This is a genomic window from Pseudomonas sp. JAI120 (genome assembly GCF_014207255.1).
Classification (GTDB): domain Bacteria; phylum Pseudomonadota; class Gammaproteobacteria; order Pseudomonadales; family Pseudomonadaceae; genus Aquipseudomonas.
The window spans coordinates 1-230686 of sequence record NZ_JACHCZ010000004.1 but is presented as its reverse complement, the minus strand read 5'-3'; the positions used below and the strand labels follow the sequence as shown (position 1 = coordinate 230686).

General features: G+C 61.7%; 194 protein-coding genes, 2 tRNA genes and 1 riboswitch (1 of these 197 cut by a window edge). Of the genes, 108 read left to right on the top strand and 88 right to left on the bottom strand.

Going from position 1 to position 230686, the window contains the following annotated elements; translation table 11 throughout:
* The 3 genes from HDC32_RS22045 to aceE all read right to left on the bottom strand — a co-directional run.
* A protein-coding gene (locus HDC32_RS22045) for a bifunctional diguanylate cyclase/phosphodiesterase (RefSeq protein WP_131696824.1) crosses the window boundary here: on the bottom strand, positions 1–1345 show its 5' portion. The gene continues 1349 nt to the left of window position 1, outside the view; only the first 1345 of its 2694 coding nucleotides appear in the window; its start codon is at positions 1343–1345; its stop codon lies off the left edge, out of view.
* Positions 1346–1648: 303 nt separating this feature from the next.
* Positions 1649–3289 (bottom strand): dihydrolipoyllysine-residue acetyltransferase, encoded by a 1641-nt coding sequence (gene aceF, locus HDC32_RS22040; RefSeq protein ID WP_184745438.1) that lies wholly within the window; start codon positions 3287–3289, stop codon positions 1649–1651.
* Positions 3290–3300: 11 nt separating this feature from the next.
* Positions 3301–5946, bottom strand: coding sequence for a pyruvate dehydrogenase (acetyl-transferring), homodimeric type (gene aceE / locus HDC32_RS22035; RefSeq protein WP_131696822.1), 2646 nt, complete (start codon positions 5944–5946; stop codon positions 3301–3303).
* Positions 5947–6329: 383 nt separating this feature from the next.
* On the opposite strand from aceE, the gene glnE reads away from it, so the two are divergent.
* The 12 genes from glnE to HDC32_RS21975 all read left to right on the top strand — a co-directional run bounded on the left by glnE (position 6330) and on the right by HDC32_RS21975 (position 20875).
* Complete coding sequence (gene glnE, locus HDC32_RS22030) at positions 6330–9269, top strand: bifunctional [glutamate--ammonia ligase]-adenylyl-L-tyrosine phosphorylase/[glutamate--ammonia-ligase] adenylyltransferase (protein WP_184745436.1); 2940 nt, start codon at positions 6330–6332, stop codon at positions 9267–9269.
* A 54-nt stretch (positions 9270–9323) separates the two neighbouring features.
* Positions 9324–10358: a lipopolysaccharide heptosyltransferase II gene (waaF, locus tag HDC32_RS22025; RefSeq protein ID WP_145335961.1), complete on the top strand. Its 1035-nt coding sequence runs from the start codon at positions 9324–9326 to the stop codon at positions 10356–10358.
* A gap of 1 nt (position 10359) precedes the next feature.
* Positions 10360–11421: a lipopolysaccharide heptosyltransferase I gene (gene waaC, locus HDC32_RS22020; protein WP_131696819.1), complete on the top strand. Its 1062-nt coding sequence runs from the start codon at positions 10360–10362 to the stop codon at positions 11419–11421.
* Complete coding sequence (locus tag HDC32_RS22015; protein ID WP_184745434.1) at positions 11421–12545, top strand: glycosyltransferase family 4 protein; 1125 nt, start codon at positions 11421–11423, stop codon at positions 12543–12545. Before waaC ends, HDC32_RS22015 begins: the two co-directional genes overlap by 1 nt.
* Positions 12542–13348 carry a lipopolysaccharide core heptose(I) kinase RfaP gene (rfaP, locus tag HDC32_RS22010; RefSeq protein ID WP_184745433.1) on the top strand — a complete coding sequence of 269 codons (807 nt, stop codon included), beginning with the start codon at positions 12542–12544 and terminating at the stop codon, positions 13346–13348. The genes HDC32_RS22015 and rfaP overlap by 4 nt, the downstream gene beginning before the upstream one ends.
* Positions 13348–14082: a lipopolysaccharide kinase InaA family protein gene (locus HDC32_RS22005; protein WP_167655567.1), complete on the top strand. Its 735-nt coding sequence runs from the start codon at positions 13348–13350 to the stop codon at positions 14080–14082. The genes rfaP and HDC32_RS22005 overlap by 1 nt, the downstream gene beginning before the upstream one ends.
* Positions 14079–14831, top strand: coding sequence for a lipopolysaccharide kinase InaA family protein (locus HDC32_RS22000; RefSeq protein ID WP_131696815.1), 753 nt, complete (start codon positions 14079–14081; stop codon positions 14829–14831). The genes HDC32_RS22005 and HDC32_RS22000 overlap by 4 nt, the downstream gene beginning before the upstream one ends.
* Positions 14831–16273, top strand: coding sequence for a lipopolysaccharide kinase InaA family protein (locus tag HDC32_RS21995; protein ID WP_145335968.1), 1443 nt, complete (start codon positions 14831–14833; stop codon positions 16271–16273). The genes HDC32_RS22000 and HDC32_RS21995 overlap by 1 nt, the downstream gene beginning before the upstream one ends.
* A 190-nt stretch (positions 16274–16463) precedes the next feature.
* Complete coding sequence (locus HDC32_RS21990; RefSeq protein WP_184745431.1) at positions 16464–17450, top strand: sugar ABC transporter substrate-binding protein; 987 nt, start codon at positions 16464–16466, stop codon at positions 17448–17450.
* Positions 17450–18973: a sugar ABC transporter ATP-binding protein gene (locus HDC32_RS21985; protein ID WP_184745429.1), complete on the top strand. Its 1524-nt coding sequence runs from the start codon at positions 17450–17452 to the stop codon at positions 18971–18973. The genes HDC32_RS21990 and HDC32_RS21985 overlap by 1 nt, the downstream gene beginning before the upstream one ends.
* Positions 18966–19952: an ABC transporter permease gene (locus tag HDC32_RS21980; protein WP_184745427.1), complete on the top strand. Its 987-nt coding sequence runs from the start codon at positions 18966–18968 to the stop codon at positions 19950–19952. Before HDC32_RS21985 ends, HDC32_RS21980 begins: the two co-directional genes overlap by 8 nt.
* Positions 19949–20875: an ABC transporter permease gene (locus HDC32_RS21975; RefSeq protein ID WP_145335976.1), complete on the top strand. Its 927-nt coding sequence runs from the start codon at positions 19949–19951 to the stop codon at positions 20873–20875. Before HDC32_RS21980 ends, HDC32_RS21975 begins: the two co-directional genes overlap by 4 nt.
* Positions 20876–21064: 189 nt before the next feature.
* Here HDC32_RS21975 and HDC32_RS21970 read toward each other — a convergent pair whose 3' ends face one another.
* Positions 21065–23164 carry a TonB-dependent receptor gene (locus HDC32_RS21970; RefSeq protein ID WP_184745425.1) on the bottom strand — a complete coding sequence of 700 codons (2100 nt, stop codon included), beginning with the start codon at positions 23162–23164 and terminating at the stop codon, positions 21065–21067.
* 316 nt (positions 23165–23480) lie between these two features.
* Between HDC32_RS21970 and HDC32_RS21965 the strand changes: the two genes are divergently transcribed.
* Genes HDC32_RS21965 through HDC32_RS21935 form a run of 7 tightly spaced genes read left to right on the top strand, consistent with a single transcriptional unit; the run spans position 23481 to position 31561 of the window.
* A complete protein-coding gene (locus HDC32_RS21965) occupies positions 23481–25238 on the top strand; it encodes a carbamoyltransferase (RefSeq protein WP_131696808.1) in 1758 nt (585 codons plus the stop codon).
* Positions 25222–26352 carry a glycosyltransferase gene (locus HDC32_RS21960; RefSeq protein WP_184745423.1) on the top strand — a complete coding sequence of 377 codons (1131 nt, stop codon included), beginning with the start codon at positions 25222–25224 and terminating at the stop codon, positions 26350–26352. Before HDC32_RS21965 ends, HDC32_RS21960 begins: the two co-directional genes overlap by 17 nt.
* A complete protein-coding gene (locus tag HDC32_RS21955) occupies positions 26352–27248 on the top strand; it encodes a GNAT family N-acetyltransferase (RefSeq protein WP_184745421.1) in 897 nt (298 codons plus the stop codon). Before HDC32_RS21960 ends, HDC32_RS21955 begins: the two co-directional genes overlap by 1 nt.
* On the top strand, positions 27245–28642 hold the full coding sequence (locus HDC32_RS21950) for a PIG-L deacetylase family protein (RefSeq protein WP_131696805.1): 1398 nt from the start codon (positions 27245–27247) through the stop codon (positions 28640–28642). The genes HDC32_RS21955 and HDC32_RS21950 overlap by 4 nt, the downstream gene beginning before the upstream one ends.
* An 11-nt stretch (positions 28643–28653) precedes the next feature.
* Positions 28654–29610, top strand: coding sequence for a glycosyltransferase (locus tag HDC32_RS21945; RefSeq protein WP_184745419.1), 957 nt, complete (start codon positions 28654–28656; stop codon positions 29608–29610).
* Between the two features lie 49 nt (positions 29611–29659).
* Positions 29660–30424, top strand: a complete 765-nt coding sequence (locus HDC32_RS21940) for a glycosyltransferase family 2 protein (protein ID WP_131696803.1) — start codon at positions 29660–29662, stop codon at positions 30422–30424.
* Positions 30425–30463: 39 nt separating this feature from the next.
* Positions 30464–31561 carry a glycosyltransferase gene (locus HDC32_RS21935; protein WP_131696802.1) on the top strand — a complete coding sequence of 366 codons (1098 nt, stop codon included), beginning with the start codon at positions 30464–30466 and terminating at the stop codon, positions 31559–31561.
* On the opposite strand, the gene HDC32_RS21930 is transcribed toward HDC32_RS21935, so the two are convergent.
* On the bottom strand, positions 31550–32116 hold the full coding sequence (locus tag HDC32_RS21930; protein ID WP_178116734.1) for a toluene tolerance protein: 567 nt from the start codon (positions 32114–32116) through the stop codon (positions 31550–31552). The two genes, HDC32_RS21935 and HDC32_RS21930, sit on opposite strands and share 12 nt — an antisense overlap.
* Positions 32117–32264: 148 nt before the next feature.
* On the opposite strand from HDC32_RS21930, the gene HDC32_RS21925 reads away from it, so the two are divergent.
* The 6 genes from HDC32_RS21925 to HDC32_RS21900 all read left to right on the top strand — a co-directional run bounded on the left by HDC32_RS21925 (position 32265) and on the right by HDC32_RS21900 (position 39176).
* Positions 32265–33443, top strand: coding sequence for an O-antigen ligase (locus HDC32_RS21925; protein ID WP_131696801.1), 1179 nt, complete (start codon positions 32265–32267; stop codon positions 33441–33443).
* Between the two features lie 9 nt (positions 33444–33452).
* Positions 33453–35261, top strand: coding sequence for a lipid A export permease/ATP-binding protein MsbA (gene msbA / locus HDC32_RS21920; RefSeq protein WP_131696800.1), 1809 nt, complete (start codon positions 33453–33455; stop codon positions 35259–35261).
* Positions 35262–35414: 153 nt separating this feature from the next.
* Positions 35415–36119: a sulfotransferase family 2 domain-containing protein gene (locus HDC32_RS21915; RefSeq protein ID WP_131696799.1), complete on the top strand. Its 705-nt coding sequence runs from the start codon at positions 35415–35417 to the stop codon at positions 36117–36119.
* Positions 36112–36720, top strand: coding sequence for an adenylyl-sulfate kinase (cysC, locus tag HDC32_RS21910; protein WP_184745417.1), 609 nt, complete (start codon positions 36112–36114; stop codon positions 36718–36720). Before HDC32_RS21915 ends, cysC begins: the two co-directional genes overlap by 8 nt.
* 103 nt (positions 36721–36823) lie before the next feature.
* Positions 36824–38248 carry a bifunctional D-glycero-beta-D-manno-heptose-7-phosphate kinase/D-glycero-beta-D-manno-heptose 1-phosphate adenylyltransferase HldE gene (gene hldE / locus HDC32_RS21905; RefSeq protein WP_131696797.1) on the top strand — a complete coding sequence of 475 codons (1425 nt, stop codon included), beginning with the start codon at positions 36824–36826 and terminating at the stop codon, positions 38246–38248.
* Positions 38241–39176: an NAD-dependent epimerase/dehydratase family protein gene (locus HDC32_RS21900; protein WP_184745415.1), complete on the top strand. Its 936-nt coding sequence runs from the start codon at positions 38241–38243 to the stop codon at positions 39174–39176. The genes hldE and HDC32_RS21900 overlap by 8 nt, the downstream gene beginning before the upstream one ends.
* A gap of 24 nt (positions 39177–39200) precedes the next feature.
* On the opposite strand, the gene HDC32_RS21895 is transcribed toward HDC32_RS21900, so the two are convergent.
* From HDC32_RS21895 to HDC32_RS21880, 4 genes are all read right to left on the bottom strand, one after another.
* The gene (locus tag HDC32_RS21895; RefSeq protein WP_131696795.1) at positions 39201–40169 is read right to left on the bottom strand and encodes a metal ABC transporter ATPase; all 969 of its coding nucleotides are present in this window, start codon (positions 40167–40169) and stop codon (positions 39201–39203) included.
* A gap of 41 nt (positions 40170–40210) precedes the next feature.
* Positions 40211–41023 carry an aldo/keto reductase gene (locus HDC32_RS21890; RefSeq protein WP_184745413.1) on the bottom strand — a complete coding sequence of 271 codons (813 nt, stop codon included), beginning with the start codon at positions 41021–41023 and terminating at the stop codon, positions 40211–40213.
* Positions 41020–42195, bottom strand: a complete 1176-nt coding sequence (locus tag HDC32_RS21885) for an NAD(P)/FAD-dependent oxidoreductase (RefSeq protein WP_131696793.1) — start codon at positions 42193–42195, stop codon at positions 41020–41022. The genes HDC32_RS21890 and HDC32_RS21885 overlap by 4 nt, the downstream gene beginning before the upstream one ends.
* Before the next feature lie 120 nt (positions 42196–42315).
* Positions 42316–42651: a multidrug efflux SMR transporter gene (locus HDC32_RS21880; RefSeq protein WP_074848568.1), complete on the bottom strand. Its 336-nt coding sequence runs from the start codon at positions 42649–42651 to the stop codon at positions 42316–42318.
* Positions 42652–42753: 102 nt separating this feature from the next.
* Between HDC32_RS21880 and HDC32_RS21875 the strand changes: the two genes are divergently transcribed.
* Together HDC32_RS21875 and waaA are read left to right on the top strand one after the other, a co-directional pair.
* A complete protein-coding gene (locus HDC32_RS21875) occupies positions 42754–43644 on the top strand; it encodes a LysR family transcriptional regulator (protein ID WP_131696792.1) in 891 nt (296 codons plus the stop codon).
* Between the two features lie 23 nt (positions 43645–43667).
* Positions 43668–44945 carry a lipid IV(A) 3-deoxy-D-manno-octulosonic acid transferase gene (waaA, locus tag HDC32_RS21870; RefSeq protein WP_184745411.1) on the top strand — a complete coding sequence of 426 codons (1278 nt, stop codon included), beginning with the start codon at positions 43668–43670 and terminating at the stop codon, positions 44943–44945.
* Positions 44946–44972: 27 nt separating this feature from the next.
* Here waaA and HDC32_RS21865 read toward each other — a convergent pair whose 3' ends face one another.
* Positions 44973–46412, bottom strand: a complete 1440-nt coding sequence (locus tag HDC32_RS21865) for a TolC family outer membrane protein (RefSeq protein WP_184745409.1) — start codon at positions 46410–46412, stop codon at positions 44973–44975.
* Between the two features lie 196 nt (positions 46413–46608).
* A riboswitch (TPP riboswitch) is annotated at positions 46609–46714 on the top strand.
* Positions 46715–46862: 148 nt separating this feature from the next.
* Between HDC32_RS21865 and thiC the strand changes: the two genes are divergently transcribed.
* Positions 46863–48752 carry a phosphomethylpyrimidine synthase ThiC gene (thiC, locus tag HDC32_RS21860; protein WP_145335998.1) on the top strand — a complete coding sequence of 630 codons (1890 nt, stop codon included), beginning with the start codon at positions 46863–46865 and terminating at the stop codon, positions 48750–48752.
* 180 nt (positions 48753–48932) lie between these two features.
* The gene (cytX, locus tag HDC32_RS21855; protein ID WP_184745408.1) at positions 48933–50222 is read left to right on the top strand and encodes a putative hydroxymethylpyrimidine transporter CytX; all 1290 of its coding nucleotides are present in this window, start codon (positions 48933–48935) and stop codon (positions 50220–50222) included.
* Here the strand turns inward: cytX and HDC32_RS21850 are convergent.
* The gene (locus tag HDC32_RS21850) at positions 50191–50937 is read right to left on the bottom strand and encodes an RsiV family protein (RefSeq protein WP_167655556.1); all 747 of its coding nucleotides are present in this window, start codon (positions 50935–50937) and stop codon (positions 50191–50193) included. The genes cytX and HDC32_RS21850 overlap by 32 nt on opposite strands.
* A 194-nt stretch (positions 50938–51131) precedes the next feature.
* Between HDC32_RS21850 and HDC32_RS21845 the strand changes: the two genes are divergently transcribed.
* The 3 genes from HDC32_RS21845 to cpdA all read left to right on the top strand — a co-directional run bounded on the left by HDC32_RS21845 (position 51132) and on the right by cpdA (position 53102).
* Positions 51132–51749 carry an NUDIX domain-containing protein gene (locus tag HDC32_RS21845; protein ID WP_131696786.1) on the top strand — a complete coding sequence of 206 codons (618 nt, stop codon included), beginning with the start codon at positions 51132–51134 and terminating at the stop codon, positions 51747–51749.
* Positions 51740–52189, top strand: a complete 450-nt coding sequence (locus tag HDC32_RS21840) for a DUF1249 domain-containing protein (protein ID WP_003171323.1) — start codon at positions 51740–51742, stop codon at positions 52187–52189. The genes HDC32_RS21845 and HDC32_RS21840 overlap by 10 nt, the downstream gene beginning before the upstream one ends.
* Positions 52190–52286: 97 nt before the next feature.
* On the top strand, positions 52287–53102 hold the full coding sequence (gene cpdA / locus HDC32_RS21835) for a 3',5'-cyclic-AMP phosphodiesterase (RefSeq protein ID WP_131696785.1): 816 nt from the start codon (positions 52287–52289) through the stop codon (positions 53100–53102).
* Positions 53103–53113: 11 nt separating this feature from the next.
* Here the strand turns inward: cpdA and HDC32_RS21830 are convergent, their stop codons facing one another.
* The 3 genes from HDC32_RS21830 to HDC32_RS21820 form a co-directional block, all read right to left on the bottom strand.
* Positions 53114–54097 (bottom strand): M14 family metallopeptidase, encoded by a 984-nt coding sequence (locus HDC32_RS21830; protein ID WP_065925641.1) that lies wholly within the window; start codon positions 54095–54097, stop codon positions 53114–53116.
* A 75-nt stretch (positions 54098–54172) separates the two neighbouring features.
* Complete coding sequence (locus HDC32_RS21825; protein WP_131696784.1) at positions 54173–55489, bottom strand: MFS transporter; 1317 nt, start codon at positions 55487–55489, stop codon at positions 54173–54175.
* Positions 55490–55707: 218 nt separating this feature from the next.
* Positions 55708–56616 carry a LysR family transcriptional regulator gene (locus HDC32_RS21820; protein ID WP_131696783.1) on the bottom strand — a complete coding sequence of 303 codons (909 nt, stop codon included), beginning with the start codon at positions 56614–56616 and terminating at the stop codon, positions 55708–55710.
* 153 nt (positions 56617–56769) lie between these two features.
* On the opposite strand from HDC32_RS21820, the gene HDC32_RS21815 reads away from it, so the two are divergent.
* From HDC32_RS21815 to HDC32_RS21795, 5 genes are all read left to right on the top strand, one after another.
* Positions 56770–57378 carry a YqiA/YcfP family alpha/beta fold hydrolase gene (locus HDC32_RS21815; RefSeq protein WP_053139344.1) on the top strand — a complete coding sequence of 203 codons (609 nt, stop codon included), beginning with the start codon at positions 56770–56772 and terminating at the stop codon, positions 57376–57378.
* Positions 57379–57432: 54 nt separating this feature from the next.
* Positions 57433–59337, top strand: coding sequence for a DNA topoisomerase IV subunit B (gene parE, locus HDC32_RS21810; RefSeq protein WP_027604917.1), 1905 nt, complete (start codon positions 57433–57435; stop codon positions 59335–59337).
* Positions 59337–60332: an esterase-like activity of phytase family protein gene (locus HDC32_RS21805; RefSeq protein ID WP_131696781.1), complete on the top strand. Its 996-nt coding sequence runs from the start codon at positions 59337–59339 to the stop codon at positions 60330–60332. Before parE ends, HDC32_RS21805 begins: the two co-directional genes overlap by 1 nt.
* A gap of 73 nt (positions 60333–60405) precedes the next feature.
* Entirely contained in the window at positions 60406–62670 is a 2265-nt protein-coding gene (parC, locus tag HDC32_RS21800; RefSeq protein ID WP_131696780.1) for a DNA topoisomerase IV subunit A, read from the top strand.
* A 173-nt stretch (positions 62671–62843) separates the two neighbouring features.
* Positions 62844–63554 (top strand): membrane integrity-associated transporter subunit PqiC, encoded by a 711-nt coding sequence (locus tag HDC32_RS21795; protein ID WP_131696779.1) that lies wholly within the window; start codon positions 62844–62846, stop codon positions 63552–63554.
* A 180-nt stretch (positions 63555–63734) separates the two neighbouring features.
* Here HDC32_RS21795 and HDC32_RS21790 read toward each other — a convergent pair whose 3' ends face one another.
* Positions 63735–65267, bottom strand: coding sequence for an AhpA/YtjB family protein (locus HDC32_RS21790; protein ID WP_184745406.1), 1533 nt, complete (start codon positions 65265–65267; stop codon positions 63735–63737).
* Between the two features lie 133 nt (positions 65268–65400).
* On the opposite strand from HDC32_RS21790, the gene serB reads away from it, so the two are divergent.
* Positions 65401–66615 carry a phosphoserine phosphatase SerB gene (serB, locus tag HDC32_RS21785; protein WP_053139356.1) on the top strand — a complete coding sequence of 405 codons (1215 nt, stop codon included), beginning with the start codon at positions 65401–65403 and terminating at the stop codon, positions 66613–66615.
* A gap of 111 nt (positions 66616–66726) precedes the next feature.
* Here the strand turns inward: serB and asd are convergent, their stop codons facing one another.
* The 3 genes from asd to HDC32_RS21770 are packed head-to-tail and all read right to left on the bottom strand — an operon-like array spanning position 66727 to position 70012.
* The gene (asd, locus tag HDC32_RS21780; RefSeq protein ID WP_131696777.1) at positions 66727–67587 is read right to left on the bottom strand and encodes an archaetidylserine decarboxylase; all 861 of its coding nucleotides are present in this window, start codon (positions 67585–67587) and stop codon (positions 66727–66729) included.
* A gap of 16 nt (positions 67588–67603) precedes the next feature.
* The gene (locus HDC32_RS21775) at positions 67604–68419 is read right to left on the bottom strand and encodes a rhodanese-like domain-containing protein (protein WP_131696776.1); all 816 of its coding nucleotides are present in this window, start codon (positions 68417–68419) and stop codon (positions 67604–67606) included.
* A gap of 57 nt (positions 68420–68476) precedes the next feature.
* Positions 68477–70012, bottom strand: coding sequence for an HDOD domain-containing protein (locus tag HDC32_RS21770; protein WP_145336011.1), 1536 nt, complete (start codon positions 70010–70012; stop codon positions 68477–68479).
* Positions 70013–70179: 167 nt separating this feature from the next.
* On the opposite strand from HDC32_RS21770, the gene motA reads away from it, so the two are divergent.
* Both motA and motB read left to right on the top strand, forming a co-directional pair.
* Positions 70180–71031 (top strand): flagellar motor stator protein MotA, encoded by an 852-nt coding sequence (gene motA / locus HDC32_RS21765; RefSeq protein WP_099583685.1) that lies wholly within the window; start codon positions 70180–70182, stop codon positions 71029–71031.
* Positions 71032–71034: 3 nt separating this feature from the next.
* Positions 71035–72057 (top strand): flagellar motor protein MotB, encoded by a 1023-nt coding sequence (motB, locus tag HDC32_RS21760; RefSeq protein WP_131696774.1) that lies wholly within the window; start codon positions 71035–71037, stop codon positions 72055–72057.
* 49 nt (positions 72058–72106) lie between these two features.
* On the opposite strand, the gene rsgA is transcribed toward motB, so the two are convergent.
* Positions 72107–73138, bottom strand: coding sequence for a small ribosomal subunit biogenesis GTPase RsgA (rsgA, locus tag HDC32_RS21755; protein ID WP_053139368.1), 1032 nt, complete (start codon positions 73136–73138; stop codon positions 72107–72109).
* A 108-nt stretch (positions 73139–73246) separates the two neighbouring features.
* Here rsgA and orn point away from each other — a divergent pair, with 108 nt between their 5' ends.
* Both orn and HDC32_RS21745 read left to right on the top strand, forming a co-directional pair.
* Positions 73247–73789, top strand: a complete 543-nt coding sequence (gene orn / locus HDC32_RS21750) for an oligoribonuclease (protein WP_010213620.1) — start codon at positions 73247–73249, stop codon at positions 73787–73789.
* A 182-nt stretch (positions 73790–73971) separates the two neighbouring features.
* Entirely contained in the window at positions 73972–74589 is a 618-nt protein-coding gene (locus HDC32_RS21745; protein WP_184745712.1) for a trimeric intracellular cation channel family protein, read from the top strand.
* On the opposite strand, the gene queG is transcribed toward HDC32_RS21745, so the two are convergent.
* Positions 74586–75650 (bottom strand): tRNA epoxyqueuosine(34) reductase QueG, encoded by a 1065-nt coding sequence (queG, locus tag HDC32_RS21740; protein WP_131696773.1) that lies wholly within the window; start codon positions 75648–75650, stop codon positions 74586–74588. The genes HDC32_RS21745 and queG overlap by 4 nt on opposite strands.
* Before the next feature lie 63 nt (positions 75651–75713).
* Between queG and HDC32_RS21735 the strand changes: the two genes are divergently transcribed.
* From HDC32_RS21735 to HDC32_RS21680, 12 genes are all read left to right on the top strand, one after another.
* The gene (locus HDC32_RS21735) at positions 75714–76574 is read left to right on the top strand and encodes an NAD(P)H-hydrate dehydratase (RefSeq protein ID WP_131696772.1); all 861 of its coding nucleotides are present in this window, start codon (positions 75714–75716) and stop codon (positions 76572–76574) included.
* Positions 76562–77032 (top strand): tRNA (adenosine(37)-N6)-threonylcarbamoyltransferase complex ATPase subunit type 1 TsaE, encoded by a 471-nt coding sequence (gene tsaE / locus HDC32_RS21730; RefSeq protein ID WP_131696771.1) that lies wholly within the window; start codon positions 76562–76564, stop codon positions 77030–77032. The genes HDC32_RS21735 and tsaE overlap by 13 nt, the downstream gene beginning before the upstream one ends.
* A 15-nt stretch (positions 77033–77047) precedes the next feature.
* Positions 77048–78469, top strand: coding sequence for an N-acetylmuramoyl-L-alanine amidase (locus tag HDC32_RS21725; protein ID WP_131696770.1), 1422 nt, complete (start codon positions 77048–77050; stop codon positions 78467–78469).
* Positions 78469–80382, top strand: coding sequence for a DNA mismatch repair endonuclease MutL (gene mutL, locus HDC32_RS21720; protein ID WP_131696769.1), 1914 nt, complete (start codon positions 78469–78471; stop codon positions 80380–80382). The genes HDC32_RS21725 and mutL overlap by 1 nt, the downstream gene beginning before the upstream one ends.
* Positions 80382–81353: a tRNA (adenosine(37)-N6)-dimethylallyltransferase MiaA gene (gene miaA, locus HDC32_RS21715; protein ID WP_053139381.1), complete on the top strand. Its 972-nt coding sequence runs from the start codon at positions 80382–80384 to the stop codon at positions 81351–81353. Before mutL ends, miaA begins: the two co-directional genes overlap by 1 nt.
* 94 nt (positions 81354–81447) lie before the next feature.
* Positions 81448–81708: an RNA chaperone Hfq gene (gene hfq, locus HDC32_RS21710; RefSeq protein WP_003171355.1), complete on the top strand. Its 261-nt coding sequence runs from the start codon at positions 81448–81450 to the stop codon at positions 81706–81708.
* A 12-nt stretch (positions 81709–81720) separates the two neighbouring features.
* The gene (gene hflX / locus HDC32_RS21705) at positions 81721–83022 is read left to right on the top strand and encodes a ribosome rescue GTPase HflX (RefSeq protein WP_027604899.1); all 1302 of its coding nucleotides are present in this window, start codon (positions 81721–81723) and stop codon (positions 83020–83022) included.
* 96 nt (positions 83023–83118) lie between these two features.
* Positions 83119–84294, top strand: coding sequence for an FtsH protease activity modulator HflK (hflK, locus tag HDC32_RS21700; protein ID WP_131696767.1), 1176 nt, complete (start codon positions 83119–83121; stop codon positions 84292–84294).
* Entirely contained in the window at positions 84294–85160 is an 867-nt protein-coding gene (hflC, locus tag HDC32_RS21695) for a protease modulator HflC (RefSeq protein WP_122538372.1), read from the top strand. The genes hflK and hflC overlap by 1 nt, the downstream gene beginning before the upstream one ends.
* A 293-nt stretch (positions 85161–85453) precedes the next feature.
* Positions 85454–86641 (top strand): ATP phosphoribosyltransferase regulatory subunit, encoded by a 1188-nt coding sequence (locus tag HDC32_RS21690; protein ID WP_184745404.1) that lies wholly within the window; start codon positions 85454–85456, stop codon positions 86639–86641.
* A gap of 54 nt (positions 86642–86695) precedes the next feature.
* On the top strand, positions 86696–87985 hold the full coding sequence (locus HDC32_RS21685) for an adenylosuccinate synthase (RefSeq protein ID WP_027604896.1): 1290 nt from the start codon (positions 86696–86698) through the stop codon (positions 87983–87985).
* Positions 87986–88124: 139 nt separating this feature from the next.
* Entirely contained in the window at positions 88125–90059 is a 1935-nt protein-coding gene (locus tag HDC32_RS21680; RefSeq protein ID WP_184745402.1) for a methyl-accepting chemotaxis protein, read from the top strand.
* 93 nt (positions 90060–90152) lie between these two features.
* Here the strand turns inward: HDC32_RS21680 and HDC32_RS21675 are convergent, their stop codons facing one another.
* The 4 genes from HDC32_RS21675 to HDC32_RS21660 form a co-directional block, all read right to left on the bottom strand.
* Positions 90153–91718, bottom strand: coding sequence for an iron ABC transporter permease (locus HDC32_RS21675; protein WP_184745400.1), 1566 nt, complete (start codon positions 91716–91718; stop codon positions 90153–90155).
* The gene (locus HDC32_RS21670; protein WP_145336016.1) at positions 91718–92743 is read right to left on the bottom strand and encodes an extracellular solute-binding protein; all 1026 of its coding nucleotides are present in this window, start codon (positions 92741–92743) and stop codon (positions 91718–91720) included. The genes HDC32_RS21675 and HDC32_RS21670 overlap by 1 nt, the downstream gene beginning before the upstream one ends.
* 144 nt (positions 92744–92887) lie before the next feature.
* A tRNA-Leu gene (locus HDC32_RS21665) sits at positions 92888–92974 on the bottom strand.
* A 154-nt stretch (positions 92975–93128) separates the two neighbouring features.
* Positions 93129–93215: transfer RNA gene (locus tag HDC32_RS21660), tRNA-Leu, on the bottom strand.
* Between the two features lie 224 nt (positions 93216–93439).
* Between HDC32_RS21660 and rnr the strand changes: the two genes are divergently transcribed.
* The 13 genes from rnr to HDC32_RS21595 all read left to right on the top strand — a co-directional run bounded on the left by rnr (position 93440) and on the right by HDC32_RS21595 (position 111708).
* The gene (rnr, locus tag HDC32_RS21655) at positions 93440–96073 is read left to right on the top strand and encodes a ribonuclease R (RefSeq protein ID WP_131696762.1); all 2634 of its coding nucleotides are present in this window, start codon (positions 93440–93442) and stop codon (positions 96071–96073) included.
* Positions 96070–96825 (top strand): 23S rRNA (guanosine(2251)-2'-O)-methyltransferase RlmB, encoded by a 756-nt coding sequence (gene rlmB, locus HDC32_RS21650; protein ID WP_131696761.1) that lies wholly within the window; start codon positions 96070–96072, stop codon positions 96823–96825. Before rnr ends, rlmB begins: the two co-directional genes overlap by 4 nt.
* Before the next feature lie 311 nt (positions 96826–97136).
* Positions 97137–97559 carry a 30S ribosomal protein S6 gene (gene rpsF, locus HDC32_RS21645; protein WP_003171371.1) on the top strand — a complete coding sequence of 141 codons (423 nt, stop codon included), beginning with the start codon at positions 97137–97139 and terminating at the stop codon, positions 97557–97559.
* A 29-nt stretch (positions 97560–97588) separates the two neighbouring features.
* Positions 97589–97819, top strand: coding sequence for a 30S ribosomal protein S18 (rpsR, locus tag HDC32_RS21640; RefSeq protein ID WP_003171373.1), 231 nt, complete (start codon positions 97589–97591; stop codon positions 97817–97819).
* Positions 97820–97855: 36 nt separating this feature from the next.
* The gene (locus HDC32_RS21635; protein ID WP_131696760.1) at positions 97856–98749 is read left to right on the top strand and encodes a hypothetical protein; all 894 of its coding nucleotides are present in this window, start codon (positions 97856–97858) and stop codon (positions 98747–98749) included.
* A gap of 18 nt (positions 98750–98767) precedes the next feature.
* Positions 98768–99214, top strand: a complete 447-nt coding sequence (gene rplI / locus HDC32_RS21630) for a 50S ribosomal protein L9 (protein ID WP_003171376.1) — start codon at positions 98768–98770, stop codon at positions 99212–99214.
* A gap of 110 nt (positions 99215–99324) precedes the next feature.
* Positions 99325–100722, top strand: a complete 1398-nt coding sequence (dnaB, locus tag HDC32_RS21625; protein ID WP_017526410.1) for a replicative DNA helicase — start codon at positions 99325–99327, stop codon at positions 100720–100722.
* Between the two features lie 96 nt (positions 100723–100818).
* Positions 100819–103122, top strand: a complete 2304-nt coding sequence (locus tag HDC32_RS21620) for a YgiQ family radical SAM protein (protein ID WP_145336020.1) — start codon at positions 100819–100821, stop codon at positions 103120–103122.
* A 211-nt stretch (positions 103123–103333) separates the two neighbouring features.
* Complete coding sequence (locus HDC32_RS21615; protein ID WP_131696758.1) at positions 103334–104251, top strand: NAD synthetase; 918 nt, start codon at positions 103334–103336, stop codon at positions 104249–104251.
* On the top strand, positions 104251–104694 hold the full coding sequence (locus HDC32_RS21610; protein WP_145336021.1) for a hypothetical protein: 444 nt from the start codon (positions 104251–104253) through the stop codon (positions 104692–104694). The genes HDC32_RS21615 and HDC32_RS21610 overlap by 1 nt, the downstream gene beginning before the upstream one ends.
* Before the next feature lie 187 nt (positions 104695–104881).
* Positions 104882–108172 (top strand): DUF2126 domain-containing protein, encoded by a 3291-nt coding sequence (locus HDC32_RS21605; RefSeq protein WP_184745398.1) that lies wholly within the window; start codon positions 104882–104884, stop codon positions 108170–108172.
* A 159-nt stretch (positions 108173–108331) separates the two neighbouring features.
* Complete coding sequence (locus tag HDC32_RS21600) at positions 108332–110818, top strand: circularly permuted type 2 ATP-grasp protein (protein ID WP_131696755.1); 2487 nt, start codon at positions 108332–108334, stop codon at positions 110816–110818.
* Entirely contained in the window at positions 110818–111708 is an 891-nt protein-coding gene (locus tag HDC32_RS21595; RefSeq protein WP_131696754.1) for a transglutaminase family protein, read from the top strand. Before HDC32_RS21600 ends, HDC32_RS21595 begins: the two co-directional genes overlap by 1 nt.
* A 31-nt stretch (positions 111709–111739) precedes the next feature.
* On the opposite strand, the gene HDC32_RS21590 is transcribed toward HDC32_RS21595, so the two are convergent.
* Positions 111740–111922: a hypothetical protein gene (locus HDC32_RS21590; RefSeq protein WP_092490350.1), complete on the bottom strand. Its 183-nt coding sequence runs from the start codon at positions 111920–111922 to the stop codon at positions 111740–111742.
* 331 nt (positions 111923–112253) lie between these two features.
* On the opposite strand from HDC32_RS21590, the gene azu reads away from it, so the two are divergent.
* Entirely contained in the window at positions 112254–112700 is a 447-nt protein-coding gene (azu, locus tag HDC32_RS21585; RefSeq protein WP_090400850.1) for an azurin, read from the top strand.
* Between the two features lie 75 nt (positions 112701–112775).
* Here azu and nadE read toward each other — a convergent pair whose 3' ends face one another.
* The 3 genes from nadE to HDC32_RS21570 all read right to left on the bottom strand — a co-directional run bounded on the left by nadE (position 112776) and on the right by HDC32_RS21570 (position 115919).
* On the bottom strand, positions 112776–113603 hold the full coding sequence (gene nadE / locus HDC32_RS21580) for an ammonia-dependent NAD(+) synthetase (protein WP_131696753.1): 828 nt from the start codon (positions 113601–113603) through the stop codon (positions 112776–112778).
* Positions 113604–113606: 3 nt separating this feature from the next.
* Entirely contained in the window at positions 113607–114821 is a 1215-nt protein-coding gene (gene pncB, locus HDC32_RS21575; RefSeq protein ID WP_116627318.1) for a nicotinate phosphoribosyltransferase, read from the bottom strand.
* 207 nt (positions 114822–115028) lie between these two features.
* Positions 115029–115919: a LysR family transcriptional regulator gene (locus HDC32_RS21570; RefSeq protein ID WP_131696752.1), complete on the bottom strand. Its 891-nt coding sequence runs from the start codon at positions 115917–115919 to the stop codon at positions 115029–115031.
* Between the two features lie 153 nt (positions 115920–116072).
* On the opposite strand from HDC32_RS21570, the gene HDC32_RS21565 reads away from it, so the two are divergent.
* The 8 genes from HDC32_RS21565 (at position 116073) to HDC32_RS21530 (ending at position 125988) form a co-directional block, all read left to right on the top strand.
* The gene (locus HDC32_RS21565; protein WP_184745396.1) at positions 116073–117563 is read left to right on the top strand and encodes an aldehyde dehydrogenase family protein; all 1491 of its coding nucleotides are present in this window, start codon (positions 116073–116075) and stop codon (positions 117561–117563) included.
* Between the two features lie 177 nt (positions 117564–117740).
* Entirely contained in the window at positions 117741–119024 is a 1284-nt protein-coding gene (locus HDC32_RS21560; protein ID WP_184745394.1) for an FAD-binding oxidoreductase, read from the top strand.
* 374 nt (positions 119025–119398) lie between these two features.
* A complete protein-coding gene (locus tag HDC32_RS21555; RefSeq protein ID WP_027607701.1) occupies positions 119399–120535 on the top strand; it encodes a branched-chain amino acid ABC transporter substrate-binding protein in 1137 nt (378 codons plus the stop codon).
* Between the two features lie 182 nt (positions 120536–120717).
* Positions 120718–121632, top strand: a complete 915-nt coding sequence (locus tag HDC32_RS21550) for an ABC transporter permease subunit (protein WP_003188099.1) — start codon at positions 120718–120720, stop codon at positions 121630–121632.
* Between the two features lie 2 nt (positions 121633–121634).
* On the top strand, positions 121635–122912 hold the full coding sequence (livM, locus tag HDC32_RS21545; protein ID WP_184745392.1) for a high-affinity branched-chain amino acid ABC transporter permease LivM: 1278 nt from the start codon (positions 121635–121637) through the stop codon (positions 122910–122912).
* On the top strand, positions 122909–123784 hold the full coding sequence (locus HDC32_RS21540; protein ID WP_167655543.1) for an ABC transporter ATP-binding protein: 876 nt from the start codon (positions 122909–122911) through the stop codon (positions 123782–123784). Before livM ends, HDC32_RS21540 begins: the two co-directional genes overlap by 4 nt.
* Positions 123781–124497 carry an ABC transporter ATP-binding protein gene (locus HDC32_RS21535; RefSeq protein WP_025857339.1) on the top strand — a complete coding sequence of 239 codons (717 nt, stop codon included), beginning with the start codon at positions 123781–123783 and terminating at the stop codon, positions 124495–124497. Before HDC32_RS21540 ends, HDC32_RS21535 begins: the two co-directional genes overlap by 4 nt.
* Before the next feature lie 726 nt (positions 124498–125223).
* Positions 125224–125988 (top strand): SDR family oxidoreductase, encoded by a 765-nt coding sequence (locus HDC32_RS21530; RefSeq protein ID WP_184745390.1) that lies wholly within the window; start codon positions 125224–125226, stop codon positions 125986–125988.
* A gap of 140 nt (positions 125989–126128) precedes the next feature.
* Here HDC32_RS21530 and HDC32_RS21525 read toward each other — a convergent pair whose 3' ends face one another.
* From HDC32_RS21525 to ureE, 5 genes are all read right to left on the bottom strand, one after another.
* Positions 126129–127250 carry an AGE family epimerase/isomerase gene (locus HDC32_RS21525; protein ID WP_131696747.1) on the bottom strand — a complete coding sequence of 374 codons (1122 nt, stop codon included), beginning with the start codon at positions 127248–127250 and terminating at the stop codon, positions 126129–126131.
* Positions 127251–127375: 125 nt separating this feature from the next.
* The gene (locus HDC32_RS21520; protein WP_131696746.1) at positions 127376–127948 is read right to left on the bottom strand and encodes a HupE/UreJ family protein; all 573 of its coding nucleotides are present in this window, start codon (positions 127946–127948) and stop codon (positions 127376–127378) included.
* A gap of 22 nt (positions 127949–127970) precedes the next feature.
* Positions 127971–128585, bottom strand: a complete 615-nt coding sequence (gene ureG / locus HDC32_RS21515) for an urease accessory protein UreG (RefSeq protein ID WP_012721947.1) — start codon at positions 128583–128585, stop codon at positions 127971–127973.
* Positions 128586–128622: 37 nt separating this feature from the next.
* A complete protein-coding gene (locus tag HDC32_RS21510) occupies positions 128623–129297 on the bottom strand; it encodes an urease accessory protein UreF (RefSeq protein WP_167655540.1) in 675 nt (224 codons plus the stop codon).
* On the bottom strand, positions 129294–129794 hold the full coding sequence (gene ureE / locus HDC32_RS21505) for an urease accessory protein UreE (protein ID WP_065947138.1): 501 nt from the start codon (positions 129792–129794) through the stop codon (positions 129294–129296). Before ureE ends, HDC32_RS21510 begins: the two co-directional genes overlap by 4 nt.
* A 276-nt stretch (positions 129795–130070) precedes the next feature.
* Between ureE and HDC32_RS21500 the strand changes: the two genes are divergently transcribed.
* On the top strand, positions 130071–130568 hold the full coding sequence (locus HDC32_RS21500) for a C40 family peptidase (protein ID WP_131696744.1): 498 nt from the start codon (positions 130071–130073) through the stop codon (positions 130566–130568).
* A 4-nt stretch (positions 130569–130572) separates the two neighbouring features.
* On the opposite strand, the gene HDC32_RS21495 is transcribed toward HDC32_RS21500, so the two are convergent.
* Both HDC32_RS21495 and HDC32_RS21490 read right to left on the bottom strand, forming a co-directional pair.
* Positions 130573–131205 carry a TetR family transcriptional regulator gene (locus HDC32_RS21495; protein ID WP_065900186.1) on the bottom strand — a complete coding sequence of 211 codons (633 nt, stop codon included), beginning with the start codon at positions 131203–131205 and terminating at the stop codon, positions 130573–130575.
* Between the two features lie 162 nt (positions 131206–131367).
* Positions 131368–131739 (bottom strand): hypothetical protein, encoded by a 372-nt coding sequence (locus HDC32_RS21490; RefSeq protein WP_131696743.1) that lies wholly within the window; start codon positions 131737–131739, stop codon positions 131368–131370.
* A gap of 359 nt (positions 131740–132098) precedes the next feature.
* Here HDC32_RS21490 and HDC32_RS21485 point away from each other — a divergent pair, with 359 nt between their 5' ends.
* Positions 132099–134168 carry an AsmA family protein gene (locus tag HDC32_RS21485; protein WP_184745388.1) on the top strand — a complete coding sequence of 690 codons (2070 nt, stop codon included), beginning with the start codon at positions 132099–132101 and terminating at the stop codon, positions 134166–134168.
* Positions 134169–134297: 129 nt separating this feature from the next.
* On the opposite strand, the gene HDC32_RS21480 is transcribed toward HDC32_RS21485, so the two are convergent.
* Entirely contained in the window at positions 134298–134828 is a 531-nt protein-coding gene (locus tag HDC32_RS21480) for a bacterioferritin (protein WP_027607715.1), read from the bottom strand.
* 176 nt (positions 134829–135004) lie between these two features.
* Between HDC32_RS21480 and HDC32_RS21475 the strand changes: the two genes are divergently transcribed.
* Positions 135005–135895 (top strand): triacylglycerol lipase, encoded by an 891-nt coding sequence (locus tag HDC32_RS21475; protein WP_184745386.1) that lies wholly within the window; start codon positions 135005–135007, stop codon positions 135893–135895.
* On the opposite strand, the gene HDC32_RS21470 is transcribed toward HDC32_RS21475, so the two are convergent.
* The gene (locus tag HDC32_RS21470; RefSeq protein WP_131696740.1) at positions 135892–136770 is read right to left on the bottom strand and encodes a DMT family transporter; all 879 of its coding nucleotides are present in this window, start codon (positions 136768–136770) and stop codon (positions 135892–135894) included. The two genes, HDC32_RS21475 and HDC32_RS21470, sit on opposite strands and share 4 nt — an antisense overlap.
* A gap of 119 nt (positions 136771–136889) precedes the next feature.
* On the opposite strand from HDC32_RS21470, the gene HDC32_RS21465 reads away from it, so the two are divergent.
* On the top strand, positions 136890–137189 hold the full coding sequence (locus HDC32_RS21465; protein ID WP_131696739.1) for a PsiF family protein: 300 nt from the start codon (positions 136890–136892) through the stop codon (positions 137187–137189).
* Positions 137190–137365: 176 nt separating this feature from the next.
* A complete protein-coding gene (locus HDC32_RS21460) occupies positions 137366–138379 on the top strand; it encodes an AI-2E family transporter (RefSeq protein WP_131696738.1) in 1014 nt (337 codons plus the stop codon).
* A 141-nt stretch (positions 138380–138520) separates the two neighbouring features.
* Here the strand turns inward: HDC32_RS21460 and HDC32_RS21455 are convergent, their stop codons facing one another.
* On the bottom strand, positions 138521–139789 hold the full coding sequence (locus HDC32_RS21455) for an Hsp70 family protein (RefSeq protein ID WP_184745384.1): 1269 nt from the start codon (positions 139787–139789) through the stop codon (positions 138521–138523).
* Between the two features lie 238 nt (positions 139790–140027).
* Here HDC32_RS21455 and HDC32_RS21450 point away from each other — a divergent pair, with 238 nt between their 5' ends.
* Positions 140028–140966 carry a DnaJ C-terminal domain-containing protein gene (locus HDC32_RS21450; protein WP_131696736.1) on the top strand — a complete coding sequence of 313 codons (939 nt, stop codon included), beginning with the start codon at positions 140028–140030 and terminating at the stop codon, positions 140964–140966.
* 46 nt (positions 140967–141012) lie between these two features.
* Here HDC32_RS21450 and ureC read toward each other — a convergent pair whose 3' ends face one another.
* From ureC to urtA, 11 genes are all read right to left on the bottom strand, one after another.
* Positions 141013–142713: an urease subunit alpha gene (ureC, locus tag HDC32_RS21445; protein WP_145336041.1), complete on the bottom strand. Its 1701-nt coding sequence runs from the start codon at positions 142711–142713 to the stop codon at positions 141013–141015.
* A 135-nt stretch (positions 142714–142848) separates the two neighbouring features.
* Entirely contained in the window at positions 142849–143154 is a 306-nt protein-coding gene (locus HDC32_RS21440) for an urease subunit beta (RefSeq protein ID WP_027607724.1), read from the bottom strand.
* On the bottom strand, positions 143151–143684 hold the full coding sequence (locus tag HDC32_RS21435) for a GNAT family N-acetyltransferase (RefSeq protein WP_145336043.1): 534 nt from the start codon (positions 143682–143684) through the stop codon (positions 143151–143153). The genes HDC32_RS21440 and HDC32_RS21435 overlap by 4 nt, the downstream gene beginning before the upstream one ends.
* 5 nt (positions 143685–143689) lie before the next feature.
* Positions 143690–144202 (bottom strand): GNAT family N-acetyltransferase, encoded by a 513-nt coding sequence (locus HDC32_RS21430; protein WP_090400824.1) that lies wholly within the window; start codon positions 144200–144202, stop codon positions 143690–143692.
* A 9-nt stretch (positions 144203–144211) separates the two neighbouring features.
* A complete protein-coding gene (ureA, locus tag HDC32_RS21425) occupies positions 144212–144514 on the bottom strand; it encodes an urease subunit gamma (protein WP_003171437.1) in 303 nt (100 codons plus the stop codon).
* A gap of 145 nt (positions 144515–144659) precedes the next feature.
* The gene (locus HDC32_RS21420) at positions 144660–145499 is read right to left on the bottom strand and encodes an urease accessory protein UreD (protein ID WP_131696733.1); all 840 of its coding nucleotides are present in this window, start codon (positions 145497–145499) and stop codon (positions 144660–144662) included.
* Positions 145500–145532: 33 nt separating this feature from the next.
* Positions 145533–146231: an urea ABC transporter ATP-binding subunit UrtE gene (gene urtE, locus HDC32_RS21415; RefSeq protein ID WP_122538470.1), complete on the bottom strand. Its 699-nt coding sequence runs from the start codon at positions 146229–146231 to the stop codon at positions 145533–145535.
* Positions 146232–146243: 12 nt separating this feature from the next.
* Positions 146244–147077 carry an urea ABC transporter ATP-binding protein UrtD gene (gene urtD, locus HDC32_RS21410; RefSeq protein ID WP_178116730.1) on the bottom strand — a complete coding sequence of 278 codons (834 nt, stop codon included), beginning with the start codon at positions 147075–147077 and terminating at the stop codon, positions 146244–146246.
* Positions 147074–148141: an urea ABC transporter permease subunit UrtC gene (gene urtC / locus HDC32_RS21405; protein ID WP_184745382.1), complete on the bottom strand. Its 1068-nt coding sequence runs from the start codon at positions 148139–148141 to the stop codon at positions 147074–147076. Before urtC ends, urtD begins: the two co-directional genes overlap by 4 nt.
* Positions 148141–149643 (bottom strand): urea ABC transporter permease subunit UrtB, encoded by a 1503-nt coding sequence (urtB, locus tag HDC32_RS21400; protein WP_184745380.1) that lies wholly within the window; start codon positions 149641–149643, stop codon positions 148141–148143. Before urtB ends, urtC begins: the two co-directional genes overlap by 1 nt.
* A gap of 76 nt (positions 149644–149719) precedes the next feature.
* Entirely contained in the window at positions 149720–150985 is a 1266-nt protein-coding gene (gene urtA / locus HDC32_RS21395) for an urea ABC transporter substrate-binding protein (protein WP_131696729.1), read from the bottom strand.
* 319 nt (positions 150986–151304) lie between these two features.
* On the opposite strand from urtA, the gene HDC32_RS21390 reads away from it, so the two are divergent.
* Entirely contained in the window at positions 151305–159167 is a 7863-nt protein-coding gene (locus tag HDC32_RS21390; RefSeq protein WP_184745378.1) for a DUF4329 domain-containing protein, read from the top strand.
* Positions 159168–159264: 97 nt separating this feature from the next.
* Here HDC32_RS21390 and HDC32_RS21385 read toward each other — a convergent pair whose 3' ends face one another.
* The 6 genes from HDC32_RS21385 to HDC32_RS21360 form a co-directional block, all read right to left on the bottom strand.
* Positions 159265–160647, bottom strand: a complete 1383-nt coding sequence (locus HDC32_RS21385; RefSeq protein WP_184745376.1) for a PepSY domain-containing protein — start codon at positions 160645–160647, stop codon at positions 159265–159267.
* A gap of 117 nt (positions 160648–160764) precedes the next feature.
* A complete protein-coding gene (locus HDC32_RS21380) occupies positions 160765–162825 on the bottom strand; it encodes a TonB-dependent copper receptor (RefSeq protein ID WP_184745374.1) in 2061 nt (686 codons plus the stop codon).
* Positions 162826–162918: 93 nt separating this feature from the next.
* Positions 162919–163320 carry a DUF2946 domain-containing protein gene (locus HDC32_RS21375; RefSeq protein ID WP_167655533.1) on the bottom strand — a complete coding sequence of 134 codons (402 nt, stop codon included), beginning with the start codon at positions 163318–163320 and terminating at the stop codon, positions 162919–162921.
* 10 nt (positions 163321–163330) lie between these two features.
* On the bottom strand, positions 163331–163813 hold the full coding sequence (locus tag HDC32_RS21370) for a copper chaperone PCu(A)C (protein WP_184745372.1): 483 nt from the start codon (positions 163811–163813) through the stop codon (positions 163331–163333).
* A gap of 47 nt (positions 163814–163860) precedes the next feature.
* A complete protein-coding gene (locus HDC32_RS21365; protein ID WP_184745370.1) occupies positions 163861–164256 on the bottom strand; it encodes a DUF2946 domain-containing protein in 396 nt (131 codons plus the stop codon).
* A gap of 175 nt (positions 164257–164431) precedes the next feature.
* Positions 164432–164788: a DNA-binding protein gene (locus HDC32_RS21360; protein WP_184745368.1), complete on the bottom strand. Its 357-nt coding sequence runs from the start codon at positions 164786–164788 to the stop codon at positions 164432–164434.
* Positions 164789–165222: 434 nt separating this feature from the next.
* On the opposite strand from HDC32_RS21360, the gene HDC32_RS21355 reads away from it, so the two are divergent.
* Positions 165223–165474, top strand: coding sequence for a DUF6124 family protein (locus HDC32_RS21355; RefSeq protein WP_145336061.1), 252 nt, complete (start codon positions 165223–165225; stop codon positions 165472–165474).
* A gap of 57 nt (positions 165475–165531) precedes the next feature.
* Here the strand turns inward: HDC32_RS21355 and HDC32_RS21350 are convergent, their stop codons facing one another.
* Together HDC32_RS21350 and cbiE are read right to left on the bottom strand one after the other, a co-directional pair.
* Complete coding sequence (locus HDC32_RS21350; protein ID WP_122309259.1) at positions 165532–166251, bottom strand: cobalt-precorrin-6A reductase; 720 nt, start codon at positions 166249–166251, stop codon at positions 165532–165534.
* Positions 166248–167453, bottom strand: a complete 1206-nt coding sequence (gene cbiE / locus HDC32_RS21345) for a precorrin-6y C5,15-methyltransferase (decarboxylating) subunit CbiE (protein ID WP_184745366.1) — start codon at positions 167451–167453, stop codon at positions 166248–166250. The genes HDC32_RS21350 and cbiE overlap by 4 nt, the downstream gene beginning before the upstream one ends.
* 38 nt (positions 167454–167491) lie before the next feature.
* Between cbiE and cobG the strand changes: the two genes are divergently transcribed.
* From cobG to HDC32_RS21320, 5 genes are all read left to right on the top strand, one after another.
* Positions 167492–168838 (top strand): precorrin-3B synthase, encoded by a 1347-nt coding sequence (cobG, locus tag HDC32_RS21340; RefSeq protein WP_184745364.1) that lies wholly within the window; start codon positions 167492–167494, stop codon positions 168836–168838.
* Positions 168831–169457 carry a precorrin-8X methylmutase gene (locus HDC32_RS21335; protein ID WP_131696719.1) on the top strand — a complete coding sequence of 209 codons (627 nt, stop codon included), beginning with the start codon at positions 168831–168833 and terminating at the stop codon, positions 169455–169457. Before cobG ends, HDC32_RS21335 begins: the two co-directional genes overlap by 8 nt.
* Complete coding sequence (locus tag HDC32_RS21330) at positions 169457–170188, top strand: precorrin-2 C(20)-methyltransferase (protein WP_131696718.1); 732 nt, start codon at positions 169457–169459, stop codon at positions 170186–170188. The genes HDC32_RS21335 and HDC32_RS21330 overlap by 1 nt, the downstream gene beginning before the upstream one ends.
* Positions 170188–171825 carry a precorrin-3B C(17)-methyltransferase gene (cobJ, locus tag HDC32_RS21325; protein WP_145336069.1) on the top strand — a complete coding sequence of 546 codons (1638 nt, stop codon included), beginning with the start codon at positions 170188–170190 and terminating at the stop codon, positions 171823–171825. The genes HDC32_RS21330 and cobJ overlap by 1 nt, the downstream gene beginning before the upstream one ends.
* A 238-nt stretch (positions 171826–172063) precedes the next feature.
* Positions 172064–172843, top strand: a complete 780-nt coding sequence (locus HDC32_RS21320) for a hypothetical protein (RefSeq protein WP_131696716.1) — start codon at positions 172064–172066, stop codon at positions 172841–172843.
* Here the strand turns inward: HDC32_RS21320 and HDC32_RS21315 are convergent.
* The 13 genes from HDC32_RS21315 to HDC32_RS21255 form a co-directional block, all read right to left on the bottom strand.
* Complete coding sequence (locus HDC32_RS21315) at positions 172840–173436, bottom strand: MarC family protein (protein ID WP_003217330.1); 597 nt, start codon at positions 173434–173436, stop codon at positions 172840–172842. The two genes, HDC32_RS21320 and HDC32_RS21315, sit on opposite strands and share 4 nt — an antisense overlap.
* Positions 173437–173600: 164 nt before the next feature.
* Positions 173601–176372: a hybrid sensor histidine kinase/response regulator gene (locus HDC32_RS21310; RefSeq protein WP_131696715.1), complete on the bottom strand. Its 2772-nt coding sequence runs from the start codon at positions 176370–176372 to the stop codon at positions 173601–173603.
* Between the two features lie 102 nt (positions 176373–176474).
* A complete protein-coding gene (purD, locus tag HDC32_RS21305; RefSeq protein ID WP_053134606.1) occupies positions 176475–177767 on the bottom strand; it encodes a phosphoribosylamine--glycine ligase in 1293 nt (430 codons plus the stop codon).
* Positions 177768–177930: 163 nt separating this feature from the next.
* Positions 177931–179538, bottom strand: coding sequence for a bifunctional phosphoribosylaminoimidazolecarboxamide formyltransferase/IMP cyclohydrolase (gene purH / locus HDC32_RS21300; protein ID WP_131696714.1), 1608 nt, complete (start codon positions 179536–179538; stop codon positions 177931–177933).
* A gap of 81 nt (positions 179539–179619) precedes the next feature.
* Positions 179620–179940 carry a DNA-binding transcriptional regulator Fis gene (gene fis / locus HDC32_RS21295; RefSeq protein ID WP_002555375.1) on the bottom strand — a complete coding sequence of 107 codons (321 nt, stop codon included), beginning with the start codon at positions 179938–179940 and terminating at the stop codon, positions 179620–179622.
* Complete coding sequence (gene dusB / locus HDC32_RS21290; RefSeq protein WP_184745362.1) at positions 179937–180950, bottom strand: tRNA dihydrouridine synthase DusB; 1014 nt, start codon at positions 180948–180950, stop codon at positions 179937–179939. The genes fis and dusB overlap by 4 nt, the downstream gene beginning before the upstream one ends.
* 185 nt (positions 180951–181135) lie before the next feature.
* Entirely contained in the window at positions 181136–182383 is a 1248-nt protein-coding gene (locus HDC32_RS21285; RefSeq protein ID WP_184745360.1) for a DUF3426 domain-containing protein, read from the bottom strand.
* Positions 182384–182413: 30 nt separating this feature from the next.
* On the bottom strand, positions 182414–183292 hold the full coding sequence (gene prmA / locus HDC32_RS21280) for a 50S ribosomal protein L11 methyltransferase (RefSeq protein WP_167656900.1): 879 nt from the start codon (positions 183290–183292) through the stop codon (positions 182414–182416).
* Between the two features lie 278 nt (positions 183293–183570).
* Positions 183571–184932, bottom strand: a complete 1362-nt coding sequence (gene accC, locus HDC32_RS21275) for an acetyl-CoA carboxylase biotin carboxylase subunit (protein ID WP_131696710.1) — start codon at positions 184930–184932, stop codon at positions 183571–183573.
* A 17-nt stretch (positions 184933–184949) separates the two neighbouring features.
* On the bottom strand, positions 184950–185411 hold the full coding sequence (gene accB / locus HDC32_RS21270) for an acetyl-CoA carboxylase biotin carboxyl carrier protein (RefSeq protein ID WP_027607997.1): 462 nt from the start codon (positions 185409–185411) through the stop codon (positions 184950–184952).
* A gap of 24 nt (positions 185412–185435) precedes the next feature.
* The gene (aroQ, locus tag HDC32_RS21265) at positions 185436–185891 is read right to left on the bottom strand and encodes a type II 3-dehydroquinate dehydratase (RefSeq protein ID WP_003171482.1); all 456 of its coding nucleotides are present in this window, start codon (positions 185889–185891) and stop codon (positions 185436–185438) included.
* Between the two features lie 236 nt (positions 185892–186127).
* The gene (locus tag HDC32_RS21260; protein ID WP_184745358.1) at positions 186128–188089 is read right to left on the bottom strand and encodes a methyl-accepting chemotaxis protein; all 1962 of its coding nucleotides are present in this window, start codon (positions 188087–188089) and stop codon (positions 186128–186130) included.
* A 53-nt stretch (positions 188090–188142) separates the two neighbouring features.
* Complete coding sequence (locus tag HDC32_RS21255; protein ID WP_184745356.1) at positions 188143–189813, bottom strand: PleD family two-component system response regulator; 1671 nt, start codon at positions 189811–189813, stop codon at positions 188143–188145.
* Between the two features lie 389 nt (positions 189814–190202).
* Between HDC32_RS21255 and HDC32_RS21250 the strand changes: the two genes are divergently transcribed.
* From HDC32_RS21250 to speA, 4 genes are all read left to right on the top strand, one after another.
* The gene (locus HDC32_RS21250; RefSeq protein WP_409438492.1) at positions 190203–191180 is read left to right on the top strand and encodes a DUF2333 family protein; all 978 of its coding nucleotides are present in this window, start codon (positions 190203–190205) and stop codon (positions 191178–191180) included.
* Between the two features lie 2 nt (positions 191181–191182).
* Positions 191183–191719 (top strand): NUDIX hydrolase, encoded by a 537-nt coding sequence (locus HDC32_RS21245; protein WP_131696706.1) that lies wholly within the window; start codon positions 191183–191185, stop codon positions 191717–191719.
* Positions 191720–191900: 181 nt separating this feature from the next.
* Positions 191901–192272 carry a translation initiation factor Sui1 gene (locus HDC32_RS21240; protein ID WP_005784408.1) on the top strand — a complete coding sequence of 124 codons (372 nt, stop codon included), beginning with the start codon at positions 191901–191903 and terminating at the stop codon, positions 192270–192272.
* A gap of 143 nt (positions 192273–192415) precedes the next feature.
* On the top strand, positions 192416–194329 hold the full coding sequence (gene speA, locus HDC32_RS21235) for an arginine decarboxylase (RefSeq protein ID WP_131696705.1): 1914 nt from the start codon (positions 192416–192418) through the stop codon (positions 194327–194329).
* Positions 194330–194378: 49 nt separating this feature from the next.
* Here speA and HDC32_RS21230 read toward each other — a convergent pair whose 3' ends face one another.
* Positions 194379–195722, bottom strand: a complete 1344-nt coding sequence (locus HDC32_RS21230; protein WP_184745352.1) for an MATE family efflux transporter — start codon at positions 195720–195722, stop codon at positions 194379–194381.
* 233 nt (positions 195723–195955) lie between these two features.
* Between HDC32_RS21230 and HDC32_RS21225 the strand changes: the two genes are divergently transcribed.
* Positions 195956–200851: an alpha-2-macroglobulin gene (locus tag HDC32_RS21225; protein WP_184745350.1), complete on the top strand. Its 4896-nt coding sequence runs from the start codon at positions 195956–195958 to the stop codon at positions 200849–200851.
* Positions 200852–200989: 138 nt separating this feature from the next.
* Here HDC32_RS21225 and HDC32_RS21220 read toward each other — a convergent pair whose 3' ends face one another.
* Complete coding sequence (locus HDC32_RS21220; protein WP_027607987.1) at positions 200990–201283, bottom strand: hypothetical protein; 294 nt, start codon at positions 201281–201283, stop codon at positions 200990–200992.
* 90 nt (positions 201284–201373) lie between these two features.
* On the opposite strand from HDC32_RS21220, the gene pbpC reads away from it, so the two are divergent.
* From pbpC to HDC32_RS21195, 5 genes are all read left to right on the top strand, one after another.
* Entirely contained in the window at positions 201374–203704 is a 2331-nt protein-coding gene (gene pbpC / locus HDC32_RS21215; RefSeq protein ID WP_184745348.1) for a peptidoglycan glycosyltransferase PbpC, read from the top strand.
* A 90-nt stretch (positions 203705–203794) separates the two neighbouring features.
* Positions 203795–204103, top strand: coding sequence for a MazG-like family protein (locus HDC32_RS21210; protein ID WP_131696700.1), 309 nt, complete (start codon positions 203795–203797; stop codon positions 204101–204103).
* The gene (locus HDC32_RS21205) at positions 204096–204845 is read left to right on the top strand and encodes a methyltransferase domain-containing protein (protein ID WP_184745347.1); all 750 of its coding nucleotides are present in this window, start codon (positions 204096–204098) and stop codon (positions 204843–204845) included. The genes HDC32_RS21210 and HDC32_RS21205 overlap by 8 nt, the downstream gene beginning before the upstream one ends.
* Positions 204846–204869: 24 nt before the next feature.
* Positions 204870–205472 (top strand): DUF4136 domain-containing protein, encoded by a 603-nt coding sequence (locus HDC32_RS21200; RefSeq protein WP_184745345.1) that lies wholly within the window; start codon positions 204870–204872, stop codon positions 205470–205472.
* Positions 205473–205516: 44 nt separating this feature from the next.
* On the top strand, positions 205517–206074 hold the full coding sequence (locus tag HDC32_RS21195; RefSeq protein WP_184745343.1) for a DUF4136 domain-containing protein: 558 nt from the start codon (positions 205517–205519) through the stop codon (positions 206072–206074).
* A gap of 3 nt (positions 206075–206077) precedes the next feature.
* Here the strand turns inward: HDC32_RS21195 and HDC32_RS21190 are convergent, their stop codons facing one another.
* Both HDC32_RS21190 and HDC32_RS21185 read right to left on the bottom strand, forming a co-directional pair.
* Entirely contained in the window at positions 206078–206956 is an 879-nt protein-coding gene (locus tag HDC32_RS21190; protein WP_145336093.1) for a MaoC family dehydratase, read from the bottom strand.
* Positions 206957–206958: 2 nt separating this feature from the next.
* Positions 206959–208302, bottom strand: coding sequence for a 3-oxoacyl-ACP reductase (locus HDC32_RS21185; RefSeq protein WP_145336095.1), 1344 nt, complete (start codon positions 208300–208302; stop codon positions 206959–206961).
* Positions 208303–208405: 103 nt separating this feature from the next.
* On the opposite strand from HDC32_RS21185, the gene HDC32_RS21180 reads away from it, so the two are divergent.
* Together HDC32_RS21180 and HDC32_RS21175 are read left to right on the top strand one after the other, a co-directional pair.
* A complete protein-coding gene (locus HDC32_RS21180) occupies positions 208406–209683 on the top strand; it encodes an acetyl-CoA C-acetyltransferase (protein WP_167656892.1) in 1278 nt (425 codons plus the stop codon).
* A 133-nt stretch (positions 209684–209816) separates the two neighbouring features.
* A complete protein-coding gene (locus tag HDC32_RS21175; protein WP_131696677.1) occupies positions 209817–210716 on the top strand; it encodes a PA4780 family RIO1-like protein kinase in 900 nt (299 codons plus the stop codon).
* A 159-nt stretch (positions 210717–210875) separates the two neighbouring features.
* On the opposite strand, the gene cueR is transcribed toward HDC32_RS21175, so the two are convergent.
* From cueR to HDC32_RS21160, 3 genes are all read right to left on the bottom strand, one after another.
* Positions 210876–211277, bottom strand: coding sequence for a Cu(I)-responsive transcriptional regulator (gene cueR / locus HDC32_RS21170; RefSeq protein ID WP_131696676.1), 402 nt, complete (start codon positions 211275–211277; stop codon positions 210876–210878).
* A complete protein-coding gene (locus HDC32_RS21165; protein ID WP_184745341.1) occupies positions 211274–213490 on the bottom strand; it encodes a cation-translocating P-type ATPase in 2217 nt (738 codons plus the stop codon). Before HDC32_RS21165 ends, cueR begins: the two co-directional genes overlap by 4 nt.
* 65 nt (positions 213491–213555) lie before the next feature.
* The gene (locus HDC32_RS21160) at positions 213556–213936 is read right to left on the bottom strand and encodes a hypothetical protein (RefSeq protein ID WP_027607958.1); all 381 of its coding nucleotides are present in this window, start codon (positions 213934–213936) and stop codon (positions 213556–213558) included.
* 147 nt (positions 213937–214083) lie between these two features.
* On the opposite strand from HDC32_RS21160, the gene HDC32_RS21155 reads away from it, so the two are divergent.
* Complete coding sequence (locus HDC32_RS21155) at positions 214084–214281, top strand: heavy-metal-associated domain-containing protein (RefSeq protein ID WP_053134724.1); 198 nt, start codon at positions 214084–214086, stop codon at positions 214279–214281.
* 85 nt (positions 214282–214366) lie between these two features.
* Positions 214367–215560: a multidrug effflux MFS transporter gene (locus tag HDC32_RS21150; protein ID WP_141605441.1), complete on the top strand. Its 1194-nt coding sequence runs from the start codon at positions 214367–214369 to the stop codon at positions 215558–215560.
* An 8-nt stretch (positions 215561–215568) separates the two neighbouring features.
* On the opposite strand, the gene HDC32_RS21145 is transcribed toward HDC32_RS21150, so the two are convergent.
* The 3 genes from HDC32_RS21145 to HDC32_RS21135 all read right to left on the bottom strand — a co-directional run bounded on the left by HDC32_RS21145 (position 215569) and on the right by HDC32_RS21135 (position 217230).
* Positions 215569–215751 carry a hypothetical protein gene (locus HDC32_RS21145; protein ID WP_131696673.1) on the bottom strand — a complete coding sequence of 61 codons (183 nt, stop codon included), beginning with the start codon at positions 215749–215751 and terminating at the stop codon, positions 215569–215571.
* Between the two features lie 147 nt (positions 215752–215898).
* Complete coding sequence (locus HDC32_RS21140) at positions 215899–216912, bottom strand: zinc-binding alcohol dehydrogenase family protein (protein ID WP_131696672.1); 1014 nt, start codon at positions 216910–216912, stop codon at positions 215899–215901.
* A gap of 24 nt (positions 216913–216936) precedes the next feature.
* Positions 216937–217230, bottom strand: a complete 294-nt coding sequence (locus HDC32_RS21135) for a putative quinol monooxygenase (RefSeq protein WP_131696671.1) — start codon at positions 217228–217230, stop codon at positions 216937–216939.
* A 115-nt stretch (positions 217231–217345) separates the two neighbouring features.
* Here HDC32_RS21135 and HDC32_RS21130 point away from each other — a divergent pair, with 115 nt between their 5' ends.
* Positions 217346–218272: a LysR family transcriptional regulator gene (locus HDC32_RS21130; RefSeq protein ID WP_184745339.1), complete on the top strand. Its 927-nt coding sequence runs from the start codon at positions 217346–217348 to the stop codon at positions 218270–218272.
* A gap of 137 nt (positions 218273–218409) precedes the next feature.
* Positions 218410–219105, top strand: coding sequence for a helix-turn-helix transcriptional regulator (locus HDC32_RS21125; RefSeq protein WP_167656889.1), 696 nt, complete (start codon positions 218410–218412; stop codon positions 219103–219105).
* An 89-nt stretch (positions 219106–219194) separates the two neighbouring features.
* On the opposite strand, the gene HDC32_RS21120 is transcribed toward HDC32_RS21125, so the two are convergent.
* Complete coding sequence (locus tag HDC32_RS21120) at positions 219195–220148, bottom strand: adenosine deaminase (protein ID WP_043051475.1); 954 nt, start codon at positions 220146–220148, stop codon at positions 219195–219197.
* Between the two features lie 194 nt (positions 220149–220342).
* Between HDC32_RS21120 and HDC32_RS21115 the strand changes: the two genes are divergently transcribed.
* On the top strand, positions 220343–221434 hold the full coding sequence (locus HDC32_RS21115) for a calcium:proton antiporter (RefSeq protein ID WP_145336105.1): 1092 nt from the start codon (positions 220343–220345) through the stop codon (positions 221432–221434).
* 62 nt (positions 221435–221496) lie between these two features.
* Here the strand turns inward: HDC32_RS21115 and HDC32_RS21110 are convergent, their stop codons facing one another.
* From HDC32_RS21110 to HDC32_RS21085, 6 genes are all read right to left on the bottom strand, one after another.
* The gene (locus tag HDC32_RS21110; RefSeq protein ID WP_184745337.1) at positions 221497–222855 is read right to left on the bottom strand and encodes an 8-oxoguanine deaminase; all 1359 of its coding nucleotides are present in this window, start codon (positions 222853–222855) and stop codon (positions 221497–221499) included.
* A 146-nt stretch (positions 222856–223001) separates the two neighbouring features.
* Entirely contained in the window at positions 223002–223688 is a 687-nt protein-coding gene (locus tag HDC32_RS21105; RefSeq protein WP_131696666.1) for an SDR family oxidoreductase, read from the bottom strand.
* A gap of 56 nt (positions 223689–223744) precedes the next feature.
* Positions 223745–224326, bottom strand: a complete 582-nt coding sequence (locus tag HDC32_RS21100) for a YigZ family protein (RefSeq protein ID WP_145336109.1) — start codon at positions 224324–224326, stop codon at positions 223745–223747.
* A gap of 12 nt (positions 224327–224338) precedes the next feature.
* Complete coding sequence (locus tag HDC32_RS21095) at positions 224339–224998, bottom strand: TetR/AcrR family transcriptional regulator (RefSeq protein ID WP_027607945.1); 660 nt, start codon at positions 224996–224998, stop codon at positions 224339–224341.
* Between the two features lie 87 nt (positions 224999–225085).
* On the bottom strand, positions 225086–226480 hold the full coding sequence (locus HDC32_RS21090; RefSeq protein WP_184745335.1) for a uracil-xanthine permease family protein: 1395 nt from the start codon (positions 226478–226480) through the stop codon (positions 225086–225088).
* An 88-nt stretch (positions 226481–226568) separates the two neighbouring features.
* Positions 226569–227489 (bottom strand): LysR family transcriptional regulator, encoded by a 921-nt coding sequence (locus HDC32_RS21085; RefSeq protein WP_027607943.1) that lies wholly within the window; start codon positions 227487–227489, stop codon positions 226569–226571.
* A gap of 126 nt (positions 227490–227615) precedes the next feature.
* Here HDC32_RS21085 and HDC32_RS21080 point away from each other — a divergent pair, with 126 nt between their 5' ends.
* Positions 227616–228965, top strand: coding sequence for an aspartate aminotransferase family protein (locus tag HDC32_RS21080; protein ID WP_131696662.1), 1350 nt, complete (start codon positions 227616–227618; stop codon positions 228963–228965).
* Between the two features lie 39 nt (positions 228966–229004).
* Positions 229005–230498, top strand: a complete 1494-nt coding sequence (locus tag HDC32_RS21075) for a CoA-acylating methylmalonate-semialdehyde dehydrogenase (protein WP_131696661.1) — start codon at positions 229005–229007, stop codon at positions 230496–230498.
* Positions 230499–230501: 3 nt separating this feature from the next.
* Here the strand turns inward: HDC32_RS21075 and HDC32_RS31875 are convergent.
* The coding region (locus tag HDC32_RS31875) for a hypothetical protein (protein ID WP_221462005.1) at positions 230502–230686 on the bottom strand (185 nt) is incomplete at its 5' end.

Here is a 230686-nt window from a genome sequence, read left to right as displayed (position 1 = left end):
TGTAGTGGGTCAGTTCACGGTTATCGCCGTAGACCTTGGAGATCGACAGTTGGCCCCAGTAGGGTTCGAGGTTTTTGCGTCGGCTCTTGAACTCGCCCTGCCAGCTGTTGCTCTGGGCCAGGCTCGATGGTGCGTCGAACAGCAATTCGCTGAGGTTTTCCAGTGCCGGCAAATGTGCCAGGCGGTGGCCGTGGACTTCTTCGGCGCTGTATTGGGTGATCGCGGTAAAGCTTGGGTTGACGTACTCCACCACGCCGTCGCAGTTGACCAGCAGAAAGGCATTGGCGCTTTGCTCCACCGCGCGCTGGAACAGGTGCAGGGCGCTGGTGGCGGTACGGCGGTTGTGGTTGTTGATCACTTGCGCGAATTGGTCGGCCAGCTCGCCGGCAAAGGCAATTTCATCGGCCTGCCAGGCACGCGGGCTGCCGCCCTGTTCCAGGCACAGCACGCCGACCACCTGGCCATCGACACGGATACTCGCATCGAGCATCGCGTGGACGTCCCTGGCGCGCAGGTTTTCGACCATTTCACGGGTGCGGGGGTCGCGCATCGCGTTGGTGGCGTCGATGGCGCGGCTGGTGTGCAGGGCTTCCAGATAGTCCGGGAAGCAGCTTGCGTCGATCGGCTCAGGCAGGTGGTGCCGTTGGTCGTCGCGGTGGTAGGCCGAGATCGGCACCAGGCGCTGGCCTTCGAGGTTCCAGATGCTGGCGCAGTCGATCTGGTAGATGTCACAGGCGCTGCGGGTGATCAGCTCTGCGGCTTCCTGCAGCGAATTGTTGACGGTGTAGCGCTGGCGGGCCAGCAACAGGATCAACTCCTGCTGGGCACGCACCCGCTCCAGGTGCTGCAGCTGTTCCTGCTGGGCGCGCTGGTTGAGCTCCAGGGCGATCTGCAGGCGGCTGTTCTGGCTCTCCAGGTCCGCCGTGGGGGCGGGTGGGGGGATTTCACTGAACAGCCCGTCTACAACCATAAGGTAGCCGCGCAGCAGGTGGCGATTGTGCTGTTTGTAGGCTTCGCCCATTTCCAGCAGGCTCAGGGGGCCATCGTTGGTGTGCAGGGTATAGCGCACCAGGTAGTGAGGGCTCTCGCTCAGTTGCTGTTGGATGGTGTCGTGCAGTTGATAGCGTGCCTGAGGCTCCATCAGGCTGGCGAAGGGGGTGCCGAGCAGTGCACACAGCTCGACCGCCGACAGGCCGAATTGGCGCTCGCAGTTAGGGTCGAGGTACAGAAGGGCCCAGCTTGCCTCATTAAGCCGCTCGAAACGCAGCATACCGAGGCGCGAAGGCACCGGTAACTGCGTCACTACCTCGGCCGCCATACGGGCGACATCGGGTTGGCTTTTCATGGGGGGGGACTCACTTCAAATAACGCGTACGGCGCCGGGCTCACGCCCTCTTTACTGTTGCCTGCGGCAAGGTTGCATCATGCGGCGCGGGCTGACAAGAGAGGATGAAGGCTAAGTGCTATAAGGGGGTTATCGGCCGGGCGGGGGAATTCTTCAGTCAGGATGACAGAAGGTGTACAACCCTGTTCTGTCTGTAAAGAAAAGCAAAAAAAGCCCCGCCAAATTGACGGGGTTGAGGTACGAGCGTGGCGCTCGGAAATCGGTGCAACCAGGCCTCCCCGATGAAAGGGAGGCCGCTGTGGCTTACAGCAGGATGGTGCGGATGTCGTTCAGCAACTGGCTCAGGCGCTGGGTAAAGCGTGCAGCGGCCGCGCCGTTGATCACACGGTGATCGTAGGACAAAGACAGTGGCAGCATCAGCTTCGGCTGGAACGCTTTACCGTCCCAGACTGGCTGGATGGTGGCCTTGGACACACCCAGGATCGCCACTTCCGGCGCGTTGACGATTGGCGTGAAGCCAGTGCCGCCAATGTGACCGAGGCTGGAGATGGTGAAGCATGCGCCCTGCATGTCGTCCGGGGTGAGCTTCTTGTCGCGGGCCTTGGCAGCCAGTGCAGCGGCTTCGGCAGCGAGTTGCAGCAGGCTCTTCTGGTCAACGTTCTTGATGACCGGCACCAGCAGGCCATCCGGGGTGTCGACCGCAAAACCGATGTGCACGTACTTCTTGCGGATGATCGCCTTGCCGCTTGGTGCCAGCGAGGCGTTGAAGTCCGGCAGTTCCTTGAGCAGGTGCGCGCACGCTTTGAGCAGCAGTGGCAGCACAGTCAGTTTCACGCCGGCCTTTTCGGCCACGGCTTTCTGCGCAACGCGGAAAGCTTCCAGATCGGTGATGTCGGCCTGGTCGAACTGGGTCACGTGCGGGATGTTCAGCCAGCTCGCGTGCAGGCCGGCCGCGCCGATTTGCATCAGGCGGGTCATCGGCACTTCTTCGATTTCGCCGAAGCGGCTGAAGTCCACGGTACGGATCGGCGGAATGCCCGAACCACCGGTAGCGCCACCGGCAGCCGGCGCTTCCTTGGCTTTCTGCATCATGGTCTTGACGTAGACCTGCACGTCTTCCTTCAGCACGCGACCGTGAGGGCCAGTGGCTGACACAGCATTGAGCTCAACGCCGAACTCACGGGCCAGTTGACGCACGGCAGGGCCGGCATGAACCTTGGCACCGCTTGGCGCAGGTGCGGCAGCAGCAGGGGCCGGTGCGGCCTCGGCTTTTGCAGCGGGCGCAGGGGCAGCAGCCGGAGCCGGAGCCGCTTCAGCCTTGGCGGCCGGAGCAGCAGCCGGTGCTGGAGCAGCGGCAGGCGCAGAGCCTTGTACTTTCAGCTTGAGGATGAAGTCGCCAGTGCCGACTTCGTCTTCCAGCTTGACCGCGATGCTTTCCACAACGCCGGCAGCCGGCGAAGGGATTTCCATGGAGGCCTTGTCGGACTCCAGGGTGATCAGCGACTGGTCGGCTTCGACAGTGTCGCCGACCTTGACCAGCAGCTCGATGATCTTGGCCTTGCCCGACGAGCCGATGTCCGGAACATGAATGTCCTGGACAGTCGCTGCGGCTGGAGCAGCAGCCGGGGCTGCAGGAGCCTCGGCAGCAGCGGCAGGTTTTTCCGCGGCAGGCGCCGGTGCAGCAGCGGCAGCAGGAGCCGCATCAGCGGCACCTTCGATTTCCAGTTCCAGCAGTTCGTCGCCTTCTTTCAGGCGGTCGCCCAGCTTCACTTTCAGGCTCTTGACCACGCCAGCCTTGGGAGCAGGGATTTCCATGCTCGCCTTGTCCGATTCCAGGGTCAGAATGCTCTGGTCGGCTTCGACGGTGTCGCCGACCTTCACAAACAGCTCGATTACTTCACCTTCACCGCTGCCGATGTCAGGTACGCGAATGAGTTCGCTCACAAAAAGTCTCCTCAGCAGTCCAGTGGGTTGCGTTTTTCCGGGTTGATCCCGAACTTGACGATAGCGTCAGCTACCACCTTGGGTTCGATCTCACCACGGTCAGCCAAGGCTTCCAGGGCTGCCAACACCACGAAGTGACGGTCGACTTCGAAGAAGTGACGCAGCTTCTTGCGGCTGTCACTGCGGCCGAAACCGTCGGTGCCCAGGACTTTGAATTCCTTGGACGGGACCCACTGGCGAATTTGTTCAGCAAACAGTTTCATGTAGTCGGTAGAGGCAATGACCGGGCCTTTACGGCCGGCCAGGCACTCTTCGACATAGCTCTGCGCAGGCTTCTGACCCGGGTGCAGGCGGTTGTTGCGCTCTACGGCCAGGCCATCGCGACGCAGTTCGTTGAAGCTGGTAACGCTCCACACATCGGCGCCGACGTTGAACTCGTCACGCAGGATCTTCGCCGCTTCACGGACTTCGCGCAGGATGGTGCCGGAGCCCATCAGCTGCACGTGGTGCGCCGCTTCCTTGGTGTCTTCTTCGAGCAGGTACATGCCCTTGATGATGCCTTCCTCAACACCGGCCGGCATGGCGGGCTGCTGGTAGGACTCGTTCATCACGGTGATGTAGTAGAAAACGTCCTGCTGCTCTTCGGTCATCTTCTTCATGCCGTCCTGGATGATCACCGCCAGCTCATAGCCGTAGGTTGGATCAAAGGTGCGGCAGTTCGGGATGGTGGCAGCCAGGATGTGGCTGTGACCGTCTTCGTGTTGCAGGCCTTCGCCGTTCAGTGTGGTACGGCCGGCGGTACCGCCGATCAGGAAACCACGGGTACGGCTGTCGCCTGCTGCCCAAGCCAGGTCGCCGATACGCTGGAAACCAAACATCGAGTAGAAGATGTAGAACGGCAGCATCGGCTGGTTGTGGCTGGAGTACGAAGTACCGGCAGCGATGAAGGAGCTCATGGCGCCCGCTTCGTTGATGCCTTCTTCGAGGATCTGGCCCTTCTTGTCTTCCTTGTAGAACATCACCTGGTCTTTATCGACTGGCTCGTAGAGCTGGCCGACGGAGGAGTAGATGCCCAACTGACGGAACATGCCTTCCATACCGAAGGTACGGGCTTCGTCCGGGATGATCGGCACGATACGCGAACCGATTTCCTTGTCCTTGACCAGCTGCGCGAGGATCCGCACGAAGGCCATGGTGGTGGAGATTTCACGGTCGCCCGAGCCGTCCAGGATCGCCTTGAGGGTATCCAGCGGTGGTGTCGGGACGTTGAAGCTCTTGGCGCGGCGCTGTGGCACGAAACCGCCCAGTGCGGTACGACGTTCGCTCAGGTAGCGGGCTTCGGCGCTGTTCGGCTCCGGCTTGAAGAACGGCAGGTTCTCCAGCTCTTCGTCCTTGACCGGGATGTCGAAGCGGTCGCGGAACAGCTTCAGGCTGTCGACATCGACTTTCTTGGTGTTGTGCGCGGTGTTCTTCGCTTCGCCGGCACCGGTGCCATAACCCTTGATGGTCTTGGCCAGGATGACAGTCGGTTGTTCTTTGTGGTTGACCGCTTCGTGGTACGCCGCATAGACCTTGTACGGGTCGTGGCCGCCACGGTTGAGCTTCCAGATCTCGTCGTCGGACAGGTCGGCAACCATGGCCTTGAGTTCAGGCGTGTTGAAGAAGTGTTCACGCACGAACGCGCCGTCTTTGGCCTTGTAGTTCTGGTACTCGCCGTCGATGACTTCGTCCATGCGACGTTGCAGGATGCCGTCGACGTCCTTGGCCAGCAGTGGGTCCCAGAAACGGCCCCAGATGACCTTGGTCACGTTCCACTGGGCACCGCGGAACACGCCTTCGAGTTCCTGGATGATCTTGCCGTTGCCGCGAACCGGGCCGTCGAGGCGCTGCAGGTTGCAGTTGATGACGAAGATCAGGTTGTCCAGCTTCTCGCGGCCGGCCAGGGAGATGGCACCCAGGGATTCCGGCTCGTCGCACTCGCCGTCGCCCAGGAAGCACCAGACTTTCTGCTTGCCTTCCGGGATGAAGCCACGGGCTTCCAGGTACTTCATGAAACGTGCCTGGTAGATCGCCTGAATCGGGCCCAGGCCCATGGATACAGTCGGGAACTGCCAGAAGTCAGGCATCAGCCAAGGGTGCGGGTAGGACGACAGGCCCTGACCGTCGACTTCCTGGCGGAAGTTGTTCATTTGCTCTTCGCTGATGCGACCTTCCATGAACGCACGGGCGTAGACGCCTGGCGAGGTGTGGCCCTGGAAGTAGATCAGGTCGCCGCCGTGTTCTTCGGTCGGGGCCTGGAAGAAGTAGTTGAAGCCGATGTCATACAGGGTTGCACTGGAAGCGAAGCTGGAGATGTGACCGCCCAGGTCAGAATCTTTCAAGTTCGTGCGCATTACCATCGCCATGGCGTTCCAACGTACCAGCGAGCGAATGCGGCGTTCCATGAACAGGTCGCCAGGCATGCGTGCTTCGTGGGTAACGGGGATGGTGTTGCGGTATGGCGTGGTGATGGCGTAGGGCAGTTGCGAGCCGCTGCGGGTCGCGAGTTCGCCCATACGGGTCATCAGGTAGTGAGCACGGTCTTCGCCTTCTTTGTCGAGAACCGATTCCAGGGCGTCCAGCCATTCCTGGGTTTCGACGGGATCGAGGTCTTGCATGGCTTGCTCCAGGGCGGAAAGGCTACCAGAATCGGTTGCCTGAAGTTTGCGACTGGCCTTGTGGGCAGACGACATAAATTCTTGGATGGCCGAAGGTTGCTTCGGCGTCCTGTAGTTTTACTACAAATCGTCGGCCATTTCAGCCTTTCGAATGTATATACGAGTAGTAAAACTACACAAGACTGAGCGGATTGCTCGGTCTAGCTGGTGAGCATAATCGTTATTGTTGATCTTTTGCGAACAAGAAAAGGTAGAAGTTTAATGTTGCCTGCCAAAAATTACATATTTTCAGCTATTTATCACCTTTGTTCGACAGTCCTTCATCAAGCGCGGTGCTCGCCTTCACAGCAGCAAGCCATTTACGCGCCGACCAAGGATAGACCATGAGCCTTCCAACGCTGACCGAACTGCCGGCCATTCTGTTGCCAAAAGCCCAGCGGGCCGAGCAGTCATTTCGTGACGCCGTGGCCGCGCTGGACGCCGATCATGGCCTTTCTGCGTGGACGCCGCAACGGTGGGACGACTTCGCCCGGGTGTGCGCCGCCAGTGATTTCGTCATTGAACAGAGTGTTCGTGACCCTTTGATGTTGCTCGAGTTGGCTGCCTGGGGCGAGCTGGACCGCGGCTTTGCGCCGGGTGAGCTGTGCGGGCAGATTGCCGGGGCCGTGCAACAGGCCGAAACAGAAGATGAGCTGGGCCGCGTACTGCGTCGCCAGCGTACGCGCCAGCAAGTGCGCATCATCTGGCGCGACCTGACCCGCCAGGCCGACCTGGTGCACACCTGTCGCGACCTCTCCGACATGGCCGACGCCAGTATCGACCAGGCCTATCAATGGCTGTACCAGCGCCACTGTGTGCAGTTCGGCACACCGACCGGGCGGCGCAGCGGCGAGCCGCAGCACATGGTCATCCTCGGCATGGGCAAGCTCGGTGCGGTGGAGCTTAACCTGTCGTCGGATATCGACCTGATCTTCGCCTACCCCGAGGGCGGCGAAACAGTGGGCGTGAAGCGCTCCCTGGATAATCAGGAGTTCTTTATTCGCCTGGGTCAAAAATTGATCAAGGCCCTCGACCCGATGACCGTCGACGGCTTTGTGTTCCGTGTCGACATGCGCCTGCGCCCCTACGGTTCTGCCGGTGCCCTGGTGCTCAGCTTCAATGCGCTGGAACAGTACTACCAGGACCAGGGCCGCGACTGGGAACGCTACGCCATGATCAAGGCGCGCGTGGTCGCCGGTGACCAGGTTGCCGGTGCGCAGTTGCTCGATATGCTGCGACCGTTCGTGTACCGCCGCTACCTGGACTTTTCCGCCATCGAAGCGCTGCGCACCATGAAGCAGCTGATCCAGCAGGAAGTGCGGCGCAAAGGCATGGCCGACAATATCAAGCTGGGCTCGGGCGGCATCCGCGAAGTGGAATTTATCGCCCAGGCATTCCAGCTGATCCATGGCGGCCGCGACCTTAGCCTGCAGCAACGGCCGCTGCTCAAGGTGCTCGGCACCCTGGAAGGCCAGGGTTACCTGCCGCCGGCGGTGATCGCCGAGTTGCGCAATGGCTATGAATTCCTGCGTTACACCGAACATGCGATCCAGGCGATTGCCGACCGCCAGACCCAAATGCTGCCGGACAGCCCTGAAGACCAGGCGCGCATTGCCTTTATGCTCGGCTTTGCCGACTGGACGGCGTTCCATGAGCGCCTGATGTACTGGCGTGGCCGCGTGGACTGGCACTTCCGCCAGGTGATTGCGGATCCCGATGAGGAAGAAGGTGCGGAAAGCGAGTTGGTCGTAGGTGGGGAATGGTTGCCGCTGTGGGAAGAGTCCCAGGACGAAGAGGCCGCCTGCCGCCAATTGGCTGAAGGCGGCTTCACTGACGCCACCAAGGCCCTTAAAGCCCTGGCCAGTCTGCGCAACAGCCCGCAACTGCGCGCCATGCAACGCTTGGGGCGCGAACGCCTGGATGCGTTTATCCCACGCCTGCTGGCCCAGGCCGTCGAGCACGCCAACCCGGACCTGGTGCTGGAGCGCGTACTGCCGTTGGTGGAAGCTGTCGCCCGCCGTTCGGCCTATCTGGTGCTGCTGACGGAGAATCCCGACGCCCTGCGCCGCCTGCTGACCCTGTGCGCCGCCAGCCCGTGGATCGCCGAGCAGATCACGCGCTTCCCGCTGCTGCTGGATGAATTGCTCAACGAAGGCCGCCTGTTCAAGCCACCGCTGGCGCCGGAACTCGCCGCCGAGTTGCGCGAACGCCTCACGCGCATCCCCGAGGATGACCTGGAGCAGCAGATGGAAGCCCTGCGGCACTTCAAACTGGCCCACCGCCTGCGCGTGGCCGCTTCGGAAATCGCCGGCAGCCTGCCGTTGATGAAAGTCAGCGACTACCTGACCTGGCTCGCCGAAGCCATCCTCGAACAAGTGCTGGCCCTGGCCTGGCGCCAGACGGTCGCCCGGCACGGTTCGCCGCAGCGGTTGGACGGTACCCTGTGCGATCCTGGGTTCATCATTGTCGGTTATGGGAAAGTCGGCGGCATCGAATTGGGGCATGGTTCTGATCTGGATCTGGTGTTTATCCACGATGGCGATCCGCAGGCCGAGACCGACGGTGCCAAGCCGATCGACGGCGCGCAGTTCTTCACGCGCCTGGGCCAGCGGATCATTCACCTGCTGACCACCCAGACCAACTCCGGCCAGTTGTATGAAGTGGACATGCGCCTGCGACCTTCCGGCGCATCCGGGTTATTGGTCAGTTCCCTCGGGGCGTTTGACCGCTATCAACAAAGTGAAGCATGGACCTGGGAACATCAGGCCCTGATCCGCGCGCGGGTGCTGGTGGGCAGCCAGGATGTGGGCCACGCATTCGAGCAGGTACGGGCTAAAGTGTTGGGGCGTGAGCGCGACTTGGCGAAGTTGCGCCAGGAGGTCAGCGAGATGCGCGCCAAGATGCGTGACAACCTGGGTACCAAGGCCACGGCGGCCGGCACCGGTGCCAATGCCTTCGACGCCACGGTGCTGTTCGACCTCAAGCAGGACGCCGGAGGTATCGTCGATATTGAATTTATGGTGCAATACGCGGCTTTGGCGTGGTCTGCGCAACATCCATCGTTGCTGCGCTATACCGACAATATCCGCATTCTGGAAGGCCTGGAGCAGGTGGGTTTGATGCCCGCCGCCGATGCCCATCTGCTGCGTGAGGTGTATAAGGCCTACCGTTCCGCCGCGCATCGCCAGGCCTTGCAGAATGAGGCCGGTACGGTGCCCGGTGATCAGTTCGCTGACGAACGGCGCCAGGTGATGCGAGTCTGGCAGGCGCTGGGGTTGGGTTGAAACACTATTAGGGCGGGGAGGCATAAGCCTCCCCGCATCGTTTGTGGAAACTACATGAATATTCTGATCGTTGGGCCCAGTTGGGTCGGTGACATGGTGATGGCGCAGACACTGTTCCAGAGCCTGCGCGTGCGCAACCCAGACTGCCAGATCGACGTGCTCGCTCCTGAGTGGAGCCGACCAATCCTCGAGCGCATGCCCGAAGTGCGCAAGGCCTTGAGCTTTCCGCTCGGCCACGGTGCCCTGGAACTGGCGACCCGCCGTCGCATCGGTAAATCCCTGGCGGGCCAGTACGACCAGGCGATCCTGTTGCCCAACTCGCTGAAGTCGGCGCTGGTGCCGTATTTTGCCGGCATTCCCAAGCGCACCGGCTGGCGCGGCGAGTTTCGCTACGTCTTGCTCAACGACGTGCGCACGCTGGACAAGGCGCGCTACCCGCTGATGATCGAACGTTTCATGGCCCTGGCCTATGCGCCGGGTGCCGAGTTGCCCAAGCCATACCCGCGCCCCAGCCTGCAGATCGACCCGGTGACCCGCGATGCGGCACTCGCCAAATTCGGCCTGGCCCTTGATCGCCCGGTGTTGGCCCTGTGCCCCGGCGCCGAGTTTGGCGAGTCCAAGCGCTGGCCGTCGGAGCACTACGCCAAGGTTGCCGAGACCAAGATCCGTGAAGGCTGGCAGGTGTGGTTGTTTGGTTCGAAGAAGGATCACCCGGTAGGTGAGGACATTCGCCAGCGCCTGATCCCCGGCCTGCGCGAAGAAGCGGTGAACCTCAGTGGCGACACGTCCCTGGCCGAGGCCATCGACCTGCTGTCCTGCGCCGATTCGGTGGTGTCCAACGACTCCGGCCTGATGCACGTCGCCGCTGCGCTGAATCGCCCGTTGGTGGCGGTGTACGGTTCCACCTCGCCGGGCTTCACCCCGCCGTTGGCCGACCAGGTCGAGGTGGTGCGCCTGGGGCTGGATTGCAGCCCTTGTTTTGATCGCACCTGCCGTTTCGGCCATTACAACTGCATGCGCCAATTGCTGCCGCAGCCGGTAACCGATGCCTTGCAACGGTTGCAGGGCGACGTGGTCGAGGTTCACTGAGTTGCGGGTACTGGTAATCAAGACCTCATCCCTGGGCGACGTGATCCATGCCTTGCCGGCACTGACCGACGCGGCGCGGGCGATCCCTGGCATTCGCTTCGACTGGGTGGTGGAAGAAGGCTTCGCCGAAATCCCCACCTGGCACCCGGCCGTCGACAAGGTGATCCCGGTGGCGATCCGCCGCTGGCGCAAGAACCTCTGGCAAACCTTCAAGAGCGGCGAGTGGCGGCGCTTCAAGCAGCAAGTCCAGTCGACCAAATACGACCTGGTGATTGATGCCCAGGGCCTATTCAAAAGCGCCTGGCTGACCCGCTACGTGCGTGCTCCGGTGGCCGGATTCGACCAGCACTCGGCCCGTGAGCCGATTGCGGCGCGCTTCTATTCGCGGCGCCTGGCCGTGGCCCGTGGACAGCATGCGGTGGAGCGTTTGCGTCAACTGTTCGCCGTGGCCCTCGGCTATGACTTGCCCAAAGGCTTGGGTGACTACGGCCTCAGCACCGAAAAACTCCTCGGCCTGCCGCCGAAAAAGCCCTTCGTCCTGCTGCTGCACGGCACCACCTGGGACACCAAGCATTGGCCCGAAGCCTATTGGCGCGAGTTGGCTGAACGCATGGGCCGCCTGGGCGTGGACGTGAAGTTGCCCTGGGGCAACGCCGCCGAAAAGGCCCGGGCTGAGCGCTTGGCCCAAGGCCTGAACAACGCCGAAGTGCTGCCCAAGCTGAACCTGGCCGGTGTGGCCCGTGTATTGGCTGGCGCCCGCGCCTGTGTGGCGGTGGACACCGGATTGGGGCATCTGGCGGCGGCACTGGATGTGCCGACCATTTCCCTGTTCGGCCCCACCAACCCCGGCCTGACCGGCGCCTACGGCAAGGGCCAGATTCACCTGGCCAGCGACTTTCCGTGTGCGCCGTGCCTGCAAAAACAATGTACCTATCAACCGACAGCCGACGACCTGCGTCGGTTCGACATCAAGCGCGAGTCGCCCCTGTGTTTCACGCGCCTGAACCCTGAGCGTGTGGCAACCCGGCTGAGCACGTTGTTACTGGCTGAGGAGCTGCACTGATGCAACTGGCTTTTGTTCTGTACAAATATTTCCCCTTCGGTGGCCTGCAGCGCGACTTCATGCGCATCGCTCTGGAGTGCCAGCAGCGCGGCCATCAGATTCGTGTCTACACGCTGATCTGGGAGGGAGACATTCCGCCGGGTTTCGAAGTGCTGGTGGCGCCGGTCAAGGCGTTCTTCAACCATAAGCGCAACGAGAAGCTCAGCGCCTGGATGGCGGCCGACCTGGCCAAGCGCCCGGTGGACCGCCTGATCGGCTTCAACAAGATGCCCGGCCTCGACGTGTACTACGCCGCCGACGGCTGCTTTGAAGACAAGGCGCAAAACCTGCGCCATTCGCTGTACCGCAGTTTTGGCCGCTATCGCCATTTTGCCGAGTACGAGCGCGCGGTGTTTGCCAAGGACGCCAAGACCGAAGTCTTGATGATTTCCGAAGTGCAGCAGCCGCTGTTCATCAAGCATTACGACACGCCGCTGGAGCGCTTTCACCTGTTGCCCCCGGGCATTGCCCAGGACCGCCGCGCGCCGCCGAATGCGGCCGAGATTCGTGAAGGCTTCCGCAAGGAATTCAACCTGGGCGCTGACGACCTGCTGCTGGTGCAAATCGGTTCCGGCTTCAAGACCAAGGGCGTCGACCGTAGCCTCAAGGCCGTCGCCGCGTTGCCGGCTGAGCTGAAAAAACGCACGCGCCTGTTTGTAATCGGCCAGGACGACCCCAAAGTATTCCAACTGCAAAGCGCCACCCTTGGGCTGGGCGACAACGTGCAGTTCCTCAAGGGTCGCAGCGATATTCCGCGTTTCCTGCTGGGCGCCGACCTGTTGATCCACCCGGCGTACAACGAAAACACCGGCACCGTATTGCTCGAAGCCCTGGTGGCCGGGTTGCCGGTGCTGGTCTCGGCCGTGTGTGGTTATGCCCATTACATCGCCGAAGCCGACAGCGGCATGGTGCTGGACGAGCCGTTTGAACAGGCTCAGTTGAACCAGTACCTGGCGCAGATGTTGACCGATTCTGCACAGCGCGCGGCCTGGGGCCGCAATGGGTTGGCCTTCGCCGAGACGGCCGACCTCTACAGCATGCCGCAGCACGCTGCGGATGTGATTCTGGCGGAGCCAAAACGATGAAGTTGATTCTTGCCGAACCGTTCAAGACGCTATGGGCCGGGCGTGATGCCTTCGCCGAAGTCGAGAAACTGCAAGGCCAGGTATTCCGTGAACTGGCGGCGCGTCGCACGCTGCGCACCGAGGTGGATGGCCGCCCGTATTTCGTGAAAATCCACCGTGGCATCGGGTGGGCGGAAATCTTCAAGAACCTGATCACCGCCAAGCTGCCGGTGCTCGGCGCCGGCCTGGAATGGGATGCCATTCACCGCTTGCAGGAGATCGGCGTACCGACCATGACCGGCGTGGCCTTCGGCGAAAAAGGCAGCAACCCGGCGGACCAGCACTCGTTCATCATCACTGAAGAATTGGCGCCGACCATCAGCCTTGAAGACCTCACCGTCAACTGGGTCGCCGAACCGCCCACACCTGCACTGCGCCATGCGCTCACGGCCGAACTGGCGCGCATGGTCGGCGACATGCACCGGGGCGGCGTGAATCACCGCGATTGCTACCTGTGCCACTTCCTGCTGGACACGTCCAAGCCGATCGACGCACGCAACATCACGCTCTCGGTGATCGACCTGCACCGGGCGCAAATGCGCGCCCATCTGCCAATGCGTTGGCGCGACAAGGACCTCGCCGCGCTGTACTACTCGGCGCTGGAAATCGGCCTGACCCGGCGCGATAAACTGCGCTTCCTCAAGGGCTATTTCCGCCAACCGCTGCGTCAGATCCTGGCCGAGCAATCGGCGTCCCTGAGCCTGATGCAACGCAAGGCCGACAAGTTGTACGCCCGCAAGCAACGTTACGGGGATGCGATCTGATGGCGGGTTGGAACCTGGAACCTGCCTACGCCGCCTTGGCGGATGATTTTGGAAGTCTCGAAGCGGTGTTTGCCCTGCAAGGCGAGCGGCTGACCCGCGACCCACTGTCGGAAGTAATCCGGGTGGAGCGTGACGGGGTCAATTACTACGTCAAGCGCTACACGGGCGCCGGCAAGGGCCTGCGGCGTTACCTGGGCAAGCCGCGGGTCAAGTCCGAATGGCAGAACCTCAAGCGCTTCGCCAAGTGGGGCATTCCCACTGCCGACGTGGTCGCCTGGGGCCTGGAGCGCAGCGGCCTGGCCTATGATCGTGGCGCGATGATCACCCGCGAGTTGCCGAGGACAGAAGACCTCTCGGTCCTGGCCGAACGTAAGGATGCGCGCCTGCGCGATCCCAGGTGGGTCAGCGCGGTCAGCCGCCAGCTCGCCGAATACACGCGCACCATGCACGATCATCGCTTTACCCATAACGACTTGAAGTGGCGCAACCTGCTGATCGACGACCAGGCCACCCTGTACCTGATCGATTGCCCCAACGGCGATTTCTGGCGCGGTTTCTGGCTCAAGTACCGCATTACCAAGGACCTGGCCTGCCTGGACAAGGTGGCCAAGTATCACTTGTCGGCCACCCAGCGCCTGCGCTTCTACATGCAGTACCGTCAGTGTCGGCACCTGAGTGAGTCGGACAAACGGCGGATTCGCCACGTAGTGAAGTTTTTCGAGGGACGTGAATGAGTGATTTCCTGGCGGCTGAAGATCGCGCCCTGCTGGAGCGCCACGGCCTTGCGACCTTCGACGCCCTGTGGGCCAAGCAACTGGACGCGGTGGACGAGCCGAACACCAGCCGTGGCGGCTGGAGCAGCGTGTTTCGCCTGGAGCTCGACGGCCACGGTTATTACCTCAAGCGCCAGAGCAACTACCTCACGCGCAGCTTGCACCGGCCCTTGGGCGAGCCGAGTTTTTCCCGCGAGTTCCGCAACATCAGCCGTTACCGCAAGCTCGGGATCCCGGCGCTGCAGGCGGCGTTCTACGGCGAGCGCAAAGTCGCCGGTGAACACCGCGCGATGCTGCTGACCCGTGCCCTGGACGGCTGGAATGACCTGGATTCGTTGCTGGAACAATGGGCGCAACTGAGCGACGCCCAGCACCGCGCAATCCTTCTGGCCTGCGGCCTGTTGGCGCGCCGGTTGCACAGCGTCGGCCAGGTGCATGGCTGTTTTTACCCCAAGCATATTTTCCTGCAGGCCACTGGTGACGGCTACGCCGCGCAGTTGATCGACCTGGAGAAAACCCGCCCGCTGCTGTTCGGCTGGCGGGACCGGGTCAAGGACCTGGAACCGTTGTTGCGCCGTGCGCCGCAGTGGTCGGACGCACAGGTGCGTCAGCTGCTGGCGGCTTACCTCGATCAGCCCGAGGGCAGCGCACTCGTCACCGCCTGGCTGCAACGCCTGACGAAGCGGCGTAGCCACAAGGAGAACCGCTGATGCGTCTGTCCGAGTTGAAACACGCCGGCCGCACGCCGCGCCTGCCCCTCACTATCGACCTGGCGGATGCCGCCGGCCCTGGCCAACTGCAGCTGCTGAGCCTGTTGCGGGTGTTGCCGGGCGAGCGCTACGTGGGCGCGGCGGTATGGCGCGGGCGTCCGGTGCTGGCCAAATTATTGGTGGGCAGCAAGGCCGCGCGGCATTTCCAGCGTGAACTCAGCGGCGTTCGCCTGCTGGCCGAGCAAGGCCTGACCACCCCGCTATTGCTCGCCGATGGCTTGCAGGAAGGCGAGGGCGGCTGGCTGCTGTTCGAGTTTATCGAAGGTGCCGAGAGCCTGGCTGATGCCTGGCAGGCAGTCGAAGCGCTGCCGCCCCTGGCCGACGAGCAAACCGCCGTGCTGGCCGAGGCGCTGGGTGCGATCGGGCAGATGCATGCCAAGGGCCTGTGGCAGGAAGACCTGCACCTGGACAACCTGCTGCGTCAGGACGGCAAGCTGTACCTGATCGATGGCGCCGGTATTCGCGTCGAAGAGGCCGGCAAGTCACTGTCGCGTAACCGCGTGCTGGAAAACCTCGGGGTATTTTTCGCCCAATTGCCGAAAAACCTCGAGCCGTTTACCGAAGAATTACTGGTGTACTACCTGCTGGGCAACGGCGAGCACGCCTTGCCCCTCGAAGCCCTGGAAAAGCAGGTGCGCAAGGTCAGCGCCTGGCGCCTGAAGGACTTCTTGAACAAGGTGGGCCGCGACTGCACGCTGTTCAGCGTGGTGCGTGGCGCCTTTGCCTTGCGCGCGATTCGTCGCGAAGAAGAGTCCGCGATGCTGCCGGTGCTGGCGCAGGCGGATGCGCTGCTGGATCAGGGCCACCTGTACAAGACCGGTGGTGCGGCCAGTGTGGCCAAGGTCGAAGTGGCCGGCCGGCCGCTGGTGATCAAGCGCTATAACATCAAGGGCTTCGCCCATTGGCTCAAGCGCTTCTGGCGCCCGAGCCGCGCCTGGCATTCCTGGCGCGAAGGCAATCGCCTGGCCTTCCTCGGCATCGCCACGCCCAAGCCGCTGGCCGTACTGGAAAAGCGTTTTTTCTGGCTGCGCAGCCGCGCTTACCTGGTCACCGAATACCTGCCGGGCCCGGACATCATCGAGCGTTTCGCGCCCTATATCGAACACGGTGACGCGCCGGAAGATGAACTGCTGGCGCTGGACCATTTGTTCGCCGAGCTGATTCGCGAGCGCATCAGCCATGGCGACTTCAAGGGCCATAACCTGTTCTGGGATAAGGATCGCTGGTCGCTGATCGACCTCGACGCGATGTGCCAACACAGCTCTGCCGCCAGCTTCGCCCCGGCGTATGCCAGGGACCGTGCGCGGTTTATGCGAAATTGGCCTGAGAGTAGTGCGTTGTATCAGATGATTGATCAGCGTTTGCCGAAGCAACCGACCTGATCGTTCCCACGCAGGGTGAACGATCAAGAACTGTTGCCTGAGCAACAGTTATCGGACAGTTATTGGCCCAGAACGACAGCCCGCCTTAACCCGCAAACGTTATGCCCTTGATTTGATGCAATAAAAATCCTGGCACGGGCTCTGCAATGCCTCCTGGTGAACCCTTTCACCGGTCGCAGCGGAGCCCTGTATGCCTTCCAGCCTTTCCTCGTTTTCCCGTTTGATCTGCCTTGGCGCCGCGCTGTTGCTGGGCCATGTCGTCAGTGTCCAGGCAGCCGAGGGCGATGATGCGGTGCCGTCCCTGGCCGGCAAGCGCATTGCAGTGAGCATGACCGGCACCAGTCACTATTTCGATATCAAGGCGTTCCAGGCCCAGGTCGATGAGATCAAGCGCCTGGGCGGCACGCCGATCACCCTCGATGCCGGGCGTAACGACAAGAACCTGGTGACCCAACTGCAAACGGTGGTCACCCAGAAACCCGACGCCGTGATCCAGACCCTCGGCACCCTCAGCGTGATCGACCCCTGGCTCAAGCGCATCAGCAAGGCCGGCATCCCGTTGTTCACCATCGATGCACCGTCCCAATACAGCCTCAACAACACCACCTCCGACAACGTCGCCACCGGCAAGGCCTTGGCCGATCAATTGATCAAGGACGCTGGCGGCAAAGGCAAGATCCTGGTGTTCAACGGCTTCTACGGCGTGCCGGTGTGTGCGATCCGTTATGACCAGTTGAAGCTGGCGCTCAAGGATTACCCCCAGCTGGAAATCATCCAGCCGGAGCTTCGCGACGTGATCCCCAACACCGTGCAGGACGCCTATTCCCAAGTGTCGGCGCTGCTCAACAAATACCCGGCGGGCAGCGTCTCGGCGATCTGGTCGGCGTGGGATATTCCGCAACTGGGCGCGAGCAAGGCGCTGATCGATGCAAAGCGCACCGAGATCAAGACTTACGGCGTCGACGGTACGCCGGAAGTGCTGGCGCTGCTCGGCCAGGCGAATTCGCCGGTGGGGGCGGTGGTGGCGCAGCAACCGGCGTTGATCGGCAAGACCGCTGTGCAGAACGTGGCGCGTTACCTGGCCGGGCAACGTGACCTGCCCAAGGAAACCCATGTCGCCACGCTGCTGACCACCGCCGCCAACCTGGCGCAGGTTCAGCAACTGCGGGGTGACTGATGCCGGCATTGCACCTGCAACACCTGCATAAACGCTTTGGCGCCACCCTGGCGCTGGATGATGCGAGCCTTAAAGTCGAACGCGGCAGCATCCACGGCCTGGTCGGGGAGAACGGTGCGGGCAAGTCGACCTTGATCAAGATCCTGGCCGGCATCCACAAGGCGGACGCGGGGCAGGTGAGTATCGGTGGCCAGTCGTACGCCGCGCTTTCACCGCGTCAGGTGGATGCGCTGGGCGTGCAGTTCATCCATCAGGAGCGCCTATTGCCGGCGAGTTTTACCGTGGGCGAAGCGCTGTTTTTCGGGCATGAGTTGCGGCGCGGGCCGTTTGTGGATCGACGCCGGCAGCAGCGTGAAGCCGAGCGCTTGCTGGCGGAATATTTTGATCTGCAATTGCCCGCCGGCGCGCTGGTGAGTGAGCTGAGCAGTGCCGAGCGCCAGGTGCTGCAAATCACCCGTGCGTTGATTCGCCAGCCCAAGATTCTGGTGTTCGACGAACCCAGCGTGGCGCTGGTCAAGCGCGAAGTCGACCAGTTGCTGCGCATCGTCAAACGCCTGCGCGACCAGGGTTTATCCATCCTGTACATCTCCCATTACCTGCAGGAAATCGACAGCCTGTGCGATGAAGTCACGGTGCTGCGCAATGGTCGGGACGTGGCGGTGGTGCAGCCCCGGCATACGTCCAGCGCCGAGATTGCGCGGCTGATGGTCAATCGCGAAGTGCAGGAGATGTACCCCAAGGCCAAGGTTGCGCTGGGGGCGCCGTTGTTGCAGGTGCGCGGGTTGAGCCTGGCGCGGCGCTATCGGCAGATCGATCTGGACGTGCGGCGCGGAGAAATCGTTGGCCTGACCGGGTTGGTCGGCTCGGGAGCCAAGGAATTGTTCAAGACGCTCTTCGGTGTCGAGCGCGCCGACAGCGGCAGTGTGCATCTGGACGGGCGTCTACTGCGCCTGCGTTCGCCGGGCCAGGCGATTGCCGCGGGTATTGCGCTGGTGCCCGAAGAGCGGCGCAGCCAGGGAGTTTCGCCAGTGCTTTCGGTGCTGGAAAACCTCACGCTGGCGGGGCTCGGGCGGTTCAGCCGCTGGGGGTTGTTAAGCCGCCGCAAGGAGCAGGCGGAAAGCCTGCGGCTGATCGACGAATTGGCAATCAAGGCGCCTGGGCCCCAAGCGGCCGTCAGCCAGCTCAGTGGCGGCAACCAGCAGAAGGTCGCCCTGGGAAAATGGCTGAGCCGCCGCTCGGCGGTGTACCTGCTGGATGAACCCTGCGTGGGGGTGGATGTGGGCGCCAAGGTGGAGATCTATCGCTTGATCGGGCGCTTGGTGGAAGAGGGGGCGGCGGTGCTGGTGTTGTCTTCGGATTTGCCGGAGTTGTTGGGGATCAGTGATCGCATCCTGGTGTTGCATCGGGGGGAGATCGCCGCTGAATTCCGTGCGGGGGAAGCGGACAGCGATCAGTTGCTGGCCTGTGCGACGGGAGCCGTGGCTGCTGCGGCTTCAAACGTTCGCGAGGTGGAACATGCTTGACGCGGCGGCTCCTGGGTTATCGCAGCGGTTGTGGGTGCTGGTGCTGCGCCGTGGTTCGGTGGGCGTGTTTGTGGCGATCCTGCTAGGGTTTGCCGTGGCTGCGCCGAACTTTCTGTCGGTGGGTAATCTGGCCAATGTGTTCAGCCAGTCGGCGATCCTCGGTGTGCTGGCCTTCGGGCTCACCTGCGTGATTATCGGCGGCGGTTCTAACGTGGTGTCCGGAGGACTGGACCTGTCGCTGGCGGCCAACCTGGGGTTGTGCGCGGCGGTGTTCAGCCGCCTCAATAATGCCGGCCTAGATCTCGGGTTGACGTTGCTGCTGACCCTGGGCTGCGGCCTGGCGGTCGGCTTGCTCAATGGAATGGCCGTGGTGGTGCTGCGTTTGCCGCCGTTGCTGGCGACCCTGGCCAGCATGAATGTGTTGGCCGGGCTGGAGTTGGTGTTGACGGAGAACACGGTGGTCTCCACGGATTCGCCGTTACTGGACCTGCTCAGTGGCGGCGCCTGGTTGGGCGTACCGGCCCTGGCCTGGGTGTTGTTGCTGACAGCGGGGGCGCTGACATTGCTGATCCAGCATTCGGCCTACGGGCTGCGCCTGCATGCGGTGGGCGAATATCCTCAGGCGGCCGAAGCGGCGGGTATTGGCGTGTCCACCTACGTGCTGTCGAGCTATTTACTGTCCGGCCTGTGCGCCGCCGTGGCTGCGTTGTGTTCGGCGGCGTTTTTCAGCGGCAGCACTACCGGTTCCGGCGACATGCTGCTGTCGGTGGTGGCGATCGCCTTTCTCGGCGTGGTGTTTTCCCGGCGCCTGGTGGCGAGTATTCCGGGAACTTTGCTGGCGGCGTTGTTGATCGGTTTTCTGATCAATGGCTTTCAATTGCTTAACGTCTCCAGCTTTTGGGTCAATGGTGTGCAGGGCGTGTTGATCCTGCTGGTCGTCGCGGCGTCCAGTGCATTGAACCGAGGGGCGACGGCATGAACGCACGGGCCTTATTGCCGCTGACATTGCCACTGGTATTCACGCTGATTGTCGTGGTGTTTGCGCTGCAAGCGCCGGGCTTCCTCAGTGCAGGCAACCTGCAAAGCCTGGTGCTGAACAACTTCGTGCTGCTGGCGATTGTTGCCATCGGCATGACCTACGCGGTGGCGGCCGGTGGCATCGACCTGTCGGTGGGCACGGCGCTGGACTTTGCCAGTTTCAGTTTTGTCGTGCTGCTCAACGCCGGGCATGGCTGGGCGGTGGCCGTAACGGGCGCGCTGGCGGCGGCGCTGCTGGTGGGGCTGGTCAATGCGGGCTTGATTGCCGGGCTGCGGATCAGTCCGTTTCTGGCCACGCTTGGGACTTTGTTTATCGGCACCAGCGCCCAGCAATTGCTCTCGGACGGCGGCCAGCCGATCTATATCGTCCAAGGCTTGAAGCCTGAGCTGACGGGGCTGACACCGCTGCTGATCGTATTGGGGCTGGCGCTGTTCTATGGCCTGGCACTGGCGCGCGGACGCCTGGGTCGCGAATTGCTGGCCCAGGGCACCCAGCCGCTGCTGGCGTATTACTCGGGGTTGTCGGTGCGGCGCATCGTCACCGTCGTGGCCCTGGCTACCGCCCTGGCCTGTGGGGTGGCGGGCGTGTTGCTCGGTTCGACAGTCAGCGCCTATGTGCCGCTGTCGGGTAATGCGTTTTTGCTCAATGCGATTGGTGCGGTGTTTATCGGTACCACCTTGAGCAGACAGGGCCGGGCGAATATTCCCGGGACCCTGCTGGGCGTGTTGTTTATCAACGTGATCGCCAACGGCCTGCTGCTGATCGGCTGGAATTTCTACTGGCAGCAGGTGGCGACCGGGGTGCTGATCTTTATCGTGCTGAGCTTCAGTTTTGCCAGCCGGCGGATGCTGGAGCGCGTCTAGTGTTGCACCCCGAAAGCTGGACTCCATCCGACGCTTGGGGACATGAGCAAGCTCCCCTGATTGCACAAACAATTTCAGGCGACCGAATTCCTGTGGCAAGCCCGCTCGCCACAGGGGTTCCGGTTTGCTGCGCGACAGCGCTATGTCGAAGAGGTAGCGGGGGCCTTCCACATTTAATGTGTGGGGCGTTCAGAATTGATACTCGGCACCCGCCCCGGCATACCACGAGCGCCCGGGTGCCGCCTCGTAGTAGCGGCCGTTGCCGTCGCCGACGATCACCGAGCCGACGTACTGGCGGTCCAGCAGGTTATCCAGGCGCAGGGTCTGGTGGAAGGTCCAGTGTTCGACCTTCTGCTCGAACCGTGCGCGCCAGTTGAACACGCTGTAGCCCGGCGCGGCGTGTTGGCTGTTGGTGTCTTCGACGTAGACCTTACTGCGGTACATGCCTTCGACAGCGGTGCTGACCCAGTCCCGGGGTTTCCAGTTCAGCTCGGCGAACAGCGTGGTTTGGGGTACGCCGGGAAGGTAGTTGCCTTTGTCCACGGGAGTTGTGCCACTTGTGAAGTCGCTGTCGTAGGTAGCTTGCAGGCGGGTGTAGGCGAGGTTGGTGCTCCAGTGTTCGGCGAGTTGGCTTTCGATACCCAGTTCGAAACCCCGGCGCAGGGTGCGGCCGGCGTTTTGGTAAGTAGTGCGCCCTCCGCTGGATTGCTGCACTACCAGTTCGTCTTCAGTGGTGATCTGAAACAGGGCTGCATTCACGCGGGTGTCCTGGCCAATGCGAGCTTTCAGGCCAACTTCATACTGTTTGCTGACCGATGGCTTGAGCGCAAAGTTGAAGCCGTTCGCCGTGCTGGAGTACGCGGACTCGGCCTGGGTTGGGGTTTCGAAACCTTTGCCCGCGCTGACATAACCGTGCAAGTCAGGTGTGAAGGCGTACATGACGCTGACCGACGGAGTGTTCTTCTGGTAGGTCTTGCTGCCGCTGTCGTTGCCGTCGCTGAGGAAGTGATCGTCTACGTCCATTTCCATGGTGCTGTGGCGCAGGCCCGCTTGCAGGGTCCAGTCACCCAGCAGCCAGTTGGCTTGCACGAACGGGTCGAGGCTGGTGGCGGTATCGATTTCATCGCGGCCCAAGGCCCCTTTGACACCATGCACCCCGTTGACGGTGTTGGAATAACCTTGGCGATCATCCTGGCTGCGGTCGTAGTCGAGGCCGGTGATCAGGGTCAGCTCGCCGGGTGCGCTGGTGATGGGTTGCAGCCAATGGAGGGAGCCGCCATAAAACTTGCGGTCGAAAGCCACCACACCGCCGCGAGCGTTAGCCGGATTGGCGGCTCCACTGCCGAACTTGTCCGGGATCGACAGATACTGAATCACACTCCGGCGCCCGGTATACCCGTTCACCTGCAGCGTCGCATCACCGAAGTACCGCTCATAATTCATGCCCAATTGCTGATGATCGATACTTTTGCGCGTGTTGTACGTCAGCGCATTGGTGCTTACCGAGCGCGGGTCGGCCTTGTAGGCGTCCCAGGTCTGTCCCAATGGATCCTGGGTGCCATTCTGCTCCAGGCTGCTGTAGATCAGCGCGAGCTTGCTGTCGTCATCCGGTTGGACATTGAGCTTGGCGAAGGTCTGGTCGCGACGGGCGCTGCTGTGGTCGCGGTAGCCGTTGGTGTCCATGCGCGAGGCGTCGAGTACAAAGCCTGCGCCATTCGCCGCGCCTTCGGCGTTCAGGTGGTTTTTGTTCAGGCCGTCGCTGCCCACCAGGGTTTCGGCGCCGATGCGCGGCGGGCCTTCGCCATCGCGGGAAAACATCTGGATCACGCCGCCGGCATTGCTGCCATACAGGGTGGCGGCCGGGCCGCGTAGCACTTCGATGCGCTCGGCGGTGTCGAGGTTGAACGTGGCGGCCTGGCCCTGGCCGTCCGGGGTGCTGGCGGGAATGCCGTCGGCGATCAGCTTGATGCCGCGCACACCGAAGGCCGAACGGGCGCCGAAGCCGCGGGAGGAAATCTGCAGGTCCTGGGCATAGTTCTGGCGGTTCTGCACCACCAGGCCTGGCACGCGGGACAGGGCTTCGGAGGCGTTGATGCCCAATTGGCCGTCGCTGATCTGCTCGCGGCTGATGCCGTCCACCGAGTACGGCAGGTCGAAGGTCGGGCTGGCGCTGCGCGAGCCGGTAACGACGCTGGGGTCGAGAATCAGGGCGGTATCATCAGCCTGGACGACGCCGCACAGGGCGAGCAGGCCGGGCAGCAGCAGGTTGCAGCGGGCGAAGGGGGTCATGAGTCAGCCGGAATCCGTGGCGCTTAGGGTGTAAACGCGCAAAAGGGCGCGAGTTTAGTGGCTTGGAGGATTTTTATCATTCAGGAATCCGGCAGTGCGACCGATCAGCACGGTCGCACTGGGCGCAGGCGGGGCGCGTCAGCGTGATCGGCCCTTGCGAACGGCGATGGCGGGCGACTCTTGCCGCTCGCCGCTAACAGCTTTCCACTGCTTTTGAGCTATAATCCCGCCCTTTAGCTGTTTCCTGCCCAGGCGGGAAGCACACTTTTTTCAGGCGCAACCCGCCTGCATGCAGACTAAAAGAGGCTAGACCCCTGTGGCATTGACGATTCTTGGCCTGTCCGGCGCCCTTAGCCATGATCCTTCCGCAGCCTTGTATATCGACGGCAAGCTGATCGCGGCCGCCGAAGAAGAGCGCTTCGTACGCGACAAACATGCAAAGAACCGCATGCCCTACGAGTCGGCGAAGTTCTGCCTGGAACAGGCCGGCATCAAGCCTTCCGACGTTGATGTGGTGGCGATCCCGTTCGCCCCGATCAGCCTGTTCGGCGAGGCGCGCTGGCACTACGCCAAGCGTTACTGGTACGCCCCGGACCGCGCACTCGACGCTATCCTGATGGGCAACCGTCGCTACAAGCGCTACCGCAACAAGATCGTCTGGTGCCTGGAGCAACTGGGCTTCGATCCGAAGAAAATCAAGATTGAACCGGTTGAACACCACCTGGCCCACGCGTCCAGCGCCTACCACTGCTCCGGCTTCCAGGAGAAGACCGCGATCCTCGGGATCGACGGCAAGGGTGAGTACGCCACCACGTTCTTCGGCTACGGCGAGAACGGCAAGATCCACAAGATCAAGGAATTCTACGATCCGGACTCCCTCGGCGGCCTGTACGGCGCGATCACTGAGTTCCTCGGTTTCGAGATGCTCGACGGCGAGTTCAAGGTCATGGGTATGGCGCCTTACGGCGATGCCAGCAAATACGATTTCTCGCGTCTGGCTTCGTTTGAAAACGGTGAGTTGGTGATCAACACCGACTACGCCAACGTCATCGGCCTGCGCCGTTATAAAGAGAAGGGCAAGGGCTTCTACTTCTCGCCGAAACTCATCGAGTGGCTGGGCCCCAAGCGCGAAGGCGACATCGCCGACGAGCCGTACATCCACTACGCCGCCAGCATGCAGGCGTTGTTTGAAAAGCTGGCCTTGCAGATGATCGACCATTACCTGGGCGACATCCTCAAGGACACCGGCAAGCTGGCCTTCGCCGGCGGCTGCGCGCTGAACGTCAAGCTGAACCAGAAGATCATTGCCCGTGACGACGTGAAGGAGCTGTTCGTGCAGCCGGCGTCCGGCGATGCCGGCACCGCCGTCGGTGCCGCCGCCTACGTGTCCCACGCCCGTGGTGTACCGGTGGAGAAGATGGAACACGTCTACCTCGGCCCGTCCTACAGCAACGAAGACGTAATCGCCGCGTGCGCCAGGCACGAGAGCAAGCCGAACTGGCGCAAGATCGAGAACATGCCTGCGCGCATCGCCAAGATCATGGTCGACGGCAACCCGGTGGCCTGGTTCCAGGGGCGCATGGAGTTTGGCCCGCGCGCCCTGGGCGGTCGTTCGATCATCGGTTGCCCAAGTGCAACCGGCGTGGCAGACCGCATTAACCACCAGATCAAGTTCCGCGAGCGCTGGAGGCCTTTCTGCCCGTCGATGCTCGACACCGTGGCGCCGCAGATGATCAAGGTCGACCACCCTGCGCCGTTCATGACCTTCACCTTTGAAGTGTCGGAAGAGTGGAAGACCCGCGTGCCGGAAGTGGTCCATGAAGATGGCACCTCCCGCGCCCAGGTGCTCAAGCGCGAATACAACCCGCGCTACTACGACATGATGAAAGAGCTGGAAGTACTGACCGGCAATGGCGTGTCCCTGAACACCTCGCTCAACCGTCGTGGCGAAGCGATGATCTGCTCGCCGACCGACGCGCTGAACATGTTCTTCGGCTCCGACCTGCAATACCTGATCATGGAAGACATCCTGGTCGTCAAAGACGGCGTGGACCCTTATGACGCGCTCGGCTGAACGCCACGTCCTGCAGTTCTGCCATGGCTATGACGGGCCGTTCCTGGACTGCGCGCGGCAGTACGCCAGCTTGTTCGCAGACTCCGGCTACAAGGTGACCACGGTGTTTCTCACCGGGGTCGCCGACCCGCAAGTGGCCGCCGGTTGTGCGTCCGATGAGGTGTTGTTCATGGAATTCAGCTCCAAGGCCATTCGTGGCCTGAAGCTGGGTGCCATCCGTGAACTGCGCAAGATCGCCGCGTCGCGCAACTTCAGTTTTTGTATCGCGCACCGTTTCAAGCCGATCTACATTGCCTTGCTCGGCACGCGGCTGCCGGTGATTGGCGTACATCACGCCTTTGGTGATTACCAGCGCCGCAGCCGCAAGCTGTTTGCCGGGATTTTCCGCAAACGCTTGAGCCTGCTGGGTGTTTCCGACGCGGTGCGTGATGACATGCGCCACTGCTTGCCGACCTGGCCTGCGGCACGTATCCAGACCTTGTATAACCGCATCGACGTTGACGCTTTGCAGGCCACCCAGGTGCCTGCGCATGAGGCGCGCGATGCGCTGGGGTTGTCGCCGGACGAGTGGGTGGTCGGCAATGTCGGCCGCCTGCACCCGGACAAGGACCAGGCCACGCTGCTCAAGGGCTTTGCCCAGGCGCTGCCGCACCTGCCGGCTGAAAGCCGCCTGGCGATCCTCGGCAGCGGGCGCCTGGAGCAGGACCTCAAGGCCCTCGCACACGAGCTGGGCATTGCCGACAAGGTGTTGTTCCTCGGCCAGGTGCCGGAGGCGCGCCGGTATTTCCGTGCATTCGATGTGTTTGCCCTGAGCTCCGACCACGAACCTTTTGGCATGGTGCTGCTGGAAGCCATGGCGGCCGGCGTCCCGCTGCTGGCCACGGCCTGTGGCGGCGCGAAGGAAGTGGTCGAAGGCGTGGGTATCCTGTTTCCCTTCGGCGATGCCGAACACCTCGCCCAGGGGCTGCGGCACCTGGCAGCGATGGATCAACACCAGCAACGGCAGTGCGCCGAGATGATGCTGGAGCGCCTGCGCGAGCGTTTCTCGGACCAGGCGGTACGCGATACCTTCTGGCAATTGCCGCACGTTATTGAACTGACTGCGGGGGCTTGATGCTCAATCGATTCCAAGGCTGGCGTGAGCGTGGCTGGTCCGTCGTCGACGCGCCGGTCTACAGCGATGCCTGGCAGCGTTTTGGCGGCAGTGTCGCGACCCATCCGCAAGTGATCGAACGTTTGGCCGGGCTGGCCGACATCCCGGTGCGTTACCTGGCCTGGGAGCAGGGTGGCGAGCTTCAGGCGTGCATCGCGACCTGGGGGCGCGACCTGGCCTTGTCCAAGGATGTGCTCAAGCAGCGCGGCAAAAAAGGCTTGTTCGACCTGGGTAACGCCGAGTTGATCCTGCCGGCCGCGCCTGCAGCCCAGGCGCCCTTGCGGCACCGCGCACGCTACTTGTCGGCGCTGAACGAAGGCCGTTTCAGCGGTCTCAAGCCCCAGGCCGAACAATTGGCCATGGCCCGCACCCCGGAAGAACTGTCGAAGAAGTTTCGCTACAACCAGCGTCGCGAGCTGCGCTTGCTCGAAGAGGCCGGGGGTGTGGTGCGGCCGGTGAGCGAGTTTTCCAGTGGGGAACTGGCTGCGATCTACTGCGACCTGTTCCTGCGTCGCTGGGGCTTTGTCGCCACGGGCGCCGAACGTATGGCCGAGGTGATCGAGCTGTTGCGCGAGTGGCTGATCGGCTCGGTGATTTTCCTCAATGACGCGCCCATCGCTATCCAGTTGGTGTACCGGGTCGAGTCACCGGAGTGGATCAGCGTGGAGTACGTCAATGGCGGCGTCGACCCGCAAACCCGTGCGTTCAGTCCGGGCAGTGTCCTGAGCTTCCTCAATACCCAGAGCGCCTGGGAACAGGCGCGTGAAGTCGGCAAGCCGCTGCGTTTTTCCTTTGGGCGTGCCGACCGCGAGTACAAGGACCGTTGGTGCAACCCTGTGCCGGTGCTGACCGTATGAGCCGCAAACAGCAATTGCTCAAGCGCCATCGGCGCAATAAACGGGTCGGCTTGCTGATCGGCCTGCTGTTGCTGGTGGTGATTGGCCTCTGGGTGGCCTGGTGGCTGCCGTTGGTGCTCGGTGTACTGGCCTGGGTCGCCCACGAGGCATGGTTTGCCGACCATCTGTTTTATGCGCCCAACGAAGACTACCAATACCGGTTTTCGGCGGATGCCGAGGTGGCTGGGGTTCGCTTCGAAGGTAACCGGCTGCGGGTGGATTCGCCGCTGCAAGCCGAGGCGACGCTGGTGTTGGCTATCAAGGTCAAGGGCAGCTGGCTGGGACGTTTTCTCGACCCTGTGGTTGAAATTTCGGCGGGTGACAACACGGACCGGCAAGCTTTCGAGCGTGGGGTAAACGGTGTCCGTTATCTGAACCTCAGTGGCTGGGCACCGGCCCTGATGTCCGGTGAGCTGCGTTTACGCGGGCGCTTTTGCAGCCTGCAGGGCGCTCCTCGGCTGTGGGCCTGGGGCACGCCGGATTATTCGGCGCAACGGGTCATGGTTATCGCGCCTCACGCCGACGATGCCGAACTGGCTGCCTTTGGCCTTTACAGCCAGGCCGACAAGCCGTGGATCGTGACCCTCACCGCCGGTGAAATCGAAGCCGAGCACTATCAGCACATGGGCCTGGATCCGGTCGAGGCCGCGCGAATCAAAGGGCGCCTGCGTGCCTGGGACAGCATTGCCGTGCCGCTTTGGGCCGGGGTGCCACAGGCGCACTGCGTACAGCTGGGTTACTTCTGCCTGCAACTGCCGGCGATGCGCGCTGCGCCTGATCAGCCGATCGCTTCGCGCGAGGCCGACCTGTCGGATACCCGCCTGTTCCGCCAATTCAATCCTTTCCCGTTGCCGGCGGATGCCGATGGCCTGCCGACCTGGCAGAACCTGCTCGCTGATCTGCGTCAGTTACTGCTGACCGCACGCCCTGAAGTGATCGTCTTGCCCCATCCGATCCTGGATCCCCATCCTGATCACATCTGCGCGCAGCAAGCGGTGATCGAAGCCTTGCAGGGTTTGGAGTGGCAGCCGACCACCGTGCTCGGTTACGCCAACCACCTGCATGACAACGACCGCTGGCCCATGGGGGACGCGGGTGCCGGTATTGCCTTGCCGCCGCTGTTCGATGACGCGCAGGAACTGTGGCCGTGCAGCCTGTCGCTGTCGCCGGCACAGCAGCGCGACAAGGCCATGGCGCTGGGCATGATGCATGACCTGCAACCCGCCCCGCCGTTCAAGCGCCGTGTGCGGCGCTGGCTGCAGCGGGTCTTGGCGGGGCGGGCGCGGTCGCCTTATGGTGAGAACGAGTTTTTCCGCAAGGCCGTACGACGGCATGAGTTGTTCTGGCGTTTGTGAAAGGAAAGGTCATGAAAGTTTTGTTTCTGGTACAGAAAGAACAGCGCGCGATTCTGGATCGCCTGTACGAAGGCATCGCCGAGCACTGCGAGTGTGATACGCGTTGGCTGAGTAGCGCTGATCAGCGCAACCTGCGCGCTTACTTCAGGCGCGAAGTCGACGTGACCCGTTATGACCGCATCGTGTTTTTCCTGCGGTTCAAGCAGGAAATTCGCCAGGCCGGCTTTATCCGTACGATCCCGAACCTGGTGATCCTCGAACACGACGCCTACCAGAACTACATTCCCTGCAAGTACACGGGCAAGTTCAGTGCCCATTACCGTCGCTTGCCGTGGGCCCGGATCATCAGCTCGGGGTATATGGTGACCGAGCGCCTGCGCGCCGAGGGCTTTGATGCGGTGTTCGTGCCCAAGGGCTACGATCAGGCGCTGTTGCAGGCCCAGGGGTTGGAGCGTGACATTGAGCTGGCATTTGTCGGCAGCACCAACAGCGTGGCCTATAGCGGTCGCAAGGCGTTGCTCGATGAGTTGGCCCGCGTTGAACCTTTGGTGGTCACGCGCACCAAATCGGGTGAGGAATATTGCACGACCCTCAACCGGATTCGGTTTTTCGTCAGTGCCGACGTGGGCATGGGCGAGTATATGATCAAGAACTTCGAGGCCATGGCCTGTGGTTGTGTGCTGTTGGCGTTTGACCAGGGGGCCGGGGAAAACCAAGCCCTTGGCTTCAAGGACATGGTCAATGTGGTGTTCTACAAAGACATTCCCCAGTTGCAGGAAAAACTCGCCGCATTGCGATCAAATCCTCAACTGGCGGCCGAGATTGCGCGCAACGGGCAAGACCTCGCGGTCAGCCAGTTCAGCTTTGCGCGCATCGGCCAGCGCATTGTCGAGGCCCTGGAGCCGCCGCTGCGTCCCCGAGCACCGTTGAGTTTGCTGGAAACATTGCGCTTGAAACTAGGCGTTTGATATCTGCCAGTGGCCGCGTCTGGTGGCCTTATGATATTTCGAGGCTTGAATGCAGTTCTCCCCTCAAAGCGATATAACGCTCGTCGTGACCAGTTGTGGTCGCTTCGATTTGTTGAAGCGCACGCTCGCGAGCTTCGATCTGTTCAATACAGCGACCATCCGCGAAGTCTTCATTACCGAAGACTCTGGCGATGACGCGGTACGCCTGGCGATTCCTGAGCATTGGCTCGGCCATTGTACGTTCTTGATCAACCGTCCGAAGCTGGGGCAATTGGCATCCATCGACTTGGCCTATGGGTTGGTCAAGACCCCGTACATATTCCATTGCGAAGATGATTGGGCGTTTTATCGACCCGGTTTTGTCGAGGATTCCAAGACGGTCCTGGAGCAACGCCCCGATATTCTGCAGGTCTGGTTGCGTAATTACGTTTACGATTTACAGGTGCACAGTCCCTATATCCATCTGGGGGCGCGTGAGGTGATTGGTGGGGTGCCTTGTTATCCCTTGCTGTCCGATAAGCCTGACTGGCAGGGGTTTTCGCTGAACCCGGGCCTGCGGCGTATCAAGGAATATTGGTTATGTGCGCCCTATGCCGGTTTTGAAGGTGAGAAGGGGCTTTCCAGGCGTTACGCGCAGTTGAACCTGCCCGCGGTTACCCTGGAAGGTGATGCCGTTTTGCACACCGGTTTTGGTTTGCATGTGGCGACGGCAGCAGAGCGCTTGACCAAGGCGCGGCGCAAGCGGCGAGAGCGGATCAAGCTGGTGCTCATGCTGATCCTGGGGGTTGGTATCGGCTGGTTGATCCACCAGTAAATACGACGAGCTCTACCAACGCCGCATAAGGTTTTTTCGATGAGTATTCTCAACATCATGTGGGCTGGTGGCTCTGCATTTGCTTCGGTGCAGAAGGTTCATCAGCAAATATTGTCCCATGCCGACGGCGACGTGCCGATTCACACCTGGTTGCTTCAGGGCAGTGCGGTTGGTAGCGATGGCCTGGTCGAACAGGCCGTCGAGTGGAACCTCTCGTCTGCCAGGCTCAAAGGGCGGCACCTGTGGAAGTGGCTGATGCCCTGGATGCGCGCGCGCTTCCAGAAGGCCCTGCCTGAAGATGTGCAGGTTGTGCTGCTTGATGGCATCGGTGTCGCGCGGGTGCTTCTACCGGTGCTCAAGCACCTGCCGCAGGTGCGGGCAGTGGTGATTTTTCATGGTGTCACGCGCTTGCGCAAAGCTGATCACAAGCTCTTCGAGCAGTTCCCAGCGTCGCAACTGACGCTGGCGGCCGTGTCGCAAACCCTCGCCAGCTCCCTTGAACGTTACCTGCAACGGCCCGTGGCGGTGTTGCGCAGTGCCTTCGATCCTGCTGTGTTTCGTGCCGCAGCGCTTTCCCGTGAGCAGGCTCGCTCCTGTCTGGACTTGCCGTTGGAGAGCTCACCGGTGGTGGGTGCGGTAGGTCGGTTGGTAGACGGCAAGGGGTTTGGCTGTTTGCTGGAAGCCTTTGCCAGTGCAACGGCCGATCAGCCGGGGGCGCGCCTGGTGATCGTCGGCGAGGGGCCGGCAAGACCCAGGCTTGAGGCGCGTATCGAGGCGCTTGGCTTGCGCGACAAGGTGTCCTTGCCGGGGCATCTTCCTGAGGCGGCGACCCTTTATCGGGCGTTTGACTGGGTCGCCATTCCGTCGACGGAAGAGGGCCTGGGGTTGATCCTGCAAGAGGCGGTGATGGCTGGCGTGCCGGTACTGACCAGTGAGCTGGCGGTGTTCCGTGAACAACTGGGTGATGCCGGCTGGTACGCGCCCGTAGACAGCACCGCGTCCTGGGCTGACCTCCTGACCCGTGCGTTCGTGAGTTCCGGCGAGCAGGTAGTCGAAGCTCAGTCGCGGGCGTTGGCGCCGGAGCAGGCCTGGAATGATTTCACTGAAACCACCCGGCGGCTGTTCTCATGCTGCTAGCAGCGCTTGCTCCAGTGCTTGCATTGGAAAGCGCTCGTTCAGCTTCTCGCGCGCAATATAGCGAGCGAAGTGTTGCAGGTTGCGCCTTGCCAATTCCGGGTTCAAGGGCGCGCGCAGGAAACGCATGTCGGCCACGTCGATCAGGCCCATTTCATTGTCCGGTGTCACGACAATATTGCCCAGGTGCAACGAGCGGAAGTAGATGCCCGCGCCATGCAGACGGCGAATAAGGGCCACGAGCGGGTCGAGGTTCGTGTGCCAGTCAAAGCCTTCACGATTGGAAATCTGGCGCAGCGTTTCGCCCGGCAAAGGACGGTAGAGTACGGCGGTCATGCCGGGCCTCGTCAGTTGAAAGAACGCGAGCACGGTCATGGTCGGGATGCCGCGCTGTTGCAACTGCGCCACATTGTCGATGAAACGCTTGGAGTACGGGCGAAACAGCGCGGACGAAAGCAGGCGCTTGCGACGAAACAGTTTGAGGATATTCCCGTCGGTCAGCAGGTAGACTTTGGGGCCATAGCTGTCCTGTTCCAGGATTTTGGCACCTTCAATCATCGCGGTTAAATCGGCTTGGGAAAGCCTTGAACATTGCATCGTCGGAAAGCCTTGTGGGAGTCGCGGGCACAGTGGTCGGTAATAATGCCGAAAGTTTTGGGTTTTAACCATGCCGGGTTGGCGGGTTGAACGTATTCAGGAGCGGGTGATGCAAGCAAGTCGTTGGGCGCAGGTATGGATGATTTTCGGGTTACTTTGGTTTTTGTTGGCGATTGCTTTTGCCCCGACCAATAAGATTTATCAACAGGGTTTGACACTGTTTCTGTGGTTGCCGGCGATGGTGTTTGCCTGGTCGGCCCGTGAGCGTCTCAAGGAAGTCTGGCGCGAACAGCGCTGGCTGTGCCTGATGGTCGCCGCGCTTGCCGTCTGGGGGGCGATCAGTCTGTTGTGGACCAACGCCCAAGACCCGTCGCGCGAGGCCAAGCGTCTGCTGTACATCGGCGTGTTCCTGCTGTTCTTCCCGGTGTTTGCGTGTGGTCGAACTGAAGGCGTCATTCGTGTGATGCAGTGGGGCGGCTTCGGGCTTGCCGTGTCGTCGCTGGTGGCGATCATCAAGTTCTATGGCTTTGAGCAGAATGCCTGGAATGCCCGCCTCGAAGGTTTAGGGCAGTTGTCCCACCCGATATTGGGCGCCTACGTGATTGGCCTGGCTGCGGTTTGGCTGTTGCACTGGTTGCCCCGTGGTCGTTGGATGCAAGTGGCGTGGGTGCTGTCTATCGGTTTTCTCGGGCTTTTCGTGGTGTTGAGCCAAAGCCGTGGTGCCGCACTGGCCTTGTTGCTGACTGTGGTGGCAATGCCCGCCTGGTGCCGTGACCGCCGTAGCACGGTGATTGCCATTGGCGCGGTCATCGCGGCGCTAGCGGTGTTCTTCGCCATGCAGTCCCTGATGCTGGCCCGTGGTGTGTCTTACCGCCCGCAGATCTTCATGGCCGCCGTGCAGATGATCAGCGAGCGCCCGTGGACCGGCCTGGGGCTGGGCGGGGACTACAAGGTATTTGCCGATAACCTCTTTTTTGATCACTCCCACAACCTGTTCACTCACGTGAGCATCGAGTTGGGCCTGCCGGGCCTGCTGCTGTGGAGCTGCCTGTGGTTCGGTGTGCTGTGGCAGGCCTGGAAGGCCCGCGACACGCTCTATGGCAAGGGCGTCATCGGCATGTGGGTGTTTTCGTTCCTGGCCATGCAGTTCGATGCCGCCAGCCTGACCGGCACGCCGCGGGCCGAGTGGTTTATCTCCTGGCTGCCGATTGCCATGTCCAGTGTTTTGGTCTGGGCTCGGGCCAAACCCGACGCGTGTGATAAAGTTCGCGTCCTACCCAACCAGTGAGCTCGACACATGAGTGACGCACCGCCCAAAGCGGACCAGGAATCCAGCCTGAAAATCTATTTCCGGTTGCTGGGCTATGTGAAACCGTACCTCGGCATGTTCCTGCTGAGTATCGTGGGCTTCGTGATCTTCGCTTCGACCCAGCCAATGCTTGCCGGGATTCTCAAGTACTTCGTCGATGGCTTGAGCAACCCCGATGTGGTGTTCCTGCCCAACATCCCGTTGTTCAAGGACCTGAAGTTGCTGATGGCCGTGCCGCTGCTGATCATCCTGATCGCCGCGTGGCAGGGGCTGGGGTCTTTCCTGGGCAACTACTACCTGGCCAAGGTTTCCTTGGGGCTGGTGCATGACCTGCGGGTCCAGCTGTTCAACAAGCTGCTGGTATTGCCTAACCGCTATTTCGATACCCACAACTCCGGGCACCTGATTTCCCGTATCACCTTCAACGTGACCATGGTCACCGGTGCGGCCACCGATGCAATCAAGGTGGTGATCCGCGAAGGCCTGACGGTGGTGTTCCTGTTCGGCTACCTGCTGTGGATGAACTGGAAGCTGACCTTGGTAATGCTGGCAATCCTGCCGCTGATCGCGATCATGGTCGGCAGCACCAGCAAGAAATTCCGCAAGCAGAGCAAGAAAATCCAGGTGGCAATGGGCGACGTTACCCATGTCGCCTCCGAGACCATCCAGGGCTACCGCGTGGTACGCAGCTTCGGTGGCGAAGGCTACGAGGAGCGTCGATTTGCCGCCGCCAGCCAGGGCAATACCGACAAGCAACTGCGCATGAACAAGACCGGTGCGGTCTATACGCCGATGCTGCAACTGGTGATCTACACGGCCATGGCCGCGTTGATGTTCCTGGTGCTGCTGTTGCGCGGTGAAGCCACCGCAGGTGACCTGGTGGCCTACATTACGGCTGCGGGCCTGCTGCCCAAGCCGATTCGCCAGCTGTCGGAAGTCAGCTCGACCATCCAGAAGGGCGTGGCCGGTGCCGAGAGTATCTTCGAACAGCTGGATGAAGAGCCCGAAGTCGACAGCGGCACTGTGGAGCGCGATCGCGTCAGCGGTCGCCTGGACGTGCGCAACCTGAGCTTCACCTACCCGGGTACGGAGCGTGAGGTGCTCAAGAACATCAGTTTCAGCGCAGCCCCCGGGCAGATGATCGCCCTGGTCGGGCGTTCGGGCAGCGGCAAGTCGACCCTGGCCAGCCTGATCCCGCGTTTTTACCATCACGAAACCGGGGAAATCCTGTTGGACGAGGTCGAGATCGAAGACTACCGCCTGCGTAACCTGCGTCGTCACGTGGCCCAGGTGACCCAGCATGTGACCTTGTTCAACGACACCGTGGCCAACAACATCGCTTACGGCGACCTCGCGGATGCACCGCGTGCCGACATCGAGAAAGCCGCCGCCGACGCCTACGCCATGGACTTCATCTCCGAGCTGCCAAAAGGCCTGGACACCGAAGTCGGTGAAAACGGCGTGCTGCTTTCCGGTGGTCAACGTCAGCGCCTGGCGATCGCCCGGGCCCTGCTGAAAAATGCCCCGCTGCTGATCCTCGATGAGGCGACTTCGGCCCTGGACACCGAGTCCGAGCGGCATATCCAGGCTGCGCTGGACAAGGTCATGAAAGGTCGCACCACCCTCGTGATTGCGCACCGCTTGTCCACCATCGAGAAAGCCGACCTGATTCTGGTGATGGACCACGGTGAAATTGTCGAGCGCGGGACACATCTCGAACTGCTGGCCATGGGCGGCTACTACTCGCGCCTGCACGCCATGGGGCTGGACGAGCCGGTCACGGCGAACATCACCTGACCAGCCGGGGCGCGCAATGCGCCCCCGTGTTTGTATCAGGCCCGTTACAGGGCTTGACCAAAGCCAAATAATCCAGCGCCCATCGTTTGTTATGTTGGCCTTCTCGATTCGAATGACGAACGAGAGGGCTAACCTTCTTACGTGAGTATTGGAATGTTGCAACGTCTACTGTGGAAACTGCTTCCCAAACACCAGAGGGTGTTTCTGCTGGGGCGTTTGTCGGTGGTGGATCGCCAGGCGGTGAACAAATCCCTGTCTGGGGTGGCAACGCTTAACCCGGCTTTCGAACGACACCAGTGCGTGTTTATCCATGTGCCCAAATGCGCCGGCAGCAGCGTGTGTTCGGCACTTCTCGATGGGCGCTGGCCGGGGCATTTGCCGTATTACTGGTATGAGCAGCAATTTCCCCAGCACTGCGAGCGCAGCTTCAAATTTGCTTTCGTACGTGACCCGCTGGAGCGTGCCTACTCGGCCTATACCTATTTGCGCGGCAACGCCATGGGCCCTCGCGACCTGCAAGCCCAGGCGCTGGTTTCCAGCTACCGTGACTTCGACCATTTCGTTGCCGGCTGGCTGCACCCGGACAACCTGCGACGCCAATTGCACTTCGCTCCCCAGACGGACTTCCTGGTCGATCACATGGGCCAGATGGCCATGGAATTTCTCGGGCGCCAGGAGTCTTTGCAGCAAGACTTCCAGCACCTGTGCGAACGCCTCGGCGTGGACTCATCCCTGCCACATCTGAATGTTTCACTGGGGCGTCGCCACGAACCGGTCAGGGACTTTTGCTCCTCGCGCACGCGCCGTCTGGTCAGGCGTGCCTATCAACGTGACTACGAGGTGTTAGGTTATGAATAGCCAGTTGCTGGCTGGCGATTGCGCTGCCATCCGTCCCTTTGCCCTATCGTTGTCGGTGGCGGCGAGGGCGGCGCTCAAGTACCAGCAGCCCTGCTGCGTATGGCTGACGGGGCTGTCCGGGTCCGGCAAGTCGACCCTGGCCAATGCCCTGGAAGTGCAACTCAACGAGCAGGGGCGGCACACCTTCGTGCTTGATGGCGATAACTTGCGCGCGGGGCTGTGCAATGACCTGGGCATGAGCGATGCGGCGCGCAAGGAAAACATCCGGCGTATCGGCGAAGTGGCGCGGCTGATGGTGGACGCAGGTTTGATTGTCATTGTTTCGGCGATCTCGCCATTCAGTGTCGATCGGGCGACCGCCAGGGCTCTGTTCGGGCCGGAGCAATTCTTTGAGATTTACATCAGCACACCCTTTGACGTGTGTGCCCAGCGCGATCCCAAGGGCTTGTACCGCGCGGCACTGGACGGGCGCATCAAGGCGTTCACCGGCTTGGACAGCCCCTATGAGGCGCCGCTTGCGGCCGACTGCGAAATCAATACCGATAAGGTCGAGCTGGCCGAAGCCGTGGCGCAGATCCTGGCGGTTTTGTTTAAAAAATGATCAGTTTTTGTGCCTGATGCATCGCGGATAAAGCTCTCGAACTAGGCGGCGCTCACCCTGTGCTAATATCGCGCCCCTGTTCATTTTGTATGTGGGTTGCTCCATGAAGTTGTCCATGCCGCGATTCGATCAAGCCCCTGTCTTGGTGGTCGGCGATGTCATGCTCGACCGTTACTGGCATGGCGGTACCTCACGGATTTCCCCTGAGGCGCCGGTACCGGTAGTCAAGGTCGAGCAAATCGAAGACCGTCCAGGTGGCGCTGCCAACGTTGCCCTCAATATTGCCGCACTCGGCGCCCCGGCCTCCCTGGTCGGTGTGACCGGCGACGACGAAGCCGCCGACAGCCTGGCCAACAGCCTGCGCGGTGCCGGTGTGCGCGCGGTGTTCCAGCGCATTGCCCACCAGCCGACCATCGTCAAGCTGCGGGTCATGAGCCGTCACCAGCAATTGCTGCGTATCGATTTTGAAGAACCCTTCGCCACCGACGCCCAGGCCCTCAGCGGCCAGGTCGACGAACTGCTCGAAGGTATCAAGGTGCTGGTGTTGTCCGACTACGGCAAAGGCGCCCTGAAGAACCACCAGGAACTGATCCAGGCCGCCAAGGCGCGGAACATTCCGGTACTGGCCGATCCCAAGGGCAAGGACTTCTCGATTTATCGTGGAGCCAGCCTGATCACGCCCAATCTCAGCGAGTTCGAAGCCATCGTCGGCGGCTGCGCCGATGAGCACGAACTGGTGACCAAAGGCGCGGCGCTCATGGCCGATCTCGACCTGGGCGCCTTGCTGGTGACCCGTGGGGAGCACGGCATGACCCTGCTGCGCCCGGGCCACCCGGCGATGCACCTGCCGGCGCGTGCCCGTGAAGTGTTCGACGTCACCGGCGCCGGTGACACCGTGATTTCCACTCTGGCCGCCTCCATTGCGGCCGGCGAGGAGCTGCCCCACGCCGTGGCCCTGGCCAACCTGGCGGCGGGCATTGTGGTCGGCAAGCTGGGTACGGCCGCGATCAGCGCGCCTGAACTGCGCCGTGCCATCCAGCGCTCCGAAGGTTCGGAACGTGGTGTTCTGAGCATCGAGCAATTGCTGCTGGCGATTGACGATGCCCGTGCCCACAACGAGAGCATTGTGTTCACCAACGGCTGCTTTGACATCCTGCACGCCGGCCATGTGACCTACCTGGAACAGGCTCGCGCCCAAGGTGATCGACTGATCGTCGCGGTCAACGATGACGCGTCGGTCAGTCGCCTGAAAGGCCCTGGCCGTCCGATCAACAGCGTCGACCGACGCATGGCGGTACTGGCGGGGTTAGGTGCGGTGGACTGGGTGATCAGCTTCCCTGAAGCAACCCCGGAAAACCTGCTGGCCCAGGTCAAGCCGGACGTGCTGGTCAAGGGCGGCGACTACTCCGTCGACCAGGTGGTCGGCGCCGACATCGTCAGCGCCTACGGCGGTAAGGTCAAAGTGCTGGGCCTGGTCGAGAACAGCTCGACCACCGCCATTGTCGAGAAGATCCGAAACAATGAGTAAGGCTGATCCGTTGGTCCTGATCACCGGTGGCGCGGGCTTTATTGGCTCGCACCTGGTCGATGCGCTGCTTGCCAAGGGCTACGCGGTGCGTGTGCTGGATAACCTGTCCACAGGCAAGCGCAGCAACCTGCCGCTGGACAACCCGCGCGTCGAGCTGCTTGAGGGAGATGTCGCCGATGCCGGGCTGGTGGCGCGTGCCGCTGTCGGTGCCACAGCGGTGGTGCATCTGGCGGCGGTGGCCTCCGTGCAGGCTTCGGTAGATGATCCGGTCAGCACGCACCAGAGCAATTTCGTCGGCACCTTGAATGTCTGTGAAGCGATGCGCCAGGCGGGCGTGAAGCGTGTGGTGTTCGCTTCCAGCGCCGCGGTATATGGCAACAACGGCGAAGGCGCTTCGATTGACGAAGAGACCACCAAGGCGCCGTTGACGCCCTATGCGTCCGACAAGTTGGCCGGCGAGCATTACTTCGACTTCTACCGCCGCCAGCACGGCCTGGAACCGGTGATCTTCCGCTTCTTCAATATCTTCGGGCCACGCCAGGACCCGTCATCGCCGTATTCCGGCGTGATCAGTATCTTCTGCGAGCGTGCACAACAGGGTAGGCCGATCGCCGTATTCGGCGATGGCGAGCAGACCCGCGACTTCATGTATGTGGAAGACCTGGTGGACGTGCTGGTGCAGGCCATCGAAGCCCCGGAGACGCCTTTGGGGGCGATCAACGTCGGCTGGAACCGCACTACTACCCTCAAGCAGGTGCTGCAGGCACTGGAAGAGGCAATTGGTACGTTGCCCGCCGTGACTTACGGGCCGGCACGCTCGGGAGACATTCGGCATTCGCGGGCGAATAACCAGCGTTTGCTGGCCAGCTTCAAGTTGCCTGAGCCAACCCCGTTGGCGGTTGGCCTGGCGCGGTTGCTCAAAGGCTGACTGTTCACCTGTAGGAGCCAGCCCTTAGCGGCTGGCTTTTTTCTTCGGCACGATCTTGCGCAGCATCTGGCGCGCCTTGCCGGTCAGGCGCTTCAATTTCGAGTCTTTCTCAGGCTCCGCCAGGCCTTGCTGCCGGACCCAATCCTTCCAGCGAATGCGCTCATCGCGGACCAGCCAGCCTTCCTGCTGGGCAAAGCTTTCCGCCAGGTACAAGCCCCGTGTACTGGCCGGGTAAAGTTGGTCCTTCTTGACGGTGTACAACTCGGCGAGCGGCTGGCCATCTTTCAGCGGCATCAGGTACAGGTCCGGACGCTGGCGGTCCAGGCGTGCCACCAGTTGGTCGCCTTCCAGGCGCTCATCCACATGGAACAGGCTCAGGGATTTGGCTTCCTTCGGCACTTCCAGGCGCAAGTCATAAATCAGTTGCAGCGACGCGGTCGGCACATGCACATAGGCCCGTGGGCGCTCGATCAGTTGGGTGGTCGCGCAACGTACCGGGCGTGCGGCGCCAGACAAAGGGCTCAAGCGAAACGGCAAGGCTTCACGGTAATGCAGCGCGGCGGAGTAGGGGGCCGGCAGCCAAGTGTCGTTGAAGCGCCCGCTGAGCCAGCCTTCCGGCGTTTCCAGCAGGCATTCCTCGGCAATCTCCTGGATGGCGGTGTGCAGCGGCAGGTTCAGTTCGTGGGCGGGGACATAGCCGGAGATCAGCTTGAGCACCACATCGCCACGGTCCTGGCGACGTTGGCGCACCAGCACCCAGTAATCCTTGTTTTGCCAGTGCAGGGTCAGTCGCACCGACACTCCCAGGTTTGCCAGCTCCAGCGCGAAACGCTCGGCATCCGGCACGTCTACCGGCTTGCGCCGCTGCAGGGTCTGGGCGAAGTTGAGCGGCATGCCCACGCTCTGGTAGCTCAGGCCTTCGGGGGTGGCTTCGACGTGCAGCGGCAGTGTTTTGAAGTTGTTGGGGTTTTTTCTTATGAGCGTTCGCGGCATGTCGGCTCCTTCTTGCGACGGGGTCGGCCGCGTCGGCGGCATCAGAGTTGACGAATGACCTTGGCAGCGGTCGCCACGTTATGGGCCAGGTGCAGCGGATTAATGGTCCCGACAATAGCACTGGCGACGCCCGTTTGCGCAAACAACAGCATGAAACTGGCATGTATTGGATCCACTCCCGGCTCCAGGCACACGTGGCCGCTGGCCAGGGCCTTTTTGACCAGAATGCCCTTGCCATGGGTCGCCGCATAATCAATGACGGCTTTTTCCGCCTGTTCGTTCAGATTGTAGGTGACCATCGCGCAATCACCTTGTTCCAGAGCCTTCACGCCGCCTTCGACGGTTTTGCCGGAGAAGCCGAAACCGCGAATCTTACCCTCTTGCTTCAACTGCGCCAGGGTCTGGTAAACCTCACAGTCGTTGAGGATGTGCAGGTCGTTGCCGTCGGAGTGCACCAGCACCAGATCGATAAAATCCGTTTCAAGTCGTTTCAAGCTGCGCTCAATGGACAGGCGGGTATGGGTTGCGCTGAAATCGTGGCGTGACAGGCCCTCTTGGAACTCTTCACCGACCTTGCTGACAATCACCCAGTCCTTGCGCTGGCCGCGCAGCAGCGGCCCCAGGCGTTCTTCACTGCGGCCATAGGCCGGTGCGGTATCGATCAGGTTGATACCCAACTGGCGCGCCTGGCGCAGCAACATCCGAGCTTCGTCATCATCGGGGATGGTGAAACCGCTGGGGTATTTCACACCCTGGTCGCGGCCCAGCTTGACGGTGCCCAGGCCGAGTGGCGATACCACCAGGCCGGTGCTGCCCAGCGGGCGGTGCAGGTCGTGCAAGGTCGGCAGGCTCATGGCAACAGTTGCTCCCAGGCTGGTACGCCGATGGCGGGTTTTGGCAGGGCGGGCAAAGGCTCCATTGCGCTTGGGTGGATACCGTCGCGTTCGAGACTGTTGATCACTCGATCGGCGAAATCCGGCGCCAGCGCCAGCTTGGTCGGCCAGCCCACCAGCAGGCGGCCCTCTTCGGCGACAAAGGCATTGTCGGGACGGCTCAGGCCCGATTGCAGAGGCTCGGCACGGTCGACGCGCAGCGTAGCCCACCGGGTCTGGCTCATATCGATCCAGGGCAGCAGTTGCGCCAGCTCTTTCCGGGCGGTGGCGATCTGTTCTTCGGACGTGCGTGCCACGCCGTCCGCCTCGGCAATGTCGCCGCCCATGTACCACACCCAGTTGCCATCGGCAGCAGGGTGCGTGGTGACGGTGATGCGCGGCTTGGTACCGCCGCCCAGGCAGTGTGCGTACAGCGGCTTCAAACCCGGGCCCTTGGCGATGACCATATGCAGCGGGCGCTTTTGCATGGCGGGCTGGCTCAGGCCCAGGGCGGCGAGCAGCTCGGCGGTACCGCCGCCTGCGCTCAAGACGATGCGCTGGGCGCGGATCTCGCGGCCATCGACCTTCAAGCCCACCAGGGTGTCGCCTTCGCGCAGGGGTTCGATGCGCTGCCCGGCGAGCAAGCCGTCACCGGCCAGTTGCGCCAGGCGCTCGATCACGCTGGGTACGTCCACCACCAGTTCGGCCAGTCGATAGACCTTGCCCTTGAAGCCACGGTCTTGCAGCGCCGGGGGCAGATCGTCGCCCTTGACCTGATCGACACGGCCGCGCACGGCCTTGCTGGCAAAAAAACTGGTGAGGTTGCCGGCGATCGTGCCAGGGGACCACAGGTAATGGGCCTGCGAGAGTACACGCACGCCGGACAGGTCCAGTTCACCGTCACCGGCCAGGGCTTCACGCCAGCGGCGCGGCATATCGGCAATCGCTTCGGAGGCGCCGGTGAGGGCGCCGTGCAGGGCGTATTTGGCACCGCCGTGGATAATCCCCTGGGATTTCACGCTTTGCCCGCCACCCAGGGTGGCGCTTTCCACCACTACCGTGGAAAAGCCCTGGCGGCGCAGGCGCGCATTCAGCCAGAGGCCGGCAACCCCGGCGCCGACAATCAACACGTCGGTGGAAATAACGGATGGCATGGGCGACCTCATTTTTAAACAAGGCCGCAAGTATACATTCTCACGCCATGCACACCGTAGGCGCTGTCGAGCTTTGGCGCGACTGCGAATGTTGGGTTCACTTGAGTCTCAAGTGAACACTCAATGCCCGGCGGTTTTCGAGAACAGCTGGATGACCACCACGCCCAGCACAATCAGACCCATGCCCAGCATTGCCGGGAGGTCCAGCTTCTGCCCGTAGATGAACAGCGCGGCAATGCTCACCATCACGATGCCCATCCCCGCCCATACCGCATAGGCCACGCCGACCGGCACGGTACGCACCACCAGGGTCAGCATCCAGAACGCCACGCCATAGCCGACGATCACCAGCAACAGAGGGATAGGAGTGCTCCAGCCCTTGATGGCTTTCATGGAAACGGTGGCGATCACTTCCGAGCAGATGGCGATGGCCAGGTAGCAGTAAGCGGCGTTCATGGGTGAGTCCTCGGTGTAAAGCAATCTGATAAGGCCGGCATTCTAGAGTTTTATCAGATGGGGTAAAGTCATTACCTATCCGAAATTGAGATGGGTTGTGGGATGAGCATGCAATGGAACCTGGAGCAGATGCGTTTGTTTGTCAGCGTCGCCGAGCAGCGTTCGTTTTCAGCGGTAGCGCGCGGGCAGCGCAAGGCGCAATCGGCAGTCAGCAACGCGATTGCGATGCTGGAGACGGACCTCGGCGTGAGCCTGTTCGACCGTAGCAGCGGCCGCCAGCCCAGCCTGACCGAAGCCGGCAGCGTGTTGCTGGAGGAGGCGCGCGAAGTGCTGCGCCAGTGTGAGCGGCTCAATGGCCGGGCACTGTCACTGACCCGCGGTGAAGAAGCCTGCCTGCGCCTGGCCCAGGATGAAGCCATGCTGTTCCAGCCGGTGCTCGACAGTCTTGAGGCATTGGCGGGGCAGTACCCGCTGCTGGAAGTACAGCTGTCCAGCGCCGCCCAGGGCGATGTGGCGCGCAAGTTGGTGGAGCGCCAGGCCGACCTGGGTCTGCTGTTCTATCACGACCAGATCCCCGAGGCTCTGGAGCGGCGGGTGGTGGGCAGCGTGGAGATGGTCACCGTGTGCGGCGTGAACCACCCGTTGGCCAAGGAGAAGTACGTGACGTGCCAGCACCTGGCCCAGTTTCGCCAGTTGTTGATGTCGACCCAGACCAGTGTCTACCCCGGCAGCGAAGCGGCCAGCCCTCTGGTGTGGCGCGCCGACAGTTTCTACGTATTGGCCGAATGGCTGATGAGCGGCCTGGGCTGGGCATGGCTGCCACGGCATATCGTGCAGTACCCGACCTATCAACAACAGATGGTGGAACTGGACAGCGAATGGACGCCGCCAGCCCTGGTGGTGGAGCTGGTATGGCGTCGCGACGAGCACCTCGGCCCCGCCGCGCGCTTTCTCGCCAAACGTTTTGCCGAGTGCTTGCAGGCGATCGACTGAAAAAGCCGATAAACTCCGCCGCCATGAATAGAACTCTCTACAGCTGTCTGTTTTACCTGGCGCTGCCGTTGGTGGCCTTACGTCTATGGCTGCGCGCACGCAAGGCGCCGGCCTATGCCCGGCGCGTCGGCGAACGGTTTTCCTATGGCTTGCCGGTGATGCGACCGGGTGGGATCTGGGTGCACGCCGTATCGGTGGGCGAGAGCATTGCCGCCGCGCCGATGATTCGCGGCTTGCTGGAGCGTTATCCACAACTGCCGATCACCGTCACCTGTATGACGCCCACCGGTTCCGAGCGTATCCAGGCGTTGTTCGCCAACGAGCCGCGCATCCAGCATTGCTACCTGCCTTACGATTTGCCCTGTGCGGCCAAGCGTTTTCTGGATCGTGTACAGCCCAGGCTGGCGGTGATCATGGAGACCGAGTTGTGGCCCAACCATATTCACGCCTGCGGCCGGCGCGGCATTCCGGTGGCGTTGGCCAACGCGCGGCTGTCGGCGCGCTCGGCCAAGGGCTATGCGCGTTTCGCCAAGCTCACGGCGCCGATGCTGGCGCAAATGAGCCTGTTCGCCGTACAGACCGAGACCGAGGCCCAGCGTTTCCTGAGCCTGGGTGCGCGCCCGGAAACCGTCGAGGTTACCGGCTCGATCAAGTTCGACCTGACCATCGACCCCGAGCTGCCGGTGCGGGCCGCCGCCCTGCGCGAACAATGGGGCGCCGCTGAGCGTCCGGTGTGGATCGCTGCCAGTACCCACGAAGGCGAAGATGAAGTGGTGCTCGCGGCCCACCGCCAACTGCTCGAAAGCTACCCCAACGCGTTGCTGATCCTGGTGCCGCGTCATCAAGAGCGCTTCGGCCCGATGTTCGAGCTGTGTACGCAACAAGGGTTTACCACGGTGCGTCGCTCAAGTGGCGAGGCCGTTACCGCACAAACGTCGGTGTTGCTCGGCGATACCATGGGCGAACTGCTGTTTCTCTATGCCTTGGCCGACAGCGCCTTTGTCGGCGGCAGCCTGGTGGCGACCGGTGGGCATAACCCGTTGGAACCGGCGGCGCTGGCCAAGCCGGTAATGATGGGCCCCCACGTGTTCAACTTCCTCGACATCACCGCGATGATGCGCGAAGCGGGTGCGTTGCGAGAGGTGGAGGACGCAGAAGGGTTGGCCGAGGCGGTACGACAGCTGTTCGAGCTGCCGCAGGATGCACGCCGGATGGCGCAGGCGGGGCTCAAGGTGATGCAGGCTAATCAGGGGGCGCTTAAGCGCTTGCTGGATGGCTTGGGCCGATTGATCTCTCACTGACCCAACACCGATCCAAATGTGGTGTGTTCAATAGCCCGGGCGGGCCTTGAGTTGCTCGGCCGCCGCCTTGGCCAGGTCCGGTGGCAGGAAGTCACGATCCGGGTTGTAGTCCGCCTTGAGGTAACGCGTCAGGTCTTGCAGGTCCCCTGGGTTCAAGGTGCCCGCTGCCTGCTTCAAGCGCAGGTTATCGAGGATGTAGTCGTAGCGGCTGTTGTTGTAGTTGCGCACCGACGAGTACAGCTGGCGTTGTGAATCCAGCACATCGACGATATTGCGCGTCCCCACCTGATAACCGATTTCCGTGGCTTCTACCGCGCTCTGGTTGGAGATGATCGACTGGCGGCGCGCCTGTACCTGCTCCACATCGGTGTTCACCGCACGGTGCAGGTTTCGTGTATTTTCCACCACCTGACGGCGCAGGCCTTCGCGTTGCTGCTCGGTCTGGCCCAGGCGCGAGTACGACTCACGCACTTGCGAGCTGGTGAGGCCGCCGCTGTAGAGGGGGATGTTCAGGCGCAGGCCGATGGTGCGCTGCTCGACATCGCCACGATACGGCGTGCCAAAGGCATTCGGGTTGCTGAAGCCAAGGGCGTCGTTGTCACCTTTTTCGTACTGCGCGACGGCGTCCAGGGTCGGCGCGTGGCCGGCCTTGCGCTGCTTGAGGGTCTCTTCGGCGGCCGTGACGGCGTAGTTGCTGGCCAGCAGGTTCAGGTTCTGGCGGCCGGCCGTCTCGACCCAGGCCTTGGCGTCGTTGGGCAGCGGCGGCAACACCGGCAGCGTGTGGACAACGCCCTGGATCGAGTTGTACTGGCGGTTGGTCAGGGTAACCAGTGCTTCAAAGGCATCGTCCACCTGACGCTGGGCCAGGATCCGGTTCGCCCGTGCAGTGTCATAGCTGGCCTGGGATTGCAGCACATCGGTCTTGTCCGACAGGCCGACGTCGAAGCGCTCGTTGGATTGATCCAGCTGGCGCTTGAAGGCATTTTCCTCGGCCTTGGTGGAGGCCAGGTTGTCCTGGGCGCGCAGCACGGCAAAGTAGCTCTCGGCGCTTTGCAGGATCAGGTTCTGTTCAGTGGCCGAGAGTTGCAGCGCCGCCTGTTCATTGGTGGCCTCGGCGGCTTGCAGTTGGAACCAGCGATCGGCGCGGAACAGCGGCTGGCTCAAGGTCGCGCGCCAGGAGTGGGCGTCGCGGTTGGCCGTCGCCGCCGGTGTGTCGATCTGGGTGCGCACGTTATTGATGTCTGCACCGCCCGACAGGTTCGGCAGCAACCCCGCTCGAGCCTGGGGCACGACTTCTTTCTGCGCGCCGTATTGGGCGCGGGCGGCGGCCAGGTCGGCGTTGTTATCCACTGCTTCCTGATAGACGCTGACCAGGTCAGTTTTGGCGGACAAGGGCGCTTCAGCTGCCCAGACCATTCCGTTGGTCGCACAAGACACGGCGAGAGCCAGTGAAAGTTTGCGCAGCATGAGGCGATCCCTAGTGTGAATATTATGGTGATAATTTAGCGCTCAAGGCTACGGCTGGCCAATCCTGGCGTCAAGCAGTGAGGCGGCTCTCGAGTGTAGTGGCGAGATCCCCGGGCAACAATCCCGCAATCACGCCATTCATCACGCTGAATACACCGCTATTGGCAATTTGCCCGCGGCATGGTCTAGACTGGCCGCGTTCTTGTCGGGGTGCCTTGTTGGAAGGCTGAGATCGGTAAATACCGGATCCCGTTGAACCTGATCAGGTTAACGCCTGCGTAGGGAACAAGATTTCTCGTCACCCGGCGAGTCCTCTTGTGCTTCGTCCGGGATGTTGTTCGACCTTCGAACAACCCTCGTGCACCAAGCACAGCACTGCTTCCAGTGCGTCCATCCGTCACAGGTTCGCTCCGACAAAAATCCACCGCCTGGATAGTTGGAGAGCCCGTGATGAGTACAAAATTAAAAAACACCGTGCACTTGAGTGAATCGGCCAAGGTCGACTCCGGTTCCGTACAGCCGTTTACCCGCTCGCAAAAAATCTACGTGCAAGGCACCCGCCCGGACATTCGCGTGCCGATGCGTGAAATCAGCCTCGACGTGACCCCAACCGACTTCGGCGGTGAAATCAACGCGCCCGTGGTGGTCTACGACACCTCCGGCCCCTACACCGACCCCAACGTCATCATCGACGTACGCAAAGGTCTGGGCGATGTACGCTCGCCGTGGATCGAAGTCCGTGGCGACACCGAACGCCTGAGTGGCCTCAGCTCGCATTTCGGCCAGCAACGCCTGAGCGATGCCGAACTGACCGCGCTGCGCTTCGCCCACGTGAAAAACCCGCGCCGCGCCAAGGCCGGCGCCAATGTCACGCAGATGCACTACGCGCGCAAAGGCATCATCACCGCCGAGATGGAGTACGTCGCCATCCGCGAAAACATGAAGCTGGAAGAAGCCCGCGCCAGTGGCCTGCTCGACCAGCAACACGCCGGCCACAGCTTCGGCGCCAGCGTGCCGAAAATCATCACCCCTGAATTCGTCCGTGAAGAAATCGCCCGTGGCCGCGCGATCATCCCGGCCAACATCAACCACACCGAACTGGAACCGATGATCATCGGCCGTAACTTCCTGGTGAAGATCAACGGCAACATCGGCAACAGCGCCCTGGGTTCGTCCATCGAAGAAGAAGTGGCGAAACTCACCTGGGGCATTCGCTGGGGCTCGGACACGGTGATGGACCTGTCCACCGGCAAGCACATCCACGAAACCCGTGAGTGGATCATCCGCAACTCGCCGGTGCCGATCGGTACCGTGCCGATCTACCAGGCCCTGGAAAAAGTCGGCGGCGCGGCCGAAGACCTGACCTGGGAGCTGTTCCGCGACACCCTGATCGAACAGGCCGAGCAGGGCGTCGACTATTTCACCATCCACGCCGGTGTGCTGCTGCGCTACGTGCCGCTGACCGCCAAGCGCGTGACCGGCATCGTGTCCCGTGGCGGCTCGATCATGGCTAAGTGGTGCCTGGCGCACCACAAAGAGAACTTCACCTACACGCATTTCGACGAAATCTGCGAAATCATGAAGGCCTATGACGTCAGCTTCTCCCTCGGCGACGGCCTGCGCCCGGGCTCGATTGCCGACGCCAACGACGCCGCGCAGTTCGGCGAGCTGGAAACCCTCGGCGAACTGACCAAGACCGCCTGGAAGCACGACGTGCAAACCATGATCGAAGGCCCTGGCCACGTGCCGATGCAGTTGATCAAGGAGAACATGGACAAGCAGCTCGAATGCTGCGACGAAGCGCCGTTCTACACCCTCGGCCCATTGACCACCGACATCGCGCCGGGCTATGACCACATCACCTCCGGCATCGGTGCAGCGATGATCGGCTGGTTCGGTTGCGCCATGCTCTGCTACGTCACGCCCAAGGAGCACCTGGGCCTGCCGAACAAGGATGACGTGAAGACCGGGATCATCACCTACAAGATCGCCGCCCACGCGGCGGACTTGGCCAAGGGGCATCCGGGCGCGCAGATCCGCGATAACGCCTTGAGCAAGGCGCGCTTCGAGTTCCGTTGGGAAGACCAGTTCAACCTTGGCCTGGACCCGGACACCGCGCGTTCCTACCACGACGAAACCCTGCCGAAAGATTCGGCCAAGGTCGCGCACTTCTGCTCGATGTGCGGGCCGAAGTTCTGCTCGATGAAAATCACCCAGGAAGTGCGCGAGTACGCGGCCAACCAGCGCATTGAAGCCGTGGATGTGGATGTGGCCAAGGGCTTGGCGGAGCAGGCGGAGCGGTTCAAGCAGGAAGGCAGTCAGCTGTACAAGAAGGTCTGATCCAGAGACGGCGGTGCCTGTACCGCCGTCATCGGGGCGGTGCGACGACTCGACAAGCCCCCTCCCACATTTTGACTGAGGTATGCACAGTTTTTGTGTTCACAGCAGATCCAATGTGGGAGGGGGCTTGCCCCCGATAGCAATCTTTCAAACAAAAAATGCCCCTCAGAGATAACACCCTTGAGCATTCAACCCAGCACCTACTCCCCCGACATCGCGGTGCCTGCTGACAAGCGCGTCTTCGGCGCCCGCGACCTGTTCTCCCTGTGGTTCTCCCTCGGCATCGGCCTGATGGTCCTGCAAACCGGCGCCTTGCTCGCGCCGGGCCTGGGCTTGTCCGGTTCATTGCTGGCGATTTTCCTCGGCACCCTGGTCGGCGTGCTGTTGCTGGCTGCCGTCGGCGTGATCGGCAGCGACACCGGCCTGTCCGCCATGGCCGCCCTCAAGCTCAGCCTCGGAGCCAAGGGCGCGAGCCTGCCGGCGTTGCTGAACCTGCTGCAACTGATCGGCTGGGGCTCGTTTGAAATCATCGTGATGCGCGATGCCGCCAGCCTGTTGGGCGCGCGGGCGTTGAGCGACGGCAGCCTATTGGCCAGCCCGTTGTTGTGGACACTGTTCTTCGGTGGCCTGGCGACCTTGCTGGCGGTCAGCGGGCCATTGACGTTCGTACGGCAGATTCTGCGCAAATGGGGGATCTGGCTGCTGCTGGCGGCCTGCCTGTGGCTGACCTGGAACCTGTTCGCCAAGGCTGACCTCGGCGCACTCTGGGCTCGGGCCGGTGACGGTTCGATGCCCTTTGCAGTCGGCTTTGATATCGCCATCGCCATGCCGCTGTCGTGGCTGCCGCTGATTGCCGATTACTCCCGCTTCGGCAAGCGCGCCAAAAACGTATTCGGCGGCACCGCCCTTGGCTTCTTTATCGGTAATTTCTGGCTGATGAGCCTGGGCGTGGCCTACACCCTGGCGTTTGCGCCCAGCGGTGAAGTGAATGCGCTGCTGCTGGCACTGGCCGGGGCCGGCCTGGGGATTCCGCTGCTGCTGATCCTGTTGGACGAGTCGGAAAACGCCTTTGCCGATATTCACTCGGGGGCGGTGTCCAGCGGGATTCTATTGCGCTTGAAGGTCGAGCACCTGGCCCTGGCCATCGGTGTGATCTGCACCCTGATCGCCTGTTTTGCCCCGTTGGCGCAATACCAGAACTTCCTGCTGCTGATCGGCTCAGTGTTTGCGCCGTTGTTCGGCGTGGTGCTGGTGGATCATTTCATCCTGCGCCGTCGTGGCCAGGGTGTGATTGCCAGCCTGCGTTGGCCGGCACTGTTGGCCTGGCTGGGCGGTATCGGCACTTACCACCTGTTGGCCAACCTGTACCCGGATATCGGCGCAACCCTGCCGGCGCTGGCGCTGGCAGGGTTGTTGCAATTCATCCTGGGACGGGCCTTCAGCGGCGCGCGGGCACCAGCTCAGGCTTGAGGATGCCTTCCAGGCGCGAGTAGGGAATCTGCAACTCGACATGGCCCAGGGCGTACGGCGCGATGGTGCTGGTGGGGTACTTGAGGATCACGCCACCATAGGTCAGCGCCACATTCGGGGTTTTCTGGAACGGGTAGGTTTTCACGAACTCCGGTTCCAGGCTCAGGCGGGTGCTGATCAGCCAGCTGTTGTGCGCCACCTGGGCGGCTTTCCAGAACGCGTCTTCCTTGCCGGGCAGCAGCATGTCGCTCAGCCACAGGGCCTTTTGCTGCTGGCGCGAATAGTTGATGAACGCGCGGCCTGGCTCGCCGTGGGTGGCGCCCTGGTCCAGGTAGCTGGACAACTCGATGATTACCAAACCGTCATGCTGCTCCCGTACCTTGGCCTGCAAGTACATGCTGTTGCGTGGGGCTGCGGTGCTGAGGAATTGCTCGCGGTAAGACTCAAGGCTCGACGGCAGCGGGTCGCCCGCGTTGGTACGGGTCATTTCCAGCAGGCGTTGCTCGATCAAGGCATCCAGCTTGGGTTCCTTGGCAAAGTGCACGGTGTCGATATTCACCAGCGGGCAATCGCTGCTGGCGCAGCCTGGCTTGCTCTGCTCGGTGGCGTCGCGGGTGGCTTCCAGTGGAGTGCGATAGCTGGGTTGGAACAGGCTTTGGCAGGCGCCGAGGGTCAAGGCGATGCAGGCCACGGATGCGATTTTTAAAAGCGACATGGATGTCCTTCGTCTATCGATAAGAGCGAAATTTGTGGAGCTTCGACTACCGGCAGGGCAGTCAGTTCGCCACTAAGCTGATTGAGCGTGAGTTTGACCTCCTCCGTCTGGCCCGGCAACCGCAAAGGGGCTGCATCAATGGGCAGGAGCGCGTTAGGATGGCGCGAATTGCACCGGACATGATGAGGAAGGGTATGACGGACATTGCGAAATCGACGCCGAGTACGATCGAGATTGTTCAGCGCGACAATGCCTACAAGGGCTTCTACCAGCTCGATCGCGTGCAACTGCGTCATGAAAAGTTCGATGGCGGTATGAGCCGAGTGATCAATCGCGAAGTGTTCGTGCGCCATGACGCGGTATGCGTGTTGCCCTACGACCCGCAGCGCGATGAAGTGGTGCTGATCGAGCAGTTTCGCGTGGGCGCCATGGGTCGCAGCAATAACCCTTGGCTGGTGGAAATGGTCGCGGGGCTGATCGACAAGGACGAAGAACCGGAGGAGGTTGCACACCGCGAGGCCGAGGAGGAAGCTGGGCTGACGTTCTCCGCACTGTGGCCGATCACCAAGTATTTCCCGTCGCCCGGTGGCAGTACCGAATTTGTCCACTTGTACCTGGGCCGCTGTGACAGCACGGGGGCGGGTGGTGTCCATGGACTGGAAGAAGAAGCAGAGGACATCCGCGTTACGGTCTGGGCATTTGAAGACGCCCTGCAAGCCGTTCGCGATGGCAAAATTTCCAACGCAGCCAGCATTATCGCCCTGCAATGGCTTGCGCTTAATCGCGCGGAAGTGAGGGGGTTATGGCAGTAAAGGCACGGGAACGATATCGAGTCGACCTGATCGGGCTGCAAGCCGCCTGCGAGGCCAACTATGCGCGGCTGATGCGCCTGCTGCCCGACATGCGCCACGCCCCGGAGGCGCGGCGCATCGGCGTGACCCATGGCGACCAGATGCTGGGCGTGCTGGCCCTGGAAGTCATCGTCAATTGCCCGTACACCACCACCCTGCGCGTACGCCAGGAACACAGCCTGCCGTGGCTGCCGGTGCCGCAACTGGAAGTGCAGGTGTACCACGATGCGCGAATGGCCGAAGTGATCAGCGCCGAACATGCGCGGCGCTTTCGCAGCATCTATCCTTACCCGAATGTGTTCATGCACCAGCCCGATGAGAAAGCACAGCTCAATGTGTTCCTCGGTGAATGGTTGAGTCATTGCCTGGCCCTGGGCCATGAGTTCGAAGTCGTGCGATAGATGTGAACTGCGTCGGCTTCCTGGGTTTCCTCTTTGCGTTCTGCCCCAGCATAATCGCTCCAACTCTATATTCCTGTGATTGCCTTGGGAGAGCGCCTTGCCGAGCGTATCCACCTTGAACCCCGATGCGCCGGCGTTGCTGGTGCAGCTGTCCGACAGCCACCTGTTTGCCGAGGCCGACGGCACGCTGTTGGGTATGAACACCTGCGAGAGCCTGCAGCGGGTGATCGAATTGGTGCGCGCGCAGCAGCCTCGGATCGATTTGCTGCTGGCCACAGGAGATTTGTCCCAGGACGGCACGCTTGAGTCTTATCAACAGTTTCGCGATATGACCCGGCAAATCGATGCTCCGGCACGCTGGATTCCCGGCAACCACGACGAACCGCAGATCATGGCGCACGCTGCCGCGCACAGTGACCTGCTGGAGCCCGTAGTGGACGTCGGCAACTGGCGTATCACCCTGCTCGACTCCGCCGTGCCCGGCTCGGTGCCGGGCTACCTGCAGGATTCGCAGCTGCAATTGCTGGCTCAAGCCTTGAGCGAAGCTCCGAACCGCCATCATCTGGTGTGTTTCCACCATCACCCGGTGCCCATCGGCTGTGCGTGGATGGAACCTATCGGCTTGCGCAACCCCGATGCGTTGTTTGCCGTGCTGGACCGTTTTCCGCAGGTGAGGGCAGTGCTCTGGGGCCACGTGCACCAGGAGATCGACCGCGAGCGCAACGGCGTGCGCCTGCTGGCTTCGCCGTCCACCTGCATCCAGTTCGCGCCGGGCAGCGAGGATTTCAAGGTCAGCGAGCAAGCACCGGGCTATCGTTGGTTGCGTCTGCATGCCGACGGACGGTTGGAGACCGGGGTGGAGCGGGTCGAAGGCTTCGCCTTCCAGGTGGACTACGGCAGTGACGGCTATTGACGTCTCGGCGGCTAAATATCCAGAACCTTCGCCAGCCTCACTACCGTAACCCCTGGACCCAACTGCCGCAGCGAGGGCTGGATCAACACGCAGTCGTCATGGGGTGTGACGATCTCGCGCCGGTCGTCCCGAGCGATCACTGTTCCAGCCTGGGCTATGCGCTCAAGGCCGCGGAAGTCATCGGTAAAACGGAAGTCCATGCTGTGGGCGATCACCGGTTCAGTGACTTGCAGGCATTGCTGGGGCCCCGGCTTTTCCTGGCTCAGGAGCTTCAAGACGTCGGCCTCGGCGACTGCATCAGTCGCCATCAGGAAGCGTGCGGCAATATCGAGGGCGACGTGTTGGCTTTTTTTAGAAAAATGTTGACCGGTCTCGATCAGCAGCGCGTTTTTTTGGCTGGCGGGATCGCCAAACCCACCATAGTCACGCATGCGCCGGCCATTGGCGTGGCCGGCGTCGACCACCACGGTTGCGGGTACGCCTAACGATTTTGCGAATTTCAGGCCTTTGGCGCAGGCCCCACACATCATCAGTGGTGGGGATTCTTCGTGCATCGAATGGATATCGAGCAGCAAGTCGACACTGTCGATCAGCGGTCGCAGCTCACGTGCGCGACGCAGTTCCACGGAGTCGCGGTCGCCGTCCAGTGTTGATGGTAGCCAGACACGGTTCATGTCCTCGTCGACAAAACGGGTGGCGTCAATGTCGTGCGGGTCGAAGCGGTGATAGGCCTCGATATTGCCGAACGCCAGTGACAAACGGCCTTTGCGAGGGCGCACGCCGCTGCGCAGCAAGGCGTCTACTGCGATTGCTCCGCTGACTTCATTGCCATGGGTCAGTGCCATGACCAGCACATGTGGTCCAGGCGTGCCGCTGTCAAAACTGTGGACATAGTCGATCCCGCAGTTGCCGGCTTTCCATTGGCTGAGATCGGGGAACTCGACTTCCACAGGGTACGGTGTCAGTGATGCACGAACCTGCTCAAGGGTTTTCATGTCTGCCTCCGAGGGCTCAAGGTGGGTACCTTGTCGCGGGAGCGAGCCGCGACAAGCAGGGGGAACTCGCGGCCCTTAACTGGCGCAGGGATGGGCGCTGCGCATGCGCCGGCCCAGGCAGGCGATCGCCAGTACGCTGATCAAAATGGTTGCCATCACATAAAAGCTCGGCGCCAGTTTGCTGCCGCTTGCCTCGATCATCCAGGTCACGATCAACGGGGCGAAACCACCAAACAGGGTCACGGAAAAGTTGTAGCTCAGCGCCAGCCCAGTACCGCGAATGCTGGTTGGGAAGATGTCGGCAAGCATTGCCGGGATTGGCCCCAGGCAGGCCGCAATCAATACGCCGACAAGCGCTTGCACGACGAGCAGCGTGGAGAAACTGGGAAAGATATTGAGCAGCAGGAACATCGGATAAGACGACAGTCCGGTAATCGACAAGGCGATGGTCAACACTCGGAATCGCCCGTGGCGATCGGAAAGCCCACCGAAAATCGGGGCCATGAGCATCAACGTAACGCCGGTCATCAGGGCCCCCAGGTAGGACGACGTGGCAGTGATGCTCAGTTGTTTAAAGGCGTAGATCGGCATGTACAGTTTATGCACGTAATTGAATGCGGTCGCGCCAGCCACCACGCCGATAGCCAGCAACAGGCTGACGTGCCCTTTGATCAAGACATCCCGCAGTGGGGTCTTGACCGCTACGTTGGCTACGTTTTTCTTGAAGTCCGGCGTTTCATCGATTTGTGTGCGAATGTAAAAGCCTACCGGCCCGATCAGCAGGCCGAAGCCGAAGGCTACACGCCAGCCCCAATCGTTCAACTGCACATCCGATAGCGCATAGCTGAGGATCGCACTGACACCCGCCGCCAGCACAGTTGCCAGCCCCTGGGTAGACAATTGCCAGCTGGCAAAGAAACCCCGTCGCCCGGCGTCGGCGTGTTCGACCATGAACGCGGTCGCCGCGCCAAATTCGCCGCCCGTGGAAAACCCCTGGAGCATGCGGGCAACGATGATCAGCAGTGGCGCCGCCAGGCCGATCTGCTCGTAGGTCGGGGCGAACGTAATCATTGCGGTGCCGACCAGCATGATCATGATCGACAGCGTCAATGACGCCTTTCGTCCGGCTCTGTCGGTGTATGAACCGAGCACAATGGCGCCCAGCGGTCGCATCAGAAAGGAAATGCCGAACGAGCCTACGGCCAGCAGCAATGAGGTGGTTTCGTTATCGGACGGAAAAAACTGTTTGCCGATGACGACTGCAAAATAGCCATAGATCAGTAAGTCATAGAACTCCAGCGCGTTGCCGACGCTGGCAGCGATGATCTCTTTCCATGGGCCGCGCCGGGTGGGAGCTTGGGCCGATGATAAGGCGGATGATTGAGTTGTCATGAGTGTGCACCGGGTTTGTTTCACTGTTGGCCTACGGACTCTCCGAACCGCAGCGCGGCCTGGCGACATCGAAGGCGTTAATTGTTATGGGTGAAAGCCCGGATGAAAGTGAACCAAAGGCGGCAGAACGGCAATTGCTCTTTCGGCACAGATTTGAGCTGTTTCGGCACGACCCGGCAGGTTGTTGCCGGCAGCGGTGATAGAGCGCGTAAATCCGGCTACTGGGTGGCGGAGGGGGTCAAGGCTGTCCATATCCTCATCACCATCTCGCTCCGGTTGGCGCGCAGGCGATGCAGCGAAACGTCGAAACTGACGCAAAATTCGGCGCCACCCGCCATCAGCAGCTCGCCCGATGCCAGCGCGTCGTTGACGACCATGCGCGGCAACCACGCCAGCCCTCGGCCACGCTTGGCCATTTCCAGAATGGCGTCATAGGAGTCCGCTTGGTAAACCATTCGCAGCGGCAGGCGCTGCGGCAGTCGATCCAAATGCCGGGCCAGTACGCTGCGCAGTGTCAGAGTGGGTGAGAAGGCCAGCCAAGGAATAGGCAGGGCGTTGCTGTCGGCGAGTATCTGCAGTTGCGGCTGCCCAGGGGCGCTCGGTGCGCTGACCGGTAGCAGTTCCTCCTTGGCCAGTACTCGGGAGTCGAAATGCTCCGGGTCCAACAGCGTCTGGGTCAACGGGCTGGAAAAACTCAGCAGCAGATCAACCTCGCCGGCGGACAACCGGCTGATCGCTTCTTGCGCACCGCTAGTGAGCAATGACACCGCAAAGCTGCCCAGTTTCGGGTGCAATGACTCGTACCAATCGGGGAAAAAGTCACAGGCCAGGGTCCGGCCGGTGGCGATGCGCACCGGTTCGTCGCGGCTGAGGGTGTCATTTTTGAACTGCGCTCTAACAGTGCCCAGCAATTCCAGCGATTGAGTGGCGGCATCAAGGAACAGCAGGCCGCAGGGTGTCAGTGACAGGGGTTGCTTGCGCTCGATCAATGGCGTGCCGACCCATTCTTCCAGCGCCCGGATACGTCGACCGAACGCTGGATGCGTGACACAGCGATTTTCGGCGGCACGCGACAGGCTGCGAGTGCGCGCCAGTTCGACAAAATCCTCAAGCCATTCAAGTTGCATGGTGTTTCCCCGCTTGAATTCGGGCCACTGGCCTCCGGCCATATATCCGGGTTCCCGGGCCGCAGATAGTACCGTCAGCGGCGATCGGCTGCACCCACAAGCCCCTGTTCCCTGTAAACTGCGCCTCTTTGGCAGCCCCAGCGAGGCCCCGGCATGTCCGCTTCGATCCTGTATATCCACGGTTTCAACAGCGCGCCTGCGTCCAACAAGGCCAGCCAACTGATCACCGTGATGGATGCCCTCGGCCTGGCCGATCAATTGCGCGTGCCGGCCCTGCATCACCATCCGCGTCAGGCAATTCCTCAATTGGAGGAAGCCATTGCCCAGTTGGGACGGCCGCTGCTAGTCGGCAGCTCGCTCGGCGGCTACTATGCAACCCATCTTGCTGAGCACCATGGCCTCAAGGCGTTGCTGGTCAACCCGGCGGTCAGCCCCCATCGGATGTTCGACGGTTACCTGGGCACCCAGAAGAACCTCTACACCGATGAAACCTGGGAACTGACCCACGACCACGTCACGGCGCTGGCCGAGCTGGAAGTACCGGCTCCCCAGGACGCCGCGCGTTACCAGGTGTGGTTGCAGACGGGGGATGAAACCCTGGATTATCGCCTCGCCCAGCAGTATTACCGGGCCTGTGCCTTGCGCATCCAGGCCGGTGGCGACCATGGTTACCAGGGGTTCGCCCAGCAATTGCCGGCGTTGTTGAGTTTTGCCGGTATTGGCGCAGATCAGTATCAATCCTTCGATTTCTCGGCACTGTAATTGCCTTGGAAATCGCAGGTCACTTTTTAATCGAACGACTCACGACGAGACCCCATGGCCACTCCCAGCGCTAGCTCTTATAACGCCGACGCCATCGAAGTCCTCTCGGGCCTCGACCCGGTGCGCAAACGCCCCGGCATGTACACCGACACCAGTCGGCCGAACCACCTTGCCCAGGAAGTCATCGACAACAGCGTCGACGAAGCCTTGGCGGGGCACGCCAAGTCGGTGCACGTCATTCTTCACGCTGACCACTCCCTGGAAGTGTCCGACGATGGTCGCGGCATGCCGGTGGACATTCACCCGGAAGAGGGCGTGTCGGGCGTCGAGCTGATCCTCACCAAGCTGCACGCCGGCGGCAAGTTCTCCAACAAGAACTACCAGTTCTCCGGGGGCTTGCACGGTGTGGGTATTTCCGTGGTCAACGCCCTGTCCACGCTGGTACGGGTCAAGGTCAAGCGCGACGGCAACGAGTACGAGATGACCTTCGCCGATGGCTACAAAGCCACCGACCTGCAGGTGATCGGCACCGTTGGCAAACGCAACACCGGCACCAGCGTGTACTTCGCGCCGGACCCTAAATACTTCGACTCACCGAAATTTTCCATCAGCCGCCTCAAGCACGTGCTCAAGGCCAAGGCCGTGTTGTGCCCGGGCCTGTTGGTGACCTTTGAAGACAAAGGCACTGGCGAAAAGGTCGAGTGGCACTACGAAGACGGTCTGCGTTCCTACCTGGAAGACTCCGTCAGTGATTTCGAACGCCTGCCCAACGAGCCGTTCTGCGGCAGCCTGGCCGGCAACAAGGAAGCCGTCGACTGGGCGCTGCTGTGGTTGCCCGAAGGCGGCGACAGCGTGCAGGAAAGCTACGTCAACCTGATCCCCACCGCCCAGGGCGGTACCCACGTCAACGGTTTGCGCCAGGGATTGCTGGATGCCATGCGCGAATTCTGTGAATACCGCAGCCTGCTGCCTCGTGGCGTGAAGCTGGCGCCGGAAGACGTGTGGGAGCGCATTGCGTTCGTACTGTCGATGAAAATGCAGGAGCCGCAGTTCTCCGGCCAGACCAAGGAGCGCCTGTCGTCCCGCGAAGCGGCGGCATTTGTTTCCGGTGTGGTCAAGGATGCCTTCAGCCTGTGGCTCAACGAGCACCCGGAACTGGGCCTGGCCCTGGCGGAACTGGCAATCAACAACGCCGGCCGTCGCCTCAAGGCCAGCAAGAAAGTCGAGCGCAAGCGCATCACCCAGGGTCCGGCATTGCCCGGCAAGCTGGCCGATTGCGCCGGGCAGGACCCGATGCGCTCCGAACTGTTCCTGGTCGAAGGTGACTCCGCCGGTGGTTCCGCCAAGCAGGCGCGGGACAAGGAATTCCAGGCGATCCTGCCGTTGCGCGGCAAGATCCTCAATACCTGGGAAGTCGATGGCAGCGAAGTCCTTGCCAGTCAGGAAGTGCACAACATCGCGGTGGCCATCGGCGTCGACCCGGGCGCGGCGGACATGAGCCAGTTGCGCTACGGCAAGATCTGCATCCTCGCCGACGCCGACTCCGACGGCCTGCACATCGCGACCCTGCTGTGCGCGTTGTTCGTGCAGCACTTCCGCCCGTTGGTGGATGCCGGTCATGTCTACGTCGCCATGCCGCCGCTGTACCGTATCGACCTGGGCAAGGAGATTTTCTACGCCTTGGACGAAGCCGAACGCGATGGCATCCTCGACCGCCTGGTCGCCGAGAAGAAGCGGGGCAAGCCGCAGGTCACCCGATTCAAAGGCTTGGGTGAAATGAACCCGCCGCAACTGCGTGAAACCACCATGGACCCCAACACCCGGCGCCTGGTGCAGTTGACCCTGGAAGACTTCGCCGCTACCTCGGAAATGATGGACATGCTGCTGGCGAAGAAACGCGCACCGGACCGCAAGTCCTGGCTGGAATCCAAAGGCAACCTCGCCGAGGTTCTGGGCTGATGCGCACAGGTTTCGCCCTGGCGATCCTGATGTTGAGCGGGCTGGCAGCGACTCAGGTCGCCGCCGCGCCCGTGGCTGAGCTCAAGCTGGTGTCCGAACACCCGGTGGACGGCATGCGCGGCGGTAACCTGTCGGGCCTGGCGCAGTGTGGCAAGGAGTTGTGGACGGTTTCCGACCGCGATGACGACCAGATCTATCGTCTCGATACCCGTGCGCCGACCTGGCAAGCCGAAGCGGTAAGCATCGATGTACCGCCGGTGCCGGAATCCGGGCTGCCCTGGGGGCTGCGTTCGCGCACCAAGGCTGCGTCGTTCATTCGCGGCGGCGACCTGGATTTTGAAGGCATCACCTGCGATGCCGCGGGCAATCGCTATATTGTCAGCGAAGCCCATGCGGCGGTGCTACAAGTGCCGGTGAACGGTGCGCCTGAATGGTTGAAGATCGCCCCGGGCATGGTGCGTGAAGCACGGGCCAGTGGCATGTTGCTGCACTTCAATGCGTTGTTCGAAGGCCTGGCAATCAACCCTGGGGGTAATCAGATCTGGCTGGCTGCGGAGCGTGAGCGGCGCGGCCTCATCTCCATCAAGCGTCCGCAAAGCCTGTGGGATTGCGATGGCCCTTGCGTATTGCTGAGCGAGGCCGGCCAGGAGATGCAGCCGGCCAATTTCATCGGTGCCAAGGCGGTGTCCAAGGATTTCGCCGATCTGTCACTGTTCAACGGCAAGCTGTTTACCCTGGAACGCAATGCGTTCCAGATCTGCCGGCGCGATGCGGTCACGGCCAAGGTCGAGCTGTGCTGGTCGTTCGCTGACGAAACCCTGACGCCCGAGCGGCGTTACGCCCAGCCCTATGGCCTGGCCGAAGCCCTGGTGGTGGACGCAGACGGTGCCTGGCTGGGCATCGACAATAATTTCGGCCCCCGCGCCGATGGTGAAAAACGCCCCATGGTCTATCGTTTCGCCGCCCCCGCCGGCGGCTGGAGCGCCCAGCCATGAGCCGCTACTTTTTTGAATCGATCCGGTGCGGCGGCATTTCCGCTGCGCCTTACCAAACAATGATGAGGCCCGCATGAGTGACATCCTCGCAGACAGCTTAGATGGCGTAGAACGCCGGTCGCTGGCTGACTTCACCGAAAATGCCTACCTCAACTACTCCATGTACGTGATCATGGACCGTGCCTTGCCGCATATCGGCGACGGCCTCAAGCCCGTACAGCGGCGCATCATCTACGCCATGAGTGAGTTGGGCCTGGACGCCGACTCCAAGCACAAGAAGTCGGCGCGTACCGTCGGTGACGTGCTCGGTAAATTCCACCCCCACGGCGATTCGGCCTGCTACGAAGCCATGGTGCTGATGGCTCAGCCGTTCAGCTACCGCTACACCCTCGTCGATGGCCAGGGCAACTGGGGTGCGCCGGATGATCCCAAGTCCTTCGCGGCCATGCGTTACACCGAGGCGCGCCTGTCGCGCTATTCGGAAGTGTTGCTCAGCGAGCTGGGCCAGGGTACCGCGAACTGGGGGCCGAACTTCGACGGCACTCTCGACGAACCGCTGGTGTTGCCCGCACGTTTGCCGAATATCCTGCTCAATGGCACCACCGGTATCGCGGTCGGCATGGCCACCGACGTACCGCCGCACAACCTGCGCGAAGTCGCCACCGCCTGCGTGCGCTTGCTGGATGAGCCCAAGGCCACGGTCGAGCAGCTTTGCGAGCATATCCAGGGCCCGGATTACCCGACCGAAGCCGAAATCATCACGCCGCGCGCCGACCTGCTGAAGATGTACGAGACCGGCAAGGGCTCGGTGCGCATGCGTGCCGTGTATCACATTGAAGACGGCGACATTATCGTCACCGCGCTGCCGCACCAGGTGTCCGGTGCCAAGGTGCTGGAGCAGATTGCTGCGCTGATGCAGGCCAAGCCATCGAAATTGCCCCAGGTCGCTGACTTGCGTGACGAATCCGACCACGAAAACCCATGCCGCATCGTGATCATCCCGACCAACAGCCGGGTCGACCACGAAGTGCTGATGCAGCATCTGTTTGCCAGCACGGAGCTGGAGTCCAGCTACCGGGTCAACGTCAACATCATTGGCCTGGACGGTAAGCCGCAGCTGAAAAACCTGCGCAACCTGCTGGTCGAGTGGCTGGAGTTCCGGATACAAACCGTGCGTCGCCGCCTGCAGTTCCGCCTCGACAAGGTCGAGCGCCGCCTGCACCTGTTGGACGGCTTGCTGATTGCCTACCTCAACCTGGATGAAGTGATCCACATCATCCGTACCGCCGAGCATCCGAAAGCCGAACTGATCGCGCGCTTCGAGCTGAGCGAGATCCAGGCCGACTACATCCTCGACACCCGCTTGCGTCAGTTGGCACGCCTGGAAGAAATGAAGCTGCGCGACGAGCAAGACGCGCTGCTCAAGGAGCAAGCCAAGCTGCAGGCCCTGCTGGGCAGCGAAGCCAAGCTGAAGAAGCTGGTGCGCACCGAGTTGATCAAAGACGCCGAAACCTATGGTGACGACCGCCGTTCGCCAATCGTGCAGCGTGCCGAAGCCAAGGCGCTGACAGAGACCGAACTGCTGCCGAACGAGAAAATTACCGTCGTTCTGTCGGAAAAGGGTTGGGTTCGTTCAGCCAAAGGGCATGATATTGACGCCACTGGCCTGTCGTACAAGGCGGGGGATGGCTTCAAGACTGCCGCAGCCGGGCGTTCCAACCAGTTTGCGGTGTTTATTGACTCCACCGGGCGCAGTTATTCGGTGCCGGCCCATACCTTGCCCTCGGCGCGGGGGCAGGGCGAGCCGTTGACCGGTCGCCTGACGCCGCCACCTGGGGCGAATTTTGAATGTGTGCTGCTGCCGGATGACGATTCGCTGTATGTGATCGCTTCCGACGCGGGCTACGGGTTCGTGGTCAAGGGGGAAGACCTGCAGGCCAAGAACAAGGCGGGCAAGGCATTGTTGAGCCTGCCGAACAACGCCAAGGTTATCCTGCCGCGTCCGGTGGAAGACCGCGAAGGCAACTGGCTGGCGTCGGTGACCACCGAAGGGCGCTTGCTGGTGTTCAAGATCAGCGATCTGCCGCAGTTGGGCAAAGGCAAGGGCAACAAGATTATTGGTATTCCCGGCGAGCGGGTGGCCAGTCGCGAAGAGTACGTGACCGACATCGCAGTGATCCCGGAAGGTTCCACCCTGGTGCTCCAGGCCGGCAAGCGCACGTTGTCATTGCGCCCTGACGACCTCGAACACTACAAGGGCGAGCGTGGTCGTCGCGGTAATAAATTGCCTCGCGGCTTCCAGCGTGTGGATGCTTTGCTGGTGGAAACGCCGGTTTAAGGCGTATTAGAGCCCTCGATCTACGATTTAAAGCGTAGATCGACGCTTTGGCGCTGGAGTCATGGCGCATATTCACGGATGATATGGCCTTTCCAGCGCCGGCGTGGCCGAGCGTGTTTAGGTTATTTTTAGTATTACATTGTGGTTCGCCTTGTGGCAGCCACCTGGATGGGATGATGACTGCTCCACGCGTTCCTCTATTTTTGATGCTCGCTGGCCTTTTGGGGTTGGCGGGTTGCAGCACACACAAGCCTGTGTCGCTGTACCAGCTGGACAGCGGAAGTCCAGCTCAGCCAGCCCAAACCGCTGGCATGGCCGTTTTGCTCGGGCCGGTGGTCGTGGCCGACTACCTGCAACGCGAAACCCTGCTGCAACGTCAGAACGATGGAAGCCTGCAAGGTTCCACCGATGGTCGTTGGGCAGGCAGTTTGTCGTCTGACATCAGCCAGTTGATGTTGCGTCAGGTGGCCGGTCAGTTGGACAGCCAGCGTGTGGTCCTGGCGCCCGCGCCCACCGGCTTCAGCCCGGATGTGCAGGTCTTGCTGACCATTACCCGGCTTGATTCCGGTAAATCGCAACCGGCGATCCTCGATGCGCAATGGCGCTTGATCGACCGTCGCGGCCAGGTGCGTGATAACCGCATCGTGCACCTGCAGGAAGAGCACGCCGGCACCACCGCGTCCCAGGTTCAGGCCCAGGGCGTGCTGCTGCAGCAATTGGCGCAGCAGTTGTCGGTGGCCCTCAAGCCTTTGGCCAACCAGCCGCCGATTGCCGAGGCACCGCGAAAGCAGGCTCCGGCCCAGGCCAAGCCGGCAGAACCGCAAAAGCCGAAGATGCCGATGGCAACCCCGATCCGTACGGATATGGAAGTGTTCAGGTTCTGATCTGAAAAAGCTCCAACAAAAAAGGCCCGCTTACTCAGCGGGCCTTCTTGTGTGTGGAGATATAAGTCACGGCGCAGATCAAGTGTGGGAGGGGGCTTGCCCCCGATAACGGTGGTTCAGTCAATGATGTGCTGACTGATACTCCGCAATCGGGGGCAAGCCCCCCCTCCCACAGGTTCTTCAGGGCTTTGCGCGGGTCTCATGCATTCGCGCCAACTGCCGCTCCAGCATCGAGGGATACGGCTCCATCAGCCTTTCCACGCAGCTTGCCCCCTCAGGGCTGGCAATTGGGCGGATACGCGCGCGCTGGCGGATCAGCGTGTCTTCACTGATCTTGCGCTCCACCAGCAGCAGGTTACGGCTGTGTTGGGACAAGGCCAGTGCGTCCTGGGCGTTTTCAGTCAACAGCAGGTCGATCTGGCTCATGCCGAACAGATCATCGCCCACGGTGAGGCCCAGTTGCAGTTGCAGGGTGATGCCGCTGTCGGCGACTTCGATCTGCAATTCATGGCCCAAGGCGCGCAGCAACTCACCGCAGCAAATCGCATTGGTCAGGTAATCTTCGCCGCTGTCTTCGCTGTGGAACAGCATCAGCGTGCTGCCGTCGTTCAGGGTGTGCAGTTCGCTCTGGTACAGCGAGGCGGCCTGGTCGAGGCAGTCACGGTAGCGCTCCAGCAGTTCGGTCAGGCGTGCACGGGGCAGGCGGCGCAATTGGTCCTGGGCACCCAGTTGTACGGCGAGCACTGCGCTGTACTGCGGCTCGCTGCTGCGTACCGGCGCTGCCTTGGGGGCGATTGCGGGGCTGTCGGCTGACGTATCGCGCAGGTCGGCGAAGGGGTCTTCATCGTCCAGGTCGTCTTCTTCGGCCTTGAAGGCATGACGCGGTGCAGGCTTGAGGCCCGCCACCGGCGGACGCTCGTCGAAGCCAGGGTCACGCAGGTTGCGCACTTCGAACTCTGGCTCGTCGTCGTAATCGGTGTCGTCGTATTCAGGCTCTGGCTCGACTTCGGGCACCACCGGTTCCGGGGCGAAGCTGGCGTGCAGTTGGCGGGCAAGGTCGCCGATTTCATCCTGGCGGTCGGTAGCCGGGGTGTGTTCGTCGATGTCCCGCAGCCAGATGCGCAGTTGCATGAGCGGCGTGGAGATATGCCGGCCCAGGCGCAAGCTCAGGGCCAGGGCCAACGCCAGCAGGATGGCGCTGAGGATACCCATGCTTTGCAGGCTGATGGTCATCGGCTGCTGGAACTGCTGCATGTCGAGGCTGATACGCAGTTGGCCGGCCTTCACGTCCTGAAACGTGATATTGCTCTGGTACAGGCCTTCGGCTTCGCCCAGCAGGCCGTTTTTCGGGCGCTGCCCGGCTTCGGCCATGATGCGGTTGTCCACGCTGTAGATGGCGGCATGGGCCACGAGCGGGTTCTTGGTCAGGTTGTTGAGCAGCACGTTGAGGCTGAGGATGTCGTTGGACACCAGCAGCTCGGTCGCCGAGGTGGCGGTTTGCGTGGTCAGGCTCTCGCCCAGGGCGTCGGCTTGCTCGTGCATGGCCTGCTTGAATTGCAAACCCATCACGCAGGCGTAGATCACCAGGGCCAGGGCGACCAGGATCACGTTATGGCTGGCGATGCGTAATGCGATCGGTACACGGCGGTGGCGCAGTGCCCGGAAGATCAGCAGGAAGAAGTTGTCGGTTTTTACTGGCGTGGGCCGGTTCACTTGAGCTCGGCTCTTGGTCCGTGAAGTTGACGCGCAGTATAGCGACAGGCCCAAGACCGGCAAAGCGCTGGCTGTGCCCGATGGTCACTGAAAGTGGGTAGAATGCGGTTTTTTTCCAGCCTGGGGGTGCGCCTTGCGCGAAATTGTCCTGATTAACATCACTGGGGAAGACCGCCCGGGTCTTACCGCAGCCATTACCGGCGTTCTGGCCCAGGGTGGTGTGAACATTCTCGACATCGGCCAGGCGGTGATCCACGACACGCTGTCGTTCGGCATCCTGGTGGAAATTCCCAGCACCGAGCAGGCCTCGTCGGTGCTCAAGGACATCCTGTTTACGGCGTATAAGCTCGATCAGCAGGTGCGTTTCACCCCGGTATCCGAAGAGGATTACCAGCAGTGGGTGGCCGGCCAGGGCAAGAAGCGCCATATCGTGACGCTGCTGACCCGCAAGGTCACCGCCGAACAACTGCAGCGCGTCAGCTCCATTACCGCGCAATATGGTTTGAATATCGACCATATCGACCGTTTGTCGGGTCGCATGCCATTGGACACCCCGGCCGACAAGGGCAAGGGCTGCATCGAGTTCTCCGTGCGTGGTGAGCCGGCCGACCCGCAGGCCCTGCGCGCCGAATTCCTCAGCGTGGCCCAGGAACTGAATGTCGATATCGCCTTCCAGGAAGATTCGCTGTTCCGTCGTAACCGTCGCCTGGCGGTGTTTGACATGGACTCCACGCTGATCGAAGCCGAAGTCATCGACGAACTGGCCAAGGCGGCCGGCGTTGGCGAGCAGGTTTCCGCGATCACCGAGCGCGCCATGGCCGGGGAATTGGATTTCCGCGCCAGCTTCAAGGAACGCCTGGCCTTGCTCAAGGGCCTGGATGTGAGCGTGCTGGACTCCATCGGTGCGTCGCTGCGCCTGACCGAAGGCGCCGAAACCCTGTTCGCCGAACTCAAGCGCCTGGGCTACAAGACGGCGATCTTGTCGGGCGGCTTCACCTACTTCGCCAAGCAGTTGCAGGCCAAGCTGGGCATTGACTATGTGTTCGCCAACGAACTGGAAGTGGTCGATGGCAAGGTGACCGGCGTCGCGGTCGAGCCGATTGTCGACGCGCAGCGCAAGGCGGATCTGCTGAAGGAATTGGCCCACAAGGAAGGTTTGCGTCTGGAACAGACCATTGCGGTCGGTGACGGCGCCAACGACTTGCCGATGCTGGCAATCGCCGGTTTGGGCGTGGCGTTCCGCGCCAAGCCATTGGTCAAGCAATCGGCCAAGCAGGCGATTTCGACCTTGGGGTTGGATGGTGTGCTGTATCTGCTGGGCTTTCGCGACCGCGACGGTCAGCTGTAACTGACTAAATGTGGGAGGGGGGTTGCCCCCGATGGCAGTGGTTCAGTCACTGATGTGTTGACTGATACCCCGCTATCGGGAGCAAGCCCCCCTCCCACATTGGGTTCGGCGTCAGGCTTTAGGTAAAGCGATGCCTTGGCCCATCTGCACCGGCGAACCCGCCACCAGTTCCTCAGCCCACTTCACCTGATCCGGTCCGAACAGCACGATCGCAGTGGAGCCCAGCTTGAAGCGACCCAGCTCCGCACCCTTCTCCAGGTGAATCGGCGCGCGGGCGGCTTCGTCATAGCGGAAGGTTTTCAGCTCGCGCTTCGGCGGAGTCACCAGGCCGGCCCATACGGTTTCAATCGACGCGACAATCATCGCCCCCACCAATACCACCGCCATCGGGCCGCGTTCGGTGTCGAACAGGCAGACAACACGCTCGTTACGCGCAAACAATTCCGGCACGTTTTCGGCGGTGGTCTGGTTTACCGAGAAAATCCGCCCAGGCACGTAGACCATCTCACGCAGGGTACCGGCCAGTGGCATATGCACCCGGTGGTAGTCTTTCGGCGACAGGTAGATGGTGGCGAAATCGCCGCCCATGAACGGCGCAGCGACCGCGGCATCACCGCCCAACAGTTCCAGCACGCTGAAGCTGTGGCCTTTGGCCTGGAACACACGACCGTGCTCGATGGGGCCAAGCTGGCTGACTGCGCCATCGGCTGGGCTCAATACTGCGCCAGGGGTCTGGTCCAGTGGGCGGGCGCCGTCTTTCAGGGCGCGGGTGAAGAAGGCGTTGAAGTGCTCGTAAGCGGTCACGTCCTCCACCAGCGCCTGGGACATGTCCACTTCGTAGCGCTTGGCAAACCAGGTGGTGAAGGCATTCTTGAACCAGCGCACGCGGCACTCGGCGATGCAGCCGGCCAACCGCGACAGCAGGTGGTGCGGCAGCAGGTACTGGCTGAGGATAAACAACTGCTTTTTCATTGACTGTCCTTAAACCTTAAATCTCGACGGGGGTGTCGGGGTGGTTGCCCCATTCGCCCCAGGAACCGGCATAACCTTTGACTCGCGGATAACCGAGCGCCTTGGCCACCAGGTAGGTGAAGCCAGAGCGGTGATGAGTCTGGCAGTGGGTGATGATTTCTTTGTCTTTGGTCAGCCCGAGGCCTTCGAGAATCTGCGGCATGTCACGGCGGATGCGCAGGTTGCGCTCTTTGTCCATGCCGGCCGTCCATTCGAAGTTCACCGCGCCGGGGATATGGCCGCCTTTGGCCGCAAGCACCTTCTCGCCGGAATATTCCAGCGGGCCGCGCGCATCCCAGATCCCCAGGTCGGCAGCGCCGAGACGGCTTTGCAGGTATTCGCGGGTAGCGGTGGGGCCGTCGTGCAGCGTGAGACTGACCGGGCCGCCAGCCGGGGCGGGCACGTCGGTGGAGAGCGGGTGCTTGCCCTCCAGCCACGCCAGCAGGCCGCCGTCCAGGTAGTGGTATTTCTGGTGGCCGATCACGTCGAGCATCCAGATAAAACGCCCGGCCCAGCCACCGCCTTCGTCGTCATAGACGACGTAGGTAGCGTCGGGCGTGTGGCCCAGTTCGCCGAACAGTTTCTCAAGATCGGCCTTGCCGGGCAGCAGGCCGGGTGCCGGCGCCTGGCCCAGTTGGGTGCGCTTGGGGTCAACGAAATGCGCGCCGGGGATGTGCCCTTCGGCGTAGCGGGCGGCACTGGTGAGGTCCACCAGAATCAGGTGTTCGGCATCCAGTTGACCGAGCAGGTCACTGGATTCGATCACCAGCGGCAAGCCAGAGAAGTCAGGCATGTGAGGTCTCCTGGGCACAAATGTTGGCGATAAAGGACGGCGATTGTAGCGCAAGCATCAAGCGCTGCGGTTGGTAAAGCTGTGCAGGGCTTTCTCGATGCATTGGGCGGTTTTACCGAAGGCCTGCACGGTGGTTTCCGAGAACGGCCCGCCGCCCTGGTCGGCGACCATCACCATCACCACGCGCCCGTTGCAGCTCATGGAGCGCAACAACAGGTGCTCGCCGGTGAACAGGCGGCGCAGGATCGGCGGCAGCAGTGCCGAGAACTGGGCGTGGTTTTCCGGTGTGAGGCGCACCTGGGCGGACTTTTCCAGCAGGCGCTGCAGCAGCGTGCTGTTGACCACATCCAGGCTCAGGTTGGCGGCGTCCTTCGGCAGGCCGTCGGCCTGATGCACACGCAAGGTGCTCAGGGCACGATCGGCCATGAACAACAGGACGCGCTGCATGCCGCTGGCCACCAGGGCTTCCTTGGCGCACGTAGTCAAATGCATGGCGTTGGCAAAGCGGCTCGGCTCCACCAGCAGTTCGGTACAACGCTTGCGCCAGACGGCCAGGGCTTCGGCGGTGGGCGGTGGTGCGGGCAGCAGGCCGCGATGAATCTTGTGTACATGCCAGGGCCAGATCAGCGACAGCGCCGGGTGCCAGAGATCGGGCATCAAGGTGTCGCGGGCACTGGTGACCGCTTGCTGGTGGACCTGTTGCTGCACGTCGCTCAGGGGCTGTTGCAGGTACAGCGCGGTGAGGTATTGCCAGCGCTCGGTGTGCGGGCAGGTCCAGGATTCCTGGGCCGACATCGCCAGGCCGTTGGCCAGCAGCACCGTATTGGCCGGCTGATTCAGCCAGCGGCGCAGGTTGGGTTCGGCGTCGAGCAATTGCTGGTGGCGCAGGGGGGCGTCTTCGCGGGCGATATGCAGGGCCTTGACCAGCAAGCGCTGCTCGGTCCGCAGCAGGGTATACCCCTGGGACACCCAAATCGGCAGGTGCCAGGTCTCGGTTAGGCCGAGGCACAGGTCCAGCAGGCGCACGCCGAACAATGCCTGTTCGACCTTGCGTGCCGACTCGCCCTTGTGGATGACCCGCAGTTCCCACTCCTCCAAAAGCTTGGGGTAGGCAACGGCCATCGGCCACAGCGGTGAAAGAAACAGCAGGCTGCCCCAATGAATGTCCTGCCACAGCCGCGCCAGGCGGCTGCCGAACAATCCATTGGCTTGTTGCGAGGCGTGCTGGCTGACCAGCAACAACTGGCGCAGCGCTACGGGAATTTCATGGGCCGGCACCGACGGCAGGCGTGCCAGCAGTTCCTCGGCGCGTTTGAGGCCCAGACGGTTAAGCGCCACTTCGAGGTTTTCCGCCGGCGCTGTCAGGCTGCCATGGGTGTGGCTGTTGGCCTCGCGCATGACGCTGAGTACGAGGGCCGGGCTGTTTTGCATCAGCTCGGCAATATCTCGCAACGAACTGCGGCTATCGCGGATGGCTTTGCATACGCGGTCATGGCTGGCCTGTGGAACAGGCAGCAGCACCTCGTCCAGGCGCTTGATCCAAGCGGCTAGAGAAGTAGGTTTTGCAGTTGGGACTGTCGTTTCATTAGCCATGATTGGGGCGCGATCATCACTTGCGGTCAACACGCCCGGAGCGGGCCGAACTGGCTTTTCGCCTTAACGGGCTATAGTCTGGCGCAGTTTTGCCGATAAGAGGAACAAGAGTTTTTCAGTTCCCCCAAATATGTCCATGAACCCGACGGCGCAAGTACTCATCTCCTATGGCTAAAATTATCGGCATTATCGTCGTCTTCGCGAGCGTGCTCGGCGGCTACGTCCTGTCCCACGGTAAAATTGCGGCACTGATCCAGCCTTTCGAGGTGCTGATTATTGGTGGTGCGGCACTGGGTGCCTTTCTGCAGGCGAACCCCGGCTACATGACCATGCACGTGGTCAAGAAGTCGCTGGCAATGTTCGGTTCGCGTTTCACCCACACCTTCTACCTGGAAGTGTTGGGCCTGGTTTACGAGATCCTCAACAAGAGCCGCCGCGAAGGCATGATGGCCATCGAGGCCGATATCGAAGACGCTGCGGCCAGCCCGATTTTCGCCAAGTACCCGGCCGTGCTCAAGGATGAGCGCATGACCGCCTACATCTGCGATTACCTGCGCATCATGTCTTCCGGCAACATGGCCCCCCATGAGCTGGAAGGCCTGTTCGACATGGAATTGTTCAGCCTCAAGGAAGAGCTGGAGCATCCCTCCCATGCAGTCACCGGTATCGCCGACGGCATGCCCGGCTTCGGTATCGTCGCGGCGGTACTGGGTATCGTGGTGACCATGGCCTCCCTGGGCGAAGGTGATCAGGCGGCTATCGGCATGCACGTAGGTGCGGCGCTGGTGGGGACCTTCTTCGGTATTCTCGCGGCTTACGGCTTCTTCGGCCCGCTGGCGACCTCCCTGGCCCATGACGCCAAGGAAGAAATCAACCTGTACGAATCGATCAAGGCCAGCCTGGTGGCATCCGCTTCCGGCATGCCGCCATCGTTGGCGGTGGAGTTCGGTCGCAAGGTCCTGTACCCGAAGCATCGCCCAAGCTTCGCCGAGCTGGAACAAGCGGTTCGCGGTCGCTAAGCCATGGAAAACAACCAGCCGATAATCATCAAGCGCGTCAAGCGCTTCGCTGCGGGGCACCATGGCGGTGCCTGGAAAATCGCCTTCGCCGACTTTGCCACGGCGATGATGGCGTTCTTCCTGGTGCTGTGGCTGATGTCCACGGCCACGCCCGAACAGAAGATCGCCATCGCCGGCTACTTCAAAGACCCGATTGGCTTCTCGGAAAGCGGTACGCCGTTCGTGATCGACCTGGGCGGCTCGCCGCAACTGGCGCCTGAGCGCACCATCAACCCGGAAGTCAAAACCGAAGCGCCGCAGGAAAAAATCCCGATCGAGCGCGATACCGTCGAAGCCATGGCCGAGCAGGTCGAGCACGAACGCCTTGAACTGTTGCTGCAAGAGTTGCAGAACAAGGTCGAGGAAAACCCGCAACTGCTGAAGTTCAAGGATCAGATTTCGTTCGAGATCACTCCGGATGGCTTGCGCATCCAGATCACCGACGCCGCCAACCGGCCGATGTTCGACTCTGGCAGCGCACGCTTGAAACCGTACTTTGAGGACATCTTGTTGGCCATGGCCGACACCATCAAGGCGGTGCCGAACAAGATCAGCATCAGCGGCCACACCGATGCCAAGCCTTACTCGGGCCAGGGTGACTTTGGCAACTGGGAGCTTTCCGCCAACCGCGCCAACGCGGCGCGTCGTGCGCTGGTGGCCGGCAGCTATCCGGACCCGCAAGTGGCGCGGGTGGTGGGTTTTGCGTCCTCGCAACTGTTTGATGCGAAGGATCCGTTCAACCCGATCAACCGTCGCATCGATATCGTTGTGCTGACCAAGAAGGCTCAGCGTGCGATTGAAGGTGATCAGCCCGCGCCACCACCGGTCCCAACTCCGGGAGCGGGTGCGCCAGGTGAGGTGCCGCCCGACCCAAACGCCATTCCGCCCGGCCAGGAGCCATTGCCGGCCCATGAGCTGCGGCAGAAGCTGAACCTGTTTGATGAGGGTGGGGTGAAAGACCCTACGGTGCCTGGGACGGGTTCCTAAGTCACCTACAATAAGGCCGCGATGATCGCGGCCTTATTGTTTCGCAAGTTTAGTAACTACTTTCCGGCAAGCTCGCAATAATCGACCGATAGCTGTTCATGCGCTGCTGCTGCACGCGGCCATCTTCCAGCGCCTTGAGCAGGGCGCAGCCCGGCTCGCGATCGTGTTTGCAATCGCGGAAGCGGCAGGTGCCGATCAGGTCGTTGAATTCGATAAAGCCCGCTTCCACGTCGCTGCGGCTGACGTGGCCGAGGCCGAATTCACGGATACCCGGGGAGTCGATCAACTCACCGCCGCCCGGGAAGTGGAACAGCCGCGCCGTGGTGGTGGTGTGGGTGCCCTGGCCGGACAGCTCCGACAGCGGCCCCACGCGGGTATCGACTTCCGGCAGCAGGCTGTTGACCAGTGAGGATTTGCCTACGCCCGACTGGCCGACAAATACGCTGATACGCCCGTCCAACTGCTGTTGCAGCTGTTCCATGCCGTTGCCGTGGTGGGCCGAGACTTCCAGCACCGGGTAGCCCAGGGTGCGGTAGACCGCCAGCAGCGCGTTGAGCGCCGGGGCATTCTGCTCGTCGATCAGGTCGAATTTGTTCAGCAGCAACAGCGGGCGAATGCCGGCATGCTCGGCCGCCACCAGGTAGCGGTCGATCAGGTTGGCATGGGGCTCGGGCAGCGGTGCGAACACGATCACGATCATGTCGACGTTGGCCGCTACCGGCTTGAGCTGGCCGCGGCTGTCGGGGCGGCGCAGTTCGGTGGTGCGCGGCAGCTGGGCGACGATCACGCCGATGCCTTGGTTGCCGGCACGCCAGACCACCTTGTCGCCGGTGACCAGCGCAGGCAGGTTGGCACGCAAGTGGCAGCGGAACACCTGGCCCGCGAGTTCGCCTTCCAGCGCCTCGACTTCGACCTGTACACCAAAGTGCGCGATCACCAGGCCCGTCTGTTCGGGGCCCAGGTCGCCGCCCTCGAGCGCGTCCACGGCGGAGGATTCACGTTTGGCGGCGCGTGCAGCGCGTTCACCTTGAATCTTTTCGATGCGCCAGTTTTGGCGACGATTGAGCTGGCGTTTGGCCATTGGTGTTCCGTGTCGATAATGCAAAGGTTAGGTAAAACGGTCGCGAGTCTAGCACGGCCCCGCCTGCTAAACTGCGCAGCTACGCCAAGGTGCCAAGAGAATCAAGCCATGCAAAACCCACAGAACCTGATTTGGATCGATCTGGAAATGACCGGTCTGAACCCTGACACCGACGTCATCATCGAGATGGCGACCATTGTCACCGACAGTAATCTCAATACCTTGGCCGAAGGTCCGGTGATCGCCATCCACCACAGCGATGCCGTGCTCGCCACCATGGACGAGTGGAACACCCGCACCCACGGCAACTCCGGCCTGACCCAGCGTGTGCGTGACAGCCGCATCAGCATGGCCGAAGCCGAAGCCGAAACCATTGCCTTTCTGGAAAAGTGGGTGCCGAAGGGCAAGTCGCCGATCTGCGGCAACAGCATCTGCCAGGACCGCCGCTTCCTTTATACCCACATGAAGGCGCTGGAAAGCTACTTCCACTACCGCAACCTGGACGTGTCCACCCTCAAGGAGCTGGCCGCGCGCTGGGCGCCGGAAGTCAAAGACAGCTTCCATAAAGGCAGCACCCATCTGGCGCTGGATGATATTCGCGAGTCGATCGCCGAGCTGCAGCACTACCGCAAGCATTTCATCAAGGCTTGAAACGCAGGCTGCTGACCGGGCGCCTTCGCAGGCAAGCCAGCTCTCACACTTGAATGTATTCCCAGGTCCAAGTGTGGGAGGGGGCTTGCTCCCGATGGCAGGCAACTCGATTTATCGCCAGGCGCCCCCTTTTGGTGCCATCAGCAAATGATTAGACTGCCGGCCTCTTTGCAAGGATCGCCATCATGCTGCTGATGCTCTACCTCATCGCCATCACCGCCGAAGCCATGACCGGCGCCTTGTCCGCCGGCCGGCGCGGCATGGACTGGTTTGGTGTGGTGCTGATCGCCTGCGTGACGGCGCTGGGCGGCGGCTCGGTGCGCGATGTGCTGTTGGGGCATTACCCGTTGACGTGGGTCAAGCATCCGGAATACCTGGTGCTGACCTCCGTCGCGGCGCTGGTGACGATCTTTATCGCACCGTTGATGCGTCACCTGCGCTCGCTGTTCCTCGCGCTGGATGCCGTGGGCCTGGTCGCGTTCACGCTGATCGGCTGCATGACCGCCCTGGAAATGGGCCACGGCATGCTGGTGGCATCGGTCAGCGGGGTGATCACCGGCGTCTTCGGTGGCATTCTGCGGGATATTTTCTGCAACGACATTCCGCTGATCTTCCGCCGTGAACTGTACGCCAGCGTGTCATTCCTCGCCGCCTGGTTCTACCTGCTGTGCCTCTACCTGGAACTGCCCAGCGAGCAGGCAATTCTACTGACGCTGTTCAGCGGCTTTCTATTGCGCCTGCTGGCGATTCGATTTCACTGGGAAATGCCCAAGTTCGTCTACAGCGACGACGTGCACTAGCGCGCCGCGTGCTGGTTCAGCGCCCATTCCACATGCTCGCGCACCAGCTCCGACGGATAATCCCGACGCGCCTTCAAGGCTTCCAGTACCGGGATGCTCGACGGCGCGTTGCCCAGGCCCACCGCCAGGTTGCGCAGCCAGCGTTCATAACCGGCACGGCGCAAAGGTGAACCTTCGGTACTGCTGAGGAATTTATCCTCATCCCACAGGAACAGCTCCGCCAGTTCTGCGTTATCCAGGTTGTGCCGTGGCTTGAAATCGCTTTCGGCGGTAGGTCGCGCGAAACGATTCCACGGACAAACGATCTGACAGTCATCGCAGCCGAATACCCGGTTGCCGATCAGCGGGCGCAGGTCTTCAGGGATTGCGCTCTTGAGTTCGATGGTCAGGTAGGAAATGCAGCGCCGGGCGTCCAGCACATAGGGGCCGACAAACGCATTGGTGGGGCAGATATCCAGGCAGGCGGTGCAGCGGCCGCAGTGTTCGGTACTGTGCGGTGGATCGACCGGTAGCGGCAAATCCACAAATAGCTCGCTCAGGAAGAAATAACTGCCGGCCTTGCGATTGAGCACCAGGGTGTTTTTACCGATCCAGCCAAGACCGGCTTGTTCGGCAATGGCTTTTTCCAGCACGGGCGCGCTGTCGACAAAGGCACGAAAGCCGAAAGGCCCGATCTGCGCCTGGATACGGTCGGCCAACTGTTGCACGCGTTTGCGGATCAGCTTGTGGTAGTCGCGGCCCAGGGCGTAGCGCGAGATGTAAGCCTTTTCCGGTTTTGCCAGCAGTTGCGCCATCTGGGTATCGCCGGGCAGGTAGTCCATGCGCAGCGACACCACGCGCAGGGTGCCCGGCACCAGTTCGTCCGGGTGCGAGCGTTTGCTGCCATGGGCGCCCATGTAGTCCATCTCGCCGTGGTAGCCCGCGTCGAGCCAGCGTTGCAGATGGTGTTCATGCTCAGCCAGGTCAAGGCCGCTGATGCCGACTTGTTGAAAGCCCAGCTCGCGCCCCCAGTCTTTGATCGATTGGGCGAGGGCGGGCAGATCGGAGGTAATAGCGGGCATGAGACACGGGAAACCACAGGTTAGATGCGTATAATTCTGCCAGACATCGGAGCTTGAAGACGCATGCCGCAGACAAAACACGAAATAACCGACGTTCAGCCTTTGTTGCATGGCCATTTGCCGCAACTGGCTGCGCGTTCACCGGACGCCCATAAAGGCCAGTTCGGTCACCTGCTGATGATTGGCGGCGACCGGGGCTTTGGCGGCGCCGCGCTGCTCGGCGCCGAAAGCGCCTTGCGCAGTGGTGCGGGCATGGTGTCCCTGGCCACTCGCCTTGAGCATGTGCCGGCCGCGCTGGCCCGTTTGCCGGAAGTCATGACCGTCGGCGTGAGTTCGGCCAACCAGTTGATGGGCTTGCTGGAAAAAATCTCGGTGATCGTCATTGGCCCCGGCCTGGGCGAAGCCGCCTGGGGTAAAAGCCTGTTGTCTGTCGCAGCCAATGCACGGCAGCCGCAGGTCTGGGACGCCGATGCACTCAATCAACTGGCGACTGGCAGCGTGAGCTTGCCAGCCCATTGCGTGATCACCCCGCATCCGGGGGAGGCGGCGCGATTGCTGGGGATTTCGACAGCCGAGGTTCAGGCCGACCGTCTTAAGGTGGCGCGCGCGTTGAGCCAGAAATTCAAGGCAGTGGCCATCCTCAAGGGTGCTGGCAGTTTGATTGCCAGTCCGGACGGGCGCGTTTCGCGCTGCGATCAAGGCCATCCGGCGATGGCGACGGCGGGCCTCGGTGATGTTTTGGCCGGCCTGGTGGGTGCGCTGCTGGCCCAGGGCATGCCGGCCTATGAAGCAAGCTGCCTGGCCGTCTGGTTGCACGCCACGGCAGGGGATCGCCAGGGCAGCTTTGGTCGCGGGCTGGCCGCCAGCGACCTGATACCCGCCATTCGTCAATTGCTGGAGGAACAGTCGCCGTGTCTGAAGTAATCCTTTTCCTGGCCGATGAAGAGGCCATGGTGGCGTTAGGTCAGCGTATTGCGCAGGTCACGGCCGGGTCAGGGCTGATTTTTCTTGAAGGCGACTTGGGGGCAGGCAAGACCACACTGTCCAGGGGCATCATTCGCGGGTTGGGCCACACGGGGGCGGTAAAAAGTCCCACGTTCACTCTGGTTGAACCCTACGAGATCGGCGCAGTGCGGGCTTTCCACTTCGACCTCTATCGCCTGGTGGATCCCGAAGAACTCGAGTTCATGGGCATCCGTGATTACTTCGATGAGGACGCGCTGTGCCTGATTGAGTGGCCAGATAAAGGCACAGGCTTTTTGCCAAAGCCGGACCTGACCATTACCATTACGCCGCATGATCACGGACGTCAGCTGAAGTTGTTGCCCCAGAGTGCGCGCGGTGAGTCGTGGTGCGCTGCTCTGGCTTTGGAATTCAAATAATTGGTGGGGTTAGGTATGCGCTTTCGCGCGTTGGTTGCTGTCGTAGGGGTGTTGCTTGCGGCAATGACTGTCAATGCTCTGGCTGCTTCACAGGTGAAGAGTGTTCGCCTGTGGCGAGCGCCGGATAACACGCGACTGGTGTTCGACCTGTCTGGCCCGGTCCAGCACAGTGTCTTTACCCTAACGGCGCCTGATCGGCTGGTGATCGACATCAACGGTGCGACCCTGGCCGCGCCGTTGAACGTGTCCACCGCCAATACGCCGATTACCGCCATGCGCTCGGCGCAGCGCACGCCGACTGACCTGCGGGTAGTCATCGACCTGAAAAAGGTCGTGACCCCGAAAAGCTTCTCCCTGGCGCCAAACGCCCAATACGGCAACCGGCTGGTAGTCGATCTGTTCGACAACGCCGCCGATGCCGCGCCGCCGCCTGCGCCAACTCCAGCCGTGGCAACAGTGCCGGCAGTACCGGTCAACCCGTCCCAACCCCAGGTCAAGCTGCCACCGCCGCCGCCAGCCCCGGCCGGCAAGCGTGACATCATCGTGGTGATCGATGCCGGCCACGGCGGCGAAGACCCGGGCGCCTCTGGTTCGCGCGGCCAGCATGAGAAAGACGTGGTGCTGGCCATCGCCCGTGAACTGCAGCGCCAGGTCAACGGCATGAAAGGCTACCGCGCCGAACTGACCCGTACCGGCGACTACTTCATTCCGTTGCGCGGTCGTACCGAAATCGCCCGTAAGAAGGGCGCCGACCTGTTTGTCTCGATCCATGCCGACGCCGCACCTTCGGCCGCCGCCTTCGGTGCTTCGGTGTTTGCCCTGTCGGATCGCGGCGCCACGTCCGAGACCGCCCGCTGGCTGGCCGACAGCGAAAACCGTTCCGACTTGATCGGCGGGGCTGGCAACGTGTCCCTCGATGACAAGGACAAGATGCTCGCCGGTGTACTGCTTGATCTGTCGATGACGGCTTCGCTGACCTCCAGCTTGAACGTCGGCCAGAAGGTGTTGAGCAACATCGGCCGTGTGACCTCGTTGCACAAGCAGCGCGTGGAGCAAGCCGGGTTCATGGTGTTGAAGTCGCCGGACATCCCATCGATCCTGGTGGAAACCGGGTTTATCTCCAACGTCAACGAAGCCTCGAAGCTGGCCAGTGCCAGGCACCAGCAGGCCTTGGCGCGTTCCATCAGCGCCGGTGTCCGCCAGTTCTTCCAGCAGAACCCGCCGCCGGGCACCTACATTGCCTGGTTGCGCGACTCCGGCAAAATCGCCCAGGGCCCGCGTGATCATCGCGTGCAACCGGGCGATACGCTGGCCATGCTGGCGGTGCGGTTCCAGGTTTCGGCCGCGTCCTTGCGCAGCGCCAACAACCTGAAGACCGATGAGTTGAAGGTCGGCCAGGTGTTGACCATCCCTGGCACTGAATTGGCGGCACAGTAATGAGCGAATCAACCTTGAACAGCGGGTCGCGCATTGAATTGCTCAGCCCGCGCCTCGCCAACCAGATTGCGGCGGGCGAGGTCGTCGAGCGCCCGGCATCGGTGATCAAGGAGTTGCTGGAGAACAGCATCGACTCCGGCGCCAAGCGCATTGATGTCGACGTGGAGCAGGGCGGCGTGAAACTGTTGCGCGTGCGCGACGACGGCAGCGGGATCTCCTCCGATGACCTGCCGCTGGCCCTGGCCCGCCACGCCACCAGCAAGATTCGCGACCTGGAAGACCTTGAGCGCGTGATGAGCCTGGGCTTTCGCGGTGAAGCATTGGCCTCCATCAGCTCCGTGGCGCGCCTGACCCTGACGTCGCGCACCCGTGATGCCGAGCAGGCCTGGCAGGTGGAAACCGAAGGCCGCGACATGGCGCCTCGGGTCCAGCCGGCTGCGCACCCGGTGGGCACCTCGGTGGAAGTGCGCGACCTGTTCTTCAACACCCCGGCGCGGCGCAAATTCCTCAAGGCCGAAAAAACCGAATTCGATCACCTGCAAGAAGTCATCAAGCGTCTGGCCCTGGCGCGTTTCGATGTGGCGTTTCACCTGCGCCACAACGGCAAGACCATCCTCAGCCTGCACGAAGCCCACGACGACGCCGCGCGCGCTCGCCGGGTGTCGGCCATCTGCGGAGCGGGTTTCCTGGAGCAGGCGCTGCCGATTGAGATCGAACGCAATGGCCTGCGCCTTTGGGGTTGGGTGGGCTTGCCGACCTTCTCCCGCAGCCAGGCGGACTTGCAGTATTTCTTTGTGAATGGCCGGGCGGTACGCGACAAACTGGTGGCCCACGCAGTGCGCCAGGCTTATCGCGATGTGCTGTTCAACGGGCGGCATCCGACCTTTGTGCTGTTTTTCGAGGTCGACCCTTCGGTGGTCGACGTCAACGTGCACCCGACCAAACACGAAGTGCGCTTCCGTGACGGGCGCATGGTGCATGACTTCCTCTATGGCACCTTGCACCGTGCCCTGGGCGATGTGCGCCCGGATGACCAGTTGTCTGCGCCCATCGTGACGGCGGTGGTGCGTCCGAGCGGCCCCGAAGCGGGCGAGTTTGGCCCTCAAGGCGAAATGAGCCTGGCGGCAAACCTGCTGCAATCGCCGCAACCCCAGCCGAGCTACACAGCGCCGGGCTCTGGCTCGGGAGCGGGTTATCAGTACCAATACACACCGCGTCCGCAATCGGCTGTGCCGGTCGCCGAAGCGCAGGCTGCCTATCGTGAGTTTTTTGCGCCGTTGCCAGGGGCCGAGCCGGGCGCAGTGGCCTTGCCGGAAGGTGGCGGTGATATTCCACCGCTGGGCTACGCGTTGGCGCAGCTCAAGGGCATCTACATCCTCGCGGAAAATGCCCATGGCCTGGTGCTGGTGGACATGCACGCCGCTCACGAGCGGATCATGTACGAGCGCCTGAAGATCGCCATGGCCAGCGAAGGCCTGAGTGGCCAGCCGTTGCTGGTGCCCGAATCCCTGGCCGTCAGCCAGCGTGAGGCCGATTGCGCCGAAGAGCATCACGCTGTGTTTCAAAAACTGGGCTTCGAGTTGCAGCGCCTGGGTCCGGAAACCCTGGCCATTCGCCAGATTCCCGCACTGCTCAAGCAGGCCGAGGCCAACCGGCTGGTCGCCGATGTGTTGGCTGACCTGATGGAGTACGGCACCAGCGACCGTATCCAGGCACACATCAATGAACTGCTCGGTACCATGGCCTGCCACGGCGCCATCCGCGCCAATCGCCGCCTGGCCTTGCCGGAAATGAACGGCCTGCTGCGCGACATGGAAAACACCGAACGCAGCGGTCAGTGCAACCATGGCCGTCCGACCTGGACCCAGATGGGCCTGGACGATCTGGACAAACTTTTTTTGCGCGGCCGTTGATGAGCGCCTTGCCCCCCGCGATCTTCCTGATGGGCCCCACGGCCGCCGGCAAGACCGACCTGGCCATCGAGCTCACCAAGGTGCTGCCGTGCGAACTGATCAGTGTCGATTCTGCCCTGGTTTACCGGGACATGGACATCGGTACCGCCAAACCCTCAAAAGAGCTGCTGGCGCAGTATCCGCACCGGTTGATCGACATTATCGACCCGGCCGAGAGCTATTCCGCAGCGGATTTCCGCACTGACGCCCTGGCCGCCATGGCAGAGATCACTGCGCGGGGCAACATCCCGTTGCTGGTGGGCGGCACGATGCTCTACTACAAGGCTTTGCAGGAAGGGCTGGCCGACATGCCGCCCGCCGATGCCCAGGTGCGCGCCGAGCTTGAAGAAGAGGCCGCGCGCCTTGGCTGGCAAGCCCTGCACGACCAATTGGCAGTGGTTGACCCGGTATCTGCCGCGCGCATTCACCCCAATGATCCCCAGCGCCTCAGTCGCGCCCTGGAAGTCTGGCGGGTCAGCGGACAGACCATGACTGAACTGAGGCTGAAACAAACTGCGCAAAGTGCTGACGCAGGCGCATCTGGACAGTCACAATTGCCCTATACTGTGGCGAATCTGGCCATCGCTCCGGCAAATCGCCAGGTGCTGCATGAACGAATTGCACAAAGATTCACAATTATGTTGGAACAGGGGTTTGTGGACGAGGTCGTAGCACTGCGTTCAAGAGGTGACCTGCATCCAGGGTTACCTTCGATACGTGCTGTAGGCTACCGCCAAGTCTGGGATCATCTGGATGGCAAGCTGACGTCAGCTGAAATGCAGGAGCGCGGCATCATTGCCACGCGCCAATTGGCGAAGCGCCAGTTCACCTGGCTGCGCAGCTGGAGCGATTTGCACTGGTTGGACAGCCTGGACAGCGACAATCTGTCACGCGCCTTGAAATACTTGGGAACGGTCTCCATATTGAGCTGAGTCCTTGCAATTGCCGTCTATCCTTGGGGGTGTGGCGGCCATAAGCTATCTATTTTCCGATTTTTTATTATTGATCCTTAAAGGAGTGCGGCACATGTCAAAAGGGCATTCGCTACAAGACCCTTACTTGAATACTTTACGTAAAGAGAAAGTGGGGGTTTCCATCTACCTGGTCAACGGTATCAAGCTGCAAGGCACGATCGAGTCGTTCGACCAGTTCGTGATCCTGCTGAAAAACACCGTCAGCCAGATGGTCTACAAGCACGCTATCTCGACAGTGGTTCCAGTTCGTCCAATCCGTCTGCCGAGCGCAGCCGGTGATGATGCAGCTGACGCTGAGCCAGGTAACGCCTGATAGGAGTCTCCTTTGTTCTTTGAGCGCCACGGTGGTGGTGAGCGAGTAATCCTCGTTCACTTGGATGGACAGGACCCTGAGGCGCGCGAAGATCCGCAGGAGTTTCAGGAGTTGGCAAATTCGGCCGGCGCCGAGACCGTTGCGTTTTTTAACGTGCCGCGTCATCGGCCAACCGCCAAATTCCTGATTGGCAGTGGCAAGGTCGAGGAACTGCGCGACCTGGTCCATGCCGAAGAAGCCGATCTGGTGATCTTCAACCATACCCTCACGCCTAGTCAGGAACGTAACCTCGAACGTGTATTCGAGTGTCGCGTGATCGACCGCACCGGTCTGATTCTCGATATTTTCGCCCAACGCGCCCGTACCCATGAGGGCAAGCTCCAGGTCGAACTGGCCCAGCTTGACCACATGAGCACCCGGCTGGTTCGCGGTTGGACTCACCTTGAGCGTCAGGGTGGCGGTATTGGCATGCGGGGCCCGGGTGAAACCCAGTTGGAAACCGACCGGCGCCTGCTGCGGGTTCGCCTGCGTCAGATCAAGGGCCGGCTGGAGAAGGTGCGTAGCCAGCGCGAGCAATCGCGACGTGGCCGTTCACGTGCCGATATTCCTACCGTGTCCCTGGTGGGCTATACCAACGCCGGCAAGTCCACGCTGTTCAACAATGTGACGAAATCGGACGTGTATGCGGCTGACCAACTGTTCGCTACCCTCGACCCGACCTTGCGCCGTCTGGATATTGACGACCTGGGGCCGATTGTCCTGGCCGACACCGTGGGTTTCATTCGTCATCTGCCCCATAAGCTGGTCGAGGCGTTTCGGTCTACGCTCGAAGAGTCGAGCAACTCCGACCTGCTGTTGCACGTGATCGATGCGGCCGAACCGGATCGCATGTTGCAGATTGAACAGGTCATGGTCGTGCTGGGCGAGATTGGCGCCCAGGACTTGCCGATCCTTGAGGTCTATAACAAACTCGATTTGCTTGAAGGCGTTGAGCCACAAATCCAGCGCGACGAGAACGGCAAGCCCCAGCGGGTCTGGCTGTCGGCGCGCGATGGCAGTGGTTTGGAGCTGCTTGAACAAGCCATTGCCGAGTTGCTCGGCAGCGATTTGTTCGTCGGCACCTTGCGCTTGCCTCAGCGTTTTGCTCGACTGCGTGCACAGTTTTTCGAGCTGGGCGCGGTACAGAAAGAAGAACACGACGAAGAAGGTGTCAGCTTGCTGGCCGTTCGGTTGCCGCGCTCGGAGCTCAATCGGCTGGTCAGCCGTGAAGGCGTAGTACCGACAGAGTTCATCGAACAACACACTTTGCAATAAAAGCCTGAGAAAGCGGTTGTGCCGCAGTAGCAGGCATTCTGTAGCATTGGTCGGCGCGCCGTGGGTGCGTCTTTGCTTTATCAGATGGAGAGCGCTATGGCTTGGAATGAGCCGGGTGGCAACTCGAATAATCAGGATCCTTGGGGTGGTAAACGCCGCAATAATGGCGACCGCAAGGGGCCACCAGATCTCGACGAGGCCTTCCGAAAGCTGCAGGAAAGCCTGAATGGGTTGTTCGGTGGTGGAAAAAAACGTGGTGGTGACGAGGGCGGTCGTACGAGCAAGGGCGGCGGCTATGGCCTGCTGGGCCTGGGTCTTGTCGTGCTGGCGGCTGTATGGCTGTACAGCGCCGTATACGTCGTGGACGAGCAGGAGCAAGCCGTGGTGCTGCGCTTCGGTAAGTACTACGAGACTGTCGGTCCTGGCCTGAACATCTATTTCCCGCCGATCGACAAGAAGTACATGGAGAACGTCACGCGTGAGCGTGCCTACACCAAGCAGGGCCAGATGCTGACCGAAGACGAGAACATCGTCGAAGTGCCGCTGACCGTGCAGTACAAGATCAGCAACCTGCAGGACTTCGTGCTGAACGTAGATCAGCCGGAAATCAGCCTGCAACACGCAACCGAAAGCGCCCTGCGCCACGTGGTGGGTTCCACCGCCATGGACCAGGTGCTGACCGAAGGTCGTGAGTTGATGGCCAGCGAAATCAAGGAGCGCCTGCAACGGTTCCTCGATACCTATCGCACCGGTATCACCGTCACCCAGGTGAACGTACAGAGCGCAGCGGCACCGCGTGAAGTGCAGGAAGCCTTCGACGACGTGATCCGCGCCCGTGAAGACGAACAGCGTTCGCGCAACCAGGCTGAAACCTACGCCAACGGCGTCGTGCCGGAAGCCCGTGGCCAGGCTCAGCGTATCCTTGAGGATGCCAACGGTTACCGTGACGAAGTGGTCTCCCGTGCCAAGGGTGAAGCGGATCGCTTTACCAAGCTGGTCGCCGAGTACCGCAAGGCACCTGAAGTGACTCGTGAGCGTCTGTACCTGGACACCATGCAGGAAGTCTTCAGCAATACCAGCAAGGTCCTCGTGACCGGCAGCAAAGGTGGGCAGAACAACCTGCTGTACCTGCCGCTGGACAAGATGATCGAAGGTGGTCGTAGCAGCTCCAATGCACCGTCCACCGGCTCCAATGCCGCTGCCAACGAAGCGAGCGCCCGTGCGGCCGCTGACTTGTTGCAACAGCAAACACGTACCAGGGAGAGTCGTTGATGAGCAATAAATCGCTGACCGCCCTGATTGTGGGCGTCGTCGTGGTCATCGCTGCCTGGAACTGCTTCTACATCGTGGCTCAGACCGAGCGTGCGGTGCTGCTGCAATTCGGCCGTGTGGTCCAGGCGGACGTCCAGCCAGGCCTGCATGTGAAAGTCCCCTACGTCAACCAGGTGCGTAAGTTCGACGGCCGCCTGATGACGCTGGATGCACCGACACAGCGCTTCCTGACCCTGGAAAAGAAAGCCGTGATGGTTGACGCCTACGCCAAGTGGCGCGTCAAGGATGCCGAGCGCTTCTACACCGCCACCTCCGGCCTCAAGCAGATTGCCGACGAGCGTTTGTCGCGTCGTCTGGAGTCGGGCCTGCGTGACCAGTTTGGTAAGCGCACCCTGCACGAGGTGGTGTCTGGTGAGCGTGATGCGCTGATGGCGGATATCACGCGTTCGTTGAATACGATGGCGGAAAAAGAACTGGGCATCGAAGTTGTCGATGTTCGGGTCAAGGCCATCGATTTACCGAAGGAAGTGAACCGCAGCGTGTTCGAGCGTATGAGCACCGAGCGTGAGCGTGAGGCCCGTGAGCACCGTGCCAAGGGTAACGAGCTGGCTGAGGGTATCCGTGCGGATGCCGACCGTCAGCGCCGTGTACTGCTGGCAGAAGCCTATCGCGAGTCTGAAGAGGCCCGTGGTGATGGTGATGCTCAAGCCGCGTCGATCTACGCCAAGGCTTACGGCCAGGACCAGGAGTTCTACGCGTTCTACCGTAGCCTGCGTGCCTACCGTGAAAGTTTCGCGAATAAAACCGACGTCATGGTGCTGGACCCAAGCAGCGACTTCTTCCGCTACCTGGAAAAGTCCAAGTAACCAGCCCGTGATTTTGTAGGGCGCACTCCGTCGGGCGGCTAAAACGCCTGGCGGGGTGATCCTTTCAGAAAACGGGTGTATGATGCGGCAGCCGGGAAATTCCCGGCTTTTTTGCGTCTGCATGTTTGATTCGGCAGGCGTGACAGGTTTTTCGAGGAAAGTGCCCGACGAGGCCGTTAACAGGTCGTTCGTCACGTCGCTCTTGCGCGTGGTTTATGCAGGGGGCGGGTATTTTCTGCTTCACTCAAGGCTCGGCCGAGGGCTGGCCGCCCGGATCATAGGGGAATGGCGTAATGGCAACGGTAGACCGCTGGCTGCTGCCAGATGGCATCGAAGAAGTACTGCCACCAGAAGCTGCGCGCATTGAAGTAGCGCGTCGCCAGGTGTTGGATCTGTTCCAGAGCTGGGGTTACGAGTTTGTCGTGACCCCCCATATCGAGTACCTGGAATCCCTGCTGACCGGCGCGGGCCAGGACCTGGATCTGCGCACCTTCAAGGTCATCGACCCGCAATCGGGCCGGCAAATGGGGTTCCGTGCCGACATCACGCCGCAAGTGGCGCGCATCGATGCGCACACCTTGCGCCGCGAAGGCCCGAGCCGCCTGTGCTACGCCGGCAGCGTGCTGCACGCTCAACCGCGTGCCTTGTCGTCTTCCCGCAGCCCGATCCAATTGGGTGCGGAGTTGTACGGTGATGCCAGCCCGAGCAGCGACGTTGAAGTGATTAGCCTGATGCTGGCCATGCTGCAACTGGCTGATGTCCCAGATGTCCACATGGACCTCGGTCACGTGGGGATCTACCGTGGCCTGGCCCGTGCGGCCGGTTTGTCCGGTGAAGTCGAGCAACAGCTATTCGATGCTCTGCAGCGTAAGGCGATCGATGAAGTCATTGCCCTGACCGCTGGCGTGCCTGCGGATCTGGCCGACATGCTGCGTGCACTGGTCAAACTGTGTGGCGGCCGTGAAGTGCTGGTGGCTGCACGTGAGCGCCTGGCCAAGGCGCCGGCGCCGGTATTGGCTGCACTCGATGACGTGCTGGCGATTGCTGAGCGGTTATCGGCGCGGTTCCCGCAGTTGCCGCTCTATTTTGATCTGGGCGAGCTGCGCGGCTACCACTACCACACCGGTGTGGTGTTCGCGGTGTTTGTACCGGGTGTTGGCCAGGCCATCGCCCAAGGTGGCCGTTACGACGACATCGGCGCCGACTTCGGTCGTGCGCGTCCGGCCACCGGCTTTTCCACCGATTTGAAAACCCTGGTGACCCTGGGGCGTGCTGAGGTCGAGCTGCCGTCTGGTGGCATCTGGATGCCCGACAGTACGGACGCAGCACTCTGGCAGCAGGTTTGCCAGTTGCGCAGTGAGGGTCAGCGAGTTGTCCAGGCATTGCCCGGGCAGCCATTGGCCGCCGCCCGTGAAGCGGACTGCGACCGGCAATTGATTCTGCAGAACGGGCTTTGGCAAGTATCGCCACTGGCTTCTTGAGTTTTCCTGCCGGCCATCGCCGGCACCAAGTTTGCGCGAATGAGGACAAGTGTTATGGGTAAGAATGTCGTAGTCCTGGGCACCCAATGGGGTGATGAGGGCAAAGGCAAGATCGTTGATCTGCTGACCGAACATGCTGCCGCCGTAGTGCGCTACCAAGGCGGCCACAACGCTGGCCACACCCTGGTCATCGATGGCGAAAAAACCGTCTTGCACCTGATCCCGTCGGGCGTCCTGCGCGAAGGCGTGCAGTGCCTGATCGGCAATGGCGTCGTGGTTGCACCGGATGCCCTGCTGCGTGAGATCACCAAGCTGGAAGAGAAAGGCGTACCGGTGCGCGAGCGCCTGCGTATAAGCCCGTCCTGCCCGCTGATCCTGTCCTTCCATGTTGCGCTGGACCAGGCCCGTGAAAAGGCCCGTGGCGAGCTGAAGATCGGTACCACCGGTCGCGGCATCGGCCCGGCCTACGAAGACAAGGTCGCACGTCGCGGCCTGCGTGTGGGCGACCTGCTCAACATGCCGCGCTTTGAAGACAAGCTGCGTGAACTGGTGGATTACCACAACTTCATGCTGGTGGGTTACTACAAAGAGCCGGCCATCGAATTCGACAAGACCCTGGCTGAGTGCAAGGAATACGCTGAGCTGCTCAAGCCGCTGATGCTGGATGTGACCGCAGAGCTGCACGACCTGCGTCGCGCCGGCAAGGACATCATGTTCGAAGGCGCCCAGGGTTCGTTGCTGGACATCGACCACGGTACCTACCCGTACGTGACCAGCTCCAACACCACTGCTGGCGGCGTTGCTACCGGTTCGGGCGTTGGTCCTATGTTCCTGGACTACATCCTCGGCATCACCAAGGCCTACACCACCCGTGTAGGTTCGGGCCCGTTCCCGACTGAACTGTTCGACGAAGTCGGTGCGCACCTGGCCAAGCAAGGTCACGAGTTCGGCGCGACCACCGGCCGTGCTCGTCGTTGTGGCTGGTTCGACGCCGTTATCCTGCGTCGCGCTATCGATGTGAACAGCATCTCGGGCATCTGCTTCACCAAGCTGGATGTACTCGACGGCCTGGAAACCATCAACATCTGCGTCGGCTACAAAGATGCCGAAGGCAAGGACGTTGCCCCGGTCGACGCCGACAGCTACGTGGGCCTGCAGCCAGTGTACGAAGAAGTGCCGGGCTGGAGCGAGTCGACCGTGGGCGCCAAGACCCTGGAAGAGCTGCCAGCTAATGCCCGCGCCTACATCAAGCGTGTCGAAGAGCTGATCGGCGCGCCGATTGACATTATTTCGACGGGCCCGGACCGCAACGAAACCATCGTTCTGCGTCACCCGTTCGCTTAATAAGCTGTTGATGTAAAAAGCAAAGGGCTCCTTCGGGAGCCCTTTGTCGTTTCTACTGCCTGAGCGGCACGACCCTTGCTTCGCTTCTCTCTTTTGCGGTGCTATCAAATTAATGGCACCCGTGGTGGAGGGATTCCCGATGTCTGCCGTTCTCTCATTGTTACAAAGCCGTCTGTTGCGGCCGGTGTTCGTTACCCTAGGTATCGCTCTTTTGGTGCAAGTGCTGGTGGCGGTTGCCCTCACCCGGAGCACAGTCACGGCGCTGGAAGCCGATTTAGGCAGTCGCCTGGGCATCGACAGCCAGAAGCTGTCCGGTGAATTGGCCCAGGCCGGCAAGGAAGTCACGTCGAGCCTGGACAGCTTGTCCAACAGTACCCGTCAGCGTCTGACCGCCGGGCTTTCCGAGCGCCTGCAGGCAGAGCAGAAACAGTTGCGTGCGACCCTGGAAAAAGACCTGCAAGACTCCGCCAACGATATGGCGCAACTGCTGGCCTCCGTGGCGCCCCGCGCTATGTGGGACAGCGATGTGCCAACGCTGTCCGAGTTTGCCCGGCGCGCTCAGCGCAACCCTAACGTGCTGTTTGTGGTCTATGACGACGCGGCGGGTGAGCACCTGACTCGTTATCTGAATCGCGAAAATCCGATCAACAAGGCGTTGCTGGAAAAAGGCCAGGGCGATCGCGCCCTGGACAAAGTCCTGAACGCTGCGAAGAACGATCCTTCGGTGTTCTACGTCGAGGCTTCCATCAGCCCTAACGGCGTGGAGATTGGCAAGGTGCTCATGGGGGTGTCGACCGCGTCGGTCGAGGCCGATCTGCAAGCGCTGGACAAGCGTTTTGCCGCATTGATTGCCAGCGGCGATCAGTTGGTCGGCGACAGCCTCAAAGGTGCCGCGGCGGATAGCGCGGCGGCCATGGGCGCTCGCCTGCAGTCGGCGCAAGCCACTGCGACCCAGATGACCGTCAACACCACCGGCGCCGTGCAGGAGGCTGCCGGCACCTTGCGTTGGCGCATCGGCATGGGGCTGGCGGGGGTTGGTTTCGGCGTATTGCTGCTGATCGCCGTGGTTCTCGGCCGCCGCGTGGTCAATCGCCTGAAACTGCTTATCGCGGCCATGGATGACCTGGCAGCAGGCGAGGGTGACCTCACCAAGCGCGTTCAAATCAACAGCAAAGACGAAATCGGCGACATGGCCTCGGCGGTCAATCGCTTTGTGGATAAGTTGCAACCCATCGTGCGCGAGGCGGGCGATGTGGCGCAGCGTACCGGCGTGGAAATCGGCGCCATGACCTTGCGCAATGCCGGCGCCGATGCGGCAGCTGGCTTGCAGCGTGATGAGGTGGCGGAGAGTTTGCTCGCGCTGTCGCAAATGGCCGACGAGGCCCAGGCCGAAAGTCACGCCATGCAGGCGGCGTTGCAACAGGTGGTGGATATTCGTCAGGCGACGGACGAGAACTCGCGCACTTCGGCTGAAGTCGGCAGTTTGATCGAGGCGTTGGCGGGGCAGGTCCAGGCCGGCTCCCTGGTCATCGAGCGTCTGGCCCAGCAAAGCGAGCAGATCGAAGTGGTGCTGACGGTCATCCATGGTATCGCCGAGCAGACCAACCTGCTGGCGCTCAACGCGGCCATCGAAGCAGCGCGTGCCGGCGAAACGGGGCGTGGCTTTGCGGTGGTGGCGGACGAAGTGCGTGCGTTGGCCAGCAAGACCCAAAGTTCTACTGGCGATATCCAGGCGCATATCGTCGCGTTGCAGCAGGGCGCACGCGAAGCGGTCGAAACCATCGGCAAGGCCGGGCGTCAGGCCAATGAAGGCTTGCTGGTGCTGCGCGACAGCGTGCGCTTGCAGCAGACGGTGCAGGCCTCGGTGGAGCAGGTGCATGCGGCGATTGGCCTGGCTACCCGCGCAGCCGAGCATCAAGCCCAGGGTGCCCATGCGGTGCGAGGCCGGGTCGAGGTGATCCATGCCCAGGCCGAACGTGCGGCGCAAGCGGTGGTGGAGACTACCGCCAGTGGCAAGGTGCTGGACGGGTTGGCGGCGCAGTTGAAGGCGAGTCTGGGGCAGTTTCGGGCTTAGCGTCGTCTGTTCTGGCCTCATCGGGAACAAGCCCCCTCCCACGGGTTGAAGTGCATTCAAAATGTGGGAGGGGGCTTGTCCCCGATAGCGATCTCAGCGGCTCAAGTACATCCGGGTTGTTAACAGATAGACCGGCAGCCCCGACACCACTATCAACAACGCCGCATAAGGCGCCGCCGCCGCAAACTCCACATTCGAGGTGTGCGCCCACACGGCAGTCGCCAAGGTATTCAGTCCGGTCGGACTGAGCAGCAACGTCGCCGTCAATTCCTTCATGGCGTCCAGGAACACCAGCGCAAATGCCGCCCCCAATGCCGGAAAAATAATCGGCAGCGTCACTCGGCAAAATGCACTGAACGACGATGCCCCCAGCGTGCGTGCAGCCTCTTCCAGCTGCGGTGCGGCTTTGTTCAAGGCTGTGCGGATCGGCGCCTGGGCCAATGGAAGAAACAACAACGCATAGGCGATCAGCAACAACGCCGACGTCTGGTACAGCGCCGGCACGTAATGCAGGGCGAAATACACCAGCGTCAACGCAATCACCAGGCCGGGCAGGGCGTGCAGCAGGTACGGCAGGCGTTCGGCCCAGATCGCCAGTTGGCCTTTGTAGCGCACCACCAGCAGTCCCACCGGCACCGCCAGCACCAGACATAGTGCCGCGCCACCCAGCGACAGCGTCAGGGAGGACAGCAATGCCTCACCAATCTCGGCCACCGGAAACGCCGCCGAGGAACCTACCGCCAACCAATAGCCGAGCATGCCCAAGGGAATGCCGCTGCCAATGATCGCCAGCGTCAGGCAATACACCTGGCCCAGTGGCGCCCACTTGCCCAGTCGCACCTGCGCCGCATGTCGCGCCGCGCCCTGCCCGATGCGCACGTGCCGGCCCTTGCCGCGCACGCGCAGTTCCAGCCATAGCAGGGTCAGGCACATCACCAGCAATACCGCCGAAAGCATCGCGGCATTGGCGTTACTGAATTCCAGTTCGAATTGCTGGTAGATCGCAGTGGTAAAGGTTTGCAGGCCAATGATCGACAGCGCGCCGAACTCCACCAGCATATGCAGCGCGATCAAAAGTGCCCCGGCCAGCAGCGACGGCCACAGCAAGGGCAGGGTGATGCGAAAGAATACGCCCCAGCGATTCAGGCCCAGAGTGCGGGCCGATTCTTCAAGGGAGGGGTCCAGGTTGCGCAAGGTCGCTGCCACCGGCAAAAACACCAGCGGGTATTTGGACAGGGTCATCACCAGGATCGCTCCGCCGAGCCCTTCGAAGTTGGCGCTCAGCGATACCCAGGTGAAGCTGCTGACAAACGCCGGCACCGCGAACGGCAGGCACAGGATTACGCCCCAGATGCGGCGCCCCGGCAGATTGCTGCGTTCCAGCAGCCAGGCCAGGGATAGGCCGATTACGCCGCACGCCACCGTCACACCGATCATCAGCGCCAGGGTGTTGCGCAGCAGTCCGAATACGTAGGGTCGCCATAGCAGATGCACCGCCTCCGCCCAGCCCGCCTGCCAGGCCTTCAGCCCGACATATGCCAGCGGCAGCAGGCTCAAGCCCACCAGAAACAGCACGGGCAGCAATAGCCAGATCGACGGGCGCTTGCGTCGAGGGTTGGCCCCGCCGCGTAGGGCGGGGGTGGGTAGCGATGGGTTCATCAGTTCAAGCCAACCTCACGTTCCAGCTCCAGGGCTTCTTCCGCGTTGCCCAGGTCGGCGGGGGTGACTTTCGGCGGTTGCAGTTCGCTGAAAGGCTTGAGGCCGCGGTTGGATTCCATGCCCTTGCGCAGCGGGTACTCGGCCGAGGTGTTGGTGATCACGCGCTGGCCTTCTTCGCTGGCCATGAACGCCAGCAGTTGCTGGGCTTCTTTTGGATGCTTGCTGGATTTCAGCGCGGCCGCCGAAGACACGGTGATCAGGCCGCCGGCATCGCCGTCGGTGAAGTAGTGCAGTTGTGAGTCCAGGTTGGTTTTTTCTTTCTTCAGGGCAAACCAGTAGTAGTTGTTCACCAGTACGGTGGCGACTTCGCCATTTTCCACGGCTTTAAGGGCAACCATGTTGTTGCTGTACACCTTGCCGAAGGCGCGCAGACCGGTCAGCCATTCTTCAGCGGCTTCGCGACCGTGCAACTTGATAATTGCCACGGCCTGTTCCTGGAACGCGCCGCTGGTGGGTACGAAGCCGACCTTGCCTTGCCACTCGGGGCCGGCGAAATCCAGTACCGACTTGGGCAGGTCTTTCTCGGCAATCAATTTCGGGTTGAAGGCCACGACGCGCGTGCGTGCGGTTACGCCCATCCAGTCGCCTTTGCGGCCGACGTAATCCTTGGGGAGCACGTCGAGCGTGCCAGCGTCGATCTTGGCCAGCAGGCCTTGCTCGCCAAGTTTGTTCAGTGGCGGCGATTCTTCGGTGTAGATCACGTCGGCAGGGGAGCGGTCGCCTTCTTCCACGACCTGGCTGGCCAGTTGGTTGCTGCTGCCTTTGCGTACGTTGACGTGAATGCCTGTCTTGGCTTCGAAGGCCTTGGCGAGTTCGTCGCCGACTTCTTTGTGTTGGCCGTTGTACAGGGTCAGGGAGACCTTGTCGGCGGAATAGGCGGCGGGGGAGAGTAGGGTCAGGCCGAGCAGGGTGATGGTCAGGCCACGCAGAAGGGACGTCTTGAGATGGGTATCGCGGATCATCATCCGGGGTTTTCCTCACTTGAGTGCAACAAATCATTGCAAGGATAAACGATAAAACTTCTCAAGTGCGCCGAAGGGGGGAATTGCCGGTGGCGTTTTCAAACCCCGGAAACGAAAAAACCCGCTTTCGCGGGTTTGATCTGAATTTGGTGCCCAGGAGAAGACTCGAACTTCCACGACCTTGCGATCACCAGCACCTGAAGCTGGCGTGTCTACCAATTTCACCACCTGGGCATTATCAAACAACGTTGCCGCTGTTGATGGGGCGAACTATACGGCGGGCTTTTTAATCTGTAAACCCCTGATTCAAAAAATATAAATCGATTTTCTCGTTAAAAATCAAAAGCCTGAAACGAAAAAACCCGCTTTCGCGGGTTTGATCTGAATTTGGTGCCCAGGAGAAGACTCGAACTTCCACGACCTTGCGATCACCAGCACCTGAAGCTGGCGTGTCTACCAATTTCACCACCTGGGCAGCATCAACAACGTTGCCGTCGTCGATGGCGCGCACTATACGGAGCCGTTTTTTAGCTGTAAACCCCTGCTATGAAAAAAACCTGGAAAATTTCGCCAATGGTCGTGCAAGGTGCGCGGCGAGGGCTGTAAAAGGCTTTTAAACGCTTGTTGATGCCTGAAATTTCCCGTTTCAATACGCGTATGCCAAACTAACCCGCATATAGACAAGGTGAAAAATCTCTAATGGCCGATTGGCAGTCCCTCGATCCCGAGGCCGCTCGTGAAGCGGAAAAATATGAAAACCCTATTCCTAGCCGCGAACTGATCCTGGCGCACCTCGCCGATCGGGGTTCGCCTGCTAGCCGCGAGCAGCTGGTCGAAGAGTTCGGTCTGACCACCGAAGACCAGCTCGAAGCCCTGCGCCGCCGCCTGCGTGCCATGGAGCGCGATGCTCAACTGATCTACACCCGCCGTGGTACCTATGCACCCGTGGATAAGCTCGACCTGATACTCGGCCGCATTGCCGGCCACCGTGATGGTTTCGGCTTCCTGATCCCGGATGACGGCAGTGATGACCTGTTCATGAGCCCAGCGCAAATGCGCCTGGTGTTCGATGGCGACCGTGCCCTGGCGCGCGTTTCCGGTCTGGACCGTCGCGGTCGACGTGAAGGCGTGATCGTCGAAGTGGTGTCCCGCGCCCACGAGTCCATCGTCGGCCGTTACTTCGAAGAAGGCGGTATCGGCTTTGTTGTGCCGGATAACCCGAAGGTCCAGCAGGAAGTGCTGATTACCCCGGGCCGCAATGGCGCTGCCAAGGTCGGCCAGTTCGTCGAGGTGAAAATCACCCACTGGCCAACTGCGCGCTTCCAGCCCCAGGGCGATATTGTTGAAGTGGTCGGCAACTACATGGCGCCGGGCATGGAAATCGACGTCGCGCTGCGCACCTACGACATTCCTCACGTCTGGCCTGACGCTGTGCTCAAGGAAGCCGCCAAGCTCAAGCCGGAAGTCGAAGAGAAGGACAAAGAAAAGCGCATCGACCTGCGTCATCTGCCGTTCGTTACCATTGACGGTGAAGATGCCCGCGACTTTGACGATGCGGTCTACTGCGAAGCCAAGCCCGGCAAGCTGCGCCTGTTTTCCGGCGGCTGGAAGTTGTTCGTCGCGATTGCCGACGTCTCCAGCTATGTGAAGATCGGTTCGGCCCTGGATAACGAAGCCCAGGTACGCGGCAACTCCGTGTATTTCCCTGAGCGCGTGATCCCGATGCTGCCTGAGCAGCTGTCCAACGGCCTGTGCTCCCTGAACCCGAAAGTCGACCGTTTGGCCATGGTGTGCGAGATGACTATCTCGAAAACCGGCGAAATGACCGATTACCAGTTCTACGAAGCGGTGATCCACTCCCAGGCGCGCCTGACCTACAACAAGGTCAGTACCATCCTGGAGCAGCCGAAAACCGGCGAAGCCAAGGCGTTGCGTGGTGAGTACGGGCATGTCGTGCCGCACCTCAAGCAGCTTTACGCGTTGTACAAGGTGTTGTTGGGTGCCCGTCATGTGCGTGGCGCGATCGATTTTGAAACCCAGGAAACCCGGATTGTCTTCGGTTCCGAGCGTAAGATCGCCGCGATCACTCCGACCACCCGCAACGATGCGCACAAGCTGATCGAGGAATGCATGCTGGCGGCCAACGTGGCCACCGCTGAATTCCTGAAAAAGCACGAAATCCCTGCGCTGTACCGTGTGCACGACGGCCCGCCGCCGGAGCGCCTGGAAAAACTGCGCGCGTTCCTCGGCGAACTGGGTCTGTCCCTGCATAAAGGCAAGGACGGCCCGACGCCGAAGGACTATCAGGCACTCCTGGCCAGCATCAAGGACCGTCCGGATTACCACGTGATCCAGACCGTGATGCTGCGCTCCCTGAGCCAGGCGGTGTACAGCGCCGACAATCAGGGCCACTTCGGCCTGAATTACGAGGCGTACACCCACTTCACCTCACCGATTCGCCGTTATCCGGATTTGCTCACGCACCGCGCAATCCGCAGCGTGATCCATTCCAAGCAGAACACCCCGCACGTCAAGCGTGCCGGTGCCATGACCATTCCAAAGGCGCGGATCTATCCGTACGACGAAGCGGCCCTGGAACAGTTGGGCGAGCAGTGCTCCATGAGCGAGCGCCGCGCCGACGAAGCCACCCGCGACGTGGTGAACTGGCTCAAGTGCGAGTTTATGAAGGACCGCGTGGGCGAGTCGTTCCCGGGCGTGATCACTGCCGTGACCGGCTTTGGCCTGTTTGTCGAGCTGACCGACATCTACGTCGAAGGCCTGGTGCACGTCACTGCCTTGCCGGGCGACTACTACCACTTCGATCCTGTGCACCACCGCTTGGCGGGTGAGCGTACCGGTCGCAGCTTCCGTCTGGGCGATACCGTCGAAGTGCAGGTCATGCGCGTCGATCTCGACGAGCGCAAGATCGACTTCGGTATGCCTGACAAACCTGCCGAGCCGGCGGGCCGTAAAAAACGAGGCAGCGAACCTGCTGCGCCAGCCAGCAAAGGCAAGGGCGTTCCTGCGAAAGCTGCTGCCGCCGAGCCTGCGCCAGCCAAGGCAGGTCGTCGTTCGTCTTCCAAGGACAAGGCTCCCGAAGCCTACCGCCCAAGCGACGCGGCGGCGAAAAACGCCGAACTGCGCAAGAGCCGTGAGTTGAAGCAGCAGTTGCTCAACGAAGCCAAAAGCGGTGGTAAAGCGGCGTCTGGGGGAAAGTCCCAAGGGGCGGAAAAGCCGTCGAGCAAGCCAAGTAAACACCGTAAAGGCCCGCCAAAAGCGGGTTCGGCCCCCGCGAAAAGCGGCGGGTCGCGCAAACCTAAGGCCAAGTCATGAGTCTGGAAAAAATCTACGGCGTCCACGCCGTAGAAGCACTGCTGCGTCACCACCCTAAGCGCGTCAAGCAAGTGTGGCTGGCCGAAGGCCGCAGCGAGCCGCGCGTGCAGGCGTTGGTCGAGCTGGCCAACCAAAACAAAGTCGCCATCGGTCAGGCCGAGCGTCGTGAAATGGACGTGTGGGTCGAAGGCGTTCACCAGGGTGTGGTGGCGGACGTCAGTCCGAGCCAGGTCTGGGGCGAAGCGATGCTCGATGAGCTGCTCGACCGTACCGAAGGTGCGCCGCTATTACTGGTGCTGGACGGCGTGACCGACCCGCACAACCTCGGCGCGTGCCTGCGTTCGGCCGATGCTGCGGGGGCGCTGGCGGTGATTGTGCCTAAAGACAAGTCGGCTACCTTGACGCCGGTTGTGCGCAAGGTCGCCTGTGGCGCGGCGGAAGTGATTCCGCTGGTGGCCGTGACCAACCTGGCGCGCACCCTGGAGAAACTCCAGCAGCGCGGCCTGTGGGTCGTGGGCACGGCGGGAGAGGCTGAGGTCAGCATTTATGACCAGGACCTCACCGGCCCGACCATCCTGATCATGGGGGCCGAAGGCAAGGGCATGCGTCGCCTGACCCGTGAACATTGCGATTACCTGGTGCACCTGCCGATGGCCGGTAGTGTCAGCAGCCTGAACGTGTCGGTCGCGACCGGCGTGTGCCTGTTTGAGGCCCAGCGTCAGCGTGGGGCCAAGCCCAAGGCGAAGAAGTAGTTCTAAGCCTGGAATAGAACCAACATGTGGGAGGTGGCTTGCCCCCGATAGCGGTGTTTCAGCTACAGATGCTGTGACTGACCCACCGCTATCGGGAGCAAGCACCCTCCCACATTTGCTTTTGAGGTGTTTGGGGAGATTGTTCAAATAATCACCAATCACCTTGCGCCCGTTCTTCCCCTTCTCTACAATTGCGCCCCTTGCCTTCCTGGCAGGCACCGATGTGCCTCCCTGCGGCAAGATCCATAAGTGTCATTCACTCCTTGTCTGACCGTTTTTGAGCGGCAGGCTACAACCCGTAAGGAGCATTCATGCGTCATTACGAAATCATCTTTTTGGTCCACCCGGATCAAAGCGAGCAAGTCGGCGGCATGGTTGAGCGTTACACCAAGCTGATCGAAGAAGACGGCGGCAAAATCCACCGTCTGGAAGATTGGGGTCGTCGTCAACTGGCCTACGCAATCAACAATGTTCACAAGGCTCACTACGTGATGCTGAACGTTGAGTGCACTGGCAAGGCCCTGGCCGAGCTGGAAGACAACTTCCGCTACAACGATGCAGTGATCCGTAACCTGGTCATCCGTCGCGAAGAAGCCGTTACCGGCCAATCCGAGATGCTCAAGGCTGAAGAAAACCGCAGTGAGCGCCGTGAGCGTCGCGACCGTCCTGAGCACGAAGGCGCTGATAGCGCTGATAGTGATGACAGCGACAGCAGCGATAACGCTGACGAGTAATCCACGGACCTTATTAAGGAGCCTATCAAATGGCACGTTTCTTCCGTCGTCGTAAGTTTTGCCGCTTCACCGCTGAAGAAGTGAAGGAGATCGATTACAAAGATCTCAACACTCTGAAAGCCTACGTATCCGAGACCGGCAAAATTGTTCCAAGCCGTATCACCGGTACCAAAGCACGTTATCAGCGTCAGCTGGCCACCGCTATCAAGCGCGCCCGCTTCCTGGCCCTGCTGGCCTACACCGACAGCCACGGCCGCTGAGACCGGGCAGTCGACAAGTAGTAAGGGATTGAATGCATGCGCGCCTTAGCTGAGTTCATCATGCGCGGTCGTGTGCAGGCCACTCTGGTAGTGGCTGGATGTGCGGCATTGCCGTTGCTTTATTGGTTGGGTGCTGCCGCAGGTTGCCTTGTGCTGCTGCGGCGCGGTTTGCAGGATGCCTTTGGCATCCTGGCCCTGGGCCTGGTAGCCGCCTTGATCTGGTGGCTGCAATTGGGCGAACCCAAGGTACTTTTGGTGCTGCTGGGGTCGACGAGCCTTGCGTTGGTTTTGCGCGCAAGTGAGTCCTGGGTCCGCACGCTGCTGGTCAGCGTGGCATTGGGGTTGGTGTTTTCGGTGTTGATTGACGCGGCTTTCCGCCCGCAAATCGAGGCGCTGGCGCAGGAGATCGTCAAGATCCTGCCGCTGGCCCTCGGGGAACTCTACCAGCAGCTTTCGGTAGATGAGCGAGCGCGTCTTGCGACACTGGTTGCACCGGCCCTGATCGGCCTGATGGCGGTAATGATGCAGATCGTCAGCGTGCTGAGCCTGATGCTTGGGCGTTATTGGCAGGCGTTGTTGTACAACCCGGGTGGTTTTGGTCGCGAATTTCGCAGTATCAGAATCCCTGTGGGCCCGGCGATGTTGCTGCTGGCACTCATGGTTGTCGGACCGAACCTCGGTTCGCAGATGGCCTTGACCGTGCTGTTTTGCAGCGTACCGCTGGTGTTTGCCGGGCTGGCCCTGATTCACGGGCTGGTCGCGCAGAAGCGTCTGGCCAGGTTCTGGCTGGTGGGGTTGTACGTAACGATGTTGCTGTTCATGCAGCTGATCTATCCGTTACTCGTGGTTCTGGCCATTGTCGACGGCCTGATTGATTTTCGCGGTCGTCTGGCGCCGAAAGACGCCGATAACGCGAACGGTGAAGGTTAAAAGTTAGAGGATTTTCACATGCAACTGATCCTTCTGGAAAAAGTCGCCAACCTGGGCAACCTGGGCGACAAAGTGAACGTTAAGGCCGGCTACGGTCGTAACTACCTGCTGCCTTACGGCAAAGCCACCGCTGCAACCGCTGCCAACCTGGCTGCGTTTGAAGAGCGTCGTGCTGAGCTGGAAAAAGCAGCAGCAGACAAAAAAGCTTCGGCCGAAACTCGCGCTGCCCAACTGGCTGAGCTGGAAGTGACTATCACTGCCACCGCCGGTGACGAAGGCAAGCTGTTCGGTTCGATCGGCACCCACGACATCGCTGATGCACTGACCGCCTCCGGCGTTGAAGTGCAGAAGAGCGAAGTTCGTCTGCCGAACGGCACCATCCGCAACGTAGGCGAATTCGACGTAGCCGTGCACCTGCACGCCGAAGTTGAAGCCACCGTACGCGTTGTCGTGGTAGCAGCTTAAGCAACACCTAACTGACTGGCACCTCGCGTGTCAGGCAGTTAACATCGGGCACGATCCTGTTTACAGGTCGTGCCTTTTGTTTTTCTACAATCCCCTAATTCCAAGTGGCCATGAACGATATTTCAGCTCCTGAGCAATACGATCTGCAAACCGCTGCCCTGAAGGTGCCGCCGCATTCCATCGAGGCCGAACAGGCCGTGCTCGGTGGCCTGATGCTGGACAACAACGCCTGGGAACGCGTGCTGGATCAAGTCTCGGACGGTGATTTTTATCGTCATGACCACCGCCTGATCTTCCGTGCCATCGCCAAACTGGCCGACCAGAACTCGCCAATCGACGTGGTGACCCTGGCCGAGCAATTGGACAAGGAAGGCCAGACATCCCAGGTCGGTGGCCTGGGCTACCTTGGTGAATTGGCAAAAAACACGCCGTCCGTCGCCAACATCAAGGCCTATGCCCAGATCGTTCGCGAGCGAGCCACCCTGCGCCAACTGATCGGCATCAGCACCGAAATCGCCGACAGCGCCTTCAACCCCGAAGGCCGCACTGCCGCCGAGATCCTCGACGAAGCCGAGCGCCAGATTTTCCAGATCGCCGAGGCGCGCCCGAAAACCGGTGGCCCGGTCAGCGTCAACGACCTGCTGACCAAGGCCATCGACCGCATCGACACCTTGTTCAACACCGACAACGCCATCACCGGTATTTCCACCGGCTACACCGACCTCGACGAGAAGACCAGCGGCCTGCAGCCTTCCGACCTGATCATCGTCGCCGGCCGTCCATCCATGGGTAAGACCACCTTTGCGATGAACCTGGTGGAAAACGCCGTGTTGCGCAGCGACAAGACCGTACTGGTGTACTCCCTCGAGATGCCAGGCGAATCGCTGATCATGCGTATGCTGTCGTCTCTGGGCCGTATCGACCAGACCAAGGTCCGTGCCGGCCGCCTGGAAGACGACGACTGGCCGCGCCTCACTTCGGCGGTCAACCTGCTCAACGACCGCAAGCTGTTTATCGATGACACCGCCGGTATCAGCCCGTCCGAGATGCGCGCACGTACCCGTCGCCTGGTACGTGAGCACGGCGACATCGCCCTGATCATGATCGACTACCTGCAGTTGATGCAGATCCCAGGTTCCAGCGGCGATAACCGCACCAACGAGATTTCCGAGATATCCCGGTCCCTCAAGGCCCTGGCCAAGGAATTCAACTGCCCGGTAGTTGCCCTGTCCCAGCTCAACCGCTCCCTGGAGCAACGCCCTAACAAGCGTCCGGTGAACTCCGACTTGCGGGAATCCGGAGCGATCGAGCAGGATGCTGACGTGATCATGTTCGTGTACCGCGACGAGGTGTATCACCCCGAGACCGAACACAAAGGCATTGCTGAAATCATCATCGGCAAACAGCGTAACGGTCCGATCGGCTTTATCCGCCTGGCATTCATCGGCAAATACACGCGTTTCGAGAACCTGGCGCCGGGCAGCTACAACTTCGACGACGACGAATAACCCTTCTGTTCAATTCCGACCATTACCGTCGGAATTGGTCAAAATTTGTGCTATATTCCGCGCCCGCGATTTTTCATCTCAACACCGGTCACCGTCATGCAAACAGCCAAGCCGTTATTTGACTATCCCAAGTACTGGGCCGAATGTTTCGGTCCTGCGCCATTCCTGCCGATGAGCAGGGAGGAGATGGATCAGCTTGGCTGGGATTCCTGCGACATCATCATCGTCACCGGTGATGCCTACGTGGACCACCCATCTTTCGGCATGGCCATCATCGGCCGGCTGCTGGAGTCCCAGGGCTTCCGCGTCGGGATCATTGCGCAGCCGAACTGGCAGTCCAAAGACGACTTCATGAAGCTCGGCGAGCCGAACCTGTTCTTCGGCGTCGCGGCCGGCAACATGGACTCGATGATCAACCGCTACACCGCCGACAAGAAAATCCGTTCCGACGACGCCTACACCCCAGGCGGCATGGCCGGCAAGCGTCCGGACCGCGCCAGCCTGGTGTACAGCCAGCGTTGCAAGGAAGCCTACAAGAACGTGCCGATCGTACTCGGCGGCATCGAAGCGTCCCTGCGCCGTATCGCCCACTACGACTACTGGCAGGACCGCGTGCGCAACTCGATCCTGATCGACGCCACCGCCGATATCCTGCTGTACGGCAACGCCGAGCGGGCCATCGTTGAAGTCGCCCAGCGCCTGTCGTGGGGCCACAAGATCGAAGACATCACCGATGTGCGCGGTACCGCGTTCATTCGCCGTGACACGCCCGAAGGCTGGTACGAGGTGGACTCCACCCGTATCGACCGTCCGGGCAAGATCGACAAGATCATCAACCCGTACGTGAATACCCAGGATACCCAGGCCTGCGCCATCGAGCAGGAAAAGGGCCCGGTTGAAGACCCGGAAGAAGCCAAGGTCGTACAGATCCTGGCCAGCCCGCGCATGACCCGCGACAAGACGGTCATTCGTCTGCCGTCCGTGGAAAAAGTCCGTGGCGACTCGGTGCTGTATGCCCACGCCAACCGCGTACTCCACCTGGAAACCAACCCAGGCAACGCCCGCGCCCTGGTGCAGAAGCACGGTGACGTGGACGTGTGGTTCAACCCGCCGCCCATTCCGATGACCACTGAAGAAATGGACTACGTGTTTGGCATGCCTTACGCCCGTGTTCCGCACCCGGCGTACGGCAAGGAGAAGATCCCGGCCTACGACATGATCCGTTTCTCGGTGAACATCATGCGTGGCTGCTTCGGCGGCTGCACCTTCTGCTCGATCACCGAGCACGAAGGCCGGATCATCCAGAACCGTTCCGAAGAGTCGATCATTCGCGAAATCGAAGAGATCCGCGACAAGGTGCCTGGCTTCACCGGTGTGATCTCCGACCTCGGCGGCCCGACCGCGAACATGTACCGCATCGCCTGCAAGAGCCCGGAAATCGAATCCGCGTGCCGCAAGCCGTCGTGCGTGTTCCCCGGCATCTGCCCGAACCTGAACACCGATCACTCGTCGTTGATCCAGCTGTACCGCAGCGCCCGTGCGTTGCCGGGTGTGAAGAAGATCCTGATCGCTTCCGGCCTGCGTTACGACCTCGCGGTCGAGTCGCCGGAATACGTCAAGGAGCTGGTGACCCACCACGTCGGTGGCTACCTGAAGATCGCCCCGGAACACACCGAGGAAGGTCCGCTCAACCAGATGATGAAGCCGGGCATTGGCAGCTATGACAAGTTCAAGCGCATGTTCGAGAAGTACACCAAGGAGGCGGGCAAGGAGCAGTACCTGATCCCGTACTTCATCGCGGCCCACCCCGGCACCACCGATGAAGACATGATGAACCTGGCCCTGTGGCTCAAGGGCAACGGCTTCCGCGCCGACCAGGTGCAGGCGTTCTACCCGTCGCCAATGGCCACCGCCACCGCGATGTACCACTCGGGCAAGAACCCGCTGCGCAAGGTCACCTACAAGAGCGACGCGGTGACCATCGTCAAGAGCGAGGAGCAGCGCCGTCTGCACAAGGCGTTCCTGCGCTATCACGACCCCAAAGGCTGGCCGATGCTGCGTGAAGCGCTGACCCGCATGGGCCGCGCCGACCTGATCGGGCCGGGCAAGGATCAGTTGATTCCGCTGCATCAGCCGTCCACCGACAGCTACCAGAGCGCCCGTCGCAAGAACTCGACGCCGGCCGGCAGCCACAAGGTCGCCAAGGAAACCACCACCAGGATCCTTACCCAGCACACCGGCCTGCCGCCCCGTGGCAGCGACGGCAGCAACCCGTGGGACAAGCGCGAACAAGCCAAGGCTGCGGCGCAGGCACGTAACAAGCAGGCAGCTAAAGAACGTAGCGATGCAGCCAAGGGCAAGGGCGGCAAGCCAGCCCGCAAGCCGGTCGTGCCGCGTTGATCGCAGCGTGAATATGCAAGACGCCAGCCTCGTGCTGGCGTTTTGCTTTCTAGGCGGTGGGGAGTCTGTTTGTTAAGGTGGCGCCCATTAAATCGCTATCGGGGGCAAGCCCCCTCCCACATTTTGAATGTATTCACACATCAAGTGTGGGAGGGGGCTTGCCCCCGATAGCATCAGTCCAGTCACCACCCCTTCAAGGATGAACACCCCCATGAGCAACCCTCTGCTCAACATCGGCATGGACTCCAACCGTTCCCAGTTCATGGCCCGCCAGCGCATTGAAAGCCAGATCAACCTGCCGAGCCTGTTCGCCGCCATCGACGCCGACCCCGGCATCGTCGGCGCGGGGGTGGTGTATATCGACGCTGACTTCAATGTCATTACCCTGCGCGAATTCAAGCCGATCTGCAGCATCAAGCCCAAGCGCATCATTTTGCGTGAGGCGCAGAGGTACATTTCGCCGGCGCAGTTTGCCAATCAGGTGGCTAACAACCCGCGTGAGTCCCGGTTGGTGGGCGAAGCAGTCAATACGACCCTGTCTTGTGCGGGCGCAATCCTCGGTTGGATTGTTGTGTTCAGCGGTACAGTCGCCGTGCCTTTCACGGGTGGCGCGAGCCTGGTGGTGGCGGGCATCGGTGCAACGGCTGCAGCGGCCAGCACTGCGCAATGTGTCGTCGGGGGGGTGAGAACTATCAACGAACTCAATGACCCGGCAGCCAACGACGATATGGATAGCGAGGACTGGTATCGCTATGCAATGCCGGTATTGGACGCCGCTTCACTGCTGGGTGCCGGCGCCTCTACTCTGACCACTCTTCGGCTCCTGCAGGCTCGAAAGGTGACCACTGGCAGAAGTTGGTACGAGTTATCCAAGGGGTTGACCCGCCAGCAACGCAAGGCGCTCACCAAAGAGTTGCTGAGCCTGAAAGATCCAAGACTGAGCAATAAACTCTTGAAACTGCGCCAACGCTCCGGTGAGCTGGCCAAGCGCTATTCAGCTAGCGAGATCAATCACGCTACTGTGACGCAGATCAGAGACTCCCTCGGGGCTGCCGTTGGTCTTACCGGGAGCGCTATATCAGGCAACATTCGAACGATTGCAGTTGGCCTCTATGAGGAGGTTGAGTGATGGATCGTCCGGGTTCATTGAGAGCTTTTTTGGCGCAATATTTTCCAGCGTTTATATGCGCGTTCTTCCTTGCCTGCTTCTCTCTCTCCGCCGCTATTTCATTGGCATCAAGTACATTTTTTCGCAGTGACCCAGAGCGGGCGCGTTACTCTTTTCTGGCGGCAGTTTTATTGGGCTTGCTCTTGGCGTTCAGCCATTTCGTCATGATCAGAGGGCGAGAATGGGGGGCTTGGGCTATCGCAGCCTTCTACGTTGTATGTTTGCTGGTCGTGTTGCCAACCTATAGCTATCGGCCACATATGGCAGCGTATGTAATAGGGCTGCTGTTTCCGCTGTTGGGGTTACTGCTGCTCAATAGCAAACGCCACCGCGAAATGCGCAAAAAACTGTCCGAGATACGCCACCTGCGCCAAGCCGTAATCGCAAAGCGCAAAACCCGTTGATTGGGTAGATTCGCCACCCATCCTCACATTAACGCCACAAATATGTGCGGCGCCTGCACCACGACACCACCGTTGGCGCCGTTTTGGTGCTGTACTGCACCGGGTCTTACGATAAAGCGCAATGACCGCCGCTCTGGCATAAGTCTTGCGCGCTTTGTGTCCATGCCCTGGCTCGCAGGAGGCCGCCGTGTCGATTCATGTCGCGTTGCACCACGTTACGCATTACCGCTACGACCGCGCGGTCGAACTCGGCCCGCAGATCGTACGTCTGCGCCCGGCGGCCCACAGCCGCACGCGGATTTTGTCCTATGCACTCAAAGTGCTGCCCGAGCAGCATTTCATCAATTGGCAGCAGGACCCCCAGGGCAATTACCTGGCGCGTCTGGTGTTCCCGGAAAAGACTGACGAGTTGCGCATCGAAGTCGACCTGGTCGCCGAGATGGCGGTGTTCAACCCGTTCGACTTTTTCCTTGAGCCCTACGCCGAAAAAATCCCCTTCAGCTACGCCGCCGATGAGCAGCGCGAGCTGGCGCCGTACCTGGAAACCCTACCGCTGACGCCGAAGTTTGCCGCCTACCTGGCCGGCATCGACCGCACGCCGCTGCCGGCCGTGGATTTCCTGGTGGGCCTCAACCAGCGCCTGGCCGCCGACATCGGCTACCTGATCCGCATGGAACCGGGGGTGCAAACCCCGGAATTCACCCTGGAAAACGCGTCCGGCTCCTGCCGTGATTCGGCCTGGTTGTTGGTGCAGTTGCTGCGCAACCTCGGGTTGGCGGCGCGGTTTGTGTCCGGTTATCTGATTCAGTTGACCGCCGACGTCAAAGCCCTTGACGGCCCCTCCGGCACCGACGTCGACTTCACCGACCTGCATGCCTGGTGCGAAGTGTATTTGCCCGGCGCCGGCTGGATCGGCCTGGATGCCACTTCCGGGCTGTTCGCCGGTGAAGGGCATATCCCGTTGGCCTGTAGTCCTGATCCATCGTCTGCCGCACCGATCAGTGGGCTGGTGGAGCCGTGCGAGTGCGAATTTACTCACGAGATGTCGGTTGAGCGCATCTGGGAAGCGCCACGGGTCACCAAGCCCTACACCGAAGAGCAATGGCTGGCGATCCAGGCCCTGGGCCGGCAGATCGATGGCGACCTGCTCAAGGATGATGTGCGCCTGACCATGGGCGGCGAGCCGACCTTCGTCTCCATTGACGACCCTGACGGCGCCGAGTGGAACACCGCTGCCCTCGGCCCGGATAAACGACGCTTGTCCGCCGAACTGTTCCAGCGCATGCGCAAGCACTACGCACCCAAGGGCCTGGTGCACTTCGGCCAGGGCAAGTGGTACCCCGGCGAACAATTGCCGCGCTGGTCGCTTAACTGCTATTGGCGCCGTGACGGCGTGCCCATCTGGCACAACAGCGCGCTTATTGCCGATGAACAGCAGGACTACGGCGCCGATGGCGTAATGGCCGGGCGCTTCCTGGCCAGCGTCGCCGAGCGCCTCAAGCTGCCGGCGCGCTTTGTATTCCCGGCCTTCGAAGACAATTTCTACTACCTGTGGCGCGAAGGTGCGTTGCCACAAAACGTCACGGCCCAGGACCCGCGCTTGAGCGACGACCTGGAGCGCGAGCGCTTGCGCAAAGTGTTCAGCCAGGGCCTGGATAAAGTCATCGGCCAGGTGTTGCCGCTGGCACGCACCGCCGCCAATGATCGCTGGCAGAGTGGGCGTTGGTACCTGCGCGATAACCATTGCCGCCTGGTGCCGGGGGATTCGCCGCTGGGCTATCGCCTGCCGTTGGCCTCGCAGCCGTGGGTGACGGCGGCTGAGTATCCGTTCGTGCACCCCACCGACCCTAACCAGGATCGGCCGGAACTGCCGACCAGCACGCAACTGCAAAGCCATGGCGAACCTGCGCCGAGCGACGAGCGTGTGCCCAAGGTCGACGAGTCCGCCGACTGGCTGACCCGCACCGCCCTCTGCGCCGAAGCGCGGGAAGGGCGCCTGTACCTGTTTATGCCGCCGCTGGAGCGCGTCGAGGATTACCTGGAGCTGGTGGCCGCCATCGAAGCCACCGCCGAGGAGCTGCACTGCCCGGTGCTGCTGGAAGGCTACGAACCACCGTTCGATATGCGCCTGAGCAACTTCCGTGTTACGCCGGATCCGGGTGTGATCGAGGTCAACGTGCAGCCGTCTGCGACCTGGGACGAGTTGGTGGAGCGCACCGAGTTCCTCTACGAAGAGGCGCGGCAAACCCGGCTGACCACCGAGAAATTCATGATCGACGGCCGCCACACCGGCACCGGCGGCGGTAACCACTTTGTGCTGGGGGGCGCGACGCCCAAGGATTCGCCGTTCCTGCGCCGGCCCGACCTGCTGCGCAGCCTGATCAGCTATTGGCACAACCACCCCTCGCTGTCGTACCTGTTTTCCGGCCTGTTTATCGGCCCGACCTCCCAGGCTCCGCGGGTGGACGAAGCCCGTAACGACGCGCTGTATGAGCTGGAAATCGCCTTTGCCCAAATGCCGCAGCCGGGTGAAGAATGCCCGCCGTGGTTGGTGGATCGCCTGCTGCGCAACCTGTTGATCGACGTGACGGGCAACACCCACCGCGCCGAATTCTGTATCGACAAACTCTACTCGCCCGACGGTGCCACTGGCCGCCTGGGCTTGCTCGAGTTGCGCGCCTTCGAAATGCCGCCCCATGCGCGCATGAGCCTGACCCAGCAACTGCTGCTGCGGGCGCTGGTCGCGCGCTTCTGGCGTGAACCCTATGCACCACCGAAATTGGCGCGCTGGGGCACCGAGTTGCATGACCGCTTCCTGTTGCCGCACTTTATCGAGCAGGATTTTGCCGATGTGATCGTCGAGTTGAACGCCGCCGGTTACCCGTTGCGCGCCGAATGGTTCGCCGCGCACCTGGAGTTCCGCTTCCCCAAGGTGGGCGATTACGCCGTCAGCGGGATCGAACTGGAACTGCGCCAGGCCCTGGAGCCTTGGCATGTACTGGGCGAAGAGGGTGCGGTGGGCGGTACGGTGCGTTATGTGGATTCGTCCCTGGAGCGCTTGCAGGTGAAGTTGAGCGGGCTGCCGCCGCAACGCTACCTGTTGACCTGCAATGGCATCCCGGTGCCGCTGCAACCGACCGGGCGCATCGGTGAGTTCGTCGCCGGCGTGCGTTACCGCGCCTGGCAACCGGCCAATTGCCTGCAACCGACCATCCCGGTCCATGCGCCGCTGGTGTTCGACCTGCTGGACACCTGGATGCAGCGCTCGTTGGGCGGCTGCCAGTACCATGTTGCACATCCGGGCGGGCGTAACTACGACAGCTTGCCGGTGAACGCCAATGAGGCTGAGAGTCGGCGCATGGCACGGTTTTTCCGTCTCGGCCACACGCCTGGGAAGCTCACCGTGCCGAGTGTTGTGATCAATGACGAATTCCCGATGACCTTGGATCTACGGCGTCACCCCAATAATAATGACTAAATGCGATCCAAATGTGGGAGGGCGCTTGCTCCCGATTACGGTGAATCAGCCGATACATAGGTTGACTGACCCACCGCGATCGGGAACAAGCTCCCTCCCACGAGGATTTGCAGTGTTTGTTAGGTTAATCTGAGCCCCTTTGCCTCTGCCGAGCGTTCCATGCCCGACTTGCTCGACCAATACCCGCTGACCGCGGGTACTTATCACGAACTGCTGGACGACAGTGGCGCGGTGCGCGCCCATTGGCAGCGCTTGCTTGATCACCTGCAACGCAGCACGCCCGCGCAACTGGCCCAGCGCCAGGCGCTGCTGACCCGGCAGATCCAGGAAAACGGCGTGACCTATAACGTCTACGCCGACCCCAAGGGCGCCGATCGCCCGTGGGAACTGGACCTGCTGCCCCATGTGCTGGCGGCCGATGAATGGCAGCAGCTGTCAGCCGGTATCGCCCAGCGTGCGCGCTTGCTCAACGCCGTACTGGCGGACCTCTACGGGCCGCAACGTTTGATCAAGGAAGGCCTGCTACCGGCCGAGCTGGTGTTCGGGCATAACAATTTCCTGTGGCCGTGCCAGGGCATCCAACCGCCTGACGGTGCGTTTCTGCACCTGTATGCGGTGGACCTGGCGCGTACCCCGGATGGCCGCTGGTGGGTCACCGCCGACCGGACGCAGGCGCCTTCGGGCGCCGGTTATGCGTTGGAAAACCGTACCATCGTGTCCCGCGCTTTCCCGGACCTGTACCGTGATCTGCAGGTGCAGCACCTCACCGGTTTCTTCCGCACGCTTCAGGAAACCCTGGCCCGCCAGGCACCGAGCGATGACCAGCCACCGCTGATCGTGCTGCTCACCCCTGGGCGTTTCAACGAGAGCTATTTCGAACACCTGTACCTCGCGCGCCAGCTCGGCTACCCGTTGGTGGAAGGCGGCGACCTCACGGTACGCGACAGCACGGTGTTCCTGAAAACCCTGAGTGGCCTGCGTCGGGTGCACGCGATCATGCGTCGCCTCGATGACGACTTCTGCGACCCGCTGGAGCTGCGCACCGACTCCGCTCTCGGCGTACCCGGGCTGCTCGACGCCGCGCGCCAGGGCAATGTGCTGGTGGCCAATGCCCTGGGCAGCGGCGTGCTGGAGTCCCCCGGATTGCTCGGCTTTCTGCCCAAGATCAACCAGTTCCTGTTTGGCGAAGAGTTGATCCTGCCGTCCATCGCCACCTGGTGGTGCGGTGAGGCGCCGGTGCTCGCCGAGGCCCTGGAGAAGCTGCCCGAACTGCTGATCAAACCCGCGTTCCCGTCGCAAAGTTTCACGCCGGTATTCGGTCGCGACTTGAGCGACGAACAACGCCAGGCCCTGGCCGAACGCATGCGTGCTCGGCCGTACGCCTACGTCGCCCAGGAGCTGGCGCAACTGTCCCAGGCACCGGTGTGGCACACCGTGGATGATCACTTGCAACACCGCGCCATCGGCATGCGCGTGTATGCCGTGGCCAGCGCGGAGGGCTACCGTGTACTGCCCGGCGGCCTGACCCGCGTGGCGGCCGATGCCGATGCCGAAGTGGTGTCGATGCAACGCGGCGGCGCCAGCAAGGACACCTGGGTGCTGGGCGAACGTGCCACCGGTGGCGAGCATTGGCGCGCCCAGCGCGCGATTAGTGCGCATGACCTGGTGCGCCGCGACCCTTATCTGCCGTCCCGCGTGGTGGAAAACCTGTTCTGGTTCGGCCGTTACTGCGAACGCTGCGACAACAGCGCCCGCTGGCTGCGGATCGTGCTGGCGCGTTATGTCGACGGCGATGACCCACTGGCGTTGCAGGCGGCGGTCGAGTTGGGTGAAAACCTGCGCCTGCTGCCGGAGGAGGGCGAGTTGCCCGAGCGTTTGCAGGCGGCCTTGCTCGGTGATGATTGGCCGTCGAGCCTGCGCGCCAACCTGCAACGCTTGCAGTGGGCGGCGTCCCAGGTGCGCGGCAAGTTGTCCCGTGAGAACTGGCAGGCCCTGGTGGAGCTGCAGCGTGAAGCCCTGGAGCTGGAAAGCGAAAGCCCGGATTTTGGTGAGTTGCTGGATTTCCTCAACCGCCTGGTGATGTCCCTGGCGGCGCTGTCCGGGTTTGCCCTCGACGACATGACCCGCGACGAAGGCTGGCGTTTCCTGATGATGGGCCGGCGCATCGAGCGTCTGCAATTTCTCAGCAGCAGCCTGGCGGCATTCCTGCGCGGCGTGGCGGTGTTCGACCAGGCGGGGCTGGAGTGGTTGCTGGAGCTGGGCAACAGCAGCATCACCTACCGCTCGCGCTACCTGGCGGTGCCGCAGCTGATTCCGGTCCTGGATTTGTTGTTGCTGGATGAACAGAACCCCCACGCGGTGCTGTTCCAGCTGAAACTGGTGAGCCGTACCCTGCGCCGTCTTAACGATGATTTCGGTGTGCCACGGGAGGCCGGCTTGGCGCCGTTGGTGGAGCGCCTGGCGCGTTTCGACCTGAGTTGCCTGGAGAACCCGTTGTTTGGCGAATCCAGCGTGCATGCCGCGCTGGAAGGCCTGGCCGACCTGCTGCAAGCGGTCGCCGATGAGAGTGGGCAAGTGTCGGATCGTCTGGCCTTGCGCCACTTTGCCCATGTGGATGATGTCAGCCAGCAAACGGTGTCGGTGTGATGAGTGCGCGCTACCAGATTTTCCACGATACCCATTACCACTACGACAGCCCGGTGTCCCTGGCCCAGCAGCTGGCGCATTTATGGCCGAGGCCGTGCGCCTGGCAGCGTTGCAGCGACCAGCAACTGGATATTAGCCCGCAGCCGTCTTCACGCCGGGATGAGCTGGACGTGTTCGGCAACCCGATTACCCGCCTGGCGTTCGAACGGCCCCACGATGAATTGCTGGTCAATGCCGGTTTGACTGTGGAAGTACTGGCGCGGCCGGTGCTGGATTTCCAGCACTCGCCCGCCTGGGACCAGACCCGCGACAGCCTGACCTACAGCAGCCAGCCGCTGTCGCCCGAGTTGATTGAAGCCTGCCGTTATCGCTTCGAATCGCCCTACGTGCACCTGAAGAAAACCTTCGTCGAGTTCTCGGAAAGCTGTTTTCCCCCTGGCGCGCCCTTGTTATTGGGTGTGCAGGCCTTGATGGAAAAAATCTTCAGCGAATTCACCTTCGATGCCGAAGCCACCCAGGTTGCCACGCCACTGGTGGAAGTGCTGGAGCGCCGCCGCGGCGTGTGCCAGGACTTCGCCCACCTGATGCTCGCCTGTCTGCGCTCGCGCGGCCTGGCGGCGCGTTACATCAGCGGCTACCTGCTCACCCAGCCACCGCCCGGCCAGCCACGGCTGATCGGCGCCGACGCGTCCCACGCCTGGGTCTCGGTGTATTGCCCGGTATCGGGCTGGGTGGATTTCGATCCGACGAACAATGTGCAGCCGGCACTGGAGCACATCACCTTGGCCTGGGGCCGGGATTTCTCCGATGTGTCGCCGTTGCGTGGGGTAATTCTGGGGGGAGGGAGCCATGACCCTGAGGTACGGGTGACGGTGATGCCGCTGGTGTAGGAGCGAGCAAGCTCGCTCCTACAGTAAATAATTATTCAGCTGGATCTTTTGGTGTTTCAGTCTCGTCGCTCGTTACTTCACCATCAGCATCCGGGTTGAGTGCGCCGGCTTCTTCATCTACCGCGGCTTTCTTGCGTTGCAGCTTTTCCTCTTTCTTCTGTTCCTTGGCCAAGTCTCTCTGACGTTTGGCGAAGGAGTAATTAGGTTTGGCCATGGGCGATCCTCTAGGGTCGAAGGTGAGGGTGGCGGCGCGCAGCTGCCTTGGGACGACATGGTAGCAGCTTCAAGGGGCGCTTGGCCTTCACTTACCGCAGGCGTACGCGGCCAGAAGGCCATTGAACAGTTGGTTGAGGTGCATGGCTCGGACTCCAGTGGGTGATGGGCCGATCATAGGCAGGTGCTGCGACTTTAGCTGGTAGATTGTGTCGATAAGTCTGATAGCCTAAAGTTGTATACAATCTGTTGATTCAGATCATAAGAATTTCAGCCTGCTTGAGGCACCCTTGTCGCAATACGCGTTTTTAAACCCTGCCTTGGAGATTCACATGTTTGCCAAACTCGTTGCTGTTTCCCTGCTGACGCTGGCTAGCGGCCAGTTGCTTGCTGCAGAGTGCAAGGTCACCGTCGACTCCACCGATCAGATGTCCTTCAACACCAAGGAAATCACGATCGACAAGAGCTGCAAGACGTTCACCGTCGAGTTGACTCACTCCGGCAGCTTGCCGAAAAACGTCATGGGTCATAACTGGGTGCTGACCAGCGCCGCCAACATGCAGCCGGTTGCCACTGACGGCATGGCCGCTGGCATCGACAAGAACTACCTGAAAGAGGGTGACGACCGCATCATCGCCCACACCAAGATCATTGGCGCCGGCGAGAAGGATTCGGTGACCTTCGATGTATCGAAACTGGCCGCCGGTACGGATTACGCATTCTTCTGCTCGTTCCCGGGCCACATCTCGATGATGAAAGGCACTGTGGTCGTCAAGTAAGACCGCGTTATCGTTCATCGGGGGCTTGCCCCCCGATGACTGCCTGCCAATCAACACACCACTATCTGGCCCACCTCACGGCGCAAACGGCATCACCCGTTTGTGTTCGGTCTTGCGGTACGTCTCGCAAATAATCCGGAACGCTTCTTCACGCACCGGCTCACCGTGCAGGAATGCATCGATCTCGGCATAGGTCACGCCATGTGACGCCTCATCCGGCTTGCCCGGCGACAGGTCTTCCAAGTCGGCCGTCGGCACCTTCTCCACCAACGACTCCGGTGCTCCAAAGAACCGCGCGATGGCGCGTACCTGATTTTTCACCAGCCCGCTCAACGGTGCCAAGTCGCACGCGCCATCACCGAACTTGGTGAAAAAGCCCATCACCGCTTCCGCCGCATGGTCGGTGCCGATCACCAGGCCGCTGGCCGCGCCGGCGATGGTGTACTGCGCCACCATGCGCATGCGCGCCTTGGTGTTGCCGAGCACGAAGTCGCGGGACACCGCTGCCTTGCCTTCAAACGCCGCCACTTCATTGGCCAGGGATTTCACCGCCGGGCCGATGTTCACGGTGTGGCGCTCGTCCGGGTCGATAAAATCCACCGACGCCTGGGCATCGATTTCATCGAACTGGGTTTCGTAGGGCAGGCGTACGGCGATAAAGCGGTAGGCCTCGTCGCCGGTGCTGGCGCGCAGTTCCTGTATCGCACGTTGGGCCAGGAGGCCTGCGGTCAGGGAGTCGACGCCGCCGCTGATGCCCAGCACCAATGTCTTGAGCCCGGAATTGCGCAGGCAGTCCTGGATAAACGCCACGCGCCGGGCAACTTCGGCCTCGAGGGCGGCCTGGTCCTTGAACGGTGCTTGGACCTTGAGCTGCTGCGCAATCTCACGCTGTACGGCTTGCATGATTCACTCCTTGCTGGAAAGGGCAGGTACTTTGAAAACATGACGCAAATAGGCGACAAAATTCGGGTCGGTGCAGTGGGTCTTGCCCGCTTCATCGGAGATCTTCGCGACGGGCTGGCCATTGCAGGCGGTCATTTTAAGCACGATGCTCATCGGTTCCACCCCTGGAATATCGCAGGTCAGGTTGGTGCCGATGCCGAAGCTCACATTAATGCGACCACGCAGCGCCCGGAATATTTCCAGGGCCTTGGGCAGCGACAGGCTGTCGGAGAACACCAGGGTCTTGCTCATCGGCTCGATGCCCAACTTATGGTAGTGGGCGATGGCTTTTTCCGCCCACTGTACCGGGTCGCCGGAGTCGTGGCGCAGGCCATCGAACAGCTTGGCGAAGTACAAGTCGAAGTCGCCGAGGAAAGCGTCGGTGGTGATGCAATCGGTCAGGGCGATACCGAGCAGGCCACGGTATTCGCGGACCCAGCAGTCGAGAGCGGCGATCTGGCTGTCGATCAGGCGCGGGCCGAGTTGCTGGTGGGCCATGATCCATTCGTGGGCCATGGTGCCAAGCGGCTTCATATCGAATTCGCGGGCCAGGTGCACGTTGCTGGTGCCGACGAAGCGCCCGGGGAAGTCATGCTTGAGCACGCTGACCACTTCTTCCTGCACGCGGTACGAGAAGCGCCGGCGCGTGCCGAAGTCGGCCACTTGCAGCTCGGACAGCTCTTCGCTGCTGGCGTTGGCCGTCAGCCAGTCGAACTTGCGGTACAGCTGCTCGCGGGCCTGTTCGAGGATCACGGTCTGGTAGCGGTAGCGGTTGCGCACCTCGCTGACGATCGCGAGCATCGGCACTTCGAAGAGGATTACATGCAGCCACGGCCCGCGCAGGCGGATAAACAGCTCGCCGTTCTCGATGCCGGTCTGCACATAGCGCAGGTTGAAGCGAAACAGTCCAAGGAAGCGCAAAAAATCCGGCTTCATAAAGCTGATGCGTTCCAGGAAGCCCAGTTGGTCCGGACTCAGGCTCAACTCGGCAAGGCGCTCGATCTGGTAGCGGATCTCCGCCAGGTACGGGCGCAGGTCTTCGCTGTTACGGCAACGAAACTCCCATTCAACTTCCACATTGGGGTAGTTGTGCAGCACCGCCTGCATCATGGTCAGCTTGTAGAAGTCGGTGTCGAGCAGGTTCTGCACGATGCGATCGGCAAACACACTCTCGCTCATAACGGGAATCTCCAGACAGGTCGGCGATGGGGGCGGACCTTTACGCGCAATTAAGGAAGAGGGCTAGTGGCGCATAGACCTGTAGGGTTTTGCCAGTGATTTTTTTCGGTTAGACCACTGGCCTCATCGGGAGCAAGCCCCCTCCCACACGTGGAATGCATTTCAAATGTGGGAGGGGGCTTGCTCCCGATAGCGGTATTCCAGGCACTAAAGAACCTGCTCCATCATCCACTTCACAAACTCCCGCACCTTGGGCACTTCCGCCGAATGCTCCGGATAGGCCAGGTAATACGCGTCCTGGCTCGGCATCGCATGCTGCCAGGGGATCACCAGCTTGCCGTCGGCCAGTTCCTCTTCCACCAGGAAGCGCGGCAGCAGCGCCACGCCACAGCCCACCTGCGCCGCACGAATGCACATATAAAAGGTGTCGAAACGCGGGCCGTGGTAGCTGTGCTCGGTGTGATACCCCTGATCGGCAAACCAGTCATGCCAGCCCTGGGGCCGCGAGGCGTTTTGCAGCAGCACCAGGTCGCTCAGTTGCGTGGGGTCGGTGAACGGCTGCGCCGGCAGGCTTTCCGGGGCGCACACCGGGACCAGCTCTTCGCTGAACAGTTTCAGGCTCTCGGTGCCAGGGCGCGAGCCCTGGCCGAAGTAGAAGGCCATGTCGGCCTTGCCTTGCAGCAGTTCGTCCGGCTCCTGTTCGTTGCACAGGTCCAGGTGGATCTGCGGGTGGCGCAGGCGCCAGCCCTTGAGGCGCGGCACCAGCCAGCGCGCGCCAAAGGTGTAGGGCGTGGACACGCGCAACACTTCGGTCTCGCCGCCGTAGGAGCGCAGGTAGTGGGTCGACATCTCCACCTGCGTGAGGATCTTGCGCACTTCCACCAGGTACAGGTCGCCCGCCGGGGTCATCTGCAAGCGGCGGCGTACGCGGCGGAACAGCAGGTGCTGGAGCAGTTCTTCCAGCTGCGCGACCTGTTTGCTCACTGCGCTTTGCGTGAGGTTCAGCTCCTCGGCGGCGCGGGTGAAGCTCAAGTGGCGGGTGGCGGCCTCGAAACACTGCAGGGCGGTGATCGAGGGCAAATGTCTTCTGTTCAGCACGGCACGCCTCTTTTTATTCTTTGCATGAATAAACGGAATGATATCTCGCCTAATCGTCGTTTGTTGGCAAGTCTTGGGCCAGCTACAAATAAGGCCTGGATCGCCGTGCGTGCCGCGGTGCGATTTTTTGTTCGAAGATTAAAGGAGTGACCCATGGTTGCCGCATTGCTTGATCGTCTCGGGGTAAACCCGGCGCTGTACCAGGCGGGTAAACAACCCGTGCATTCGCCGATTGATGGCAGCCGTATCGGCAGTGTGCACTGGGAAGGTGCCGCCGAGGTGGAGCAACAGGTCAGTCGCGCCGAGCATGCATTCGAGGCCTGGCGCAACGTGCCGGCACCGCGTCGCGGCGAGTTGGTGCGCCAGTTAGGTGATGTGCTGCGCGAATACAAGGCTGATCTGGGCGAGCTGGTGTCATGGGAAGCCGGCAAGATCACCCAGGAAGGCCTGGGTGAAGTGCAGGAAATGATCGACATCTGCGATTTCGCCGTGGGTTTGTCCCGCCAGTTGTACGGCTTGACCATCGCCTCCGAGCGTCCTGGCCACCATATGCGTGAAACCTGGCACCCGCTGGGCGTGGTCGGTGTGATCAGCGCCTTCAACTTCCCGGTGGCGGTGTGGGCGTGGAACACCACGCTGGCGCTGGTGTGCGGCAACGCGGTGATCTGGAAACCGTCGGAAAAAACGCCGCTCACCGCCCTGGCCTGCCAGGCGTTGTTCGAGCGCGTGTTGAAGAACTTCAAGGACGCCCCCGAGTACTTGAGCCAGGTGATCATCGGCGGCCGCGATGCCGGTGCTGCGCTGGTGGATGACCCCCGCGTGGCGCTGATCAGCGCCACCGGCAGCACCCGCATGGGCCGCGAAGTGGCGCCGAAAGTTGCCGCGCGGTTTGCCCGCAGCATCCTCGAACTGGGCGGCAACAACGCCATGATCCTCGGCCCGAGCGCCGACCTGGACATGGCCGTACGCGCCATCCTGTTCAGCGCCGTCGGCACCGCTGGCCAGCGTTGCACCACCCTGCGTCGGCTGATCGCCCACGAGTCGGTCAAGGAAGAAATCGTCACCCGCCTCAAGGCCGCCTATTCCAAAGTGCGCATCGGCCACCCGCTGGAAGGCAACCTGATCGGCCCGCTGATCGACAAGCATGGCTTCGACAACATGCAGGACGCCCTGGAGCAGGCCTTGAGCGAAGGCGGCAAGGTGTTCGGCGGCAAGCGCCAGCTGGAAGACACGTTCCCCAACGCCTACTACGTATCGCCGGCCATCGTGGAAATGCCTGAGCAGAGCGATGTGGTGTGCACCGAAACCTTCGCACCGATTCTGTATGTCGTCGGCTACAAGGACTTCGCCGAGGCCCTGCGCCTGAACAACGCCGTGCCCCAAGGCCTGTCGTCGTGCATCTTCACCACTGACGTGCGCGAGGCCGAGCAATTCATGTCGGCAGTGGGCAGTGACTGCGGGATCGCCAACGTCAACATCGGCCCGAGCGGCGCGGAGATTGGCGGCGCGTTTGGCGGTGAGAAAGAGACCGGTGGCGGTCGTGAGTCGGGTTCGGATGCATGGCGCGGGTATATGCGCCGCCAGACCAACACCGTGAACTATTCGCTGGAGTTGCCACTGGCCCAGGGTATTACCTTCGACTAAATACCTGCCGGAACGCGGAAAAAATGTGGGAGCGGGCTTGCTCGCGAATGCGATGGATCAGCTGTATATCTGTTGACTGATCCACCGCTTTCGCGAGCAAGCCCGCTCCCACAGTTGATTGGATTACCAAGTCAAAACTGAATTTAGATGTTTGTTAGGTCTCATCGGAGTCTGGCAATGGCATTGCGCGAAACATGTTTGTGGGAACACCTCACCCCTGGCCGGCCGGATCGTGCCGCGCTGGCGGGCGAGGTCAAAGTGGATGTGTGTGTGATCGGCGCCGGCATCACCGGATTGTCGGCCGCCATTCACTTGCTGGAACAGGGTAAAAGCGTCGCCGTGCTGGAGGCTCATCGCACCGGTCACGGTGGTTCGGGGCGCAACGTCGGGTTGGTGAATGCCGGCCTGTGGATCCCCCCGGACGAGATCGAAGCCGGTTTCGGCGAAGCGGTGGGCAACCAGCTCAACCGTATGCTCGGCGCGGCACCGTCGCTGGTATTCAGCCTGATCGACAGATACAACATCGATTGCCAATTGCGCCGCGAGGGCACCTTGCACATGGCGCATAACGCCCGTGGCGAAGCGGATTTGCGCAGTCGTGAAGAACAATGGAAGCGCCGCGGAGCGCCGGTGGAGTTGCTCACCGGCCAGGCCTGCGAGCAAGCCACCGGCACAAAAAAAATCGCCGCCGCCTTGCTGGACCGGCGTGCCGGCACCTTGAACCCGATGGCCTACACCAGTGGCCTGGCGAATGCTGCCGTGGGGCTTGGCGGGCAGTTGTTCGACCATTCGCCGGTCACCCGGTTGGAGCGCCAAGGTGCGAGCTGGTCAGTTCAGACCACAAGCGGTTCGGTGCAGGCTGCACAAGTGGTCATCGCCTCCAACGCCTACACCGAAGGTGAGTGGACCGAGCTGCGACGCAATTTTTTCCCTGGCTACTATTACCAGGTCGCCTCCGCGCCGCTGACCGACGCCGCCGCCGAGCAGATTCTGCCCGGCGGCCAAGGCTCATGGGATACGCGCCAGGTATTGAGCAGCATCCGCCGCGATGCCGATGGCCGCCTGTTGCTCGGCAGCCTGGGCAACGGCAACCAGAAACCGGCGTGGTTCCTCAAGGCCTGGGCCGATCGGGTGCAACAGCATTACTTCCCGTACCTCAAATCGGTGCAATGGGAGTTCACCTGGACCGGCTGCATCGCCTTCACCCCCGATCACCTGATGCGCCTCTTCGAGCCAGCCCCCGGCCTGGTGGCAGTAACGGGCTATAACGGGCGCGGCGTGACCACCGGCAGCGTGGTCGGCAAGGCGTTTGCCGACTATTTGTGTCACCAGAATCCCCAGGCGTTGCCGATTCCGTTTGCACCCATGCAACCGCTGGCCGGGGTGGGCCTGCGCAGCTGCCTGTATGAAGCCGGATTTTCGCTGTATCACGCAGGGCAATGCCTGAGGATCGTGATCTGATCACCGAAATACCGCTCAGAAGCCTGCATTTTCTTAGCCGGCTACTAATCTGTATTGGTGCAGGTCGTAGCAATCGCGCACTGTAAATGTGCAGTTCCGTTACGCAGCCTGTTACAGCTGTAGGAACTGTCGTTTATTGCTTTGGTTGCAGGTGCGACCCGTCACGGTTGTACTTTTTCGGTCAATGGGTTGCACCTATTGATGCCAGAGGGTTGCACGTCCTGGCGAGCGGAGCCGAAAGGCCTGTAATAACAATGACACCGTGTCTTTTTGAAGAATAAAAACGTAATGGCACGAGGCTTGCTCTGGGCTTTCAGTGAAAAGTTTGAACGCAAGTTGTAGTGCCAAAAATCAAAAATATCGGAGCACCACTCATGTCCCAGACGTTTTACAAGAAAGGTTTTCTGGCCCTCGCCGTTGCAGCGGCGCTGGGTGTTTCTACGTTTGTTCAAGCTGATGTGAAGATTGGCGTTGCGGGGCCGATGACCGGCGCCAACGCGTCGTTCGGTGAGCAGTACATGAAGGGTGCCCAGGCGGCAGCCGAGGTGATCAACAAGGCCGGCGGCATCAACGGCGAGAAAGTTGTGCTGGTGGCAGGCGACGATGCCTGTGAACCGAAACAGGCCGTGGCCGTGGCCAACCGCCTGGCGGACCAGGACAAAGTGATTGGCGTGGTCGGGCACTTCTGCTCGTCGAACACCATCCCGGCCTCCGAGGTCTACGACGAAGCGGGCATCATTGCGATCACCCCAGGCTCTACCAACCCACAAGTCACCGAACGCGGCCTGGGCGCCATGTTCCGTATGTGCGGCCGTGACGACCAGCAAGGCATCGTCGCCGGCGACTACATCGTCGATGTGCTCAAGGGCAAGAAAGTCGCCGTCATCAACGACAAGGACACCTACGGCAAAGGCCTGGCCGACGCCACCGCTGCCCAGTTGACCAAGCGCGGCGTCAAGCCAGTGCTGGAAGAAGGCCTGACCCGTGGCGAGAAAGACTTCAGTGCCCTGGTCACCAAAATCCGCTCCCTGGGCGCCGACGTCGTGTACTTCGGTGGCCTGCACCCGGAAGCCGGTCCATTGGTTCGCCAGATTCGTGAAGCCGGCCTGAAAGACGTCAAGTTCATGTCCGATGACGGCGTGGTGACTGATGAACTGGTGGCCACCGCTGGCGGCGCGCAATACGTCGATGGCGTCTACATGACCTTTGGTGCCGACCCGCGCCTGCTGCCTGACAGCAAGGCCGTCGTGGAAGAGTTCCGCAAGGCTGGCTACGAGCCTGAGGGCTACACCCTGTACGCCTACGCTTCGCTGCAGGCCCTGGCCGCCGGCTTCAATGGCGCCAAGTCCAACAAGGGCGAAGACGCGGCCAAATGGCTGAAAGCGCACCCGGTCAAAACCGTGATGGGCGAGAAGACCTGGGACGCGAAGGGCGACCTGAAAGTCTCCGACTACGTGGTTTACCAGTGGGATAAAGACGGCAAATACCACCAGTTGGAAAAGCAGAAGTAATCCATGTGGGAGGGGGCTTGCTCCCGATGCGGTGGGTCAGATGGACAATTGTTGACTGACACACCGCTATCGGGGGCAAGCCCCTCCGGCATTGGGACAGTGTTGTTATTGAGATCTGTCTTTTCCTCCAGAAGCGCCGCACACCGACTGGTGTGCAGGTGCTCACCGCGTGAGATTGCGTTATGGATGGTATTTTCCTGCAGCAACTGGTCAACGGCCTGACCCTCGGGTCGGTCTATGGCCTGATCGCCATCGGCTACACAATGGTCTATGGCATCATTGGCATGATCAACTTCGCCCACGGCGAGGTTTATATGATTTCCGCTTACCTCGCGGCGATCAGTCTGGCACTGCTGGCTTACTTCGGCATCGAATCCTTCCCGCTGCTCATTCTCGGCACCCTGATCTTCACCGTAGTCGTCACCGGCGTGTACGGTTGGGTTATCGAACGGGTCGCCTACAAACCGCTGCGCAACTCCACCCGACTGGCTCCGCTGATCAGCGCCATCGGGATCTCCCTGATCCTGCAGAACTACGCGCAGATCGCCCAGGGCGCCAAGCAACAAGGTATTCCAACCCTGCTGGCCGGGGCCTGGCGTGTCGATATCGGCACAGGCTTCGTGCAGCTTACGTACACCAAAGTGTTCATCCTGGTCGCGGCATTCGCCGGCATGGCCTTGCTCACCTACATCATCAAGTACACCAAGCTCGGCCGCATGTGCCGCGCTACCCAGCAAGACCGCAAGATGGCTTCGATCCTGGGGATCAACACCGACCGCGTCATTTCCTACGTATTTGTCATCGGTGCTGCCATGGCGGCCCTGGCCGGCGTGCTGATCACCCTCAATTACGGCACGTTCGACTTCTATGCCGGCTTCATCATCGGCATCAAGGCGTTTACCGCAGCGGTACTCGGCGGCATCGGCTCCCTGCCTGGGGCGATGCTGGGCGGGATCATCCTGGGTATTTCCGAGTCGTTGTTCTCAGGGTTGATCAACTCTGACTACAAAGACGTGTTCAGTTTCTCCCTGCTGGTGGTGATTCTGATTTTCCGTCCTCAGGGCCTGCTTGGTCGCCCACTTGTGGCGAAGGTGTAAACATGTCTGCTGCCAAACCCATCGATATCAAGAAAAGTGTGGTCGATACGGTCCTCGCCGGCCTTATTTCGCTGATCGTGTTCGGTCCGATCGTCGGCGTGGTCCTCGACGGCTACAGCTTCAACCTGGAACCTGCGCGCGTGGCCACGTTGGTCGCCATCGTGATGGCCGGGCGCTTTGCCCTCAGCCTGTTCCTGCAAACCCCCAAGGGCCTGAAGGTTCTGCAAGGCTTCGAGAGCAGCGGCTCCGGCGTTCATGTACTGCCACCGGACTACAAGTCGCGGCTGCGCTGGATCATCCCGGCGCTGATCGTGATCGCCATTGTGTTCCCGATCTTCGCCAACAAGTACCTGCTGACCGTAGTGATCCTCGGGCTGATCTACGTGTTGCTGGGCCTGGGCCTGAACATCGTGGTCGGCCTGGCCGGGCTGCTCGACCTGGGTTACGTGGCGTTCTACGCCATCGGTGCCTACGGCCTGGCGCTGGGTTATCAATACCTCGGCCTGGGCTTCTGGAGCGTGTTGCCGCTGGCAGCCATCGCGGCGGCGCTGGCGGGGTGCATACTCGGCTTCCCGGTGTTGCGAATGCACGGTGACTACCTGGCCATCGTGACCCTGGGCTTCGGTGAAATCATTCGCCTGGTCCTCAACAACTGGCTGTCGTTCACCGGCGGCCCGAACGGTATGCCGGTGCCTTCGCCGACCTTTCTGGGCCTGGAGTTCGGGCGCAGGGCAAAGGAGGGCGGGATTCCGTTCCACGAGTTCTTCGGCATCGATTACAACCCCACCATCAAGTTCATGTTCATCTACATCGTGCTGTTCCTGGTGGTGCTGGCCGTGCTGTACATCAAGCACCGCCTGACCCGCATGCCGGTCGGCCGCGCCTGGGAAGCCTTGCGCGAAGATGAGATCGCCTGCCGCTCCATGGGCCTGAACCACGTACTGGTCAAGCTCTCGGCCTTCACCATTGGCGCGTCCACTGCCGGTTTGGCCGGGGTGTTCTTTGCCAGTTACCAGGGTTTCGTCAACCCGTCGTCGTTCACCTTCTTCGAATCGGCGCTGATCCTGGCCATCGTGGTGTTGGGCGGCATGGGCTCGACGGTCGGCGTGGTGATCGCGGCGTTCGTATTGACCGTCGCCCCTGAACTGCTGCGCAGCTTCAGCGAATACCGCGTGCTGCTGTTTGGCGTGTTGATGGTGGTGATGATGATCTGGCGACCGCGCGGCCTGATCCGGATCAGCCGTACCGGTGTGACCCCACGTAAAGGAGTGGCGCCATGAGTAAGGAAGTCGTCCTCTGCGTGGAACACCTGATGATGCACTTCGGTGGCATCAAGGCCTTGAGCGATGTGAGCCTCAAGGTTGAACGCAACTCGATCTTCGCCCTGATCGGCCCCAACGGCGCCGGCAAGACAACCGTGTTCAACTGCCTCACCGGCTTTTACAAAGCCAGCGGCGGCAAGATCGAACTGAACATCCGCGGCAAGCAGACCAACGTGATCCAGCTGCTCGGCGAGCGCTTCAAGGCGGTCGACTTCGTATCGCCGAAAAGCTTCTTGAGCCGGGTGTACTACAAGATGTTCGGTGGCACCCACCTGGTCAACCGCGCCGGCCTGGCGCGGACCTTCCAGAACATTCGCCTGTTCAAGGAAATGTCGGTGCTGGAAAACCTGCTGGTGGCCCAGCACATGTGGGTCAACCGCAACATGCTCGCGGGCATCCTCAACACCAAGGGCTACCGCAAGGCCGAAAGCGATGCCCTCGACCACGCGTTCTACTGGCTCGAAGTGGTGGACCTGGTGGACTGCGCCAACCGCCTGGCCGGTGAGCTTTCCTACGGCCAGCAGCGCCGCCTGGAAATCGCCCGCGCCATGTGCACCCGGCCGCAGATCATCTGCCTGGACGAGCCCGCAGCGGGCCTCAACCCTCAGGAAACCGAAGCCCTCAGCGCGATGATTCGCCTGTTGCGCGACGAACATGACCTTACGGTGGTGCTGATCGAACACGACATGGGCATGGTGATGAGTATTTCCGACCACATTGTGGTGCTGGACCACGGCAACGTAATCGCCGAAGGCGGGCCGGAAGCGATCCGCAACGACCCCAAAGTGATTGCCGCCTACCTGGGCGCAGACGAAGAGGAGCTGGTATGAGTGCACCTATCCTCGAAATGAAGGACCTGGACGTGTTCTACGGCCCGATCCAGGCCCTGAAAAAAGTCTCGCTGCACATCAACGAAGGCGAAACCGTCAGCTTGATCGGCTCCAACGGCGCGGGTAAATCCACGCTGCTGATGTCGATCTTCGGCCAGCCACGGGCCGAGTCGGGGCAGATCATCTACAACGGCGTCGACATTACCCACAAGTCGTCCCACTACATTGCCTCCAACGGCATTGCGCAGTCGCCGGAAGGACGGCGGGTGTTCCCCGACATGACCGTCGAGGAAAACCTGCTAATGGGCACCATCCCGATTGGCGATAAGTTCGCCCAGGAAGATATGCAACGCATGTTCGAGCTGTTCCCACGGCTCAAGGAACGGCGTAACCAGCGGGCCATGACCATGTCCGGCGGCGAGCAGCAAATGCTCGCTATCGCCCGCGCGCTGATGAGCCGACCCAAGCTGTTGCTGCTGGACGAACCGAGCCTGGGCCTGGCGCCGATTGTGGTGAAGCAGATCTTTTCCACCCTGCGCGAGCTGGCCTCCACCGGGATGACCATCTTCCTGGTGGAGCAGAACGCCAACCACGCGCTGCGGTTGTCGGACCGGGCGTATGTGATGGTCAACGGAGAGATTCGCCTTACCGGCACCGGCAAGGAGCTTTTAGTGAACGAGGAAGTGCGCAACGCCTACCTCGGTGGCCACTGATCTAAATAACAACGCAGTACCCCTGTGGGAGGAGGCAAGCCCCCTCCCACATTTGTTTTGTGTCGCCTGCAAGGGGCGATCCCAAATTGTGGAAAACAAATCCAGCCCCCCTCCAAAGCGCGACATATAGCCGCCGCAAATCCCTGTTTTGTCACAGTTTTGACTTGTCCCCATCCACTGTGGAACCGGCTGTGGGTAACGTGGGAGTAGCTGGCTGAACGCCTTTAAAACCGTGGCTTTCAGCTGTGTGGTTGTTTTTTGATCAGTGGCTTTTTCGCGGCCGATCGAGGGGTTTGTCAACCTGTTTAAAGACACAGGTATATGACTGAAATATGTCCCGTCAGCCTGTGGATAAGTCTGTGATTAAACTCTGGAAAGACGGCCGCAGAGGCCGGAATGACTGGCCTGGAGCCATCGTTCGTTTTCCCCCGCTGCCCATAGGCCTACATACGCCTGTGTCCAGGTCAAGCAAAAAACTTTCTAAAACTGCCTGAAAGCCTTGTACACAGCGGCCTGAAGCGTTTTGCACTTGCCCCCAAAGACTGTGGGCGCAGCTGTGGATAACCTGCGCGCATATGGCTGCAAGCCACGGTTTATAAGGCGTTGCTCGTAGTGGTTAAAAAATGACCAGGCGTGCGTGAAGTTATGCGCATAGCGGTTGCCGCAACCGCAGCGTACGGGCATTCTGCTGGCTGATTTTTTTCCGATGCCCGCAAGGAGAACACCATGTCCAACACGCTGTTTATTACTGGCGCTACTTCAGGTTTCGGCGAAGCCTGCGCCCGTCGGTTTGCCGAAGCCGGCTGGAAACTGGTGCTCACCGGTCGTCGTGCCGAGCGTTTGAATGCCCTGGTCGAAGAGCTTTCCAAGCAAACCGAAGTGCATGGCCTGGTAGTGGACGTACGGGATCGCAAAGGCATGGAAGACGCGATCGCCAACCTGCCGCCATCGTTCGCCACCTTGCGCGGGCTGATCAACAACGCCGGCCTGGCCGTGGGCACCGACCCTGCGCCCAAGTGCGACCTCGACGATTGGGAAACCATGGTCGACACCAACATCAAAGGCCTGCTGACCACCACCAGCCTGCTGCTGCCGCGCCTGATCGCTCACGGCCGTGGCGCCGGGATCATCAACCTGGGCTCCATTGCCGGCAGCTACCCGTACCCGGGCAGCCATGTGTATGGCGGTTCCAAAGCGTTCGTGAAGCAGTTCTCCCTGAACCTGCGCTGCGACCTGCAAGGCACCGGCGTACGTGTGACCAACATCGAGCCGGGCCTGTGCGAAAGCGAGTTCTCCCTGGTGCGCTTCGGCGGTGACCAGGCGCGCTACGACGCCACCTACGCCGGTGCCGAGCCGATCCAGCCGCAGGACATCGCCGACACCATCTTCTGGGTGCTGAACACCCCGGCACACGTCAACATCAACCGCCTGGAACTGATGCCGGTGAGCCAGACCTGGGCTGGGTTTGCGATTGAGCGTGGGGTCAAGTAAGGCTTTAGACCGAGTTGCTGCCATCGGGAGCAAGTCGAATCGTCGCACCGCCCCTCCCACATTGGGTCGTGTTCACACATTCAAATTTGTGAATACGGTCAAATGTGGGAGGGGGCTTGCTCCCGATGAGGCCCTGCAGGTCACCCAAGATGCTGGATCAGCCCCTGGTAGCAGGTTGCCAAATGATAGGGGGTGGTAGAAGGCATATCCCGCCGGCTCACCGCACCCTTGGCATCCAGGCATTCATGCCAGCCTTTTTCATGCAGGAAATGCTGTTGCAGCGCGAGCAATTGGCGCTGCAGCACCGCCTCACTGCCAGGCCGCAAGGTCAGTGCCCGCAGGTATTCCGCCTGGGCCCAGATACGCTGGGTGCCGTCGCGCACGCTGCCGTCGAGTGCCAACATGCCGCTGACCGCTCCGGACGCGTTATCCACACCCTTGTGCTCTGCGTAGGCAAACGCCCGCGTCAGTGACGCATGCAGCGGCGTGCCGCGCAGCACGGGCGAGGATTCGAGCAAAAAGAACCACTCGAACTGGTGCCCCGGCTCAAACCAGTTATCCACAGCGCCCAGCGGTTTTTCCATCATCACGCCGTGCTGGCGGTCGATGAAACGCTGCTGCATGGCCGTCGCCAAGGCCAGCAGGGCTGCTTGCACAGGGGCATCCTCGCGCACCGCGAGGGTAGCGAGGAACGCTTCGGCCAGGTGCATCAACGGGTTTTGCAGCGGGCCGGACTGGAGGGACGACCAGTTGCGTTCCAGCACCGCCTCGTACAGGCCATCCTCGGTGGCGAAGCGCTGGGCGACTACTTCCAGGGCGGCGTTGAGCACCGATTCCACCAGCGGCTCACGCACCTTGGCCCAGTAATGGGCGCAGGCAAAGATGATGAAGGCGTGGGTGTAGAGGTCTTTGCGCTTGTCCAGCGGCTGGCCGGCGGGGTCGATGCTGTAGAACCAGCCGCCGTGTTCCGCATCGTGGAAATGCCGTTGCAGGGAGCGGAACAGCACGGCCGCGCGCGCTTCAGCGAAGGCCGCGCCTGGCTCGCCGATCAGGCTCGCAAACAGATACAACTGCCGCGCGCAGGCCATGGCGCGGTAGCGTTGCGGGGGCAGTGGGCGGTGATCGGCGTCCAGCGCCTCATAGGGCAACGCCAATTCGGCATTCCAGCCCGGGCCCTGCCAGAGCGGCACGATCAGGGTGTGGAAGTGCGTGAGCACGGCATTCAATGAAGGCTGAGGGGCGGAGCTTGGAGCGATGGGCATCGGCTGGCGTCGTCACGGCAGGGGTGTAGGCGCGCATGGTAGCAGAGGGGCAGCGTTAAGTTGTGAGCGGCAAGCTGCAAGTAAGAGCGGTTCGGCGTTTACTTGCAGCTTGTAGCTTGCGACTGTTAGCTGGCGAGCAACCACACCCCAGTCGCCGCCGAAGCCGCTCCGGCAATCCGCACCAACGGTGCCGCCGCAGCCGGCAGCCAGCGCACCAGCGCATACCCGGCAGCGTGCAGTGCAGCGGTGGCGCCGACAAACCCTGCGGCATACGCCCAAGGGCTCGACATCTCCGGCAACTCCAAGCCATGGGCCACACCATGGAACAGCGCAAACAACGCCGTCGCACCCATGGCCATGAACAACGGCGGACGCACCGCCAGTGCCACCGCCAGGCCCAGGGCCAGCACCGAGGCGGCAATCCCGCTTTCCAGCGCGGGCAATTGCAGACCTTCAAAACCGAGGATGCCGCCGATCAGCATGGTGCCGACAAAGGTGCACGGCAGGGCCCAGCGCGCGGCACCTTTTTGCTGAGCGGCCCACAGACCCACCGCAACCATGGCCAGCAGGTGGTCGAGGCCGCCCAGCGGGTGGCTGATACCGGCCACCAGGCCGTTGTCGCCGTGGCCAGGATGAGCGAAGGCCAGGGCGGGCGTGAGCAGCAGGGCGGCGGCTGCGAGGAGTTTGTTGAGGTTCATAAACAGGTTCCTTATGGGTTGATCAGGCGGCGGTCAGCAGGCCTTGGCGTTCGATAAAGGCGACGATTTCTTCCAGGCCTACCCCGGTTTTCTGGTTGCTGAACACGAAAGGCTTGCCGTTGCGCATGCGCTGGGTGTCGCTGTTCATCAGCTCCAGCGAGGCGCCGACCAGCGGCGCCAGGTCGATCTTGTTGATCACCAGCAGGTCGGATTTGCAGATACCCGGCCCGCCTTTGCGCGGCAGCTTGTCGCCGGCGGACACATCGATCACATAGATGGTCAGGTCCGACAGCTCCGGGCTGAAGGTGGCCGACAGATTGTCGCCACCGGACTCCACCAGGATCAGGTCCAGGCCGGGAAAGCGACGGTTGAGTTGGTCCACCGCTTCCAGATTGATCGAGGCGTCCTCGCGAATCGCCGTGTGTGGGCAGCCGCCGGTTTCCACGCCGATGATGCGCTCCGGCGCCAGGGCCTGGTTGCGCACCAGGAAGTCGGCGTCTTCGCGGGTGTAGATGTCGTTGGTGACCACCGCCAGGTTGTAGCGATCGCGCAGCGCGAGGCACAGGGCCAGGGTCAGGGCGGTCTTGCCGGAGCCGACCGGGCCGCCGATACCGACGCGCAGGGGTTGTGTGTTCATCTGATTCTCCAAAATAAAAGGCCCAAAATTTAAAGCCCTAGGAACGGAACAGGCGGCTGTACTGGCGCTCGTGGGCCATGCTCGCCAGGGACAGGCCGAAGGCGGCGCTGCCGAAATGGTGGGGGTCGATGCAGGCGGCGTCCTGCTGGGCTTGTTGCAGCAGGGGCAGCAGCTCGCTGGTCAGGCGTTGCGCGGCTTGTTGGCCCAGGGGCAGGGTTTTCATCAGCACGGCCAATTGGTTTTCCAGCCAACTCCAGAGCCACGCGGCGAGGGCGTCGTCGGCGCTGATCGCCCAGGCGCGTGCGGCCAGGGCCCAGCCCAAGGCCAAGTGCGGTTCGCTGCGTTGCTCCAGGAAGCTGTGGGCGTCGCTGTCCAGTTCCGGCAGGCCATTGAGCAACTGCTGCAGGGAATAACCCATCTGCCGACTTTCCTGATACAGCTCCCGGGTTTCGCGGCTGGCTTGATGCGCTTCGCACAGCTGTGCCAACGCTGGCCAGTCCTGCTCTGCGGCGGCGCGACAGTGGGCGAGCAACAACGGGGCTTCGAAGCGCGCAAGGTTGAGCAGCAATTGGTCGCTGATCCAGCGGCGAGCGCTGGCGGCATCGTTGACGCGGCCGTTCTCCACGGCCATTTCCAAACCTTGGGAATAGCTGTAGCCGCCAATCGGCAATTGCGGACTGGCCAGACGCAACAGCGCCCAGGCTGGGTTCATAGACGCACGCCGAACTGATGCAGCTTGGGCGGGTAGTTGAAATCTTCATCGCCATGACGGGAGTGATGGTGGCCACCGCCGTAGGCGCCGTGTTCCGGTTGGAATGGCGCTTCGATGGTTTCGGTGTGGGCGCCCAGTTGCTCAAGCATGGCCTTGAGCACGTAGTCATCGAGCAGGCGCAACCAGCCATCCCCCACTTGCAAGGCCACATGGCGGTTGCCGAGGTGGTAGGCGGCGCGGGTCAGTTCAAAGGCGTTGCTGCAGGTGACGTGCAGCAGGTGTTCAGGGCGGGCGCACACGCGTACGACACGTCCGTCTTCGGCTTGTAGGAATTCGCCATCGTGCAACGGCGGCTGGCCGCGCTCCAGAAACAGGCCGACGTCTTCACCGTCGGCACTGAAACAGCGCAGGCGGCTCTTGCTGCGTGCTTCGAAATTCAGCAGCAGCTCAGCGGCCCAGAGGGCTTGGGGGGCGATTCGGCGGTGGATCACCAGCATCAGGAAGCTTCCAGCTATGAGCGATGGAAGTGCTAGAGCAAGGGGCTTGCCAACCCGGTCAAGCGTAGGAAATGCCTGTAGGCAGGCAAGACGGTGCTACTAAACGGGGCGTGGGAAGGGTTTTTGAGTGGGCCAAAATGGTGCGATTTGCTGTTGTGCGCACTGGTCTCGGGCGTTTTCGGATTTGTCCTACGCGTGATCAGGAATCGGCGTTCAAAACATTACGTGCCGTGTCTTTAGGCTATGCGCCGTGTTTAATCCACTGCGACGTTCATCATGTTCAAGTCATTTTTTTGCTTGGTTATTGTCAGCCTGTCTTTGGCCATTTCATCGGCCTCGGCCAATTTGCAGCCACGTTCAACCTTCACCGTTTCGGTTAAGGAGGCCCCTATCAATGATGTGATCGACCGTGCCCACGAACTGCTGGGCACCCCCTACAAGTGGGGTGGTTCTTCAGCAGAGCAGGGGTTCGATTGCAGCAGCTTCCTGGTTTACCTGTTCAAGACCCAAGCCAATATCCAGATACCGCGCACCACGGTGGCGATGCACCGATCAACGGCCCCGACCATCCAACGCACGGCTTTAAAGCCAGGGGATGCGGTGTTTTTCAAAGGCAATGGGCGCGGCCAGGTCAGCCATGTCGGCCTGTATATCGGCGAGGGTAAATTCATTCATTCACCGCGCACCGGCAAAAGCATCCGCATCGATTCACTGAGCAACAGCTATTGGAACAAGCACTACACCACCGCCAAGCGTTTTCACACGGCGGGTTGACGGCTTATTCGGTGCTGCCCAGGCCTTGCCAGTGCTTGAGGCCGATAAAGATAAAGCGCAGTTGCTGGGTGATTTTCGCCTGGGGCGTGAGGTGGGCAGGCAACGCCTGGGCAGGCGGGTCGATGATGTCGGGGAGGGTGGCAAACACGCTCTTGACGATCAGGTCCGCCATCACGTGCAAACCTTCGGCATCCAGGTGCTGCAGTTTGGGCATCAGCGTCAGGTCTGCCGCCAGGTCGCGGGTGATGTCTTCACGCAGGGCTCCGATGGCTTGGCGCACCGCCAGGCAACCGCCGTATTGCTCACGGGCCAGGAACAGGAATTGCGAGCGGTTGGCCGAGACCACATCGAGAAAAATCCGCACTGATGCATCGATAATGCCGCCCATCACGAATTCGTTGTGGCGCACCAGGCGAATGGTGGCGCGAAAGGTCTGGCCCACCTCACTCACCAATACAAGTCCAAGCTGGTCCATATCGGCAAAGTGGCGATAGAAACCGGTGGGGACAATGCCTGCGGTTTTGGCCACTTCACGCAGGCTCAGGCTGCCAAACCCACGACCACACTCCATCAGATGGCGGGCAGCGTCCATCAGGGCGAGGCGGGTCTGTTGCTTCTGTTCGGCGCGGGGCAGCATGGGCAGGCGGGCTTTGTCGGCGAGTACAGCGACGCACTCTAGCAAAACAGCTTCGTTGACGTCGAACTTGGCGGGGGATAGATGAGGAGGTTGCGTGACAGGCTCTACAAAAAGTCAAAAGCCCGGTCGGTAGATCGGGCTTTTTTGTGGGCCACCACGGGGTCAGCTCTGAGCTTGATGCAGTTCTTGCAGGCGATCAGCACCACCTTCGGCGACACCTTCAGTGTAGGCACGTTCGTTGGCTTGTTCCGCGCCACCTTCAACCAAACCTTTCTGTTCCAGGCGGTTACGGCCGTTTTCGGTCAGGCCTTCGGTGTAGGCGCGTTTGTTGGCTTGTTCCGAACCGTTTTCAGCAACAGCGCCTTTGGCGTAGTCACGGTTCTCGTCTTCTTGCGAACCGCTGCGGGCCAGGGTCTGGTTGAAGTGAACGGCGTCGGCTTTGACTTGTGGGGTAACCTGTTCGGCGGCAGGCAGCGCAAATGCGCTGGAAGCCAGGATGGATAACAGGACGGTAGCGAGTACTTGGCGTTTCATGATGGGTTGCTCCTTGGGAGGGCGATAAAGTGGGTACGGGGCTAATGCTACTCTCGATAAGTCGATATAAAAGTTCATAAACGCAATGGTAATAATCAACAGAATTGATTGTTCCCGGCGGAGGCTCTAGAACAAGCCTCTCAAGCACGCGGTTTTGCACCATGGTGGGTATTTTCGACACGAACCTGGGTAACAATGGTGCGTCGTTGATGGCCAGAATGTGTCTGGTTGGTCAGGTAAATGGCTTTTTGCGGTTAAATCGGTGATCGGGTTAAACCCCCGGTCGGTTTGCCAGTCGTAGTTTTATAAGCTGTCTTAATGGCTGTAACCCGGCCAGTCGTATTCAGGAGTCCTGTGCAATGACGCGCACTCGTAAAATCGTCACTTGGAGCTGCGCCAGCTTCGTTGTGTTAATCGCTGTGGTGGTGCTGGTCCTGGTGTTCTTCGACTGGAACCGCATCAAGCCCCCACTCAATGCCAAAGTCTCCGAAGAGCTGCATCGTCCGTTTGCCATTAACGGCAACCTGGCGGTGGTGTGGGCACGTGAGCCCGATGAGGGCGGCTGGCGCGCCTGGGTGCCGTGGCCCCATGTGATTGCCGAGGACCTGACCCTGGGCAACCCCGACTGGTCGAAAAAACCGCAGATGGTCACGCTGAAAAAGGTCGAGCTGCGTATTTCGCCGCTGGCGTTGCTGGTGCAGCGCGTGGTGATCCCGCGTATCGACCTCACCGAGCCCAGTGCGGAGTTGCAGCGCCTGGCCGATGGGCGCGCCAACTGGACGTTCAAGTTCGATCCCAAGGACCCCGACGCCGAACCCTCCAACTGGGTGGTGGACATCGGCGCCATTGGTTTCGACAAGGGCCACGTGACCCTCGACGACCAGACCCTCAAGACTCAGTTGGACGTGATCATCGACCCCCTGGGCAAGCCGATCCCGTTCGGCGAAATCGTCGGTGACGCCGATGCCAGGAAGGCCTTGGAAAAAGGCTCCGCGCCCCAGGACTATGCGTTCGCCCTCAAGGTCAAAGGCCAGTACCACGGGCAGAAGCTCGACGGCAGCGGCAAGATCGGTGGCCTGCTGGCCTTGCAGGACGCGGCCAAGCCGTTTCCGCTGCAAGCCCAGGTCAAGATTGCCGATACCAGCATCGCGCTGGCAGGCACCTTGACCGACCCGTTGAACCTCGGCGCCCTGGACCTGCGCCTGAAACTGTCCGGCAGCAGCCTGGGTAACCTCTACCCGCTGACCGGCGTCACCTTGCCGGATTCACCGGCCTACTCCACTGACGGCCACTTGATCGCCAAGTTGCACGAGGCCAGCGGCGCGTCATTCAGCTACGAAAACTTCAACGGCAAGATCGGCAACAGCGATATTCACGGCAACCTCGCCTATGTCGCCAGCCAGCCACGTCCCAAGCTCAGCGGTGCGTTGGTGTCCAACCAATTGCTGATGACCGACCTTGCCCCCCTGATCGGTGCCGACTCCAACGCCAAGCAAAAGGCGCGTGGCGGTGAGAGCAAACAGCCGGCGACCAAAGTGCTGCCGGTGGAGGAGTTCCGCACCGAGCGCTGGCGCGACATGGATGCCGATGTGGAATTCACCGGCAAACGCATCGTGCACAGTGCCGAATTGCCCTTCAACGACCTGTACACCCACTTGGTGCTCAACGACGGCGAACTGAGCCTGGAGCCGCTGCGATTCGGCGTCGCCGGCGGCAAGCTGGATGCGCAGATCCGCTTGAACGGCCGCACCACGCCGATGGAAGGCCGCGCCAAATTCACTGCGCGCAACTTCAAGCTCAAGCAGTTGTTCCCGACCTTCGAACCGATGAAAACCAGCTTTGGTGAACTCAACGGTGATGCCGATATTTCCGGGCGCGGTAACTCCGTCGCGGCGCTGTTGGGCACCTCCAACGGTGACCTGAAGATGCTGATCAACGACGGCGCCATCAGCCGTGGCCTGATGGAAATTGCCGGGCTCAACGTGGGCAACTATGTGGTGGGCCGCCTGTTTGGCGACAAGGAAGTGAAGATCAACTGCGCGGCGGCGGACTTCGGGATCAAGACCGGCCTGGCAACCACACGGTTGTTTGTGTTCGATACCGAGAACGCGATCATCTATATCGATGGCAACGCCAACATGGCCACCGAACAGCTCGACCTGACCGTCACCCCCGAGTCCAAGGGCTTCCGCCTGTTTTCCCTGCGTTCGCCGTTGTACGTCAACGGCCCGTTCATCAAGCCCAATGCGGGTGTAAAAGCCATCCCCCTGGCTCTGCGTGGCGCGGGTATGGTGGCTCTGGGTGTGATCGCCGGCCCGGCAGCGGGTCTGTTGGCGCTGGTGGCACCAAGCGCCGATGCGCCGAACCAGTGTGCACCGTTGTTGCAGCAGATGAAGGAGGGCAAGGCACCGAAGACGGTGAAAGGCTAGCGGACAGAACACAAACCCAAATGTGGGAGGGGGCTTGCCCCCGATGCGTCGTTTCAGCCACTGCATCCGGTGGCTGACACTCCGTCATCGGGAGCAAGCCCCCTCCTACATTTTTTTGAATTGCGCGGCTTACAGGCTTTCGAGAATATCCGCCATATCGTCCGCATGCTCTTCTTCCTGAGCCAGGATCTCTTCAAACAGACGACGCGTGGTTGGATCCTTATCACCGATGTACTGGATGATTTCACGGTAGCTGTCCACCGCGATCCGCTCGGCCACCAGGTCTTCGTAGACCATTTCCTTCAAGCTGTTACCGGCCACGTATTGGGCGTGGGAGTTTTTCGACAGCAGGTCCGGGTTGAACTCCGGCTCGCCGCCTAACTGCACGATGCGTTCGGCGAGTTTGTCGGCGTGCTCGGCTTCCTGGGTGGCGTGTTCGAGGAACTCCTGCGCGGCGACGGCAGCTTTAACGCCGCTGGCCATGAAGTAGTGGCGCTTGTAGCGCAGCACACACACCAGTTCAGTGGCCAGGGAGCCGTTGAGCAGGCGGATAATCTCTTCGCGGTCGGCGTCATAGCCCTCGGTCACGGCACCGTTTTCGACGTTTTGGCGGGCGCGGCTGCGCAGGGTCGCAACGTCAGTCAAGTTTGCTTCAGTCATCTCAATCTCCTGGGGCTAATCCGGTTTTACGCCACGCTCTGTCGGCGTGATCGCTCCCAGTTGTGAGTCACGGGCGCAGCAAAAAGTTTTATTGGATTTGCCCGGCGTGTCATCAGCGCGTCGCTGGAGTTGCGCTAGCCTGCCATCATCCTTTCTTGATCCAGGGCGTTCGCTACATGTCGCAGTTGTTAGCCACGCGTTACCCCTTGGTGCTGGTGCCTGGCATGCTGGGGTTCGTGCGCCTGGGGTTCTTCCCTTACTGGTACGGCATTGTCCCGGCACTGCGGGCGGGTGGGGCGCAGGTGTTTCCCATCCAGGTGGCGCCGCTGGACTCCAGCGAGGTGCGTGGGGAGCAGCTGCTGGCGCAGATCGAGCGGATTCGCCTTGAGACCGGCGCCGACAAGGTCAACCTGATCGGCCATAGCCAGGGCGCGCTGACCGCCCGTTATGCGGCGGCCATGCACCCGGAGTGGGTAGCATCGGTGACGTCGGTGGCCGGGCCCAATCACGGCTCGGAACTGGCGGACCATATCCACGCGCATTATCCGGCCGACAGCGTGAAGGGGCGGCTCATGAGCGCGCTGTTTCATCTGGTTGCAGCGGTGATGAGCCTGCTGGAAACCGGCTATCGCGGCCCGCGCTTCAAGGCGGACTTGCAGGCGTCCCACCACTCCCTGACCAGTGCAGGCGTGGCGCTGTTCAACCGCGAGTATCCCCAAGGGCTGCCGCACACCTGGGGCGGGCACGGGGCGGAGGTGGTCAATGGCGTGCGCTACTACTCATGGTCCGGCACCTTGCAACCGGGCAAGACCGATCGCGGGCGCAACCTGCTGGACGGGACGAATCGCAGTTGCCGAGTGTTCGCACGCAGCTTCGTGCGCGAGAAGGGCCAGTGCGACGGCATGGTCGGGCGCTGCAGCTCGCACCTGGGGCGGGTGATCGGCGATGACTACGCCCTGGACCACTTCGATATCGTCAACCAGTCCATGGGCCTGGTAGGCAAGGGCGCCGAGCCGATCCGGTTGTTCGTCGAGCATGCCCAGCGCCTGAAGGCCGCCGGGGTTTAAGCCTGGCGGCGCACCGGTGTGGTCCAGCGCTCGGACAAAATCACCCCGCCCAAGGTCAGCAAGCCCCCCACCAGGTGATACAGCGCCAACTCTTCCTTCAACACCACGGCGGCAATCAACGCGGTGATCAACGGCAGCAGGTTGAAAAACAGCGTTGTGCGGCTTGGTCCCAGGGTCTTCACCGAATGCATCCACGCCAGCGGCGCGAGCATCGAAGCCAGCAAGCACGCATAAAGCACCAGTGGAATATTCGCCCAGCCCAGGCCGGCTTTTGCCGAAAACAGAAACAGCGGAAACAGCACCACCACTGCCACCAGCACCTGTAAATACAGAAGCACCAGCGGCGGCAAGCGCAGTTGCCATTTTTTCAGCAGGGTGCTGTAGACCGCATACGCCAGGGTCGCGACCAGCATCATTGCGTCGCCCAGGTTCACGCCGTGCTGCAGCAACGCGCCGAGGCTGCCGGCCGACACCACCACCACAACCCCGGCGAACGACAGCACCGCACCCGTCAGCGCACCAAACGTCAGGCGCTGGCCCAGGCTGATGATGGCCGCCGTCAGGGCCATCAACGGCATCAACGACAGGATGATGCCCATGTTGGTGGCGCTGGTCAGCGAAGCGGCGTAGTACGCCAGGCTCTGGTACACCGCCATGCCCAGCACGCCGAGGATGCAGATCTTGCCCAGGTTCGGGCGGATCAGCGGCCAGTTGGCGATGACCGGTTTGAGCATGAACGGTGTAAACAGCAGTGCTGCCAGCAACCAGCGGTAAAAGCCGATTTCAGCGGGGAAAATCGAACCCACGGCCAGTTTGTTGACCACGGTGTTGCCGGCCCAGATAAAAATGGCCAGCAAGGGATACGCGTATTGCATGACATCGCCGTACAGAGGAATGAGCGGGGATTATCCTCTCTTCGCGGGAATGTGTAACAGGATTTGGCTACACTCTCGGAAGGCTGCGCTCCTCGGCGCGGTAACAGGGAGAAAACTTCATGAAGATGTTGCGTGTTCCGTTGATGATGTTAGGCCTGCTGCTCTGTTCCCAAGGCTTTGCCGCCACCGCGCAGCAAAACAAGATGACCACCTGCAATGCCGAAGCCACCACCAAGACGCTCAAGGGCGACGAGCGCAAGGCATTCATGAAAACCTGCCTGTCGGCCCCGGCGGCCAATGATGCGAAGACGCTCACGCCGCAGCAGCAGAAGATGAAGGATTGCAATGCGTCGGCGAAAACCAAGGCGCTGACCGGCGATGCGCGCAAGACGTTCATGAGCACCTGCCTGAAGAATTGATAGCCCCGGGCCCTAGAAGGCTGCGACACTCGCACACAGCCCACCTGTAGGAGCGAGCTTGCTCGCGAAGAACACAATTACCCCGCGTTTATTCAGAATAAACGCGTTATCGTTGGCGACCTTCGCGAGCAAGCTCGCTCCCACACATCCTTTAATGCCGTTCGTTTTGAGGCTGTATGCCAACGTTTTCTCAGCGTCATGTGTTGTTGCTGGCCAGCTACATCATCATTTTCGGCGGGTTGCTGCTGGTATTGCCGCTGAAATTGCTGCCCAGCCTGTTGGCCGGCCTGTTGGTCTATGAACTGGTCAACATGCTCACCCCCCAACTGCAACGGTTGATCGAAGGGCGCCGCGCGCGCTGGTTGGCGGTGGCCTTGCTCGGCACCCTGATCGTCAGCGTGCTGACCCTGATCTTCGCCGGAGCCATCAGCTTCCTGCTCCACGAAGCGGAAAACCCCGGGGCCTCCCTCGACAAGTTCATGGGTGTGGTCGACCGGGCACGCGGCCAGCTGCCGCCGTTCCTCGATGCCTACCTGCCCGCCAGCGCCGCCGAATTCCGCGTGGCCATCGGCGACTGGCTGAGCAAGCACCTGAGCGAACTGCAACTGGTCGGCAAAGACGCCGCCCACATGTTCGTCACCCTACTGATCGGCATGGTGCTTGGCGCGATCATCGCCCTGCAGCGCGTGCCCGACCTGACCAAGCGCAAGCCTTTGGCCGCCGCGCTGTTCGACCGCCTGCACCTGCTGGTCCAGGCGTTTCGCAACATCGTTTTTGCACAGATCAAGATCGCCGCGCTCAACACCGTCTTTACCGCCGTGTTCCTCGCCGTGGTATTGCCGTTGTGCGGCATTCACCTGCCGCTGACCAAAACCCTGATCGTGCTGACCTTCCTGCTCGGCCTGCTGCCGGTGATTGGCAACCTGATGTCCAACACCCTGATCACCATCGTCGCGCTGTCGCTGTCGATCTGGGTGGCGGTGGCGGCGCTGGGGTATTTGATCGTGATCCACAAGGTCGAGTACTTCCTCAACGCGCGCATCGTCGGCGGGCAGATCAGTGCCAAGTCGTGGGAATTGCTTCTGGCGATGCTGGTGTTTGAAGCCGCGTTTGGTTTGCCGGGGGTGGTGGCGGGGCCGATTTACTATGCGTATCTGAAGAGTGAGCTGAAGCTCGGCGGGATGGTTTAAGGCGTGTGTTGCCTGGGCGGGCCCCATCGGGGGCAAGCCCCCTCCCACATTTACTGTGTTTACATAGGTCGACTTGTGAACACTGTCAGTGTGGGAGGGGGCTTGCCCCCGATGAAGTCACCACGGTATTTCAGGTGACACTCAGCAGCCGTAGCGCTTGCTGGCTTCAATCGCCAAACCGCTGCCGATACTGCCGAAGATATTCCCTTCCACATGCCGGGCATTCGGCAGCATGGCCGAGATGCTGTGGCGCAGTGCTGGAATACCGCTTGAACCACCGGTAAAGAACACCGTGTCCACCTGGGCCACCGACACCGAGGCATTGGTGAGCAACTGCGTCACGCGGTTGCGCACGCGCTCCAGCAAGCCGTCGATGGCCGACTCGAACAGTGCGCGGCTCAGGTCCACGCTCAACCCCGGCTCAACCCGGTCCAGCAGGACGTGGCGGCTGTCGTCATGGGTGAGTTTGATCTTGGTCTCTTCCACTTCCATGGCCAGCCAGTGCCCGGCGCGCTGTTCGATCAGCTTGAACAGGCGGTCGATGCCGCCGGTGTCTTCGATGTCGTAGCGCATGCTGCCCAGGGCCAGCTGGGATTTCTGCGAGTACACCGAGTTGATGGTGTGCCAGGTCGCCAGGTTCATGTGGTGGCTGGTGGGCATGTAGGCGCCGCTTTTCATGCGGCTGCCGTAGCCGAACAGCGGCATCATGCCGGCCAGGGACAGTTGCTTGTCGAAGTCGGTCCCGCCGATGTGCACGCCGCCGGTGGCGAGGATGTCGTCCTGGCGGTTGTCGTTGTGGCGGCGGTCCGGGGACAGACGCACCAGCGAGAAGTCGGACGTACCACCGCCGATGTCGACGATCAGTACCAGCTCTTCTTTCTCGATGGTGGACTCGTAGTCGAACGCGGCGGCAATCGGTTCGTATTGGAACGAGATGTCCTTGAAACCGATCTTGCGCGCCACGTCGACCAAGGTGTTTTCGGCTTCCTGGTCGGCCATCGGGTCGTCATCGACGAAGAACACCGGGCGGCCCAGTACCACTTCTTCGAACTCGCGGCCGGCGGTGGCTTCGGCGCGGCTCTTGAGTTGGCCGATAAACAGCGCCAGCAGGTCGGTGAACGGCATCGCCGTGCCCAATACGCTGGTGTCGTGCTTGATCAACTTGGAACCCAGCAGGCTCTTGAGCGAGCGCATCAGCCGGCCTTCGTAGTTTTCCAGGTATTCGTGCAGGGCCAGGCGACCGTAGACCGGGCGGCGCTCCTCGAAGTTGAAGAACACCACCGACGGCAGGGTGATCTTGTCGTCCTCCAGCGCGATAAGCGTTTCCATGCCGGGGCGGATCCAGCCGACGGTGGAGTTGGACGTGCCGAAGTCGATACCGCAGGCACGGGCTGGGGATGGGTTTTTCATGTCTATCGGGTTCCGGTTGAAAAACGGCCGCGCAGTGTATGCCAGTCGAGGGCGGATGCGTAGGCCGACCATCCGTTAAATCGTGCTTGAAAGTTCAGCATTTGCCCCCACATCTGGTGCATACGGCAAGCGCCGATAACACTTTGACGCACCCCCAGGCCACGACACTCTACAGGTGCAAAGCAACGCACGTTGTGCCCCGGGCTGTGCGATCTCGATTAAGGATGGTGAACCGCCGATGGATTTCAAAGACTACTACAAGATTCTGGGTGTCGAGCCGACGGCCGATGACAAGGAAATCAAGGCCGCCTATCGCAAGCTCGCGCGCAAATATCACCCGGACGTGAGCAAGGAAAAAGACGCCGAAGCCAAGTTCAAGGACGCGTCTGAAGCCTATGAAGCGCTTAAAAGCGCCGATAAGCGCGCCGAATACGACGAGCTGCGCAAATACGGCCAGCATGGCCAACCGTTCCAGGGCCCGCCAGGCTGGCAGAGCCGTGGCGGTTTTGGCGGTGGCCAGGGCACCGAAGACTTCTCTGACTTCTTCAGCTCGATCTTTGGCGGTCGTGGCGATGCCTTTGGTGGCGGCCAGCGTCGTCCGACCGGGCGCAAGGGCCAGGACGTGGAGATGCAGCTGTCGGTGTTCCTCGAAGAGACGCTGTCCACCGAGTCCAAGCAGATCAGCTTCCAGGTGCCGCAATACGACGCCTCGGGCCGGCATGTCAGCAATACCACCAAGAGCCTGAACGTGAAGATCCCCGCCGGCGTGGCCGACGGTGAGCGTATCCGCCTCAAAGGGCAGGGCGCACCGGGCATTGGCGGTGGGGCCAATGGTGACCTGTACCTGATCGTCAAGTTTGCGCCGCATCCCAAGTTCGAAGTGGATGGCGAAAACCTGATCATCAACCTGCCGCTGGCGCCGTGGGAATTGGCGCTGGGCGCGGAAGTGGCCGTGCCGACCCTGACCGGCAAGATCAACCTCAAGGTGCCAGCCGGCAGCCAGAACGGCCAGCGCATGCGTGCCAAGGGCCATGGCTTGCTGAACAAGGCCGGGCAGCGTGGCTTCCTGTACGTGCAGCTCAAGGCGGTGATGCCACCGGCAGGCGATGACGACGTGAAAGCCTTGTGGCAGGAGCTGGCAAAAAAAGCCGCGTTTAATCCGCGCGAGCAGTTCTAAGGGGATTTGTGGTGAGGGCACAAGCTCCCTCACCACAGGTTCCAAGTCAGAACAGGAAATACCGCTGCGCCATCGGCAACACATCCGCCGGCTCACACCACAGCAGCACCCCGTCGGCCTTGACCTGATAGGTCTGTGGGTCCACCTCGATATCCGGCAGGTAATCGTTGTGGATCAGGTCGGTTTTCTGCACGTCGCGACACCCTTTCACCACCTCAATCTGTTTCTTCAGGCCCAGCGCTTGCGGCAAGCCTGCGTCCAGGGCTGCCTGGCTGATAAAGGTCAGGCTGGTGGCATGCAGTGAGCTGCCGAAACTGGCGAACATCGGGCGATAGTGCACCGGCTGCGGGGTGGGGATCGACGCATTGGCATCGCCCATCAGGCTGGACGCAATCGCGCCGCCCTTGAGGATCAGGGTCGGCTTGATGCCGAAGAACGCCGGGCGCCACAGCACCAGGTCAGCCCACTTGCCCACTTCGATGGACCCGACGATATGGCTGATGCCATGGGTGATCGCCGGGTTGATGGTGTACTTGGCGATGTAGCGCTTGGCGCGGAAGTTGTCGTTGCCGGGGCCGTCACCGGGCAGGGCGCCACGCTGTTTCTTCATCTTGTCGGCGGTCTGCCAGGTGCGGGTGATCACTTCACCAACGCGGCCCATGGCCTGGCTGTCGGAGCTGATCATCGAGAACGCGCCGAGGTCGTGCAGGATGTCTTCGGCGGCGATGGTCTCGCGGCGGATGCGGCTTTCGGCGAAGGCCACGTCTTCGGCAATGCTTGGGTCCAGGTGATGGCAGACCATCAACATGTCCAGGTGTTCGTCGATGGTGTTGCGCGTGAACGGCCGCGTCGGGTTGGTGGAGCTGGGCAGCACGTTGGGAAAGCCGCAGGCCTTGATGATGTCCGGCGCGTGGCCGCCACCGGCACCTTCGGTGTGGTAGGTGTGGATGGTGCGGCCCTTGAGCGCGGCGAGGGTGGTTTCGACAAAGCCGGATTCGTTGAGGGTGTCGCTGTGGATCGCCACCTGCACGTCGTACTGGTCGGCGACGCTCAGGCAGTTGTCGATGCTGGCGGGCGTGGTGCCCCAGTCTTCGTGCAGCTTCAAGCCGATTGCGCCGGCCTTGACCTGCTCGATCAACGGCTCGGGCAAGCTCGCGTTGCCTTTGCCGGTAAAGCCGATGTTCATCGGGAACGAGTCGCTGGCCTGCAGCATGCGCGCCAGGTGCCAGGGCCCGGAGGTGCAGGTGGTGGCGTTGGTGCCGGTGGCCGGCCCGGTGCCGCCGCCGATCATGGTGGTGACGCCGCTGGTCAGCGCCTCTTCGATCTGCTGCGGGCAGATGAAATGCACGTGGGAGTCGATACCGCCGGCGGTGAGAATCATGCCTTCGCCGGCGATCACTTCGGTGCTGGCGCCGATGGCCATGGTTACGCCGGGCTGGATGTCCGGGTTGCCGGCCTTGCCGATCGCATGAATGCGGCCGTTCTTCAAGCCGACGTCGGCTTTGACGATGCCCCAGTGGTCGATGATCAGCGCGTTGGTGATCAGGGTGTCGACGACTTCATGGGCGAGCAATTGGCTCTGGCCCTGGCCGTCGCGGATGACTTTGCCGCCGCCGAATTTCACTTCTTCGCCATAGACGGTGAAGTCCTGCTCGACTTCGACGAACAGCTCGGTATCGGCCAGGCGGACCTTGTCACCGACGGTGGGGCCGTACATGTCGGCGTAGGCTTGGCGGCTGATTTTCATAGGTGTGTGCCCTGAGAAGAATGTGTTGAATGTGACACCGCTATCGGGAGCAAGCCCCCTCCCACCTTTGATGTGTGAACACGGTCAAAATGTGGGAGGGGCGGTGCGACGATTCGACTTGCTCCCGATGAGGCCCTAAAGGTCGCCCATGATCCGTCCGGCAAACCCGAATACCCGCCGCCCGCCGCTCAAATCAACCAGCTCGACCTCACGGCTCTGCCCCGGCTCAAACCGCACCGCCGTGCCCGCCGGAATATTCAGGCGCATGCCGCGGCTCAATGGACGGTCAAACGTCAGCGCGTCATTGGTCTCGAAAAAATGGTAGTGCGAACCCACCTGGATCGGCCGGTCGCCGCTGTTGGCCACGCTGAGGGTGACGGTGCGCCGGCCGACGTTGAGTTCGATCTCGCCAGGCTGGATCTGATATTCGCCAGGAATCATGCAGGTTGCCCCAGGGTCTTGAAGTAGATGGCGGTCGGGCTGTAGCGCCCGTCCGGGCTTTGGCAGTAGTCGGGCAGTTCACCGAGCTTGGTGTAGCGCAGCGACTGGTAGAAGGCTTCGGCAGGCGAGCCGGCTTCGGTGTCCAGGTACAGCAGGCCGCGCTTGTGCTGGCGCGCGGCGAGTTCCAGGGTGTTCATCAATTGTTGGCCCAGGCCGTGGCGCCGCGCGCTGCTGTGCACCAGCAGCTTTTGCACTTCGGCGCGGTTCAGGCCGTTGGCTTTCTGACACAGTGCCAACTGCACGCTGGCGATCACCTGCTCATCGCGCACCACCACCCACAGCAACAGGCCGGCGTCTTCAATGCTCGCCTGCACGCTTTCCAGATAGACGCGGGCCTGGGCCTCATCGAAGTCGGCCATAAAACCAACCGACGCACCCTGCTTGACCGCATCCAGCAACAGCTCGATCAGGCCCCGGCGGTAGTGGGCAAAACTTTCAGCATTGACTCGACGCAGTTGCGCGGCATTCATCGAACTCACTCCTTGGGCGGTTGCGCGCCCGGATTCAATGTCAGTTGCATAAAGGTCAGGTCCAGCCAGCGGCCGAACTTGATGCCCACTTGGGGCATTTGCCCGGTGGTGACGAACCCCAGGCGTTCATGCAGGCGGATCGACGCCAGGTTGCCGCTTTCGATAGCCGCCACCATCACATGCTTGCCACAGGTTCTGGCGCGTTCGATCAGGGCCTGCATCAGCAGTGGGCCAAGGCCTTTGCCGCGCTGGTCGTTGCGTACATACACCGAGTGCTCGACGCTGTAGCGGTAGCCTTCGAACGCGCGCCAATCGCCAAACGAGGCATAGCCGATCACTTGCTCATTTTCGGTCGCCACCAGAATCGGATAGCCCTGGGCCTGGCGTGCACTGAGCCAGGCCTGGCGGTTGCCGAGATCCACCAGTTGTTCGTTCCAGATCGCCGTGGTGTTGAGTACCGCGTCGTTGTAGATGTCGCGGATCGCCGGCAGGTCCTGCTCGGTTGCATCACGAATCATGGCCGTGCCTCATGCGATGGGTTGGTGGACAGTCACCAGTTTGGTGCCGTCGGGGAAGGTGGCTTCCACCTGGATATCCGGGATCATTTCCGGGATGCCTTCCATCACCTGTTCACGGCTGAGCAGGGTGGTGCCGTAGTGCATCAGGTCGGCCACGGTGCGGCCATCGCGGGCGCCTTCCATCAAGGCGGCGGAGATATAGGCGATGGTTTCCGGGTAGTTGAGCTTCACACCGCGCGCCAGGCGCCGTTCGGCTACTAAACCGGCGGTGAAGATCAGCAGTTTGTCTTTTTCCCGTGGGGTCAGGTCCATGGTTCAGTCCGTCGTGAAATACATTCGTAAATACAATGGAGATTAAGTGTGGGAGGGGGCTTGCCCCCGATAGGGCAGTGTCAGGCAATACATCTTTCACTGACCCACCGCTATCGGGAGCAAGCCCGCTCCCACATGTTGATCTTCATGTGCTCCAGATTCTTGGTGAGACCGCCTCTCGCCCAAACATGGCGGGGCGTAACAATTTCCATAAATCAATCAACCATCCCCGCGCCAGCAGCGCTTCGCTGGCCAGGCAGCGGGCGACCAGCAAGCCGGGCAGTTGGGTCAGGTCGCCGCGCACGGCGTGGGGCAGGGCGCGGCAGTGTTCGAGTAATTCAGGTTCTATATCGCCGGTCACCAGCAGTGTGGCGAACACCGGTTGGCCGTCCAGGCCGATGGGCGAGTCGAGCAGACCGTCGGCGCCCACAATGCGCTGGCGCTCGTGCCAGAGCAACTGGCCGTCGCGGCGGATATCCAGGTGCGATTGAAAGTGCCCCAGGTCGAAACGCTCGCCACTGGCCGGGCGTCCCAGGGCGATCACGTCCCAGTAGAACAACCGGGCATCGCCGTGCAGGTCGATGCGGGTGCTGAGTTCGGCCTGGGCGGCGCTGAACACGATGGTTTCCTGGGGCAGCCATTCCAGGGTCGCGCCGGTTTCCACGGTCAGGTCCAACTGCTGAAACGCCGGGCCGCTGGCGCGATACCACTTGGCTGCGCCGGGGCTGGTCAACTGGGCCCAGGCGCCCTCGGCGACATGGGCGCGGATGTCCAGGCGATCACCGCCGGCAATCCCGCCAGGTGGGTGCACGATGATGTGCTGGCACACCTCGGGACCTTCGGCGTACAGGTGCTTTTGCACCCGCAGCGGGCCGAGATGGCGGCGCATCACCGGGCGCGTGGTGTCGCCGAAGCGCGCATAGCCGAGTTCCAGCTCGGCGTGCCAGCTGGGCGTGAACAGGGCAGGGGAAACGGGCAGGTTCATGGTTTCTTGTGCTTATCGTCAGGACGCTACAGGTTAGATGGTAACCAAGCCGCGCACACCCTCGCTTTCCATATTTTCACCGCGGCCCTGCTGCACGATTTCACCGCGCGACATCACCAGGTAGTGGTCGGCCAACTCGGCAGCAAAGTCGTAGAACTGCTCCACCAACAGGATCGCCATGTCGCCGCGCGCCGCGAGTTTTTTGATCACTGCGCCGATCTCCTTGATTACCGACGGCTGGATGCCTTCGGTGGGCTCATCGAGGATCAACAGGCGCGGACGGCTGGCCAGGGCGCGGCCGATGGCCAACTGTTGCTGCTGGCCGCCGGACAAATCGCCGCCGCGCCGGTGCTTCATTTGCAGCAAAACCGGGAACAGTTCATAGATAAACGCCGGCACTTCCTTGGCTTCCGAGCCGGGAAAACGCGACAGCCCCATCAGCAGGTTTTCTTCCACCGTCAGCCGCCCGAAAATCTCCCGGCCCTGGGGCACATAGGCGATCCCTGCGTGCACCCGCTGGTGTGGCTTGAAGCCGGTGATGGCCTTGCCCTCCCAATTCACCGCGCCCTCTTTGGCCGGCAGCAGGCCCATCAGGCATTTGAGCAGGGTGGTTTTGCCCACGCCGTTACGGCCGAGCAGGCAGGTGACTTCGCCGATCTTCACGTCGAAGGACAGCCCACGCAGGATGTGGCTACCGCCGTAGTACTGGTGCAGCTTGTCGACTTGCAGCATGTTCAGTTCTCCTTAGCGACCGAGGTACACCTCGATCACCCGCTCATTTTCCTGCACCTGTTCCAGCGACCCTTCGGCCAGCACGCTGCCCTGGTGCAACACGGTCACGTGGTCGGCAATCGAGCCGACAAAACCCATGTCGTGTTCCACCACCATCAACGAATGCTTGCCCGCCAGGCGCTTGAACAGTTCGGCGGTGAATTCGGTTTCGGCGTCGGTCATGCCCGCCACCGGTTCGTCCAGCAGCAACAGTTGCGGGTCTTGCATCAGCAGCATGCCGATTTCCAGGAACTGCTTTTGCCCGTGTGAGAGCAGCCCGGCGGGCCGATGCACCGAAGCGGTGAGGCGGATGGTGTCGAGCACTTCATCGATACGATCCTTTTGCTCACCGCTCAGGCGTGCACGCAGGCTGGCCCACACCGACTTGTCGGTCTTCTGCGCGAGCTCCAGGTTTTCGAACACGCTCAGGGCTTCGAACACCGTGGGTTTCTGGAACTTGCGGCCGATGCCGGCCTGGGCGATCTGCACTTCGCTCATGCTGGTCAAGTCGAGGGTTTCGCCAAACCAGGCCTTGCCGTGGCTGGGCCGGGTCTTGCCGGTGATCACGTCCATCAGCGTGGTCTTGCCCGCGCCGTTGGGGCCGATGATGCAGCGCAATTCGCCGACGCCGATGTACAGGTTCAAGTTGTTGAGCGCCTTGAAACCGTCAAAGCTGACGCTGATGTCTTCGAGGGTCAGGATGGTGCCATGGCGGGTGTTCAGGCCGGTGCCTGCGGCCTGGCCGATGCCGATCGCATCGCGGCCGCTGCCCGCATCAAAAATAGGTTCGAGCATGACGTTCCTCATTTCTTCAACAGCCCGATAACGCCCTTGGGCAGGTACAGGGTGACGATGATGAACAGCGCCCCGAGGAAGAACAGCCAGTACTCCGGAAAGGCCACGGTGAACCAGCTCTTCATACCATTGACCACGCCCGCGCCGAGCAACGGCCCGATCAGCGTGCCACGCCCGCCCAAGGCCACCCATACGGCGGCTTCGATGGAGTTGGTCGGCGACATTTCACTCGGGTTGATGATGCCCACTTGCGGCACGTACAACGCACCTGCCAAGCCGCATAACACCGCGCTCAACACCCATACGAACAGCTTGAAGCCGCGCGGGTCGTAGCCGCAGAACATCAGGCGGTTCTCGGCATCGCGCAGAGCGGTCAGCACCCGGCCGAACTTGCTCTGGGCCAGGCGCCAGCCGATGTACAGGCTCGCCACCAGCAACCCCACTGTTGCCACGAACAGCACGGCACGCGTGCCTGGTTCGGTAATGCCAAAGCCGAGGATGCTGCGGAAGTTGGTGAAGCCGTTGTTGCCACCGAACCCGGTCTCGTTGCGAAAGAACAACAGCATCCCGGCAAAGGTCAGCGCCTGGGTCATGATCGAGAAATACACGCCCTTGATCCGCGAGCGGAACGCGAAGAAGCCGAACACCAGCGCCAGCACGCCCGGCGCCAATACCACCAGGCACAGGGCCCAGAGGAAGTGCTCGGTGCCGACCCAATACCAGGGCAATTCGGTCCACGACAAAAAGGTCATGAACGCCGGCAGCTCATCGCCAGAGGCCTGGCGCATCAGGTACATGCCCATGGCATAACCGCCGAGGGCAAAGAACAGGCCGTGGCCCAGGGACAGCATCCCCGCATAACCCCACACCAGGTCCAAGGCCAGGGCGACGATGGCGTAGCAAAGGATCTTGCCCACCAGTGTCAGGGTGTAGGCCGATACATGCAGCGGGTTTTCCGGCGACAGCAGCGAACACAACGGCAGGGTCAGCAGGAGCAACAGCACCACCGCGCCGACTGCAATCGTCACCTTGGGGCCGGCCTTTTGTGCGGCCGTGAGCATCAATGGCTGGTTCATCAGTCAATCACCCGTCCTTTCAGTGCGAAGAGTCCCTGCGGGCGTTTCTGGATAAACAGAATGATCAGCGCGAGGATCAGGATCTTGCCGAGCACGGCACCGATCTGTGGTTCCAGGATCTTGTTGGCGATACCCAGGCCGAACGCTGCCATCACGCTGCCGGCCAACTGGCCGACACCGCCGAGTACCACCACCAGGAACGAGTCGATGATGTAGCTCTGGCCCAGGTCGGGGCCGACGTTACCGATCTGGCTCAGCGCCACGCCGCCCAGCCCGGCAATGCCGGAGCCCAGGCCAAACGCGAGCATGTCCACACGCCCGGTGGGCACGCCGCAGCAGGCGGCCATGTTGCGGTTCTGGGTGACGGCGCGCACGTTGAGCCCCAGGCGCGTCTTGTTCAGCAGCAGCCAGGTCAGCACCACCACAAACAGCGCGAAAGCGATGATCACGATGCGGTTGTACGGCAGCACCAGGTTGGGCAGCACTTGAATGCCGCCCGACAGCCACTGCGGGTTGGCCACCTCGACGTTCTGCGCACCAAACACCAGGCGCACCAGTTGGATCAGCATCAGGCTGATGCCCCAGGTGGCGAGCAGGGTTTCCAATGGCCGCCCGTACAGGTGACGAATCACCGTGCGCTCCAGGGCCATGCCGATTGCGGCGGTGACGAAAAACGCCACCGGCAGCGCGATCAGCGGGTAGAACTCGATGGCCGCAGGCACGTAGCGCTGCATCAGCAGTTGCACCACATAGGTGGAGTAGGCGCCGAGCATCAGCATCTCGCCGTGGGCCATGTTGATCACACCGAGCAGGCCGAAGGTGATCGCCAGGCCCAGGGCCGCCAGCAGCAGGATCGATCCCAGGGACATGCCGCTGAAGGCCTGGCCGAGGATTTCACCCATCATCAGTTTGCGTTTGACCTGGGCCAGGCTGGTCTCGGCGGCGGTGTGCACGGCGGCGTCGGTTTCCACACCGGGCGCCAGCAGCGCTTCGAGGCGGGTGCGGGCCAGCGGGTCGCCGGTACTGCCGAGCAGGCGCACCGCAGCGAGGCGCACCACCGGGTCGGTGTCGACCAGTTGCAGGTTGGCCAGGGCCAGGCTGAGGGCGGTGTGCACGTCCTCGTTGGTCTCGGCGGCGACCTGCTGGTCGAGGAATTTGAGTTGCGCAGGTTGCGCGCTTTTTTGCAGGGTTTGCGCAGCGGCCAGACGCACCTTGGGATCGGCGGCGAGCAGTTGCTGGCTGGCTTGTACGTTATTGATCAGGCCACGCAGGCGGTTGTTCAGGCGCACGGTCTTGGTTTCACCGTTGAGCGTGAGCTGGCCTTGTTGCAGGGCGTCCACCAACTCGATGCGCGCCGGGTCGGGCTGGGCGGCCCAGTCCTGGAGCAGCTTGGCTTGTTGCGTCGGGTTGGCGGCCAGGAAGTCTTCGGCGTCGCCGGCATGTACCGCCAAAGGCAGCAATAGCAGCAATGCCAGGAGATAGCGATTGAGGGCAGCGAGCATAAACAAATGTCCTAGTCATGCGCGGACAGTGTGGGAGGGGGCAAGCCCGCTCCCACAGTTGACCTGTGGTCGGGCTTTAGTTGCTCTTCACCGCATAGTCCGGTTTCTTGTCATTGCCCGGAATGTACGGGCTCCACGGCTGCGCCCGGATCGGCTCCTGGGTCTGCCACACCACCGAGAACTGCCCATCAGACTGGATCTCGCCGATCATCACCGGCTTGTGCAGGTGGTGGTTGGTCTTGTCCATGGTCAGGGTGAAGCCCGACGGCGCTGCGAAGGTCTGGCCGGCCAGTGCTTCACGCACTTTGTCGACGTCGGTGGATTTGGCTTTTTCCACTGCCTGCGCCCACATGTGGATGCCCACGTAGGTGGCTTCCATCGGGTCGTTGGTCACGGCTTTGTCCGCGCCCGGCAGGTTGTGTTTCTTGGCATAGGCTTTCCAGTCGGCGACGAACTTGGTGTTCACCGGGTTCTCCACCGACTGGAAGTAGTTCCAGGCCGCCAAGTTGCCCACCAGCGGCTTGGTGTCGATGCCGCGCAGTTCTTCTTCGCCCACGGAGAAGGCCACCACCGGTACGTCGGTGGCTTTCAGGCCCTGGTTGGCCAGCTCTTTGTAGAACGGCACGTTGGAGTCGCCGTTCACGGTGGAGATCACCGCTGTCTTGCCGCCAGCGGAGAACTTCTTGATGTTGGCAACAATGGTCTGGTAATCGGCGTGGCCGAATGGGGTGTAGACCTCTTCGATATCTTTATCCGCTACGCCTTTGGAGTGCAGGAACGAGCGCAGAATCTTGTTGGTGGTGCGCGGGTACACATAGTCGGTGCCGAGCAGGAAGAAACGCTTGGCGCTGCCGCCTTCTTCGCTCATCAGGTATTCCACCGCCGGGATCGCCTGCTGGTTCGGCGCCGCACCGGTGTAGAACACGTTCGGCGACATCTCTTCGCCTTCGTATTGCACCGGGTAGAACAGCAGGCCGTTGAGTTCTTCGAACACCGGCAATACCGATTTGCGCGACACCGAGGTCCAGCAGCCAAACACCACGGCGACCTTGTCCTGGGTCAGCAACTGCCGGCCTTTTTCCGCGAACAACGGCCAGTTCGAAGCCGGGTCCACCACGACCGGCTCAAGCATCTTGCCATTCACCCCGCCCTTGGCGTTGATCTCGTCGATGGTCATCAGCGCCATGTCTTTGAGGGACGTTTCGGAGATGGCCATGGTGCCGGACAGCGAGTGCAGGATGCCGACCTTGATGGTCTCGGCGGCCTGCACGGTCCACGTCATGCCCATGGCGACAATGGAGGCGGACAGGGTGAAAGCCTTGATCAAGCTGCGACGCTTCATGGTGCGGTCTCCGTAAACGTTTAGTTTTTTTTGATAGGCCGATGTGAACGCTGAACAGGTACTAGCAAAGGATGTGCCCGATGGCGAAATGCCCGGTTTTACTGGAGAAAAAGCCCGGCAGCGGTTGTGCGCGCACCAATAGCGGGCAGGCACGCATAGGCGGTGCAGACGGTGCGCCTAAAGAGTGCTGCGCCCCCAGAAAACTGGATAACTATGCAGTGCCCTCGCTGTGATCCAAGCGAGGACGCTGTTGGGTGGCTGGCGTTCTGCAGGCCCGGTGCGGGTGAGCACCGACAATGAGCGTGATCAAGGAAGTGTCATGGAAGAGTATTTACCCAGAGAAAAACGAGCGGCCGCCTCGGCGGTGAGAGGTATTCAGTACAAGCTCAGTCCTGCATTTATCAGTGCCGACGATGCCGCGCGTTATGTGCACGCGCGCATCGGCAACAAGCGTGACAAGGAATACGGCAGCGTCATTCTCCAGCGCTTGGCGGATAACAAGGTCTTTGCCACCGAGCCGATTCCCGGCAAGGCGGTGACCTTCGATTTTTCATTGCTGCTGGCGCGTGGGGCGCGCAACGAGTTTCTCGCCCCGACGGGTTATAAACTGGTGGGCGGGGTGCACTCCCACCCTGAGCAATTTGCCGATTTGAAGGCGAAGAACCCACGGTTCCGCGATCTTCAGGTGCGTATTTTCAACAGTTTTTTTTCTGAGCGGGACGTTGTCTTCAATCACTATGAAGGGCGCGCGTTTGGCGCTGCCTACCTGTCGGGCCCCAATGGTGTACTGCTCAAGTACCTGCCCAGCTTCTCCGAAGCCGAGCGCAGGTTTGTCGATTGGATCGATAACGTCAGCACCGCCGTGCCTGAGGATGGGCACGACGGCTCGCTGGAAGGTTTCATCAAGAAGGTGGCGTCTTTAGGGCGCCTGTCATTGTTGGTCGCCAACGCGGATTGGGGCGGCGTCAGTGGCATCATCGATCATCTCTGGCAGCCTTACCTGCCCTTGAAGGCAGGGCGTGAGACGATTGCGTGTGGCGGGCTCTACCCTGATGTGACGCGGGCACTGAATGCTGCGCAGGCCCGCATGAGGCGCACGCCCAACGTGCACCAGATGGCAATGGTGCTCAAACATGAGCTGCGTGATGAGTTCGTCGCTACCCAGGCTTTTTCCCTCGACGGCGCCGCGCAATTGCCGGCCGATAACCAGCTGCCGTTGCTCGCGGGCGGGCCGTTGTTGCCGGAGGGCTTTCACCTGCATGGGTTCTTCTATTTGTCGCGGCCGGTGCCGGCGCTGTTCCCCACGATAGAACCCTGGCTGTACCAGCAGTTCTTCAGCCCCGAGGAGCTGGCAGCCTACATCGCCACATCCCGTCGCTACCTGCATGCGTCGCCGTCTGTGCTGGGTATCTCGTTGTACCTGCGCACCCGGGACAATGCGCTGTTGCGCTACCGGTTCAGTGGCTCGCCGGCGGAAACCCGATTGCTCGGTACTGAGCAGGCAGACCTTCAGCAGGCGTTGACCCCGCGTCAGTTTGTGGCGCGGGTGGCCGAAGCCGGTGAGTTGAGCGTCGAGCAGACCAGCCCGCTGTGGGATGTGGAAGGTGTGGTCGAGAGTGGCTGGGTACCCTATGCAACCTTCCCGTTCAAAAAACCAACGCTGGGCCAATCGTTTTCGTCGGCCGACAAGGCGGCGCGGTTCGCCCATGCGCAGGTGGGCGCCCGGCGTGAGCGTGAATATGGGGCGCTGATACTCAAGCATCCCGACCAGCATTACGTGTTGACCGAACTGCTGGAAACGGGTGCCAACCCTTTTGGGTTCGAGGGTTTCTTTCCCTGGGACACCTACAGCAAACAACTGGCACTGCCCGATGGTTACCAATTGCAGGGCTGGTTCGGCTCACACAGGGCGGTGTCGTCCGCGGACCTCGATAGCGCGTTCAAGATGAGGTGGACTCAGGACGATATCAGCGTCCACGCCCAGAGTTTCTCGGATGTCGAGGCATACCGTGTTCATCAGTTGCAAGTGCCGGGCTATCTCTCGGGCGCTGTGGACAGCCTGGTCGCGCTGGAACCCCAGGCGCCGGACCAGGCCGAGTTCTCCCGTTTTTTTGCGCCGGCGACCCAAGGCAGCTTGATTTCCAGGCAGATGGCGGACGGTACCTATAAGCCCGCCGATGTCGTACGCAAGCTGGCAGAGGTCAGCCGATTGCGGGTTGTGCTGGGCAATGGGTTATGGGGGGCGGCCGGCGTTGTCGACCGACACTGGAAACCCTTTGCGGCAGTACCGCCGCCCAAATCCCGGCCGGGCGGCGTCGACAGGGTGGTGACCCTGCCGACCTTGAGTCCGGCGTTTATTTCGCCGGATGACGCGGCGCTCTGGGCCCACCGACGTATCGGGGCGCGACGCGAACGAGAGTACGGCGGGGTGATTCTGCAAAACCCTGGCGGCTATTTTTTCGCCACCGAACCGGTGCATGGCAAAGAGCTTGAGTTCGATGTGCGCGAGGTGTTGAGCACCCATGCCGATGGCAGCTTCTTGTCGATCCCTGGGTATCAGCGGGCTGCGCTCTACCATTCCCACCCGGCGGACCATGACGTGGTAGCGAGCAGCAATCCGAATTTTTCCCCTCAGCAGGTGAAAGCACACCTGAATTTTTTCTCCACGTGGGACGCCGCCGCCGACATCGTCTGGCAAAAAAACTTCGCGCTTTCGTACGTGTCCGGGCCGGATAACTCACTGATTCGCTATCGACCCAGTGGCACATTTGCGGAAAAACAGTACGCCAAGTGGCTGTTGGGAGAAATTGCCGATGGCCCTTTCGGCAGCGATGGGACGCTGGAGGGTTTCATAAAAAAAATGCAGATGCTGGGAGAACTGAGTTTTGTCACCGCCAGCGCCCTGTGGGGCGGTTCTCGAGGCGTGGTGCCGGCAAACTGGCAACCCTACCAGGCATTCGCACACACGCCGACGGGGATGCGGCCTTTGCTGTCTGCCGTATGCACCGCGCCCACCGATGCCATCCAGGCTGCCGTGGAGGGCTTGCCTGCCAGTCAGGACACCTGGCGCATCGGCCTGATCCTCAAGCGTAGTGGCCAGCCGGAATACCTGGCGACCCCAGCGCTGGGCACTCAGCAACCGCGGTTCTCCATGACGGACTTTCTGATGTGGAACCAGGACGGTCGTTATGTACTGCCTGACGGGTTTGTCATCGAAGGGTTTTACTGCGACGCGCCCCCGGCGCGATCCCGGGTACCGGAGGCACAGCCGTGGCTGTATCGCAGCTTTTTCCCGGCGTTGGGGTTGGCGACGGCGGCGCAGCAGGCGCGTCTGATCCCCAGTGAGCAAGTGGCGGAGCAGGGCGTGAGTCTTTATCTACGGGCCCCGGACGACGCGGTGCTTGCGTACCGGTTTTCCTATTCGCAGAAGGAGGCTGGCCTTTATCGCGTCCAAGGCACCACGGTGGACGATCACGGATTTGAAAGCGCGCTGTTGACGGGTGTGCTGACCCCGCAGGCTTACGTCCACAAGGTGGCAATGGCCGGGACGCTGCAGGTGCTCAGTACCAGCCGGATCTGGGACCAGGCCGGGGAGGTGGTGGATAACTGGCGGCCTTTTTCGAACATTCCCGAACCGGTGGTCGGCCCCGCCTTTGCCTTGCCCGATGACGCCGCCTACTGGGCTCACACCAGTATTGGCGAGCGGCGGGACAAGGAGTACGGCGGCGCGATCCTCAAGCGCGATAACCACTATTTCGCCACGGTGCCGGTTGCGGGTGACGAGGTGCGGTTCGACTTCCAGCGTATCCTGGCCACCGATGATCAGGGGCACTTCATCGCCCCGGCTTCTTATGAGTGCCAGGGTCTCTATCATTCCCACCCCGCCGACACCGGCGAGGTGAAGCAGCACAATCCCAGCTTCAACCTGGACCAGGTGGCGCTGTTCACCAGCTTCTTCTCGAATGCCGATCAGGTGTTTGCCCTGACCCACCGTGATTTCACTCCGGTGCATTATCTGTCCGGGCCTGATGGCTCGTTGCTCAAGTACACCTGCAGTGGTTCGAACGAAGAGCAAGTGTTATTGCGACAGATGACCGGGGCCGAGCCAGTGGTGCCGTTCACGGCGTTTGAAGGTGCCGTGTGGAACCTGGCGCAAGCCGGAGACTTGCGGGTGGTGGTCGCCAACAAAGTGTGGGGAGGGATTCGTGGTCGCGTGGTAAAGGGCTGGACGCTGGGCAGCCCGGTCAGCCGTGAGGCCACGGTGCAGGACCAGCCGTTTTTTAGCCCTCAGACCAGCATGGGGCACACCGCTGTGTTGGTCGCCCTGAACAGTCGCGATCTATCGGGGCGTGCCGCCGTGGGGTTTGTACTCAAGCACCGAACGGCCCCGAGTTATATCGCCACGTTGCCGGCGGCTCCGGGCACCACCTTGGGCAGCTTGTTTCCTGTGCGTGAAAACGGCCAGCCGAAGCTGGTATCGAACTACCGCCTGGTGGGGCTCTATTACGCGAACTCGGCCCAGGCACCGCAGAAACTGCCGCCCGAGGACGCGTGGCTGTATAAGCGCTTTGCGTCGCCAGCGCTGCTGGTGGATGTGATGACGCAGTCGCTGGCCACCACAGGTATCCAGATCGCCTCCCTCGGGCTCAAGCTCTACCTGCGAACCGCTGACAATGCCTTGCTGCACTGGCAGGTCCCGAGTGCCGAGTCCGCCCACGAGCTGTTTACCCTCGACGGCCAAACCGTCACCGACAAAGGCAATGAAGCGGCGTTGCTCGACGGCTCGCTGTCACCCCGGGATTTTGTTCGCCGGGTGGCCCGTGCCGGCGACCTGGTGGTGGTTCAGCGAGGCGGGCTCTGGAGCACGCTGGGGCCGGTGCATGACAGCGAGGCATTACCACTGGGCTCGACTGCAGTGTCACTGAGTGCCGCGTTCCTCACCGCCGATGATGCCGCACGCCATGCCCACGAGAAGATCGGCTTTCGCCGGGGAACCGCCTATGGCGGTTATATCCTCAAGGGCACAACGGGGCGATTTGTGTTCACCGAGCCCATGATCATTCACGGCGATGGATTCGCCACCGACCTGCTGACACCCATCGTGGGCAATGGGGCACTGGTGCCCCCCGCAGGCTACCGGATTCATGCGCGCTATGCCTCCCACGCGGCGTTGTCTGCGGGTGATCGGGAACGCCAGCAGCGATTGAAATGGACGCTGACCGACCTGGAGGTCAACACCACGTTGTTCTCGGATGTGGAGATCCGCTCGGTGATTCAGTCGCGGTTGCCGGCCTATTTGAGCGGTTCGCCCAATAACCTGATCAGCTACACCCCCAGTGGCTCGGACAGGGAGTTGCTGGTACAGAGCAATACCACCCGCGAGCCGGGCAAAAATGGCTATTTCGAGCGGCTGGAGTCGGGCGCGCTAAAACCCGTGGACATCGTTACCCGGCTGGCCGATGCGGGCAGTCTGCAGGTGCTTGTGCAGAGCCCCCTGTGGGGCCCGCGCGGCAGGGTCTACAACGACTGGACGCCGAACTTCGAGTACGCCGCCGCTGCGCTGCAAACCCCGGCGTTGGGTGCGGTCTTCAGCAGTCAGGACGCGGCCGCGATCAATGCCCATGTTCGCGGGTACGGCAGGAACCTGGATGCTCAAGGGTGTACCGCGTACATCCTCAAGCACCCGCAGGCGGATGAGTACGTGGTCAGCGAACTCTTACCCATGAGTACCAACGGGCGTTGGTTGAGCGACGCTTCCAGGGGGAGTGGCTACCTGGGGGGTGGAAGTTTTGTGCAAAATTTCGTGCTGGTGGGGCTGCTCTATTCACAGCAATGGCAACCCTCGGGATTACCGACCCTGGAGGCCTGGCTGACGCAGTTTTTTGTCACGCCCGAGGTGCTGTTGCGTGCCGAAGAAGATGCCCGGTACCTGCCTCGCGCGTCCACCAACGGTGCGCTGCCGGTCTACCTGTCGACCTTGGATGGCGCCCTGTTGCGTTACCAGCCCCAAGCTTCCACCCTGCTCAAGGCGCCAAGCGCTGACGAGGGCGTGACGATTGAAGGCATGAGCCTGCGCAATGGCGCGTTCGATACGCGCCGGTATATTTCACTGGTCGCCCGCGCCGGTGACCTGCGGGTGCTGTACAGCAGCCAGTGCTGGGACCGACGAGGCGCGGTGAGCCCCGGCACCGAACAATGGCGACCGTATGCCAATTTCATCCGCCGTCGTCTGGGCCCGGCGTTCCACGATCAGGACGATGCGGCACGCCATGCACGCTCGCTGCTCCAGAGTAACGGGTTGATGGGCGGCTTGATTCTCAAGCGTCCGGATGGTTTGTTCGTGACCACCGAACCCCTGAAAGTGCCTCGGGAAGACTTTGACCCCAAGTGGATTTTCCCTGACGAAGTGGTCAGTACCGGCGGCTTCCCGGGGGGCCATACCATTGTCGCGCGCTACCGCTCAAGCTCGCCTCGCGACCTGCCGTTTGCGCTGGAAGCCCGGCAGGAGAGCCTCTACCGCAACATGCTGTCCACCCGGGTGATTTCTGCGGCTCTCTCGGGCCAGGATGCCAGCCTGGTCCGCGAGTACCTGTTGGGCTCCGATGGTTGTGTACTGAGCTACACCCGCAGCCATACCACCCTGGAAGAACAACTGAAAAAGGACCTGGTGCCGCTGAACCGGGTCCGCGGGGACCGCTTGGAAAACCGCATCGAACGTCAGATTCGCACAGGCGAATTGACCCCCGCCGAGTTCGTCACCCGCCTGGGCAATGCCGGTGTATTGCGCGTGGTGGAGGGCAGCCAGGCCTGGGGGATCCCACGCAGGATAACCGGGGCGTTCGTTGCGGTTCAGGTCGAGCCGTTGATGATCAGAAACGCGCTGGCAGACCCGGCGTTCAGTCCGATCTTCACCCAGCAGAAGGATGCGGTGCGTTATGCCCATGAGCACCGCAGGCATGGCGAACACCTGCAATTCGGCTACATCTTCAAGTCGAAGAAAAACGGGCGCTACATGGCCAGCCTGCCCTTGGTACGCCAGAGCTATCGTGACTTTGGGCAAGTCTTTCCCCATGGCCTGCTCCCCCAGGACTATGGATTGGAGGGTTTCTATCTGTGTGCCAGCAACGAAACCCTGGCCCCCGTCGGTGATCCGCTGCGCCAGGCGTTCTTTTCTCCTACGGATATCGACACCGGCATCCGCTTCGCCTTGCAGGGGGTGAAGGACAAGCAACTGGCGTTTTACCTGTCGTGCCAGGACGGAGCCTTGCTTCAGTATCAGTACCAGGGCACCGATGCTCAACTGGACAGTTGGGGGCGACTGGTCGAGCTTCGGCAGCAGTTGCGCGATGGCGTGAGGACGGTGCTCAGTTACGTGCATGACCTTATCGCAATCGGCCAGTTGGACACCCTTGTGCCGGGGCGAATCTGGACCACGCGCAATCGTATCGATCAGTTCTGGCAGCCTGGCGTAGCCGAGATCTTTGTCCCACCGTGGGCGGCGGCCTGTGGGCCGGTGTTTTCCCACGGCGATGACGCCGTGCGCGACCTCAAGCGCCGACTGTCGCCCTATCAGAGTCAGCAGTACCTCTCTGCGGTGCTTGCCAATGGCGGGGGGGCTTCGTTCCTGGCCACGTTGCCGGTCGCCGCAGGGCTTGCCGAGTCGCTGATTCTGCGCTTGTTCTACAGCGGGCCCCAGGGTGCGGTCCAACCGGCGGTGCCACCTGCACCCATGCCGGACTTCCCGTCAGGCTACGCTGTTGCAGGCGTTCACCTGTTGTTCAGCAGCATGCCGGCCACGGACAGCCGTGAAGCCAGGGACCAAGCCCTGATCCGCAACTTTGTGGCACCGTCCTCCGTGAGCTATTTCATTCGCGTATTACGGGGCGGCACTCGTCAGCCCGCGGCGCTGTACCTGTCGTGTCTGGGCGGTGGGTTATTGAAGTATCTGCCGAGCTTTTCGCCTCAGGAAAGCCAGGTGCTGGTGGCGGGTCCGAACGTGTATCCCAGCGTTTTTCTGAAGGGATTGGTCAAGGTCGGGAAGCTGTTTGTCCTGGATAAGGATGATTTCTGGATGAACGAAGGGCAGTTGTCTGAACAACAACTGGAGCGTTCCAATGGCCCGGAAATCGAGGGCCCGGAAGAGGATGAACCGCTGAGCATTCGTGACCGCGATGAGCTGTAAGCGTTAGCGCGTCAGGCCGATAAAGCACAGACCACGGGGCGACAGCGAGAGGGTGCTGTCGCCCCGTGGTGTTCAGTGCGAGGGCATCTCACCTGGTTCATGTCGAACCTGTGGTGGGTTGACGTTGCGTAAACAGCCGCGACAACACCAGGCGATCCAGCGCCCAGACCACGATCAACGAGGCGCCCACCAGCGGGAAAATGATCGCCAGCCCGAGCATGATCACCATCGCGGTTTTCCACTTCGGCAGGTCGTGACGCAACGGCGGAACACCCAGGCCGCCCTGGGGACGGCGCTTCCACCAGATCACCACACCGCTTACGGCGCTGAGCAGGATCATCAGGCAGATCAGCAGCACGATCAGTTGGTTCACCCAGCCGAACATCTTGCCCTCGTGCAGCATTACGCCGGTCTCGGTGGCCCGCGCCACGGTGTTGTAGTGCGCCCAGCGCACATCGGCGAGGACTTTGCCGGTGTATTGGTCCACGTGCAGCGTGGCGTCGTTGCGCGGGTCGTCGGCGAACACGGCGATAGTGAACACGCCCTCGGCGGTGGTGGGGACGGTGATGCTGTAGCCGGGCTCGACCTTGCGTGCGGTGGCCAGGTCGACCACGTGTTGCAGGCTGACGGTGGGGGCTGCGGGAGCGGCGTGCATGGCGCCGTGCTTCATGTGTTCGGCATGATCGCCGGACATCGGCATCGGCGTATTTTCCATGGCCCAGGGCACGGTCTGTTGCGTCGCGGTATTGAGCACGCGCGCCTGTTGGTCGGACTGCGGCACGTTGTTCCACATCGCCGCCGGGAAGGTGTTCCACAGGTCGGCGTATTGCTTGCCCCAGAAGCCGGTCCAGGTCATGCCGCTGAGCAGCATCACCAGCAAAAACGCCGCGCCCCAGAAACCTGCGACGGCATGCAGATCACGCCAGAACACGCGGCCACGGGTATTGAAACGTGGCCACAGCACGCCGGCCGACGTTTTTCCGCGCGGCCACCACAGGTACAGGCCGGACACCACCAGCATCACACCCCAACCGGCAGCGAGTTCCACCAGGCGATCGCCGACGGTGCCGATCATCAACTCGCCGTGCAGGGCGCGGGCAATGGCTTGCAGGTTTTTTTTCGCATCCTGCTCACCGAGTACGGTGCCGCGATAGGGGTCGACGAACACCGTCACTTCGCGACCACCGTCGTGCATCACGAACTGCGCGCTGCTGGTGGCGTCGACGGGTGGCAGGTACTTGCTGATCTTGCCCTGGGGAAAGGCCGCCTGGGCACGTTGCAACTGTTCGTCGGCACTCAGTGCGTGCTCGGCGCTTTGCACCTTGAGCAGGTCGCCGTACATCAGCGGGTCGAGTTGGGGCTTGAACAGGTAAATGATGCCGGTCAGGGCCAGCAGTACCATGAAAGGGGCGACGAAGAGGCCGGCGTAGAAGTGCCAGCGCCAGGCCAGGTTGTAGAAGGAAACTTTTTGAGTGGTCATCAGGAATGCTCCGCAAAGCTTAATTTTTTGTCGTTGGTCAGGCCGCCATCGGAGGCAAGCCCCCTCCCACATGTGGAATGCATTCCAACTGTGGGAGGGGGCTTGCCCCCGATGCTTTTAGAAGCTCATGTCCACCTTGGTCCACAGAGTGCGACCTGGCTCCTTGATGGCCTGCGGGTCGTTGGCCGGGTAGCCGAACCCGGCGTTGCCGGCCAGGTTCAAGTGCTCGGCGTAGGCTTTGCCGAACAGGTTGTCGACGCCGGTGCTGACCTTGAAGTTTTTGTTGATGCGATACGCGCCATTCAGCGAGAACACGCCAAAGCCGCCACTCTTGTCGTAGTCCTTGCCGACCACGTTGCCCTTGTTCTGGTCGATGCGGTTTTGCGCTGCCACCACCCGCCACAGGGCGCCGACGCTCCAGTCGTCCTCGCTGTAGGTCAGGCCGAAACGTGCATCCAGCGGCGGCATTTGCGGCAGGGCCTTGCCGTCGCTGCTGTTCTTGCCCCAGGCGTAGGCGAGGGTGGCGTCGGCCTTCCAGTGTTGCGTCAGCGTGTAGGCCGCGCCCAGTTCGCCGCCCATGATGCGCGCGTCTACATTGCGCGCCTGGGAGGTGGTGCCCATCATCCCCGGCCGGTAGTCGAACAGGATGAAGTCACGCACCTGGCCGACGTAGCCCGAGGCCCAGGCTTCGAGGTTGTCGGCTTTGTACTGCGCACCGAAGTCGAGCTGGGTGGTTTTCTCCGGCTTCACGCCGTCGAAGGCGTTGACTGCACCGGTGTTGGGCGAGAACAGCTCCCAGTAATCCGGAAAGCGTTCCGAGTGGCCCAGGCCGGCATAGAGCGTGGTCGGGCTGTCGGCCAGGTCGTGCTCGTAGCGCATAAAGCCCGAGGGCAGGGTATCGGCGCGGGTGTCGTCGGCGGTCGGGTTGGCGCGTGCGCTCATGCCGGAACCGGTGGTCTGGCGGAAGTCCTTGGCCGAGGCGCGGTCCAGGCGCGCGCCGGTGATCAGGCGGTCACGGTCGGCGGCGTACCAGGTGAGTTCGCCGAACACGCCGTAGTTGTGGAAGTTGGCGTCCTTGACCTTGGGCAAATCCTTGTAGGTGTCGATGCCCATGCTGCTGCGTTGGCGATGCTCGTTGGTCTGTGCATCCAGGCCGCTGATCAGTTGCACGTCGGCCCAACGCCAGGTGGCCTTGATGCGCGCGCCGAGGGTGCGGCGGTCGACGTTGGAGGCCATGGGCCCGGCCATCATCCCGGTGCCCGAGGGCGTGCGCAGGCTGTAGTTGTCCATCACGTGGTCGGCGTAGTTGTAGTAGACCTGGGCTTCGACCTTATCCAGCACTTCGCCGATATACGATTTCTCGAAGCGCAGGCCCAGGCTTTCGCGCAGGAACTGCGAGCCGTCCATGCCGCGCCCGGCGTAACGCGCTTCGCCGTCGCCACGGCCGGCGGTGAGCTCCAGCAGGGTGTCGGCATCCGGGGTGAAGCCGACGGCAACGTCGCCATTCCACTTGTCGTAACGCGAGGCGACGGTGTCGTTGTTGCCGTCCTTGTAGTCATCGGCATGGGCCTGGTTGCCGATTACCCGCACATAGCCCAGCGGCCCGCCAGCCGCGGCATCGATGGCCTTGTCGAAGCGCCCGTTGGAACCGGCCAATACACTGGCATTGAGCCGCGTGCCGAGTTCACCGAAGTGCTCCGGTTCGCGCTCGAACAGGACGGTGCCGGCCGACGCGCCCGGGCCCCAGAGTACGGTCTGCGGGCCTTTGATCACGGTGAGCTTGTCGTAGGTTTCCGGCGAAATGTACGAGGTCGGTGCATCCATCCTGCCGGGGCAGGCGCCGAGCATCATGCTGCCGTTGGTGAGGATGTTCAGGCGTGAGCCGAACATGCCGCGCAGCACCGGGTCGCCATTGGTGCCGCCGTTGCGTACCAGGGCGAAGCCGGGGATGGTCTTGAGGTAGTCGCCGCCATCGCTGGCGGGCACCGGTTGGCGCGGGTCTTTGGGGTTGGTAATCACGGTCAGCGGCGAGCTGGGCGCGATCGCGGTGATCACCGTGGGCGTCAGCTCATGTTCGGCGTGCTCATCGGCCTGAGCGTGGGGGGCGAGCAGGGCGCCGCATAGGGCAGCGAGCACAGAAGTACTTCCCAAACGGGAGTCAGCAGTAAACCTGGACATGACAAATTCCATCAATCAATCGTAAACAACACGGCCAGCAGCCTGCGGCTGTCTGTCTAAAGTCGGCCGGGGTGAAGTAACGGTGTCAGGTGCTTACGAGGCGATGGGCGGGGCGCGGCTGCGCGCGCCGGGGAAAATGCTCTGCCGGGCATGGCCCAGGCGCGGGTTGGGGGTGAGGGCATTGGCCGGCGGCGGGGTACCGATGGCCACGAATGACACGCTGCCAGGCAGGGCCGGGCAACTGTACAGCAGGTCGCAATAACCGCACTTGGACCAGAGCGCGTGATGTTCGTCGGGGGCTTTAGGGTGGTGGCCTTCGCCATGCTCGCCGGGCATGTCCATGGACATGTTCATCGACATACCGGCGTGATGATCCATCGGCATCGCTTGGGAAATCAGCGGACCGATAAAAATCATCAGCATGGCGAACAGGCTGATCCAACTGCCGCGCATCACGCGGCGGTGTGGAGATAACCTGGCGCGAGGGGCGCCCATCGAGGTTGGCTTACTGAGCGTGCATATGCTCGTGACCGGCCATCGGCGGCGCTTTCTGCACCGACACTTCCACTTCGACCTTGCCGGCTTTTTTGAAGGTCAGGGTCAGTGGGAATTGCTTGCCATCGGCCAGCAAGCTGCGGTCCTTGAGGCCCAGCAACATCACGTGATACGCCATGGGCGCGAAGGTCAGGTCACCCTTGGCCGGTACGGCAACGCTGGGGACTTGCTGCATCTTCATCAAGTCGCCCTGCATCACATGCTCATGCAGCTCGGCCTTGTCCGCCACCGGCGTGTCGGCACTGAGCAGGCGATCCGGGGTCGCGCCGGTGTTATGAATCACGAAATACGCGGCGACGGTCGGCGCATTCGGCGGCAACTCCTGGGACCAGGGATCGCTGACCAGCAGGTCGCCGGCCTTGTAGTCTTCGGCATTGGCAGCACTGAACACCGGCAGCAGCAACGCAGCCAGAAGCAGGGAAGATTTAAGCATGGCAGTTCTCCAGAACGGTTCTAAACGCAGTTCACTTGCGAAGACGATCAAACCGTTGGAGAGGCGCGGGGGTTAAGGCTCGGCCATTGCTGGCGCGGGGTGGGGGTTTGCAATGGGGGGTGTGGTTGACGCTGTACCGTCTCAAATCGCGTGAGATACAACTGCGGCACATGCCCCGGCAACGCCACCAACGGCGCCGAGCCGGAGCAACACCAGCAATGCTGCATGGTGGAATGATCGTCCTGCTGCGGCGCCGGGATTTCCAGCTTGCCCAGGGCAATGGTCTTCAGGCTGGCGCCATTGGACGAACAGAAACTGCCCCACAGCAATTGCTGCACGGGGTCCTTGGATTGTTGCATCGCACTGGCCATCGGCATGGCAAAGGCATTGAACAGCACTGCAAGGCAGGCGATCCAGGCAATTGCAAAGCGTTGACGGGCCATGGCGGACAATCCGTAGGGTTAAACGATCAGGCGGGTATTTAGCCTGATCGGGGGGGATAAGTAAAAAGTAGTGGTGTGGTTTGGTGTCGCAGTGCTGGGTTTGAGGATAGACGGGGAATCGAGGGGATGCCGATCTTCAAGTCAGAGCCCCTCCCACATTTTGGATTGTGTTTGGCTATTGCTTGGCGTTGAGCCTGCGAGTCGCGCGGGCAATGTCGGCTCGCGCCACTTTGATCAATGAGCCATCGCCTGGGTCTTCTTCAATACAGGCTTCAAGGAAAGCATCCATATCTTCTTGTGTGTGGAGATGGTCAGCAGCGTCGAAAACTGTGAACGTTGTCTTTCTGTCAGATAGGTATTGGGCTTTTTCCAGCCATTGGTTTAATCGAGCTGCGACTTCGGGTTCATCCAATTTTAGTTCGTCGGCCTCAAGGCTTAGCGCGTGCGCGAACTCTGGGTTCGCGATTATGTGCTCGATAATTGTGCTTTCAGCAGGTCGAGTCAGGTGCTGCGTACGGGGTTTGTTAGTCATGTGAACCTCATGTTTACGCCGTAGGACAAAGCGTCGAGGATCATCGCCAAGGGTATGCGGTTCTAGGTAGTCAGCGGGTTCCGTTACGCATGTAGGTAAATTCTCCTCGATCCGCCGCGCAGCCCGAATATGAATTCGTTCCACAGAAACTTCCGACAACTCTTTGAGGTTGCCGGTAGGAAACTCAATCTCTAGTCTCCGGACACCGCTGAAAACTCAGCGGACGGGCGTCGCGGCCCGGATTGATTAAGCATTGCCTCCTTTCAGTTGACGCTTTTTTATCGTCTACTGTGTGGCGCTATGGTGGCTGTGCGCGGGATACCTTCGGGTATGCCGGCTTCCTTAATCTCCGGTCCGCGAACCTGCGCACAGCTGCCACCCCCATCGCATCGCGGCGATCAGTGGCAGCTCCACTTAGATTAAGGAGCTTCACAATGATCAAACCCACCCCAAATCCCCCCGTCCGGCTGTTCACCGTGACAGATGGCATCAGCACCGAAGACCTACTGGTCAACCTCAGCGAAACACTCGCCTCGGCCAATGCGCTGAGCTGCGATCTGGCGTTTGACCTGGAAGGTTCGAAACGCGAGGAGTTGCTTGGCGTTGCGCAGTTGATCGAACTGGCGCAGTTGTTGGCTGATCGGGTACACCGCGGCGTTGGGCAGGTGTCCGCCGCGAGCAGCTAACAACGCAGTTCAAATGTGGGAGGGGGCTTGCCCCCTCCCACATTTGAACTGTGTTGTTCAGGGAGATTGGATGGCCTGTAAGACCGCCGCCACTGTGGCGAACTCCCGATCCACCACAGCCAATACCGGCCGCTTCAACACCAACACCGGCACCCCTCGTTCCCGCGCCACTTCCAGCTTCGGCTCGGTGGCGGTACTGCCACTGTTCTTGCTGATCAGCACATCAATCCCACGCCGTTCAAACAACGCGCGTTCATCTTCAAGCAGAAACGGCCCGCGCGCGCCAATCACTTCACACCGCTCATTCCCCGGATACACATCCAGCGCGCGCAGCGTCCAGAACTGCTCGGGCGGGATTTCATCAAGGTGCTGCAACGGCTCGCGGCCCAAGGTGAACAATGGACGCTTGAAGGGTTTCAAGGCCTCGATCAATTCAGCCCAGTCACTGACCTCTCGCCAGTCATCGCCGGCCTGCGGTTGCCACGCGGGGCGACGCAATGCCCAACACGGCACACCGCTCAACCGTGCAGCCTCGGCGGCATTGCGGCTGATCTGCGCCGCATACGGATGGGTCGCGTCGAGGATCAGGCTGACCTGTTCGTCGCGAACAAACTGCGCCAACCCTTCGGCACCACCATAACCGCCGACACGCACCTGGCAGGTGAGATCGGTCGGCACACGCCCCACACCCGCCAGGCTGTAGATATGCGCCGGCCCCAAGGTGCGCGCGATAGCCAGTGCTTCGGTCACACCGCCCAGCAGCAGGATGCGTTTCATCGCGACTTGACCACTTCCAGCAATGTGATCGGCAGCGCCTGGCGCCATGTATCGAACTCCCCCAACGGCTGCGCCTGGGCCACATGGATGCGCGTCAGTTCGCCGCCGTGTTCCGCGCGCCAGTTCATCAAGGTCATTTCACTTTGCAGGGTGACGGCATTGGCCACCAATCGACCGCCGGGGCGCAGGTGTTGCCAGCAGGTGTCGAGTACGCCGTCGCGGGTGACGCCGCCGCCGATGAAGATGGCGTCGGGTGCTGTAAGGCCGTGCAACGCGTCCGGGGCCTTGCCGCGAATCAGTTGCAAACCGGGCACGCCGAGGGCGTCGCGGTTGTGTTCAATAAGGCCCTGGCGGCCTTCGTCTGCTTCAATCGCCAATGCGCGGCAGCTCGGATGGGCGCGCATCCATTCGATACCGATGGAGCCACTGCCCGCGCCCACGTCCCACAGCAGTTCGCCGGGCATCGGGGCGAGGCGGGCTAGGGTCATGGCGCGGACGTCGCGCTTGGTCAATTGGCCGTCGTGCTGGAAGGCGGAATCGGGCAAGCCAGCGAGGCGCGACAGACGTGGTGTGTCGTTGGAAGCCAGGCAGTCGATGGCGACCAGGTTCAAATCGGCGACCGAGGCGTGTTGCCAATCCTCAGCCAAACCGTCGATGCGCCGCTCATCCGCGCCGCCCAGGTGTTCAAACACGGTCAATCGGCTGGGCCCAAACCCGGATTCAGCCAACAACGAAGCAATCAACGCGGGACTGCCGCCGTCATTACTCAGTACCAATAAACGCACACCTGTGGCCAGATGCGCATTGATCGCCGCCGCCGGCCGGGCCACTACGGACAGCGTCACCACCTCCTGCAACGGCCAGCCCAACCGCGCCGCCGCCAATGACACCGACGACGGCGCCGGCAAAATCAGCAGTTCTTCAGCCGCCACCTGCCGCGCCAGGCTGGCGCCCACGCCATAGAACATCGGATCGCCACTGGCCAGTACACACACAGGTTCGCCAAGTCGCGCCAGTACCGGCTCCAGGGAGAACGGGCTCGGCCACACCTGGCGCTCACCGCGAATACACACCGGCAACAGGTCCAACTGGCGCTGGCCACCTATAATCCGCGAAGCGCGCAACAGGGCATGCCGGGCATTCCTGCCCAGCCCCTTGAAGCCGTCTTCACCGATGCCTACAACCGTCAGCCAGGGCGACATATCAATTCCTTGAGCGACATCCGACGGGCAGGCTTTTCATGCCGCCGGACAAAGCAGGCATAATACCGCGCCTTTACCCGTCAACCGGTAGCCCCGTGAACCCAACGCCCGCTGTGAATACCTTGCGCCCCTCGGCTTGTCCGGGGTTGCTGCGTATCGTCCAGGCGTTGGATGGCGGCATTTGCCGGATCAAATTGGCCGGTGGCTCGATCAGCGCCGCCCAGGCCCATGCCGTGGCGGATGCGGCCCAGGCCTACGCGGGCGGGGTGATCGAGGCGACCAACCGCGCCAACCTGCAAATACGTGGGATCGGTGCCGAGCAAGACGCCTTGATTGCCATGCTGCTGGCCGCCGACCTGGGCCCGAGTAACGCTGCTGGCGACGACGTACGCAACCTGATGCTCAGCCCCAGCGCCGGTATCGATCCGCAGATGCTGTTCGACACCCGGCCGCTGGCCGAGCAGATCCTCGCCACCTTGCAAAATCATCCGCGTTTCCATGAGCTGTCGGCCAAGTTCGCCGTGCAACTGGATGGCGGCGAAGCCCTGGCGATGCTCGAACATCATCATGATCTGTGGCTGTCGGCGTTCGTACGCAATGGCGAGACGCTCCTCGCGTTCGGCCTGGCAGGGTGTCCAGGGCTGGATGCGCCGTTGGCCGCCGTGCCGCTGGAGCAGGGTCATGGGTTGGTGGTGGCGGTGCTGGAGGCGTTTCTTGACCTCGCCACCCCAGAGCAAACCCGCATGCGCCATCTGGCTGTGGATAAGTTGCTGAGCCGCCTCAGTCTCTCGCTGCTGCCGGTCGACGGCTTCAAACGCCCGCCCTGCGGCGCTTTGATGCACCTCGGGAGTTATCCACAGGCTCAGAAAAATCAATTCTACGTCGCTGCCATCGCACCCTTGGGGCGCCTGGATTCGACGATGCTCAAGGGCGTCGCGCAACTCGCCAACGAACATGGCGACGGCACATTGCGCTTCACCCCTTGGCAAGGTGTACTACTGCCCAACGTCGAAAAACCTCACGCCGTGACCCAACGCCTGAGGCAATTGGGCTTTCTCTGCTCAGTCGACCAACCCCTGGCGCAGATGATCGCCTGCACCGGCTCCAGCGGTTGCGCCAAGGCCCTCGCCGACACCAAGGCCGACGCCGTGCAACTGGCCGCGTTGCATCCCGGCCATGACGTGCACCTGTCCGGCTGCTCGCGCTCCTGCGCCGCCGCGCACGTTGCGCCGGTCACCTTGCTGGCGGTGAGCCCTGGCCACTACGACCTCTATTTTCGCGAGGCAGCCCACCCCGGTTTCGGCCGGCTGCACGCGCGCACTCTTTCCATTGAAGCGGCGGGCGCCTTGCTGCGCGCTCACCCACGGAGCAACACCGATGATTGATTACATCCGCGACGGTCAGGAGATCTATCGCAACTCCTTCGCCATTATTCGCGCTGAAGCCAACTTGGAGCGTATCCCGGCTGATTTGGAGAAACTCGCGGTGCGGGTGATTCATGCGTGCGGCATGGTCGAGGCCATCGACGGCCTGCAGTTCTCCGAAGGTGCGGGTAAGGCCGGGCGCGATGCGCTGGCCGCTGGCGCGCCGATTCTGTGTGATGCGCGGATGGTCTCCGAAGGCGTGACCCGTGCGCGCCTGCCCGCCAATAACCCAGTGATCTGCACCCTGCGCGACGACAGCGTGCCGGAGTTGGCGCGGGAGCTGGGCAACACCCGTTCCGCTGCCGCCCTGGAGTTGTGGCGTCCGCACCTGGCAGGCAGCGTGGTAGTGATCGGCAACGCGCCGACGGCGTTGTTCTACCTGCTCGAGATGCTGGATGCCGGTGCGCCGAAACCGGCGTTGATCCTCGGCTTCCCGGTCGGCTTTGTCGGCGCGGCCGAATCCAAGGCCATGCTGGCGGCGGACAGCCGTGGCGTACCGTTCGTGATCATGCAGGGCCGCCTGGGCGGCAGTGCCATGGCCGCCGCTGCGGTGAATGCGCTCGCCACGGAGGTCGAATAATGCCGGCACGCGGACGTTTGATCGGCCTGGGCGTCGGCCCTGGAGACCCGGAACTGATTACGGTCAAGGCCCTGCGCCTGCTGCGCGAATCACCGGTGGTGGCGTATTTCGTGGCCAAGGGCAAGAAGGGCAACGCCTTCGGCATCATCGAAGACCACCTGGTACCACAGCAAACCCTGATGCCGCTGGTGTACCCGGTGACCACCGAAGCGCTGCCGGCGCCGTTGTCCTATGAGCAAGTGATCAGCGACTTCTACGACACCGCCAGTGTCGATGTGGCTGTGCACCTGGACGCCGGTCGCGACGTGGCGGTGATCTGTGAGGGCGACCCGTTCTTCTACGGCTCCTATATGTATTTGCATGACCGTTTGGCCGAGCGCTACGAAGCCCAGGTCATCCCAGGCGTGTGCTCGATGCTCGGCGGTGCCTCCGTACTCGGCGCGCCGTTGGTGTATCGCAACCAGAGTCTCTCGGTGCTCTCGGGCGTGTTGCCTCACGAAGACCTCAAGCGCCGCCTGGCAGATGCCGACGCTGCGGTGATCATGAAGCTGGGGCGCAATTTCCCCAAGGTGCGCCAGGTACTCGAAGAGCTCGGCCTGGCCGAGCGCGCGCTGTATGTAGAACGCGCGACCATGGCCAACCAGAAAATCGTGCCGCTGGACCAGGTGCAGCCGATGTCTTCGCCGTACTTCTCGCTGATCATCGTGCCGGGTGAAAGGTGGCAAGGTTGATGAACCCGGCGATTGTCATTCTGGGCCAGGGCAGCCTGGCCACCGCGCGCAGGATTCAGCAGGCTTACCCTGGCGCACTGATCCACGGCCTGGCGGGTCGAGTTGAGGGTGCAGACCAGTCTTACAGCGAATTTGGCGCGACCCTGCGTCAGCTGTACCAGCAAGGCACGCCGCTGATTGCCCTGTGTGCGGCCGGCATCGTGATCCGCACACTGGCGCCGCTGCTGCTGGAGAAAGGCGAAGAACCCGCCGTGCTGGCCGTGGCGGAAGACGGCAGCGCCGTGGTGCCGTTGCTCGGTGGCCTGGGTGGTGTGAACGTCATGGCGCGGGACATCGCAGCGGTACTGGGCGTTGCTGCGGCGATCACCACCAGTGGCGAGCTGCGTTTCGGTACCTGCCTGCTCAACCCGCCGGCGGGTTATGAGCTGGCGGACCTGGAGCTGGGCAAGCGCTTCGTGTCCGACCTGCTGGCCGGCGAAAGCGTGCGTATCGAAGGTGCGGCGCCGTGGTTGGATCAGGCGAATTTGCCCCAGGACCAGCAGGCGCATTTAGCCATTCACGTGGGCAGTGCCGAGCGTGTGCCTGCCGCCAACGAGTTGCTGATCTATCCGAAGACTGTGTGCGTGACCTGCAGGCCGGGTGCGCAGTTGGCGGAGCGTGTCCGCACGGCGTTGCACGAGGCGGGCATCGCCGTGCAATCCCTGGCGTGCCTGTTGGCCAGCGATAGGCAGATGGCCGAAGCGTCGCTGCATGAAGCGGCGTTGCAGTTGGGGGTGCCGCTGCGGTTTGCCGACGTGGCGCCAAGTGCAGACATCGTCATCAGTGTTGCCGAGCAGCCTTTGGACCTGGCCCAGGTCGGTCGCCGCCGTGGTCGCCTTGCCGTGATCGGCCTGGGCCCTGGCGCCGCCGAGTTGATGGTGCCGGCGGTAAAGGCCGAACTCGCGCGCTGCACCGATGTGCTGGGCTACGAAACGTATGTGCGCATGGCCGGGCCGTTCCGTAACGACCAGGTGCAGCACTGCACCGATAACCGCGAAGAGATGCAACGCGCCCGCCATGCGTTTGAGCTGGCCGCCCAGGGCCGTTCGGTGGTGGTAGTGTCGTCCGGCGACCCCGGCGTCTTCGCCATGGCGGCGGCGGTGATCGAGGCGTTGCACGAGTCTGGCGATCCGGCGTGGCATCAGGTCGAGCTGGAAATCCTGCCGGGCGTCTCGGCCTCCCTGGCCACCGCCGCCCAGGCCGGTGCGCCGCTGGGCCATGACTTCTGCGTGATGTCGCTGTCGGACAACCTCAAACCCTGGTCGATTATCGAAAAGCGCCTGGACCTCGCGTCCCAGGCCGACCTGGCGCTGGCGTTCTACAACCCGATCTCGCGTTCGCGGCCTTGGCAGCTGGGGCGCGCCCTGGAAATCGTCGCGCAACACCGCACGCCTGAAACCCCGGTGGTGCTGGGCCGCGATATCGGTCGCCCCGGCCAGACCCTGCGCGTCACCACCCTGGGGCACCTCACGCCAGACCAGGTGGACATGCGCACCATGGTGCTGATCGGCTCATCCACCACCTGCACATTCCCTCGCGCCGGTGGCGGTGAATGGGTGTACACCCCGCGCTGGTACGGTGCCAAACCCGCCTCCTGAAAACGCCTGGGCGGCTGCACGAAAGCTCCGAATGACAATGGGTGGTTGCCTATTGTCGCTCGGGGCTTTTTCTTTTTTTGGCCACGAAAACCGGAGGGGTTCGAGGAGCGCCCCGTCATTGCTGGGCAGGGGTTTTTGCCGTGTGCCGGCAAGCGATGTTTGTGGCATGGAAGAGCCGCCGGTGGCTGGACTAGTGTGGACACAAGCCCCGAGTCGGGGTGTTTGTGGAGAACTGAAAATGGAGCGACATCACAGAAGGATCAACAACACAAAACGGCGCAAGTTGATTGCGGCCTACACATTACCGAGGGCGTCAGGTGCGCAGCCCTCATTGCCCCTCGACACGGAGGACGACTGCAACGCGGCGGTGGTCAACAACGGTGTGATTTCGTTTGCCGAGGGGCTGTCCGGGCTGAACATGGAGTACATCCGTAAAAGCTATCTGCTGGCCAGCAGCTATGTCAGCGATGTATTGAAAATCCACCGAGGTACCGAGGCCTGGTACGACGAATTCATCAAGGTGATGATCGGTTTGGGTTGGCTGCCGGTGCGCAGTCGTTTCGAGCGGGTTTCAAGCTCCGGCAAGGGCCTGACGGTGCAACTTGCGGCGCTGAACATCATCGCCAGCCTGTTGGCGTCGACGTCACTGACCGGGCCGTTGCTCACTGCACTGCCCAAACTGGCCGCTGATGCGCTGGAGGCCCTGAAGCAGCAGCCGGCATCCTTCGAGCTGTTCAAGCGCAATAGCAGCGTGCATGAGGGCGGTGATTTTGGCCTGGCGTCATGCGCCGAAACGGACGGCGAATTGACGATGGTGCTGGTGACTTACAGCACCCATGGCGTGAGCAAGCAGGTTGGGCTGCCTTTTCTGGAATGGGACAGTACCCAGTTCGAGGCCTTCAGCGGGCAGACCTGCCTGGTGCTGAATACCTCGGTGGTCAACGAAAAAACCATCCGACTGATGCGTGAGAGTGCTGGCGACAAGGTGCAGTCGGCGATTGCCAAATACCGCATCTAAGGCACCAGGTAGCCGCGCACCCCAGTAAAGATGATCTGCGCGGCGAGGGCACACACGAACAATCCCATCAAACGACTGACAATCTGCAAGCCCTGGTCACCGAGAATCCGTTCGATACGGTTGGACAGGTACAGCACCACGCCGACCGTGAGGCTGGCCAGGGCGATGCTGAGAATGGCGGTGATCTTGTCATCCCAGTGCGGCTGGCTGACGCCCATGACCAGCAGTGCACCGATGGTGCCGGGGCCGACGGTGAGAGGGATGGTCAGCGGTACGATGGTCACGTCCTGCTGCACGTTGTCGGTCTGCACCGCCGATTTGCCTTGGGCCATGCCCAGGGCGGAGATAAACAGCACACTGCCGGCGCCGATGCGGAAGGCGTCGACGGTGATGCCGAACACGCTGAAGATCACCCGGCCGAACAGGTAGAGCAACACGCTCGACACCAGGGTTGCCAGCGCCACTTTCCAGGCCAGGCGTCGCCGCTCTTTGCTCGAATAACCACGTGTCAGGCTGATAAAGCAGGACAGCACGAAGAACGGGCTGTAGAGCACCAGCATCTTCAGGTAAACGCTGAATAACACGTGGAGCATGGGAGTGGCTCGCGGGCGGGGAAAGTGTGGAGAGTCTATCAGGCGCCAGAGATCAAATGTGGGAGGGGGCTTGCTCCCGATTGCGGTGTAACAGTCAGATTATCTGTAGCCGAACCACCGTCATCGGGGGCAAGCCCCCTCCCACATGGGGACAGCATTTCAAGTCAGGACGGGGCGTGCTCAGGCCGCTGTTGACGCTGCGCCACCCAGAACTCCACCAGCTCACGCAACTGCGACAACTCCACCGGCTTGGCCATATGTCCGTCCATGCCGGCCTGGCGTGCGCGCTCTTTGTGCTCCGAGAGAATATGCGCCGTGAGCGCTACCACGGGTGTGCGAATGCGCTGGTGGCTGACTTCCCACGCCCGCAGTTGCTGGGTGGCCGAGAAACCATCGAGAACCGGCATCTCACAGTCCATCAACACCAGGTCATAACGCTGGGCCTTCATCGCCTCCAGCGCTTCTTCACCATTGCTGGCCGTGTCCGGGTTGAGGTTGAGCTTGCCGAGCATGCCGCGAATCACTTTGGTGGAGATGCTGTTGTCTTCGGCCACCAGGATCCTGAAATCGCTGGGCACGGTCACCGCCGCCGGAACACTGAGGGGCGGACGGGGCTGCGCGCCACCTTTGCTGCGCTGGGTCAACTCGTCGGCCAGGGTGGTCTTGAGGGTGTAACCGGCAACCGGCTTGGCGAGGATGCGTTTGATCCCGCAGTTCCGCGCGATGATCTTGCTCGGCGCATTGCTGATGCCGGTGAGCATGATCAGCAGGATGTCGTGGTTCAGGCTCGGGTCTTCCTTGATCTTCGCCGCCAGTTGCATGCCGGTCATGCCGGGCATGTTCTGGTCCAGCAGCACCACATCGAAGTAATCGCGCAGGTGCGCCTTGGTGCGCAGCAAGGCCAAGGCCTCTTTACCCGACGGTACGGCGCTGACATTCAGGCCCCAGGCCGAGCACTGCTGCACCAGCACTTTGCGGCACGTATCGTTGTCGTCCACGACCAGCACGCGCGCGCCTTTGAGCGGGCCGTCAAGGTCCGAGGTAGGGCGCTCCAGACGTTCCGGGTCCAGCGGCAGGGTCAGCCATAACGTGCTGCCCTGATGGCTGCCGCTCTTGATGCCGAACTCGCCGTTCATCAACAGGATCAGCTGGCGCGCGATCACCAGGCCCAGGTGGCCGCTCAAACGGGTGGCCGAGAGGAAGTTCTTGCTGTGCAGTTCGCTGTGCAGCAGTGCCTCGCGTTCGGTGGCTTCCATTGGCAGGCCGCTGTCCTGCACGGCTATGCGCAGGCGTGGATTGGTGGTGCGGTCGTCCAGGGCGACGACGATCAGCACTTCGCCTTCGTCGGTTTTGTGCAGGGCGTTTTCCAGCAGGCTCAGCAGCGCCTGGCGCAGGCGTGTCGGGTCGCCGCTGATGACGCGGGGTACCTGGGGCTGGATGAAGCTGATCAACTCGACGTTCTGCTGCTCGGCCTTGGCGCGGAAGATGCTCAGGCAATCCTCGATGAGTGCATTGAGGTCGAATTGCACGTCATCCAATTCGATCTGCCCGGATTCGAGCTTGGAGATGTCGAGGATCTCGTTGATCAATGTCAGCAGTTCGTTCCCGGCGCTGTGGATGGTTTGTACGTAGTCGCGCTGCTTCACCGACAGCGGCGTACCCAGCAGCAGTTCGGTCATGCCCAGCACGCCGTTCATGGGGGTGCGGATTTCATGGCTGATCTTGGCCAGGAATTCGGCCTTGGCAGCGATCTCGGCATTGCTGGCGGCCAGGTCGCGGCTGAGGCTGAAGCGGGCCTCGACAATCGCGCGCTGGCGCTCGCCCAGGGCCAGGCTCATCAACAGGCCGCTCAGACAGATAAAGGCCAGCAATGTGACGATCAAATCTTGGGGCGACACCATCGTCAGCCCCAGCAAGGCCGGGAGAATGATCAGCGTGCCGATGTTGAACACCACCATGCCCGCCACGAACAAGCGCGCCGGGCGGTAGCCTTTCTGCCAGTGATACGCCGAGACAAACAGCATGCTCAGGCCCGCCAAGGCCACCAGCGCGTAGGTGATGATGTTCAGCGGCAGGGTACTGACGAACAACAACAGCAGGCCGCACAGCACGATAAACAGGATGTCGGCCATCAACAGTTTGTTCAACGGGTGCGGACCCAGGGGCATGAAGAAGCGATAGGCAAACATCAGCCCGCACGGGGCGGTCAGCAGCAGGGCCAGGTAGGCGCCTGGGGTCTGGACCGCGTGCCAGTTCGGCAGCCATGGGCCTACCAGGTTGAGCAGCAGCGCCAGGCTGAGCATCAGCAGCAGTTCGCAGGCCGCCAGCCACAGGCTGCTGCGCGAGCGGTGGTAAGCGAAGCGCGTGAGGTTGTGCAGGATCAGCATCAGCAGGCAGCCGAACAGCAGGCCGTAGATCAACGTCTGGGTCTGATCTGCGGCGGCCAGCACGGCCGATTCCAAGGTGATATAGGGGCGTAGTTCGTGTTCCGAAACCAGGCGCAGGTAGACGTCGAGGGTCTTTTGGCTCTGGGGCATCGGCAGCATGAAGTCGTTGCTGGGCAGCGGGCGTTCCGCCTGGGGCTGGCGGGTGCCGCTGCTTTGTTGTTCGACCAGGGTGTCGCCGTCCAGCACATAGAGGCTCAGGTGCGCCAGGTCCGGTGCGAATACCCGCAGCACTTGCTCGTGCTTGCCGGGTTGCAGCTTGAAACGTACCCACAACGCGCCGTCCGGCTCCGCGGCGGTAATGCGGTCCAGTTCGATGGGGCTGAATTGATTGGTGTAGCGTGAGGAGCGGATGTCGCTCAGCTGCAGGTCGGCCTGTTCATCAAGCAATACTGCCCAGCCACTGCCTTGCGCGGCGGCCTGGGCCGGGAACAGGCAGAGCAGCGTCAGCAGACTGACAGTGAAACCTATGGCGATCCTGAGCCAGCGCACGGCGAAATCCCTTCGTAGGTTGATGCACGGTTAACTATGCGCGGGGAGGCCTGTATACGGCAAGGGCCAGAAGCCCTTGCCTAACCGAACGGATAGCTAGCGTTACTGGCTTTCGCCACGTTCACGGGCAATGGCGCGGTAGCCGATGTCCGTGCGGTAGAAGCAGCCTTTCCAGTCGATTTTCGCGGCCAGCTTGTACGCCTGTTGCTGTGCAGCGTCGACGCTGGCACCCATTGCGGTGGCGCACAGCACACGGCCGCCGGCGGTCACGACCTTGCCGTCCTTGAGCGCGGTGCCCGCATGGAACACCTTGCCTTCCAGGGTGGCCGCCGCGTCCAGGCCTTCAATCACATCGCCCTTGGCGTAGTCGGCAGGGTAACCGCCGGCTGCCAGCACGATGCCAACGCTCGGACGTGGATCCCACTGCGCTTCAACCTTGTCCAGGGCCTGGGCGAGGGCGGCTTCCACCAGCAGCACCAGGCTCGATTGCAGGCGCAGCATCACCGGTTGGGTTTCCGGGTCGCCGAAGCGGCAGTTGAACTCGATGACTTTCGGGTTGCCGGCTTTGTCGATCATCAGGCCGGCGTACAGGAAGCCGGTGTACACATTGCCTTCGTCGGCCATGCCGCGCACGGTCGGCCAGATCACCAGGTCCATCACGCGCTGATGCACGTCGGCAGTGACCACCGGGGCCGGGGAGTAGGCACCCATGCCGCCCGTGTTCGGGCCGCTGTCGCCGTCGCCGACGCGTTTGTGGTCCTGGCTGGTGGCCATCGGCAGGACGTTCTTGCCGTCGACCATCACGATAAAGCTGGCTTCCTCGCCGTCGAGGAATTCTTCGATGACCACACGCGACCCGGCGTCACCAAAGGCATTGCCGGCGAGCATGTCACGCACGGCGTCTTCGGCTTCCTGCAAGGTCATGGCGACAATCACGCCTTTACCGGCGGCCAGGCCATCGGCCTTGATCACGATCGGCGCACCTTTTTCACGCAGGTAGGCCAGGGCCGGCTCGATCTCGGTGAAGTTCTGGTAGTCGGCCGTCGGGATCTTGTGGCGCGCCAGGAAATCCTTGGTGAAGGCTTTCGAGCCTTCCAGCTGGGCAGCGCCGGCGGTAGGGCCGAAGCAATCCAGGCCGCGGCTGCGGAACAGGTCCACAACACCCGCCACCAATGGCACTTCCGGACCGACGATGGTCAGGGAGACGTTTTTCTCGGCGAAGTCGGCCAGTTGCTCAAGGGCCAGTACGTCGATGGCGACGTTTTCGCACTTGGCTTCGATGGCGGTACCGGCGTTGCCGGGGGCTACGAAGACTTTCTGGACCCGTGGGTCCTGGGCAACTTTCCAGGCCAGGGCGTGTTCACGGCCACCGCTGCCAATGATCAAAACATTCATTTCAAAAACCTCTGTGAAACGCTGTGCTTTCTGTAGGAGCGAGGGGGACGCCTAGTTCTTGCTCGCGAAGATCGTCAACGATAACGGGGGGTATCTGACTCCCCGTGGCGTTTTCGGGCTTTTCGCGAGCAAGCTCGCTCCTACAGTAGGAAAGCAGGGGTGTTTAGTGACGGAAGTGGCGCATACCGGTGAAGACCATGGCGATGCCGGCTTCATCAGCAGCGGCAATCACCTCGGCATCACGCATCGAGCCGCCCGGTTGGATCACGGCAGTCACGCCCGCTTTGGCGGCGTTGTCCAGGCCATCACGGAACGGGAAGAATGCATCGGACGCCATCACCGAACCGGCCACCTGCAAACCGGCGTGCTCAGCCTTGATCGCGGCGATACGCGCCGAGTTCACGCGGCTCATCTGGCCAGCGCCGACACCGATGGTCTGGCGGTTCTTGGCGTAGACGATGGCGTTGGATTTAACGTACTTGGCCACTTTCCAGGCGAAGATCAGGTCGTTGATCTCTTGCTCGGTCGGGGCGCGCTTGGTCACGACTTTCAGGTCTGCGCTGCCGATCATGCCGATGTCGCGGCTCTGTACCAGCAAGCCGCCATTGACGCGCTTGTAGTCCCAGGCAGCGGCACGTTCAGCCGACCACTCGCCGCAGGCCAACAGGCGCACGTTGGCTTTGGCCGCCACGATGGCGCGGGCTTCTTCGCTCACGGAAGGGGCGATGATCACTTCGACGAACTGACGCTCGACGATGGCCTTGGCGGTTTCGGCGTCCAGCTCACGGTTGAACGCGATGATGCCGCCGAATGCCGATTCGGTGTCGGTCGCGTAGGCCAGTTCGTACGCCTGGCGGATGCCGCCTTCAGCGTCCGGGCTCACGGCCACGCCGCACGGGTTGGCGTGCTTGACGATCACGCAGGCCGGCTTGACGAAGCTCTTCACGCATTCCAGCGCGGCGTCGGTGTCGGCCACGTTGTTGTAGGACAGCTCTTTGCCTTGCAGTTGGGTCGCGGTGGCGATGCCCACTTCGGCAGGCTTGGCTTCCACGTAGAACGCCGCGCTCTGGTGCGGGTTCTCGCCATAACGCATTTCCTGGGCCTTGATGAACTGGCTGTTGAAGGTGCGCGGGAACTGGCTGCGCCCTTCAGTGCTCAGGGTTTCGGCGGCCTGGTTCACGGTGCCCATGTAGTTGGCGATCATGCCGTCGTAGGCGGCAGTGTGTTCGAACGCTTTGAGCATCAGGTCGAAACGCTGGGCGTAGGTCAGGCCGCCGGCTTTCAGGCTTTCCAGCACTTGGGCGTAGTCGCCGGCGTTGACCACGATGGCCACGTCTTTGTGGTTCTTGGCCGCCGAGCGAACCATGGTCGGGCCGCCGATATCGATGTTTTCGATGGCGGTCGGCAGGTCGCAGCCTGGCTTGTTGATGGTGGCTTCGAACGGGTAGAGGTTAACGGCCACCAGATCGATCGGCTTGATGCCGTGCTCGGTCATGATGGCGTCGTCGATGCCGCGACGACCGAGGATGCCGCCGTGGATTTTCGGGTGCAGGGTCTTGACGCGACCGTCCATCATTTCTGCGAAGCCGGTGTAGTCCGCCACTTCCACTGCGGCCACGCCGTTGTCCTGCAGCAGTTTGAAGGTCCCGCCCGTGGAGAGGATTTCCACACCCAGGGCTTCCAGCTCCCGGGCAAATTCGAGGATCCCGGTCTTGTCGGAGACACTGATCAAGGCGCGGCGGATCGGCAGGCGGGTAGTCTGGTCGGTCATTTCAATTTCCATCAAAAGCAAAGGAGTCAGCAAAAAAGGCGACCGGTTTTACGCGGGCGCCTTTCTGGTTTGATTGAATGCTTACAGCAAATCGTATTGCTTGAGCTTTTTGCGCAAGGTGCCACGGTTGAGGCCCAGCAGCTCACTGGCTTTGGTCTGGTTGCCCTTGACGTAGTTCATCACGCTTTCGAGCAGGGGCGCCTCGACTTCGGAGAGCACCAGGTTGTACACGTCCGTGACGGAAGCGCCCTCAAGGTGGGCGAAATAATTATGCAGCGCCTTCTCGACACTCCCGCGAAGGGTCTGGCCTTCTTCGCTCGGCGTGTTGAGGTGCTGTTTTAAATTGACGTTGTCGCTCACGGGTGTTGTTCCACTCACTAAAGTCTCGGTCATCATCGTCATGCGGCCACCCATTCTCCGTCCCCTGCTCTCAGGCTCTTGTCTCGTTCGGCAAAAAACTCACGAACGGCGGTGACCTGTGCTTGCGTTTCATCCAAACGATTGAAGCCGGCGCGAAACTCCCTGGCGCCCGGCAGGGTTGCGAGATACCAACCCACATGCTTGCGAGCAATACGCACGCCCATCACCTCTCCATAGAAGGTGTGAAGTGCAGCCAGATGCTCTAGCAGAATACGTTCCACCTCGACCAGTTCCGGCGCCGGCATGACTTCACCCGTACGCAGAAAATGCTCGATCTCACGAAAAATCCACGGTCGCCCCTGTGCGGCCCGGCCAATCAACACACCATCGGCACCGGTGGCTTGCAGCACGCGCCGGGCTTTTTCGGCTGAGTCGATGTCGCCATTGGCAAATACCGGCATCGACACCGCCTGCTTGATCGCGGCGATGGTGTCGTACTCGGCTTCACCGGTGTAAAGGTCGGCGCGGGTGCGGCCATGCACTGCCAGCGCTGTAATGCCTGCCTGTTCGGCGATCTTCGCCACCGTCAGGCCGTTCTTGTTGTCCCGGTCCCAGCCGGTACGAATCTTCAGGGTCACCGGCACATCCACTGCGGCAACAACGGCCTGCAGGATCTCGGCAACCAACTGCTCATCCTTCAACAGCGCGGAACCGGCGGCCTTGTTGCAGACCTTCTTGGCCGGGCAGCCCATGTTGATATCGATGATCTGTGCGCCCAACTCCACGTTGGCTCGGGCCGCATCCGCCAGCATTTGCGCATCACCGCCGGCGATCTGTACCGAGCGGGGCTCGGGATCACCTTCGTGGATCATGCGCATCCGCGATTTGCGGGTGTTCCACAAGCTCATGTCGCTGGTGACCATTTCCGAGACTACTAGACCCGCGCCCAAACGCTTGCACAGCTGACGAAAGGGCTGGTCGGTGACGCCCGCCATCGGGGCGAGAATCAAGCCATTCTGCAATGTATATGGGCCGATGCGTACCGCCGACATAGGACTTCCCTGTTGTGGGGCCGGATCATTAGAGTTCGAAAAAGGGTTGGCATGATACCCGCTCTCGATGACTGGATAAAGGCTGAATTGGATAAAATCTGAACAGTTATTTCTTTATCGCCGCCGGTTTGGATGGGCGGCGCCCAGTCAATAATCCACCGTCAAGCTTCGGTGCGTGAGCCGATTCACTCGGGCGAGTGGAAGCTCAAGCTGTAATTCACGGCTTTATTGCCCGGATCGAGGATGTCCAGGGAGATATGGATCGGGGTCTGTGATGGCATTTCGCTCACCCCAGCCAACTCGCCACTCAGGTATTCGGCGGGCTTGAAGCGACGACTGGCAATCAGGTTGCCGTTGATGTCGGCGAAACGCAGCTCCAGCAGCGGAAAGGGCTGGGAGAACGTCGCGCGGTTATAGATGATCGCATCCACCACCAGCGCCCCGGCGAACTCGGGGTGGCTGCGTACCACCAGGTTGCTGCTCTTGATATGGGCGATATCGACCCGCGACGGCACCGTGCAGCCCAGTGTGGGGCACAGTTGCTGGAACCACGGGCGGTAAGCGTCCTGGCGGGCCAGATCGTCGAATTGATAGGCAATGTACTGCGCGGCCAGGCCGGCGGCGGCGATGAGTACCAGCAGCATCCAGATCAGGCGGCGTCCCAGGCCCTGCGGGCGTTTTTGCGCGTACAAGTGCAGAGGGTCGTCTTCTAGGTCTTGGAGCAGGTCGTCATGGACGCCGGCCTCGGGGCGTGGGCGCTTGCGACGGGATTGCGCGCGCTCTTCGGGCTGCGCTTCATCCGCTGCTGCTGTCAGGGGCGTGAACGGCGGGTCGGGGTGTTCATCGTCCGGGGTTGAGCGCAGCGCTGGCTCATCGTCGCTGTCGTCGATGTGCAACGACACGGATGGCTCGGTGCGTTGCCTGGTCGCAGGGGCTTTGCTCGGTTCAGGTTCTTCTTCGGAAGCGTTGGCGCGTTCTTCAGCCGGCTCGCTGAACAGGCTGGCGGCCCATTTTTCTTCTTCGGCCTTGACGGTTTCGCGGCTGGCGCTGAGGGCGTCTTCTTTCTGCCGACGGTCGGCGCCGGGCTGGCGGCGTTCCGCGCCTACGGGCTGGGTATGCTGAATCTCGCGGCGTTCCAGCTTGGCCAGTTCCTTGTCCAGGTCCAGGTTGTCCAGGTCCAGCTCTTCGGCGCTCCACTGCTTCTGGCTGATTGCCCGCTGTGGCTCAGGCGCTGCTTCGCGCGCGGGCTCGATCGCGGCCGGTTGCTCCGGCGCAGGCGCCTGGGCGCGCTGCTCCAGCAACTGGCGGGCAGCGTTGAAGACTTGCAGGCACGAGCCGCAGCGAACCACGCCGCGAGCCACGCTCAATTGGGCGTGATTGACGCGAAAGCGGGTTTGGCAATGCGGGCACTGGGTGACGAAACTGTCGGTCATGCGGCCATCCGATTCAGGCAAGCGCTCATTCTAGCGCCGACGTCCGCTGATGCGTACCCAGCCATCACGGTTAGCGATCGGATCCAGCTCGAAATCCTTGGCGTAGGCGGCGGCGACGTCTTCGCCTTGCTCGGCGAGGATGCCCGACAGCGCCAGGCGCCCACCCGGCTTGACCAGGCTCGACAGTTGCGGCGCCAGGGAAACCAGCGGGCCGGCGAGGATATTGGCGACCAGCACGTCGGCCTGCACCTGGGGCAAATCCTGCGGCAGGTAGAGCGGGAATTTACCTTCAGGAATGTTGTTGCGCCCGGCGTTATCGCGGGAGGCTTCCAGGGCCTGCACGTCGATGTCGGTGCCCACGGCTTCCTTGGCGCCCAGCAGCAGGGCGGCAATCGCCAGGATCCCCGAGCCGCAGCCGAAGTCCAGCACGTGGCTGTCAGTCAGGTTCTGGCCGTCCAGCCACTCCAGGCACAGCGCGGTGGTGGGGTGGGTACCGGTGCCGAATGCCAGGCCCGGATCCAGCAGCAGGTTGACCGCGTCCGGCTCCGGGGCGGCATGCCAGCTCGGCACGATCCACAGGCGCTGGCCGAAGCGCATCGGCTGGAAGTTGTCCATCCAGCTGCGTTCCCAGTCCTGGTCTTCGATGATTTCGCTGTGATGCTCAGGCAATGGGCTGCCGGTGAGCAACTCCATATGGGCCAGCACGGCGGCGGCATCGGCGCCGTCTTCGAACAGGGCCAGCAGGTGAGTGTGGGACCACAGCGGGGTGGTGTTCAGCTCGGGTTCGAAGATCGGCTGGTCTTCGGCGTCCATGAAGGTGACCGAGACGGCGCCCACTTCGAGGAAAGCGTCTTCGTAGGTTTCGGCTTGTTCTGGGCTGATGGCGAGACGGACTTGCAGCCAAGGCATGGCGGGCACCTTTGAAAAAATGAGTGTGCAGCCGGGTAGGCTGCGAAAGCGCGCAAGTTTACGCGAGCGGCGGGCAGAAGACGACACTACTGACTGCACGCCGGTCAAATGTGGGAGGGGGCTTGCCCCCGATTGCAGTGTGTCAGTCTCGGTATCTGTAACTGATCCACCGCTATCGGGGGGCAAGCCCCCTCCCACATTTGGACTGTGTACATCTTCAAAATAGAGGGCCCACAAACAACAAAGCCGCCCGAAGGCGGCTTTGTTGGGTGGAGCACTTACTGGTTGGCCAGCTTGTGTTCCAGGTAGTGAATGTTCACACCACCTTCGCAGAAGCCTTCATCACGAACCAGGTCCCGGTGCAGCGGGATGTTGGTCTTGATGCCGTCGACCACGATTTCGTCCAGGGCATTGCGCATACGGGCCATGGCCTCGTCGCGGGTGGCGCCCCAGGTGATCAGCTTGCCGATCAGCGAGTCGTAGTTGGACGGAACCTTGTAGCCGCTGTACAGGTGCGAATCGACGCGAACGCCGTTGCCGCCCGGAGCATGGAAGTGCTTGACCAGGCCTGGACTTGGGATAAAGGTCTTCGGGTCTTCGGCGTTGATCCGGCACTCCAGGGAGTGGCCATGGATCTTCACGTCGTCCTGGGTGAAGGACAGCACGTTGCCGGCGGCGATGCTGAGCATCTCCTTGACGATGTCGATACCGGTGACCATCTCCGACACCGGGTGCTCTACCTGCACACGAGTGTTCATCTCGATGAAGTAGAAGCGGCCGTTCTCGTAGAGGAACTCGAAGGTGCCGGCGCCGCGGTAGTTGATGTCGATGCACGCCTTGACGCAGCGAGCCAGGACTTCCTGGCGAGCGGTTTCGTCCAGGCCCGGTGCCGGTGCTTCTTCCAGCACCTTCTGGTGACGGCGTTGCAGCGAGCAATCGCGGTCGCCCAGGTGGATGGCGTGACCCTGGCCGTCGGACAGTACCTGCACTTCCACGTGACGTGGGTTGGTCAGGTACTTCTCGAGGTAGACCATCGGGTTGCCGAACCAGGCAGCCGCTTCGGAGCGAGTCTGCTTGGCCGCTTCGATCAGCTCTTCCTCCTTGTGCACCACGCGCATGCCGCGACCACCACCGCCACCGGCGGCCTTGATGATCACTGGGTAACCGACTTCGCGACCAATGCGCAGTGCGGTTTCCTCGTCTTCAGGCAGTGGGCCGTCGGAGCCCGGAACGGTTGGCACGCCGGCGGCGATCATGGCGTCCTTGGCCGATACCTTGTCGCCCATCAGGCGAATGGTTTCGGCTTTCGGGCCGATGAAGGCAAACCCGGATTTTTCCACCTGTTCGGCGAAATCGGCGTTTTCCGCGAGGAAGCCGTAGCCCGGGTGGATGCCATCAGCGCCGGTCACTTCTGCGGCCGCGATGATGTTCGAGACTTTCAGGTACGAGTTCGTGGCCAGTGGCGGGCCAATGCAGATGCTTTCGTCCGCCAGTTTCACGTGCATCAATTCGGTATCGGCCGTCGAGTAAACAGCGACGGTCTTGATGCCCTCTTCCTTACAGGCGCGCAGGATACGCAGCGCGATCTCGCCGCGGTTGGCGATCAGGACTTTTTGCAGTTTCTTCGCAGGTTTCAACATCGAAGGCGCTCCGCGGTTCAAACGATGGTGAACAGCGGCTGGTCGTACTCAACCGGCTGACCGTTTTCTACCAGGATGGATTCGATGACGCCGGCTTTTTCGGCCGTGATGTGGTTCATCATCTTCATCGCTTCAACGATGCAGATGGTGTCGCCCACTTTCACGGTCTTGCCCACTTCAACGAAGGCTGGCGAGGTCGGTGCCGGGGTGCGGTAGAACGTACCGACCATTGGCGACTTGACCACGAAACCGTTCAGCGCAGGGGCTGCCGGTGCGGCAGGTGCAGCGGCAGCAGCAGGCGCGGCGGCCGGAGCAGCAGCTGGTGCCGGTGCCTGCATCTGTGGCGCGTAGAACTGTTGGGCCGGGGTCTTGCTGTGGCGGCTGATCCGTACGGACTCTTCGCCTTCCTTGATTTCCAGCTCGTCGATACCGGATTCTTCCAGCAGTTCGATCAGTTTCTTAACTTTACGGATATCCATGAATCATCAACTCCCAAGGGTCGGTCAGGGGCGCTTGGCCTGTTCTTCAAGCTGTTCCAGGGCGGCCTCCAGGGCCAGTCGGTAACCGCTGGCGCCAAGGCCGCAGATCACTCCTACCGCAACGTCGGAGAAGTAGGAGTGATGGCGGAAAGGTTCGCGTTTGTGCACGTTCGATAAATGCACTTCGATGAATGGGATGCTCACCGCCAGCAGCGCGTCACGTAATGCAACACTTGTGTGCGTAAAAGCGGCGGGATTGATCAGGATAAAGTCCACGCCTTCGCCACGCGCGGCATGGATGCGATCAATCAATTCATACTCGGCATTGCTTTGCAGGTAGAGCAGATGGTGGCCGGCTTCACGTGCCCGTCGTTCCAGGTCAAGGTTGATCTGATCGAGGGTTACTGCCCCGTAGACGCCCGGTTCACGGGTGCCGAGCAGGTTCAGGTTGGGTCCGTGAAGAACCAGTAAGGTCGCCATCGGCTGTTCCTTGTTATTGATGTGGGCAAGGCAGAACCCGGCGACTATGCCGCAAAGCCTTTGTGACTGTCCAGTTCTATGCAGTAGGCGGCACGATTAGCGAGGATTGCGCAAAATTTGTGACTGGGGGTCGGGATCCGGTCATTGGTAATACGCCCTTGAATCCCGTGGAGATCAAATGTGGGAGGGAGCAAGCCCCTCCCACATTATTTGATTTTGGATCTTCAGGGGGCAGGTCAGACACGGAACGCCTGCACAGCCGTATTAAGCTGCCCACCCAGCACCAGCAAATGCTCACCCTGGCTGCGGCCCTGGCCGATGCGCAGCAGGTTGTCCTCACCCAGCTGATGAATCCGTTCGCTGTTATCGCGAATCTCACTCACGGCGCCACTTTGCTGCGCCGTTACATCGGCAATGCGCACGGCGGTGGCGGAAATGGTCTGGATCGCGCCGACGATTTCATCCAGTGCGCCATCTGCCGCCTGGGCTTGCTGGGCGGTGGCCTCGGCGTGTTCGACCTGGGCGCGCATGCCCTGCACCGATTGGTGTGCAGCGGTTTGCAGGCCGGTGATCAAGCCCTGGATCTCGGCGGTGGCGCCAGCGGTGCGTTGGGCCAGGGTGCGCACTTCGTCGGCGACTACGGCAAAACCGCGCCCGGCCTCACCGGCGCGGGCGGCCTCGATAGCGGCGTTGAGCGCCAGCAGGTTGGTCTGGTCGGCAATCGAGCGAATCACGGTCAATACGCCGCCAATGGTGGCGGACTCTTCGGCGAGTTTCTCGATCATCTGCGCATTTTGCTGCACTTCACCCACCAGCGCGTGCAGGCCGGTCAGGCTCAGACCGATCACTCGCTGGCCTTGCTCGACCGCCTGGCCTGCGCTGCGGCTGGCACCGGCGGCCTGGCTGGCATCGCCGGCGACTTGCTGGATGGTGGCTTCCAGTTCGCCCAGGGAATCACGAATCTGCGCGGTATCCCCGGCCTGGCGTTCGGCTCCGTCGTGCAGGCCACTGCTCAGTTCGGCCAAGGCGCGGCTGCTGCCGGCCACTTCTTCGGCATTGCCACGGATGGTACCCACCAGGTCCACAAGGTAGGCGCGTAAACGGTTGAGGGACGCTTCGATGTCGCGCAGTTCGCGGTTGGTCTTGCCCAGGGCAATTGGTTGACTGAAGTCGCCTTCGGCCCAGATCGACAAGGCCGGTGCCAGGTTGGTCAGCACCCGCGCCAAGCGCCGTTGCAGGGTGTCGATCAGCAGGGCGATCAGCAGGATCAGGCCGATCATCACGCCTTGTATCAGGCGCACTTCGCCCTGGATCTTGCCGTGTTGCGCGCGCACCACCGGCTCCAGGCCGGCGATCGCCTGTTGAACGGCAGCGATTTTCAAATGGGTGGCAGCGGCCAGGTCGGCGCGTTGCTGGATCTGCGTGCGGGTGCGCTGGAGTTCGGCGGGGTAGCGGGCCAGCAGGCCGTTGAGTTCGCGCTTGAGGTCGACGCCGGTGTCCTGGGCTTCGGCTTTTTGCGTATTTTCCAGGCCCATCAAGGCCGAAAAATCATCGGTGTTGGATTCTGCGCTGGCTTTTACCCCGAGCAGTGGCAGTTGTTCGAGCAGATCTGCCTGGCTGCGCATATTGCCGACTTCACGCTCTACATCGTCCGCCAGTTCCGCGCGACCGCTGCTCACCAGTTTGCCGCGGGCCAGGGACAGCTTGCCCAGGTGTTGCGAGGCGGCCAGCAGCGGTGGCAGGTAGCGCGCGGCTTCGGGGGTGTTGACGCCCATTGCGTACTGGCTCAGTTGCTCCAGATTGGCGCCCAGCTCCCGCTCGGCTTGCAGCAACAAGGCTTGCGGGTCGCCCGCCAACTTACCGGCCGCCAGCAGGTCGGTCTTGCTGAAGGTATCCAGGTCCGCGAGGCTGGGGCGCAGGTTTTGCGCGAGGTCGGCTGGCAGTTCATCCAGGTGCTGCAACAGGCTTTCCAGGCTCTGGCTGGCGCTGCTCAAGCGCAATGCATCACCGCTGGCCAGGTAGTCGTCGATATTGCGCGCGGCCTGGTTCTGAAAGGTCTGTGACAGACCGAGGTAGCGTTCCATCAGCAAATAAGGGCGTTCCAGCGCCCGTTGCGACCACCACAGCGTCGCTCCAAGCGCCAGGCAAACGGCCACCAGCAGGAGGGTATTGAGATTGGTCAGCAGCTTCAGGCGCATGCGGGATATCAACCGACGGCAAAAGGTAAGTGCCTGAAGTTATTGCGTTTTCATTACAGGGTTATGACGGAATCACTGGATTCTGGTGAAAAGATGGCACTTTGCCTTGGCGTGCGCGCCGCTTGCACGCGGTTACGCCCGGCATGCTTAGCGCGGTACAGCGCCTCGTCGGCCTGGGCGGCCATCATCAGGCTGTCGGAGTCGTCGCACAGCTCCACCACCCCGGCGCTGAAGGTGCACCACAAGTCCTGGGGCTGGGCCGGGTAGTGAATTTCGGCAAAGCGCCCACGAATTTCATCCAGCACCTTGCAGGCCGATTCCAGGTCGGTGTCGGGCATCACGATGGCGAACTCTTCACCGCCATAGCGGCCGATGTAATCGGTCTTGCGCAGGCGTTGCTTGAGAAACAGCGCCAGGCTCTTGATCACGCGGTCACCCATGGGGTGGCCGTGGCTGTCATTGACCCGCTTGAAGTGGTCGATGTCGAGCATGGCAAAGCTCAACGGCTTGTTCTCGCGGCGCGCGCGGAAGCTGCAGTCTTCGAGCAATTGCAGGATATGGGTGTGGTTGTACAGCCCGGTCAGGCTGTCGCGCACCATCCGCGCCTTGAGGTTACGCGCACGGGCGGCGCGGTTGCGCACCGTGGTGATCAGGTGGCGCGGCTTGATCGGTTTGGTGAGAAAGTCGTCGCCGCCTTCGCTCATGGCGTCCAGCTGCTTGTCCAGGTCGTCTTCGGCCGACAGGTAGATGATCGGCACACTGACGTAACGGTCATTGTGGCGAATGACCTTGGCCAGTTCGGTGCCGGTACAGGCCGGCATGTACATGTCGAGGATAATCAGGTCGGGCTGGAAGTCCGCCAGCTCGGCCATGGCCTGGATCGGCTCGATCAAGGTACGGGTGACGATGCCGGCACTGTTGAGCAACCGCTCAGTGTGCAGCGCCTGGGCCCGCGAGTCATCGATGATCAGCACTTTGTATGGTTCGTACTGGGCGACGCAGGTCAGCACTTCGATCTTTTCCAGCAGGCTGGAGGCTTCCAGCGTGCCGGTGAGGAATTCCTGGCCGCCGGCGCGCACGGCGGCGAGGCGAGTGGGGGTGTCGGTTTCATGCAGGCTGAAAAACAACAGCGGCAGCTTATGCTCCAGGCCTTCCTGGGCCTCGGCCGCGAGCCTGAGGCCCAGACCGGCGCCACAGAAATCCACGTCCATGACAATGACTGAGGGCAGGCGTTCGCTCATCGAGGTGCGAAACGCCGCCACGCTGTCCAGGGAGTGGGCGCTCATGCCAAAGAATTCCAGCTGCTTGGCCAGGCGCTCGGCGCGGTCGTGATCGGCCAGCATCACGTAGATCGGCTTGCGCATCGGCGGCAGGAAGGTTTGTTCCAACTGGTCGCCCTGGCGCAGGCCGGTGCGGGACAAGCGCTGCATCAAGCGGTTGAGTTCGGTGATCAAGTGGCTACTCAAGCGTCCGCGGTTTTCGTCCACCGCCTTGAGTGAGTCACCGATGTGCCGCGCCAACTGGCCGTGCTCGGGTTGTTCGAAGCGCTCGGCAAAGCGCAGCAGGCGCAGGTTGGCTTCGCTGAGTTCGGAGAGGTCGGCGCTTGACCATTCGCTGCGTTGCAGGCGCTGCCAGATCTCAAGAATTTGACGTGCCTGATGAATTACCCGCTGGGCAAAATGCTGCTTGAGACGCTCACGGCTGGGGTCTTCTGGCTCGGTCATATCCTGACTACTAGTTAGGGTGCATGCTGAGGTCGAACTGATGGCTCTATGCTAGCACCTCTTTTCAATGGGATGAGTGTCATATGTCAATTAACTGCGTGTCCCTGATATTCAGTGGGTGACCTGATGGTCGCGCAGCTTAAAAGGCGTGCATCCTTTATAGTCGAATGCTTCCCGTCTGCACGTTTGGTGAAAAGCCCCGCATGGGCGGGCACGATGGGGTAGGGTTGTGGTCGGAGTGTTTGAACGCACGCCCTCAATTCAAGTGCATGAACTCAAGTGATTGAAAGGATATCGCCATGCTGGACTGGAAAAACCGTGCGGGCAGTGCCAAAGGCCCTGCCCCTGAGCCCAAGTCGGCCAACCGCAGCTATTTTCGTACTTTGCTGATGAGCCGAGCCATGCTCAGCGTGCTCGGCCTGTATCTGTTGGTCACCGGCGCCCTGGGCTGGTACTGGAGCGAAGAGCCGGCGCTGTTCCCGGTCCAGCAGAATGCGCAGCTTGCCGCCGAGAAGGAAGGCAAGCAGATGGTGTTGGGCTATACCACCGTCGAAACCCTCAAGACCGTGGTCGGCACGTTGCTGAACAAGCCCGGTGGCTATATTTCCAACGACCGTTTCCCGCCGGGCCTGTGGATGGACAACATGCCGAGCTGGGAGTACGGCGTGCTGGTGCAGGTGCGCGATCTGACCCGCGCCCTGCGTAAAGACTTCGCCCGCTCCCAGTCGCAGTCGGCCGAAGACGCCGATCTGGCCAAGGCCGAGCCGCGTTTCAACTTCGACAACAAGAGCTGGGTGCTGCCCTCCAGTGAGTCGGAGTACCAGGAAGGCATCAACTCCCTGAACCGCTATGAAGCGCGCCTGTCCGATCCGAATCAGCGTGGCGCCTTGTTCTATGCCCGCGCCGACAACCTGAACAACTGGCTGGGCGATGTGGCCACCCGCCTGGGTTCGCTGTCGCAACGCCTGTCGGCCAGCGTGGGCCGGGTCAAATTGAACACCGCACTGAAAACCGAAACCCTGGCGCCGGGTGAAGTGCCGCAGGTCGACGAAGAAGTGGTGGAAACCCCATGGATGCAGATCGATAACGTGTTCTACGAAGCCCGTGGTCAGGCCTGGGCGCTGTCCCACCTGTTGCGTGCCATCGAAGTCGACTTTGCCGACGTGCTGGCCAAGAAAAACGCCACCGTCAGCGTGCGCCAGATCATTCGTGAGCTGGAGGCTTCGCAAGAGCCGGTATGGAGTCCGATGATCCTCAACGGCAGCGGCTTCGGCGTGTTGGCTAACCATTCGCTGGTCATGGCCAACTACATTTCCCGGGCCAACGCGGCGGTGATCGATTTGCGTCAACTGCTCAACCAGGGTTAATGATGGACGCGACTCAAAAGGAGGCTGCGCACCGCGTAGCCTCCGATGCCGAACTGATCTGCTGGGTTGACGAGCAGGACAACCTGCTCGGCCACCTCGTCAGGTCAGACCTGCGCCAGCGCGGCCTGATCGGCCGCTGCACCTTTATCTTCCTGTTCAATTCCAAGGGTGAGCTGTGTGTGCATCGGCGCACCCTGAGCAAGGCCCTGTACCCGGGTTTCTGGGATACGGCGGCGGGCGGGATGGTCGCGGCGGGCGAATCCTACGCGTTGTCGGCTGCCCGCGAGCTCGAAGAAGAACTGGGTGTCGGCGGGGTGGAATTGATCGAACATGACCATTTCTATTTCGAAGATGGCGACAGCCGACTCTGGTGCAAATCCTATTCCGCGACCTGGGACGGGCCTCTGCGCCTGCAGCCTGAAGAAGTCATGGAAGCGCGCTTTTTGCCCGTTGAAACGGTCCTGCAGGAAGCGCAGCAAAAGCCTTACTGCCCGGACGCCCAAGAGGGGCTGCGGCGCTATCTGGCCTCACGTCGCTAAAGCTGCATAAATTGGCGCCATTTGGCTCTTAGCAAGTCGGCTTTTTGCCGTTACACTGCGCGACTTTTCACCCGAACCGCCTTGGCGGCTCGGTAGCGCTGCCCCTGCCTGAGTGGGGCTTCGCGGTCGGTCGTCCCTTAGCGGAGGCCGATCAGTCTTTGTCCTCCCGAGAGGATTGCCGGTGGCCAAAAAAGCCGCATCCTTCGCCGCCCTCGGCGGCCTGGTATTTTCCACCGACGCAGGTCGACACTGCCCGGACTGTCGTCAGCCCGTGGATTCGTGTACCTGCAAACAGACCCTGATCCCCGAAGGCGACGGTATTGCCCGCGTGCGCCGCGAAAGCAAAGGCCGTGGCGGCAAGACGGTGACCACTATCACCGGCGTGCCCCTGGCTGAAGACGCGCTCAAGGAATTGGCCACCACGCTGAAAAAGCGCTGTGGCACCGGTGGCGCGTTGAAAGACGGGGTTATCGAGATCCAGGGCGATCACGTCGAACTGCTGTTGGCCGAGCTGATCAAGCTCGGTTACAAGGCCAAGAAGTCCGGCGGCTGAAAGCCTCTTCCCAACCTGTGTCTAAACTCTGTCCTGCGAGTGGGGTCTACCTTGCTTACAGGCAAATCGTCATTTTCATTCTTTAGACTGCGCCAGCCTCGAACGCGAGGCGGCGCCTTCGCCTTCATTTATAGGGGACTTCGATGTCCGTACGACGCACACGCAAAGACGATGGCAGCCAATGGACAGTTGCGGACAGCCGCAGTGTTTACGGGATTCGCCATTGGGGGGCCGGGTATTTCGCGATCAATGATGCCGGTCGCGTTGAAGTCCGTCCGAACGGCCCGAACAGCACGCCTGTCGACCTGTACGAACAAGTCGACCAGTTGCGCAAGAGCGGCCTGTCGTTGCCATTGCTGGTGCGCTTCCCCGATATCCTGCAAGACCGTGTCCGCCAGTTGACCGGTGCCTTTGACGCCAACATCGAGCGCCTGGAATACCAGAGCAAGTACACCGCGCTGTACCCGATCAAAGTGAACCAGCAGGAAGCGGTGATCGAAAACATCATCGCCACCCAGAACGTGTCTATCGGTCTGGAAGCCGGTTCCAAGCCTGAGCTGCTGGCCGTACTGGCCCTGGCGCCGAAGGGCGGCACCATCGTCTGCAACGGTTATAAAGACCGCGAGTTCATCCGCCTGGCGCTGATGGGCCAAAAGCTCGGCCACAACGTATTTATCGTGATCGAGAAAGAATCAGAAGTTGAACTGGTGATCGAAGAAGCCGCCAGCCTCAAGGTCAAGCCACAGGTGGGCCTGCGTGTGCGGCTGTCGTCCCTGGCGTCGAGCAAGTGGGCGGACACCGGTGGCGAGAAGTCCAAGTTCGGGTTGTCGGCGGCGCAACTGCTGTCGGTGGTCGAGCGCTTCCGCGCGGCGGGCCTGGACCAGGGCATCCGCCTGCTGCACTTCCACATGGGTTCGCAGATCGCCAACCTGGCCGACTACCAGCACGGCTTCAAGGAGGCCATTCGTTACTACGGCGAACTGCGCAACCTCGGCCTGCCGGTGGACCACATCGACGTGGGCGGCGGCCTGGGCGTGGATTACGACGGTACTCACTCGCGTAACGCCAGCTCGATCAACTACGACATGGACGACTACGCCGGTGTGGTCGTGGGCATGCTCAAGGAATTCTGCGACGCGCAGAGCCTGCCGCACCCGAATATCTTCTCCGAAAGCGGCCGCTCCCTGACCGCCCACCACGCCATGCTGGTGGTGCAGGTGACCGACGTCGAGAAACACAACGACGAAATCCCGGTCATCGAAAACAAGGAAAGCCTGCCTGAAACCGTGCAATGGCTGGTAGACCTGCTCGGCCCGACCGACATCGAAATGGTCACCGAAACCTACTGGCGCGCCACTCACTACATGAGCGACGTGGCCACCCAGTATGCCGACGGCAAACTGACCCTGGCCGAGAAAGCCCTGGCCGAACAGTGCTACTTCGCCGTGTGCCGTCGCCTGCATAACTCGCTCAAAGCCCGCCAGCGCTCGCACCGCCAGGTGCTGGACGAACTCAACGACAAGCTGGCCGACAAGTACATCTGCAACTTCTCCGTGTTCCAGAGCCTGCCGGACACCTGGGCCATCGGCCAGGTCCTGCCGATTTTGCCGCTGCACCGCCTCGACGAAGAGCCGCTGCGCCGCGCGGTGCTGCAAGACCTGACCTGCGACTCCGACGGCAAGATCAAGCAATACGTCGACGAGCAGAGCATCGAGACCAGCCTGCCGGTCCACGCCTTGAACGACGGTGAAGACTACCTGCTGGGTATCTTCCTGGTTGGCGCCTATCAGGAAATCCTTGGCGACATGCACAACCTGTTCGGCGACACCGACTCGGTGAACATCTATCAGCGCGAAGACGGCTCGGTGTACAGCGCCGGCATCGAGACCCACGACACCATCGAAGACATGCTGCGCTATGTGCACTTGTCGCCGGAGGAGTTGATGACTCACTACCGTGACAAGTGCGCCAGCGCGAAGATCAGTGCCAGTGAGCGTACGCAGTTCCTCGACGCGTTGCGTCTTGGCTTGACTCGTTCTTCCTACTTGTCCTCGTAAAAAATGTGGAAGGGGGCTTGCCCCCCTTCCTCATTAGGATTGCATTTCTTCAGTTAACTCCCAGCCACAGCCCCTGCCGATTCAGACGCCAGGCTATCGCCCACAGCGTCAGGCTGCGCACTGCCATGAACAGCAGGAAGGTTATCCACAGCCCGTGGTTACCCAACCCCTGTAATGCCCAAGCGATTGGCAGCGTCAGCAATACCGTCAGCAACATTCCATCGCGCATCTCTCGTGCCCGAGTAGCGCCGATAAACAACCCATCCAACAGATAACTCCACACCGCAATCAACGGCAGTACCGCCAGGTATGGCAGGTAGATATCGGCGGTTTCGCGCACGCTGGGGATATCGGTCTGCATGGCGATAAACAGGTGGCCGGCGACAGTGAAGAGCAGGGCGAAGCCGACGCTGGCGATCAATGACCAGCCGCCGGCAACCACCAGGGAGCGGCGTAAGGATTGGCGATCATGGGCGCCGATGGCATGGCCGCATAGGGCCTCGACCGCATGGGCCAGACCGTCCAACGCATGAGCGGTCAGTAACAAGCCATTGAGCAATAGAGCATTGGCCGCCACGGTGGCATCGCCCAGGCGTGCGCCTTGCACCGTGATCATGAAAAACACCGACTGCAACGCCAGGCTGCGGATAAAAATGTCGCGGTTCACCGCGAGCAACGGGCGCCAGCTTTCCCAAAGCTTCAACGCGGCCCAGGCGATATGCCCGGGGTAGGCGCGCAGGGCTTTTCGCGTGAGGGCCAGACCGAGCAAGGCGCCGGTCCATTCGGCGATCACCGACGCGCGGGCGGAGCCGACCACACCCCAGTCCAGCCCGAGGACGAACCACAGGTTGAGGGCAATATTCACCAGGTTGGTGGTCAATAGAATCGCCAGCGGCGCGCGGGCGTTTTGCGTGCCCAGGAACCAGCCCACCAGCGCATAACTGGCCAGCGCGGCAGGCAGGCCGAACAGGCGGGTGTGGAAGAACTCGCGGGTCAGTTGGTTGAGTTCGGGGGAGGGCTGCATCCACTCCAGGGCTAGATGGCTCAGTGGAATGCCGACGGTGCCGAGCAGCATCGCCAACCCCAGCGCCAGCAACAGGCCTTGCAGCAGGATTTGCCGCAGTGCCGCACCATCACTGCGCCCGGCGGCCTGGGCGGCGAAACCGGTGGAGCCCATGCGCAGAAAACCCATGGCCCAGGCGAGGAAGGTATAGAGGCTGGCGCCGACGGCCACGGCGCCCAGTTGGTGGGCGTGGGGCAGGTGGCCGATGACCATGCTGTCGACCAGTGCCACCAACGGCACGGAGATGTTCGAAAGAATCATCGGTGCAGCCAGAGCCCATACACGGCGATGGGTAGGGCGATCGCGCCAGTCGGTCAGTAAGGTGGACATGCAGGCTCCTTGGGGGAGCGGCATTGTAACCGTCCATTGGCACCGCAACAGGGTCAATGTGGAATGGGGCCCCTCCCACATATTAATCTCCAATGTCCGTGGGATTTGGCTGGAACGCGAAACACGCCCAGAACCAAACCACCCTCCGTCGGTCAATGTGACCAGCGCCACATCGGCTTTGCCGACGCTGATATATAGTTCATCCCTCGGTTCCCTCTGACGACGAGTGCCCCATGCTTAACAAAGGATTGTTCCTGGCCTGCGCGCTGGCCCTGCTGAGCGCCTGCGATTCCTCCGATAAACCGGCTGCACCGCCTGCGCCCACCGTGGCGGCAGCGCCGAAACCGGCCAAGGCGGCGGTGGATGTGGCGGCGCTGAAACAGCGTTATGCCGGGCGTGAGCTGAGTGTGGTGGATGTGTCGGAGGTGCAGCTGGACGGGGCCAGTACCTTGTCGGTGAGCTTTTCCATTCCGTTGGATCCGGAGCAGAAATTTGCCGACAAACTTCATCTGGTCGACAGCAAGTCCGGCAAGGTCGACGGCGCCTGGGAGCTGTCCGATAACCTCATGGAACTGCGCCTGCGCCACCTGGAGCCCCAGCGCAAACTGGTGCTGACGGTGGATGCCGGAGTGAAGGCGGTCAACGCCAACACGCTCGCCGCCGAGTACAGCGTGCGCCTTGAGACCCGCGACCTGCAAGCCACCGTCGGCTTCGCCAGCCGTGGCACGCTGTTGCCGACGCGCCTGGCCGAAGGCCTGCCGGTGATCGCGCTGAACGTCGACAAGATCGACGTTGAGTTCTTCCGGATCAAGCCCGAATCCCTGCCGTCGTTCCTGGCGCAGTGGGGGCGCAATACCAGCCTGCAAAGTTATGAGTCCCGCGAATTGCTGCCGCTGGCTGACCTGGTCTATGGCGGCCGTTTCGACCTGAACCCGGCGCGCAATACCCGCGAAACGCTGTTGCTGCCGATCGCCGGCCTCAAGCAATTGCAGCAGCCGGGCGTGTACCTGGCGGTGATGCGCGCCTCGGGCACCTACAACTATTCGCAACCGGCCACACTGTTTACCTTGAGCGATATTGGCCTGTCGGTGCACCGCTACGCCAATCGCCTGGATGTGTTTACCCAGGCGCTGGAAGGTGGCAAGGCATTGGATGGCGTCGACCTCGAAGTGCTCGATGCCGACGGCCGTGTGTTGGGCCAGGGCAAGACCGAGAAGGGCGGTCACGCTGAACTGCCATTGCCGAAAAAGGCCCAGGTGTTATTGGCCAAACAGGGCGAGCAGACCAGTTTGCTGCGCCTGGACAGCGCCGCCCTTGACCTGGCGGAGTTCGACATTGGCGGCCAACCTTCGCACCCCCTGCAGTTCTTTGTGTTCGGCCCGCGCGACCTGTATCGCCCCGGCGAAACCGTGTTGCTCAACGCCCTGCTGCGCGACAAGGACGGCAACGCCGTCAAGCCGCAACCGGTGAGCGTCGAAGTGCGTCGCCCGGATGAACAGGTGAGCCGCAAGTTTGTATGGGATGCCGACGCCTCCGGCCTCTATCAATATCAACTGCAACTGGCCGGTGAAGCCCCGACCGGGCGCTGGCAGTTGGTGTTCGACCTGGGTGATGGCAAGCCGCAGCTGTATGAATTCCTCGTCGAAGACTTCCTGCCCGAGCGCCTGGCGCTGGAACTCAAGGGCAGCGACACGGCATTGAGCCCGGCGGATAACCCGGTGATTAAGGTCAATGGTCGCTACCTCTATGGTGCGCCGGCGTCGGGCAACCGCGTCAGCGGGCAAGTCTATGTGCGACCGTTGCGCGAAGCGGTCAAGTCGCTGCCGGGCTATCAATTCGGCTCCGTCACCGAAGAAGAACTGAGCCAGGACTTCGAGCTGGACGAAAGCGTACTCGACGCCAAGGGCCAGGAAGAACTGACCCTGGAAAGCAAATGGGCCGACGCCAAATCCCCTCTGCAACTGATCGTGCAAGCCAGCCTGCAAGAGTCGGGTGGGCGGCCGATCACCCGGCGCCTGGTGCAGCCGATCTGGCCGGCCGAGCAATTGCCGGGCCTGCGCGGCCTGTTTGACGGCAAGGAAACCAATGGCGATGGCCCGGCGGAATTCGAAGTGCTGCTGACCAACCAGGACGGGCAAAAACTCGCCGCGCAAAACCTCAAGGTCCGCCTGGTGCGCGAGCGCCGTGACTACTACTGGAATTACTCGGACAGCGATGGCTGGAGCTATCACTACAACGAGAAATTCCTCAACCTCGACGAACAAACCCTGAACATCAAGGCCGGCGATACCGCCAAGGTCAGCTTCCAGGTGGAGTGGGGCCCGTACCGTGTCGAGGTCGAGGACCCGCAGACCGGGCTGGTCAGCAGCCTGCGTTTCTGGGCCGGTTACCAGGCCCAGGACAACACCGAAGGCGGCGCCGTGCGCCCCGACCAGGTCAAGCTGGCGCTGGATAAACCCGCGTATGGCGACGGCGACACCGCCAACGTCACGGTCACGCCGCCGGCTGCCGGTAAAGGTTACCTGCTGGTGGAATCCGCCGAAGGGCCGCTGTGGTGGCAGGAAATCGACGTGCCGGCCGAGGGCAAAAGTTTTGCCGTGAAGCTCGACCCGAAATGGTCGCGCCATGACCTTTACGTCAGCGCCCTGGTGATTCGCCCAGGTGAGCGCAAAGCCAATATCACCCCGAAACGCGCGGTGGGCCTGCTGCATCTGCCGCTGGATCGCACCCAGCGCAAGCTTGGCGTGACCCTGACCGCGCCGGAAAAAATGCGTCCCAAACAACCGCTGACGGTGAAGATTGCCGCCAAGAATGCCGATGGCAGCGTACCGAAACAGGTGCACGTGCTGGTGGCGGCGGTGGACGTGGGCATCCTCAATATCACCGAATACCCGACACCCGACCCTTACTCCAGCCTGTTCGGTCGCAAGGCTTACGGCGTGGACCAGTTCGACATCTACGGCCAATTGATCGAAGCCGGGCAGGGCCGCCTGGCCAGCTTGGCTTTTGGTGGTGACGCCGCGCTGGCCAAGGGCGGCAAGCGCCCGGACACCAGCGTGACCATCGTCGCCCTGCAAAGCGCACCGGTGACCTTGAATGAGCAGGGCGAGGGTGAAGTCAGCGTCAATATCCCCGACTTCAACGGCGAGCTGCGCCTGATGGCCCAGGCCTGGAGCGATGACCGCTACGGCATGGCCGAAGGCAAGACCGTGATCGCAGCACCGCTGATCGCCGAGCTGTCGGCGCCGCGCTTCCTCGCTGGCGGTGACCAGACGACGTTGGCCCTGGACCTGTCCAACCTGTCGGGCAAGGCGCAGAAACTCGACGTGCAATTGAGTGCTGAAGGGCAGCTGGAGTTGGTCAACGGTGGTGCTCAAACCGTCGAACTCAAGCAAGGCCAGCGCACCACCCTGCGTATCCCGGTGAAAGCCTGGGGGGGCTTGGGTCAAGGCAAGGTGAAGGTCACCGTCAATGGCCTGGACCTGCCCGGTGAGAACCTCCCGCCGTTCAGCCGCGAATGGTCCCTGGGCGTGCGCCCGGCGTATCCCGCGTTGCTCAAACATTACCGGGCAGTACTCAAAGGCGAGCCGTGGAGCCTACCAATCGGCGCATTGGATCAATTCGATGCCTCTGGGCGTGAGGCGCTGCTGAGCCTGTCGAGCCGGCCACCGTTGAACCTCGGCGCGCAGATCTCGGCACTCAAGGCCTACCCCTATGGTTGCCTGGAGCAGACCGCCAGTGGTTTGTACCCGTCGCTGTATGCCGACGATGCGTTGCTCAAGCGCCTGAGTATCAAGGGTGAGCCGGATGCCGAGCGCAAACGCAAGATTGAGCTGGGCATCGAGCGCCTGCTGGGCATGCAACGCTACAACGGCAGCTTCGGTTTGTGGGGCGCGGATGGCGAAGAGGAATATTGGCTGACGGCCTATGTCACCGACTTCCTGTTGCGTGCCCGTGACCAGGGCTTCGCGGTACCGCCCGAAGCGTTGAAGAAAGCCAGCGAGCGCCTGCTGCGTTATGTGCAGGAACGCAATCTGATCGAAGTCGACTACAGCGACAACGCCGACCACACGCGCTTTGCCGTGCAGGCCTACGCCGGCATGGTGCTGGCGCGCAGTCAGCAGGCGCCGTTGGGCGCATTGCGCAGTATTTTCGAGCGACGCAGCGACGCGCGTTCCGGGTTGCCGTTGGTGCAGTTGTCCATCGCGTTGCAGAAGATGGGTGATCAGCCGCGCGCGGATCAAGCCTTGCTGGCCGGCCTGGCGGCGCAACGCAGCGCCAAGGAATGGCTGGCGGACTACGGCAGCCCGCTGCGCGATCAGGCGATGATCCTGGCGTTGCTGGAAGAAAACGACTTGGCCAAGGGCAAGCGTGAGGAGCGTTTGTTTACCCTGTCGGACCAATTGGCAGCCAGCCCGTACCTGTCGACCCAGGAGCGCAATTCGCTGTTCCTGGCCGGGCGCCTCGGGTTTGCCAAGCCGGAGTCGGACTGGCAGGTGTCCCTGACCGGCAGTGGCGGTGTGCATGAGTTGAATAATCAGCAATCGACCCTGGAGCTCGAAGGCAAGCTGCTGTCCAGCGACCTGGCCTTGAGCAATCAGGGGGATACGCCGGTGTACCAGCAACTGACAATCTCGGGTTATCCACAGCTGCCGCCGGCGCCGGGCGGCGACAACCTGAGCATCCGCCGTGAATACCTGGGCATGAATGGCCAACCGCTGAACCTGCGCAACCTCAATAGCGGCGACCTGGTGCTGGTGCACCTTGCCGTGAGCGCCAAGCAGCGCGTGCCGGATGCCTTGGTGGTCGACCTGTTGCCTGCGGGCCTGGAGCTGGAAAACCAGAACCTGGCACAAAGCGCGGCCAGCCTGGAAAACGCCAGCAGTCAGGTGAAGGAGTGGCGCGAGTCGATGCAGAACGCGGCGCTCAAGCATCAGGAGTTTCGTGATGACCGTTACGTAGCGGCCATCAACCTTGACGGTGACGGCACCACGCACTTGCTGTATCTGGCCCGTGCCGTGACACCGGGTACTTACCGCGTGCCACCGCCGCAGGTGGAGTCGATGTACCGGCCGAACTGGCAGGCAGTGGGGGAGACGCCGGCAGACCTGGTGATCAAAGGACGCTGATCTCTCAACTTGGAATCGAAACTAATGTGGGAGGGGGCTTGCTCCCGATAGCGGTGGGTCAGTTGCCAGGTGCATTGACTGAAACACTGCTATCGGGAGCAAGCCCCCTCCCACACAGGATTAGGGGCATTCTTGGGTTTAGTGGACGACCCAACTGAGCAGCCACAGGCCAAGTATCAGCCAGATCACCCCGAAGATGATCGAAGCGCGCATGAAGGCGCGTACGGCCGAGTACAGAAACAGCAGGCCGACGATCAGGGTGAGGATGCTGATGATCGAGGTGTCCATGCCCAACGTGCGTGACAGGCCTTCGACAAAGTTGCCGCCGGCGTGGGTCAAGGCTCCGAACAATCCGCTGAGCCCGTCGACGATAAAGCGGATGACGGAACCGAGCGCCTGGCCCAACCATTCGAAAAAGCTCTCTACCTGCATATGTGTGTCCTGATAAGAAGATGGGCGTATCTGTGCCTTTGGTTGTTATTGCAACAGGCTAGTTCCCTACAAGCATAGAGGTTTGCCCGTTTGAATTTGCGTTTAGTTGCCCGTTGGACCCTCGCGAGCCTGTTGCTGGTGATCGCCCTGCTGTGGCTGGCTGATCGCATCTGGCCCTTGCCGTTGCCCAAGGATGATCTGGCACGGGTAGTGCTGGCCGAGGATGGCACGCCGTTGTGGCGGTTTGCCGATGCCAACGGCGTGTGGCGTTACCCGGTGCAAACCAGCGAAGTGTCGCCGTATTACCTCGATGCACTGCTCACCTACGAAGACCGCTGGTTCTACCAGCACCCCGGTGTTAACCCGTTGGCGCTGGTGCGGGCGACGTGGCAGAACCTGAAGGGCGCGCGGGTGGTGTCGGGCGGCAGTACGTTGTCGATGCAGGTGGCGCGCCTACTCGACCCGCACTCGCGTACCTTCCACGGCAAGTTGCGCCAACTGTGGCGCACGGCGCAGTTGGAGTGGCACCTGTCCAAGGAACAGATTCTCAACCTGTACCTGAACCGCGCACCGTTTGGCGGCACATTGCAGGGCGTGGCGGCCGCCAGTTGGGCGTATCTGGGCAAGTCCCCGGCACACCTGACCCACGCCGAAGCGGCCTTGCTCGCGGTCTTGCCCCAGGCGCCGAGTCGCCTGCGTCCGGATCGGCACCCGCAGCGCGCCCAGGAAGCCCGCGACAAAGTCTTGCGTCGCCTCGCCGAGTTCCAGGTGTGGCCGCAGTCGGCGGTGGATGAAGCCCTCGAAGAACCATTGCTGCTCGCGCCGCGCCTGGAGCCCAGCCTGGCGCCGCTGCTCGCCCGCCGCCTGAACCGTCCCGACAGCCCGCCGCTGATTCGCACCACGCTGGATGCAACCCTGCAACGCCGTCTTGAAGACCTGTTGCTGGGCTGGCGTGCGCGGTTGCCGGAACACACCTCTGCCGCGATCCTGGTGGTGGAAGAAGAAAGCATGGCCGTGCGAGCTTATCTGGGGTCTGTGGACATCAACGACGCCAAGCGTTTTGGCCATGTGGACATGATCAGCGCGCTGCGTTCGCCGGGTTCCACCTTGAAGCCCTTCCTGTATGGCATGGCCCTGGACGAGGGCCTGATTCACTCCGAATCGCTGTTGCAGGACGTGCCCCGGCGTTATGGCGATTATCGGCCGGGCAACTTTTCCATGGGCTTTACCGGCGCAGTGCCAGCGAGCACGGCGCTGTCCAGTTCACTGAACCTGCCGGCGGTGCAGTTGTTGGAAGCATACGGGCCGAAGCGCTTTGCCGCGCAGATGCGCATCGGTGGCGTGCCATTGGCCCTGCCGGCGTTGGCCGAACCCAATCTGGCGCTGATCCTCGGTGGTGCGGGCAGCCGGCTGGAAGATCTGGTCAGCGGCTACAGTGCCTTCGCCCGTGCCGGCAGGAGCGCAACGATTCGATTGCAACCAGACGACACGCTGAGGGAACGGCCATTGCTGTCGCCAGGGGCCGCGTGGATTGTGCGGCGCATCCTCAGTGGCCAGGCGCGGCCTGATCGCGACCCGCGTGCCGAACTGGTGCAGCGCCCGGTCCTGGCCTGGAAAACCGGGACCAGCTACGGCTTTCGCGATGCCTGGGCGATTGGCGTGGGGCCGCGCTATCTGATCGGTGTGTGGATCGGTCGCCCGGACGGCACGCCGGTGCCGGGGCAGTTCGGTTTGGCCTCGGCGGCGCCGCTGATGTTGCAGGTGCACGACGTGCTGACCAATCGCGACAGCCAGCGCGGCATCAGCGCGCAGGTTTTACCGGTGCCGGCCAATGTCGGCGTGGCGGCGATCTGTTGGCCGCTGGGCCAGCCCATGAACCGCAGCGATCCGAATTGCCGCCGCCAGCGCTTTGCCTGGACCCTGGACAACACCACACCACCGACCTTGCAGGCGCTGGATCAACCGTTGAGCGTCGGTTTGATGGAAAGTGTCTGGGTCAACGCCAAGGGCTTGAGGGTGGATGCTCATTGCCCGGGCGCCGTGCCCAGGAACATCGCCCTGTGGCCCGCACCGCTGGAACCGTGGCTGCCGAGGGTCGAGCGCCGGGAAGCGCGGATTCCCGCTGCCGACCCCGATTGCCCACCACCGGCGCTGGCGGCGTCTTCGCCGTTGTCGATTGTCGGCGTGCGCGAAGGCGACCAACTGCGCCTGCCTGCCGCCAGCCAGCAGACCCTGCGCGTGAAACTCTCAGCCCTGGGCGGCAGCGGCCGGCGCTGGTGGTTCCTCAATGGCGCACCGCTGGGCGACAGCGCCAACCAGGACTTTATCAACGCCAGCTTCGAACGCTTGGGCCGCTATCAGCTCAGTGTGTTGGATGAGGCCGGTCAAACCGCCAGGCTTGAATTCAGCGTGGTGGATTAGGGCCCCCGATGGCGTCGCTGGGCACACCACCGCTATTCACTTGCCTTCACTCTCCATCCCCCTGAAGCTATACCCCTTCAGGAGCCCCCTATGAACCTCGAACACCTCACCGAACGCCTGCACCGCATCCGCGATACCAACAACTGGAAGCAATTCCACAGCCCGAAAAACCTCGCCATGGCCGCCAGCGTGGAAATGGCCGAACTGGTGGAAATATTCCAGTGGCTCAGCGAAGACCAGTCCCGCCAGTTGCCCGCCGACAAACTCGCCCACGCCGGCCAGGAAGTGGGCGATATCGTGCTGTACCTGCTGTTGCTGTGCAGCGAGCTGGGCCTGGACATGAACGAGGTGGTGCGCGCCAAGCTGGCCGACAGCGAGCGGCGGTTTGCCCATGAGTGACCGGCATTTCGACCAGTTGGCCACGCGCTTCGCCGAGAAAATCTACGGTGGCGCAAAAGGTTCCATTCGCCTGGCGGTACTCCAGGCAGACCTGGCTGAGGCCCTGCCGGACCGGCCGTTGCGCGTGCTGGATATCGGCGCGGGCCTGGGGCATATGTCGCTGTGGCTGGCCGAGCGCGGCCATCAGGTGACCCTGGCCGAACCCGCCGAGCCGATGCTCGAAGGCGCGCGCCAGCGCTTCGCCGAGGCCGGACAGAGCGCCACCTTCATCCATGCGCCCTGGCAGGACCTGCTCGGCCAGATCACCGAGCCCTACGACCTGGTGCTGTGCCATGCCGTGCTGGAATGGCTGGCCGAACCCCACGCGATCCTGCCGGTACTGCACCAGCTCACGCTGCCCGGTGGCTGGTTGTCGCTGGCGTTCTACAACCGCGATGCGCTGATTTATCGCAACCTGCTCAAAGGCCACTTCCGCAAAATGCGCAAGAATGACATGGCTGGCGAAAAGCAGAGCCTGACCCCGCAACAGCCCCTCGACCCGCGCGAGTTGGCGGCGCAACTCGAAGGGCTTTGGCAGGTCGAAAGCCAAAGTGGCGTGCGGGTATTCCACGACTATATGCCGGTGGAATTCCAGGCCCGCGCGAACCTACCGGACCTTATCGAGATGGAACTCGCTCACCGTCGTCACCCAAGCTTTGCCGGACTTGGGCGTTATTTGCACTGGATCTGCCGTCCGGTATAAGCGGCCCAGTCTGCGGAGGTCGAAATGCGTCGTCTCTGTTTGATCCTGTTATCCCTCGGGCTGGGCGCCTGCTCCAGCCCTAACCCTTACGTGGCGGCGTCTGCGCCCATGCCGCCGGCGCCCGCGCAGGCGGCCACGACCTTCGACGCCAGCGCCTACCCGGCGCCGTTGCGCGACTATGGCGCCTACCGCAATTGGGCCTGGCGCAACGGCCAGTTGCCGGCGGGCACGGCCTGGGCGGATTCTGCGCAAGTCGCCGAAGCGGTCAGCGGCGCCCTCGATCAGCGCGGCCTGCGCCCCTTGCATGACAACCGCCCGGCGGACCTGCTGGTGAGCGCCGATGTGCGCCTGGAGAAACGTCTCAAGCAAGTCCAGGACGATTACGGCTACGGATACGGCGGCTATAACCGCTACGGGCCGGGCTACGGCATGTACAACTCGGTGCCGATCGTGCGCACCTATGAAGTGCAAGTGGTGGTGGTGCGCGTCAACCTGTTCGACGCCCGCAGCGGCCAGCCGGTGTGGAGTGCCAGCGCGGAAACCGGCAGCCAGGGCAGCCTCAGCGAGCGCGCCGATGCCTTGCGCCAGGCCGTGCAAAAGGCGATGACCGCCTATCCTCCGAGTTAACAGCTATTCTCATCTAAAGCCCGGTCGCTTGTTGGAGATCAACCATGTTTCGTCGTATCGCTACGCTAGCTTTTGTTGTGCTGCTGGGCGGTTGCCAGACCAGCCAGGTCAACCATGATTTTGATGCCAGCCGCGACTTTGGCGCCTACCGCAGCTGGGCCTGGAAAGACCCGGCCCTGCAATACCGCCCCGATGATCCGCGGATCAAGAGCGACCTTACCGAGCAACGCGTCCGCCAGGCGGTGGGCGAACAGCTTGATCAACGCGGCCTGCGCCCGGCAGCAGCAGGCACCAAGGCTGACCTGAACGTGCAGGCCTACCTGATCGTCGAAGACCGCCAGCAACAAGTCACCACCAACTATGGCGGCGCCTGGGGCGGGCCGTGGAACGGCTACTGGGGCGGCCCGATGTACAACGAAACACGCAACGTCACCTACAAGGTGGCGACCCTCCAGATCGACCTGCTCGACGGCAAGGACGGCAAGCTGGTGTGGCGCGGCAGTGATGAACAGATGATGAGCAGCACGCCCAACCCCCAGGATCGTGATAACGCGATCCGCACGACGGTGACCCGCATCCTCTCCAGCTATCCCCCACGCTGACAATCAGTCCGCGCCCGCTTCAGGGGCGGCAAGCGCTGCTATCGGTTGCCATGTGCCTACCATGTGCTCAATATCGCCGGCCCCTTTCAATAACAGCTCTCCGCTGGAACCGGCGGCGCTGGCCAGCAATGTCACCTCACTGGGCAGGCGCACCGGTTTCCTGAATTCGACGTCTATTTCGATATTGGCGGCCGGCAAGTGTTCGCCCAAGGCGGCGAGGGTGTGCGCCTTGTTCCACAGTCCGTGGGCGATGGCCTGGGGGAAGCCGAACAGTCTGGCGGTCAGGGCGCTGAGGTGGATCGGGTTGTAGTCGCCGGATACTCTCGCGTAGCGGCGGCCGATATCGGCTGGGGCCTTCCAGCGAGTCAATTCGCTGATCTCGGCGGGGCTGGGACGGGCATCATCGGTCGCTTCGCCTTCGAGCTTTACACCCCGGCACAGCATACGGCTCTCGGCTTCCCACAGCAGGCCGAGAGAGTCTTCAACCGTGGTGACCACTTCAAAGGTCGCGCCCTTTGGGTGGGGCTTGAGGTTCTGCGTGTGCACGCCGATGGACAATTCGCTGACACCGCCCAGCGGGCGATGGATGCGGATGCGGTTGCTCAGGTGAATCAACCCCAGCAGCGGGAAGGGAAACTTTTTGTCGGTGAGCAACTGCATTTGCAGACCGAACGCGAGGATGTGCGGATAAGTTGCCGGCAGCAGGGGGCTCTCGGTAAACCCGCAGACTTTGCGGTACGCCGCCACCTGCTTGGGGTCGACGCTCACCCGGCAGCGCAACCCTTGCTCGGGCAGCGTGTTGCCGGTGATCTTGCGCTTGAGCGCCGCTCGCCAATACAACGGCGGCAGAAACGGCGTACTGCCTAAGGTTTGCCAATCCATGCTCATGCTCCCAACAGACTTTGGCCACACACCCGCAGCGCTTGGCCGCTGACCGCACCGGACCCCGGCTGGCCCAGCCAGGCCACGGCTTCGGCGACGTCCTGCGGCAAACCGCCCTGGCCCAGCGAGCTCATGCGGCGTCCGGCTTCACGCAGTGCAAATGGAATATGCGCGGTCATCTGGGTTTCGATAAAGCCTGGGGCTACGGCGTTGATACTGATCCCGCGTTCTTCCAATAACGGCGCCCATGCCTGCACCAGGCCGATCAAACCGGCCTTGCTCGCGGCATAGTTGGTTTGCCCACGGTTGCCGGCGATGCCGCTGATGGAGGCCAGCACCACCACGCGGGCGTTGTCGTGCAGGGTGCCGCTGTCGAGGAGTGCCTTGGTCAGCACTTGCGGGGCATTGAGATTGACCGCCAGCACCGCGTCCCAGTATTCCGGGGTCATGTTGGCCAGGGTTTTGTCACGGGTGATCCCGGCGTTGTGCACCAAGATGTCGAGGCCGTCGGGCAGGTGTTCGATCAACTGGCCGGCGGCGTCTGCGGCGCAGATGTCCAGCACGATTGTGCGCGCACCCAGGCGTGCGGCCAGGGCTTCGAGGTCGGACTTGGCCTGGGGCACGTCGAGCAGGATCACTTCGGCGCCGTCGCGGGCCAGGGTTTCGGCGATGGACGCGCCAATGCCACGGGCTGCGCCGGTGACCAATGCCTTGCGCCCGGCGAGGGGGCGGGTCCAGTCTTCGACGGGCGTGGCACAGGCCTTCAGGCGAATCACCTGGCCGGAGATATAGGCGCTTTTCGGTGACAGGAAAAAGCGCAGTGCGCCTTCCAGTTGGTCTTCGGCACCGTCGCCGACGTAGAGCAATTGCAACACGCCGCCGTTGCGCAGCTCCTTGGCCAGGGACCGGCTGAAACCTTCAAGGGCGCGCTGGGCGCTGGCGGCGAACGGGTCGCTGAGGCTCTCCGGTGCACGGCCAAGAATCACCAGGTGGGCACTGTTATCCAGGTTTTTCAGCAACGGTTGGAAAAACTCACGCAGTTGCTTGAGCTGGTCGGTGTGGTGGAGGTCGCTGGCATCGAACACCACGGCCTTGAGCTTGGGGCCGTGGCCGGGAATCCACGTCGACGCCTCGGCGCCGTAGGTGTAAATGGCGTCGGTGAGCTTGTTGGCAAACGCCTGTACGTTGCTTGCCAGCGCGCCACCTCCCAGCAGCAATGCACCTTCCACCGGACGCAGGCGCCCGGCTTGCCAGCGTTCCAGGCGTACCGGTGACGGCAGGCCAAGGGCGGCGACCAGGCGATGGCCGAGGCTTGAGTTGGCGAAGTCGATATAACGGTCAGACATGGAACGCTCTCCGAAGGCTGGGGTTCAAAGGGTTGACCATCCCAGGGTAGCAGTCGTTCGACTAGGCTCAGTTATCCAGACCACAACCGACAGGGAGCTTTCCATGACTCAATTGCGCCGTGTAGCGATCATTGGCGGTAACCGCATTCCCTTCGCCCGCTCCAATGGCCCTTACGCCACGGCAAGCAATCAGGCGATGCTGACCGCGGCCTTGGAGGGCCTGATCGAACGCTACAACCTGCACGGCCTGCGCATGGGCGAGGTGGCCGCCGGCGCGGTGCTCAAGCATTCCCGTGACTTCAACCTCACCCGTGAATGCGTGCTCGGTTCACGCCTGTCGCCGCAAACCCCCGCCTATGACATTCAGCAGGCGTGCGGCACCGGGCTCGAGGCGGCGTTGCTGGTGGCCAACAAGATCGCCCTGGGCCAGATTGAATGCGGGATTGCCGGTGGGGTGGATACCACCTCCGACGCCCCTATCGGCGTGAATGAAGGGCTGCGCAAGATCCTGCTGCAAGCCAATCGCAGCAAATCCATGGCGGATAAGTTAAAAGTCTTGTTACAACTTCGCCCCCATCACCTCAAGCCCGAGCTGCCGCGTAACGGCGAGCCGCGCACCGGTTTGTCCATGGGCCAGCATTGCGAATTGATGGCCCAGACCTGGCAGATTCCCCGTGTCGAGCAGGATCAACTCGCCCTCGAGAGCCACCAGAAAATGGCCGCTGCCTATGCCGAAGGCTGGCATAACGATCTGCTCACGCCGTTTCTGGGCCTGACCCGCGATAACAACCTGCGCCCCGACCTGAGCCTGGAGAAACTCGCCGCACTCAAGCCTGCGTTCGAACGCAGCGAAAAAGGCACGCTCACGGCCGGCAATTCCACACCGCTCACCGACGGCGCATCCCTGGTGCTGTTGGGCAGCGAGGCGTGGGCCCAGGCGCGTGGTTTGCCGATCCTGGCCTACCTGCGCGATGGCGAGGCGGCGGCGGTGGATTTCGTCAACGGCGCCGAAGGCCTGCTGATGGCGCCGGTGTATGCGGTGCCACGTTTGCTGGCGAGGAATGGCCTGACGCTGCAGGACTTTGATTACTACGAGATTCATGAAGCCTTCGCTGCCCAGGTGTTGTGCACGCTCAAGGCGTGGGAGGATGCGGATTACTGCAAGACGCGCCTCGGGCTGGACGCACCGTTAGGGGCCATCGATCGCAGCCGCCTGAACGTCAAAGGCAGTTCGCTGGCGGCCGGTCACCCGTTTGCCGCCACCGGTGGGCGCATTGTCGCCAACCTGGCCAAGCTGCTCGACGCGGCGGGCAAGGGGCGCGGGCTGATTTCGATCTGCGCCGCCGGCGGGCAGGGCGTGACGGCGATCATCGAACGTTGAATTCGCCGAAATTGGCATATTGGATGCATTCTTGAGTGGTCAGAGGTCGGTAGCCCCTCCCACCGGCGAGCCGATTGCCGTATAACGAGTGCCATACGCGTATTTGGTAATAAAGGACCCACAATAAAAGCTGATGAAGACTCCTAAACGCATTGAACCCCTGATCGAAGACGGTCTGGTCGACGAAGTGCTGCGCCCACTCATGAGTGGTAAAGAAGCAGCTGTTTATGTGGTGCGCTGCGGCAATGAATTGCGTTGCGCCAAGGTTTACAAGGAGGCGAACAAACGAAGTTTTCGTCAAGCGTCCGAATACCAGGAAGGCCGTAAGGTCCGTAACAGCCGGCAGGCCCGGGCCATGGCCAAGGGCTCGAAATTCGGCAAGAAAGAAACCGAAGATGCCTGGCAGAACGCCGAAGTAGCGGCGTTGTTCCGTCTGGCCGGTGCGGGCGTTCGCGTGCCCAAGCCGTACGACTTCCTCGAAGGCGTGTTGTTGATGGAACTGGTGGCCGACGAGTACGGCGATGCGGCGCCACGCCTGAATGACGTGACCTTGGAGCCGGACCAGGCGCGTGAATACCACGCCTTCCTGATTTCCCAGATCGTGCTGATGCTGTGTACCGGCCTGGTGCACGGTGACTTGTCCGAGTTCAACGTACTGCTCACGCCGACCGGTCCGGTCATTATCGACCTGCCCCAGGCGGTGGATGCGGCGGGCAACAACCACGCGTTCAACATGCTGGAGCGGGATGTGGGCAACATGGCTTCCTACTTCGGGCGTTTTGCCCCGGAGTTGAAGAAGACCAAGTACGCCAAGGAAATGTGGGCGCTCTACGAAGCCGGCACCTTGCACCCGGCCAGCGTATTGACCGGCGAGTTCGACGAGCCGGAAGAGCTGGCGGACGTGGGCGGTGTGATCCGCGAGATCGAAGCGGCGCGGCTGGATGAAGAACGGCGCCAGGCTGTTCGGGCGGCGGATGATGCGCCACCGAGCAAAGCGTCGGAAGAACCACCGCCGCCGCCCTGGATGCAGTGATCTTCGGGTACATGAAGATCAAAATGTGGGAGGGGCGGTGCGACGATTCGACTTGCTCCCGATGGCAGTGTGTCAGTCTCTATATCTGTAACTGACACACCGCCATCGGGAGCAAGCCCTCTCCCACATTTGGTTTTGCATGCATTCAGATAGATTCCGTCACGCGCAGCAGCTTCCCGACGCCAACTCCTTGAGAATCGGACAATCCGGCCGGTGATCACCCTGGCAGTGTTCGACCAGGTCCTGCAACGTATCGCGCAGTTGCCCCAACTCCAGAATCTTCTGGTTCAGCTCATCGATATGTTGGCGCGCCAAGGCTTTCACATCGGCGCTGGCTCGCTGCCGGTCCTGCCACAGGGTCAGCAGTTTGCCGACCTCTTCCAATGAAAACCCCAGGTCCCGCGAGCGTTTGATAAACGCCAGGGTGTGCAGGTCATCGGCGCCGTAGATGCGGTAGCCGCTGTCGGTGCGATGGGCCGCTTTGAGCAGGCCGATGGATTCGTAGTAGCGAATCATCTTCGCGCTCAGCCCGCTTTGCCGGGCGGCTTGGCCGATGTTCATGGGCGTTGATCCTCCAAATCTGACGGTTTCCAAGTGCTTGGTTTCCAGGTTTTCAACAGCAAGGCATTGCTCACGACGCTGACGCTGGACAAGGCCATGGCCGCGCCCGCGAGCACCGGGTTGAGCAGTCCGAACGCGGCCAGGGGAATGCCGATCAAGTTATACACAAAGGCCCAGAACAGGTTCTGGCGGATTTTGGCGTAGGTCTTGCGGCTTATCTCCAGGGCGGCCGGGACCAGGCGTGGGTCGCCGCGCATCAGGGTGATACCGGCGGCATGCATGGCCACGTCGGCGCCGCCGCCCATGGCGATACCGATATCGGCGGCGGCCAGGGCCGGCGCGTCGTTGATGCCGTCGCCCACCATGGCTACCACGCCGGTTTTTTTCAGTTCGGCGACGGTGGCGGCTTTATCGGCTGGCAGGACTTCGGCGTGTACGTCGTCGATGCCCAACGCTTCGGCGACGACGCGGGCGCTGCCGCGATTGTCGCCGGTGAGCAAGTGACTGCTGATGTGTCGGGCCTTGAGTTGTGCCACCGCTTCCAGCGCGCCAGGCTTGAGCGTGTCACCAAAGGCAAACAGCCCGAGCACACGCGGTTGCGCGCCTTGCTCGATCAGCCAGGACAAGGTGCGGCCCTCGGCTTCCCAGGCCGTGGCGGAGTCGGCCAGCCCACCCGCGTCCAGGCCGCTTTCTTCCAGCAGGCGCCGATTTCCCAACGCCAGTTGGCGCCCGTCGAGGGTACCGGCAATGCCGCGCCCGGTCAGGGATTGGCTGGCACTTACATCCGCCACCGTCAGCCCTTGCTCGCTGCAAGCATCCAGCACGGCCTTGGCCAGCGGGTGTTCGCTGCCGCGTTGCAGCGCGCCGGCCTGTTGCAGCAGCAAGGCTTCATTGCCATCCACCGCGACCAAGTGGGCGATTTTTGGCGTGCCGGAGGTGAGGGTGCCGGTCTTGTCGAACACCACGGTGCTCACTTCATGGGCGCGCTCCAGCGCTTCGGCGTCCTTGATCAGGATGCCGTAGCGTGCGGCGACGCCGGTGCCGGCCATGATGGCGGTCGGTGTGGCCAGCCCGAGGGCGCAAGGGCAGGCGATCACCAGCACCGCCACGGCGTTGATGATCGCGGTCTCCAGCGGCGCACCGTATAACCACCACCCCACCAGCGTAATTAACGCCAGCACCAGCACGGTTGGCACGAATACCTGGCTGACTTTATCCACCAGCTTCTGGATCGGTGCCTTGGCGGCCTGGGCGTCTTCCACCAGGCGGATGATGCGTGCCAGTACGCTTTCGGCACCGAGTGCGGTGGTGCGCACCAGCAGGCGGCCTTCGCCATTGATGGCGCCGCCGGTCACGGCGTCGCCAGGTTGTTTCGGCACCGGCAGGCTTTCGCCGCTGATCAGCGCTTCATCGGCATGGCTTTGGCCTTCTACCACTTCGCCGTCCACCGGGAACCGCTCGCCGGGTTTGACCAGCACCCGGTCATCGAGCTTGAGCGCGCTGATGGCCACATCGTCCTCGCGGCCATCCTGTACACGAATGGCGCGTTCAGGGCGCAGGGCTTCAAGGGCGCGGATAGCGCTGGCGGTCTGGCGTTTGGCGCGACTCTCCAGGTATTTACCGAGCAACACCAGGGCGATCACCACGGCCGACGCTTCGAAGTACAGATGGGGCATGGTGCCCACGGGCGCGGTCAGCCATTCATAGAGACTCAAGCCGTAACCGGCGCTGGTGCCGATGGCCACCAGCAGGTCCATATTGCCGGCACCGGCACGCACGGCTTTCCACGCCGCGATATAGAAGCGCGCACCGAAGATGAATTGCACAGGGGTCGCCAGGGCGAATTGCACCCAGGCCGGCAGCATCCAGTGCAGGCCGAAGGGTTGTACCAGCATCGGCAAAACCAGAGGCAATGCCAGCACAATCGCCAGCACCAGCGACCAGCGCTCGCGGTGCAGGCGTTGGGCCTGATCGGCTTCGGTCTTGGTTTCGCTTTGCGGCAGGCTGGCGGTGTAGCCGGCTTTGTCGACGGCGGCGATCAGCACGGCCGGATCTATCTGGCCCAGCACTTCGACGTGCGCGCGCTCGTTGGCCAGGTTGACGCTGACGCTTTGCACCCCCGGCACTTTGCCCAGTGCGCGCTCGACACGCCCGGCACAGCTGGCGCAGGTCATGCCGCCGATGGGCAGGTCAAAGGTGGTGGGTCCATTCATGGGGCAGTCCTCCAGAGAAGTTGCCCCTAGGATCAACCTTGACCTGTGGGGAAGGTCAAGCGCCTTCAGTATTCCAGTGCCGCAGGTTTGAGGTACATGCCTTCCGGCCCCTGGGCAATGCGCAGCTTGCGTACGTCACCGGCCTTGAGCGTGATGTTCTGCGCCGGCGGTGCGAGCAGGCCAGGCAAGCAGCCCGGTGACTGGCCCGGCAGCAGTTTCAGGCGTAGCGACACATTGCCGGCGGGCAGGTTGAACGAGGTGGACTGTTCCTGGAACAGGCGCCCGGCCAACTGGTCCTGGATGTACAGACCGATTTCGCAATTAGTCGGTACTTCCAGGCGTTCGCGGGAAATGATCAGCACCGCATAGTCTTCTGCGGCGAGGGCCTGAGGCGCGGCGGCAGATAAGCTCATCAGGCCGACAAGGCCAAAAAACGACCAGCGCATGGCGAATGCTCCGTGGTTTGAATCAAAGATGGGTGAAGCTTGGCCGACGGAGCGGTGTAATACCAGCCCGGCCGAAAGTTTCAGAACTTGACCTTGCCATCGTGGCAAGGTCGAGACTGGGTTCAACCTCATCAAAGGAGTCATGTCATGCAAATATTCAGCGTTGAAGGAATGACCTGCGGCCATTGCGTTCGGGCGGTCACCCAGGCGGTGCAGAGCCAGGACCCCGCGGCCAGCGTGAAGGTCGACCTGGCGGCGAAAGAGGTGGGCGTCGAAAGCCGTCTGTCTGCCGATGAAGTGATCAGCCTGATCACCGAAGAGGGCTACACCGCCAAGCTGGCCTGACCCATTCAAATAGTTAGCGAGCTATCGTATTCAATGCACCCAAGCGCGGCTAAACTGTCGGGCTGCCGACACACTTGGGTGCCTGATGAACCTTCGCATAATCCTGATTCTGGGTGCCTTGAGCGCCTTCGCGCCGTTGGCGATCGACTTCTATCTGCCGGGCTTTCCTGCCATGGCGACGGCCTTCGGGACCGACGAAAAACATATCCAGTTGACCCTGGCGGTGTATTTCGCTGGCTTGGCCATCGGCCAGTTGATCTACGGCCCGCTGGCGGACCGCTTCGGTCGGCGCGGCCCGCTGCTCAGCGGCGTGACCCTGTTTACCCTGGCGTCCTTTGCCTGCGCGTACGCGCCCTCCCTGGAGTGGCTGATTGGCGCACGCTTCGTGCAGGCCCTGGGCGGTTGCGCAGGCATGGTGATTTCCCGTGCAGTGGTCAGTGACAAATGTGATGCGGTGGGCTCGGCCAAGGTGTACTCGCAACTGATGCTGGTGACCGGCCTGGCGCCGATCCTGGCGCCATTGGCGGGTGGTGTGATGGTCGGGTTGTGGGGCTGGCAGTCGATTTTCCTCGCGCTGTCGATCTTCAGCGTGATGGCGGCGATCGCCGTGGCGGTCGGTTTGCCGGAGACCTTTCCGGCCCATCAGCCGCGTCAGCCCTTGTCCGGGTCGCTACGCCGCTACGGCGCGCTGTTATCAGACCGGGTCTACCTCGGTTACGCCCTGACCGGGGGCATTTCGATTGCCGGGATGTTTGCCTATATCGCCGGCTCCCCGTTCGTATTTATCAAACTCTATGGCGTGCCCGCTGAGCATTACGGCTGGCTGTTCGGCTCCAACGCCGCCGGCTTCATCCTGGTTGCACAGGTTAACGCGCGGCTGCTGGCCAAACGTGGCCCGGCGTTTCTGCTGTCGCGTACGGTGTGGGTTTATCTGCTGGCAGCGCTGTCACTGCTGGGCATCGCGGCCTTGCGCACCGATGCTCTATGGCCGTTGCTGGTACCGCTGTTCATCTGTATCGCCAGCCTGGGCTGCATTCTGCCCAACACCTCGGCCTGCGCCATGAGCGGGCAGGGCGCCCGGGCCGGCAGTGCGTCGGCCTTGCTCGGTTGCATTCAGTTTGGTGTGGCGGCAGGGGCGGCTTCGTTGGTGGGCGTGCTGCACGACGGCACGGCGATGCCGATGGCGATGGTCATCAGCTTGTGCGGGGTGTTGGCGGTGACGATTGCGATGTCGACCCAGCGCCTGCAACGGGCAAGGGCCACGCAGGCGCAGGGCTGAAATGCAGGTCAGCCAGCGGCGGAGCGTTGCTGGCTGAGTGGGAAACGGTGGGGGGCCCGGATACGGGCTTGCAGGGTATCGGCAAAGGCGCGGGCCTCGGCCTCGCTGCGGAAGGTGAACGCATCGCCGTCGAGACGAACCTGCCATTTGTTTCCTGGGGATTTTGCTAACGCTTTTATCAGGATTTTCATTGCTGACTTCCTCACGTAAAAGAATCGTGGCAAAGGCGGCCAATATAAACCCGAATACGCTCACAAATATGACAAAGATCAACTCTCTGACTAGTGGTGTCGTCCATCACTCACACGAATAACGGACGACACTGACAGACGTTATCTTCAGAACCCTTCCAGCACGATCTTGCCCTTGGCCTTGCCGCTTTCCAGCAGCGCATGGGCACGGCGCAGGTTCGCCGCATTGATCACACCGAAGTGCTCGCCCAGCGTGGTTTTCAAGGTGCCGGCGTCGATCAGTTCGGCCACGCGATTGAGCAGGTTGTGCTGCTCGATCATGTCCGGCGTCTCGAACATCGAGCGCGTGTACATGAACTCCCAATGCAGTGACAGGCTCTTGCGCTTGAGTTTGCTCACGTCCAGCGCCTTGGGGTCGTCGATCAGCGCCAGCTTGCCTTGGGGTTGCAGCGCTTCGACCAGTTGGTCCAGGTGATGCTCGGTTTGGGTCAGGCTGGCGACGTGGGTTACCTGCGGGTGGCCGGCTTGTTTCAACGCTTCGCTCAGCGGTTGGCTGTGGTCGATCACCAGGTCGGCGCCGAGTGCCTTGGTCCATTCCTGGGTTTCCGGGCGCGAGGCGGTGCCGATCACCGTCAGTGCGGTGAGCTGGCTGGCCAGTTGGGTCAGGATCGAACCCACACCACCGGCGGCGCCGACAATGAGCAGGCTCTGGCCTTCAGCCTCTTTACCTTCACGCACTTGCAGGCGTTCGAATAGCAGCTCCCAGGCGGTGATGGCGGTCAGCGGCAGCGCGGCGGCTTCGGCATAGCCCAGGCTCTTGGGCATGTGGCCGACAATGCGCTCATCGACGGTGTGCAGTTCGCTGTTAGCGCCTGGGCGTATCAGGGAACCCGCGTAGAACACCTTGTCGCCGACTTTGAACAGGCTCACTTCGCTGCCGACGGCCTTGACCACACCGGCCACGTCCCAGCCCAGCACTTTGGCCGCGCCGTTTTCGGGGGCGACGTTCTGGCGCACCTTGGTGTCCACCGGGTTGACCGAGATGGCTTTGACTTCCACCAGCAAGTCGCGGGGACCGGCAACGGGCTCCGGCAGCTGGATGTCTTGCAGGGATTTTTCATCGTTGATCGGCAGTGATGCGTAGTAGGCAATGGCTTTCATGGGGGCTCCGGAAAAAGGCGGTGATCAGGCGAGAAACTTCAGGCGCTTGAGTTCGAAGTGTTCGATGACATCAGCGGCTTTAGCGCGAAAACTTTGGATATGCGCGCTCTGGTCGTGGTCGGCCAGTGCTGCGTCATCGCTCCAGCGTTCGAGCATGTAGAAGGTCTCCGGGTGCTGCAGATCCTGGTGCAGGTCGTATTGCTCGCAGCCGGCTTCAAGACGCGTGGGTTCCAGCAAGTCGCGCAGCAGCGGCTCCAAGGTGGCCTGTTGGCCAGGTTTGGCGATCAGCGTGGCGATGACGTTAAAGGCTGTGGACATATTCAACTCCAGACACGTGATAACGGGATGGGTAGATGATTGGCCATTTCCCTGCAAGATAAAAGCGGCTAAAACAGCACGCTGTTTCAATAATATTTTGATAATGGGTGGGTGAATGCTGCGTTTTGACGATTTGCAGTTGTTTGTACGCGCGGCGGACCTGGGCAGTTTGTCGGCGGCGGCGCGGGTGATGGACCTGTCGCCCGCCGTGGCCAGTGCGGCGCTCAAGCGCATCGAACAGCAATTGGGCGCGCGTCTGCTGGCGCGCTCCACCCGCAGCCTGCGCCTTACCGCCGAAGGTGAAGGCTTCCTGCAATATGCCCGCGCTGCGCTGAGTTCCCTGGACGAAGGACGGCGCTTATTGGCCAGTGGTCAGGACCATGTCAGCGGGGTATTGCAACTCTCGGCCCCTTCGGATTTCGGCCGCAACCAATTACTGCCCTGGCTGGACGAATTTCAGTACGAGTACCCGCAACTCACCGTACGCCTGCTGTTGGGTGATCGGATTGCCGACCTGTTCCGCCAGCCGGTGGACATTGCCCTGCGCTATGGCGAACCCGAAGACTCGAGTCTGATCGCCCTGCCCGTCGCGCCGCACAACGTTCGTGTGTTATGCGCAGCCCCCAGCTACCTCGCGCGTTATGGCGAGCCGCGACACCTGGAGCAATTGGCCCAGCACAATTGCTTGCTTTACATGCTTGGCAGCCGAGTCCATGACCACTGGACCTTTCACGATGGCAAACGTGAAATCAGCCTCACAGTCAGTGGCGACCGCTTCAGCGATGATGCCGATGTGGTGCGCCGCTGGGCGGTGGCGGGCGTGGGCATTGCCTACAAATCCTGGCTGGATGTGAGCACCGATGTACTGGCCGGGCGCTTGCGCCTGGTCTTGCCTGAGTTGCGTGGCGAGCGCACACCGCTCAATTTGCTGTGCGCCCACCGGGCCCAGTTGAGCAAACCTATCAACCTGCTGCGGGAAATGCTCGTGTCGCGCTGTGCGATATTGACCGCTCAATTGCCGTATCGATTGTGTACGACGTAATAGCCTCCATCAGACAAGGAAATTTCACTCAGCTCCTGTCCCTACTCACGCTGTCAGACACCGCGGAACCGCTGGTTTACGCACCTATACTTTGGCGCCCACCGCATCAGAAAAATAATTCGATAGGGAGTGAATCGATGGAAGAAGCACCATGCATCAGTCAGATCGCCAGCTTGCTCGCCGAGCCCAAACGCACCGCCATGCTCTGGTCCCTGATGGACGGCTCGGCCAAGTCCTCGGAGGAATTGGCAACGCTTGCCGGGCTGTCACCCGCCTCGGCCAATGCTCATCTGGCACGACTGACGGGGAGTGGCTTGCTGCGTACCGAGGGCGGGCGTGGCAAGCGACTGTTCCGCGTGGCGGCTGCCGATGTCAGCGTCGCCATCGATGCCTTGGCCAGTACGACCCTGGCCAGCGCAGCACGTAGCGCACCGCATGCTTCACCGCCGGTGTTGGTGGCGCCGCCACTGTTGCGACATGCGCGGCTGTGCCAGGGCCACCTCGGCGGCGAAGTGGCGGCGCAGCTGTATGAGCGGATGTTGGCGGCGGGGTGGATCGAGCGTCATGAACAACGCATTGAAGTCACGGTCAAGGGCGCACGGCACTTGGCGGGCCTGGGTATTTACACCCAGGCGCTGGCGTCGCCACTGGTGTGCGACTGCTTCGATTGGAGCCAGCGGCAACCGCACCTGGGCGGCGCGCTGGGTGCGGGGCTGTTGCAGCTGTTCCTGCAATCGAACTGGATCAGCCTGGTCAACGAGTCCCGGGCGGTGCAGCTCAACGATAACGGGCTGGCAGAAATCGCCCGATTGGCCATGTCCGAACAACCCTAGCGCCGACGGTTACCGCCGCGTACTCCTTATCATCATCGCCCTGGATTTTTTCGATTCCATGGACCTGGCGATGATGACATTGCGTGCAGTCAGGGTTTTACCAGGCGCGCATCCAGGCTGTTCTGCGCCAGGCGTTTGGCCTGGTCCTGGGTCATGCCCAGCGAGGTGTACAGCGCGTGGAAGTTTTCGGTGACATAGCCGCCGAAGTACGCCGGGTCATCCGAGTTCACCGTTACCTTCACGCCACGTTCGAGCATGTCGAGGATGTTGTGCTGGGCCATGTCGTCGAACACGCAGAGCTTGGTGTTGGAAAGCGGGCAAACGGTCAACGGGATCTGCTCGTCGATGATGCGCTGCATCAGGCGCTCGTCTTCGATGGCGCGTACGCCATGGTCGATACGCTGGATTTTCAGCAGGTCGATGGCTTCCCAGATGTACTCGGGCGGACCTTCTTCGCCGGCGTGGGCGACGGTGAGGAAGCCTTCGTGTCGGGCACGGTCGAACACACGCTGGAACTTGCTCGGCGGATGACCCATTTCCGAACTGTCCAGGCCCACGGCCACGAACGCGTCACGGAACGGCAGTGCCTGGTCGAGGGTTTTCTCGGCTTCGGCTTCGCTCAGGTGACGCAGGAAGCTGAGGATCAAACCGCTGGTGATGCCCAGCTGCTGCTCACCATCTTTGAGCGCGGCGGCGATGCCGTTGAGCACCACTTCGAACGGCACTCCACGGTCGGTGTGGGTTTGCGGGTCGAAGAAGGGTTCGGTGTGGATCACGTTCTGGGCTTTGCAGCGCAGCAGGTAGGCCCAGGTCAGGTCGTAGAAGTCCTGGGAGGTGCGCAGCACATCGGCGCCCTTGTAATACAGGTCGAGAAACTCTTGCAGGTTGTTGAAGGCATAGGCCTTGCGCAGGGTTTCGACGTCGTTCCACGGCAGCGCGATCTTGTTGCGCTCAGCCAGGGCGAACAGCAGCTCAGGCTCCAGCGAGCCCTCCAGGTGCAGGTGCAATTCAGCCTTGGGCAGGGCGTTGAGCCAATCGTACATTTTCTAAATTCTCATCAGGTGCAATGGCGGCATTCTACAGGCCATGGCTGAAATAATCGGCAAAACCTGACCAGCAGGAGAGTATTCGATTTGTTCACGCAAGGACCGTGTGAACTAAGGTGTAACGAAACGTTAGCGGCTTGGCGCAGTCTGTACCCCATCAATGACTGATTTGCCGTACTAAAAGGCCCGGAATGCTCACATCCCTCAAGCAAGAAAAATTCATGTTGCTGGCGCTGATTGCCGCCATCGCCGCCTACCCGTTGGAGCACTGGATGCTGCACAGCGGGCAAATGGTGGCGTTGTTGGCCGGCGTGGTGTTGATCGGTTTTATCGTGGTGGCATCGATGCGTGTGGCCCACCACGCCGAGCAACTCGCAGAAAAGGTCGGCGACCCCTACGGCACCATGATCCTGACCCTCGCCGCCGTGCTGGTGGAGGTGGTGATCCTGGCGATCATGATGAGCAACGAGCCGTCACCCACCTTGGTGCGCGACACCATTTATTCGGCGGTGATGCTCGATATCAACGGCATCCTCGGTCTGGCAGCGTTGATGGGCGGCATCAAGCATGGCGAACAGTCCTACAATGATGATTCGGCACGTACCTACAGCGTAATGATCCTGACCGCCATGGGCGTGTCGATGGTGGTGCCGGAGTTTATCCCCGAAGCCGACTGGAAAATTTACTCGGCCTTCACCATCGGCGCGATGGTGGTGCTCTACACCTTGTTCCTGCGCATGCAGGTGGGGCCGCACAGTTATTTCTTCAGCTATAGCTACCCGGAAAAGCGCCGCAAGAAACTTCCTGAGGAAGACGCGTCGCCGCCGGTGAACCTGGCGTTTTCCATCGGTACTCTGGTGTTCGGTGTGATTGTGATTGGTGCGCTGGCCGAGGTGATGTCCAAGACCCTCGACCTGGGCCTGGAAGGCACGGGCGCACCGCCGGTGATCACGGCGATCGTGGTGGCGGCTATTTCGGCGGCACCGGAGATTCTGACGGCCTTGCGTGCGGCGCTGGCCAACCGCATGCAGTCGGTGGTGAACATTGCCCTGGGCGCGTCGTTGTCGACGGTGATCCTGACGGTGCCGGTGATGGAAGCCATGGCGCTCTACACCGGCCAGCCGTTCCAGATGGCGATGACGCCGGTGCAAACGGTGATGGTGTTGATCACGTTGATTGTCAGCGCGATCAACCTCAACGACGGCGAAACCAATGCTATCGAGGGGATGACCCATTTTGTGTTGTTTGCGACCTTTATCATGTTGTCGCTGTTGGGTTTGTAAGCACCGCGCACTCCAATGTGGGAGGGGGCAAGCCCTCTCCCACATTTTGACCGGTGTTTGACTCAGGTTCCGGCGATCAGTTGCCGCGCCGCCTGGCTGTGATCGGCGATCAAGCCTTTCAGGTCCAGGCCTTCCACCTGCCCATCGATGATCCGCCATTTGCCGCCGATCATCACCCGGTCCGCCCGATCCGCGCCGCACAGCAGCAGTGCGGAGATCGGATCATGGCTGCCGGAGAAGCGCAGTTCATCCAGTTTGAACAGCGCCAGGTCGGCCTGTTTGCCTACGGCCAATTCACCAATATCCGTACGCCCCAGTAGCTGCGCCGATCCTTTGGTTGCCCAGCCCAGCACGCCTTCGGGAGTGATCTTTTCGGCGCCGTAACGCAGGCGCTGGATGTACAGGGCCTGGCGGGTTTCAAGGATCATATTTGACGCATCGTTGGAGGCAGAACCGTCCACACCCAGGCCGATGGGCGCGCCGGCAGCGATCAGGTCCAGGGTCGGGCAGATGCCGGAGGCCAGGCGCATGTTGGAACTTGGGCAATGGCAGATGCCCGTACCGGCGGCGCCAAGGCGCGCAATTTCATCCGGGTTGAAGTGAATGCCATGGGCCAGCCAGGTGCGCGGGCCGAGCCAGCCGACGCTGTCCAAGTAATCCACCGTGCGCAGGCCGAAGCGCTGCAGGCAGAAATCTTCTTCGTCGAGGGTTTCGGCCAGGTGGGTGTGCAGGCGCACATCCAGGCTGTTGGCCAGTTCGGCGCTGGCCTGCATGATTTGCGGGGTGACGGAAAACGGTGAGCAGGGTGCCAGGGCAATCTGGATGTGCGCACCGTCGCCGCGCTGGTGGTATTCGCGGATCAGGCGCTGGCTGTCGTCGAGGATGACCTGGCCCTGTTGCACCGTCTGTTGCGGTGGCAGGCCGCCGTCGGCTTCGCCCAGGCTCATGGAACCGCGGGTGAGCATGGCACGCATGCCCAGCTCGCGCACGCTGTCGACTTGCACATCGATGGCGTTTTCCAGGCCGTCGGGGAACAGATAGTGGTGGTCTGCCGCCGTGGTGCAGCCCGAGAGCAGCAACTCCGCGAGTGCCACCTTCGACGCCAGGGCGAGTTTTTCCGGAGTCAGTCGCGCCCAGACCGGGTACAGGGTTTTCAACCAGGGAAACAATGGCTGATTGACTACCGGCGCCCAGGCGCGGGTCAGGGTTTGATAGAAGTGATGGTGGGTGTTGATCAGCCCTGGCAGGACCACATGCTCACGCGCATCGAACACTTGGGCGCAGGGCTGTGCGGGTTCCTGACCCTGTGCCAGCACTTCGCTGATCACTCCGTCTTGCAGCACCAGGCCGCCACGGGCGTCGAGGTCGTTGGCGGTGAAAATCGCGAGGGGAGTTTTTAACCAGATACGGGTCGCAGGCATTGGCCGGCTCCTCTGAATAATGGGTTCAGGTTTGCCAGCTCAGTGATGCCCTGTCTGCTGATCCAGGGTCGCCGGTGAGGGCGAGGTGGGCAGTCTACGCGTGGATCGTTATCGACGGCAATCGCTCGATAACGACCCTGTGCGGCTTACCAGGCGATGGTGTCGCCCTTGTAGTCCACGAAGTGATGGCCGCCCTTGCCGGTGTAGGCGTTCACTTGGTCCACCAGGCCGCGCACGCTGGTGTCGACATCAATGTGCGCGTTTTCGCCGCCCATGTCGGTCTTTACCCAGCCCGGGTGCAGCGACAGCACGGTAAGTTTGTGATCGCCCAGTTGGGTAATGAAGCTGTTGGTCATGGAGTTGAGCGCGGCCTTGCTGGCCTTGTACAGGGCCAGGTCCGAGCCATCGGGGATGGTCACGCTGCCCAGCACCGAACTCATGAACGCCAGCACGCCGCTGTCCTTGCGGATCTGCCCGACGAAGCGCTGGGCCAGGTTGATCGGCGCCACGGCGTTGGTGAAGAACAGCTGGCCGACTTCCGCCAGGGTGGCATGGCCAGGTTCTTGATTGGCGGGGCCCTTGACGCCTGCGTTGACGAACAACAAGTCGAAGGTGCGGTCCTTGAGGCGTTGGTTCAGGGCGATCACGGCCTGCTGATCGTCCATGTCGAGTTTCTCGATCTGCACCGGGCCCACGGCTTTCAGGGCATCGGCCTTGTTCGGGTCACGCACGGTGGCGGTCACGTCCCAGCCGTCCTGGAGCAATTGCTTGACCAGGCCAAGGCCCAGCCCGCGTGAGGCGCCGATGATCAGTGCGGTTTTTGGCGTAGGCATGAAGGCTTCCTTTAAAAGTCGCGGTTCAGGGTGTTCAGCGGACAACATTAGCAGTTTCAGCGTTGCAGCAGGATGCGCCCACGGCTCAGGTCGGCGAGCTGGGTTTGCAGGGTGCCGATGTGGGCTTCGCCCAGGGCCAGTTGTAACTCCACGCCATTGGCGGTGAAGGTTTCTTCCAGCACCAGCCCGCCCAACTCGGCGACGCGCAGTTTGACCAGGTTCAACTCGGAGAAAGCGCAGGCGCAACTCAGCGGCACGCGGCTGATCAGTTCGATGCGCTCGGCATTTTGCAGGCACTTGTTCGCACCGCCACCATAAGCGCGGGCCAGGCCGCCGGTACCGAGTTGTATGCCGCCATACCAGCGAATCACTAGCACTGCGACCTGATCAAAACCTTGGGCTTCGATGGCCGCCAGGATCGGCCGCCCTGCGGTGCCGCCGGGTTCGCCGTCGTCACTGCTGCGGTATTGATCGGCCAGCTTCCAGGCCCAGCAGTTGTGCGTGGCGTTGAGGTCGCTGTGCTGCTCGAAAAATGCCTGGGCTTCTTGCGGGCTGGTGATCGGTGCGGCCAGGGTAATGAAGCGGCTTTTGCGAATTTCTTCGCGGAACTCGCAAAGGCCGGTGAGCGTGAAAGACATAAATAGCTTCGTCTAGAGGGCCGGCTTGATGCCGCAGCCCTTGAGAATGATGTGGATCAGGTTGGTGCCGGCGTCTTCCATATCTTGCTTGGTCAGCTTGGTGCGACCGGTGACGCGGCAGATCTGGGTGGCGAAGTCGGCATAGTGCTGAGTGCTGCCCCACAACAGGAAGATCAGGTGCACGGGGTCGATGGGGTCCATCTTGCCGGCGTCGATCCAGGCCTGGAACACCGCCGCCCGACCACTGAACCAGGCGCGGTAATCCTGGCTGAAGTATTCGGTCAGGCATTCGCCACCGCTGATGATTTCCATGGCGAAAATCCGCGAGGCCTGGGGCTGGCGCCGCGAAAACTCCATCTTGGTGCGGATGTAGCGGGAGAGGGCCACGGCCGGGTCGTCCTCGGCGGTCAGCGTGTTGAAGGTGCTGTCCCACAGTTCGAGGATATTGCTGAGCACTGCGATATACAGGCCCAGCTTGTTCGTGAAGTAGTAGTGCAAGTTGGCTTTGGGCAGCCCGGCGCTGGCAGCAATGGTGTTCATGCTGGTGCCCTTGTAGCCATGGCGCGCGAACTCATCTTCAGCAGCCTGGAGAATCGCTTGTTCGTTCTTTTGCCGGATGCGGCTGGCGGGCTTACCGGCGTGGTTGCTGTGGGCAGGAACTTCGAGGCTCATGGAGGTTTCCGTGCTGATCGATAGAGACGACGTGTGCACAGATAACCCACCCTCAAGCCTCAGACAAGTCCCGATGCAATAAAACCGTCAAAGCGGTTCCAGGGTGTCGCTTTCCTGCGCGTGGTTTGCGGCAGGAGCGGGCACCTTGGATTCCGGCAGTAACAGGCACAACACGATGGCGGTCAGGCCGCCGCTGGTGATGGCCGAGTCGAACAGGTTCTGCACCAGGGTTGGCATTAGGTGCAGCAGGTTCGGTTGGGCGGCGATGCCCAGGCCGACGCCGAACGAGGTGGCGATGATCAGCATGCTGCGACGGTCCAGGGGGGCCTGGGCGAGGATGCGTACGCCGGCGGCGGCCACACTGCCGAACATCACCAGGGTTGCGCCGCCCAACACGGGCTTGGGGATTTGTTGCACCACGGCACCGATCAACGGGAACAAACCCAGGCAGAACAGCACCACGCCGATGTACAGGCCGACGTAGCGGCTGGCCACGCCGGTCAGTTGGATCACGCCGTTGTTCTGGGCAAAGGTGGTGTTGGGGAAGGCGCTGAACGTGGCGGCGATCATGCAACTGACACCATCGCCGAGGACGCCGCCTTTGAGTCGGCTTATATAGGAAGGCCCGCTGATGGGTTGGCGCGCGATCATGCAGTTGGCGGTGAGGTCGCCGACGGTTTCGATGCTGCTGATCAGATAAATCAGCGCGATCGGCAGGAAGGCGCTCCAGTCGAAGTTGAAGCCGAATCGAAAGGGGATCGGCAGGCTGACTAAAGGCAAGTCGCCCAGTGCCTGGGGGACCAGCTTGCCACTGAACCAGGCTGCGAGGCTGCCGAGGGCGAGACCGATGATGATCGCCGAGAGGCGCACCCAGGGTGTGTTGGAGCGGTTGAGCAAGATGATTGTCAGCACCACGAACAGACCCAGTGCAAGGTTGGTCGGTGCGCCGAAGTCCGGTGCGTTGAAACCGCCGCCCAGGTCAGTGATACCGACCTTGATCAGGCTGATGCCGATCAGGGTAATGACAATCCCGGTCACCAGCGGGGTGATCACTCGGCGCAGTTGACCAATAAAGCGGCTGAGAATGACCTGCACTGCGGCGCCGAAAAAGCACACGCCGAAGATCATCGCCATGATGTCTTCCGGGCTGCCGCCGCGTTGCTTGACCAGAAAGCCGGCCGACAGCACTGCGCCCAGAAACGCAAAGCTGGTGCCTTGCAGGCAGATCATCCCGGCGCCGATCCCAAATGGCCTACGGGCCTGAATGAATGTGCCGACGCCGGACACCATTAACGCCATGCTGATCAGGTAGGGCAAGTGTGCGGTCAGGCCCAGGGTGGAGCCGATGATCAGCGGTGGCGTGATGATGCCGACAAAAGCGGCCAGCACATGTTGCAGTGCGGCCAGCAAGGCAGGGGCGGGTTTGGGGCGGTCATTGAGACCGTAGATCAGGTCACTGGGGCTGGAGGATTCTGGTGGCATGGCAAGCAAACTCGAGGCGGACGGTTCTAGGTCCTGGTGTCCTTGCAAAAAGCTGTCCAGGTGCTCAGCTTTTTGCGTAAGGCCCGAGTTAGCGCGTTGCCGCCAGGCTTTCCAGGAAGCTTTCCAGCACCAAATGAGGGCGACGGCCTTTGCGCGTGACCGATGCGAGGCTTAAATCGTAAAAGCGCGTAGCCGGTTTCAGCGCGCGCAGTCGGCCTTGTTGCACCCATAGGCTCGCGTAGTGGTCGGGCAAGTAACCGATGTAGCGACCGGTGAGAATCAGGAATGCCATGCCTTCGCGGTCCGAGGCGCTGGCGGTGCAGTTGAGTGCCTGGTAATGGGCCTGGATCTCGGCGGGCAGGCGGAAGGTGGGGGCGATGGCGTCCTGGGCGTCGATGCGCTCGTCGCCCAGTTGCTTGTCGTCGGCATAAAACAGGGGGTGGCCAACCGCGCAGTAAAGCAGTGAGCGTTCGCTGTACAGCGCCTGGTATTCCAGGCCGGACAGGGCGCTGGCCTGGGGCACCACACCGACATGCAGGCGGCCGTCGAGTACGCCTTGTTCGACTTCATTGGGGGCGATCATGCGGATCTGGATTTGTACGTCCGGTCCACGTTCCTTTAGCTGTGCCAGGGCGTGGGTGATTCGCATGTGGGGCAAGGTGACCAGGTTGTCGGTGAGGCCGATGATCAACTCGCCGCGCAAGTGCTGGTGCAGACCGTTGACCTCGGTGCGGAAACTTTCCAGGGCGCTTAGTAGTTGTAGGGCCGATTGGTAGACCTCGCGGCCTTCTTCGGTCAGCGAGAAACCGGCACGGCCGCGTTGGCAAAGTCTTAATCCGAGCCGCTGCTCAAGATCGCTCATTTGCTGGCTGATGGCGGAGCGGCCGATGCCAAGCACGGTTTCCGCCGCCGAGAAGCCGCCGCACTCCACGACGCTGCGAAAGATGCGCAACAGGCGGATATCGAAGTCGCTGACTTGGGCCAGGGGATCGGGTCGACGGCTGCTCATAGTTTAGTGAAGCCCTGACTGAAGGTTAGAAGAGTTGGATTTCACCGACTTTATGCCCGTGGCAATTTAGCTGCAACAACGCTTTTTCAATCCCGACGCTGCCTGTTGCCCTGCGAGGTTTTGCTGATGAACATGCCCGAAAACGCCCCATCGTCCCTGGCCAGCCAATTGAAGTTGGACGCTCACTGGATGCCTTACACCGCCAACCGTAACTTTCAGCGTGACCCGCGTCTGATCGTAGCCGCCGAAGGCAGCTGGTTGACCGATGACAAGGGGCGCAAGGTGTACGACTCGTTGTCGGGCCTGTGGACCTGTGGCGCCGGGCATACGCGCAAGGAAATTCAGGAGGCGGTCGCCAAGCAGCTGGGCACGCTTGACTACTCCCCAGGCTTCCAGTACGGCCATCCATTGTCTTTCCAACTGGCGGAAAAGATCACCGATTTGACCCCAGGCAACCTGAATCACGTGTTTTTCACCGACTCCGGTTCCGAGTGCGCCGATACTGCGGTGAAGATGGTGCGTGCCTACTGGCGCCTGAAGGGCCAGGCCACCAAGACCAAGATGATCGGCCGCGCCCGTGGTTATCACGGTGTGAACATCGCGGGTACCAGCCTGGGCGGCGTCAACGGCAACCGTAAGATGTTTGGTCAGGCGATGATGGACGTTGACCATCTGCCTCACACCTTGCTGGCGAGCAATGCTTTCTCTCGCGGCATGCCGGAGCAGGGCGGTATTGCTTTGGCTGATGAGTTGCTCAAGCTGATCGAACTGCACGACGCGTCGAACATCGCCGCTGTGTTTGTCGAACCGATGGCCGGCTCCGCTGGCGTGCTGGTGCCGCCGCAGGGTTACCTCAAGCGCCTGCGTGAGATCTGCGACCAGCACAACATTCTGCTGGTGTTCGACGAAGTGATCACCGGCTTCGGTCGTACCGGCTCGATGTTCGGCGCTGACAGCTTCGGCGTGACCCCGGACCTGATGTGCATCGCCAAGCAAGTCACCAACGGTGCGATCCCAATGGGTGCGGTGATTGCCAGCAGCGAGATTTATCAGACTTTCATGAACCAGGCCACGCCGGAATACGCGGTGGAGTTCCCCCACGGCTACACCTATTCGGCGCACCCGGTTGCCTGCGCGGCGGGCCTGGCGGCATTGGACCTGTTGCAGAAGGAAAACCTGGTGCAGAGCGTGGCCGAAGCCGCGCCGCACTTTGAGAATGCGCTGCACGGTTTGAAGGGCAGCAAGAACGTGATCGACATCCGTAACTACGGCCTGGCCGGTGCGATCCAGATTGCCCCACGTGACGGTGATGCCATCGTGCGTCCATTCGAGGCCGGCATGGCTCTGTGGAAAGCGGGCTTCTATGTGCGCTTTGGCGGTGACACCCTGCAGTTCGGGCCAACCTTCAACAGCAAGCCGCAGGACCTGGATCGCCTGTTCGATGCGGTCGGCGAAGTGCTGAACAAGATCGACTGATTTCTCCTTCTATATAGAACAACTTTTCAGGAGCCCTGCATGAGTCTTATCCAGCATTTGATCAACGGTGAGTTGGTCAGTGAGTCCGGCCGTACTGCCGATGTGTATAACCCGTCCACGGGCCAGGTGATTCACCAAGTGCCACTGGCCAGCCGCGAAACCATTCAACGTGCTATCGACTCGGCCAAGGCGGCCTTTCCGGCTTGGCGTAACACGCCGGCGGCCAAGCGCGCGCAGGTCATGTTCCGGTTCAAGCAATTGCTGGAGCAGAACGAAGCACGTATTTCGCAGCTGATCAGCGAGGAGCATGGCAAGACGCTGGAAGATGCCGCTGGCGAACTGAAGCGCGGGATCGAGAACGTTGAGTATGCGTGCTCGGCGCCGGAGATTCTCAAGGGCGAGTACAGCCGCAATGTCGGGCCGAACATTGATGCCTGGTCGGACTTCCAGCCTTTGGGCGTAGTGGCCGGTATTACCCCGTTCAACTTCCCGGCGATGGTGCCGCTGTGGATGTATCCGCTGGCGATTGTTTGCGGTAACTGCTTCATCCTCAAGCCTTCGGAGCGTGATCCGAGTTCGACGTTGTTGATCGCGCAACTGCTGCAGGAAGCCGGTCTGCCTAAAGGTGTGCTGAGTGTTGTGCACGGCGACAAGGGCGCGGTGGATGCGTTGATCGAGGCGCCGGAAGTCAAGGCGCTGAGTTTTGTGGGGTCGACGCCGATTGCCGAGTACATATATTCCGAAGCGACCAAACGCGGTAAGCGCGTACAGGCACTGGGTGGGGCGAAGAACCATGCTGTGCTGATGCCGGATGCAGACCTGGATAACGCGGTCAGTGCTTTGATGGGCGCGGCCTATGGTTCCTGTGGCGAGCGCTGCATGGCGATCTCGGTGGCGGTGTGCGTAGGTGATCAGGTGGCGGATGCGTTGATCGCCAAGCTGGTGCCACAGATCAAGGCGCTGAAGATCGGTGCGGGCACGACATGTGGACTGGATATGGGGCCACTGGTGACGGGCCAGGCGCGGGATAAGGTCAGCGGCTACATAGAAGACGGTGTTGCGTCTGGTGCGGAGTTGGTGGTTGATGGTCGTGGACTGAGTATTGCCGGGAATGAAGACGGCTTCTTCCTGGGGGGTAGTCTGTTTGACCATGTGACGCCTGAGATGCGCATCTATAAGGAAGAGATCTTCGGGCCGGTATTGTGCGTGGTCCGGGTGAGCAGCCTGGAAGCGGCGATGCAACTGATCAACGATCACGAGTATGGCAACGGTACGTGCATCTTCACCCGTGACGGTGAAGCGGCGCGTCTGTTCTGTGACGAAATTGAAGTGGGTATGGTCGGTGTGAATGTCCCATTGCCTGTGCCGGTGGCTTATCACAGCTTTGGTGGCTGGAAGCGTTCGTTGTTTGGCGACTTGCACGCCTATGGGCCGGATGGGGTGCGTTTCTACACCCGTCGTAAGGCGATCACCCAGCGTTGGCCGCAGCGGGCCAGCCATGAAGCGTCGCAATTCGCTTTCCCTAGCTTGTAAGCCTCAGTAAGCAGAAAGCCGGCCCCTTGGGGCCGGCTTTTGCGTTTTTGACTTATATGACAGAAAGATGAAAAAGAAGGTTGACGGCAGATCCTGGAAGTCTATAATTCGCCCCACTTCCGGCGCAGTCGAAACGTAAAACTCCTTGGTAAACAAAGAGTTATGCAGGATTAGACGGCGAATTGCTT

Bases quoted from the DNA above. Each gene is read 5' to 3' on its own strand.
- aceE (WP_131696822.1), bottom strand. From the start codon at position 5,946: ATGCAAGACCTCGATCCCGTCGAAACCCAGGAATGGCTGGACGCCCTG.
- glnE (WP_184745436.1), top strand. From the start codon at position 6,330: ATGAGCCTTCCAACGCTGACCGAACTGCCGGCCATTCTGTTGCCAAAA.
- waaF (WP_145335961.1), top strand. From the start codon at position 9,324: ATGAATATTCTGATCGTTGGGCCCAGTTGGGTCGGTGACATGGTGATG.
- HDC32_RS22015 (WP_184745434.1), top strand. From the start codon at position 11,421: ATGCAACTGGCTTTTGTTCTGTACAAATATTTCCCCTTCGGTGGCCTG.
- rfaP (WP_184745433.1), top strand. From the start codon at position 12,542: ATGAAGTTGATTCTTGCCGAACCGTTCAAGACGCTATGGGCCGGGCGT.
- HDC32_RS22005 (WP_167655567.1), top strand. From the start codon at position 13,348: ATGGCGGGTTGGAACCTGGAACCTGCCTACGCCGCCTTGGCGGATGAT.
- HDC32_RS22000 (WP_131696815.1), top strand. From the start codon at position 14,079: ATGAGTGATTTCCTGGCGGCTGAAGATCGCGCCCTGCTGGAGCGCCAC.
- HDC32_RS21995 (WP_145335968.1), top strand. From the start codon at position 14,831: ATGCGTCTGTCCGAGTTGAAACACGCCGGCCGCACGCCGCGCCTGCCC.
- HDC32_RS21990 (WP_184745431.1), top strand. From the start codon at position 16,464: ATGCCTTCCAGCCTTTCCTCGTTTTCCCGTTTGATCTGCCTTGGCGCC.
- HDC32_RS21985 (WP_184745429.1), top strand. From the start codon at position 17,450: ATGCCGGCATTGCACCTGCAACACCTGCATAAACGCTTTGGCGCCACC.
- HDC32_RS21980 (WP_184745427.1), top strand. From the start codon at position 18,966: ATGCTTGACGCGGCGGCTCCTGGGTTATCGCAGCGGTTGTGGGTGCTG.
- HDC32_RS21975 (WP_145335976.1), top strand. From the start codon at position 19,949: ATGAACGCACGGGCCTTATTGCCGCTGACATTGCCACTGGTATTCACG.
- HDC32_RS21970 (WP_184745425.1), bottom strand. From the start codon at position 23,164: ATGACCCCCTTCGCCCGCTGCAACCTGCTGCTGCCCGGCCTGCTCGCC.
- HDC32_RS21960 (WP_184745423.1), top strand. From the start codon at position 25,222: ATGACGCGCTCGGCTGAACGCCACGTCCTGCAGTTCTGCCATGGCTAT.
- HDC32_RS21955 (WP_184745421.1), top strand. From the start codon at position 26,352: ATGCTCAATCGATTCCAAGGCTGGCGTGAGCGTGGCTGGTCCGTCGTC.
- HDC32_RS21950 (WP_131696805.1), top strand. From the start codon at position 27,245: ATGAGCCGCAAACAGCAATTGCTCAAGCGCCATCGGCGCAATAAACGG.
- HDC32_RS21945 (WP_184745419.1), top strand. From the start codon at position 28,654: ATGAAAGTTTTGTTTCTGGTACAGAAAGAACAGCGCGCGATTCTGGAT.
- HDC32_RS21940 (WP_131696803.1), top strand. From the start codon at position 29,660: ATGCAGTTCTCCCCTCAAAGCGATATAACGCTCGTCGTGACCAGTTGT.
- HDC32_RS21935 (WP_131696802.1), top strand. From the start codon at position 30,464: ATGAGTATTCTCAACATCATGTGGGCTGGTGGCTCTGCATTTGCTTCG.
- HDC32_RS21930 (WP_178116734.1), bottom strand. From the start codon at position 32,116: ATGATTGAAGGTGCCAAAATCCTGGAACAGGACAGCTATGGCCCCAAA.
- HDC32_RS21925 (WP_131696801.1), top strand. From the start codon at position 32,265: ATGCAAGCAAGTCGTTGGGCGCAGGTATGGATGATTTTCGGGTTACTT.
- msbA (WP_131696800.1), top strand. From the start codon at position 33,453: ATGAGTGACGCACCGCCCAAAGCGGACCAGGAATCCAGCCTGAAAATC.
- HDC32_RS21915 (WP_131696799.1), top strand. From the start codon at position 35,415: ATGTTGCAACGTCTACTGTGGAAACTGCTTCCCAAACACCAGAGGGTG.
- cysC (WP_184745417.1), top strand. From the start codon at position 36,112: ATGAATAGCCAGTTGCTGGCTGGCGATTGCGCTGCCATCCGTCCCTTT.
- hldE (WP_131696797.1), top strand. From the start codon at position 36,824: ATGAAGTTGTCCATGCCGCGATTCGATCAAGCCCCTGTCTTGGTGGTC.
- HDC32_RS21900 (WP_184745415.1), top strand. From the start codon at position 38,241: ATGAGTAAGGCTGATCCGTTGGTCCTGATCACCGGTGGCGCGGGCTTT.
- HDC32_RS21895 (WP_131696795.1), bottom strand. From the start codon at position 40,169: ATGCCGCGAACGCTCATAAGAAAAAACCCCAACAACTTCAAAACACTG.
- HDC32_RS21890 (WP_184745413.1), bottom strand. From the start codon at position 41,023: ATGAGCCTGCCGACCTTGCACGACCTGCACCGCCCGCTGGGCAGCACC.
- HDC32_RS21885 (WP_131696793.1), bottom strand. From the start codon at position 42,195: ATGCCATCCGTTATTTCCACCGACGTGTTGATTGTCGGCGCCGGGGTT.
- HDC32_RS21880 (WP_074848568.1), bottom strand. From the start codon at position 42,651: ATGAACGCCGCTTACTGCTACCTGGCCATCGCCATCTGCTCGGAAGTG.
- HDC32_RS21875 (WP_131696792.1), top strand. From the start codon at position 42,754: ATGAGCATGCAATGGAACCTGGAGCAGATGCGTTTGTTTGTCAGCGTC.
- waaA (WP_184745411.1), top strand. From the start codon at position 43,668: ATGAATAGAACTCTCTACAGCTGTCTGTTTTACCTGGCGCTGCCGTTG.
- HDC32_RS21865 (WP_184745409.1), bottom strand. From the start codon at position 46,412: ATGCTGCGCAAACTTTCACTGGCTCTCGCCGTGTCTTGTGCGACCAAC.
- thiC (WP_145335998.1), top strand. From the start codon at position 46,863: ATGAGTACAAAATTAAAAAACACCGTGCACTTGAGTGAATCGGCCAAG.
- HDC32_RS21850 (WP_167655556.1), bottom strand. From the start codon at position 50,937: ATGTCGCTTTTAAAAATCGCATCCGTGGCCTGCATCGCCTTGACCCTC.
- HDC32_RS21845 (WP_131696786.1), top strand. From the start codon at position 51,132: ATGACGGACATTGCGAAATCGACGCCGAGTACGATCGAGATTGTTCAG.
- HDC32_RS21840 (WP_003171323.1), top strand. From the start codon at position 51,740: ATGGCAGTAAAGGCACGGGAACGATATCGAGTCGACCTGATCGGGCTG.
- HDC32_RS21830 (WP_065925641.1), bottom strand. From the start codon at position 54,097: ATGAAAACCCTTGAGCAGGTTCGTGCATCACTGACACCGTACCCTGTG.
- HDC32_RS21825 (WP_131696784.1), bottom strand. From the start codon at position 55,489: ATGACAACTCAATCATCCGCCTTATCATCGGCCCAAGCTCCCACCCGG.
- HDC32_RS21820 (WP_131696783.1), bottom strand. From the start codon at position 56,616: ATGCAACTTGAATGGCTTGAGGATTTTGTCGAACTGGCGCGCACTCGC.
- HDC32_RS21815 (WP_053139344.1), top strand. From the start codon at position 56,770: ATGTCCGCTTCGATCCTGTATATCCACGGTTTCAACAGCGCGCCTGCG.
- parE (WP_027604917.1), top strand. From the start codon at position 57,433: ATGGCCACTCCCAGCGCTAGCTCTTATAACGCCGACGCCATCGAAGTC.
- HDC32_RS21805 (WP_131696781.1), top strand. From the start codon at position 59,337: ATGCGCACAGGTTTCGCCCTGGCGATCCTGATGTTGAGCGGGCTGGCA.
- parC (WP_131696780.1), top strand. From the start codon at position 60,406: ATGAGTGACATCCTCGCAGACAGCTTAGATGGCGTAGAACGCCGGTCG.
- HDC32_RS21795 (WP_131696779.1), top strand. From the start codon at position 62,844: ATGATGACTGCTCCACGCGTTCCTCTATTTTTGATGCTCGCTGGCCTT.
- asd (WP_131696777.1), bottom strand. From the start codon at position 67,587: ATGAAAAAGCAGTTGTTTATCCTCAGCCAGTACCTGCTGCCGCACCAC.
- HDC32_RS21775 (WP_131696776.1), bottom strand. From the start codon at position 68,419: ATGCCTGACTTCTCTGGCTTGCCGCTGGTGATCGAATCCAGTGACCTG.
- HDC32_RS21770 (WP_145336011.1), bottom strand. From the start codon at position 70,012: ATGGCTAATGAAACGACAGTCCCAACTGCAAAACCTACTTCTCTAGCC.
- motA (WP_099583685.1), top strand. From the start codon at position 70,180: ATGGCTAAAATTATCGGCATTATCGTCGTCTTCGCGAGCGTGCTCGGC.
- motB (WP_131696774.1), top strand. From the start codon at position 71,035: ATGGAAAACAACCAGCCGATAATCATCAAGCGCGTCAAGCGCTTCGCT.
- rsgA (WP_053139368.1), bottom strand. From the start codon at position 73,138: ATGGCCAAACGCCAGCTCAATCGTCGCCAAAACTGGCGCATCGAAAAG.
- orn (WP_010213620.1), top strand. From the start codon at position 73,247: ATGCAAAACCCACAGAACCTGATTTGGATCGATCTGGAAATGACCGGT.
- queG (WP_131696773.1), bottom strand. From the start codon at position 75,650: ATGCCCGCTATTACCTCCGATCTGCCCGCCCTCGCCCAATCGATCAAA.
- HDC32_RS21735 (WP_131696772.1), top strand. From the start codon at position 75,714: ATGCCGCAGACAAAACACGAAATAACCGACGTTCAGCCTTTGTTGCAT.
- HDC32_RS21725 (WP_131696770.1), top strand. From the start codon at position 77,048: ATGCGCTTTCGCGCGTTGGTTGCTGTCGTAGGGGTGTTGCTTGCGGCA.
- mutL (WP_131696769.1), top strand. From the start codon at position 78,469: ATGAGCGAATCAACCTTGAACAGCGGGTCGCGCATTGAATTGCTCAGC.
- miaA (WP_053139381.1), top strand. From the start codon at position 80,382: ATGAGCGCCTTGCCCCCCGCGATCTTCCTGATGGGCCCCACGGCCGCC.
- hfq (WP_003171355.1), top strand. From the start codon at position 81,448: ATGTCAAAAGGGCATTCGCTACAAGACCCTTACTTGAATACTTTACGT.
- hflK (WP_131696767.1), top strand. From the start codon at position 83,119: ATGGCTTGGAATGAGCCGGGTGGCAACTCGAATAATCAGGATCCTTGG.
- hflC (WP_122538372.1), top strand. From the start codon at position 84,294: ATGAGCAATAAATCGCTGACCGCCCTGATTGTGGGCGTCGTCGTGGTC.
- HDC32_RS21690 (WP_184745404.1), top strand. From the start codon at position 85,454: ATGGCAACGGTAGACCGCTGGCTGCTGCCAGATGGCATCGAAGAAGTA.
- HDC32_RS21685 (WP_027604896.1), top strand. From the start codon at position 86,696: ATGGGTAAGAATGTCGTAGTCCTGGGCACCCAATGGGGTGATGAGGGC.
- HDC32_RS21680 (WP_184745402.1), top strand. From the start codon at position 88,125: ATGTCTGCCGTTCTCTCATTGTTACAAAGCCGTCTGTTGCGGCCGGTG.
- HDC32_RS21675 (WP_184745400.1), bottom strand. From the start codon at position 91,718: ATGAACCCATCGCTACCCACCCCCGCCCTACGCGGCGGGGCCAACCCT.
- HDC32_RS21670 (WP_145336016.1), bottom strand. From the start codon at position 92,743: ATGATGATCCGCGATACCCATCTCAAGACGTCCCTTCTGCGTGGCCTG.
- rnr (WP_131696762.1), top strand. From the start codon at position 93,440: ATGGCCGATTGGCAGTCCCTCGATCCCGAGGCCGCTCGTGAAGCGGAA.
- rlmB (WP_131696761.1), top strand. From the start codon at position 96,070: ATGAGTCTGGAAAAAATCTACGGCGTCCACGCCGTAGAAGCACTGCTG.
- rpsF (WP_003171371.1), top strand. From the start codon at position 97,137: ATGCGTCATTACGAAATCATCTTTTTGGTCCACCCGGATCAAAGCGAG.
- rpsR (WP_003171373.1), top strand. From the start codon at position 97,589: ATGGCACGTTTCTTCCGTCGTCGTAAGTTTTGCCGCTTCACCGCTGAA.
- HDC32_RS21635 (WP_131696760.1), top strand. From the start codon at position 97,856: ATGCGCGCCTTAGCTGAGTTCATCATGCGCGGTCGTGTGCAGGCCACT.
- rplI (WP_003171376.1), top strand. From the start codon at position 98,768: ATGCAACTGATCCTTCTGGAAAAAGTCGCCAACCTGGGCAACCTGGGC.
- dnaB (WP_017526410.1), top strand. From the start codon at position 99,325: ATGAACGATATTTCAGCTCCTGAGCAATACGATCTGCAAACCGCTGCC.
- HDC32_RS21620 (WP_145336020.1), top strand. From the start codon at position 100,819: ATGCAAACAGCCAAGCCGTTATTTGACTATCCCAAGTACTGGGCCGAA.
- HDC32_RS21615 (WP_131696758.1), top strand. From the start codon at position 103,334: ATGAGCAACCCTCTGCTCAACATCGGCATGGACTCCAACCGTTCCCAG.
- HDC32_RS21610 (WP_145336021.1), top strand. From the start codon at position 104,251: ATGGATCGTCCGGGTTCATTGAGAGCTTTTTTGGCGCAATATTTTCCA.
- HDC32_RS21600 (WP_131696755.1), top strand. From the start codon at position 108,332: ATGCCCGACTTGCTCGACCAATACCCGCTGACCGCGGGTACTTATCAC.
- HDC32_RS21595 (WP_131696754.1), top strand. From the start codon at position 110,818: ATGAGTGCGCGCTACCAGATTTTCCACGATACCCATTACCACTACGAC.
- HDC32_RS21590 (WP_092490350.1), bottom strand. From the start codon at position 111,922: ATGGCCAAACCTAATTACTCCTTCGCCAAACGTCAGAGAGACTTGGCC.
- azu (WP_090400850.1), top strand. From the start codon at position 112,254: ATGTTTGCCAAACTCGTTGCTGTTTCCCTGCTGACGCTGGCTAGCGGC.
- nadE (WP_131696753.1), bottom strand. From the start codon at position 113,603: ATGCAAGCCGTACAGCGTGAGATTGCGCAGCAGCTCAAGGTCCAAGCA.
- pncB (WP_116627318.1), bottom strand. From the start codon at position 114,821: ATGAGCGAGAGTGTGTTTGCCGATCGCATCGTGCAGAACCTGCTCGAC.
- HDC32_RS21565 (WP_184745396.1), top strand. From the start codon at position 116,073: ATGGTTGCCGCATTGCTTGATCGTCTCGGGGTAAACCCGGCGCTGTAC.
- HDC32_RS21560 (WP_184745394.1), top strand. From the start codon at position 117,741: ATGGCATTGCGCGAAACATGTTTGTGGGAACACCTCACCCCTGGCCGG.
- HDC32_RS21555 (WP_027607701.1), top strand. From the start codon at position 119,399: ATGTCCCAGACGTTTTACAAGAAAGGTTTTCTGGCCCTCGCCGTTGCA.
- HDC32_RS21550 (WP_003188099.1), top strand. From the start codon at position 120,718: ATGGATGGTATTTTCCTGCAGCAACTGGTCAACGGCCTGACCCTCGGG.
- livM (WP_184745392.1), top strand. From the start codon at position 121,635: ATGTCTGCTGCCAAACCCATCGATATCAAGAAAAGTGTGGTCGATACG.
- HDC32_RS21540 (WP_167655543.1), top strand. From the start codon at position 122,909: ATGAGTAAGGAAGTCGTCCTCTGCGTGGAACACCTGATGATGCACTTC.
- HDC32_RS21535 (WP_025857339.1), top strand. From the start codon at position 123,781: ATGAGTGCACCTATCCTCGAAATGAAGGACCTGGACGTGTTCTACGGC.
- HDC32_RS21530 (WP_184745390.1), top strand. From the start codon at position 125,224: ATGTCCAACACGCTGTTTATTACTGGCGCTACTTCAGGTTTCGGCGAA.
- HDC32_RS21525 (WP_131696747.1), bottom strand. From the start codon at position 127,250: ATGCCCATCGCTCCAAGCTCCGCCCCTCAGCCTTCATTGAATGCCGTG.
- HDC32_RS21520 (WP_131696746.1), bottom strand. From the start codon at position 127,948: ATGAACCTCAACAAACTCCTCGCAGCCGCCGCCCTGCTGCTCACGCCC.
- ureG (WP_012721947.1), bottom strand. From the start codon at position 128,585: ATGAACACACAACCCCTGCGCGTCGGTATCGGCGGCCCGGTCGGCTCC.
- HDC32_RS21510 (WP_167655540.1), bottom strand. From the start codon at position 129,297: ATGAACCCAGCCTGGGCGCTGTTGCGTCTGGCCAGTCCGCAATTGCCG.
- ureE (WP_065947138.1), bottom strand. From the start codon at position 129,794: ATGCTGGTGATCCACCGCCGAATCGCCCCCCAAGCCCTCTGGGCCGCT.
- HDC32_RS21500 (WP_131696744.1), top strand. From the start codon at position 130,071: ATGTTCAAGTCATTTTTTTGCTTGGTTATTGTCAGCCTGTCTTTGGCC.
- HDC32_RS21495 (WP_065900186.1), bottom strand. From the start codon at position 131,205: ATGCTGCCCCGCGCCGAACAGAAGCAACAGACCCGCCTCGCCCTGATG.
- HDC32_RS21490 (WP_131696743.1), bottom strand. From the start codon at position 131,739: ATGAAACGCCAAGTACTCGCTACCGTCCTGTTATCCATCCTGGCTTCC.
- HDC32_RS21485 (WP_184745388.1), top strand. From the start codon at position 132,099: ATGACGCGCACTCGTAAAATCGTCACTTGGAGCTGCGCCAGCTTCGTT.
- HDC32_RS21480 (WP_027607715.1), bottom strand. From the start codon at position 134,828: ATGACTGAAGCAAACTTGACTGACGTTGCGACCCTGCGCAGCCGCGCC.
- HDC32_RS21475 (WP_184745386.1), top strand. From the start codon at position 135,005: ATGTCGCAGTTGTTAGCCACGCGTTACCCCTTGGTGCTGGTGCCTGGC.
- HDC32_RS21470 (WP_131696740.1), bottom strand. From the start codon at position 136,770: ATGCAATACGCGTATCCCTTGCTGGCCATTTTTATCTGGGCCGGCAAC.
- HDC32_RS21465 (WP_131696739.1), top strand. From the start codon at position 136,890: ATGAAGATGTTGCGTGTTCCGTTGATGATGTTAGGCCTGCTGCTCTGT.
- HDC32_RS21460 (WP_131696738.1), top strand. From the start codon at position 137,366: ATGCCAACGTTTTCTCAGCGTCATGTGTTGTTGCTGGCCAGCTACATC.
- HDC32_RS21455 (WP_184745384.1), bottom strand. From the start codon at position 139,789: ATGAAAAACCCATCCCCAGCCCGTGCCTGCGGTATCGACTTCGGCACG.
- HDC32_RS21450 (WP_131696736.1), top strand. From the start codon at position 140,028: ATGGATTTCAAAGACTACTACAAGATTCTGGGTGTCGAGCCGACGGCC.
- ureC (WP_145336041.1), bottom strand. From the start codon at position 142,713: ATGAAAATCAGCCGCCAAGCCTACGCCGACATGTACGGCCCCACCGTC.
- HDC32_RS21440 (WP_027607724.1), bottom strand. From the start codon at position 143,154: ATGATTCCTGGCGAATATCAGATCCAGCCTGGCGAGATCGAACTCAAC.
- HDC32_RS21435 (WP_145336043.1), bottom strand. From the start codon at position 143,684: ATGAATGCCGCGCAACTGCGTCGAGTCAATGCTGAAAGTTTTGCCCAC.
- HDC32_RS21430 (WP_090400824.1), bottom strand. From the start codon at position 144,202: ATGATTCGTGATGCAACCGAGCAGGACCTGCCGGCGATCCGCGACATC.
- ureA (WP_003171437.1), bottom strand. From the start codon at position 144,514: ATGGACCTGACCCCACGGGAAAAAGACAAACTGCTGATCTTCACCGCC.
- HDC32_RS21420 (WP_131696733.1), bottom strand. From the start codon at position 145,499: ATGAACCTGCCCGTTTCCCCTGCCCTGTTCACGCCCAGCTGGCACGCC.
- urtE (WP_122538470.1), bottom strand. From the start codon at position 146,231: ATGCTGCAAGTCGACAAGCTGCACCAGTACTACGGCGGTAGCCACATC.
- urtD (WP_178116730.1), bottom strand. From the start codon at position 147,077: ATGAGGAACGTCATGCTCGAACCTATTTTTGATGCGGGCAGCGGCCGC.
- urtC (WP_184745382.1), bottom strand. From the start codon at position 148,141: ATGAACCAGCCATTGATGCTCACGGCCGCACAAAAGGCCGGCCCCAAG.
- urtB (WP_184745380.1), bottom strand. From the start codon at position 149,643: ATGCTCGCTGCCCTCAATCGCTATCTCCTGGCATTGCTGCTATTGCTG.
- urtA (WP_131696729.1), bottom strand. From the start codon at position 150,985: ATGAAGCGTCGCAGCTTGATCAAGGCTTTCACCCTGTCCGCCTCCATT.
- HDC32_RS21390 (WP_184745378.1), top strand. From the start codon at position 151,305: ATGGAAGAGTATTTACCCAGAGAAAAACGAGCGGCCGCCTCGGCGGTG.
- HDC32_RS21385 (WP_184745376.1), bottom strand. From the start codon at position 160,647: ATGACCACTCAAAAAGTTTCCTTCTACAACCTGGCCTGGCGCTGGCAC.
- HDC32_RS21380 (WP_184745374.1), bottom strand. From the start codon at position 162,825: ATGTCCAGGTTTACTGCTGACTCCCGTTTGGGAAGTACTTCTGTGCTC.
- HDC32_RS21375 (WP_167655533.1), bottom strand. From the start codon at position 163,320: ATGGGCGCCCCTCGCGCCAGGTTATCTCCACACCGCCGCGTGATGCGC.
- HDC32_RS21370 (WP_184745372.1), bottom strand. From the start codon at position 163,813: ATGCTTAAATCTTCCCTGCTTCTGGCTGCGTTGCTGCTGCCGGTGTTC.
- HDC32_RS21365 (WP_184745370.1), bottom strand. From the start codon at position 164,256: ATGGCCCGTCAACGCTTTGCAATTGCCTGGATCGCCTGCCTTGCAGTG.
- HDC32_RS21360 (WP_184745368.1), bottom strand. From the start codon at position 164,788: ATGACTAACAAACCCCGTACGCAGCACCTGACTCGACCTGCTGAAAGC.
- HDC32_RS21355 (WP_145336061.1), top strand. From the start codon at position 165,223: ATGATCAAACCCACCCCAAATCCCCCCGTCCGGCTGTTCACCGTGACA.
- HDC32_RS21350 (WP_122309259.1), bottom strand. From the start codon at position 166,251: ATGAAACGCATCCTGCTGCTGGGCGGTGTGACCGAAGCACTGGCTATC.
- cbiE (WP_184745366.1), bottom strand. From the start codon at position 167,453: ATGTCGCCCTGGCTGACGGTTGTAGGCATCGGTGAAGACGGCTTCAAG.
- cobG (WP_184745364.1), top strand. From the start codon at position 167,492: ATGCCGCCGGACAAAGCAGGCATAATACCGCGCCTTTACCCGTCAACC.
- HDC32_RS21335 (WP_131696719.1), top strand. From the start codon at position 168,831: ATGATTGATTACATCCGCGACGGTCAGGAGATCTATCGCAACTCCTTC.
- HDC32_RS21330 (WP_131696718.1), top strand. From the start codon at position 169,457: ATGCCGGCACGCGGACGTTTGATCGGCCTGGGCGTCGGCCCTGGAGAC.
- cobJ (WP_145336069.1), top strand. From the start codon at position 170,188: ATGAACCCGGCGATTGTCATTCTGGGCCAGGGCAGCCTGGCCACCGCG.
- HDC32_RS21320 (WP_131696716.1), top strand. From the start codon at position 172,064: ATGGAGCGACATCACAGAAGGATCAACAACACAAAACGGCGCAAGTTG.
- HDC32_RS21315 (WP_003217330.1), bottom strand. From the start codon at position 173,436: ATGCTCCACGTGTTATTCAGCGTTTACCTGAAGATGCTGGTGCTCTAC.
- purD (WP_053134606.1), bottom strand. From the start codon at position 177,767: ATGAATGTTTTGATCATTGGCAGCGGTGGCCGTGAACACGCCCTGGCC.
- purH (WP_131696714.1), bottom strand. From the start codon at position 179,538: ATGACCGACCAGACTACCCGCCTGCCGATCCGCCGCGCCTTGATCAGT.
- fis (WP_002555375.1), bottom strand. From the start codon at position 179,940: ATGACGATGATGACCGAGACTTTAGTGAGTGGAACAACACCCGTGAGC.
- dusB (WP_184745362.1), bottom strand. From the start codon at position 180,950: ATGTCGGCGGTACGCATCGGCCCATATACATTGCAGAATGGCTTGATT.
- HDC32_RS21285 (WP_184745360.1), bottom strand. From the start codon at position 182,383: ATGACCGACAGTTTCGTCACCCAGTGCCCGCATTGCCAAACCCGCTTT.
- prmA (WP_167656900.1), bottom strand. From the start codon at position 183,292: ATGCCTTGGCTGCAAGTCCGTCTCGCCATCAGCCCAGAACAAGCCGAA.
- accC (WP_131696710.1), bottom strand. From the start codon at position 184,932: ATGTTGAAACCTGCGAAGAAACTGCAAAAAGTCCTGATCGCCAACCGC.
- accB (WP_027607997.1), bottom strand. From the start codon at position 185,411: ATGGATATCCGTAAAGTTAAGAAACTGATCGAACTGCTGGAAGAATCC.
- aroQ (WP_003171482.1), bottom strand. From the start codon at position 185,891: ATGGCGACCTTACTGGTTCTTCACGGACCCAACCTGAACCTGCTCGGC.
- HDC32_RS21260 (WP_184745358.1), bottom strand. From the start codon at position 188,089: ATGCGCCTGAAGCTGCTGACCAATCTCAATACCCTCCTGCTGGTGGCC.
- HDC32_RS21255 (WP_184745356.1), bottom strand. From the start codon at position 189,813: ATGACCGAGCCAGAAGACCCCAGCCGTGAGCGTCTCAAGCAGCATTTT.
- HDC32_RS21250 (WP_409438492.1), top strand. From the start codon at position 190,203: ATGAGCCGAGCCATGCTCAGCGTGCTCGGCCTGTATCTGTTGGTCACC.
- HDC32_RS21245 (WP_131696706.1), top strand. From the start codon at position 191,183: ATGGACGCGACTCAAAAGGAGGCTGCGCACCGCGTAGCCTCCGATGCC.
- speA (WP_131696705.1), top strand. From the start codon at position 192,416: ATGTCCGTACGACGCACACGCAAAGACGATGGCAGCCAATGGACAGTT.
- HDC32_RS21230 (WP_184745352.1), bottom strand. From the start codon at position 195,722: ATGTCCACCTTACTGACCGACTGGCGCGATCGCCCTACCCATCGCCGT.
- HDC32_RS21225 (WP_184745350.1), top strand. From the start codon at position 195,956: ATGCTTAACAAAGGATTGTTCCTGGCCTGCGCGCTGGCCCTGCTGAGC.
- HDC32_RS21220 (WP_027607987.1), bottom strand. From the start codon at position 201,283: ATGCAGGTAGAGAGCTTTTTCGAATGGTTGGGCCAGGCGCTCGGTTCC.
- HDC32_RS21210 (WP_131696700.1), top strand. From the start codon at position 203,795: ATGAACCTCGAACACCTCACCGAACGCCTGCACCGCATCCGCGATACC.
- HDC32_RS21205 (WP_184745347.1), top strand. From the start codon at position 204,096: ATGAGTGACCGGCATTTCGACCAGTTGGCCACGCGCTTCGCCGAGAAA.
- HDC32_RS21200 (WP_184745345.1), top strand. From the start codon at position 204,870: ATGCGTCGTCTCTGTTTGATCCTGTTATCCCTCGGGCTGGGCGCCTGC.
- HDC32_RS21195 (WP_184745343.1), top strand. From the start codon at position 205,517: ATGTTTCGTCGTATCGCTACGCTAGCTTTTGTTGTGCTGCTGGGCGGT.
- HDC32_RS21190 (WP_145336093.1), bottom strand. From the start codon at position 206,956: ATGGATTGGCAAACCTTAGGCAGTACGCCGTTTCTGCCGCCGTTGTAT.
- HDC32_RS21185 (WP_145336095.1), bottom strand. From the start codon at position 208,302: ATGTCTGACCGTTATATCGACTTCGCCAACTCAAGCCTCGGCCATCGC.
- HDC32_RS21180 (WP_167656892.1), top strand. From the start codon at position 208,406: ATGACTCAATTGCGCCGTGTAGCGATCATTGGCGGTAACCGCATTCCC.
- HDC32_RS21175 (WP_131696677.1), top strand. From the start codon at position 209,817: ATGAAGACTCCTAAACGCATTGAACCCCTGATCGAAGACGGTCTGGTC.
- cueR (WP_131696676.1), bottom strand. From the start codon at position 211,277: ATGAACATCGGCCAAGCCGCCCGGCAAAGCGGGCTGAGCGCGAAGATG.
- HDC32_RS21165 (WP_184745341.1), bottom strand. From the start codon at position 213,490: ATGAATGGACCCACCACCTTTGACCTGCCCATCGGCGGCATGACCTGC.
- HDC32_RS21160 (WP_027607958.1), bottom strand. From the start codon at position 213,936: ATGCGCTGGTCGTTTTTTGGCCTTGTCGGCCTGATGAGCTTATCTGCC.
- HDC32_RS21155 (WP_053134724.1), top strand. From the start codon at position 214,084: ATGCAAATATTCAGCGTTGAAGGAATGACCTGCGGCCATTGCGTTCGG.
- HDC32_RS21150 (WP_141605441.1), top strand. From the start codon at position 214,367: ATGAACCTTCGCATAATCCTGATTCTGGGTGCCTTGAGCGCCTTCGCG.
- HDC32_RS21145 (WP_131696673.1), bottom strand. From the start codon at position 215,751: ATGAAAATCCTGATAAAAGCGTTAGCAAAATCCCCAGGAAACAAATGG.
- HDC32_RS21140 (WP_131696672.1), bottom strand. From the start codon at position 216,912: ATGAAAGCCATTGCCTACTACGCATCACTGCCGATCAACGATGAAAAA.
- HDC32_RS21135 (WP_131696671.1), bottom strand. From the start codon at position 217,230: ATGTCCACAGCCTTTAACGTCATCGCCACGCTGATCGCCAAACCTGGC.
- HDC32_RS21130 (WP_184745339.1), top strand. From the start codon at position 217,346: ATGCTGCGTTTTGACGATTTGCAGTTGTTTGTACGCGCGGCGGACCTG.
- HDC32_RS21125 (WP_167656889.1), top strand. From the start codon at position 218,410: ATGGAAGAAGCACCATGCATCAGTCAGATCGCCAGCTTGCTCGCCGAG.
- HDC32_RS21120 (WP_043051475.1), bottom strand. From the start codon at position 220,148: ATGTACGATTGGCTCAACGCCCTGCCCAAGGCTGAATTGCACCTGCAC.
- HDC32_RS21115 (WP_145336105.1), top strand. From the start codon at position 220,343: ATGCTCACATCCCTCAAGCAAGAAAAATTCATGTTGCTGGCGCTGATT.
- HDC32_RS21110 (WP_184745337.1), bottom strand. From the start codon at position 222,855: ATGCCTGCGACCCGTATCTGGTTAAAAACTCCCCTCGCGATTTTCACC.
- HDC32_RS21105 (WP_131696666.1), bottom strand. From the start codon at position 223,688: ATGCCTACGCCAAAAACCGCACTGATCATCGGCGCCTCACGCGGGCTG.
- HDC32_RS21100 (WP_145336109.1), bottom strand. From the start codon at position 224,326: ATGTCTTTCACGCTCACCGGCCTTTGCGAGTTCCGCGAAGAAATTCGC.
- HDC32_RS21095 (WP_027607945.1), bottom strand. From the start codon at position 224,998: ATGAGCCTCGAAGTTCCTGCCCACAGCAACCACGCCGGTAAGCCCGCC.
- HDC32_RS21090 (WP_184745335.1), bottom strand. From the start codon at position 226,480: ATGCCACCAGAATCCTCCAGCCCCAGTGACCTGATCTACGGTCTCAAT.
- HDC32_RS21085 (WP_027607943.1), bottom strand. From the start codon at position 227,489: ATGAGCAGCCGTCGACCCGATCCCCTGGCCCAAGTCAGCGACTTCGAT.
- HDC32_RS21080 (WP_131696662.1), top strand. From the start codon at position 227,616: ATGAACATGCCCGAAAACGCCCCATCGTCCCTGGCCAGCCAATTGAAG.
- HDC32_RS21075 (WP_131696661.1), top strand. From the start codon at position 229,005: ATGAGTCTTATCCAGCATTTGATCAACGGTGAGTTGGTCAGTGAGTCC.